Below are 230686 nucleotides of genomic sequence, written 5' to 3'. Positions count from 1 at the left end.
GATGAAAAGAACCCCCGCAATGAATTTCAGGCATTACAGAAATTTCTTGCGGATAAATTGGCAGCAAAAGATCAATTGCTGATTCCATCCGTTTTCCATTCGTTGAAAAAAATCGTCCAGGACCATATCAACCAGGCTGCAAAACAGGATGAAGAAAAGCTTCTTCCATATCATGAGCTATTAAATGAATTAACTGAGGAGGAAAAAGAGGGTCTGTTGAATTCCTTCCACCAGATTAAAGACAGCTTGACTAGGCTTGCCGGAGGGACTGACGCTAAGGAAAAGTCATTTGATGAAGAAATAGCGCAAATTTTAAAGAATGCTTATCTTATGCCTTTCCAGACAAGGGAAATGGCAGAAAAGTATCTAGAAGCATGCCAACCTAATTTTAAAGTAGGCTTTCTTTTTTCAAAGCAAAAAACGCAAGAGGAAAAAAATGCGCGACTGGAGATTTTTTATCAGGATATTCTTGAAAAATCAAAATCCCAGCTTGAATGGCATTTACGTGAATTCCTGCTCCGTACATTAAAGGAAACAGAACTGGACCAAGGAGACCTGCTAGGGCTCGCTCAGGGCTATGTCGTTACCATTCCTAAAGATGTCCTGATCAACACGATAAAGCCTGGTGCCCGCCTATCCGGCGAATACCTGCTTCACTACACAGAAGATGTGGCGAATGAAATAAAACGGATCGCCCGAAACCGACTTGCTGAGTTCAAAGAAAAATATCTAAATGCACTAAAGGAACAGGAGTCAAAATTAAAAGAACAATTTGCCAAGGAATTCAATAAACAGGAACGCTATGTAAAAGCCTTAACAGAGCTTGATAAATACGAAGAGGCTATTGTTGCAAAAGAAAACAACCTTATGAACCTATTGAACAATCCGCAAGGACTTGAAGATGGCCATTACCAACTTTTCGACCTGCAGGAAGAGGAATTTGAACTAATTAAATCTGAAGTGGAACCGGATTCCTATAAGGCTGACATGATGAAGGAAAGCAAGCAAGTACCCGTCCAGGTCAGTCATGCTGAAACAACAAATAAAGGCTCTAAGGGTGAAGGAAACAACGAAGCAGAGGACCGTCTGCAAGGCACCATTGACAAGCTTCTCAACGCTTCCAAGCTAATTAACGGTTTGCCGGGCTTTCAAAAGCTAGCAGGTGAATTGGCGGAAAAAGCAGGCCGGCTTGAAACTCAGGGCTTTACCGTAGCCTTATTCGGTGCGTTTAGTGCAGGGAAATCGTCCTTTGCCAACGCACTGATGGGGGAAAAAGTTTTACCGGTTTCACCAAACCCCACTACAGCAGCAATTAATAAAATAAAACCAGTCACGGCTGAATATACGCATGGGACTGTCCTTGTAAAGTTTAAAGAACGAGACGCAATGCTCGATGACGTCAACCGCTCGCTTAAGGTCTTTGAATTACATGCGGCCGATTTCAAGGCTGCCGCTAAAATCATTGAAGGAATCATCTATGAGCAAAGCCAGGAAGGGATCGTTGAGAAGACTCATTATGCCTTCTTACAGGCGTTTCTTAAAGGTTATGCCTCTTTTGTCGAACTGCTCGGAACGGTTAAGGTTACAAGTTTAGACGAATTTCACGATTTTGTCGCCAAAGAAGAGAAATCCTGTTACGTGGAATGGATCGAACTCTATTATGACTGCGAACTGACGAGAAAAGGGATTACGCTCGTTGATACGCCAGGGGCGGACTCCATCAATGCCCGCCATACAGGAGTAGCCTTTGACTATATCAAAAATTCAGATGCCATATTATTTGTCACGTATTATAACCATGCTTTTTCAAAAGCTGACCGGGAATTTTTAATCCAATTGGGACGGGTAAAGGAATCGTTCCAAATGGACAAAATGTTCTTTATTATAAATGCGATTGACCTTGCCGAAGATGAAGAGGAAAAGGAAGCGGTGGTGGACTATGTTTCAGAGCAGCTGGTGAAGTATGGAATCCGGAATCCACATCTATATCCTTTATCAAGCCTTGAGGCCTTAAAGGAAAAAATAGACTCAGCAGCGGTTTCCAGGTCAGGGATGAGCCAGTTTGAAAATAGTTTTTATCACTTTATTTCAAATGATTTAACCGAAATGGCGATTTCAGCGGCACAGAATGAATTGAACCGTGTCCATGAATTGGTAGAGCGGCTCATCAAGAGCTCGCTGGAGGATAAGACAGTTAAAGAACAAAAACGCCGTGATATTGAAGGACAGAAGAATATGATTCAAGAACTGTTTGCAAAACAAACGGTCGAATCAATGGAAAACCGCCTGTTCCAAGAGGCTGAGGAATTAATTTATTATATTAAGCAACGGGTTTTCTTGCGGTTTGGCGACTTCTTTAAAGAGGCCTTCAATCCTTCAACCTTAAGGGACGATGGCCGCAACTTGAAGAAGGCTCTGCAAATGGCACTTGATGAATTTTTGGAAAGCTTAGGTTTTGATTTTGCTCAGGAAATGAGAGCTACAACGGTTCGAATCGAGCGGTTTATGGAAAAACTGCTTCGAGATTATCAGGCGGCACAAATTCGGACACTTCTGGACGTCAATCAAGACCTGTCCTTTTCACCATATGAAAAAGGTACGGCAGAAGAAATAGACTTTCCAATAGCGTTTGAAACCATGGAACAGCAAGCTTTTGCAAAAGCAAAATCTTATTTTAAAAACCCAAGGTCCTTCTTTGAGAAAAATGAAAAGAAATGGATGAGCGATGAACTTAATCAGGTATTAAATGGGCCAGCGGATGACTATTTGCAAAATCAAGGCAGTCGCTTAAAAGACCATTATGCAAGGAATCTAAACAATGAATTCAAGCTCCTTTTAGCGCAAATGAAGGATCAGACCGATGATTTTTATTTAAGTTTATTGGCAGCATTAGAAGGCGGAGTTTCAACCGAAATTTTAACAGATATACTAAAGCGGCTTGAAAATTAGGAGAAACGGGGGAGAATCCCAATGAAAAATATTGTTACGAAGGAATGGCTGAAACAAAATTTAAACATCGACACAGTCAGAATTGTGGATTGCCGATTTTCCTTGGCTGACCCGCAGAAGGGGAGACAGGAATATTTAGAAGGACATTTGCCGGGTGCTGTTTTTTTTGATCTGGAAAAGGATTTATCAAGCCCTGTTCAAACTCATGGCGGACGCCACCCATTGCCTGACTTGCAGGAATTGGTAAGCAAGCTTGAGGAGGCAGGGATTGATGAGACGACAACAGTCGTGGCCTATGATCAGGGAGAAGGCGCATTCGCCGGACGTTTTTGGTGGCTGTTGAAGTACCTTGGACACGAAAAAGCATATGTTCTAAATGGCGGATTCAGGCAGTGGGCAGAGGCTGGACTGCCAATTTCAGCAAGTATTCCAACATTCACTAAAGCTCAATTACAGCACCAGATAAAACCAGAATTATTGGCATCCGTCGACGAAGTGAAAGAGGTTATAGCAGGAAAAAAGGAAAACGTAGTGTTGATTGATTCCCGCGAAGAAAAACGCTATTTAGGTATAGTCGAGCCAATTGATAAGAAGGCAGGGCATATTCCGGGGGCTATCAATAAGCCATATACGGAAGGATTAGCAGGAGGCGAATACAAATCCGCTGAGGAACAAAAGCAGCGGTTTTCTGATGTGAATCCTGAACAGGAAATTATTGTTTATTGCGGTTCCGGAATAACAGCAACCCCGAACTTCTTGGCCTTAAAGGAAGCAGGATTTCAAAAGGTCAAGCTCTATGCCGGCAGTTTCAGCGACTGGATTTCCTATCAGGAAAATAAAGTCGATTAAAATTTGAACCATACCTATGTTATAATGGAAATCGTGTTGTAAAAAAACATCCATAGGAGGTTCAATTTTATGACGAATCAAAAGCCTTCGCTTATGCTTGTCGATGGTATGGCCCTGTTGTTCCGCGCTTTTTACGCAACGGCCGTAACAGGGCAGTTTATGATAAATTCAAAAGGGATCCCGACAAATGGAATTCATGGTTTTGTGAAGCATATGTTCACAGCCGTTTCGACCTTTAAGCCAACCCATCTTGCCGTGTGCTGGGATATGGGCAGCAAAACCTTCCGAACCGAACTTTTTCCTGACTATAAAGGAAATCGCGGTGAAGCACCGGTTGAATTGATTCCGCAGTTTGACCTTGTTAAAGAAGTGGTCGAGTCATTCGATATCCCCAATATTGGTTTGGCAGGATTTGAGGCGGATGATTGTATTGGTACTATTGCTAATCATGCGAAGGAGGAAGCCCATGTGTCCATCTTGACCGGGGATCAGGACATTCTTCAGTTGCTTGATGACAGAATTTCGGTCATTTTAATGAAAAAAGGATATGGTAATTACTTGGTCCATACACCGCAGACCTTTAAGGAAGAGAAAGGTATTACGCCTAGACAAATGGTCGACCTAAAGGCATTAATGGGTGATACTAGCGACAATTACCCTGGTGTTAAAGGAATTGGTGAAAAAACAGCTCTGAAGCTATTACAAGAGTTTGAACATGTTGAAGGAATTATCTCCAATTTGGACAAACTGTCAAAATCCCAAAAAATCAAAATTGAGCAGGATTTGGACATGCTTCACCTGTCCAGAAAACTGGCGGAAATCAAATGTGATGTTCCGGTAAATTGCAGTCTGGAAAGTGCCAGCCTTAAAATCGAGAAAGAAAAGGCGGAAAATAAATTAATGGAATTGGAGCTTCGCGGCCTTGGCAGGCTTTTCCCTCAGGTGGAAGCACATATTTCCTAATGACTCTGGTTGTCTCATATTGAGGCAGCCTTTTTTTATTCACCACTAGTTACGAATTTAATAGGATAGTTATTAGGAATTGACTTGGAGGCAGTAGCCTATGCGAACATATACATTTCACCGCCTTATCGATAGCGGCGCTACCAGTCAGATTTATGAAGCGGTTGATAACATTGGAAAAAATGTTATTGTCAAAAAGGTAAAAAATGCTGCAGATGCCGAAGATGAGGTTAACATACTTAAACGCTTGCCAGCTCATAATCAACTAATTCAGATGACGGATTCTTTTATCGAAGGTTCAAATGGATACATCATTTTCGACCATCATCCTGGAGAAAAACTGGGGCATTTTAAAAAAGGCAAACCGCGTCAGCAAAAATCAGCCATCCAAATAACGCTCAAAATATTGCAGGGCTTAAAAGCAGTTCATCAGCACGGCATACTACACTGCGATATTACTCCCCATAATGTGATCATTTCAGAAGAAAATCCGGAAACGGTTAAAATTATTGACTTTGGGTCAGCTGTGTTGGTGAATGAACAAGGTAGATATACCGGACGACATAAAGGGGCGACTAAATGGTACCGGGCTCCGGAACTAAAAAAAGAAAGCAGCGGCTTCACAGCAAAGCTAGATTTTTCATCAGATTTATATAGTGCTGCAAGTGTCTGTCTATATCTGTTAACCGGCGCTGTACCATACCGAAAAAAGCAGGCCTGCCTGCAGATAGAGAATAAAGAACTTCAATACGTACTTAGAAAAGCAACAAAGAAGAACAAAAAAAAGCGATATCAATCAACACAGGATTTTATTGACGCCTTGCTGCCATTTTCTTAAGTAATAAACTTAAAGGAGCAAACTAGATGGAGGATTTTAAGCAGATTGTTGTGTCACCGGGTAAACCAGTCATAATCAAGGAAAATCCAACCTCCTACCCATTGATTGGAAAAGGACTGCAGGGCGCAGTATTTAAAGTCTCTGATGAGCAATGTGTAAAAATTTATTCAAAGAAAATATATTGTTCAAGGGATGCTTTTGTCTTGCAAGAAATAGGCAAAAAATCATCGATTGTTCCAAACGTTTATGAAATAGGAAAAAAATATATTTTAATGGAGTACTTAAATGGTTCTTCCTTACAGGAGGAGCTTGAACAGACAGGTAAAATGACAGAACAAATTTGCAGAAAAATTCTTGACATTATTCAGGAACAAATTCGCTGTCAGTTTCCAAGGATTGATTTTGCTTTAAGGCATGCGATTTATGATCAATACGGCAGACTTAAAGTTATTGATCATGTTAATTCCTTTCGGGTGAATAGACAGGTACCAACTCGACTGTTAAAGGATTTAAAACAAATCGGTTTAAAATCATCGTTTTTAAACCATGTAAAAACGCTTGAACCGCATCTTTATCAGCAATGGAACTCTGAAAGCAAGTAAGGATGTTTGCTCTGTAATTACTATTTTTGCGTCGCAGGAATATAAATTATTTATAAGACCTGAAAATAATTGTAGGTGACTGGGAAATGTATGAAAATTCCATCGGTATTATACTCTCGAAAAGGTTATGGGATAGTATTCTTCTCAAGAAAACAATCCAAATAGAAGGAACCGTTGCTGATCTTTTAAGTAAAAGAGGAGAAGAACTAAAGCTTAGCGTACTATTTTTTAATATTGAAGAGATACATGTAAAAGAACGTAAGGGTAAAGCTTTTATGGTCCAAAACAGTGCAATAATTGACTTAGGTAATCAGGACATCCCTTCCATTGTCTACAATCCCAATCATTATCATCAAAGGAGTCATAAACGGACAATCTTTCAGCTCTCAAGACAGGAGAACTGTACAGTAATCAATGAAAGAGCAAAGCTTAGAAACAAACATTTATTGGAACTGATTTCCTCGAATCAAGATATCAAAAATTTAGTCCCAGTCTCGAATGAACCAATCCACTCCCCCATTATTTTTACAATTCTTGGTCAAAAAAAATCCCGCGGCACATGGCATTTCCCTTTTTTTTACGCAAAAGATTTCAACGGACAATTACAATCATATGAAGAAGCCTGGCACCTGCTGCCGCAAATGCAAATGGACCAGGAACAATTAAAAGAGAAAATACACGACGCGAGCAACATCATTTTAAAATTGATTCAATTTTATTATCCAGGGATATATGAATTAGGCCTTCGATTTTTTCTAAACAAAAAGGGAGATATAAAAATCCTTTCAACAGTGTCGATTGAAAAAGTCGTAAAGGACGCCGCTTCTTGGGACCCAATAAAATACGAGGAGCTCGTCAGTTGGCCAATCGAACTTTCTAGTGAACTTTTAGAATCCTCTGTTGATGCGGAAATGAAACGAGAAAAGCTAATCAGCTTGCCTGAAGGCGTAGAAGCCGATCATCGAAGTGAGGAGTTACCCCTTCATGAAGGAACCTTAAGACCTTTATGGGTAAAACTTACTGTTTTTCCAGATTCAGAGCCGGTATTGAAGTTCCCTTCATCCATTTCAGCTTGGTTAAAAAAACTGCCGGAGGCTATGAAATACGGAGTGAAGGAGGAGGATTGCAGGTCATACCTTTTTGAGGAAGATTCAGGAGCTTTAGATAAAAATTCTTACCATCAGCCTCATGAGTTATTCATTTCTCATTCATTGGCAGAAACACTACAGATTCCTGCAGATCTTATTTTCCAAATCCAAGTTGTGCAGGAGAAAGTCATTTTGGGACCTACCGTTGGATTGCTTTTAGGAGAAAAAAACCATCTATATAACCTAAGTTACATGAAAAAATTTACGAATCGCCTTGGTGCATATAAACGGTTCGGCGGGGTCGTGTTCGCTTTTTCTACTCGTTCCATTGATTGGGATAGAAAAGTGGCCTACGGGATGATGTATGATCCTATTGATAATTGCTGGAGGTATGCTTCAACAACAATCCCCGCTGCCATTTACCGAAGGAATTTCCATCAAAACAAAACCCATTTACAAAAATTAGTGGAAATGACGGATAATCAGGTTTTCAATTCTTACCATTTTAAAAAATCGGATCTTTACCTCCTAAAAAACGAACCGATCATTGAAAAATATTTACCAGATACCTTTTTATTAGAGGACCCGAAAGAATTAATGGAGCTGCTTGTAGAAAAGAAAAAAGTCATCTTAAAACCTGTTAGCCTGTCCCGGGGCCGGGGGATTTTTATTCTTGAAGCAGCAGAAAAAGGTCCTGGCTTTATTTTAACCGATTATAATTTCTCCCCAAAAGTACATCACCATATCAAGAACCTTCAGGAGTTTGAAGGAATATTGAAAAAACTGAATGTTATCCAAAATGGTTATTTGTATCAAACCTATATCCCGCTTTTAAAGGTTCATAATCGCTCATTTGATGTCAGAGTAGTGATGCAAAAGTATAATCGGAACAGATGGCTATGTACTGGAATTGAATGCCGGGTGGCTGGTGAAAATGAAGAATTGACGAACATCGCCAGAGGCGGGAATGCCATGACGCTGGAAGAGGCCATTAAGAAGACGGAAAAAGGTCTTTCTTTTCGTCAGGTACATCGGAGTATACTGAATTTATGCCATAAGTTTTGTGACCTAATGGATCAAAGTAACGAGCACTTCGCTGAATTTGGCATTGATGTTGCCTTGGATGAGCAAGGTTATCCGTGGCTCTTGGAAGCTAACATTTTTCCCAGCTTTAAAGGATTTAAAACATTAGATTACGATACCTTTTTGCGTATTCGATTCCAGCCGCTTTTCTATGCTGTTCAAATACAAGGGTTTAAAATAGATGATTTTATGCCTGTAGAAAGAAAGATTGATAGTAAAAAGATTTATTTTTAATAAACAGAGAAGGGGGTCAGACCCCCTTATTATTTATTTCGCTTTTGCACAATTGTAAATACCGCTCCGCGCTTTTTTCCCAAGTAAATAATTGTCTTACGGTTTCAACACTATTTTCCCCTAATTCTTTTAAAAGCTGAGGCTGATCCAATAAATGAAGCACGTATTCTTTTAATTCATATTCCATTCTTTTGGCATTAAGTAAATATCCGGTTTTACCATGCTGAATAACCTCGGGGATTCCCCCGTTTTTTGCAGCAATGACCGGAACACCGCTGGCCATTGCCTCAAGATTGACCAATCCAAAGGCCTCATTCCCGGTGGATGGAACCAGAACAATATCGGCAGCGGCGAACCACTTATGAATTTGCGTGTGGGGGATAAATGGAACAAAGAGGATATTATCCGTCAGCCCTTTTGCTAACGCATACAAATTCTGAACATATTTTGTTTGTTTGTCTGAACCATATGAGGAACTCCCCGCAATAATCAGTACTGTATCAGGCCTTTTTTCAATAATAGCAGGCAAGGCTTTTATCAGTTTATGAACGCCCTTGGTTCTTTTTAGACGGCCAACAAATAATAGGACTTTTTTGTCAGTAAGCTGATATTTAAATTTAATTGATTCATTTATTTGATTAACCTGCTGTGACCATTTGGATTGAAATTGCCGAATATCAACACCTAAATGATTAACTACAACTTTTTCTGACTTACAGCCAAATATGGTAATGATGTATTCCTTAAGAAAATGGCTGGGAACGATAATTTTATCGGCTTGCTCCAGACATTTACCTGCTTCATCCCTGTTAATCCTAGGCAAAGTAATATATCTTGTCGAGTGAAGAGACAGCCATATTGCCGTCTTTTTAAATTTTTTCCGAACCATAGGAACAAATTTGGGGCGGTTTTCAATTTGAATGATGTCAGGGTTTACGTCCGCCAGTTTCAACAGCACCTTATCCAGATAACTTTTTCTTTTTCGGAAACGGTAATAGGTTATCTTGCCACGCTTTTCAGTAATAGGTAGTTCTTGTGTTTTTTTCCCAAAAATGGTGAAGCTAAGTTCGTGTTGGAGGGTATCTGTTAATCTGTCAACAACGGTTTCAACTGAGCTTGAACGTGGTGAAGGAATAGGAAAAGAACCCGGAGTTATGATAGCTATCTTTAGTTTCATGGACATACAGTATTCCGTCTCCTTTTCAAATTCATTAGTATTAAATTTATATGTTTGTTTTTGAAAACTAGGCTGTATTAAAGGTAAATGTAATGTTTAAAAATATCTTGATTAAAGCGGGAATAAAGGGAGTGAAGAAGGTTGAAGAATCAGATTATTGGGATTGTCATAAGCACAAAGCTTTACCAGGCAATGACCAAAGGAAAGCTATCTCCCATTTTTTCTTTCTATGAGGAAGCATGCGGGGAGAATAATTTGATTCCCTGTTTTATGCGATTCAGGGATTTGCAGCCTGGCCAGTTAAAAATTACCGTTTTTATGAGAGATTACAGTGGAAAATACACACAAAGATTGATTTCTAAACCGGCTATCATTCATAATCGCGGCTATCAGGGATCGAAAGCTGCAAGAAAGAAAATTAAAAGCTTGCAGGAAGAGGGAATCGTTATTTTTAATAAATGGAATCAGTACGGCAAATGGAAAATCTATAAAATTTTAGTTAAAAATTGTTTTATAAAGCCACATTTACCCGAAACAGCAAAATTAACGAAAGAAAACCTGTTGAAACTCCTTGCACACCATCACGAGCTAATCATAAAGCCCAATCAAGGAACATATGGAAAAAGAAATATGAAACTGACACGCTGGAGCGAGGCAGAGCTGAAACTTAAACGTCCTGCCGGGAATTTATTCTTGGAGGAATTGTTGTCTTTGACAGAGCTGTATGAAAAACTTGAATTGATTACAGATGGAAAATTTCTTATCCAGGAAAGAATAGCACTGGCTGAGTATGACCAAAGACCATTCGATATCAGAGTTGCGGTCCAAAAAAATAGGCGGGGAGAATGGCAGGTTACCGGAATGGTAGGCAAAGTTGCGAAAACAGGGAGCTTTGTCACAAATGTTGCTAAGGGAGGGACTTGTTTTTCACTCGATAAAATTATTGGAAATCTGCCGCATCTCCAATACGAACAAGTCTATCGTGATATTGAAAAACTCTCCCTGATGATTGCAAGTGAATTGGGCAATAAATTAGACCTTGTTGATATTGGTCTGGATATTGGTATAACAAATGATGGGTTTCCAATGCTTATTGAATGCAATGCCAGGGACTTAAGGCTTACTTTTCGTCATGCCAAATTGTTTGATATTTGGAAAACAACCTATAGAACACCAATCGAATATGGAAAATTTCTGTTGGAGAACCGAAAGACAATTTCATAAAGCAAAGAAAGGCTGCCTGATGGACAGCCTTTTTTCTGCCATTTTATATTTTTGTATTTGATTTCTTTGCTCTATTTTCCAGTTTGCTTTTTGGCTCTTCAGCAAACTCGGCATCCTGGCCATATCCTTGTGGATTTACACCAGGTGCTTTAGCGCCGCGGTTATTGCTTACCTTTTTGGTCATACAAGTCACCTCCACTTTTTTAGTATCTCCATCCAGAATAATTAAACTCATCTTTCTTCACAATAAAGGTAGAGGTGATCAAATGAACAAGGCTGTTTATTTAGCACTTTTAAGCATTGGACTCGCTCAGGGGATGAAAATTCCGATTCATTATTTCAAAAAGAAGGAATGGCGGCCGGAAGTCTTTTTTGGAACAGGTGGAATGCCAAGCTCCCATTCTGCAGGAGTCGCTACTCTAACCACCTATATCGCATTAAAAAGGGGATTGCCGACCATTGATTTTGCTTTGTCCCTTATCTATGGCTTAATTGTTATGTATGATGCCCAAGGAGTCCGTAGGCAAACGGGTGAACTGACGTTAAGAGTAAATTCAATGAATGAATTAATCGACAAAATCAATGAAAAAGAAAGTGTAGAGTTTAAAGAAAAGCCGCCAACAAAGCTGAAGGAAGTCCTGGGCCATCAGCCTGAGGAAGTGCTAGGCGGCGCGCTTTTAGGAGTATTGGTCGGGATAATTGGTCATAAATGCACAGAAAAAGATAGAAAAATGTCGAAATTTAAGCTAAGATTTTAAAGGGGATATTTCTAGATTTACGGGAGAGGGTTGGATTATCAGTGCGGACGGTTGAGGAGTATTTGCATTACTTGAAGGGAAAAGGCTTCCAATTTCAAGAGGATGCAATCGGCTTTATTTACTTCGGAAAACATTACACAAATGCTTCCGATGAGATGATTATTATAGCAATTGAACTGACCTTAAAAGCACAGAAAAGCTTTGATGGCAGCTTTTATGTTTCCTTACTGGAAACCTTTATCCAAAATCAAATAAACAACAGAAAAGACGCCATCAGTTTTGTGAAAAATCACGAATTGTTGGCAATCTAAAAAAGGAGGCTGACCATTAAAGTCAGCCCCTTTTTAGCTTCCGATACTCTTGTTTTTTCTTAATATGAAGATTTTCTTAGCCGGCAGTTCGGCGAAAATCATTCCCATAAAAATAAGGATGCAGCCAATTAAAGCGCTGGAGGATAAACGTTCCTGCGCCCAGAAATAGCCCGTAATGGCTGCAAAAACCGGCTCCATGGCAAAAATAAGGGCAACCCTTGTTGCAGATGTATACTTTTGAAAATTTGTTTGAATAAAGAAAGCAATTGCTGTTGCAAAAATACTGGTAATAACCAAAGCAATCAAAACATCTTGTGATAATAAAATGTCAGTCCGAAATGACTTCCGCCAATCTTCAAAAATGAAAGAAGAAATAGTCGAAAGATTAGCAACAGTTGAGATTTGGATAACAGTCAAAAGTAAAGTAGGATATCTGCTTGAGAATTTTCCTGTTAAAATAATATGCATCGCAAAGCTGATGGCACAAACAAAAACAAATCCATCACCAATATTTAATGCTGATATATCCGTCAGGGTCAGCAGAAACAAGCCAACAGTCGCCGTAAAAACACCAAAAATCGCGTTTTTACCTGGAATTTGTTTCATTAAAAACATCGAAAATAAAGGGACAAGAACAACACTGAGCCCGGTGATAAAACCGGCTTTCGAAGATGTTGTATACAAAAGGCCGATTGTTTGCGTAACATAACCCAAATAGAGCCAAAACCCAATAAAAACTCCGGAAATAATTAATTTTATATTTATTTGTTTAAGCTGCTTTCTTTCAAATAGGATTAAAGCGAAAATGAGCAAAACTGCGGCAATAAAGAAGCGTATTCCATTAAACGCAAATGGCTCCAAAAAGTCTATCGCATTTTGCACTAAAACAAATGTCATTCCCCAAATCATTGTCACTAAAAGCAGGCTTAAATCTGCGAACAGTGGTTTTTTCATGGTGCTTGTGCCTCCGTTTTCAAAATTCCCCCATCATTACCTAACTGAAAGTTTATCATATATTACTTATACGTTGCAGGAAAATATTTTCTATGACGCTTCTGGGTATGATATAAATGAATTTATATAAATAGATACATTATTTACCATAACAATCAATTAGAAAGGTTGAATATCAGTGAAATATAAGCTTGAATGGGTGCATAAATTAAAAAGTAATGAAAAAGTGAAATGTACTTCCGACTGGGCTTCCGCTGAAACAGCTGTCCAGCTTGGGGAAGAGCTCGAGCGATCGGGGAAAGCGGTCGACCTGTATTTTTATGATGAAAAAGGGACATCTTGGATTTTAAAGGAAATGAAAAAGCTGCTGACAGAGATAGAAGAGGAACCTCAAGAAATAACCGTTTATTTTGATGGCGGATTTCACAAGGAAACCAATCGGGCTGGTCTTGGCGCAGTTATCTTTTTTCAGCAGGGAAAAAAGAAATACCGTATTCGCGCCAATGAACTTTTTGATGAAATGGATACAAACAACGAGGCAGAATATGCCGCTTTTTATTTTGCCCTTAATATTTTGGAAGATCTAGGTGTGCAGCATCAATCATGCGAATTTAAAGGTGACTCCCAGGTCGTATTAAAACAGCTGGAGGGTGAATGGCCTTGTTATGAAGAAAACTTGAACCGTTGGCTGGACCGGATTGAGGAAAAAATTAAACAACTTGGCATTTATCCAAAATACACAGCTATCCCACGAAATGACAATAAAGAAGCTGATAAGCTTGCAACCCAGGCGTTGGAAGGAAAAAATATCTTTGCGAAAACGATTATTCTATAATGGAACGGGGTGTCTAATCTTTGTGAAAGAATCAGCCAGAAAAGCTCTTTTTACTCAAGTGGAACATTTGCTGAATGAATACTGTGAAGGCTGTTTTGTACATCGGCAGCTAAAAAGGGAAGGGGGCCGGAGAACGGCCCACCGGTTTTGCATTTCACAATGTACCGTCGGGCAAAAAATTCAGGAATATGGAAAAAGGCTGACGTAAAAAAGGCTGACAATCCTGTCAGCCTTTCAAGATTTATGATTGATTATAATTTTACAACGTTAGCAGCTTGAGGTCCGCGGTTTCCTTCGACGATTTCGAAAGAAACTTCTTGGCCTTCTTCTAATGATTTATAGCCGTCGCCTTGGATAGCGCTGAAGTGTACGAATACATCGTCTCCGCCTTCAACTTCGATAAATCCGAAGCCCTTTTCGTTGTTGAACCATTTTACTTTACCATTTTGCATGTACTTCTTCCTCCTAAGCCTTTCAGGACACCCTCATATATGGTGCCAGAGAATAAATATTATCATGGAACAAAACAAGAGCATAAGCAAATGTATTCGATTTCATGATGCTTTAAATATACAATATCAAATATGGCCAGTCAAGAAATGGAGGTAGGTTTTTCCTCAAAAATTAAAACGTTTTTTGAATGATGGACATAAAACAAACCTTTCCTCAATATGTTTAACTAATAACTTTTCCATGCTGGGGTGGGGATGTAAGTGTTTCGATTTTCAATTGAGGGCGAGGAATGGATATTACGGTTCTCTCCGCAGGTTTCGATTGAAGAAGTTGAAAAACAAGCGATAATTATGTCGTTGCTCCATATCGGGGAGGAGCTTGGAAAATTTCCACATGGCAGCGCCTTTATCATGTTTACGAAGAAAATAGGCGCCATTATATTTGATGTAGAACGAATGCCCTCTCTTATCTTAACCGTTTCAAATATTATTCCGGAAGAGAATTGGTATAGTCAGGAGGCATGAGTTAACCAGCTCAGGGAAATACAATCATAAAAACCCTTTCAGTTTTTTCTAATCTGAAGGGGGTTTTTTGTGTGTGGAATTTTCGTGTCCAAACTATACGGGGAAGAGCAATAGATGTAAAATGATAGGCGGAGATGTATTAACAAAAGGGAGTAATTATGATGAAACTAATCATTGCCGAAAAACCTGATCAAGGCTCTACCCTTGCATCCATCTTTAAACATAAAAGACAAAATGGTTTTATTGAGATTTTTCCAAACGAGCTTTTTCCTGATGGGGGCTATGTTACTTGGGCCATTGGGCATATTTGTCAATTAGTTCAGCCAGAGAAATATCAGCTGGAATGGAAGAAGTGGTCCTTAACGAATCTGCCGATTATACCAGAGCATTTTAATTATGAAGTAACGAAGGACAAAGCGAAGCAATTTGCTGTGATAAAAAAATTAGTATCCGACCCGCAAGTGACCGATATTATCCATGCCGGTGACGCAGGAAGGGAAGGGGAACTAATTATCCGCAATATTTTAAGACTGACAAATTGCCGTAAGCCAATGAAAAGGCTGTGGATTTCTTCGCTAACCCCCAATTCTATTCGGGAAGGCTTTAAAAAGCTGCTGGAAGAAACAGACACCCGAAATCTTTATTTTGAAGCCTATACCCGGGCCTGTGCAGATTGGGTAGTGGGAATGAATGCTTCAAGACTGTACAGCCTGCTCCTTCAGAAACAGGGCTTTTCTGATGTTTTTTCAGTGGGAAGAGTACAAACTCCTACGCTAGCATTGATTGTAAAGAGGGAGTTAGAGATTGAAAATTTTAAATCTGAACCGTTTTGGGAAGTTGTGGCACAATTTTTAATTAATGATAAAAAGTACACGGGCAAATGGCAAAACGACGGTGAAACTCGTGTTAACACCAAGGAGATGGCAGAAAAGGTAGCAGCATTTTGCCGTGGGAAGAACGCGGAAGTGGACGATGTTCAATGTGAGCGGAAAGAGTTTTTACCGCCGCTTCTCTATAACTTATCTGCATTGCAGGCTGATGCCAATAAACGTTATAAATTTTCACCGAAAAAAACTTTGGATGTTCTGCAGCAGCTTTACCAAAAAGGATATGTATCTTACCCTCGTTCCGATTCTCGTTATGTGACGAAAGAGGAAGCGGCCAATTTCCCCGATACTCTAAAAAAATTAAGCCATCTAAAAGAATATCAAGGCTTTTTCCCATTACCTGTTGATTCAATAGCGGAAAATAAAAGATATGTAAACGAGAAAAAAGTGACAGACCACTATGCGGTTATCCCGACGGAACAAATACCGAATATTGAAAAGTTATCCGCTGATGAACAAAAACTATATGACCTGGTGGTTAAGAGTTTAATTGCCGCTCATTACCAAAAGGCCATTTTTGAATATACGACCGTCATTACGTTAGTAGATGGGCGGGCAAAGTTTGTCTCGAAGGGGAAAGTGCAAATTGATGAGGGCTGGAGGAAGGTCATCAATCAAAAGGAACAGGATGACGAGCCGTCGCTGCCGCCGCTGGCAAAAGGGGAACAAGGCAAAACAATCAAAGTGGACGTGAAGGAAAGCCAGACACAACCTCCAAAGCGTTATACTGAAGGACAGCTGATTACACTGATGAAGACAGCCGGCAAGCATATTGAGGATAAAGAGCTGGAGAAAATTCTGACCAAGACCGAGGGGCTTGGAACAGAGGCGACAAGAGCTGGAATTATCACCATGCTCAAAGACAGGGCATATATCGAGGTTAGAAAAAATCTGGTTTACGCAACGGCAAAGGCTAAAATTCTCATTGAAGCGGTCGGCAAGGAAATTCTCGCATCGCCGGAAATGACCGCAAAATGGGAGCAGAAGTTGAAGGAAATTTCAGAGGGCTCAGCCTCCCCAAAGCAATTTATGGAGCAAACGAAAAAGATGGTTCACCATTTAATTACGACCGGAGTTGATCAGGCGGTTAATTGGACGTTTTCTAAGGAACTAAGCGAAAATTTCACACCTGGTAAACGGGGGGCAAAGAAAACTCAGACTAAGCTTGGACCATGTAAGAAATGTGACGGTACGATGGTCGACAAAGGAAGTTTTTACGGCTGTACGAACTATCAAAAAAATAAGTGTAACTTTACGATTTCAAAAAAAATTCTTGGGAAAAATATAACGCAGAAAAATGTAAAGCTGCTTTTGACAGAAGGAAAAACCGAGGTCATTGAAGGCTTTACCAATAATGAGAAAACCTTTAATGCCAGACTGTATTTAGATGAGAAGGAAAAGCGAGTGAAATTTATATTTGAAAACGCAACTGTCTAAAGGTTGGCTGAGGAGTTATTGTGATAAAGAATCTTGTCACTCTTATTTTTCTATAGTAAACTTTTAGGTGATTCTGTTTAATGGAGGGTATCGGATGCCAACACCCAGTATGGAAGATTATATTGAACAAATTTATAATTTGATAGAAGAAAAAGGATATGCCAGGGTTTCCGATATTGCCGAAGCATTGTCCGTTCATCCCTCCTCGGTAACAAAAATGGTTCAAAAGCTCGATAAAGATGATTATTTGGTGTATGAAAAATATAGAGGCTTCAGCTTAACAACAAAAGGGAATAAAATTGGCAAACGGCTAGTTTTCCGCCATGATTTGCTTGAGCAATTCCTTAAAATCATTGGCGTGAAAGAGGAAAACATCTATAAGGATGTAGAGGGAATTGAGCATCATTTGAGCTGGGATTCCATTGATCGGATCGGTGATTTGGTCCAGTTTTTTGAAGAAGACGAAAAACGGATAGACGCCTTAAGAGAAATTCAGAAAATAAATGAGAATGAATAATGAAAGAAGAGGCGGTCAGATGACTGCCTCTTTTAGCAAATAGGGGGCGAGTTTTCATTTAAAATAGGACTGGATAATGGTCAAAGCTATCTTCCTCAGCAGGGCTTAAATAGGCATTTCCGCTTCCATCCTCCTGCATTTGTATGCCTGCTAGTAATCCGCTCTCTGCTTCGAGTAATGCTTTTCGATATGAGATTACACGCCCCTCAGAGGTAATGAAACTAATAATTTCCCCAAGATGATTGCGGTGAAGTCCGACAATGGATTCGATTCTATATCCCTCCTTTTCCACCTCTATTTTGGTCATAACAATCAAAAAAAAAACATCGGGAAATCCCGATGCTTTATCCCCAAAAAAATGGGGTTTCCTGATAGACATAATAATTGAGCCAGTTTGAAAAGAACAAATGGCCATGAGAGCGCCAGCGATTAATTGGAGGCTGGGTCGGGTCGTTATTTGGAAAATAGTTTTCCGGCATGTGAATTTCGAGGCCCTTAGATAAGTCTCTGTCATATTCCAGTGCTAATGTATCAGATTCATATTCTAAATGACCGGTAATCATGACATGCCTTCGGTCTGTTGAGGCGATTAATAATGCGCCTGCATCCTCGGAAGCAGCTAATAATTTTAACTGAGGGTTGCTTTTGATGGCCTCAATTGAAACATCCGTATAGCGTGAGTGCGGTGCATAGAATTGATCATCAAAGCCCCGTAATAAAATATCATTTTGTTCAAAAATTCGATGGGAATAAATACCGGAGCATTTCCGTGTAAGCTCGAATTTTCTAATTCCATAATGATGGAAAAGCGCGGCTTGTGCTCCCCAGCAAATATGTAGTGTCGAGGTAACATTAGTTTTGGTCCAATCCATGATTTCGGTTAATTCCGACCAATATTTAACCTGTTCGAATTCTAATAACTCGACAGGCGCACCGGTAATAATCATCCCATCAAATTTTTGATTCTTAACTTCAGAGAAGGTTGTGTAAAACATCTCTAAATGCTGCTTGCTAGTATGAGTGGATTCATACGAGGATGTTTTTAAAAATTTGACATTAACCTGGAGCGGAGAGTTTCCCAATAGCCTTAACAGCTGCGTTTCCGCTTTTTCCTTCTCTGGCATTAAATTTAAGATTAAAATCTTTAATGGCCGGATATCTTGGCTCGTCGCCCGTTCATCGTCCATGATAAAAATGTTTTCCTGGTCTAAAACTTCCCGGGCTGGAAGCAGTTTCGGAATGTTAATAGGCAAGTGACCATCCCCTTTACAATTAAAAAAGTTATATTCATTTATACAATGGTTAATAAAAGAAATCAATGAATATTTTTAAAATTTGATAATTCTATTATAAACATTATTCTAAATTCAGAAAAGATAATAATTTGTTCATAATTATCTGTCGGAATGAAAACGCCTTTTTGATACAATTTAAAGGTAGTTACTTTTAAATATAAAGATTGCGGGGGATTGAATTGGCAATGGAGATTAGTGTGAAATCGGACATTGAAATTGCTCAAGGCTCAAAAATGCTGCCGATTGTAGATGTTGCAAATAGGCTGGGGCTTGAAGAAGATGATCTTGAACTGTATGGCAAATATAAAGCAAAGCTGTCCACCGATGCACTGGCCAAATTAAAAACAAAAGAAAGCGGGAAAATTATTCTCGTAACGGCGATTAGTCCAACCCCTGCCGGAGAAGGGAAATCGACGGTCACTGTTGGATTGGGAGATGCTTTTAATCGGATTGGCAAAAAAACGATGATTGCGATACGGGAGCCGTCCTTGGGTCCGACGATGGGCATTAAGGGAGGGGCTGCCGGAGGAGGCTATGCTCAAGTTCTCCCTATGGAGGATATAAACCTGCATTTTACCGGCGACCTTCATGCAATAACGACGGCAAACAATGCCCTTGCTGCGTTTATTGATAACCACCTTCAGCAAGGGAACGAGCTTAATATCGATCCGCGCAGAATTGTTTGGAAAAGAGCGGTAGATTTAAATGACCGGGCCCTCCGGAAGGTTATTGTAGGTCTTGGCGGACCGCTTCAGGGAATGCCAAGGGAGGATGGCTTTGACATCACGGTTGCGTCTGAAATCATGGCAGTATTATGTTTAGCAACAGATATAAAAGACTTGAAATCACGGTTAGCGAGGATGGTAGTCGCCTACAATTACAATAAGGAACCAGTAACGGTCGGTGATTTAGGGGTTTCAGGGGCATTAACTTTGTTATTAAAAGATGCGGTAAAACCAAACCTTGTCCAAACCATTGAACATACGCCGGCCCTAGTCCACGGCGGTCCTTTTGCGAATATCGCACATGGCTGTAACAGTGTGATTGCGACACTGACTGCAGCAAAATTAGCTGATTACGTGGTCACGGAAGCGGGTTTTGGGGCCGATTTGGGAGCGGAAAAGTTTTTACATATCAAATCGAGAATAGCCGGGATTAAACCTGAGGCTGTTGTCATTGTCGCTACCATTCGGGCTTTAAAAATGCATGGCGGTGTGGCGAAGCAGGATTTAGCAGAGGAAAATATTCCGGCGCTGACACTTGGCTTTGCCAATTTGCAAAAACATATTGAAACGATTAAAAGCTTTGGGCTGCCGGTTGTTGTCGCCGTAAATAAATTTATCACAGATTCCGACCTTGAAATCCAGACACTGCTAGAATGGTGCAAACGGGAAAACGTCTCCGCCGCTTTGACAGAGGTTTGGGAAAAGGGAGGCGAAGGCGGAATTGAACTGGCTGAGACCCTTTTGTCTGTCATAAGTAAGGAAAAGAACAATTTCCACCCTTTATATGACATGGCAGACCCGATTGATAAGAAGATAAGAACCATCGTCCAAAAGGTTTACGGCGGCAAAGATGTTGAGTTTTCGCCAAAAGCAAAAAAACAAATGCAGGATTTTGAAAAAAATGGCTGGTCCTACTTAGCTGTTTGTATGGCGAAAACGCAGTATTCCCTATCGGACGATCCGGCAAAGCTTGGCAGACCATCAGATTTTACCGTTACGGTAAGGGAATTCAAACCATCAATAGGTGCAGGATTTATCGTTGCTTTAACCGGTGAGGTTATGACGATGCCAGGCCTGCCGAAAAAACCGGCGGCCTTGAATATGGATGTAGATGAAAATGGGAATGCGGTAGGTCTATTCTAAAGGAGTCGAAGAGCAGTATGTTTGATCCAACAGCCTTTGATAACATGAAGGTCGTAATCGAAGGCGCCCTTTATGATTTGGATATGAGCGGTGAAATCCTTGTAACCGATCGCAATGATTGGCTTAATCTAGCGAAAATGTCCCGATTGTTTACGATCAGCTTTGGTTTAAGAGAAAGCAGGCTTCCGATACATGCGAAAATGGAATTAGAAGCAAGGCTTAACAACTTAGCAGCGGAACTCCTTCCAGAGTCACTTTCAGAGCAGAATGCCGGGTGCTATGTGAAGCTGCAATTTTCACTCGAACTCCCTGAAAACCAAAGGGATTTTTACGGATTATATAAAATTTTCCGAAATATTTGGGGGGAAACAAGGAAAATCTCCCAGTCTGTTGAATATAACCCTTTAGAAAAGTCAAAAAATATCCGCTTAGTCATTTCCATTGACTTTGAGAGAATTGTCAAAGAGGAGCAAATGGAGGACTTTGCTGAGATGACGGAATTTATGATTGCCACTTTACAACAACTTGAGGAATACGGAAGTGGCAGCTAAAGGGGGAGACTTGGATGTCAATCTATCAGTTTAAGGCGAAAGCTATAGATGGAGAGGAAATTTCACTAAAGCAATTTGATGGGAAGGTTCTGCTCATTGTCAACACTGCCAGTAAGTGCGGTTTTACACCTCAGTATCGGGAGCTTCAAGGACTTTATGAAGCGTATAAAGAAAAGGGTTTCTCGGTTCTGGGTTTTCCTTGCAATCAGTTTATGAGTCAGGAGCCGGGGACGGAAGCAGATATTAAATCCTTTTGTGAATTAAATTACGGCGTCACCTTTCCGATGTTTGCAAAGGTCGATGTAAATGGCGTATACGCTCACCCGCTGTTCGTCTATATAAGAAAGCAGACACCGGGAATCTTGGGTTTTAATACAGTCAAGTGGAACTTTACAAAATTTCTTGTTGACCAAAAAGGAAATGTTGTAAAACGTTTTGCACCGAACGTAAAGCCAAGTGAGATTGCCAAAGATATCGAAGCACTACTTAGCTAATGACAAGCCGGCATTTTGCCGGTTTGTTTGTTTTAGGTGTTATAAATATTTACAATATTCAGAACTACAGTTACTATTAGTAGTAGGTACTAAAATTCCAGCAAGGGGAGATGACCGTGGTTAAAACGGCATGGGTGACTGATAGCACCGCTTATTTAGACGCAGAATTAAAAAAACATCCTGATATATATAGTGTTCCATTATCCGTTATTCTTGACGGAGAGGTATTTGCAGATGGGATTGACTTGTCTTCACATGAATTGTTTGAGAGGTTAAAGCACCTTAAAAGCCCGCCTAAGACATCCCAGCCTTCAGTGGGGGCTTTTCAGGAAGTGTTCGAACGGCTTTCTAAAGATTATGACCAAATTGTTGCTGTCCATCTTTCCGGGAAGCTGAGCGGTACAGTTTCTTCCAGTGAGCAAGCCGCAAAGCTGGTGGATATCCCAGTAACAATTTTTGATTCAAATATTCTTACTCTGCCAATGTCGGCATTGATGAAAAAAGGAATGGAATTATTGGCGGAAGGTCATAATCTCGAACACGTCATCAAAAAAATGGGAGAAATAAGAGATACAAACGAAACATACGTATTGATTGGAAGTCTCGAGCAGCTTCACCGCGGCGGCAGAATGTCGGGCGTGCAATTCTTTCTGGGCAGCATGTTAAACGTCAAGCCAGTGATTTCATTTGATAATGGAGCCTTGTATGTGAAGGAGAAAGTCCGCACCGAGAAAAAGGCCAAGGATAAAATTCTCGAATATTTTAAACAGGCTTATGAATTGCATCACTTTAAAGAAGTGTATTTATTGTATGGTCTGCATGAAGAGCATACAGTTGATTGGCGGCAGGAAATACAAACACGCTATCCGGAACTGAATGTACTTGATGCACCATTAGGGGCCGTCATCGGTGTCCATGCAGGGGAAAATACACTCGGCATCAGCTGGTTTAATGGATTAAAATAAAAATGCTATAAAAAGATAACCTCGCTTTTTCGGGGTTATTTTTTCTTGTTTGGCTGATATTCGTGTTAAAATAGCAAGGATAAAGGCAGGTGCTAAATTTGATAGACAAAATTATAGAGCAGACGGAAGAATTTGTCCGCAATCAATTAGGTGAGGATTCGACCGGTCATGACTGGTTCCATGTGGACCGTGTCAGACGGAATGCCATATATATTAGCAAGGCAGAACAGCAGGGCGACCCATTTATCATAGAAATGGCTGCCTTGCTTCATGATATTCCTGATGAAAAGCTGAATTATAGCGAAGAAGCAGGGAAACAGAAACTTGAGAGCTTTATGGAGACGATCCCCCTCAAGGAAGTTGAAAAAAATCACATTAGGGAGATAATTTTTTCTATTTCCTATAAAGGCGGTCATGGCAGCAAGCTTTCATCGGTGGAAGCAAAAATTGTTCAGGATGCAGATCGGCTGGATGCCATCGGCGCGATAGGCATTGCAAGAGCCTTTGCTTACGGCGGCAAAAAAGGGCAGTCCATCTATGACCCGGCTATCATGGTGAGGGAAACAATGAGCCAGGAAGAATATCGAAAAGGAAAATCAACGAGCATCCATCATTTCTATGAAAAATTATTAAAATTAAAAGATTTATTGAATACCGAGACGGCAATGCAAATGGCAGAGCCAAGGCAGCAAATGATGCAATCGTTTTTAGAACAATTTTACCGTGAATGGAATGGTCAACAATCATGAAAATGCTGACAGTCGAAAATGTTTCAAAAACATACGGAGAAAAGCAATTATTTTCTACTATTTCGTTTACCATCGGCGAAAAAGAACGTGTCGGGCTGATTGGAGTAAATGGAACTGGAAAATCTTCATTGTTAAAAATCGTGGCAGGTTTAGATGTGCCTGATGAAGGAAAAATCATTTCCGGTAAAGATTATTCCATTACTTACCTGTCGCAGCAGCCTGATTTTGAAATGGACCGGACTATACTAGAACAAGTTTTTGATGGGGATGCGCCAATCCTTAAGCTGATGCGGGAATATGAAAATATACTTATGGAGCTAAATGCTGCACCAGATGATGTGAAACTTCAGGATGAACTTTTCCGTCTGCAGAAGCAGATGGATGCTTTGGACGCCTGGGATGCAAGCACAAATGCCAAGTCGGTCTTAACAAAATTGGGCATTGAAGATTTTACCCAAAGAGTTGGCAGTTTGTCCGGGGGCCAGAAGAAACGGGTTGCGTTGGCACAGGTATTAATCGCTGAACCCGATTTGCTTATATTGGATGAACCGACAAACCACCTCGATTTTGATAGCGTTAAGTGGCTTGAGGATTACTTGAGCAGATATAAGGGCTCCATCCTCCTCGTCACCCATGACCGCTACTTTTTGGATCGGGTTACCAATCGGATGTTTGAGCTTGATGGCGGCAATTTATACAGCTATAAAGGCAATTATGCCGCTTTTCTGGAGGCTAAAGCGATCCGCGAGGAAAATGAGGCGGCCACATTTGAAAAAAGAAAGAACCTGTTCAGACGAGAACTGGAATGGATCCGGCGCGGGGCAAAGGCGAGGACGACGAAACAAAAGGCGCGGATTCAGCGTTTTGAAGAGCTTGACGAAAAGCTCTCAAGCGGAAAGTCGTCAGGTGAAAGGCTTGATATTTCTTTGAATGGCAGCCGCTTAGGTAAGCAGGTATTTGAACTAAAAGATGCATCCAAGCGGTATGGTGAAAAGGCAATCCTTAACCACTTTGATTTGCTTGTCAAACCGGGGGACAGAATTGGCATTATCGGTAGGAACGGAACTGGTAAATCGACATTATTAAATATCCTCGCGAAGCGCATCCCTCTTGATGAGGGAGAGTTTAATTTGGGTGCTACTGTGAAAATCGCCTACTATACCCAGGAAAGCGAGGATATGGATGAAAATAAGCGGATGATTGAATATATTAAGGAAACAGCGCAAATCGTCGAGACATCAGACGGGAAGACGATTTCCGCGGCACAAATGCTCGAGCGCTTTTTATTTCCTCCATATACGCATGGGACGCCAATTCGCAAGCTGTCGGGGGGGGAGAAACGCCGTTTGTATTTATTGAAAATCCTGATGACAGCACCGAATGTCTTGCTGCTTGATGAGCCGACCAACGATCTTGATACTCAGACATTGACGGTTTTGGAAGACTACCTTGAGGAGTTTCCAGGTGTCGTGATTACTGTTTCCCACGACCGATATTTTCTTGATAAAGTCGCCGAACAGCTTTTAGTTTTACAAGGCGAAGGGCAGATTGATTTCTTTTTCGGGAATTATACGGAGTATTTAGAAAAGGAAACGGTTGCCAAGGAAGTTATGAAACCGGCATCCACATCCACTCCTTCTTCAAAAGCCCATGAAAAGGAAAAAAAGAAGAGAATGACCTTTAAAGAGAAAAAAGAGTGGGAAGAAATTGATGAAATTATTTCCAAAACTGAAGCGAGGCTTGAAGAAGTTGCGATCGAAATGGCGGGAGCGGGCAGCGATTTTTCAAAATTGCAGGATTTAATGAAAAAGGAAACTGAGCTAAACGAAAAATTGGAGTATTTAATCGAAAGATGGTCATATTTGGCCGAATTAGCTGAAAATGAGTGAGAGTACGCCTTAGTGCGTGCTCTTTTTTGTAACTTGGAAATATATCTACAAAAATTAGGCAGATATCTACAATTTTTTTGTGATATCTACATTTCTTGAAATTTATCTACAAAAATAATGATGATATCTACAAATTTTCAAAGGATATCTACAATTACCATGGAAATAGAAAATGAGAACTAACCATTTATTAGGCATCTTACATGAATATACTCCTCTCATTATGTTAAACTTGTTAAAGAAAACATATGAATAAGGTGAGTATGTTGAAAATTAAGTCAATTGAACCGACGCCAAGTCCGAATACGATGAAAATCCTTCTTGACCATGAGCTTCCAATGGGCAAGAGCCATAATTATAAAAAAGAAACAGCGCTGGACGCACCACCTGTTATTCAAGCCGTCCTGCAAATAGAGGGCATTAAGGGCGTATATCATGTGGCTGATTTCCTAGCTGTTGAACGCAACGCTAAATATGACTGGAAGGAACTTCTACCAAAGGTCCGCCAGGCATTCGGTGAAGATACTGACCAAACCGCAAACACTGCTAAAGCAATCAACGACCATTTTGGTGAAATCAAAGTGGAAGTTCAAATGTTTAAGGGGATTCCGCTCCAAGTTAAGCTGACAGATGGCACTTCTGAAAAAAGGTTCGGAATGCCCGACTACTTTTTAAAAGCGCGGGAAAATGCCCAGCTTCCGGAGGATAATTATATTTTGCTGCGGAAATGGGATCATCAAGGAGTTAGATATGGTGAAATGGATCAGGTTGGGCCGGAGGTTGTCGAGGAACTAATCGCGGCTTATCCCACGCTGCGCCTTGAAGAACTTGTCCAAAAAGCGCAAGCTGCAGAAACTCAATCGGAGCAAAAAACAAAGCCGAAGCGCCGTAAAGTGACGGCTGACGACATGAGTAGCCCTGATTGGCAGGTCCGCTACCAGTTGCTTGAGCAAATGGATGATCCGGATTTGGAGGATTTGCCAATGCTCGAAAAAGCACTCTCTGATGAAAAGCCGTCTATCCGCAGACTTGCCACTGTTTATCTTGGAATGATTAAGGAGCAAGCGGTATTGCCGCTGTTATACCGCGCTTTAAAGGATAAAACCGTAACCGTCCGAAGAACAGCAGGCGATTGCTTATCGGACCTCGGCTTCCCCGAAGCGCAGGACGAAATGCTTGAAGCCTTGAAAGACCCGAGCAAATTGGTCCGCTGGCGGGCCGCGATGTTCCTTTACGAGGTTGGAGATGAAAAGGCGCTTTCAGCTCTAAAGGCTGCTGAAAATGACCCTGAATTCGAGGTAAGCATGCAAATCAGGATGGCAATTGAGAGAATCGAGGGCGGGGAAGAAGCAAAAGGCTCCGTTTGGAAGCAAATGACGGAAGCAAGGAAAACAGAAGAGTAAATGGGTTCATACTAAAATTTATGGAGGTTATAAACTATGTCAAATGCTTATGAAGAATATATGAGACAAATGGTCATGCCAATGCGTCAGGAGTTAACAAACGCGGGTTTTGCGGAACTGACAACGGCAGAGGATGTTGAAAAATTTATGGAAGACTCATCAGGCACGAAACTTGTTGTCGTGAACTCCGTTTGCGGCTGCGCAGCCGGTTTAGCCCGCCCGGCGGTTACCCAGGCTGTTTTAAACAGCGAGAAAAAACCGGATCATCTCGTCACCGTTTTTGCAGGCCAAGATAAAGAAGCAACAGCGAAGATGCGCGAGTATTTCGAAGGGATCGAACCGTCATCACCATCGATGGCGTTATTAAAGGATAATAAAGTAGTCCATTTTATCCCGCGCCATGATATCGAAGGAATGCCAATGGAAACCGTAATGCAAAATATATTAGGAGCATTAGAAGCTCATTGCTAAGAATTTTAAGAGGACGTGCGAAAGCCGTCCTTTTTTACTACTAAATACACAATAGGATGGAATGCAATGTTTATTACCACTTCAGGCAGAACGAATCAGCTTAAGAAAGAAGAAGCCATCCAGATTTCAAAACTCTTGGATGCACCATATATCCCCCGCAGGAAAAAATCCATTAGCCAATTACAAAAGGAAGCAAACAGCGATTGTCTTGTATTAGGCAAAGAACGTCTGGAATTACATAAGGCAGAATCTGCTGAGCCTTTTTTCTTTCACCCAAACTCCGCGATGTTCCGCATCAAACGTCTCCTAAGAGGAGAGCATGACCCTTTTGCCGATGCTGCCAAACTGGAAAAAGGGATGACCGTTTTAGATTGCACTCTTGGACTGGCCGGAGATGCAATAGTCGCAAGCCTTCTCGTCGGAAGTGAGGGAAAAGTCACAGGACTCGAAGGACAGAAATTTTTGGCCTATGTTGTGAAGGCGGGTCTCCAATCGTGGGATTCCGGCATCCTTGAAATGAACCAAGCAATGAAAAGAATCACAGTCATCAATTCCACTGCCCATGACTATTTAAAGCTGCAGGCAGAAGCCTCCGTCGATTGTGTCTATTTTGACCCAATGTTTGAAGAAAGCATCAAAGAGTCTGAGGGAATTAAGGCTTTAGGGCAGTTTGCCATTTATGAAGAGCTGGGAATGGAAACAATTAATGAGGCGATACGAGTGGCCAAGCATCGCGTTGTCTTAAAGGACCATTACAAAAGCTCGAGATTTGAAAAATACGGATTTCAGGTAATTAAAAGACAAACCGCAAAATTTCATTATGGTTTTATTGAAAAATAATTCTGCTTTTCTATTTCTGGAAAAAAGCAGTATACTTAATAATAGAAATTACATATTTTTTACAGGATAAAGGTGAACCGAGGATGAATAAATGGATTCGTAAATCACTTTTTGTTTTCATATCGATTTTAACTTTTGGGCTCGTCACACCTGCGCAGTTAATGAACGCTGTCAATGCCGAGACGCCAAAAGATCAAGATGTTTTCGAAATACAAACGGGAGAGGATGGGTATTCCCAAGGATATTTCGAAGAAACAAAGTTTAATAGAGAGCGCTTTATACAAGAAATGATCCTGCAGGCAGAAACCCAATCCTATCAAAAATTCGGGCAAAAAATTAAGCCGGTCATCGAAAATGAATTCCGCGACCTAATTTTGCCGAACATGGAAATGGCGATTGAACAAACAGCTCTTCAATTTCCAGAGGAAGACCTAAAGAATCTTGTGATAACAGAGGAACCTGGTGCAGGATACTCCGAAAAGATTTTTCATATAAAAAACAGCCAAACAGGGAAAGATATTTTACGATTCCATGTGAGAAGGGATTTGCCGCCGCAGTCCGGGTACTGGTTCAATTTTCACTATCATACTTTTAAGGATAATTTCCAAACCCACCATAACCTAGGAACTATCTATTGGGCTAAAAACACACCCCCAAAATGGATGAATTAATATGTGAAAAAATTTTTATTGTAAAATTGAAACCTTTTTAAAGGAACGCTCGTAAATAAACTATTACCCAATTAGGAGGAAAGAAAAATGGCAATCAGTTTATCAAAAGGTCAAAAAGTTGATTTAACAAAAACAAATCCTGGCTTATCAAAAGTTGTTGTTGGACTTGGATGGGACACCAATAAATATGACGGCGGTAATGACTTTGATTTGGATTCTTCTGTGTTTTTATTAGGAGAAAACGGAAAAGTCACAACAGAAACAGATTTTGTTTTTTACAATAACCCGCAAGGTGCGGGTGGTGCGGTCGTACATACTGGGGATAACCGGACCGGTGCAGGTGATGGCGATGATGAGCAAGTAAACATTAATTTATCGGCAGTTCCAGCCAACATCCAACGGATTGCCTTTACGATTACAATCCATGATGCAGCAAGCCGTAATCAGAACTTTGGACAGGTTTCAAACGCATATGCACGGATTTTCAACGAAGAAACCGGCCAAGAATTAATCCGCTATGATTTGGGCGAAGATTTCTCGATCGAAACAGCGATTGTTGTTGGAGAATTGTATCGTCATAGCGGCGAGTGGAAATTCAGTGCCATCGGCAGCGGCTACCAAGGCGGGTTAGCAGCACTGGCAACTGATTTTGGCCTGCAGGTTGGTTAATTCATTAGAGAAAACAGAGACCCGGCGCTCGCTGGGTCTTTTTAACAAAAAATAGCGAACATCCAGGGGGAATTTTTTTAATGGCAGTATTGCAAGGAATTATAGACACGTATGCCCAATTCTTTAATTGGGAAATGTGGGGAGAAGTTTTAACAGACCCGGTAGCATGGGGACTTATTGGTACATTAGTGATTCTTGAAGGTCTGCTTTCAGCAGATAATGCCCTCGTTTTAGCTGTAATGGTAAAACATCTTCCGCCTGAAAAACGCAAAAAAGCTCTTTTCTACGGTTTGCTTGGAGCTTACGCATTTCGATTCATTGCGATTGGAATTGGCGTTTACCTCATCAAATTCTGGTGGGTAAAAGTGTTAGGTGCGGGGTATCTTGCCTGGCTTTCGATAAAATACTTCATGGATAAGAGAAGAGCCTCTGAAGCAGAGGAAGAAGAGGCTCAAGGCATGAACCAAAGCGGACTCCTCATTCGTCTTTTCGGAACCTTCTGGGGAACCGTTGTTGCAGTTGAGTTAATGGACATTGCCTTCTCTGTTGACAGTGTTCTTGCCGCTTTCGGCGTCAGCGGTGAAGTATGGGTTCTTTTACTGGGAGGAATTCTCGGGGTGTTAATGATGCGAGGTGTTGCCGGTGTATTCCTATCATTAATTGACCGAATTCCTGAGCTTGAAACCACCGCGTATATTTTAATTCTATTAATTTCTATTAAAATGCTTCTATCAGTTTTCCATATCGATGTAGGACATGTAACCTTCTTTATCATCTTGCTAGTAACGTTTGCCGCTACATTTGTGGTTCATTTTATGAACAAAAAGAAGGAAAATAGCACAGAGAATCATTAATAAAAAATTTGCATGAAAGAAAGGGAGCTGACGTGAGTTGTCTCCCTTATTTTTTACGATAAAGAGGAGTAAAAAAATGCGTTTTTTTACATATTTTTCCGAAGATGAATTGACGCGGTATTTCTACAAAACGCCTGAGGAATTTAATAAATATTCAGGTCGTGAGCTATTATCCTATGGTCTGGGAGCAACCTTGTACATGCCTGCGGACCGTCCGGATTTTCATCAGGAAATCCTGTCAAAAAAGCTTTCCGGTTTAACATCTGTGGTTATTGATCTCGAAGATGCCGTAGGTGATAGTCGGGTTTTTGGCGCGGAGAGTTTGCTGATTGATGAAATGCAAAAATTATTCCGGGCACTGAACGAAGGGTTTATTGGCATCGAGGAGCTTCCATTGATGTTTGTGCGAGTTCGAAATCTAAAACAGCTGCAAACGGTTAAAGAGCGGCTGGAAGATGCTGTACAACTATTAACTGGTGTTGTTCTTCCGAAATTTTCTTCGGAGAATGGGGCAGAGCTGTTACATGAGGTCCTGAAAATCCATACCAACGAACATCCTTTCTATGCGATGCCGATTCTCGAAACGGGCAGGGTTTTACATAAGGAAACAAGAATGGAAGAGTTGGTAAGGATTAAACAAATAGTTGATCGATACAAGGAAATTGTTTTAAATATCCGTATCGGAGCAACTGACTTCTGTGGGCTGTACGGGATTCGCCGCAGTCCGGATACAACGGTTTACGATATTGCGATTTTAAGAGATTGCATATCAGATATCATTAATATTTTCGGGCGCATTGACAGTCCGTATGTTGTTTCCGGTCCAGTCTGGGAGTATTTTTCCGCTAAAAACAGAATGCTAAAACCGCAGCTAAGGCAAACTCCATTCCGTGAGCGGTTTGGGGATGAGGGGCTTCATTGGCGAAGGCGGTTAATCGAAGAAAATCTCGATGGATTGATGAGAGAAACCCTAATGGACATTGCCAACGGAATATCCGGAAAAACGGTGATCCATCCGTCACACATAAAAATTGTTCAATCCCTAAATGTTGTCCCTTTTGAGGAATATGTTGATGCATCAAATATAATCAAAGCGGCCACAGGGGAAATAGGTGTCATGAAAAGCGATTTTGCCAATAAAATGAATGAAATAAAGCCCCATCTCTACTGGGCAGAAAAAATAATGTTAAAATCACGGCTTTACGGGGTGTTACATGAAGAATTCACAAACATTGACCTTATCAAAAAAGAGGTATACATTTCCCATTCTTAATGCGATTGAGGTTACTATAAACATTACTGAAAATCCCTATGAGCTGCCGCCCGAAGAGCTCTTTACAATGGCAGCACGAATAAATAAGAAGCGGTCGTTTTTGTTTGTCAGCAAGGTACTAGGCAAGCATATTCCCGTTAAACCAAAAAGAAGTTTATTAACTGCAGCCCTGTTAGGCAGCCGGTTCATGGAGGTTGTGAAGGGATTAGACTGTGTGGAAAAGGAGCAAATGCTAAGAGCTTTTCTTCAGAATGAGGATTATATTCCCGCCCCATTTATCTCTGAAGCTATCAACCCTGTCATAATCGGTTTTGCCGAAACAGCGACCGCCCTTGGGCACGCTTTCTTTGATTGTTTTAAGGAAGCGGATTTCTTTCATACCACCAGGGAGAATATCGATGGTCTGAATCCAGACATCACTTTTGAAGAAGAGCATTCCCATGCCACCTCGCATCGATGCTATGTTCCTCGTGAAATGATGGAAAATGACCGGGAAATTATCTTGGTCGATGATGAAATAACAACAGGGAAAACGGCACTTAATATAATTCGCTCCATACATGCCCGCTTTCCAAGGAAACTGTATACCGTGGTTTCTATCCTGGATTGGCGCTCGCCCGAAAACCGTCGGGATTTTGCCCGCCTAGAAAAGGAACTTGGTATTATCATTCATGTGATAAGTCTGTTAACTGGAGAGGTGTCGGTAACGCAATTCAAGGAGATTACACAAGGGACCAACGATGGGATGGATTCGAAGTATGAAGAGATGTCTGTTGAAAAATTAACTCTATCTGCTCATTTTTGCAAAACTCCTTATCTTACAAGTAATGCCTTCTACTTGAAGGAAACGGGCCGTTTTGGCCTAGCGGCGGAAGAAAATCGCTTGCTTCAGCAAAAAGCAGAAGAAGCAGCGGGGATTTTAAAGGAATTAAGAACGGGAGAGAAAACCCTTTGCCTTGGAACAGGGGAATTTATGTATGTGCCGATGCGAATTTCCGCTTTAATGGGGAGCGGTATTTCCTATCAGTCAACAACAAGAAGCCCCGTACATATTGAAAATCAGGATGGTTACGGAGCAAAATTCGGAGTCGCTTTTCCTAACCCGGAGGATCATAATATTCCTTATTTTGTGTATAATATTCCACCTGGCCATTACGATGAATTATTTGTTTTTTTTGAAAGAGAAATAGACTCTGAGAGTCTTCTTCCATTTCTAAAGGAATTGCAAAAGACGCAAATTCCTTCGCTAAAGCTTGTCTTTTTCTCTGATGCAGGAGGTGATGGTCATGTATCAAGCAAAAAATAAACCTGCCGAGATTGGTACTTACAGTCCGGATGATTGTTTATTTCTGTTAAAGGATTTAAGCAAGATTAAGCTTGAGGACTCTACAGAAAACAGGGAGTTGAAAATTCAAACAGGGGGCCATTACAGTGAATCTCTGCCGATTGAGTACCAGCCGCCTAAAGACTATGTAGAGCTGTTTTGGAATACATTACACGAATATAAACATAAGGTAGCCTTATGCATCGGTGTTGCTGCTGAGCAGATTTTTTCATTAAAAGGAAAAAATACAGTGCTGGCTTCTTTGGCAAGGGCGGGAACACCTGTCGGCATATTAATAAAAAGATATATCCAAAAACGCTATAATGTGTCACTGCCGCATTACAGTATTTCTATCATTCGCGACCGGGGCATTGATGAAAATGCGATTGCCTATATTTGGGGTGAACATCCCGAAGGAAGGATTCAATTTGTCGACGGCTGGACAGGAAAGGGAGCTATTTCGTTGGAGTTGACAAAGGCATGCCGTCAATTTGAAGAAAAATATGGAATCCAGCTTGATGATACGCTTGCGGTCCTTGCTGATCCCGGCTATTGTACGAGCGTTTTTGGGACGAGGGAAGATTTTCTTATCCCCAGCGCTTGTTTAAATTCAACTGTATCGGGGCTGGTAAGCCGGACGGTGCTAAATAATACCTATATCGGAAAAAATGATTTTCATGGTGCCAAATTTTACAAAGAGTTGACGGATGCTGACGTGTCCAACACCTTTATTGACATTATTGACGGCGAGTTTGCCGGAATTTCGGAGCAAGCAAGCGGTATCGCAGTGCAACGGTTAAATGAGAATATTACGGCTGAATTTCTCGGGATGCAAGCTGTCCAAAAAATCCAAGCCGAATTTGGGATTGAAAATACCCATCATATTAAACCCGGAGTAGGAGAAACCACTAGGGTGCTGTTAAGAAGGGTTCCTTGGAAAATATTAATGCGGGACAAAACAAGCCCATTTGTTAAGCATATCCTGATGCTCGCTGAAGAAAAGGGAGTCGAGGTTATCGAGTATCCGGATATTCATTATCTTTGCTGCGGCATCATTAAATCTGTTAAGGGGAACCAGCCATGATATTTGCATCTGACCTAGACCGGACGATTATCTACTCCACAAGGGCGGTTGAAGAACTAGGCGGTCCAAATATAATAGAATTAAAGCCGGTTGAACGAAGGGACGGGATGTGGATGGCCTACATGACGGAACCTTCGTATCAGGCACTTGCTGAACTTTCGCGTTCAAGCCTTTTTGTCCCCGTGACAACTAGAACAACAGAACAATTTAAGCGTTTTGCTATTTTTGATGAAAGCATTCACCTTCCCTATGCAATTACGACAAATGGTGCTGTGATCATGTATCAGGGTAAACCACTTCCAGAATGGGACGACCATATTTCCAAGGCGATAGATGAAGAGTCTACCGTGCCAGAGGAATTACGTTCTGCTATAAGAAGAGAAGGGATTGAGCTAAACGGGCGGTTAAAGCAGGTGGGAAACCTATTTTTCTACTATATATTAGAGTGTTTCCCAACCATCGATGAAATAGCAATGTTAAGGGCATTGGCCGCCCAGCTCGGATGGAGAATTTCCCTTCAGGGGAGAAAGCTTTATTGTTTACCAAGTGCGATTAGAAAAGGTGCGGCCCTGGAATTTATTTGCCACCGAGAACAGAAGAAAGCGGTTGCAGGGGCGGGCGACTCCATCCTTGATTTGGATTTCCTTGAAATCTGCCAGCACCGCCTTGTTCCAGGGCATGGTGAACTGGCGAAAATGTCCGATACCGAGGGCCTTACCTTTACAAATCAAACAGGGGTTCAAGCCGGTGAGGAAATTTTGCAGATATTTTTAAAACTACTTAAAGGTTAGTTTTTATCCCCCTCCGAAAACCTGCTGATTATGAAATAAATACTGGAAAATATTCCGTAGGATCCAGCCAAGAACAAAATAGATATGACAAAGGATTGGAACACCGGTCCTAGGAGGAGCGTAAAAATTAAACTGAATATAAATAAATCAAGATATATAAAAAGGTCTGAGGCCATGACCTCCATTACAGTTTCCAGTTCCTCCTGCAGCATGTTTATATGCGGCCGTTTAAATAAAGATCTCATGAAGTCACCTACTTTAGTGTGAGTATTCAAATAATATGTAGGGACAAGGATAAAGGTGAAAACGCAAGAATTGTGTCCAATTACGAAACATTTATTGACTTCATTCGTATAAACAAATGAACCATTTTGCTAACTGTGTTATGATGATATTGATGAGGGAATCTTACATAATTTGCTAACGAAGAATAAAAGCTTTTGCTTCAAAGGAAGGGACTACGATGCATCCACCTTTAAATCATTTAAATCCCCGGCCTTTAGCCCTTTCATATGAAAATTGGCTCGGCATGCTCCAAAAGATGCTGCCCGAGCGACCCAATTTTTCAATCGAGAATGGGACCATTCAAATCGGCCAAGTTGTTGGGATTTTCCTTGGAATACCATTTGACACAGATGAATATTATAATCAGCTTTTCGAATACGTCCATACGCCAGATTTAAATTTACACTTATTAAGTGACGATTCTCTCGATAAATCTATTAATAATGCCCACTTCCAATCCATCCAAAAGGTGATTAACATTAATCAGGAACAACAGCTGTCGATTAACCGTTTCACCGCTTTTTTGGAAGGGGAACAGCTGTTATTAAAATCAAAAGACCCGGTCATTCATCGGAAATTGCGGGAAGCAATGATTACTACCCTTGAATTATTTGACTTCCTTGAAAGGGAAGGAATCAAAAATCCGGACCTGAGGCGTGTTCTCGTTGATATCGTAAAATGGACCATCAATCATCTTCGGCCGGCACTCAAAGCAGCAGACCCGCAAAGGGAAATGCCGAGGTTTTTATGGTATGGCGATTTCAAAAAGAGTCATCAGTATTTTCTATTTTATTTACTCCAGCTTGGCTGTGACATTATCTTTTTCCATCCGGAAGGCAAGAATGCTTTAGAAGGGTTACTTAAGGAGTCCGTTTTTACTCATCAATTTGAGCAAAACCTTCCGGCCGAGCCCTTTCCTACTGAGAAGCGGACCCGTAAAGCAACCGTTGCTTACCGGGCCTCCAAAGAAATTGAAAACATTCTTAATCAGGAAGGGTCAGGTCTTTACAAGCCTTGGCAGCTAAGGGACTATACCCCTTCTTCAATCACGCTTCGAACTACTTATGATGAGCTATTTATTCTCAGTAAAGAAGCGGCAATGATTCGCCCTGATTTTGAAGTAAGGGATGGAAAAGTTCAGATTCCGTCACTCTTTGCCAAAATACAAGGTGTCAGCAAAAACAGAAAAGAATATTGGGACCGCCTTCATTCGTTAAGTCAATTGGAAAATACGCTGCTTATCCGCAGGCTCCCAATGACCATCCCTAGCACTAGTGATTTTCGGTTTCATTATCGAAACGCGCTCGGCAAAGATGGTTTGGTCGTTCCGGAAAAAATGATGCAGGCTCACTACTGGCCTTATTCCTTTTTGCCGGCAGGGCTGCAAAAAGGAATCGCGGCAGCGGTTAAAAAATTGTGCGAAAAGCCGGATCTAAAGCCTTTGGCAATGGAAGGCATCGAGGAACTGAAAGTATTTCTCTTCACTCAGGCGATGTTTATGCCCAAGAACATCATTCAGCTAATCGAAAAATTTGATTACTCGCAGGAGGTTCCAAAATTAATCATTTTTAATAATGAAACAACAGGGATGCTGTCGCGGTCTGATGCGGTTTTACTGCTGCTCTTGAATCAATTTGGAATTGATATCATCCTTTACAATCCAACTGGACATAATGACATTGAAAATTACCTTGATTCAATTAATTTCGATATCCACTGGCTTGATGATATGGTTTTTGACTTGGAATATAAAGAACCGTCTTTATTTAAAAAAGGTCTTTTTCATGGCATTTTAAAAAATTTAAGGGGAGATTAAAGCATGAATTTAACACCAAATCCATCCAGTGATGTTACCCCTCAGCCTGCCGAGGACATGCTGACGGAAAAAAAAGTCTCAGACATTAAGCTTGCCCTTCGCAAGGAAACGGAAATCCAAAACCTTGCTAATTCGATTGACGAACGCGATCAAATTCAGGTACTTGAATTCGGAAAAGAACCTGCCGTGCAAATTTCCCGATTTTCTGACCAAATCTTAAGCAACATGCGGACAACTAAAGTGGAGGATTCCGGCGAACTGTTAAAACAGCTTGGACGTATTATGGATAAATTCGATCCGAAGGATTTTCAAAAGTCCTCAGGAGGCTTGTTCTCTAAACTTTTTAAAAAGGGCGAAAAAGTGGTTGAAAAGCTGTTTGGCAAATATCAGACGATGGGCTCGGAAATTGACAAGGTGTATGTGGAAATATCCAAGTACCGTTCTGAAATGGTTGATTCCACCAACATGCTTGAGTCCATGTACGAGCAAAACTACCAATATTATTTAACGCTTGAGAAATATGTGGTTGCCGGCGAATTGAAGGTTGAGGATTTAAAAAATAATCAGTTGCCGCAGCTTGAAGCCCGTGCTGCTTCTGGTGATCAGCTTGCTTCCATGCAGCTGGATTCATTAAAGAATGCCATCGAATTATTGGAGCAGCGGATTTACGATTTGGAAATGGCGAAAATGGTTGCCCTGCAAACGGCGCCGCAAATCCGTATGCTGCAGCGTGGAAATACGAAATTAATTGGAAAAATCAATTCTGCTTTTGTAACCACGATCCCAATTTTTAAAAATGGCTTAATCCAGGCAGTGGCCGCCAAAAGGCAAAAGCTAGTTGCTGATTCGATGAGCGAGCTTGACCGGCGTACCAATGAGATGCTGCTCAGAAACGCCCAGAATATTTCGCAGCAAAGTGCCGATATTGCAAGACTTGCAGGAGGTCCAAGCATTAAAATCGAAACGATTGAAGAATCTTGGAATATCATTCTCAAAGGCCTGCAGGAAACAAAGGCCATTGAAGAGGAAAATAGACGTCTGCGCCAGGAAGGCACAAGACGATTGGAGCAGCTGCAGGATAATTTTAAGAAAATAAAACAGCAATACTAAAATTTTATGAGGTGATAGACATGGCAATTAATTTACAAAAAGGACAAAGAGTTGACTTAACAAAAGGCAACCCTGGTTTGACTAAAATTGTGGTAGGATTGGGCTGGGATCCAGTTCAAAGCAGCGGCGGAGGAGGCGGCTTCTTCGGTTCTTTGTTTGGCGGCGGCAGTGCCCCGAATGTTGACTGTGATGCTTCCGTTATTATGTTAGGTGCGGGTGACCGCCTGCAGAATAACAAAGATGTTATTTACTTTGGAAATTTAAAGAGCGCTGACGGATCTGTCCAGCACTCCGGCGACAATTTAACTGGCGATGGAGACGGCGACGATGAGCAGGTCATGATTGATTTAAGCAGGGTCCCTTCGAATATTGAGAAGCTTGTTTTCGTGGTAAATATTTATGACTGCGTGAAGCGGAAGCAGCACTTTGGGATGATCCGCAATGCCTTTATTAGAGTCGTGAATCCGGGCAATCATCAAGAATTAATTCATTATAATTTGACTGATGACTACAGTGGCAGAACTTGCTTAGTAACAGGTGAGATCTACCGCCACGGCAATGAGTGGAAGTTTGCTGCTATCGGCAGCGGCACCAACGCTGCTTCCTTGAGTGAAGTTGTTCGTTCCTATAGCTAATTTTGTGAGGTGATACTTGTGGGAATTAACTTAGCAAAAGGTCAAAGAATTGATCTGACAAAAACCAATCCTGGCTTAACCAAAGTGATTATCGGCCTTGGCTGGGATACGAACCGCTATCATGGCGGCCACGATTTTGACTTGGATGCATCAGCATTCTTAACGGATGCAAACAGCCGGGTCACAAATGATATGGATTTTGTCTTTTATAATAATTTAACCGATCCTTCAGGGGCGGTTGAGCACACAGGCGACAACCGAACCGGTGAAGGCGATGGCGATGATGAGCAAATAAAGATTGATTTCAGCAAGGTACCTGCCCACGTCCATCGCATTGCGATTACTGTAACGATTCATGATGCTGAAATGCGAAATCAAAATTTTGGTCAAGTAAGCAACGCCTTTGCCCGTGTTGTCGATGAAGATACAGGCCGTGAAATCCTAAGGTTCGATCTTGGTGAAGACTTTTCCGTTGAAACTGCTGTCGTCATTTGCGAGCTGTACCGTCATAATGGAGATTGGAAATTCAATGCCGTAGGCAGCGGCTTTGCAGGCGGACTCGCCGCACTTTGCCGGAATTTCGGATTGCAGGTATAGTTTTTGAAGAAGCCGCCGAGGAGTGTCCTGGCGGCTATTTTTGCTAAAATGTACAAATCTTTAACCCTATTTCCATGCTATAATCCTAGTAAAATACTTGCTAGATGAGGGATGAACATGCGTAAATGGGTTATATTTTTTTTGATTGTCACCTTGTCCTTAGTTTCTGTAACGACATCAAAAGCATCGATTAATGGCATGCGGATCACTGATTTTCCAAAAAATTCGCAGCTCTATGAATCTATTAAAATATCTCCTAATAATGTTAACCAAATTATTATTTTACCGCTGCAGCCTTTTGACGAAAAAGAGGCTGCAAAAATAATAAACAGGTTTAGTTCCTTACCGAAATCTTTATTAAGTAAAATATATCAAAATGGTATTAACCTAAAACTTTTTACCGGAAAGCTTACCGATAATCCAACAGCAAGGCAGCTGAAAGGAAAAATTCCACGGGGATATCCGACGAATACAACGTGGGATGATGTCCCTGGCATCGGCGGAGGGAAGGTCGTCTTGGTCAAGATCGGTGCAAGTGATAAAGGCAAGGGACACGGTTCCGTCAACCTGGAACTGCACGAAATGGCGCACTCCATCGATCATATTATTTTAAATAATATAAGCCAAACAAAGGAATTTAAAATACTGATGGAAAACGAGCACGAGAAATTGTTCCCGGGCAAAAGCTATTTTGAATACCCGGAAGAATATTTTGCTGAAGCCTTTTCGATGTATTTTTTAAATTCTGATACTAGAGCTCAAATAAAATTGAAGGCTCCGAACACTTATAAATTTTTAGAAAACCTTTTCTAATCTGCTCCATATTTATGTTAAAATGAAAAAATATGAAAACCGATTAGGGAGTGTCCAATTTGAAACAATATCTAGACCTATGCAAGCATGTGCTTGAGCATGGAACAGTTAAGGGCGACCGCACAGGCACCGGAACGATCAGCACATTCGGCTATCAAATGAGGTTTAATTTAGAGGAAGGCTTTCCTCTTATGACAACTAAAAAACTTCATCTAAAATCCATTATTTATGAACTTTTATGGTTTTTAAATGGTGATACAAACGTTAAATACCTTCAAGATAACGGAGTTAGAATCTGGAATGAATGGGCCGATGAAAACGGCGAGCTGGGTCCTGTTTACGGTCATCAATGGCGTTCCTGGACAGGTGCCGACGGCCAAACGGTTGACCAAATCAGTGAGTTAATCGAGCAAATTAAAACGAATCCCAATTCCAGAAGATTAATTGTCAATGCGTGGAACGTGGCAGAAATTGATAAAATGGCTTTGCCTCCATGCCATTGTATGTTCCAATTTTATGTGGCGGATGGAAAATTATCCTGCCAGCTTTATCAGCGCTCAGCCGATGTGTTCCTTGGAGTACCTTTCAATATTGCCTCCTATGCCATGCTGACAATGATGATTGCTCAGGTTTGCGGCTTAAAGCCAGGTGAGTTTGTCCATACTTTTGGGGATGTTCATATCTACCAAAATCATCTGGAGCAAGTAAAACTGCAGCTGGAAAGAGACCCGAGGCCATTGCCGCAATTAAAAATCAATCCGGAAGTTAAGGACATTTTTTCCTTCAAATTTGAGGACTTTACGTTAGAAAACTATGACCCGCATCCGCATATCAAAGGAGTCGTCAGCGTATGATTTCCTTTATTGTCGCAATGGACCAAAACCGGGTCATTGGCAAAAATAATCAGTTGCCATGGCACCTGCCTGAGGATTTAAAATTCTTTAAGCGAGTAACCATGGGGCATCCGATTGCAATGGGGCGTAAGACACATGAATCAATCGGCCGCGTCCTTCCAGGAAGGGAGAACATCATTATAACCAGGCAAACAGAATATCGGCCTGAGGAATGTACCGTCTTTACCTCCGTTGATGAATTCGTTCGCTACAGCAAAGAGCAAAATAACGAATTTTTTGTCATCGGCGGGGCAGAAATTTTTAAAGAGACGTTCCCTTTTGCCGATCGTCTTTACATTACCTTTATTAATGAGGAATTTACCGGTGACACGTTTTTTCCGGAATTCAACGAGAATGACTGGGTACTTGTTTCCTCCGAAAAAGGTATAAAGGACGAAAAAAATCCCTACGATTATGAATTTAGAATTTATGACCGAAGAGATTAAGATATCGTGATGACCATTCGATTGCATCGTAAAACAAAAAAGCATCAGCTGCGGCTGATGCTTTTAATATCCGTTTAATTCATACTCTGATAGTTTTGCTAACATTCCTCGGAATTCGTGTGGATGGCAGAATTCTTCCTCATGGAAATGTGCCTTAATCCAAGCAATTAATTCTTTTGGACTGTTAAAATATTCACCGCTCCGATCACTTTTCCGAATGGTATACCTTCCATTGTCATCGTCAATTGTTACCTCGACTGGCAAGGCCCCGTCAAAACTAAAAAGAGAAAATTCCATCCCACTCACATCCTTTTGGTAAACTAAATTTTTCAAAAGTATATGCTTTAATGTACCAATTATATGCAAAATTCTAATAATTGTCAAAATATTTTAAAAATTCCATCTAAAAAAAGAACATTGACTTCAATTGATGTTATTGTTAAATTTTTATAGAGTTGATATATTAAATGCGAAATATCACAGTTATGTTATTTTTAGTGGATATTGTGAATTTAATATGAATTATTGCAAATAATTATCCCAAAATGATTATTCAATACTATAATCATCTTAAGAGGTTACTTTATTTCAAAGGGGCTGTAAATTATGTTTTCTAATATTGGCGTACCGGGTTTAATCCTTATTTTAACACTTGCACTGATTATTTTTGGACCGAAAAAACTACCGGAAATTGGCCGTGCCTTTGGGCAAACGTTAAAAGAATTCAAAAAGTCAACTCGTGAACTTACCGACGATGTAATGGAAGACATCAAGGAAGAAAAGGAAAAATTGAGCAAATAGGGTGTAAGATTTTGTGTCTTGCACCTTTTTCTTCTCAGTTTAAAACTATTATAACGAGAGAAAACTGGTTAATTAAGAACTACCATTGAAATTGGCAGGGGAAACACATGGAAGATAAAGAATTACAGTTAGTTGATCATTTAGAGGAATTACGAAAACGGATCATTATCTCGGCGCTGGCTTTTGTGGCCTTTTTTATAGTCGGCTTTATTTATGTTGATGATATTTATAAATGGTTTGTCGGCAGTACAAAGCTCTTGGTGCTCGGTCCAAGTGATATTATGTGGATTTATTTCATGCTCGCCGGAGTCGTCGCGATTGCAGGGACAATTCCAGTGCTGGCGCTGCAAATATGGCTGTTTGTCAAGCCTGCTTTGAAACCGATTGAAAGAAAAATTACGTTGTCATATGTTCCGGCCTTGTTTATTTTATTTATTGCTGGTCTTGCGTTTGGCTATTTTGCCATTTTTCCGATGGTTCTTAACTTCTTGGTGAACATTGGCCAAGATATGTTTGTGACCAATTTTACGGCTGAACGCTATTTCAGTTTTATCTTAAATATGACGCTGCCGTTTGGAGTGTTGTTTGAACTGCCGGTAGTAGTTATGTTTTTAACCTCACTTGGAATTATTAATCCATTTGTGCTTACAAAGGTTCGTAAATATGCTTATTTTGTATTAATTATCATCGCAGTTGTTATAACACCTCCAGATTTTATGTCTGATTTCGTCGTGACATTGCCGCTATTGCTTCTTTATGAAGTCAGCATTAATCTATCTAAATTTGTTTATCGAAAAAAGCTAAAGAAAGAACAAGAAGAATTGGTAGAAATTAATTAAAACAAACAAGACCCTAAGGGATTTATTCTCTTAGGGTTTTTTTATGTGTGTATTTCCCATTTTTCTGTAAAGATGATATTGCAGCGCTATTTGGAAGCCTCTAGTCACCGATTATAATACTGAAAAAATGCAAGCAGTATAGACCAATGGAATGCTGATGGGTGTAAAGAAAGAAAAAGGAGAATATGCTAAAAAACTTGTTTGTTCTTAATAAAATACAATATTCTACGAGAAATAAAGATATTTCGAGGTAACAATAGATTTTTGTTCGTTATAATGAATTTTTGATTCTATTTAGTACTTTATGAATATAAAAGGTTGCAATATAATATGATAGTGGACCTCAGTAAAGAACATAATATTTGTAATAACAAACGATTTAAATAGCAGACTCTATTTGATTACCTAAGGTGAAAAAAATTAATAGAGGAGGAAGGATTATGGGGACTAGAACTAAATTAGGTTTAGGGGTAGCTTCAGCTGCACTCGGATTGGCATTGATAGGCGGCGGTACATTTGCATATTTTAGCGACAAAGCCGAAACCACTGGTACATTTGTAAATGGCACATTAGATTTAAACACCAATCCAACAATCATGACTGCTATTAATGACTTTAAACCAGGAGATTGGGCAAACCGCACCATTACTTTGAAAAACGATGGGTCATTAGATATTGCGAAAATTAGTCTATCAACTGAAAATACAATCACTAATAAAGAAGGAGCACCTGCAAATACGGATGACTTGAACAAATATATCAGGGTGTATTTCCTTAAAAACGTAGGATCAGACTTTGTTAGTTCTGGTTCATCAGAGATTTTATACGGCACAACACTTGATCAATTAAATAATAAAAAAGATGAGATTTCTACCCAAGTTTTCGGTAATGGAGTAGCGAAAAATGGAATGAAGGATTTATATATCCAATTTCAATTTATTGACAATAACGAGGATCAAAACCAATTCCAAGGTGATGCAATCGCAATTAAATGGACCTTCGAAGGCAGACAGGGAGCTGGACAAGCTAAATAAATTTATCATTTAAGGGTGGGGTCCTGCCCCGCCTTTTGCAGTAAAAATCCACTGACTGCAAGATTTGGGGGTGGTTACAATTCGTACGTCTAGAATAAGGAAGCATTCCAATAAAAAGTGGAAGGTATTAATTACCTTCCAGATAATTAGTGTCCTTTTCCTTTTAACATTGGTTACCGGGTTAATTACAGCCGATACGGACGCCTATTTTAGTGACAGTACTCAAGTGAGTGGGAGCATTACTATTGGTACTTGGAATAGTGAGTGGACGGGTAGCTCTCTTGTCTTTTCTAATAAAAATAGTAATCAAACCGTTGTCAGTTGTAACTTTCCTACAGAAATATCAGCCTTAATCATAAATACGGGAAGCAACATGAATAGTTTACTGAAATATGAGGTTTACTATATTAGTAATGGGAATCCTATGTCCGGTGAAAAAGTTGGTGAGGGGTTTATGGATCCTCTTGCTAAAAACCAGTCAGTTTTCTTAAGATATAACGCCTTGCAGGCAGGTAATTATAAGTTTAGAGCTTTCCAGCCGCTTGGACATGGAAATAAAGATGAAATCCAAGATTTATGGAGCGAAACCATCACAATAACTTGTAACATTAAATAATAAAAGTGATAGCAGACAATAAGGAAACTATTTAGATTATCATCACTGAAAAGGTGGTTCCATGAAAACTAGAGTTTTAAAAAAATGGATAAGCAATTTTATTACAACCATCCTTTGTGCTCTTTTACTTATTATGATTTGTGCTGTTGTCCTGTCGAAAACTTCAGGTGGAAAGCCCAACTTTTTTGGATATCAGCTTTTGACTGTCCAATCTGGTTCGATGGAACCCGCTATTAAAACGGGTTCTGTTATAGCTGTAAAACCTGGAGGGGATATGGCCAGATTTAAAAAGGGCGACATTATAACGTTTAAAACAAACGATGGTTTAATTGTTACCCATAGAATAGTAGATAAAATTAAAAACGGAAACCAAGTCAGCTATAGAACAAAGGGTGATAGTAATCAAACCCCAGACCTAAATCTTGTTTCATCAAATAATGTTCTAGCGGAGTATAGGCATTTTACCATTCCATACATTGGATATATCGCGACATTTTTCAAGTCCAAAAACGGAATGGCAATCGTATTATTTCTTTCGGGATTAGCACTATTAATTGGTTCTATTATTTTTGTACGGAATACTCTTGCAAAAGATAATAGACGACGAATAGTTAATGAAATGATTCTGGAAGACCGATTAAAGAATGGCGGAATACGGAATAAAAATTTCTCCTTACCAAAAAAGATGTGATAAAGGGGGGAAGTAATTAAGTGAAAAAATTATTTAAATTTATCATTATGAATTCAATGATAATTTTCACGATATTTTCCTTTTCAACTGGGAATACTTTAGCAGCAATGACTAAACAAGAAATAGATATAGCTTCCTCACCTGAAAAGATATTGTTTGACATTAATAACTTTAAGCCTGGAGATTGGTCTAATCGTACATTAACGATTCACAACAATGGTAATAGAGAATTTAAATATATAACTTCGGTTAAATACCTTGATGGTTCAGAAAAATATTTTAATGAACTTTTAATAAAAGTTTCGGATAGAAATAAAGTATTATATGAAGGGAAGCTTAAGGACTTGAATAAATTAAGTCCAAGAATTCTTGCAAAGAATACATCCGAACAATTAATTTTTCAAGTTTCTGTTCCTTGGGAACTTGGCAATGAATTTCAGGGAATAGGATGTAGGGTGGAATTTATCTTTTATGCAGAGGATTCAGGAAGCGGTACAGTACCGACAAACGGTGTACTACTTCCAACAACCGCAACAAATATCTTCAATTTTATTGCGGCCGGCGGTGCTTTAATTGTTACAGGAATAATGATGCAACTCTATTTCTCCAAACGAAAAAGAAAAGCAGAGCAAAATTATGTGAACCTTGATTAAAGATAACAATCAAGGTTCTTTATTTTTTTTAAGCAGAGTAAAAAAATAGAATGGCACATGGACCATTCTATTTTAATTTAATAATTTCAGCTGCTTTTTCTTCCACTGAATAACCAAGTCGCCTTAGGTGCTTGCGGATGCCGCTTCGCTCCCATGTATTTAGAAGTGGATTGGCAAGAGAACTTTTGGGATAAAATATCCCAATTTTAGTTATTTCTTCAAAACTCAAACCCTGCTGGATAAAGTCTTCGATTATCTCATCCCGGCGATTAATCACCGCAAGGAATTTATCCATGGCTTCTGTAAATTCCGCTTTCGTAAAAATCCCTTTTTGATGGCCTGTAATGTAAGTATCGGCATCGAGAGACAGAAGCCGTTTGCCCGAATTGATGAAATCTTCAATATTACCATCAGTCCCGTTATACCATGGACCAAAGGTGGTCATATCATAATCGCCAGCAAACACGACCCCGAGCTCTGGAAAGTATGGGCAGGCCAGGCCGCTTGTATGTCCGGGAGTATGCAAAAACACTACTTTTACATCATCAAATACATATTCTGTCTCGTATTCATATGTTCCTGAAAAACCCCCAAGATTTTGAACCCATTCCTGTGGAAGAGTTTTTTTCCATGCCTCCACACCTTTATAACCCCACTCTTGATAGACTCCATTGGCATGGGCAATTCCTTCCACTGACCTGGATGTTTCAAATTCTATCTTATTTATAAGTTTGGTCGCATCTCGGAACAGGTGATTATGTAGGGTATGGTCAGGATGGTAATGGGTATTAATGATGAGATCAATTCCTTTTTCGTGATCCAATTCAAGAAGAGCTTTTGCCTCTGCTCCACTGTCAATTAGCACCTTTTCCTCGCAGTCGATATACAAGCTCCGTGAGAAAGGGACTTTGCTGCTATTTGGACCTTCCACTATGATAATAGGGCCAATTCGATTCAATGAGTTCACTCTCCTTTTCTATCTATTTGAAAATTCATAATTTTCACCGATGAATGAATACTCATTCATAATACCACAATATTTTGTTCTTCTCAAAATTTTTTTTATCATTCAGACTGCTTTGGAATTTGGGTAAAAAATAATTATTTGGAAAAAATAAGATAAACTGACAACAATAGGTGCTGAATATGTTCAAATGGAAAAAAGAGAGTAAGTCACAGGAAGAACTTAAAGCCCATAGCTTATATATCGATGAATTAAAAGAGCAATTAAAAAACGAACTCCTCTATTCGGATATTACCTTTCGTCATCTGAAGAAAAACGGGAATAGAATCGTCTTTTGTTTTTTAGAAAGCCTGATTGACAAGAGTAGCTTGGATGAATTTATTCTTGCCCCGATTCAAAATAATGAGAAGATTGAATGGTCTGTCCAAGGATTCACGCAGATTCTGCCATTATCTGTCTTAACAGTAACCAATCAACTGAGTGAAATTATCAGCGGGCTGATTGAAGGTAATGTCTATATATATGTGGAAGGGGACCCGTATGGTCTATTAACGAATCTCAGCAAGACGGTTGAACGTGGAGTGGAGAAGCCAGAAACGGAATCAAACGTTTATGGACCGAAGATTTCGTTTACGGAATCCCTCGTCAGCAACATGAATATCTTAAGAAACAATTTAAAGGACCCAAACCTTTGTATGCAGGACCTTGTAGTGGGAAAAAGGGTGAAAACAAAAGCGAAACTCGTCTACATACAGGGAATTGCCGATGAGGAACTTGTCACCACCTTAAAACAAAGGATCAGTGAGCTTGAAATAGATTATGTCCCCGGTAACACCGTTCTTGGACATTTGATTGAAAACAACAGCTGGAGCGTATTTCCACAGTTGATGACGACTGAGCTTCCGGACCGGATATCCATTGCTCTTTACAGGGGTAAAGTGGCTGTTCTAATGGACCGAAGTCCAGATTGCCTTTATGGTCCCACAACCTTTTTCTCCTATTTTGAGTCTACCGAAGATGTTTATATGCGGTGGAATATGGGGTTGTTCTTACGGGTCCTGCGATTGACGGCGCTTTTTTTATCGGTCCTTTTGACGCCTGCCTATGTTGCGGTTCTGACCTATCATTATGAAGTTATACCGTCGCCCATGCTGGTTACATTGGGTGAGTCAAGGTCAAAGGTACCCTTTCCACCGGTCTTTGAAACATTGCTGCTAGAGTTTGTCATAGAGCTGCTTCGCGAGGCCGGTGCCAGGCTGCCAACAAAAGTAGGCCAGACTATCGGTATCGTGGGTGGTATTGTCATCGGACAAGCAGCCGTTCAGGCCGGTTTTACCAGTAACATCTTAATTATTATGATTGCATTAAGTGCTCTCGGGTCGTTTACAACCCCAAGTTATTTAATGGGTACCGCAATCAGAATGATTCGCTTTCCTATTATCATTATTGCTGGTATTTGGGGCGGAATCGGGATTATGGTTGCATTTTGTTTTTTTATCATTCATCTGTTAAGACTGGAAACACTGGGCAAACCATACCTTTCCCCAGTATATCCTTTACAATGGCGAGATCTAGGATATAGTTTTTTCCTTGTGCCCTATCAATATCTTGCCAAACGTCCTATGACCAATAAACCAGTAGACAAGGATCGTTTTTCAGAAAAAAAAGCAAAGCTAAAAAAAGATATAGATGAATAGAGGGCGATGTAAATGGAGGTGAATGTTAAGCCAAGGGATGGGTTGCAGGTTCATGCATTCCTGCTCATATTTATTGTTCACTCCACCCAAATTGGTGTAGGTCTTGTAGGCCTGCCAAGAATTGTTTATTTAGATGCAGGCCATGACGGCTGGATTTCTGTTTTCTTAGCAGGGATGCTGGGAGGCGTGTCCTTGTGGTTCATGATAAAAATGCTTGGTCAATATGACAGCACCGATTTATATGGGATACATGCCGATGTATTCGGAAAATGGCTAGGAAATTTTCTAAGTCTGATGTATATGGGTTATTTAGCTGCTGCCTTTTTTGTGATTTATATGAATTATATAGAAATCGTTCAGGTGTGGATCTTTCCCAACCTTCCAACCTGGCAGCTTGGGTTAGTGCTGATTCTGCTTTCTGCTTATGCTGTGTATGGGGGAATAAGGGTGGTTGTAGGAACCGCTTTTTTGTCGGTAATGGGTACCATATGGATGGTTTTCGTCCTATTCGTTCCGTTAAAACATTCGGAAATTAATCATATATTTCCGATACTAGATGCCAATATCAAACAAATTCTTATAGGAGCTCACAATTCCTCCTTATCAATGATGGGGATGGAAATAGTCCTATTTGTTTACCCATATATTAAAGAAAAACAAAAAACTCAAATTTTCTCCCAAATAGGTAATGCATATACAGCCTTTATTTTTACACTTGTTACGTTTGTCTCGATAATTTATTATGCTGGTGGAAGTTTGGAACAAACTATTTGGCCTGTAATATCGTTGTTCAAAATAGTCCGCCTTCCCAATTTGGAAAGGTTCGAAATTATCGCTGTTTCTTTTTGGATGCTTATTATCCTGCCTAATTTGTGTATTTATTTGTGGGCAGCCTCGAAAGGTTTCTCACGTATATTTGCTGGAAAGCAAAAATGGGGGCTTTGGATTCTTGCCAGCTTAATCTTTGTATCTTCATTTTTTGTCAAAGCAAGATATCAAATGAATCTGATTTCAGATATAATCGGAAAATTCGGTTTTTATGCTGCAGTTTGTTACCCGATTCTTTTATATTTCATTGTTTCTGCTAAAAACAAGTTTTTTAGGGGGAAGAACAATCATGCCAAAGGGTCCTAAATGGAGAACCGCTATATTGATTATTGCTTGCACGCTTTGTTTATCTGGCTGCGTGGAGGCGAGGCAATTAGAGAAATTAGGACTGATTACGGCTGTTGGCTATGATTTAGATGGGAAGAATACAATCAAGGGGACAGTGGTTGTTCATAAATTTGATGCACTGGCGAAGAATGTGACAAAGGTTATTTCAGTAGAAGCCCATACGAGTAAAACTTTACGACAGAAACAAAATCTTCGCTCTGACCAAAGGCTTGTTTCAGGGCAGCTGCGCTGTGTCGTGTACAGTAAGGAGCTTGCGAAGAAAGGAATTCATCATCTTGTTGATACGCTCAATCGTGACCCAACTGTAGGGACTATGGTTTTTTTGACGATTGCGGAGCATGAAGCTTCGTCTATCATTAACGTGGGTAAGAAGAATGAAAGGCTTAATCTCGGTACTTATTTGTATAATTTAATTAGGCAAAATGTTGAAAGTGAGCAGATGCTCTCACCAACCCTGCAGGAGTTTAATCATGGTTATCATGATAATGGAAAAGACCCGGTTTTACCAATTCTTAAAGTAGAGAATGGCGATGTAACCGTTACAGGCACAGCCCTTTTTAAGGATGACATGCTTGTTGCAATATTGCCGACAAATAAACTTTTTTTCTTGAAAATTTTAGCGGATAAATATAAATCCGGTACAAAAGAATTGGGTTTTAATCGAGCAGACTTCAAGAGTATTTTTAAGGAGGAAGAGGGTCGAAGTTTTCGGACGGTATACAATAAATTATTTCTAAATATCGACAATATCCGCAGTCATACCAAAATAAAATTAGTGGATAGGAAAAACCTTCGATTTAGGGTCGAGATTAAATTTGCATCAAGGCTTTTGGAAACAACAGAGCCTCTTGAATTGGGCAGTGCCAAAAATGTTAAATTTATTGAAAGGCAGATTGAAAAGAAAATGGAAAAGGAAATACACGATTTGCTCATTTTTTTTCAAAAGAAGGGGGTGGACCCGGTCGGAATTGGCAATGAATATATCGCTCATATTCGCGGAAAAAAAATTACCCCAAAGGATTGGAGAAGTATATATAAAAATGCCACATTTGAAGTGTATGTAAAAAACACAATCGTAAAAACAGGCGTAATTGATTAATGTACGCTTTTCCTTTCCTCTTTTTTAAAACTTTGTTAAACTATTCACGGATGGAATAGGGAAGGTAGTGTGTTTAAATGAAATTTCGACTGGTCATGATATTATTAGTCATTTCTAGTATGCTGCTTGCAGCTTGCGGACAAAAGGAAATTAAGGATGCGCTAAACTGGGAGGCAGCCGATTTTTCTGCGGTGAACCAGGATAATAAAGCAGTTGGACTAAAGGATTTAAAGGGAAAGATTTGGATTGCTGATTTTATTTTTACAAGCTGTGCAGATGTTTGCCCTCCGATGACTGCGAATATGACAAAACTACAAAAAATGGTTAAGGATGAAGGGTTGAAGAATGTCGAATTTGTTTCCTTTAGCGTAGATCCCACTGTTGATAGTCCTGAAGCACTGACTCGATATGCGAACCAATTTGGGGCAGACTTTTCAAATTGGACCTTTTTAACCGGATACTCTCAGCAGTTTATTGAAGGTTATGCAATGAAAACATTCAAGACGCTTGTGAAAAAGCCTCAGAATGAAAATCAGGTCATCCATCAGACCTATGTCTATTTGGTAGGTCCAGATGGAAAAATTAAAAAATCATATAATTTATATAAAGATGTTCCGTTTGATGAAATGATTCAGGATATAAAAATTCTGCAATAGACCGTTATACAGGTCTATTTTTTTCTGGAAATAGGAGGGTATTTATAGATTTGTTTTGAATGAGTTTGGTCATGTTATAATAAAATTAGTTTAGAAGGCAGGTGAATGGGTATGTATAAATTTTTCCCCCTTCTAATTCTCACTGTATTGTTCCTGGGCTCTTGCAGCGAAACTGGGGAATGGGATTTACATCATGCTAAGCAAACGGCTGTACCGGTCTATGAACCTGTACCAGCTGATTTTATTCCGCGCACCTTAACAGTTCTCTCCGCAGGCGATTCCTTAACACAAGGTGTTGGTGACAGTACAGGTAAGGGCGGCTATTTGCCTTATTTAGAAACATTGCTGGAAAATGAAAAAGGCATTAAGGATGTAGATTTCTATAACTACGGGGTGAAGGGAAACCGGACCACTCAATTGCTGAAAAGGCTGAATGCACCTGAAATGAAGCCTATCTTAAAGAAGGCCGACTTGGTTATTCTGACTATTGGCGGCAACGATGTCATGAAGGTGGTCAGGGATCATCTCTCAAATCTTGAATATTCCGTTTTTATGGATGAAAAGGAGAACTATCGTAAACATTTGATTCAGATCATAGAGACAATAGTCAAGGAAAATCCAAACGCCTCCATTGTGTTGGTGGGTCTTTATAATCCTTTTTCAAAGTGGTTTTCAGATATTGAGGAATTTGATCAGATTGTTTCCGAGTGGAACCAAGCAGGTCAATCGGTCATATCACAATATCCAAATGCTTACTTCGTTTCGATTGAAGATATATTTTTAAACAGCAGTGAAAACCTCCTATTCACTGATAATTTTCATCCCAATGATAAGGGCTATGAATTGATTGCCCAGCGGCTTAATGAAACAATGGAAGAACGGGTCTTGCCTGATTTGGACAGGAGGCCGTATATGGTTAGTACAGAGGAGAATTAAATTTTATGAAAAACAAATGGAAAGTTGGATTCCTAGTCTTGGCGGGAATCAACCTTTTATTCGTGATTGTCGTCCTATCGCTTGTGTTGGGTACGGGCTCGGATGCGGATCAAAAGAGCACTCAAATGAAGGAAATAAAAGGCGACCACGTTTCCTTTCATGTGAAATCCAACAAATATGATTTGAATAAGTTAATTAATCATTATTTAAATGAAGAGTCTTCCGATTCCCCAGTTGCTTATCGTGTTTTATTGGGAGACGAGGTGGAGTTGTATGGTAGTATTCCGGTGTTTAGTGAACAGGTCAAAATGAAATTGACATTTGAACCTGATGCGCAAAAGAATGGGGATTTAGTTCTAAAGCAGAAATCCATGTCTGTTGGAAGTCTGCCTCTGCCCATTTCCTATGTTCTAAAGTTTATCGGAGATAATTATAAGCTTCCAGAAGGTGTCGAAATCAGACCGAATGACAAATTGATTTATGTCCATATGCAGCAATTAAGGCTGAAAAGTGATTTGAAAATTAAAGTGGACCAATTTGATTTAAAAAAGGACCAAATCGACTTTACGATCTTGGTGCCAGTTGATTAAGCTTTTACGTGACAGAGAAAATATTGTGTTATTTTGCCGGACCAGTTGAACTGGTCCGTTTTTTTAATCAGCAAATTTCCTTTTTAAAGCAACATTTTGTATACTCATAACTAGCAAAGAATCTAAGAAGAACGGGGTTGAAGCGAATGGACAGTAAAGAACAATTGGCGACATTTGCCGGTGGTTGTTTTTGGTGTATGGTGAAACCGTTTGATGAGCTTCCGGGCATTAAGAGTGTTATTTCTGGTTATACTGGCGGGACGGTAGAAAATCCAACCTATCAGCAGGTTTGCTCTGATACAACTGGTCATTATGAAGCGGTACAAATTACTTTTGACCCGGAAATTTTTCCATATGAAAAATTGCTTGAATTATTTTGGCAGCAAATAGACCCAACGGACACCGGCGGCCAGTTTTATGACCGCGGTCAATCCTATCAAACCGCTATATTTTACCACAATGAAACACAAAAAAGACTTGCAGAAGAATCAAAGCGGGCACTCGAGGGAAGCGGCCGTTTTAACAGGCCGATTGTGACCCCGATTTTGCAGGCTTTGCCTTTCTATCCGGCCGAGGAGTACCATCAGCATTATTACAAGAAAAATCCAGCTCATTATCAAAGGTATCATATTGGATCAGGAAGATCTGGGTTTATTCAAAAGCACTGGGGAGATAAAGAATGACGAATCATAACAAAGAAGAATTAAAGAAGAGGCTTACACCGATGCAATTTGAAGTTACGCAAAATAACGGCACTGAACCGCCATTTAGAAATGAATATTGGAATGAAACAAGAGAGGGCATCTATGTAGATATTGTCTCAGGAAAACCACTCTTTAGTTCGCGTGATAAATTCGATGCCGGCTGCGGCTGGCCGAGTTTTACAAAGCCAATTGAAGAAGAGGAAATCACAGAAAAAGCGGATCACAGCCATTTTATGATTCGAACCGAGGTTCGGAGCAATTCAGCCGATTCCCACCTAGGCCACGTTTTTAATGATGGACCTGAACCAACCGGCCTGAGATACTGCATCAACTCCGCCGCATTGCGATTTATCCCGAAAGAAAAACTCGAAGAAGAAGGCTATGGTCAATTTAACAAACTTTTCGATTAAAAAAAGCCGCAGTTGCGGCTTTTTTAGCTAATAGCGTACAATTCAACTGTTTTCCTTCTGCTTTGAACTGGACGTCATTCCGCCGGATAGGATAAATTTCATGGCATCCTCCGGTTTCACATCAATAATTTCAATCTGCTCCTTTGGAATGAGAAAGGTAAAGCCCGCCACCTGAAAGGTCTGTGGGATATATACCGCTACATGGTCCTTTAATGGACTGTAAAAATCCTCTAACTGCTCAGATGTAATGAACCCCATGCTTTTCATCCCGGTTCCGGGAATAACAATCAAAGCCACCTTGGAAAAAGATTTCTTATCCCCCAAAAAGGATTGTATAGTGTCCTTTATGACTGAATAAATTGTTTTTACTACAGGGATTTTTTCCAGCAGCCGATCAATTAGCCGGATGATTTTTCCTGAAATGTACTTTGTCGATAGCCAGCCCAACAGGGTAATCAGGATAATGGTCGTCAACAAGCCGATGCCTGGTATATAATCTTCCTTTAAGTACGGTCGTAACCGGTCACCAAGCAGCCCATCCAAAAATAAAAACGTTTTGTATATTACATAAATGACCAGTATAATCGGTACAATCGTCAAAATCCCGTTAATAAAGCTTTTTAAAATTGCTTTCATTCATTTCACCTGCCAAACTAATATCGTCTTTCATAATATAGGCGAATGCACATACAGGTCAAGCACCCACTACATAAAGTAATCTTGAAAAGATATAATTTTTGGAGGAGTGAATGCGAATGTATCATGGATATGGTTTTGACGGATGCTGCGGCGGCTATGGCGGAGGATTCGGCTATGGGGGCTATGGCGGAGGATTCGGATTTGGATATGGCGGCTTTGCGCTAATTGTCGTGTTGTTTATTCTCTTGATTATTATTGGCGCAAGCTGGGCCTACTAAAAAGTGCGGCTGACTCCAAAACCGGGGTCAGCCGTTTTTTTATCCGATAATAACCTTTTCCTTAGGATAATGGAATGTTTCTTTCCTTCCCTTGCCTCTTAACATCAGAAGACAGGTAACAATTCCAACTCTTCCGATAAACATTAAGATAATAATCAGTATTTTACCGAACGTTGATAAATTCGGTGTTAACCCCAGCGACAATCCGTTTGTTCCGAACGCAGAAGTGACCTCAACGATCACAGGAATCACGCTGCTGTTTTCAGTAATGGATAAGATGATGATTGACATCAAACACAGGAATGCTCCTGTTGTCATGACTATAAAAGACTTTATTACATCGTCGTGGTGTAATTCCCTTTTAAATATTTTAATAGTCCCTTTGCCTTGGGCATAGAAAAATATCGTTAAAATAATAATGGCAAAAGTAGTTGTTCTAATTCCTCCGCTTGCACTGCTCGGTGAACCGCCAATAAACATTAACAGCGACATAAATAGCTGATTGCTTTGCGTGAATTCACTTAAATCTGTAGTCGCAAGGCCTGCACTCTTGGTTGTAACAGAGTGGAAAAAGGAATAAAAAAAGGATTGGTGCCAATTTTTATCCGCAAAAAAATGATGAATGTCCAGGAGGAAAATAATGATTCCGCCAAGTAGAGTAAGGATTACAAAGGTCAAGGTTGTTAATTTTGTAAACAGGGTAAAGTGAAATTTTTTTTTGCTCTTTAAATTTAAGAAGAAATCAAGTACCTCTACAATCACAGGAAACCCGATTGCTCCAATGATAATTAAGAGCATAACCATAAATTGAACAAAGTAGTCATGGTCATAAGGAATTAGGGATGCTCCCGTAAGATCGAATCCAGCATTCGTTGTTGCACTGATAGAGATAAAAAAACCATGTTTGAACGCGGGTAAGGCCCTGTCATAATATTTTAGTAAATGAATACCTAATATAATTCCTCCGATAAATTCAATTGTAATGATAAAAATAAATATTCTCTTGGCCAAATGGACCAATCCTGAAAGGTTTGATTGATTGTGGTCAATCATGAGCAATTGCCTTTCCTTTAATCCCACTTTTTTTCCCAGCATCACCCAAAGAAACGTACTTAAAGACATAACGCCAAGCCCTCCTACTTGAAGAATGGCGCAAAGTAGAAAAACCCCAAAATTATTAAACGTATCCTTCAAGGAAATGACGCTTAAACCGGTAACGCTGATGGCGCTTGCAGCTGTAAACATCGCATCAATAAAGCTAATTCTTACATTTGGAAGGTGCACGAAAGGTAATTTCAATAGAAGTGTCGAAATAATTAGTGCAGATAAATAAAAGATAAAAATTAATTGAAATGTCGAAAATTCCCTCGTCTTCAATTGAAGCTTCTTCATTGAGTCCATTTAAATTCATTCCTTATATAATCTCCCTGTTATTCTATAATAAGCTTTGCAAATTGTAAAAGGCCGGAAAGAAACAATATTGTGAATCATACAATTTCAATAAGGAAATGAATCTATTAGCTTCTTAATTTTGCGTTATGCAGAGGGAAGTGGTTTATAGGGTGGAACAGTCGTATTTAATTAAGCCCATGCTTGATGGGTCATATCCCGTTATCGATTATGGAAAAGGCGTCTATTTATATGACAAGAACGGAAAGAAGTACTTAGATGCCGCTTCTGGGGCTGTCACAGCCAATATCGGTCATGGAGAAAAAGAGATTATTAAGGCGATGGAGGAGCAGGCCCAAAAAGTCTCGTTCGTGTACCGCTCGCAGTTTACCAGTGAAGCAGCTGAAAAACTAGCTAAAAAGATTGCTAAGCTATTGCCGGGAGATTTGAATTGGAGCTTTTTCGTCAACAGCGGTTCCGAAGCCACAGAAACTGCCATGAAAATGGCAATCCAATATTGGCAGGAAAAAGGAATTACCACGAAAAATAAGATTTTGTCCAGATGGGTTAGTTACCATGGGATAACTTTGGGAGCGCTTTCGATGTCCGGCCATCCTGGAAGAAGGGCAAGATTTGTTCCACTTTTAGAGGAGTTTCCAGTCATCCATCCCCCTTATTGCTACCGCTGTCCATACCATCTTGAAGCACCTGCCTGTCAATATCTCTGCGCCCGTGAGCTAGAAACTGCCATCAACAGAATCGGGGCAGATAAAATTGCCGCCTTTATCGCAGAGCCTGTCATAGGTGCTGCAGGCGGAGCCATTTCCCCGCCAAAGGATTATTTAAAAGTGATAAAGGAAATTTGTGATGACCATGACATTCTGTTTATTGCAGACGAAGTAATGACAGGAGCTGGCCGGACTGGTGCGATGCTGGCATCTGAGCATTGGGGCGTCATTCCAGATATTGTCGCCTTAGGAAAGGGACTTGGAGCGGGATATGCACCGATTGCGGCTGCTGTTGCCAGCGATAAAATCATCGAGCCGATTCTGGCCGGCTCCAAAGTGGTCATGAGCGGTCATACATTAAGTGCCAATCCACAAAGCTGTGCTGTCGCTTTAGCCGTCCTTGAATATTTAGAAAAAAACCAGATTATGAGAACAGTTGAAAGCAAGGGTGAGTTTTTACGAAAGGAACTTGAGAAACTAAAGAGCCAATTTTGGTTTATAGGGGATGTCCGAGGGATGGGCCTTCTACTCGGAATTGAATTTGTGGAGGACCAAACGTCAAGAAGACCGTTTCCTAGAAATGCGCAAGTTACGCAAAGAATGGTGGAGCTTGCCAAGGAAAAAGGGCTGATCGTATACCCTGCAGGTGCAGGAATAGATGGGGTAAATGGTGACTCGATTATAATTTCACCTCCATTAACTATTACCGAAGTAGAAATGAATGAATTAATTTACTTATTAAAGGAAGCATTTTCAGTCTTTTCAAAGGAAATTAATTTATCGGAATGACTGGGTGGTGTGAAAAGATGGAAAACCCATTTAGGAAAATCACAACCTTGGAGAAGGTCATGGAGTTTTTTCATGATGGAATGACGTTAATGTTTGGCGGCTTTGGCGGTGTAGGGACTCCGCCAGGTTTAATCGATGGGATTCTCGAAAAAGGGATACGAAATTTGACACTAATCGGAAATGACACTGGTTTTCCCCATATTGGAATCGGAAAATTGGTCAGCCAGGAAAGGGCGAAAAAAGTGATTGCCTCGCATATAGGGTCAAATCCATTTGCCGGTCTGTTCATGCATGAGGGGAAGCTCGAGGTGGAGTTTTCCCCACAAGGCATTCTCGCTGAAAGAATTCGTGCGGGCGGTGTTGGACTCCCTGGAATTTTATCCGATATCGGCAAGGACATTGATCTGGTAGCGGGAGGTAAACAGAGGGTCTTGCTGAATGGTAAAGAATATTTAGTTGAGGAAGCATTAACAGCGGAGGTTTCCATCGTATTTGCGAAAAAGGCTGATGAATATGGAAATTTAATTTATGACAAGAGTGCCCGTAATACCAATCCGCTTGTGGCCATGGCAGGTACCATCACGATTGCCGAAGTAGAAGAAATTGTTCCCCTCGGCACTCTTGATGCGGAAGAAATTATCACGCCCGGAGTATTCGTGGATTACATCATTCCAACTAAAGGGGTGAACTGGAAATGGGCATGGGAGTAGATATACGTAATAAACTAGCGAAACGTGCCGCCGAAGAAATTCAAAATGGGATGGTAGTGAATCTTGGTATCGGCATTCCTTCCCTCGTTCCTAATCACCTCAAGAAAGGGGTAAACGTTATTTTTCATGCGGAAAATGGCATTACTGGAATGGGGCAAAGTCCGATAAAAGGTGAGGAAGACGAAAACCTTTGCAATGCAGGGGGATTTCCTGTCACGTTAAACATCGGCGGTTCCTATTGTGATAGTGCGGTTTCGTTTGGCATGATCCGCAGCGGCAAAATAGATATCACGATTTTAGGCTCCCTTCAGGTAAGCCAGAAGGGAGATTTAGCGAACTGGATTGTACCTGGCAAGAAGGTCCCGGGAATGGGCGGGGCAATGGAGCTTGCCCAAAAGGCAAAGAAAGTTATTGTCCTGATGAACCACTGTGATAAACATGGCAACTCAAAAATCGTCAAGGAGTGTACGCTGCCCCTTACTTCCAGGGAATGTGTGGATTTGATTATTACGGAATTAGCTGTTTTTCAAGTGACAGACGAAGGACTGCTTTTAACAGAAATTTTTGCCCAAGGTAATCTTGAAGATATAGTCAATAAAACCCAATGTGAATTTGCTATTAGTGAAAATTTGAAAGAAATCCCCTATTAAATGCAGCATAGTTAATAAAGGGAGTGGTGCAGATGCAAAATCATGAAGCTCAAATCAACACCTGGTTGAAGGAAAACCGGGCAAGAGGGGCGAGGCTCTTGCAAATCCTTGTCAGGGAAAACTCCACAAGAGGGAACGAAAGCAGTGCCCAGGCGATTCTCATTGAAAAATGCCGCCAGCTTGGATTAACACTTGATATTTGGGAAATTGGCAGTGAAGACTTAAAAAATCATCCAGCCTACTGCTGTGATCGACATAACTTCGAGGGAAACCCCAACTTAGTTGCTGTGTTAAAGGGCACAGGCGGAGGAAAATCTCTCATCCTCAATGGTCATATTGATGTGGTTCCGGTTGGCAATGAGTCAAGCTGGGAACGGGATCCCTTTAGCGGGCATATCGAATGCGGAAAGCTGTACGGCAGGGGGGCAACCGATATGAAAGGGGGAACCGCCGCCCTTTTAATGGCTCTTGAGTCCATTATTGCCTCTGGAATAAAGCTTAAAGGCGACGTGATTTTTCAGAGTGTTATAGAAGAGGAAAGCGGCGGAGCGGGAACGCTTGCGGCTGTACTAAGAGGATACTGTGCCGATGGAGCGATAATCCCAGAACCGACGAATATGAAAATTTTCCCGAAGCAGCAGGGCTCTATGTGGTTTAGAATTACCGTAAAAGGCAAGGCAGCACACGGAGGAACTCGCTACGAAGGCGTTAGTGCAATTGAGAAATCGGTAAAAGTCATTCAAAGATTGCAGCAATTAGAGAAAGACCGGAATGCCAAAATTTCAGAACCGCTTTATCAAAAAATCCCAATCCCAATTCCTGTTAATATTGGAAAAATCACAAGCGGTGAATGGCCGTCATCGGTGCCTGACACTGCTGTGATTGAAGGCAGGATGGGGGTTGCCCCGAATGAAACAATGCAATCTGCTCAGGCTGAAATGGAAGCTTGTCTTAACGAGCTTAATGAGCAGGATTCTTGGTTTAAGGACCATCCTTTAACCATCGAATGGTTTGGCGGCAGATGGCTGCCCGGTAATATGGAAAGCAGCCATCCATTAATGAAGGAGCTTTCTGCGAGTTTTCGAGAGGTCAATGGGGAGGAACCAGTGGTGGAGGCAAGCCCATGGGGAACCGATGGCGGAATTCTATCAGCCGTGGGGAATACGCCAGTTGTTGTGTTCGGCCCAGGGACTACGGAAATTGCCCATGATGCCAATGAATATATCATTCTCGATGAAATGTTTGCCGCAAGCGAGATTATCGCTCTAACCATTTTGAAATGGTGCGGAGTACAGGAATAGTGTTGTAAAATCAAAATACTGCAGGCGAAATGTCTGGCTTGGAAAAGCCAGACATTTTTCTGAAAAAAATAGAAATTAATTTTTTGAAAAAGGGGTGATGATGTTGAATCATTTACCAACAACAATTTTTGAAAATCATTCCACCTTCTATATGGAAGTCTGTATTGACCCATTTAATAAACGAATCCGAGTTGACGACTATCGCGGGAATATAAAGAAAATCCTGGTAAGGGCAGAGGAACTCGTCAAACAGCATCAGGTGGAAAAGCTAATCATCAAAGCTCGAATGGAAGATACGATTTCCCTTTTTGAATTTGGTCTTCAGCCTGAAGCAATCGTAGACCATTATTTCCGGGGTTCGGATGCATATTTTTATACAAAATATTATATTTCTGATCGGAAGAAAAACGACCATTGGATGACCGAAGACGCAATCATTCACAGTATTTATCAATTGGATCATGTCCAGCAAAATTTAACCCCGCCAAAAGATTACGAGATTAAAAAAGCTGATGAAAACCAGGCAGCCAAGCTATCTGCTCTTTACCGGCAGGTGTTTCAAATTTATCCTACTCCATTAAATGACCCGGAATATATAAAAAAGACAATGCAGGGTGGGACAATCTATTATGTCTTTTTACATCAGGGGGACATCGTCAGTGCAGCTTCTGCGGAAATAAACGATTTTTATAAAAATGCAGAATTAACAGATTGTGCAACGCTTCCGGAGCACCGGAAATATGGACTGATGAAGATTCTCCTGAATGAACTTGAGGGTGAATTAATTAAAAAAGGGATTTTTTGCAGCTATTCAATCGCCAGGTCATTGTCATTTGGGATGAATGCGGCCCTATATCAGCTCGGCTATTCTTACCGCGGAAGGCTCATGAATAATGTCTATATTTATGACAAGCTGGAGGATATGAATATGTGGGCAAAGAATTTGGCTGGCTGCTAGCTTTTTGGCAGATGGTGCCCGTTTTTCGGCACCAGGTATACTGGCGGAGGGGCAGGTGAAATAATGGGCCAATTAACTGCTTTAACACAGGAAGTTCTAAGTGCCATTTTAAAAAGTATTGATGAAGGAATCCATGTGGTTAATATCGAAGGGAAGACCATTTTTTATAATGAAGTAGCGGCAAGGCATGATGGAATGGAGGTGACAGAGGTTCTTGGGAAGCACCTGTTAGAGGCTTTCCCTTCCCTAACAGAAGATTCAAGCACCTTGTTAAAGGTCATCAAAACAGCTAAGCCAATCTATAACCAGACCCAAGAATACGTTAATTTACATGGCGCCAGAATTGACACCATGAATACTACCTTGCCAATTCTGCTGAATGATGAAATTATCGGTGCAGTTGAAATTGCAAAAGATTATTCGCGGATGAAACTGCTTGCGGAAAGGCTGCTAGACCTGCAAAAAGGACTGAACAAAAGCAAACGGAAAAAGACCCCTCCACAGGTCCGCTATACGTTAAATGATTTAAAAACGGTAAACCCAATCTTCAATAGAATGAAGGAGGAAGCCAGGAAACTGGCAAAATCGGATTCTCCCATCCTTGTATACGGTGAATCTGGTACCGGTAAAGAATTATTTATACAAGGAATTCATCATGAATCAAGACGGTCAAACGGGCCCTTTATTGCGCAAAATTGCGCTGCCATCCCTGAAACCCTGCTTGAAAGTATGCTGTTTGGAACGGCCAAAGGAAGCTATACGGGAGCCGTTGACAGAAAAGGGTTATTTGAGCTTGCTGATGGGGGCACCCTGTTTCTTGATGAACTTCACGCGATGCCAATTGAATTGCAGGCGAAGCTTCTTAGGGTTTTTGAGGAGGGGATGGTCAGAAGGGTGGGGAGTTCTGAAACCAGTGCCGTGGATGTCCGTGTCATCGCTGCGATAAATGTTCATCCAAATAAATTACTTCAAGAAGAAAAACTGCGCTCTGACCTTTATTATCGCTTAAATGTATTTACCTTTTCTTTGTTGCCGCTTCGGGAAAGAAAGGAAGATATCATTTATTTATGCAAATTCTTCATACAAGAATATAATCATAAACTCAAAAAAAATATCCTAGGAATGGAAGAAAAACTGGAATTCCTCTTCATGGATTATCAATGGCCTGGAAATGTCCGTGAATTAAAACATACATTGGAATATATGATGAATGTCTGCAATGGCAGTTTATTAACCACTGAAGACTTGCCAATCATGTTAAAGCAGCATTCATCCCTTATAAGAAGGAATGTCAGGGAATGTGTAAATATATCACTGCGTCAACATGTTGATGACCTTGAAAGAAAACTGATCATCGAGGCGTTGGAACAATCCGGCGGCAATGTAAAACAGGCTGCCGAGCTTTTGGAAATCCCAAGACAGACTTTACAATATAAATTAAAAAAATTGATGTAATGTTAATGGGTGCCGACTTTTCGGCACCTTTTCATTTTCTAAAAATGAAAAAAGTATTCAATTCCTCCTTCGGACCGGCAGGACACAAACGGGCACCTTTGTTTTTCGCTTTGGCACGATACTTGCATAATATTAAAGTAAGCAAGGAGTAGGAGGAATAATGAATGAAACAATACTTATATAAGCCTGACCGGCATTGGAAAGACATAGAGCTTTGGAAAGATGTAACGGAAGATCAGTGGAACGATTGGCTTTGGCAGTTAACCAATACAATTCGTACCCTTGACGATTTAAAAAAGGTAATCAATCTTACCCCCGATGAAGAAGAGGGTGTAAGAATCTCAACTAAAACCATCCCCTTAAACATTACACCTTATTACGCATCCCTAATGAATCCTGATGATCCACGCTGTCCAATCAGAATGCAATCTGTCCCAGTCGGAAAGGAAATTTATAAGACAAAATACGATCTTGAAGATCCCTTATATGAAGACGAGGATTCGCCGGTTTCGGGATTAACACACCGTTATCCAGACAGGGTTTTATTTCTGGTCACGAATCAGTGCTCGATGTATTGCCGCTATTGTACAAGACGGCGGTTCTCCGGGCAGATTGGTATGGGCGTCCCGAAAAAGCAGCTTGATGCAGCCATTTCCTATATACGGCAGACCCCGCAGGTAAGGGATGTTCTTATTTCCGGCGGAGACGGGCTGTTAATCAATGATAATATTTTGGAATATATCTTGAAGAATTTGCGCGAAATCGACCATGTCGAAATTATTCGTATCGGGACAAGAGCACCTGTTGTTTTTCCACAAAGAATTACGGAAAACCTTTGCAACATTTTAAAAAAATACCACCCTATTTGGCTAAATACACATTTCAATACTTCAATTGAAATAACAGAAGATTCGAAACGTGCGTGTGAAATGCTAGCAAATTCCGGTGTTCCTGTTGGCAATCAGTCCGTTATCCTTGCCGGAATCAACGACAGTGTTCCGATTATGAAAAAATTAATGCATGACCTCGTGAAAATTCGGGTACGGCCATATTATATTTACCAATGTGATTTGTCAGAAGGGATCGGACATTTCCGTGCCCCAGTTTCCAAAGGGCTTGAAATCATTGAGGGACTTCGCGGCCATACTTCTGGGTATGCAGTACCTACCTTTGTGGTAGATGCTCCCGGCGGCGGCGGAAAAATTGCTCTGCAGCCGAATTATCTGATTTCCCAAAGCCCGGAGAAAGTTGTCCTCCGCAATTTTGAAGGAGTGATTACCTCTTATCCGGAGCCGGAAAATTATCTGCCTGGCAGAGCAGATGCCTATTTTAAAGAGGTTTATCCAGATATAGATGAGAAAAAATCGCTCAATGGCATCGCTGGAATTATGAATGACCAGCATTTTAATCTTGTTCCGGAAGGTTTGTCGAGATTAAATCGCCGTAAGGGATACACCGAAGATCCTGCCCACTCCACATTAAAGGATAAGCGAAGCAAGCGGGATGAATTAAAGGAGAAAAAGTATCAAGCGTTAATCCAAAAGGAAAATGAAACGGAACAAAATACCGAAGTAAAGGCAGACTCGCCAACAGAGTAGGGAAAGGAGTTGATGGTCTTGGTTTGTGAATGGTGCAGCAGTGAAAACGTAAAAAGTGTTTCCAGTACAGTTTATTGGGAATTGCCTGATGGCTCGAGGGCAATTGAAATCACGGAGACACCTGCTTTCGACTGTCCTGATTGTTCCATGGTATATCAAAGCGAGGCGACCATTAAAGAAATAGAAGATCAATTATTTTTAATTGACAGCAAGAAGGTGGGGAAGATCATTACTTTTAAGGAGCTTATGAGCATCCCTCGCTTATTAAAAAGAAACTACTTTGATTTTTCATAAGTACTGGACACGTGAGAGTGGTTGGATTAATATTTATTGATAAAAAGAAGTCTTTTTAGAAAGGCGTTTTATCAATGAATAAATCATTTTACCATTTTTTAATGAAATACCGGCATCCGGCCCCAAAAGACGCAATCAGCCGGTTTGCCAATCACGCCTATTTGGATCATGACTTTCCTAAATATTCACTGGATTATTATGAACTAACGGCCTATCTTGAACTTAACGGCCATTATTTGGATTCTATGTCAACCTTTGATGAGGCCTGGCAGATATATACTTTGTCAGAGTATAAAGACCGATAAATCGCCTTCATGATGAGGCGATTTTTTCATTTTAAAAATGTCTAGCGCTTTTAAAAAGATGTTCGCATATACTATTGTAATCAAAATTCACGGCTAATCTTTAAAGGGGAGGAGAGGAAATGACAAAAAGGAAAAAACCAAAGTATAAAATAGGTGATACGGTTGTGATTACAATTTACGGGACTGTAGGCAGAGTGACGGATGTGAAATGGCTGGACGGAGATTATGTGTATGAAGTCAATAAAAGCCATGGTTTATTTAATGAATCAGCATTGGAATTGCTCTCAGAATATGATGGCAAGGTCTTAGAACAGGAACAAATTGATATAGAATACAAGTTTTTTATCGGCGATTTGGTTCAAGTTAGCGGCTATGGTGCGGATCTTTTTAAAGTGATTGGCTTTCGGACAGAAATTTGGCGCTATAAAGAAGACGCCTGGGAAGATGTCATTTACGAATTGTCAAGGGTAAGTGACGGGGAATGGCTGGAAGTCGGGGAAGAAGAACTGACACTTGTCGCTGATGCAGAAAGTGCTGATACATTTATTCAAAAGCTTGGTCTTTTATACTTAGTGAACAAACAAGATAAAACCACAAAAAGCCCAAATATACAGAACATGGTGAGAAAAGCAGAATTTGAAGAAATTTCTCGCAAAAAGGAGAAAAAAGAATTAATTGATAATCTATTAGACATATTTAATGACTACCGAATTCTTTATGAATTATTTCATGATCAAGAATATTATCAAGTTATGCGGGTTATCCTGAAGAAGTTGGAAAGTCTTGTTAATAACGATGGCAAAAGCCATGTCTAGCTGTCAGGTTAATATTTCAAACAATAGATAAAAAATAAATGGAATACCAGCCCATTTAATAAGAAAAAACAAGGAATCTAAGATTTTTTCGAAATATTGGAGGGTGATGCCATCCTCACGATTTACATCTTCCATCCAAGCCTCAAGCTTCCAAAGTAAATTCGTCATACAATCACCTCGTCGATATCTTATTATTCATCCTATGCTTGTCCAGCAATTTCAGAACTGAAAAATTTTAATCTTCAATAGAATTTCACCTCGAACCAATTAGACATCCCAAAGTAACTAGCATGAAAAAGCTTTAACGGTCATACATTCTGTAAAAAGGGGGCGATGACTTGAGAGAAATTGAAGTATTTATTGATACAGAAGAAATTGCTGAATTTTTCTTTCACGAACTTGTCAAAAGAGGATACGTTCCTAGCGAAGAGGAATTAGAGGAAATCGCAGACATTACGTTTGAATATTTAATTGAAAAAAGCATTATTGATGAAGAAGTACAGGATGATTAAGTTATAACTGCTTTCCTAAAAAAATGACTATTATATAGATGAAAACGAAAGACGAGCAGTCCATGCTCGCTTTTTGTTTTATACGGGTAAAACGTCCTAAAAATTTTAAAAATCGCGAAACCTTTTTTTGTCCCTCTCGTATATATGAATACGAAAGATTGGGGGGATATGGATGTTCAAAAAAATCCTTAAATCAATTTTTAAGAACCAGCTTCATCATCAAAAGTATGGGTCTTCAAGTGATCATTGGAAAAAAAAGAACCATTATAAGCACAGCCAGATGGGGCATTATCACTATAAAAAGAAGCATAAAAGCGGCAGCTTCCTGTCTAGTTTCTTTAGCAGTTAACTGTGAAAAAAAAAGGTCCGCCGAAATGTATAAAAGATTAATATTAGGTTTATCAAGTTTCATTGAAAAGCCGTTTTCCAAAGAAGAAATAATTTCTGGCCGCTATAAAGTGATGGAGCATCTTGGGATGGGGAGTTACGGACATAGCTATTTAGTACTTGATCTTTCCTCCCAAGATTACAAGGTTTTAAAAGCATTAAGGCTTCATAAAAGAATCACCAGGACTGGCCTGAGAGGGTTTGAATTTGAAAAGAAATTGCTGAACTCCATTCACCATCCGGGTTTCCCACATTACTTTGAGGGGGGTACATATAGACATATACCGTATTTTACAATGGAATATATCGAGGGTAAGAATTACGAGCAGCTTATTTTCTCTGAGGGATGGAAGTTAACCGAAAGAGAAGCTTTTTCCATTGGCTATGAGCTGCTTGAGATGATCGGCTATCTTCATGAGCGGGATATTGTTCATAGGGATATCCGGATTCCAAATGTAATTTTTGACGGGTCAGCGATTAAGTTAATTGATCTGGGGTTAGCCAGATCTTTGGGTACCGTCGGAGGTAAAAAATCCAAGGAATCGAACCCCCGGAAAGAGCTGAATTTCCAGGCTGATTTTTATGGTCTGGGTCACTTTTTGCTGTTTTTGATATATTCAAACTTCTCATTTCCTGAAAATAAGAGGGAAATGAGCTGGGAAAAGGAATTAGATATAACAGACAATGCTAAACACATTTTACGAAAATTGCTCATGCTTGAGACTCCTTATGACAATTGCATACAAGTAAAAAAAGATATACAAAATCTTATGAATGATTTAGGAGGAATAAACAATGTCACTCTTTAACAAAATGTTTGCCAGTGTTGGAATTGGCGCGGCGACCGTGGACACGAAGCTTGAAAAGGACACCTACATGCCGGGAGAAACAGTGAAAGGTGTTGTAGAAATAAAAGGGGGTAAAGTGGATCAACAGATTGATGAAATTTACCTTGCTTTAAATACTACCTACTTAAAAGAATCGGATGACCGTAAGTATACGGTCACTGCCACCATCGACCGTTTCCGGATTACTACACCGTTTAAAATTAATGTAAATGAGAAAAGGGAAATCCCGTTTACGTTCCAGTTGCCATATGATACTCCCTTATCTATTGGAAGGTCTAAAGTGTGGGTTTCCACTGGATTAGATATTAAAGGAGCAGTGGATCCAGGGGACAAAGACTATCTCAAGGTTGTCCCCAACCAGTTAATGTCTGCGGTTTTTGATGCTGTCGACAGCCTTGGATTTAGAATTCGTGAGGCCGATTGTGAAGAAGCGCCGAGAAGATTGCGCGGACGCCTGCCATTTGTTCAAGAATTTGAGTTTGTTCCGGTGTCCGGATCATTCCGTGGACGCTTAGATGAGCTTGAAGTTGTGTTCTTCCCTGCTGGAAATGGAGGCCTTGACCTAATGTTCCAGGTCGACCGCAAGGCAAGAGGACTTTCTGGTTTATTCTCAGAAGCACTCGGAACGGATGAAACAAACGTAAGAATGACCGTTACCAATTCAGATATCCCTTCTCTAAGACAGCAGATCCAAAATGTGATTGGCAGATATTCATAATAATTAATAAGTGGTTAAACAATGGTGCTGTTCATATGGTGCCATTGTTTTTTATAAAAAACTACTTTTCGACAAAAATAGTGTTGTTTCTTTGAAGGAATCGACAATACCCGTCTTTAATTATTAAAATAGACAAATTATTCTAATAATTGGAGGGGTATTATGATCAAAATGCTGACAAGAAGGACCTATATTCAATATGATGTGACGCTCTTTCAAACTCCAAAACATCGCGAAAGGAAAGGGCATAAACAGGTTTACCGGACAACCATTCAAGCAGGCAGCAGAGAACAGTGTCTTCAGGAAACCTTTAGCCAATTTAATGTTACGGATAGAATCCCTCCCAATTATAGAGGGAGATTTCTATCCACGTGGGATATTGTTTTAATTGATGAGGGGCGCGGTGGTCAATATTATTTTCAACTTCAGCCTGGCGGCTGGTTCCCGATAAATAGAATAATTCTTTTTACAGATAGAGAAGGCTGACCCGTTTTGTCAGCCTCTTTTAATGCATTAGTGCTTTCTGCCTCCGGTAGCACTATCCTCTTTTGCATGTGCCTCATGTTCAGCAATGATGGCTTCCGGCGGCACGTGATTATTTTTTTTCTGCCCGCGAATTCGGTTTCGATGTTTTTTTCCCATTTTCAAACCTCCAATAGTAATTTTCAAAATATAAATTTGGGCCTACAAATATAATTCCCCACAAAAAATAAAAAATCATGATTTTTCTCATTTTGGTTTTTATTAAAAAATGCTGTATGTTATAGTGACTATGGTGCAACATGTTATTGCACATACATAATAAGGAGGGTTCCATTGATGAGTGTACATATCGGCGCAAAAGAGCATGAAATTGCTGAAACAGTACTTCTTCCGGGAGATCCGCTTCGTGCCAAATACATTGCTGAGACGTTTCTAGAGGGGGCAGTGTGCTATAACGAAGTTCGGAATATGTTTGGATTTACTGGTACATATAAAGGGAAAAAAATATCCGTTCAAGGAACAGGAATGGGAGTTCCGTCCATTTCTATATATGTGAATGAATTAATCCAAAGTTATAATGTAAAAAACTTAATTCGGGTCGGTACATGCGGTGCCATCCAAAAGGATGTAAAAGTCCGTGATGTCATCTTGGCAATGACCAGCTCAACGGATTCTAATATCAATCGGCTGACGTTTGGACATGTTGATTATGCTCCTGCGGCAAATTTTGATTTGTTGAAAAATGCCTATGATGCAGGGGTGCAGAAGGGGCTTAACTTAAAAGTAGGCAGCGTTTTTACAGCGGATTCCTTTTATAACGATAATGCCGAGCTTGAAAAGTGGGCGAAATATCAAATCCTTGCTATTGAAATGGAAACAACAGCGCTTTATACTCTTGCTGCCAAGTTTGGCCGGCGGGCTCTATCTATTTTAACTGTCAGTGACCATATTTTAACCGGTGAAGAGACAACGGCCGAAGAAAGACAATTGACCTTTAATGATATGATAGAAGTCGCATTGGAAGCAGCTATTAAGGAATAATCGACATAACCCCCTTCCGGAATGAAGGGGGTTACTATTTTTAATTAATATTTAATAATTTTTTCATTAACTTTTCTTTGTTAAATTTATTAAAAAGATGTTATTCTAAACACTAAGGGTAATTTTTAGATTTATAAAGTGCTTCAAAAATTATAGCGAGTCTTGACTTTGCTAGTCACGAAAGCAAGTCGGCTTCTTATTTTGATGGTTAATGAAAGTGGTGAAGGCTTTGGAAGAAGAGAAAATGGATCAGGAAAAAGTTGAGCAGGAGCAAATGTCGGATAACAATAAGCCGGGATATATTCGTTTAAAAAGATTTCACTTTATTATGCTGCTTTTTTTGATTGTTTTTTTATCAGCAGGAATCACTACAGTTGCCCTTTCATTTGGTGATGAAAAAGTAGTGACAGTTAACAACGACCGAAAAGAATTTGCAAAACTGTATGAAGCATTTGACACCTTAAATAAGGATTATTACAAAAAGGTAAATGATCAAAAACTGATTAATGGAGCCATTAACGGAATGGTGGAATCCTTGGACGATCCTTATTCTGATTATATGAGCAAAGATGAGGCCAAGAATTTTAATAACAGCATTTCTTCATCGTTTGAAGGAATTGGCGCTGAGATTCAAGAAAAAGACGGTCATATTATGATTGTCTCGCCGATAAAAGGGTCCCCGGCGGAAAAAGCCGGTTTACAGCCTAATGACATTATTCTTTCAGTTGATGGAAAAAACCTTCAAGGCATGACATCTACTCAGGCTGTAACCATTATCAGGGGTAAGAAGGGATCGAAGGTCGAATTGTCCATTAAGAGAACAGGACAAGATACCCCGATTTCTGTACCGATTATCCGCGATCAAATCCCAATTGAAACGGTATATGGGGAAATGGTTGATGACAAAATCGCAAAAGTGCAAATTACAAGCTTTTCAACTAATACCGCAAAAGAATTGACAAGCACATTAAATGACTTGCAGAAGAAAGGGATGAAAGGTCTTGTATTAGATCTTAGACAGAACCCAGGCGGTCTTTTGGACCAGGCTGTAAGTATATCGAGTATGTTTGTTCCGAAAGGAAAAGTAATTGTTAAGGAAGAGGACCGTAATGGCAAGATAAAAGAAATTGCATCACAAAATGCCGGCAGTCCAAATCTTCCTTTAGTTGTTCTGATTGATAAAGGCAGCGCCAGTGCATCTGAGATCCTAGCTTCTGCGGTTAAAGAATCAGCTGGTGTTACATTGGTTGGCGAAAAATCGTTCGGGAAAGGAACTGTGCAGACTGCTTCCAATTTCACAGACGGCTCCAACCTGAAATTTACGATTGCCAAGTGGCTGACACCTAATGGTAATTGGATTCATAAAAAAGGGATTAAGCCTGATGTGGAAGTAGCATTACCGGATTATGCATCCTTGTCAATCATTAATCCTGATAAAGAGCTGTCATTATCTTCATCTTCAGCTGAAGTGCAAACCGCTCAGAAAATGTTAAAAGCCATTGGTTTTGATCCGGGCCGTGAAGATGGATTTTTTGATGAAAAGACAAAAGAGGCTGTAACTGCATTACAGACAGCCAATAACCTGCCGGCTGATGGAATCCTAAAAGGTGACTCTACCATGAAACTGATGGAACTATTAAGGGAAAAAATCAAATCTGACGATACCCAAGTTCAAAAAGCAGTCGAAGTCTTAAGAGAAAAAATGCAATAAACGAAGGGCCTGCCACCCTGCTGCTTAAGTTAAGCAGCAGGGTGGCAGGCTTATTAAATTTAATGAATGAACATGACTTCTTCAGGTAACTCTTTAAATAGTATATTTTTTGTATTTAAAGGGGGATTTATGAAGAAGATATCCATCATTTGGCTATTGATCGGCATCCTCCTCGTCGGGCAAAGGGTTCAGGCCGATAGCGATATCAGTTATAAAATCGAAATGCTTGATTGGAAACAGGTCGATAAAATATTGCCGCGGTATTCTAAATTTACCGTCATCGATCTGGAAACGGGGAAACGATTTAAGGTGCAGCGGCGTGCTGGCAGCAATCATGCGGATGTCCAACCATTAACCGTAAAAGATACGAAAATCATGAAAAAAATTTATGGCGGAAAATGGAGCTGGAAACGCAGGGCGATAATCGTCATGGATCAAAAAGACAATTGGATTGCTGCTTCCATGCATGGAATGCCACACGGTGCCGGTGCTTTAAAAAATAATTTTCCTGGCCATTTTTGCATTCATTTTTATGGGAGTACAACGCATCGGACAAATTCCATGGATTTATCCCATAAGCTGATGATTCTCAAATCAGCCGGAAAATTGGACGATTATCTAGGTGAAGCCAATCCTTACGAGGTAATCAATGCTTACATAACTGGCTTTAAACAACAGGATGCAAACATTATTTCAGAGGCATCGGTGCAAAATATCCGTTTGAAGCCAATTCTAAAGAATATTGAAAATGTTAGAATTTCACGCATGGAGTTATTGCCACCAGAGGATTTATTAGAAGAAATTAGCTTGGAGGTTCCCGTTGAACTTGATTGGGTGATAAAAAATCGCGGCCGACAAATCTATAAAGGGGCTATTCATTTGGTGCGATTTTCTCCTGCAGATGCTTGGAAGATTGATTCGAAGCAATTTATTAAAGCAAATAACCTATAAACAAAAAACACCTTAATGAGAGGAGATTTCCTCCATAAGGTGTTTTTTTGTGAAATACTAGATTGGCTGTTCGCCATGTTTGATGAATGTTCGTTCATCTTCAATTAATCCGCAGGCCCCGCACTGAACTCGATAATCAGGTCCGTTGTACGGAAGATGAAACGGTTCTAACTCATTACTGGCGTATTCTCGAATGACAGAGCCCGACTGGGGATCCATTTTTACGGAATGAGATACTTGTTGAATAATATTAAAACGGCTTCGATTGGTTTTACAATTTGGACATCTGTATGGTGTTGTCATAGGTTTCTCCTTTCATTGACTTGTTAAAATCTATTTTTTGCAATAATATTGGTAAGTATGTACAATTCAAGTGAAGAGACAGGAGGGGAAAATAAATGAAAAAATATCTTTGGTGTGTGCTGTCTATTCTTTTTTTAATTTTGGCAGCCTCTTGCGGTAAACAGGATAATCATAACGCAACCAATGAGCCTCCGCAAATAATAGAGGTAGCTCTCACTATTAAACCGGAAAAAGCAGAACTAAATAAGCCGGTTATATTTGAGGCAAAGGTAACTCAAGGAAAAGAAGCAGTTGAGGACGCAGATGAAGTGACGTTTGAGATTTGGCGGTCAAAGGACGAAAAACATGAAAAAATCAATGTTAAACATGCGGAAAATGGAATTTACCGATTAGAAAAGTCCTTTCCAACAGAAGGTACCTACTATGTAATTTCCCATGTGACTGCAAGAGACATGCACAGCATGCCCAAAAAGGATTTCGTTGTCGGTACACCAAGTGAACCCGAAGACCCAAATGCAAGCCACTCAAATATGGATATGAAAGGTCACGACAATTCTACTAATGGACATTAAAAAAGACAGCCTTTGGCTGTCTTTTAGACCTTAGCATCTTTTATACCTTTCTTTTCAAGCTTTTCTTTTATCTTAGCTCTTATTTCTTCAGAAAAATCCCCTTCATAAGACGTTCCTACTGTTAAATGTCCTGATAGTTCATTAATATCTAACTGACCAAAATTGATGGTGCTATCCTGCTTTCCCACTGTCAATTTTTCAATCAAAGATTTATTTAGATTATGCCAATTTAAATTAACATTTTTTACATTCGGTTTTGTTGACTCTGTTTCTTGTTTAAATTCCTGTATAGCCGCCTTAAGAACAGCAATTCTTTTCTCTAACTCGGAAATTTTTTTATGCCCTTGCTGCTTGGTGAATTTTCCTGAGAAAATTTGCATCATTGTGCTTTATTCAGGATCGGTAGAGTTAAAGGTTATAGGAATGTCTTCAACTTCTTCTAGATTAATGGGCATAAAAATCATTAAAATCCCGTTTTTAATATCTGTCTTTATTTGGTGGCTGACCGTTGGATACGGAAGTATTAATTCCTTCTTAAACTTCCGATTAGCCCGTTCTTTAATATGATACTTGCGATTAGTCTGCAGTGATTTAAATTCCCCTTTGATGGTAAGCACCTGCTGCTGGATGGATATATTGAGATGATCCCGTACCAATCCGGGGACCTCAGCTTCAAGGATCAGCATATTATCCTCCTCGAATAAATCACATTTTGGAAAAAAATCGCTGATGGTTTGTGGATTGAAAGGGGCTGCAGAAGTTTGCTTGGAATCGAAAATATTGTTCCAAAAATCCTCCGATTGGAAGCTATGCGCTGCATCCATCCATTTTTTTAATTTATCAATCTCCATCATATCACCCCTTGAAAATGGCCAGTTATTTCATCTTATTAATTTGATAAAAAAACATGCAAGAAATGTAGTATTACAAAATTTCCGTTACATCAATCTGTGAAAACTGCATATCGATATTTTTCGGGATTTTCACTTCAAGGGTGCCATCTTTATAGTTTGCTGCTGCACCTTTCTTTTTGACAATGGCTGGGAGGGTGATGGTGTGTTTATCTCCGGGTTCGGGGATGTGTTCGAGAATAAGCTGATTTGACGTATGATACAGGCGAAGTTTTTTGATCCATTCTTCATCTTTAATGGGGATCCTTACAAATACGTAATCGTGTGTCTCAAAGGCTGAGGAGTTTAATGCCCCGGTTCCAGGCTGAGAAGTGGAGGATTGCGGCCCAAAGCCACTGAACATTTCCTGCGGGTTCATCATTCCTTTCATATTTCCGGGTAAAACCTTGCCAATGATATCCTGAACGTATTTGTCGATCTCATCTGGTTTCATTTTTTGAAGAGATTCCCTCACGTCTTTGTTAAAAGGGAACATATTCCATGGGAACATAACATTACATCCTTTCGATTGCTAAAAATTATATTTGATTCAAAATCGGGGCTGAAGGGTTAGCAATTTGGTCCTGATCGGTAATATCAATATCGGTATAAACATTGACATGACCGGAGGATGAAGGAGATAAATCACCAAAGGCCATATTCGTACCGATTAATTTTTGGTTGGAGGTATGGCTGTTTTGGACAATCGGGCCAAAATCAATGTTGGCATTATTATTCATGGCATTTGTTTTAATGTTAAATATATTAATTTGAAAAGGCATGATAATTTTTCAGTCCTTTATATGGGATTTGAAAAGACGTTAGATGGATTCGCGATATCTCCCATATCATTGATGTCCGGATCAATAAAGACATTCTCCATAGCTGCAGTCGGCGGTGCGAAATCTCCATAGGATGCATTTTGTCCCTGGGATTTAGTATTGGCCGTGTGAGCATTATGAAGTGCGTCACCGATGTTGACAGACCCATTGTTTGAGACACTGTTGATTTTAAAGCTGAAAATGTTGATAACAGTCTGCATGCTGTCACATCCTTTACACATTGTTACGGTATAGTATGCAGATGAATGCCCATAGGTTATTAAATCTTGGGATTACCATCCAAGGATATTGTCCAGTGCAAAGTAAATATTTGCATAAATAGAGGATTCTTTTTAACATATAGTATAAGGTGAAAATATATTTAGAGAGGTAATTGTTTGTGGGAAAACGAACAGCTTTGATTACAGGAGGGGTATCTGGAATAGGAAAGGCAACAGCCTTCCACCTTGCAGATAAAGGGTATCAGCTTATAATCAACTATCGTAATAGTGAAGCGGAAGCAAATTCTTTAGCAAAGCAATTAGACAGGCGATTTGGAACAAAAAACCTTGCCATTCAAGGTGATGTCGCCAATGAAGGGGATTGTCACCGCATTGTAAAGGAAGCCGTATCAGCATATGGGACCATCGACGTGTTTATACATAATGCAGGGCCTTATGTACATGAGCGAAAAAAGCTTGCGGAATACACCGTTGACGAATGGAATTATATCCTTCAAGGAAATTTAAGTTCTTTTTTTTATTTATCGAAAGAGATTATCCCTTTAATGCGAAAACAAAAATGGGGAAGAATTATTACATTAGGCTTTGACAGGGCAGAAACTGCTCCTGGCTGGATTTACCGTTCTGCCTTTGCATCTGCAAAAACTGGCCTAGCCTCCTTAACCCGGACCATTGCGTTAGAGGAAAGAGAATACGGCATTACAGCAAATATGGTCTGTCCAGGGGATATCACAAATGAATGGAAAGAAAAGAATATTATCGAAGCCACAGAGGCGAAAATCAGTGCAGCAGCATTCGAAAGACAGGGAACTGGCGAAGATATCGCTCGTGTGATCGGTTTTATCGTAGAGGAAAATTCTGATTTTATTACGGGTAGCATTATTCCTGTTACCGGGGGTTGTGATGTTTTAGGAAAGGTTTTTAAAAGTTAATATAGACACTGAGAAATGATTTATAATTTTTTGAACTATTTGATAGTCAAGTATGATAGCAGCTCCTTTTGTTAATAATAGTAAGTAATCATCGACGAAAGGAGCAAAGAATATGAGTTTTAACCTCAATCGAATTAATCCTAATCAAACCCAAGTGTTTTTTCATGATGGCCGCTTTGAAACGCTGACAAATGAGGAACTAGAAGAATTTTTGCTCCATATGGGTCTTAGTGATATAAATGAATCAATGGAACAAAACGTAACGGAATAATTTGTTATCTTACTAAAAAAGGCAATCGGGGTTTTATTAACCACGACTGCCTTTTCTTTTGCAATCAGCTTTATGCTTCGAGACGCTGGGATTCTCCTGAATTTGAGCCGTTTCGCAGCAAATTTAAGGTATAAAGGTCTTTAGGAATTTCATATAAATCAAAAATGTCACCATTTGCATTTAATTGTTCATACAACGCTTTTCTAGATTCATTTGCTTTCATAACATAGGGGAGTTTTTCCGCCGCTTTTATGGAGCGAATATTAACTTTACGGATTCTCATAAAAACTGTTTCGATGCCTAATTCATAAAATAACTCTTGAAAAAATGCGTCTTTAGCTAAACTATTGTAGCCTTTACCATGATATGGTTTTCCGAGCCATGTTCCCAGAAATCCGGCGTTGCCCTCAACATCAAATAAGCTGATGGTCCCGATTGGTGATCCCCATTCATCAAGGATCGTACGGGATATGATCTCCCCGCGCTCTTCTGCTTCAATGGTTTGTTTTGTCATAAATAAAAATTCCTCATAGGAAGCGGCTTTTTGGCGCACAAAAGGGAAGACATCTGGATGCGTAATTAGATCGTATAATTCGTGGCTGTCATGTACATCGCGTTTTTTTAACATGATTATCCCTCCATATTAGGGCATACCGATCCCATGTCAAAAGAAGCGGCCCACCCTCGAAATTTTTTTAAGTTGAAAAAAAATTTCGGGGTGGGAATCGAACCCACTAGAACCAGTCAAAACTGGTGGCGCACCATTTGCCTTCCCTATTTTGTTTGTGTAAAGCAGATTATGATTGTAAACCCCCAATGGAATTACGCTAATAAAATCAGTTTCACCTAGAAAATCATACAAGAAAAGTTTTAAAAAATAAATAGTTATTTGTAGGATTTTTGGTGAAATTTTTTGCCATTTTTCAACAATATTCTACGAATCCTGATAGATGAACTCGCCGCCAATCATTGTCCATAATGGTTTCGCCAAATAATGAAATGGGTGCTGGCTCCAAAGGACCAAATCCGCTTCTTTTCCTGCTTCAATACTTCCTACTTTGTGATCGATTTTCAGATTTTTGGCCGGCAGGATTGTGATGCCTTCAAGCGCCTTCTGTTCCGGCAAGCCTTCCCTGATGGCAAGACTTGCGCAAATATTTAAATATTGAATGGGTACATATGGATGGTCAGTCGTAATCGAAACATCAATACCATGCTTGGTAAGCTCCTGATAGGTTTTCCATGTTTTGTTTTTTAGTTCGATTTTCGATCTTCGCGTTAAAGTCGGGCCAACCGATACCTGTAAACCAAGACCAGAAAGCTCATTCGCTATTAAATGCCCTTCCGTACAGTGTTCAATTCGCAAATCAAGATTAAACTCTTCAGCGAGCCGTAATGCAGTAATAATATCATCTGCACGATGGGCATGGATTCTTACAGGTATTTCTCTTTTCAGTGCCATAACGAGGGGTTTAATCCGAAAATCATCAGGATTCTCTGTGTTAATGGCTTGATAGAAAGCTTCTCTAAGCATCCCCATAATTCCCATTCTTGTTATGGAATTACTGTTTCCATGACTGTGAATTCGCTTCGGGTTTTCCCCTAGGGCAATCTTTAGTCCTGCCGTCTCCTCGACAATCATTTTTTTGATATTTTTTCCAGTAGTTTTGATGATGGCGGTGGTACCGCCAATTACATTGGCACTTCCCGGCATAATATGGACTGTCGTGATGCCACTTTTTACCGCATCTGTAAAAGCAGGATCTAGTGGATGAACCCCATCAATGGCCCTGATGTGCGGCGTCATCGGCTCATGCGTTTCGTTGGCATCGTTGCCGGCCCAGCCTGTACCTTCGTCATACAAACCCAAATGGGTGTGAACGTCGATAAATCCAGGAAAGAGGCAGTGCCCTTCGCAATCGATTATTTGGATGTCTGCGTCATAGGTGATGTTTTCTTCTACTTTTATTATTTTTCCATTTTCAATTAATACATCACCGCAGCGGATCGGTGCAGATGTAACCGGGTAAATGGCCGCGTTTTTTAAAAGTAATTTTTTCATAAATAAAAACCTTTCTAAATGGGTTTATAGTATTTTATCCATTTTAACAAGGGAAAAGTGGTTATTAAAGGCTTTTTCATTATTTTTTCGGTGTTTTTTGGTACTAATGACACATTTAAATATGCTTTGCGTAATAGTATATAGGAGTATTTGTTAGGGGGGAGCGCATTTGGTTAGTAATGAGGAAAGAACAATGGCTGCTGTCATGTATGTGTTGAATTTCTTTGTGCCTGTAATTGGACCGCTGATTATTTGGCTGTTAAAGAAGGAAGAATCAGCATTTATTGATTATCATGGGAAGGAATATTTTAATTTCACAATTTCTTATATTGTTTACTTTGTCATTAGCAGTATCCTTATTGTTCTACTCGTCGGGCTGTTCCTAATTTGGGTAGTCGGTATCGCGGCCGCAGTATTTAATATTATTGCTGCGGTGAAAGCATACGAAGGAAAGGAATACCGTTTCCCATGGATTTTCCGGTTAATAAAATAAGTGAGGGATGACAGGCTGTCTTTGACAGTCTTTTTTTTATAGCTAAAAAAGTCTTTTCATTTTGCAAATGGGCAGAGATAATCTATAATTTCTATTGTTTAATTGGCAAAGAAGGGACGGATCTGCATGAATCATCGAGTCGGTTTGGTTTTGGAAGGCGGAGGGATGCGCGGTGTTTATACTGCGGGTGTCCTTGAGTACTTTTTAGAGCAGGAAATGTTCTTCCCCTATGTTATTGGCGTATCTGCAGGGGCATGCAATGCAGCCTCCTATTTATCGAAACAAAAAGGCAGAAATAAAACCGTCACGATTGAATATGCTTCTGACCCGCGATATATTTCGTGGAAAAACTATTTTAAGAATCGGCAAATTTTTGGGATGGATTTTATTTTTGATGAAATTCCCAACAAACATATTCCTTACGACTTTGACAGGTTTTATCAAAATCCTTCAGAATTTGTCATCGGGACGACTGATTGCATGACTGGTGAACCCGTTTATTATAGTAAAAAGGATTATGGGAAAGATCTTCTGACTGTTTTAAGGGCCTCCAGTTCATTGCCGTTTATTGCACCTGAAATCCGTTTTAAGGAAAAAATTCTGCTCGATGGTGGAATCAGCGACCCCATTCCGATCAAAAAGGCAAAACAGGATGGCTATGAAAAAAATATTGTCATCTTAACCCGTAATGTCGGTTATCAAAAAAAACCATCTAAATTTCATTTTTTGGCTGACAGAAGGTACCCTGAATATAGTGGTTTGTTAACAGCACTTCGGAATCGTTATCAACAATATAATGATACGCTCAATTACTTGTATGAAGAAGAGAAAAATGGGAGCAGCTTTGTCATCCGCCCTACAGTACCGCTTCAAGTAGGAAGAATTGAACGTAATCCGCGTAAACTAGAAATACTTTATAATCAAGGCTATGAGGATGCAAAAGCATTAAAAGACTCTATCATAAAATATATAAACGAGTAAAAGAAGAGGTCAACTTTGACTCTTCTTTTTCTATTTTTTGATTGATAGAAAAACTTCTATCATTTTTTAGCGGAAGCAAAAATAGATTAATATAGAAAGGAAATGATAAGGAGTTTTCTTAATGAGAATAGACCAACATTACCGGGCTTCCGCCAATCTTAGTTTAAACGGCAGCATTGCTGCTATACTGCCGGCCATGCTGATTGTTTCAGGGAATTTTTCCTTTTTTAAAACAAATGAAATTATGTTTTTAACCATTCCGTTTATCCTCTATAGTTTCTTTGCGTTTCAACTCTATCTTTTTAGAATGAAGCAATCGCAGTCGATTCACCGAAATTTGATCTTGATTAAAGAAGAAAAACCTGCCCGGTCTTTTTTTGAGGCCCGCCACTTGTTACTTCTTCATGTCCAAACCTTTTCTCCCAGATTACAGCTTTTTTTTCCAAACGGACATTTAGCGGCCTCGATAGTGAAAAAGTCTGGCAGAGGTTATTTCAACTATAACCGCAACAAAACCTTTACTCTCTGGAACTCAAATGATGAGATGATTGGTTTTTATAAGGTAAACGAAAGCAAAATTCTTAATATCGAAGTGTTTGATAGGAATTGGAATTACTTGGGGTGCATGGAGAAAAGGAAAATTTCCTGGAACAAATACAAGAAAGAATTACTGGATGCCAATGGTAAATATATTGGCGCCGTGGAGGGCTCCGCGTTGTATATGGATGAGCAGGTTTTAAACAAGGGAGAAAGAATGGTGGGGAGGCTTAGAAGAGGCTGGATGCCGATGGAATGGAGCGGCCTGTTTCCGAATCCCAATACCCCGGTACTCACATTCACAGATAGCTTATCAGAGGAGGACAAGCTGTTAAGGCTGTCATTTTTAATAAATGAATACTTTATTGAAAGATAATCAACTTGTTTCCCCTCGTTCTTATTGTTTGGTATGATATATAATAAATTTACCAAACAGCTAGACGGGGGTTTTTTTGTGGACATAACATTAATTAAGGGACATGGCTCTGGTAACGATTTTCTAATCATTGATGAAATAACGAATGGCTATTCTTTTTCCGAAAGTGAAAGGGCTGAACTTGCTAAGCTGCTTTGCAATCGGGAAGGCGTGCTCGGTGCCGATGGAATTTTGTATGTGATAAATAGTGAAAACTCGGATGGCAGAATGCGGGTTTTTAATGCAGACGGCTCTGAGGCTTCGATGTGCGGAAACGGGCTTCGCTTGGTTGCCCGCTATGTCTGCGAGCTAAAAGGGCTGGATGAAGCCGTAATCGAAACCATGAAGGCGAATCTCAAAGTAAGCCGGAAACCGGAAATTTATGACGGTGTCCCCACCTATCAGGTAGAAATTTCACCAGTATTATTTGAATTAAGTGCTTTGCCGCTGAATTTAGATCAGCCAACGCTTCTGAATGAAAAAATTGAAGAGCTTTCGGATGATTTAATGTTTACAGCCCTGGCGGTTCCAAATCCTCATTTAGTGGCGATTGTTACTGCTGGAGAGCTTGAAGGTAACCTTCAAAAAGAGTTAAGTGAAAAAGTCAACGGACCAAATGAATTATTCCCTGATGGGGTGAATGTGAGTTTTGTAAAGCCGCTAGAATCTGGCGCCATTTATGTGCGGACATTTGAGCGCGGAGTTGGCTTTACAAATGCCTGCGGAACGGCGATGTCTGCTTCTTCCTTAGTAACCTGCCTGCAGGGGTTAAATGAACTTGAAACAAGTATTCAGGTTTATAACAATGGCGGAAAAGTTCACTGCATTGTTCATCAGCAGGATGGCAAATACCGGATTGATCTAATCGGCAATGCCACATATCTATATAATGCCGCTATAAGTGTTGACCTAAGCGGCGAAACCTTCACAGTTTCACGCAAAGAGGAGCTCTCGGAGCAGCAAACCTACGAAAAGCTGCAAGGAGAGGTGCAGGAATATTTAAGTACAACGCTAAAAGGATAAGGAATCCCCTTATCCTTTTTTTCGTGAATTTTGTTTTAATACTTCCAGTACAGGCGCGAAGGGCTGAATTGATTTCGTTTGGAAATAGTTTTTAAATGGGTCCCCAAACTTCTTAATTCGTTCTAAAGCATAGTCCAATGTAAACATCCTGGGGTTAAGCTTTTCGTCTACTTCCTCCCAAAAAAGCGGTGTAGCAACCCCGCCATGCTCGTTCCCTCGCATCGAATATGGCGCAACAATCGTTTTTCCTTCCCCATGCTGGACATAATCCACATATAACCTGTTTCCTCGTTTCTTTTTCATTCTTTCGATCGTAAAGGAATCGGGATCTTTTGAAATCAAATATTCAGCGATGAAGCTCGTAAACAATCTTGTGTCATCATAGCTGAATTCATCTTCTGGCAATGGAAGATAAATTTGCAGTCCCTTATTACCAGAGGTTTTGATAAACCCGATCAAGTTTAACTGATCAAGAACCTCTTTTATTAATAAAGAGGCCTTTATTGCCAAATGAAATTCATCCTGTGATGGAGGATCTAAGTCAAACACAATTTCACTTGGCCCCTTGCTTATGGTAGTTTGAAATGGCACATGAAACTCAATGGCAAGCTGGTTTCCAAGCCATATCAAGGTTTTTAAGTTATTGCAGAGAATATAATCAATGTCATCAGCTGTATGGGTATGGACAAAATCCGGAGCATAATCTGGACAATTCTTTTGATAAAATGCTTCCCCAAACATCCCGTGCGGAAAGCGAATGACGGTAAGTAAGCGACTTTTTAAAAATGGCAGCATATACGGGGAAATTTCCCTTAAATACAAAATATAATCAGCTTTCCTGATATTGAACTTGTCCCACAGCGGCTTATCAGGATGAGTGATTTCAAGGTCTTCAGGCAGATTTTTTTGCTGAAAAATAAATTTATCATAGGTGCAGTCTTCAGGTACCAAATCAAATCTGAAATGGTCAAAATGAGGCTCGCGAAGCTGGTTTTCATAAAGCTCCAAATATTTCACTTCCAGGCAGATGGCAGGCTCTACAAAAATAAATTGGTTATCCTCTTTGACCATATTTTGTTTTAAGATTTGCCCAAGGGCCTGTTTTTCATCCGGTTTAAAGCCGAATAAAACTTGTCCTACCCCGTAAATGGAGTCATCCTTATAGACCCCCACATAAAAATAGCCATTTGTTTTATCATAGGAGGTGACAAAGCAGCTGACATATTTCCAATTCTTATACTTTAGCCAATGTAAAGACCGCTTTCCTTCCTCCCAAATACTTGAGGCCTGTTTAGCTACGATCCCTTCACCGTCGTATAGCACCACTTTTTCCCATATTTCATTAAAATCCTCATAGGCCATAACAGGCTGCAGAAGCTGCTTATTATATGGGTCAGCATTTAATTCCAGTCCTGTTTTTTTAAATAATCTGTTCAGTTCTTCTTTTCTTTTTAAAAATTCAAGGCCATACATCGGCTTCCCATTTTGGACTAATAAATCAAAAATCATCAAGCGGCAGGGGGAATTTTTGGCTTGCTCACCTATTTTTTTCACTGCTTTTAAGCGGCCGCGTATTTGAATGGCTGAAAAATTAGCTTTATAGGGATTTTCAAGGGAAACAAGTTCACTATCGAGTCGAAGCGGTAGAAATGGTTTAAATTCATTTTCATGCTGTAATAAAAAATCCTCTATTTCCGGAAATTGTGGTAATAGGGATTTCCCATTTCGGCTTGTCAATTCAATCCCATTTGAATCCCAATCCAGTATGGCTCGAAATCCATCATATTTTACTTCGAAGAGCCAGTCTTTCTGAACAGGCTGATCAAAAGTCAGTGTGGGGAGCATCGGTTTCATGGAAAATGCCCTTTCTTAACGCATAAATTCAACTACGCCTCATGAACCGTCCTAACGGACTCGCCAATCGGCGAGTTTTCATTTATTATATTGGCTGAGAAACAAGCCTTTCATCCATTTCCATTTGTTTTTAGGAATGTTAGCTCAAAGAGATCAAAAACTAATAACAAAAAGATTGGAGAAACGTTTATGCATACAATGTGGAAAGGCAGTATCAGTTTCGGGCTTGTTAACATTCCCATCAAGCTTCATACGGCAACTGAAGATAAGGATATCAAGTTGCGTACACTGCATAAGAAATGTCACGCCCCGATTAAATATGAAAAAGTTTGTACTGTTTGTGAAGAAGAGGTTAAACCAGAAGAGATTGTAAGGGCTTATGAATATACGAAAGGAAAATTTGTTGTTCTTGATGAGGAAGATTTAGAAAAACTGCGGAAGGAAAATGAAGAAAAGGCTGTTGAAATTATTGACTTTGTCAAAATTGAAGAAATTGACCCAATTTACTTTGAGAGAAGTTATTATATGTCACCAAATGAGGGAGGAGGTAAGGCCTATTCACTTTTGCGAAAGGCATTAGAGGAATCCCAAAAGGTAGGGATAGCTAAAATTGTGATAAGATCGAAGGAACAGCTTGCGGTTATTCGCGTCTATGAGAACACCTTAGTCATGGAAACCATTCATTTTCCAGATGAAGTTCGTAAGGCTGCGGATGTTCCGAATGTGCCTTCAGAAGATAAGGTAACGAAAAAGGAATTGGATACAGCTATTTTGCTTATTGACCAATTAACATCCGCATTTGAGCCGGAAAAATACACAGATGAATATCGAACTGCCTTGCTGGAATTAATCGAATCAAAACGACAAGGAAAAGACACAGTAACCGCCGCAACGAAGGAAGTTGCGACTAATGTGACGGATTTAATGGCGGCCCTTCAGGCCTCTATTGATCGTACAAAGCCGAAAAAAGCTGCAACGGCTGCTCCTAGAAAGAAGACCGCAACAAAAGTTAAAAAAGAAGCTTAAAATAAGAATAGCAGGGGATACCCCTGCTTTATTCTTTGATTATATTCTGACAATAGTCATAAACCATTTGTTCCTCATCTTCTTCAAGGGCAAAATCAAATACTTTGTCGCTCCCTTTTTCAAAGAAGTGATAATTGGAGATTTTTGTTTCACTCTCATCCGCTACAAAAAGGACCCTTAATCCAACCCCTTTATCAGAAAAAAGTTCATCCTCTTCATCTATATCAAGGTCAAGAAAAATCTCGTAACGGTCCCCCGATAATAAACCAAATGGATCTTCCAATTTTTCTAATGTATGACCCGTAATATTCAACTATATCATCCTTTGCATAAATTATTGACTTTATTATTATGACATATTTTGTTTCAATAAGAAAACGCCAGAAATCTCTGGCGTTTTTAGTCCTATGTATGGCGGAGAAGGTGAGATTCGAACTCACGCAACGGTTGCCCGTCCTAACGCATTTCGAGTGCGCCCCCTTATAACCACTTGGGTACTCCTCCAACTCATTTGGAGCGGGTGAGGGGAATCGAACCCCCGCCGTCAGCTTGGGAAGCTGAAATTCTACCATTAAACCACACCCGCATAATTAAAGACAAGATCATTATAGCATAATACTAATAAGAGTGGTAGAAAAAAATTTAATGAATGCAAAAACATGAATGGTTTTGGAAGGGTTTTTTATTTTTTACTCAAAATCAGTCAAAAATTTGGATGTTTTTGATTGAAAACGATTGATTTTTGCAATCGGTTACAGTATTATATAAACATAACAATAAAAAATAGGTGGTGATGACTTGTTAACTCCTGAACGTCATCGGCTTATTCTACAATTATTAAAGGAAAAGGGTATTATTAAAATCCAGGAAATCATGGAGCTAACGTGTTCCTCCGAATCAACAATCCGCAGGGACTTGTCTCAACTTGAGGAACAAAAGTTTTTAAAAAGAATCCATGGTGGTGCATCAAGGCTGCAGGGAAAACTCCAGGAGCCTAGCATGATAGAGAAATCCTCCAAAAACCTTCATGAAAAACAGTTGATTGCAAAATATGCGGCTGGTTTAGTGGAAGAAGGGGATTGCATTTATTTAGATGCAGGGTCAACTATTTTTGAAATGATTGATAGCCTGCCAAACGATATTGTCGTGGTAACAAATGGTTTTATGCATTTACCGGGGTTATTAAATAAAGGTATTTCTACTTTCTTAATTGGCGGGTTTGCAAAACAAAAAACAAATGCATTAATTGGCCGTGGGGCCCTGGAAAGCCTTGAGTTTTACCGTTTTGACAAATGCTTTATGGGTGTAAATGGCATTCATCCTCAATTCGGCTTTACCACCCCAGACCAAGAAGAAGCAATGGTAAAGCAAAAAGCGGTTTTCTTATCAAGGGAGGCTTTTGTACTGGCAGACAGTACTAAGTTTTCGGAAATATCATTTGCCAAGATTGCCGATATTCATGAAGCCTCGATTATTACAAACGAACTAGAAGAAGAAATTGGACATCAATATTTAAATAGAACCACAATAAAGGTCGTGACAGCATGATTTACACATTAACGTTAAACCCTTCGGTTGACTATATTGTAAAACTTGATAGCTTTCAGTTGGGAGAATTACATCGAACTGAGAGCGAAGCAAAATTTCCCGGAGGAAAGGGAATTAATGTTTCAAGAGTTTTAAAGCAAATGGAAACGAACAGTAAAGCGCTTGGTTTTATCGGAGGCTTTACTGGAGCATATATTGAGCAATTTCTTGAAAAAGAAAATATAGAAACAGATTTTGTGAAGGTCGTAGAGGACTCTAGGATTAATATAAAGCTTAAAACAGGCCAGGAAACAGAAATTAATGCAAAAGGACCTGATATATCAGAGACTGCTTTCGGCTTGCTGAAGGATAAAATCTGCCAACTAAATGCGAACGATTTATTAGTCTTGGCGGGAAGTATACCAGGCTCATTGCCAAAAACTACTTATGAAGAGCTAGTTAAAATCAGTAAAGAAACTGGAGCGCAATTTGTTGTTGATGCGGAAAGGGACTTATTGAAAAATGTCCTAAAATTTAAGCCGTTTTTAATTAAACCAAACCATCATGAGCTAGGAGAACTGTTTGATACCGTAATATCAAGCCCTGAGGAAGTCATCCCGTTTGGGAAAAAGCTTGTCTCGATGGGAGCTGAAAATGTCATTGTTTCACTGGCTGATCAAGGAGCGGTATTCATTAATAAGGATAGTACGCTGCTCGCTAATGTTCCAAAAGGTAAGGTTAAAAACTCGGTTGGGGCCGGGGATTCTATGGTGGCAGGGTTTTTGGCCGCTTACGAAAGAACAGGAGATTTAATCGAAGCATTCCGATATAGTGTTGCCTCAGGAAGTGCCACCGCTTTCTCGTTAGGACTTTGTACTAAGGATCAAGTGGCTGAGCTTATTCCACAAGTTCAGATTAAGGAAATCAGGTAGAGGAGACAACCAAAATGAAAATTACTGAATTGCTTACAATAGATACAATCCTTTTAAATATTGATGGTAAACAAAAAGAAGAAGCAATTGATCAACTTGTCGATGTACTGCTGAAGGCGGGAAAAATAACAAACCAAAATGATTTTAAATCCGCCATTTTAAAAAGAGAAGGCCAAAGTACGACAGGAATCGGCGACGGAATTGCGATTCCACACGCAAAAACGGCGGCAGTTAAAGAAGCGGCTATTGCCTTTGGTAAATCCGTTACCGGTGTTGACTATGAATCGTTGGACGGAAAGCCTGCCCATTTATTTTTCATGATTGCTGCACCAGAAGGGGCTAATAACACTCATTTGGAAGCCTTGGCACGTCTGTCCGGATTGTTAATGAAAGCTGAAGTACGGTATGAGTTATTAAAGGCAGCATCTGCGGATGAAATAATAGGTATCATCAACCGTTTTGATAAAGAGGAGAAAGCGGAGGCAGTATCTGAGCCGAAAAAGAATTCAATTGTAGCAGTGACTGGATGCCCAACCGGTATCGCCCATACTTATATGGCGGCAGATTCCTTAAAGGCCAAGGCTGCTGAATTGGGTGTCAATATCAAGGTTGAAACCAACGGTTCTGGCGGAGCCAAAAATGTTTTGACTAAAGAGGAAATTGAAAATGCAACAGCAGTTATTGTAGCTGCCGATATCAATGTCGAAATGGAACGGTTTAAAGGAAAACATGTCATACAGACGGCGGTCGCTGATGGCATCCGGCGCCCGGAGCAATTAATTGAACGGGCTTTAAAAAAGGACGCTCCAGTCTACAATGGCAGCGGCACTGAAGGTACTCAAAAATCAGAGCAAAAAGGTTCAAAAACGGGATTTTACAAGCACTTAATGAACGGTGTGTCAAACATGCTTCCATTTGTTGTTGGTGGCGGAATCCTAATTGCAATCTGCTTTATGTTTGGCTATAACTCCTTTAAGCCGGACGATCCATCCTATAATCCGATTGCTGCGGCATTAATGACCATTGGCGGCGACAACGCATTTAAACTGATTGTACCCGTTCTAGCTGGATTTATTGCCCTCAGCATTGCAGACCGCCCTGGTTTTGCAGCCGGTATGGTTGGCGGTATGATGGCGGCAAACGGCGGCGCAGGTTTCCTAGGCGGGTTAATTGCCGGATTCTTGGCTGGTTATATTGTTCTGCTTTTAAAGAAAGTATTTGCCGGACTTCCAAAGTCGCTGGAAGGAATTAAAGCAATCTTAATTTATCCACTTTTAGGGATCGCCATTACTGGATTTATTATGCATTATGTTGTTAACAAACCGGTAGCATGGTTAAATACAGAGATTACTCATTGGCTTACCGGTCTAGGGACTGGAAACGCTGTACTTTTAGGGATTGTATTAGGTTTAATGATGTCGTTTGATATGGGCGGCCCTATTAATAAAGCGGCCTATGTATTCGGTACAGGCTTGCTGGCGAGTGGCGTTTACGAACCAATGGCAGCGGTTATGGCGGCAGGCATGGTGCCGCCATTAGGAATTGCTATTGCCACGAGCGTCTTTAAGAATAAGTTTACGACTGAGGAACGAGATGCGGGTAAGGCTTGCTATGTAATGGGATTATCGTTTATTACAGAAGGTGCGATTCCATTTGCGGCAGCAGACCCATTCCGGGTGATACCATCTGTTATGGCAGGTTCTGCGGTAGCCGGTGCTCTATCCATGGCATTTCATATTGGCTTAAGGGCACCTCATGGCGGAATCTTCGTCGTACCATTAGTAGAAAACGGAGCTCTTATGTACGCCCTGGCAATTCTTGCTGGCGCGGTTGTTTCAGCGTTATTAATCGGATTCTTGAAAAAACCAGTAAAATAATAGCAAAAGCCGGCATCTTTGGCCGGCTTTTAACTTTTTTCCGGAGGCGGTTTAATGGCGAAAAGAGCCACAATGGCTGCCAAGACGCTTAAACTGCTCATTAAAATAAAAATCCAGTGGTTCGGAAACTTCATCAATAAAGCGATAATCGGAGGTCCGGCAGCAACGCCAATAAACCTCATGGAACTGTAAAGTGAGGTAATGGTACCCCGCTCTTTCTTTTCGACTCCTTCTGTAATAAGCGCATCAAGAGAGGGGAGTCCTAGACCAATGCCAATCCCCGCAATCAGAAACATGCAAATCATAAACCAAAGCTTAATGGAAATCCATAAGGCCGCAATAGAAAGCCCTGCAGCAAGAATTCCGCCAAATGTTAACCACTTCATTAACACTTTATTTTTTTTAATCACCTTTCCGCCGATAAAGGAGGATAAGCAAAGTGCTCCAAGAGGTAATGCCAAAAAGAACCCTTTCTTAAGATCTTTAATGCCATATTCTTTTTCAAACACTTCTGATAGGTAAAATAAGATGCCAAACAGAACAAGCATAAGAATACCGCCAATAAAAAAGATGGCATATAGCCAACGACCGCTTTCAGCAAAAGTCTTTTTAACATTCATAAAGAAATCCCTAAATGGGATTGTTTTTTGCTTTTTTTGTGGTGATTTAACAAGAAATACCATCATAAGTACTGAAATAAGACAAAATACAGGGATCGAGAAAAACGGCAAAAACCAGATAAACCCAGCTAAAATTGCTCCGAAAATCGGACTTAGAACCTTGCCAAATGTATTGGAGGTTTCGATGATTCCTAAGCAGGTGCTCACATCATCCTCATTTTTAAACATATCACCGACTAGCGGCAGGACAATCGGAAATGCCCCAGCTGCACCAACCCCCTGAAGCGCACGGCCGGCTAAAACCAGCCAATAAGCGTCCAATTTCCAAGAAGCCCATCCCGAAAGCAATCCCCCGAGCGCGGCGATAATTAAACTTGGGATAATAACTTTTTTCCTGCCGATGTGATCAGATAAGTAGCCGGCAACTGGTATTAAGATAATGGCTACGATTGAATAAACAGTTATAATTAAACTCGACTGAAAGGAAGAAATGGATAATTCCTTCTCCAATGCCGGTAATACCGGAATTAACATGGAATTTCCTAAAGTCATGACCAATGGAATGGAAGATATGGATAGAATTGCCCACTTCTTGTTAGATATCTCACTTGATCGATTTTGGCCAGCCTTTGATTGCTTCTTTTTAGCGGTCCGTGGATTATTCCACAATTGTTCAATGTGTTCCATTTATCCTCTATCCCGCCTTTTTTCTTTGTACTGTTAATATTCACTATTTTGATTTAAAAAAACTTAAGGCAGTAATCCTTTTAATGGTAAGGGATATTAGATTGCTTTTGTGAAAAATTCGATAATTCTAAAATTAATTCCTTGACAATATACTGGTTATTGTAATAACATAAAAAACAACAAAATGAACTTGCGGCAGTGATGAAGAGTAGTAGCTTTTACGGATTCAAAAGAGAGCTGATGGTTGGTGAAAATCAGTGATGACGTTTAAGTGAATGGACTTCGGAGCCTCCAAACCGAACCTTCCATAAATGGGACCAGTAGGCTTTGGCGAAATCTCATCGTTACATGAGACAGATATTAAAGCATTTTTCTTTGATATCGGTAAAGTGAGCTAATTAGTTAGCTAATGAAGGTGGCACCACGGGTCTCCCGTCCTTTTTATGGACGGGAGGCCCTTTTTTATTGTCAAAAAAATAATGAAATCGATGAGCAAGAGGAGTAAGCATATTTGTTTCTTTCCAGAGAGTCGGGGAATGGTGTGAGCCCGATAAGAAAGGATTTGCCGAATGGACTTGCGAGAGACATCTTGAACTAGAGTAGGGATGTACGGAGTTCCACCGTTAAAAGGATAGGATATCGAGTTATTTGCTCTGTATCTGAAACGAGGAAGCAAACTAATTGCTTCAAAATGAGGTGGCACCACGATCCGAGATTCGTCCTCTATATTCATAACCGTGTTATGGATATAGGGGACTTTTTTATTTTCTGAAGGGAGTCTGAACGATGAACATTAAAATGGCTATTTTTATGAAAGAAATAAGCGGTGATACTCTAACGCCCATTTCCATTTTGCAAAAAATCAGCGGAAAGAAGAAATTTTTACTGGAAAGTTCCCATAAATACAATGATTCCGGCCGCTATTCCTTTATTGGCGCAGACCCAGCCATTGAGCTTGTTTCCATAGGAAAGGAAAATCGCTTGATTAAAAGAAATGGACAAACGCAGGAAATAAGCGGAAATCCATTAGACGTTATCGATAATCTTCTGCCTTCGATAAAACTTGATGAGCTGCCATTTCCGTTTATCGGCGGGGCGATTGGCTATGTCGGCTACGATATCATCAGACAGTATGAAGTGATTGGTGAGGAATACCCGAACAGTTTGAATATGCCGGATGTCCACCTAATGGTGTATGAGGAAGTGATTGTCTTTGATCATCTTGAGGAGAGGGTATTTATCGTCGGTATTCCACTTCAGGATGATTCAGACGGTGCAAGTATTGAAATGAGAATCGACAAAAGGCTTCAGGAATTAAAAACACCTAATGTTAATGATGAGGAGAATAGTTTTAGCTTATCAGGATTTGAATCGGAAATTTCCAAGGAAGCCTTTATCAAAAATGTTGAAATTGCTAAAGAGCATATTTTAGAAGGTGACATTTTCCAGGTTGTCCTATCGAGGAGGATGAAAGCAGCCTTTGATGGCTCTCCATTATCGCTTTATCGTAAACACCGGGCTAACAACCCGACGCCCTATATGTTCTACATCGACTTTGATGGCTATACCGTGATTGGTTCATCGCCTGAGAGCTTAATTAAAACGAGAGGTAAATCAGTCATAGCCAATCCGATAGCCGGAACAAAAAGGCGAGGAAAAACCGCAGCTGAAGATGAAGCCATTCAAAAGGAATTATTGGCTGATGAAAAAGAATTGGCTGAACATAAGATGCTCGTCGATCTTGGCAGAAATGACTTGGGAAAGGTTTGCGAATTTGGTTCCGTTCAGGTTGACCGGTACATGGCCATTGAAAAGTTCCGCCATGTTATGCACATCGTTTCCGAAATCAGCGGAACCCTCATGTCCGATAAAACCGCGCTTGACGCGCTTGCTGCCTGCCTCCCGGCCGGGACGGTATCAGGAGCACCAAAGGTTAGGGCGATGGAAATCATTAACACACTTGAAAAATCAAAACGAGGTCTCTATTCGGGAGCGATTGGTTACTTTTCAGTGAATGGAAACATGGATTTTGCCCTTGCGATTCGGACGATGATATTAAAAGACGGAAAGGCATTTATTCAAGCTGGGGCCGGCATTGTCCATGATTCCGATCCTGAATCAGAATATGAAGAAACCTTAAATAAATTAAAAGCATTTTTGGAGGGAACCCCGGGATGATATTACTCATTGATAATTTTGACTCATTTACCTTCAACCTTTATCAGTATTTGGGAGAATTAGGGGAAGAAGCCGCAGTTTATCGAAATAACCAGATTAGTCTAGAGGAAATCAAGGCTTTGAATCCAAAAGCAATTATCCTCTCACCAGGGCCTGGTAAACCGGAGGACGCCGGTATCTGTATCGAGATCATTAACAACTTCTATAATAAAATTCCTATTTTAGGAATTTGTCTTGGGCACCAGGCAATAGGAGCAGCATTCGGAAGTGAAATTAATAGAGCAAAACAAATTAAACATGGCAAAACTTCGTTCATCAATCACAATGGCAGCGGCATTTTCAATTATTTATCCTCACCATTGGAAGTGATGCGTTACCATTCATTAAAAATTGAAAAAGATACGATGCCGCCAGAACTTGAGTGTATTGCTCATTCCATGGATGATAACGAGGTTATGGCGATAAAACACGAGGATTACCCAGTTTACGGGCTCCAGTTTCATCCAGAATCTATTGGGACTCCATTAGGAAAACAAATGCTTAAAAATTTCTTACTTGAAATAGGAAGGATGGATACAAATGAAGGAATATTTACTACAGTTAGCTGAACAACGGTCATTCTCTGAAAACGAGATGAAGGAAGCAGTTGATTTTATATTAGGTGAAGAGGTATCGGAATCGGAAATTGCCGCTTTTTTAATGGGACTTAAATCCAAGGGTGAAACAGTTGATGAAATCGTTGGCATTGTAAAAGCATTAAAAGGAAAGACATTGTCATTTAAAAAGAAGTTTCCGAATGCTTTGGATAATTGCGGAACTGGCGGTGACGGTTCTTCAAGCTTTAATGTAAGTACTACTTCTGCTTTTGTCCTCGCTGCGGCTGGAATACCAGTTGCTAAACATGGAAATCGAAGTGTTTCCAGTAAGACAGGAAGCGCTGACGTTCTGGAATACTTAGGCGTCAATCTTAATTTACCAGCAGAAAGTACGGAAGAGATCCTAAGCGAAATCGGGATTGCCTTTTTATTTGCCCCACATGTGCATCCAAAATTGAAAAAGGTGACGACCGTTAGGAGACAGTTGAAAATCCCGACAATTTTTAACTTTATCGGGCCTTTGACAAATCCAATCGAATTGGACTATCAACTTCTAGGCGTGTATCGCCGAGATCTTTTGCCAGTTTTTGCAGAGGTGTTAAATCAGCTTGGACGCAAGCGGGCGATCGTCCTAAATGGCGCCGGCTTTATGGATGAGGCATCCCTGCAGGGAGAAAACCATTTGACTATTTTAGAAGATGGAGTCATCACAAGCCAATCCTTCTATCCTGAAGATGTTGGTTTGCCAACCTATGATAATAGCTTCATAAAAGGCGGCGATGCGATGGAAAACGGAGAAATCTTACGGAATGTACTAAGAGGTACAAAGGGTCCTTATCGAGATACCGTACTCCTAAATGCTGGCCTTGGTATTTTAACAGCCGGAAAGGCAGACACCATTAAAGAGGGTATAAAACTAGCCGCAGAAGTCATTGATTCTGGAGCGGCCCATCACAAATTAGAAGTATTAATTGAAAAATCACGAGCAATGCAAAGAGAGGCGATATAGGTGACAACGATATTAGACCGAATTATTGAACAAAAGAAACAGGAACTTGCTCTCCTGCAGAATCAGAGTGATTTTTATCCGGCAATAGATCGTGAAAAAAGATCGTTGCTTGATAAGCTTCAAAAGTCACAGCAAATATCCATTATTGCTGAATTCAAGCGGGCTTCACCTTCGAAAGGAATGATTAATAATGGTGTGGAACCGGCTGTACAGGCTTCCATTTACGAACAATCCGGTGCCAGCGCCATCTCCGTTTTAACTGACCAAACTTTCTTTAAAGGGTCTTTTAAAGATTTAATAGCGGTAAGGGAAACAGTGCAGCTGCCGATCCTTTGCAAAGACTTTATTATCGATCCGCTGCAAATCCATAACGCCTGCGCACATGGGGCTGATATCATCCTATTGATTGTCGCTGCGCTTGATGAAAAAAAATTAACCGAATTATATCAATATGCTACAAATTTAGGTCTAGAGGTTTTGGTGGAGGTTCACAATCAGGCTGAATTGGAACCGGCCTTAAAGACTGGGGCAAAGCTGATTGGCGTGAATAACCGTGACTTAAAAACCTTCCAAGTATCACTTGAAGTTACTGAAAAATTAGCAGCGGCGGTGAAACAATCAGGTGCTTTCTTAATAAGTGAAAGTGGACTTCATAGCCAGGAGGATGTTAACCGGGTTCGGAATGCTGGAGCAAATGGCATTCTTGTCGGGGAAGCCTTTATGAAAAGCGCAAACCTCAAGCGAACCTTTTCAGATTTTCAATTGCCGCTAATAGAAGGTGCACGGCCATGAAAGTAAAAATCTGCGGGATTATGGATGTGGAAACTGGACTTGCGGCAGTGGAGTATGGTGCTGATGCACTTGGCTTCGTGTTTGCAAAAAGCAAGCGGAGATTAACCGCTGAGAAGGCACAAGAAATCATTTCCGAATTGCCTAAGGAAGTTTTTAAGGTCGGTGTTTTTGTCAATGAATCACAAGCTGAAATTGAACGGATTGCTGCAATTGCCGGCCTGACTCATATTCAACTGCACGGAGAGGAATCGGAAAACTTTAGTGAATCCCTTTCGCTCCCGGTGATCAAGGCTGCCAGTTTTGAAGGAAATGAGAAATTAGCGGAACTTAGGGATTTTCCTGCTGAGTATATTCTTCTTGATGGCCCCAAAGGGAAATACCACGGGGGAAATGGGACAGCATTCACATGGAGTGAGGTGAATACCGGACTCCTTAAGGGGAAAAAGGTCATCCTGGCCGGAGGACTGCATCAGGAAAATGTAGAGGCAGCCATCAACACCATTCAACCGTATATGGTCGATGTGAGTTCCGGGGTAGAAACCGATGGGGTAAAAGATTTGGAGAAAATAAAAGTATTTTTAGAAAAAGCAAAAAGCGAACGCTAGGAGGATATTATATGAGTACTTATACCTTACCGAATGAAAAAGGCCATTTTGGCATATATGGCGGAAAATTTGTTCCTGAAACACTAATGAAGGCTGTAACAGAACTGAATGAAGCCTACAACGAGGCAAAAAATGACCCGGAATTTCAAGCTGAGATTGATAGATTACTAAAGGAATATGTTGGCAGGGAAACCCCGCTTTATTTTGCGGAAAACCTGACAAAGCATGCCGGGGGGGCCAATATTTATTTAAAAAGAGAAGATTTAAATCATACCGGTGCCCATAAAATCAATAACGCAATCGGTCAGGCGCTGCTTGCTGTCCGTATGGGAAAAAGAAAAATTGTAGCGGAAACTGGCGCCGGCCAGCATGGAGTTGCCACAGCTACCGTTTGTGCACTGTTAAACCTTGATTGCATCATTTTTATGGGAGAGGAAGACATCAGGCGGCAAGCCTTGAACGTGTATCGGATGGAGCTTTTAGGTGCGAAGGTAGTCAGTGTAACATCAGGCAGCGCGACCTTAAAGGATGCCGTAAATGAGGCCCTCAGGTATTGGGTTGCCAATGTCGATGATACCCACTATTTATTGGGGTCCGTGTCCGGCCCACACCCATTTCCGGTCATTGTCAGGGATTTTCAAAGTGTCATCGGCATGGAAACAAAACAACAATTCTTAGCAAGGAACGGGAGCCTTCCTAATGCGGTCGTAGCCTGTATTGGGGGCGGAAGTAATGCGATGGGAATGTTCTATCCTTTTATCGAAGATGAAGAGGTAAAACTCTTTGGTGTGGAAGCCGCCGGTCATGGTGTTGATACACCATTTCATGCTGCGTCGCTGACAAAAGGGAGACCGGGGGTCTTGCATGGAGCCTTAATGTACGTTTTGCAAAACGAAGATGGCCAAATTCAAGAAGCACATTCCATTTCTGCCGGGCTCGATTATCCGGGCGTGGGGCCGGAGCACAGCTATCTAAAGGACAGCGGGCGGGCTAGCTATCACTCGATAACTGATAAAGAAGCCCTTGATGCCTTTCAGCTATTATCGAAGCTTGAAGGAATTATACCGGCACTTGAAAGCTCCCATGCCGTTGCGTTCGCTGTAAAATTGGCGGGTCAGCTTGGAACCGGCCAAAATATTGTAGTCTGCTTATCAGGGCGTGGAGATAAAGATGTGGATGCAGTCAAATCAAGACTTAAAGGGGGCAGCGGAAAATGAACCGAATTGAACAAGCTTTTCAACAATTGAATAAGGAAAACAAAAAAGCTTTTGTGCCTTATATAATGGCTGGAGATGGCGGTTTGGAGAACCTGTCTGAAAGGCTGGCACTGTTAGAAAAATTCGGGGCAACGGCGATTGAAGTGGGTGTTCCTTTCTCTGACCCGGTTGCTGATGGTCCTACCATTCAGCGCGCGGGTATTAGAGCATTACAAAATGGAACCACATTAAAAGGGATTTTAAAAGAAATCACCAAAGCACGTGAATCAGTCACTACTCCTATTATTCTCATGACCTATTTAAATCCTGTTTATTCATACGGAATCGAGACATTTGTCCGTGACGTTCAAACTGCAGGTGTCGCAGGCTGCATTATTCCGGACCTGCCTGTGGAGGAAGAGGAAATCATTGCCCCGCTGCTAGAACAAGCGGAAGTGGAATTGATTCGACTCGTAACACTAACTACACCAATCGAACGGATCAGAGAGATTTCTAATAAAGGTAAGGGATTCTTATATACCGTTACTGTCAAAGGGATTACAGGAACAAGAAACGAATTTGGTAATGAACTGCATTCATTTTTACAAGCTGTTAAGGAAGCTAGTCCGATTCCTGTATTAGCGGGATTTGGCATCTCAAATCAAGAGCAGATAAAGGAAATAACGAAGTATTGCGATGGAGTAGTAGTTGGCAGTAAAATTGTCGAGTACTTTGCCAATAACCAGCTGGAAGAAATGGAAGAATTCATGTCCATTTATAAACAAACATTTGCATAAAATGAAGGAGGCGTCTCGAGATGCCTCCTCTTTTTAAGTAAAAATGTGTCAATTGTTACATCCGTTTTTTTTTATATTGATTATAATTTGCTCAAATGGGTATATGAAATTAAAATTCTTGAGGATGAGAAAATTATGAGAGTGTCTGAAACAACCAAACAATTATATTCTTTAAGCGTTTCTTTGGAGTGTTTTGAAGGGATTTCTCATCATGTCAGCATAAATTTTCTTAAAGAAAGGTTTGTTTATACCGAATGGAGAAATCAACCGGAGCAGCATTCGGTTTCACCCCTTCCCGTGTTTAAGCCAGGAAGCCTAGAGCAATTTAAAAGAAAAATTTACTCAATGAGAATTTGGGAATGGGAACCAACCTATCAAAAGGAAAATGGAATTGTACTTGACGGAAACTTTTGGACAGTAACTCTGAAAACACAGGAAAAAACCTACGAATTTGGCGGAATGGAGAGCTTTCCGGCTAATTGGGGAAAGTTTCTAAAGGCATTGGAGATGTTGGTTGGAGTACCGTTTGGTAAATTGGTATAATGTAAAATGTTGGATGGAAATCTTAATTTCTTGATAGGCTTGCTTAACTCCTATATAATTTGTATATAATTACTTTAATGAACTTGACTTCAAAAAACTTCCCGGATTGAGGAAGTTTTGTTTGTTTTTCATCAAAATTTAGTAAAACAGTAGCTAGGAGTTTAATGTAAACATGAAGGAAATTACAGTAGAAGATTTATTGAATTTATCTAACCCAATCATTATTGACGTACGTTCACCAATTGAATTTAACGATGGCGCTATTGCAGGAGCGATTAATGTGCCTTTGTTTTCGAATGAGGAGCGTCAGGAAATAGGTACGATTTATAAGCACGAGGGCCAGGCAGCCGCAAAATGGCGGGCAATGGAATTGGTTTCGCCAAAGCTTCCCCGGATGTTGAATGAAATTAAATCCTATTCCGAAAAAGGAGAACTTGTTGTTTACTGTTGGCGCGGCGGTATGCGCAGTAAAGCCGTCGCAACCTTTTTGGAATTTGCAGGAATATATGCATGGCGTTTAATTGGCGGTTATAAAGCCCATCGTCATTTTATCCTTGAGAAAATTCCAGCGATGGTTCCGAATCAGGCTGTCGTCATTCACGGAATGACCGGTGTTGGTAAAACTGAGGTTTTAAAGCAATTGAAAAAACGAGGCTATCCCATTTTGGATTTGGAAGAAATGGCTGCACACAGGGGTTCAATTTTTGGAACAATCGGTCTTAATGAGGGCAATAATCAAAAGACCTTTGATTCTCTATTATTTGATGGGCTTCGGGAAATTCAGGGTGCTGATTACTTCCTGGTTGAAGCTGAAAGTAAGCGGATTGGAAAGGCTGTACAGCCTGAAGAATTGATGGATATTAAATTTAAAGGCTTAAACATTTATATCCATTCCCCTCTCGAGCAGCGAGTAAAACATCTGGTATCCGAGTATGTTTTACCATACAAGCAGGAGCCTTGGTTCCATGAAAAAATCTCGCTTGGAATTGAAAGAGTCATCAAGCGTGTTAAGGATATTGAAATTAAAAACACCCTTTTGGAATATTTAGAAGAACGGAATTATCAGGATATGATTTCCATTTTGCTCGAGCATTATTATGATCCCCGTTACACTCATGCCAGACAGGACTATATAGGGGATTTTTATGATATTTTTGCAGAAGATCCTTCGGATGCTGCTGAAAAAATTGCGCTAAAGCTGGAAGAGTTATCTTTTTCCCCTGTTATTTCCGTTAATTCATAAGTATATTGTCATAACTTTGCACACGTTTTCGAACGTGTGCTTTTTTCTTTAATTAAGAAATTTTTTGTTCGTGAATGACACACACTAAAATGTAAACATTACATAAAGATATAGTGATTTTGGTTCATGCTGTATTTTGTCAAAGTGAAATTTACATATGTTTTAAGGGGGATTGATGGATGAAGGGGCCTAATGAAAATAGAAAGGCTATTTTGGATGAATTCCTTGGTCCAAATTTAGGTTATGTCATTGACCAATTTGAAAGGTATAAAGAGGACCCAACGGCAATTGAACCGGAAATGAGAATGTTTTTTGAAGAAATGAATGATGAGGAATTTTCCTCCTTCGTATCTATTAAGCCTGATATTCATGAGGGTAAACCGTTACAAACAGAAAAAATATATGCTGCCATAAAACTTGCTGAAAATATCCGAACATTTGGCCATTTGGCTGCCAATATTTATCCATTGGGAAATTATACACCTGATATTTCTCATCTGGACCTCAATAGCTATGGCTTAACAGAAGAAGATTTAAGGAGTCTTCCCGGGCAGATTATTTCAGAAAATGGACCGGTATCGGGCCAAACTGCATTTCATGCATATATGAAACTAAAAGAAGTGTATACAAAATCGATTGCATATGAATTCGATCATGTCCATGATGTTGCGGAAAGAAACTGGCTAATCGAAAGGATTGAAAATGGAAGGCTCCAGTCCCCGCTTCCAAAAGAAAAACGAATAGAAATATTAAAAAGGCTAACTGAAGTGGAAGAATTCGAGAAATTCCTTCATAAAACTTTCGTAGGACAGAAGCGATTTTCCATTGAAGGACTGGACGTAATGGTTCCCTTAATCGATGAAATAATCGCCGAGACCGTTCGGGATGGAGCTGAATTTATTAATATTGGAATGGCCCACCGCGGCAGATTAAATGTACTTGCCCATGTTCTAGGCAAACCATATGAGATGATTTTCGCGGAATTTCAGCATGCACCAAATAAGGAACTTGTTCCTTCTGAAGGGTCAGTTGGGATTAACTTCGGCTGGACCGGTGATGTTAAATACCACCTCGGGTTAAACCGGCAGCTTGCAGGTGAAAATGCAGTAAGGGCAAAAATTACATTGGCTAATAATCCTAGTCACTTGGAATATGTTGGTGCTGTGGTAGAAGGGTTCACGAGAGCAGCACAGGATGATAGAAGCGCATCGGGATATCCAACTGAAGATTATAAGGCTGCTTTGGCCATTCTAATTCATGGCGATGCTGCATTTCCTGGTGAAGGGATTGTGGCTGAAACCTTAAACTTAAGCAGTTTAAGAGGTTATCGTACCGGCGGAACGATTCATATTATCTCCAACAATATGATCGGATTCACAACTGAATCCCATGACTCACGTTCAACAAGGTATGCAAGTGATTTGGCAAAGGGGTTTGAGATTCCAATCATTCATGTTAATGCCGATGACCCGGATGCCTGCATCGCCGCCGCTGTTTTAGCTGCCGAATACAGGTCGGAGTTTAAAAAGGATTTCTTGATTGATTTAATTGGTTATCGTCGTTTTGGTCATAACGAGATGGATGAGCCGATGACAACCAGCCCGCAAATGTATACCATTGTTCAAAAGCATCCTACCGTGAAGGAACTTTACGGGAAGAAACTTGGCAATGAAGGGCTTGTAACGGATGAGGACATAGCAAAAATTCAAAAGGATATTCATGAACGGCTTGTTAAGGCAAATGATAAGGTGTCTAGAATTAAGCATGATGAAGAAATTACGATACCGGAACCGCCATTATTTAATATAGAGAGAGCAACATATGAAACAAAGGTGCCGCTTGAAACTTTGAAAAAAATGAACGAAGAGCTGCTGCAGTGGCCGCAGGATTTTAAAGTGTTTAATAAACTTGAAAAGATTTTAAAAAGAAGAATAGAAGCATTTGATGAAACAGGGAAAGTCGATTGGGCTTTAGCAGAGTCACTTGCTTTTGCCTCTATTTTGGCAGATGGGGTCCCAATCCGCATATCAGGACAAGACACTGAACGCGGAACCTTTGCTCAAAGAAATCTAGTCCTGCATGATTATCAATCAGGTAGGATGTTTCTTCCTCTTCATCAATTATCAATGGCAAAGGCTTCCTTCGCCGTATATAACAGTCCATTAACTGAGGCAGCGGTGGTTGGCTTTGAGTATGGCTATAATGTCTTTTCACCGGAGACTTTAGTGATTTGGGAGGCTCAATATGGGGATTTTGCTAATGCGGCACAGGTTATGTTTGATCAGTTTATCGCGGCCGGGAGGGCAAAATGGGGACAGAAATCTGGATTGGTTCTCCTTCTTCCACATGGATATGAAGGCCAAGGACCGGAGCATTCTAGTGCGAGGCTGGAGCGATATTTACAGTCTGCTTCCGAAAAAAACTGGGCAGTTGTCAATCTAACCACAGCAGCACAGTATTTCCATCTTTTACGCCGTCAAGCTGCTATGCTCGGTAAGGAAGAAGTAAGGCCCCTTGTGGTCATGTCTCCAAAAAGCTTATTAAGGAATCCGGTAGTATCGTCGTCCGGCTATGATTTAAGTGAAGGGGAATTTAGACCGGTAATCGAGCACTTTACACACTCCAGGGATCATCAAAAGGTCGAGCGGATTGTTATGTGTTCGGGAAAAATAGCCATTGACATCGCCGAGCAAACCAAGGATCCAAGCGGATTTGACTGGCTTCAGGTGATTAGGCTGGAGGAAATCTATCCGTTTCCGACAATGGACTTGAAAAATATTTTTGCAAAATACCCGAATATAAATGAAGTGCTTTGGGTTCAGGAAGAGCCTAAAAATATGGGTGCCTGGACGTTCGTAGAACCACGGATTAATGAACTAATCCCTGCTGGAATCAGGGTTGAATTTATTGGCCGCAGGCGCCGGTCAAGCCCTGCTGAAGGCGAACCAAACGTTCATAAATTAATCCAATCAAAAATTCTTGGTGCTGCACTTTCAAGGGCTGAAGAAGGAGGATCTAGCCATGGCTGAAATTAAAGTCCCAGAGTTAGCCGAATCAATCACAGAAGGAACAATTGCTAAGTGGCTAAAAAACACAGGGGAACATGTTGAGAAGGGTGAATATTTAGTTGAGTTGGAAACGGATAAAGTCAATATCGAAATCATATCCGATTTTTCCGGCACACTGACAGAACAGAAATTTTCTGAAGGAGACACCGTACGCGTCGGAGAAACGATTGCTGTGGTTGAAGAGGGCGTGGGGCAAGCCGCTCCTGCTGGTGTCTTAGAACAGGCTCCACAGCCACCAGCTGCAGTCCCAACAGAGGTTCCGCCTGCACCGCCGAATAATACAGGTTCGGTTGAGACGGCTGGAATACAGCAGGATAGAAAAGAGGAATCAGGAAAGCGCCCAATCGCTTCGCCTGCTGCTCGTAAACTAGCAAGGGAGAAAGGTATCAATTTACAAGAAATTCCGTCATCCGACCCATTAGGAAGATTAAGAAAACAAGATGTCTCATCATTTCAGCCTGGTATGAACCCGGCTGGGCCGTCAGTTCCTAAAAGGGAAGCATCAGTGGAACCGATGAAAGTTGAAAATCTGGCAAAACCAGTTATCAATGAGAGAATGTCCAGACGCCGCCAGACCATTGCAAAGCGGTTGCTCGAGGTAAAGCAGTCAACCGCCATGTTAACAACTTTTAATGAAATTGACATGACAGCGGTAATGGACCTGCGAAAACGTCGGAAGGATAAATTTTTCGAAGAGCATGATGTTCGGCTGGGCTTTATGTCCTTCTTCACAAAAGCTGTAGTTGCTGCATTGAAAAAATACCCTTATTTAAATGCCGAAATTCAAGGCGACCAAATTTTAGTTAAAAAGTTTTATGATATTGGCATTGCTGTAGCGGCGGAAGAAGGTCTAGTCGTACCGGTTGTTAGAGATGCCGACCGAAAATCATTCGCTGAAATTGAAAGTGATATTATGCAGCTTGCTGAAAAAGCAAGAGCAAATAAATTATCATTAAAGGACTTACAAGGAGGCACCTTTACGATCACGAACGGCGGGGTTTTCGGGTCATTACTTTCAACGCCAATTTTAAACGGGCCTCAGGTGGGGATTCTTGGCATGCACACAATCCAGCTTCGCCCTGTGGCGGTTGACAAGGACAAAATGGAGAATCGCCCGATGATGTATGTTGCCCTTTCTTATGATCACCGAATTGTCGATGGCAAAGAAGCTGTAAGCTTTTTAAGTACAATTAAGAAACTCCTTGAGGACCCGGAAACGTTACTGCTTGAAGGATAATATGTCAAAATAAATTAGGAAAACCGCTGATAATCGGATCAGCGGTTTTTAATGTCTAGCGATTTTTTAATGGCCTTAATCCACGTCGTTCAATTTCATCTTTAAGAATTTTTATCCATTCCTTTTCCTTACCAGACTTCAATGCATCCCGATACGAAAGAATTAGCTGTTCATTACTCATAATCTTCAATTAAGAATGCCCTCCTCGGAAAGTGGATTGAATATTCAGTTTTTACTATTGTAATGGTTTACAATTGATTTGAGAACCCTAACTGATAAAATTTTCACAAATTTGTCATTCTTAATTACGGGCTATGTTTACTATAATTGGAAATATTATATTTAAAAAATATTGAATATTCGCAAAAATATGTTAACATACATTTTGTAAGCGTTTTACTTAATTGGATTGTAAAGTGTTTTAGGGGGTTGTAAGGATGTCGGAATTATTAACTGTAACAGTTGGAGAGCTGTTAGAAGAAAAAGCAAAATTACACCCAGAGCATGAAGCAGTCGTGTATTCAGACCGGAATCTGAGATGGACCTACAGCAGGTTCAACCAGGTTTGCCGGACCGCTGCAAAAGGCTTAATGAAGCTTGGAATCGAAAAGGGAGAGCATCTTGCAGCATGGTCGACAAACACTCCTGAGTGGCTGATTACCCAATTTGCTACAGGAAAGATGGGGGCAGTACTGGTTACGGTAAACACAAACTATCGAACAGCAGAATTGGAATATCTTTTAAAACAATCAGACTCCACTACGATTATTTTAATGGATATAATGAAGGATTCTTCCTATGTCGATATGCTTTACGAAATTGCACCTGAATTAAAAACTTCAGAACCGGGCAGGTTGAAAAGCAGCAAGCTGCCATTCCTTAAGAATGTCATCGTATTAGGGGAGAAGAGATACCCAGGTACCTTTTCATGGGAAGATATTATTCGCTTAGGTGAATTGGTTTCAGACCAAGAACTGAATAACAGGATGAACTCACTTGAACCCGATGATGTCATTAACATGCAGTATACTTCCGGGACAACAGGTTTCCCCAAGGGTGTTATGCTGACCCATAATAATATTGTCAATAATGCCTTAAATATTGCAAATTGCATGAAGCTGACCGTTCAAGACCGCCTTTGCATACCAGTTCCATTTTTTCACTGCTTCGGATGTGTTCTTGGTACAATGGCTTGCATGACTGTAGGAGCTACCATGGTACCGGTACAGGAATTCAGCCCGAAAAAGGTACTTCAGACGGTTCAAGATGAAAAATGCACGGGACTTCACGGTGTTCCGACCATGTTTATCGCGGAATTGAATGATCCTAAGTTTGAAAAGTATAACCTGTCGTCCTTAAGAACCGGGATCATGGCTGGATCAAATTGTCCAATTGAAGTCATGAAAGCCGTTATCGAAAGGATGGGGGCCACGGAAATTACGATTGCCTATGGACAAACAGAGTCCTCACCGGTCATTACCCAGACGCGGACAGATGACCCTATTGAATTACGGGTGGAAACAGTCGGAAAAGCTCTGCCAAATGTCGAAGTGAAAATTGTTGAACCGGGAACGAGTAGGGAAGTGCCGCGCGGTATTCAGGGGGAACTTTGCACCAGAGGTTACCATGTCATGAGAGGCTACTACAAAAATATTGAGGCAACGACAGAAGCGATTGACCAAGAGGGCTGGCTGCATACAGGAGACTTGGCAGTCATGGATGAAAACGGCTACTGCAAAATTACCGGCCGATTGAAGGATATGATAATAAGAGGCGGAGAAAATATCTATCCCCGTGAAATTGAAGAATTTTTATATACAAATCCCAAAATTTTAGATGTCCAGGTGGTAGGAATCCCTGATGAAGTGTATGGGGAAGAGGTAATGGCCTGGATCATATTAAAAGAAGGGGAGTCGGCGGATGCTGAGGAGTTCAGGGAATTCTGCAAAGGAAAAATCTCGAAACATAAAATCCCGCGGTATATAGAATTTACAGACTCTTATCCAATGACAGCCTCCGGAAAAATACAAAAATACAGGTTAAGGGAGAAGGCAAAAAAAGTAGTGAAAAGATAATATTTTCAATGTTGTTGCACGATACCGGCCCTTTTGATTATACTTAAACTTGGACAATTGAGAAAAAAGGGCGGTGAAAGCATGATTCATCTGACATGGCGTGAACGCGAAACAGTTAAGAAAGTTAAATGTGTGCATACAAACGCTGAAAAATATATGGTAAAAAACATGTTGACTGTTGGAAAAGTGTACGATGTAAAAAATGAAACGGAAGAATTCTATTACATTATTGACAACTCCGGCAAGATTGGCGGATTTTATAAGGATTATTTTCAAGACGCATAAAAAATGCCTGGCACTTTAAGCCAGGCATTTTTCTATTTTGCATCCGGGAATACACGTCGGATGGTATCTGTAAATTCGTCAAAAAAACCGGAAACTGGCCGACCTTTCCGGACGTCTCTTTCAAAACGATTCATTCGTTCATAAAAATCTGGATTAACGGAAACATAGACGTTATCAATATCTGGATCCACTAATTTAACTGTTCTAGAAATTGTATCTTTGACATTGGCTGTAAGTCCATTTCGTGCCGTACGGTTCAGTTTTGCGGCAACATAAGCATTATGATTCGAGACGATAATATTGGCGTGATTTACCTCAGGCAGGTCCGATACCTTGCGGGCTGCTTCCTCGGCAACACGCATCTTGGAACCCGTAGTACTTTGCACATTTGCCCCACGGATATCTTGTTTGTTAATATTTCTATCCAATTCTTGATCGCTGACATCAACACCTGAAATGGCCGGCCCGCCGTGATTTGGTATATTATAATTTACTTTGGCTGGATTTATCTCATTGCGGGTGGCGGTATCGTCATTCACATCATTTCGCGCACAGCCAACTAGGCAGAGACTAAACATGATAGTAGCAGTAAAGAACAGTCTCAATTTCACTTTTTTGCACTCCTTTTTTAAGTTGTACAAAAATAGGTTTCCAAACATGAAAATAAACTATCCACTGAAATAATAAAAGGCTTTTCAACAGGCCAATTAGCAGGGACAAACAATAAAAGTTTTGGTATTTAGGTTTAGACACAATAAAAAATTGCCGAGAAAGTACCTTTCTCGACAATCTAGGAAGTAACTGTAACGTTGCTTCTTTTAATGAATAGGTTATTTTGCCTGCGCTTCTGCAGGTTTTTTTGCATAGAGCTTTTGACTAATCAAGGTTTGAACAGTCAGGAACGTTCCCCCAACAACCCAGTAAAGCGGCAGAGCGGCAGGTGCACTGAAAGAGAACATGACAATCATAAGCGGGGACATTAACCCCATAAATTTCATTTGTTGACGCTGCTGTTCTGGCATGGTTGACTGAGAAACTCTAAATTGGAAATAATAAATAACCCCTGCAATGATAGTGATAACGATATCAGGATGCCCCAAACTAAACCATAAAAATTTATGAGAAGCAATTTCTTGGGAGCCGCGAATTGCATAGTAAAAGCCTGTTAATATCGGCATCTGAATAAGAATTGGAAGGCAGCCCATATTTAATGGGTTAACACCATGCTTTTGATATAGACCCATCATTTCAGCTTGCAGTTCTTGTTTTTTCTTTGCATCCTTTTCGGCCTTCATCTTCTTTTGAATTGCATCCATCTCAGGCTTTAAGGCATCCATTTTTTCTTTCATATGCATTTGATTTTTATATTGTCTTAGCATTAATGGCATTAACACAAGCCTGATGATCAAAGTTACGAAAATAATTGCTAGTCCATAGTTTCCGCCAAAAACTTCTGCGAAGAAGTGAATAATTTTTGCAAATGGTTCAACAAAGTACGTATGGAAGAAACCATCATTTTTCCCGCTTTGCTGGGAAGAGCATGCAGATAATAGTAATACAGAAAAAGATAGAATAATTAATAGTAACGATGATTTATGTTTTTTCATATTTCCTCCTAAAGGTATGATTTAGTATAAAGTAGAGAATAAGAAGGAAATTGGCTTTTCAGAATCATCGTCCCGGAAACACGCTTTTCTTCGGATAAATTTAACGATTCTTATTAAAATAATACTAATCGTTAAACTGCTTTTTTTCTTATAAAAAAACAGCGGGTGAATAATTTTTGAGCCATATGGGTTCGAAAGCGAACCAATTGATGAGGAGTCTACACCCAAAGCCCACAAATTTTTTAAAACCAGTCCTAAATAAAGACTCATATAAAGGGCTGTTAAGGTATTAATATCCGAATGATCGATTAATAATTGAAACAAACATTTCACCTCGCATCAGGTAACCAATGATATGAGTATATAAGAGAATAGCCAAATAATCAATTATTGTTGTGATGTTAATGTTTGGGTCTAAATGTTCATGAAAAGTAAAGAACACTTACTCCCGGAAGGAGTTAGTGTTCTTTAGGTTTTGCCAATGTGCAGTTAACATCGAATAGGCAAAATCAACCTTCTCTTCGCTTGGCGGTTCCACATCCTTTAAAGGGTATTCGTGGCCGAGCGCTTCCCATTTGTATACGCCCAGTTTGTGGTAAGGAAGAATTTCAATTTTTCGAACGTTTTCAAGTGTACCTATGAATTCGCCAAGATTCTTCAAGTCTTCCGGTTCATCAGTTACAGATGGAACTAAAACGTGCCGAACCCAAATCGGGACATTTCGGTCTGACAAAAAATTGGCAAACTCGAGAATATGGTCATTGGCCATACCGGTCAATTGGATATGTTTTTTCCTGTTTATATGTTTCAAATCAAGCAATATTAGATCGGTGTAAAGTAACAGTTCTTCAAGCTGTTCGATGAACAGCTTGGAATGGGAAAAGCAGCCCCCGGAAGAATCGATGGTTGTATGGATTCCTTTCTTTTTACATTCCTTAAATAATTCAATGAGAAAGGGAACTTGCAGGAGGGGTTCACCTCCGCTGACGGTAATGCCGCCTCCTGAGGCTTGGATAAATGGGAGGTACGATTCCAAGTCATCTATGATTTCGGAAACTGTCATTTCCTTTCCGGTGCCGATTTCCCAAGTATCGGCATTATGACAAAATTGGCAGCGCAGCAGACAGCCTTGTGTAAAAATGACATAGCGGATTCCTGGCCCATCTACAGTTCCTAATGTTTCAATAGAATGAATGTTTCCGTTCATGATGATTCTCCTCTCATTAAAAGCAGAGGCTGAAGGGGACAGCCTCTATTTTTTTACAACGATTCATGGAAGGTGCGATTGATTACATCAAGCTGCTGTTCTTTTGTTAGCTTAATAAAGTTAACTGCATATCCGGATACGCGGATTGTTAGTTGCGGATAAAGCTCCGGATGCTCCATGGCATCTAAAAGTGTTTCCCTGTTAAAGACGTTTATATTTAAATGATGACCTGCTTTAATGGCATAACCATCTAAAATGGACACTAGGTTGCAAATTTGACTTTCTTCTTCCTTACCTAATGCTTTCGGAACGATGGAGAACGTATTGGAAATACCATCCATTGCATAGCTGTATGGAAGCTTGGCAACAGAGGAAAGTGATGCTAATGTCCCTTTTGTATCCCGTCCGTGCATTGGGTTTGCTCCTGGTGCAAATGGTTCGCCTGCGCGGCGGCCATCTGGTGTATTCCCTGTTTTCTTACCATAAACCACGTTTGAAGTGATGGTTAATATTGATAAAGTATGAACAGAGTTGCGATAGGTTTGATGCTTACGCAGCTTTTTCATAAAGCTTTCTACAATTCCAACGGCAATGCTATCTACACGGTCATCATTGTTTCCGTATTTAGGGAAATCGCCGCTTATTTCAAAATCAACAGCAAGGCCGTTTTCATCGCGAATCACTTTCACCTTGCCGTATTTTATCGCGCTGAGCGAGTCGGCAACTACACTTAAACCAGCGATACCAGTTGCCATCGTCCGAATAATCTGCGTATCATGCAGAGCCATCTCAATTCTCTCATAGCTATATTTGTCATGCATATAGTGAATGACATTCAACGTATTAATGTATAGGCCGGCGAGCCATTCCATCATTTGATCGAACTTCTGCATGACCTCATCGAAATCCAAAATATCTGAAGAGATCGGCCGATACTCTGGTCCTACCTGTTTTTTTAATTTTTCATCGACACCGCCGTTGATCGCATATAGCAGTGCTTTTGCTAAGTTGGCACGGGCACCGAAGAACTGCATTTGCTTGCCGATTTCCATGGCGGATACACAGCAGGCAATCCCGTAATCATCACCATATTCAAGGCGCATGATATCATCATTTTCATATTGAATAGAGCTAGTTTTAATGGACATTTTCGCACAATACTTCTTGAAATTTTCAGGAAGCAGTACGGACCATAGTACTGTTAAGTTTGGCTCTGGAGCAGGACCAAGATTATCAAGGGTGTGCAGGAACCGGAAAGAGTTTTTTGTAACAAGCGGGCGGCCGTCGATAGCCATACCGCCAATAGACTCTGTTACCCAAGTAGGGTCACCGCTGAATAATTCATTGTAATCCGGTGTTCGCGCAAATTTGACGAGACGGAGCTTCATCACGAAATGGTCAACTAGTTCTTGCGCTTCTTCCTCTGATAAGGTGCCGTTTTGTAAGTCTCTTTCGATATAAATATCAAGGAAGGTGGAGACACGGCCAAGACTCATCGCTGCGCCGTTTTGTTCTTTAATGGCTGCTAAATAGGCAAAGTATAACCATTGGAAGGCCTCGGCGGCATTCTTTGCTGGTCCGGAAATATCGAACCCATAGCTTGCTGCCAGTTCTTTAAGTTCCTTCAAGGCCCGGTATTGCTCAGAAAGCTCTTCGCGCAGCCGGATATTATCTTCAGTCATTACTTTGCTAGTGCTATTGAAATCTTTTTGTTTTTCTTTCATTAAGAAATCGACACCATATAAAGCAACACGGCGGTAATCCCCGATAATTCGGCCGCGCCCGTACGCATCCGGCAGACCGGTAATAATCCCTGCTTTTCTGGCTAAAATCATTTCACTCGTATAAGCATCGAAAACACCTTGGTTATGTGTCTTTCGGAATTCGGTAAAAATTCTTTCAATCTCTGGATTTAATTTATAGCCATATGCTTCACAAGCCTGTTTAGCCATACGAATTCCGCCGAAGGGCTGAAGAGAGCGGTTAAATGGCTTATCTGTCTGCACGCCGACCACTTTTTCAAGATCTTCATCCAAGTAGCCTGGGCCATGGGAAGTGATGGTTGATACGGTCTCCGTATCCATTTCTAGGACTCCGCCATTTTCTCTTTCCTGTTTCGTCAATTCCATTACTTGCTGCCATAGATTATTTGTCGAATCTGTAGCACCGGCTAAAAAGCGGTCATCACCTTCATATGGAGAGTAGTTTTTTAGAATAAAGTCACGTACGTTAACTTCTTTTGTCCAAGTCCCTTTTGTAAAAGCCTTCCATGCTTCCATGTTTTTTCACCTCTAAATGAAATAAAAATTTATATAACAGATTGACTATTATCTCTACACTTAAAGTATAACAGGTTAACAATCTGGAATAAGGGATAAATGTTAAGATATTGTGAAATGAAGGATTTGTTGGGGTTTTTCATGGAGAATTTGAACGAATTATGAACAAGTTGATAAACTGTTTCATTTTATTTATATAACAAACACCGCCTGTTATATAAGAAGGATTCAACAATAACAGCACCTAAATAGTGATTACTAGTGAACAGCATAAAAAAACAGGAGAAAAATGCTCCTGTTTTAATCTACGATAATATCAGCAATCATTGGACCATTATGGGCACGATTGGAATGAACTTCGCAAATTAAGCGGTAGGTACCTTCCTTGGAAAATTGAAGTGGAACGATTGTTTCTTCCCCTTTTTTTACAGTCCCCTTGATATTTGTACCTTCAATATAGAACGGATGTTCCTCTCCGTTAATGCCGGTTATATACAATTTAACCTTTTCTCCTTTTTCTATAATGATTTGACTCGGGTCCCAACGATAGGCCTCAATATCTTTCCCGTTTTTCATTTTGGATTTGTATTCAACTGTCACCATATGGATTTCTCGTATTTTCCCATCTGTCTTCTGATTAAAGACCGCGGCATCCCCAGCTTTTAATAGAAACCAAGATGAAATTGCAGCAAGCATAATACCTACAGCTAAAACGAATAGAAGTGTTTCTTTTTTTAATATTAAAAATTTCACAAGCATAACCCCCTCTAATATTTGTCCTAGTTTATTCATATGCCGGTTAGGTGGGAAAACTTGTCTACTTTTTTTCCTGAATTTTCGAATTGCCTCTGACCAAATGGTTGAATGTTCGATAAAATGTCTACACTTGTAATAAGTCACCTCAAGAAAGTAAGAAATTGCTTTGTATTTCTTTCATAAACGTTTATAGTAAAATCAGGGATGATATGAATACTAGGTGATTATTTTGAAGGGTTATCAGAAGGATAAAATTTTTAAGATTGTAAAATTTTTATTCCCATTGCTTTTATTGATTTTTGCAATATTTGAAATAAAAAAGTTTGTGGGAAATTTAGATGTTCATTTGCTAGAAAACGAATTAAATCAACTCAATTTTTTGACGCTGCTGCTTATCATTGGCATTACCTTTTCGGCTGTATTACCGATGCTTTTGTATGATGTGATTTTAGTTCGGATTTTAGGGGCAAAGGTCCCAAAAAAAGAATTGTTAGAGCAATCGTTTATTGCCAATTCCTTTTCTAATTTAATTGGATTCGGCGGGTTAATCGGGGCAGCGTTAAGAACGTACTTTTTTCACAAACTTGAACAGGATAAGCGGAGATTACTTAGTGTTATAGCAACAGTTTCCCTATTTTATTTGGCAGGCATCTCATTGTTATCGTGGGCAGCGGCACTATGGTTCCGGAAGTTTCCTCTATTTGTCGATACCAAATGGCTTTATTTTGCTGTGTTGGGTGTCGCCCTTTATCTACCGGTCTTTTTAATGATACATAGAATGAACGCTAAAAAGGGCAAGCAATCTTTGATTACGGTAAAAGAGGGAACTAAGCTCATTGGGGTTTCCTTTGTTGAATGGATCGCTGTCTTTTTTGCTATTTATCTATTGACCAGAATTCTGGGCATCTCAATCCGAATCGAAGATCTTTTTCCTGTCTATATTGCCGCTGTTTGTGCCGGAATCATCAGTATGATACCGGGCGGTCTTGGCTCATTTGATTTAGTTTTTATTTGGGGGATGCAGGAATTTCATATGGCCGAGGAAAAAGTCCTCGTTCTCCTTCTTTTGTATCGGGTAGGCTATTACTTACTGCCGTTTATCGTGAGCCTCATTTTTTTTGTTAAGCTTTATTGGGAAAGATGGAACCAGTCGTGGAATAATTTACCTAACGCGATATTAGAGGTATTTAGCCACGTCATTTTGACTATGCTAGTGTTTTTATCAGGACTTATCCTGCTTTTATCTGCAAGTGTGCCGGGGATTATGTCGAGGCTTAAAATTGCCCAGGAACTGTTATCGTTTCCGATTATTAATGTTTCCCATCAACTCTCTGTTGCTGCTGGATTTTTGCTGTTAGGATTATCGCGAGGCATTGAATATAGAGTGAAACGGACATATGAATTAACAATGGCAGCCTTAATTCTTGCAGCACTGTTTTCCATTTTTAAAGGGATTGATTATGAAGAAGCCATCTTCTTAATTATTGTCGCCATCCTACTTAGAGTTTCGAAAGGGCAGTTCTATCGGGAAAGCTATGTATTAACCTGGGGAAGAACAATCTTTGATATTGCCTTAATTGTAATCATTACATCGATGTATATCATCATTGGCTATTTAAATTTACCGGATGCCAAATTGGCGCTGCCTGCAAAATTATTGCCATATGTCATTATCGATTATCACGATTTATTTATGAGTGCGGGAATTGGGTTGTTTATTGCTGTTTCAATCCTTGCCATTGGCTATCTGAACAGCTTATCGAAAAAATGGAAATTTGAATCATCGTTGACACAAGAACAGGAAATCGTTCAGCATTTACATAAATATCAGGGGAAAGTCTTGTCCCATCTGATTTTCTTGCACGATAAATATATTTTCTGGAACAAAAAAAGAAATGTCATGATTTCATTTCAAAGATATGCGGATAAACTGGTGATCCTTGGTGATCCAATTGGTGAACTAAATGATCTATCCTCCGCCATTGAAGAATTTCAGGAAATTGCCGACCTGTATGGATTTTCGCTTGTATTCTATCAGGTTAGTGAAGAAATGCTTCCATACCTTTATAACCATGGATTTGCCTTTTTTAAATTGGGGGAAGAGGCCTTTGTGAAATTGCGGGAATTTTCATTGGCTGGAAGCAAAATGAAAGGATTGCGGACCATTAAAAACAAATTTACCAGCGAAAATTTTCGTTACGAGTTGGTAAATCCGCCTCATTCCAGTGAACTTTTAAAGGAACTGCGTGAAGTGTCAAATGATTGGCTACAGGGAAGCAAAGAAAAGGGATATTCGCTGGGATTCTTTGATGAAGCTTACCTAAATAAGGCTCCTATTGCACTTGTAAAGGATTGTAATAGTAGAATTATTGGCTTCATGAGTATGATGTATGTTTATGATGATAACCAGACTATTTCAGTGGATTTAATGAGATTCCGTCCGGATGCAGAATCAGGCAGCGTGGATTTTCTGTTTCTCTCCTTAATGGATTGGGCGAAGGAACAGGGGTACCGGCGATTTAATATGGGTATGGCCCCATTGGCGAATGTTGGCCTTTCCAGGTTTTCTTTTTTAAGTGAGAAAATTGCGGCGCAGATTTTCCTGCACGGTCATTTTTTCTATCATTTTCAAGGCTTAAGAAAATTCAAAGAAAAATATACAAATATTTGGGAACCGAAATATTTAGCCTATCGGAAAAAATCTTCTCTTCCGTTTATTATGGCACAAATTACCCTGTTGATTTCGAAGAGAAGGGCATAGATAATGAAAAGTGGCTGGGACAATGAGTCTGCCGCTTTTTTTTATATAAATTTCCAAAAAGGACTCTTCATATCTATAAATATTTGGTAAAATCAATTAGGTAATTAGTCATGGATAGGGTGTTGTCATTGAGTAAATGGATTTTAATTCTTATAACAGTCTTGTTCTTATTTTTAAACCAAATTCCCGTCTTTGCAGAAGGGACTGGCGACCTGCCATTAAAAAGTGAATCAGCGGTGCTTTTGGATACTGAAACGAATGCTGTTCTCTACGGGAAAAATGCGGACGAAAAAATGTATCCTGCCAGCGTTACGAAAATCGCTACAGCTATTTATGCCATTGAAAAAGGGAACTTAGACAGTATTGCGACAGTCAGTGCCAATGCTGTTAGACAAGATGGTACAAGGGTCTACTTAGTGGAAGGGGAACAAGTACCGCTAAAAAAACTAATTCAAGGGATGCTGATCAATTCAGGGAATGACGCCGCAGTGTCGATTGCGGAACATATTGACGGCAGTGTTGACCTTTTTACGGAACATATAAATGAATATCTACAAACAGTTATTGGGGTTAAAAATACGCACTTTACAAATCCAAGCGGCCTTCACGATGACAATCATTATACAACTGCAATGGATTTGGCATTGATTACGAACTATGCCATGAAGAATCCTCAATTTGCCGAGATTTTTGGAACAAAAAGATTACATTGGGAGGGCCAGTCCTGGAATACTGACCTAATCACTCATCATCTTATGCTAAAAGGCGAACTTCCATACGCGGGAATAACCGGGGGGAAAACAGGATATACCACAGTATCGAAACAAACTTTGGCCACCACTGCCGATAATGGGAATTTAAAATTAACGGCGATTGTCCTAAAATCAGACCAAAAAAGAGACAAATATGATGATACAGCCATCCTGTTTGATTATGGATTTAATGAATATGTCCATTCTACCCTAAAACATGGGGAAGTTTTTAAGAGCGGCGAACAGGAATTTCTTTTGGATAGGGATCTCCTTGTAACAGAGGATAAAAGTGGAATTGTAAAAAAAGTCGACAGTACCGGCCGGTTATCTATTGAAAATCCAAATGGTCAGGTTCTTCAGGTGGCTCAGTTAAAACAAAAGGAAGAACCAAAACCTTTGAAAACTTCTTTAAAATCAAGTAAATCCACTAATAAGCAGGAATATACAGCATCATACTTTTGGATTTTTATAGTTGCGGCTGCTGCCGTTTTGATAGGTGCCGGGAAAAAAATAACAGGTAAAATGTAGACGATATAGAAAGCCATGAAATGCTTCAGTTTCATGGCTTTCTTTGTGTTAAATTGGTTGTCAATAGCATTAAAAAAGAGATGAAGATCATTGAAATGACTAACAGCCAAGCTAATTTCATATTGCCTGTTTCCATTGCAACATATACAGCAGTGGGAGCCGTTTGGGTTTTCCCGGGGATATTGCCGGCAAACATGAGCGTGGCGCCAAATTCCCCCAATGCTCTAGCAAAGCTAAGTATGAATCCGGAAACAATCGATTTTACTGATAGTGGGAGAGTTACTTGTAAAAAAACATTAAAATCACTTGCCCCGTCCATCTTCGCAGCCTCTTCGATATCCTTGTCCACGGCTTGAAATCCAGTTTTTACAGATTGGTACATTAACGGAAATGCAACAATAGTGGAGGCAATAATCGCTGCCAGTGGTGTAAAAATGATGGAGCGGTCGAAAAGGGTTTCGATAAAAGCACCTGCCGGACTATTTTTTCCAAAAAAGAAAATTAATAAAAAGCCAATAACGGTAGGCGGCAAAACAATAGGCAGCAGCATAAGGGTCTCTATGATCATTTTTCCTTTAAAATGTTTATCAGCAAATAACCTGCCGAATAAAATACCAAAGATTAGTGCCAGTAGTGCAGAAATTGTGGCCACTTTCAGTGACAATAAAATTGGGGGCCAAAATTCATTAAGCATAGTAGATAAAATACTTCCTCTCGAACGGCTGATTATTCCCTCATTATAGCGAAAGCTTCCAATTCATAAAAGATATAAAACAAAAAAACTGCCAAATTGCAGTTTTTATAGATCATCTTTGTCTTTGGCCAATAGCTGCTGGGCGCCTGAATCGAAGGAGCTCGGGGAATCAATTTGATCTCTGTCATCGACAAAGCTCCTATTCCCAAAGAAATCACTCTTATCACCAAAATTTTGGCCGTAGCCTTGATTTTTCTTGTCGGAATTATGCCACTCAGCCAGCAGGTTTTGGCCAATATTTACGGCAGAAGCATTTTCAAAGGAATTAATTTTAATCATAAATATATTTATATTAATATATGGAACGGGAGCGGGCATGTCATCTCCTCCTTATAATTGCTTTTAAATATATGCAATTCCCTAATGTTTATGAGGAAATTAAGGATTAAAATAACTTTCAGTTAAGTATGATGAAGTAAGGCTTTGTTTTTTGCTTCCCTAGATTAGGGGAGAGGGGGTGCGGATTGATGGATATGGAAAAGTTGAAACAATGGCTAGAGATGGCGAAAAATATGCAGGGCGGGGATTTCTGGAACAATATCTTTGACCAAGAGTTTGCCCAACAATTTATGAATGAAACGCCTTTTAAGACACCTAATGCCCATTCAAACCGGCAGCAGCCCGGCACCGATCTGAAAAGCGAGAGAACGTTCCCTGCAATTGATTTAATGGAAGGGGAAGAGGAGGTAATGGTAGTTATCGAGCTCCCTGGTGTCTTAAAAGAAAACATAGAATTAGGGCTTAATGGCAATATTCTCACCGTCAAAGGAAGAGCGCTGCCCATTCATCCACATTTGAAATATACTTATTCGGAAAGGTTTTACGGTGAATTCAATCGGCAGATTACCTTACCTGATACCGTAAATCCGCAGGATATCAGCGCTAAATTCTGGAATGGCTTATTAATAGTCAGTTATCAACGATTCGTACAAAAGGGCGAAATTATCCCAATTGAATAACAGGTTTTTATGAAAATAGGACTTGATAAGCAGTGTTTTCCATATAAATGAAGTAAGGTTAAAAATAAGGGAGCGTTTTAGGCCAATGTCAATAAAAAATTTATTCCTTATTTTCCGCAAAAATGATTATGATAAAGAACTCCGAAAAAAAATAACTTCCTTAGAGAGAAATATAGAAGAATTGGAACAAACGCTGCGGGACTTAAAGGCACAAAACAAGCCTGATGAAACCGTGAAAACAAAGGATCCCCCTATAATAATTGAAAAAATAAATATCGAAAAAATTATTTTGGATAAATATGAATTGAATAATAACTTCGGACAGCTTGGGATTAAAGAATTGAAAGGAAAATTAAACATAGGTGCCACATACGGCAGTGAATTTACACCAAATTTCACCGGAGATGAAGACGATAAAGTAACCGAAGCTAAAGAGGAAAGAATCAAGAAGCAAGAAAAACCGAATGGACCCAAGGTAAATATTAAACCAAAAGACCATTAAAAAAGACTAAAGAGGAGTCCTTTAGTCTTTGTGTTAACATTATTGAAGTCTGCTTTCAACCGCTTGGCATACTTCATCAGCAGACAAACCGTTTGCATCAATAACCGGTGCTTTCGTAACGGTATCAGCCATTCCCATAACGTTCGAATCAAGGCCGGTAACGACACAGCAATCACAATTTTGGGCGTCAGACTCCTGTTTGAGTTCGACAACATCATATCCTTTTGCACGTAGAGCATCTTGAACATTTGTAAGAGATTGTTCTACTCCAACCCTTGCCATACAAACACCTCCTCAATCATTATGTTGCCTAAGTTTGACAGAAATATTCCGAATAACAGGGGATAATCTTTCAAAAGCTAAAATGGGAGGTGTACTATGGGCAAACGCAGTAAAAAGAAAGCCGACCCTTCAACTATAGGGTTGGCTTCACCAGAAGTAGAAGGACAGGGAACGACCACAACAGAAACTGGCTCCAGAATGCAGCCATCTTCAAGGAAAAAGCAGAAACAAATGTAATAATGAAATAAGAGGCTGCCATTTGACAGCCTCTTATCTTATTTATACATCTCTGCTACTTGTTTTTGTATATCAGTATTCTCTAGGTATTCATCATAAGACATTTGCTTATCGACCAATCCAGCAGGTGTTAGTTCAAAAATGCGGTTAGCAATCGTTTGGATAAACTGATGGTCATGGGAAGCAAACAGCATGGAGCCCTTAAAATTAATTAAGCCATTGTTTAGAGCGGTAATAGACTCCAAATCCAAGTGGTTGGTTGGCTCATCCAAGAGCAGGACATTTGCTCCGCTAAGCATCATTTTGGACAGCATACAGCGGACTTTTTCTCCTCCAGAAAGGACGCTTGATTTCTTTAAAACTTCTTCACCGGAAAATAGCATTCTTCCTAAAAATCCACGTAGGAAGCTTTCACTGTCATCTTTTGGTGAAAACTGACGAAGCCAATCAACAAGATTTAAGTCGTTATTCTCAAAGTATTCCGAGTTATCCTTCGGAAAGTAGGCTTGAGATGTGGTGATTCCCCATTTAAAGGTACCGCTGTCAGCTTCCATTTCACCCATTAATATTTTAAAAAGTGTTGTTTTGGCTGTTTCATTTGTTCCGACGAGGGCGATTTTATCTCCTTTGTTCATGATAAAGCTAATGTTATCAAGTACCTTCACGCCATCGATTGTTTTCGTCAGCCCTTCTACTCTTAACAAATCATTACCAATTTCCCTATCTGGGGTAAAGCCGACATATGGATATCGTCTTGAAGATGGTCTAATATCATCAAGGGTAATTTTGTCCAATAGCTTTTTCCGTGATGTTGCCTGCTTGGATTTTGAAGCATTCGCACTAAAACGGGCAATAAAGCTTTGCAACTCTTTAATTTTTTCTTCTTTCTTCTTATTGGCGTCCTGCGCCATTTTTGAAGCTAATTGACTGGATTCATACCAGAAGTCGTAGTTGCCGACATAGATTTGGATTTTGCCAAAGTCTAAATCCGCAATATGGGTACAAACCTTATTTAAGAAGTGACGGTCATGGGATACAACAATCACTGTATTTTCAAAATTGATCAGGAATTCTTCAAGCCATTGGATGGCCTTAATATCCAGATGGTTGGTTGGCTCGTCTAAAAGTAATACATCAGGCTGGCCAAATAGGGCCTGTGCAAGAAGGACTTTTACCTTTTCAGCACCAGTTAATTCGGCCAACTTTTTATAATGAAGCTCTTCGCCAATTCCCAGACCTTTTAACAGGATGGCCGCTTCAGATTCAGCTTCCCAGCCGTTTAATTCGGCAAATTCACCCTCGAGTTCAGCAGCTTTCATGCCGTCCTCATCCGTAAAGTTTTCTTTCATATAAATGGCGTCTTTTTCCTGCATTACCTGATAAAGTCTGGTGTGACCCATGATAACCGTTTTTAAAACTTCATGTTCCTCATATTCAAAGTGGTTCTGCTTTAAAACAGCCATCCGCTCGTTCGGTCCTAGTTGGACTGTACCCGTCTGCGCTTCAATTTCTCCAGCGAGTATTTTTATAAAGGTAGATTTTCCGGCACCGTTCGCCCCGATGAGACCGTAGCAATTGCCGGGAGTAAATTTAATATTCACATCTTCAAAAAGCTTTCGGTCTCCGTATCTCAAACTTACATTACTTACAGTAATCATTCTTGCATCCTCCAAAAAAACATATTGCTTTGTATTATACCATTAATAAGGGAAAAGAGCGAATTTCACAAGAAAATCTTTGGTGGAAATTGCATCATTTTTTTGAGTTTTGTGGGGGAGTTATGTAGTAAAAAGAAAAATTTTCTAAAAAAAATTTTTTGTTTTCACACTTTATTCATATTTTTGTTGTAAAATTATCGTAAGAAGCAGTTAAAAGAAGGTGAATTGTGTGGCCAAAAAACAGCTCGCAGAACTCGTAAATAAGCTTAAAAAAGCTGGTATCAAAGCGAGTTTAACGAAACCAAAGTCCAATTATCATTTATCTTTGCAGCAATTAAAAAAATATCCTTCATCTGTTGTTAAATAATATATGTAGTGAAAAGCGATTAATCCTAAGGACTAACCGCTTTTTTTATACTAATTAATTTTATTCATTATTTTATTTTTAACTTCTTCGCGATTAAAACCATCGCCCATCGGAAATTTCGCAACAAATTTATTGTTTTCGTCAATTAAGTAAGTAAATGTGGTGTGGACAAATTGTCCGTTTCCAGGGTCTTTATATTGGAATTGCAAGGCCTCACCAATCTCCCTGATCTTTTTCTGCTCATTTTTAATATTTTGTTGTTTATCTCCGGTTAGGAATACCCAGTCTTTGCTATTTTCAATTCCAAACCCCTTCATATAATTTGACAATACTTCTGGAGTATCACGATAGGGGTCAATCGTAATCGTAATGAATTCGATATCCTTGCCGAATACCCCGCTTTTTTCTAAATCCTTTTTCAAAGCGGCCATCTTTTGTGTCGTGGTCGGGCAGACATCAGGACAGTGTGTGTAAATGAATTCAATGAGCTTTAATTTTGTTTGATCCTTGCCGAATGTATATTGATCACCATTTTGATTGATTAATGTAACATTGCCTGGAATTTTGGTGTTTGCATCCCGAATAAGAAAATAGGAAATGCCGGCAGCAATACCGATAAATATGGCTAAACTGCAAATAAGGTAGATTTTTTTCATCACGATTCCCTCCTAACATTAAGATAAAGAAGTTTTCACAAAAATGATATGGATATTTTGTGAACAAAAAATGGGCTGTGATAATATTGACAATTCATGCCAAATGTAATAATCTGAAGTTGAAATTAAGTTTTCTTAATAAAAGGAGTATGTTTTATGTTAGGTGTCGTTCTTAACTAATCCAACTAATTGGATATTTTCATTCCGGCCGCCTTCTTGTTTTTTTGATAACAAGAAAGGGTTATTTGAGTATGGGCAAGGAATGAAGTTAAGAACAATGGGCAGCCATAAGCATACATTTTATAACCAATGTAGCTGTGTACACTCGTGTAGACAGTTTTTATTTTGGTTTATTTTGTTGTAATTTTCATTTGCCGCAATGACATTGTTCATTGCGGCTATTTTTATTTTGGGAGGAATATAAGTTGAATCAGCATACCTTTAATGTATTGGAATTTAAACAGATAAAAGAAACTATTGCAGGCTTTGCCATGACAAAGGAAGGAAAAGCGAAAATTGCGGGCCTGACACCTTCTTCTATTAAGAAGCAAATTGAGGCTTGGCTTGATGAGGTGACGGAAGCCGTCGAGATTCTGAAAAAAAGTGCCAGTGTTCCTGTCCATGGACTTGATGGGATGGAGCAGATGCTTTCCAACTTAAATAAAGCAGTGGTCTTCCGTCCGGACCAATTAATGAAGCTGTACGATTTCTTGGATAGCTGTGGAAAGATGAGAAGATATATGAAGGATAAGGAATATTTTGCACCAAGAGTTGCGTCTTATGTCCATGTAATTGAAGAACTGCCGGAGCTTGCCAATGAAATTAATCGTTGTATCCATAATGGCAGAGTGGACGATTATGCCAGCAAGGAGTTATTAAAAATTAGGAAGCAAATGGCCATTCAGGAGGAGCGCCTGAAGGAAAAAACCATGCAGCTGGTAAGGTCAAATAAATATAAGCCATATTTACAGGAACAGGTTGTCAGTCAGCGAAATGGAAGATTTGTGATACCGATAAAAAAGGAGTATCGGACCAAAATTAAAGGGACAGTCTTGGATACATCGGCATCAGGAGCAACATTGTTTATTGAACCTGAGGATATCGCTATATTCCAAGATCAACTTAGCTGGCTTATGGCCGATGAAGAGACTGAGGTACAAAAAGTTCTCAGCTTTCTAACTGGATTGGTAGAGCAATATGAAATGCAAATTCGGCTGGCAGTCGAAACAATGGTTCACTATGATTTTTTGTTTGCAAAAGCAAAGTATTCCCGTTCCATTCATGGCTCCAAGGTGAGAATGAATGACACTGGTGATATGGAATTAATTGAGGCAAAGCATCCGTTGTTAGGTGAAAAAGCTGTACCATTGACTTTTAGTATGGGGGATAATAAACGAGCCTTAATTATTACGGGTCCGAATACGGGCGGGAAAACGGTTACCATCAAAACGGTTGGGCTGCTCACATTAATGGCCCAATGCGGACTTCATATACCTGCAGATGAAAAGAGTAATATTAGTATTTTTCAAGCCATTTTAGTTGATATTGGGGACGGTCAGAGTATTGCCGAAAATTTAAGTACGTTCAGTTCCAGAATCGTTAATATCATTGAAATCTTAAAGAATGCAAACAATCGCACATTAACTTTAATAGATGAACTTGGTTCCGGCACTGATCCGGGTGAGGGAATGGGTCTGGCAACAGCCATTCTTGAAACTCTTTACGAAAAGGGGGCCGTGATTTTGGCCACCACCCATTATAGTGAAATAAAAGATCTTGCCGAACAGCATCCAGGATTTATAAATGGGTCAATGGAGTTTGATCTTAAGAGCTTAAGTCCAACCTACCGTTTAATGATAGGGAAAGGGGGCGAAAGCCAGGCCTTTGAGATTGCCTTGCAGTTGGGAATCCACCCGAAAATTATTGAAAAAGCGCATAGCGTAACGTATAAAGAAGAAAAAACCTATGTTTCACCTGTTTCGGACGATTGGAAGCTTAAGGATATGGAAAAACAGGTTATCATCAACAAACACCAAGACAAAAAGCCGGCTGTAAAACCTGTCCAACAAGTGCCTTTATACCAGCAGGGGGACAATGTAAAAATCACACCGGGAAATGAATTTGGGATTGTTTATAAAGGACCAGATCAGCAAGGAAATTATATTGTCCAGATAAAGGGTGAAAAAGTATCGGTTAACCATAAAAGGATGAAGCTATATATTGCCGCAAATGAATTGTATCCCGACGACTATGATTTCGATATTATCTTTCAAACGAAAGAAAATCGCAAAAAAAGCAAAATTCTTTCAAAAAGACATGATGACGAAATTATAATTGAACATTCAGAATAACGATAATCCTTAAAACCTCGAAGAGGCTGTCTAGAAGGTACCCCTATTAGACAGCCACTATTATTATTTTTTATTCTGTAAATATTGTTTAGCCAGCATCAACTTTACTTCGTTATAGCTTAGACCTGACTGGCTGTTTAGACGTTTTACCTCTTCAATATCTGTTCCAACAATCGAATAACGCTTCTGATTTGAGTTCATCTTAAGTCCTCCAAATGAAAAAGAAAAATGAAGAAATGAAAAGGCTAATTTTGGACATACTAAAGGAAAAGGAGGCGGTTCCGATTTTTTTTGGTAAACGTGCAAAAGAAGAAGAAATGGAAACAATTCTTGTTGATACTGAAATTTTTTCATGCATGGATAATTCATGTATAGGCTGGATGAGAAAGGATTTTGTATCTGACGATTTACTGTGCCCAATGTGTGGTAATGAAATGATACAGGAAATTCGCGAGCTTCCGAAAATATAATAAGTTTCGTGACAAAGACTGTCTTGTTGATGACAGTCTTTATCTATACCCACATCTTCTACAAATTTTCATTTTGCTGGCCGATTTCACCGGCGGCAATAATTGAATTGGCTTCTTTAAGAAATTCATGCTCATCGACCGAATCACCGGGAACATTTTTTAAATTTGGATAGATGGCCCCATTATTAATGGTAAGGGTTTTTTCTTTTGGAGCGGTTGTCAAATAATCTTCCTTCTTTGCCATTTCATCATCTCCTTACGTACAGGTTTTGCATTCCAATTGGCTTCTATGCTTCCCTATTTTTGACCAAAACGGAAAAAACTCTCCGGTCCGTCCGGAGAGTTTTTGTTATTCTTCTTTCTTTGATAGGCAGTGGTCACATTCCATTAGGTAAGACTCAGCTTGCTCTTCCATATGCTGACCGCATTCTGGACATTCTTTTTTAGGAAGGTTACGGAAAAATTCAACTGGGCTCATTAACATTATTAAACATCTCCTTTATAGTACAGTTATTTTTATTGTTGTTTGTTGTAGTACAGAATAGTCAAAAATAAAAGCTTCCCTCTTTTTATTCTGCTTTTTTAGATAGACAGCGATCGCATTCCATTAAGTAAGATTCAGCTTGCTCCTCCATATGCTGACCACACTCAGGACATTCCTTTTTAGGCAGATTACGAAAAAATTCAACCGGACTCATTAACATTTAAAACTCCTCCTTTATTAATACAGTTTATTTTAATCCCTCTTGTTATAGTACAGTATAAACAAAAAAATTAAAAATGTGTAGCCTTTTTTCTAAAAAAGTTAAATTTTTTTAAAAATAAGTCTTTTATCCCGGACAAGTAAGTTTATTAATGATTATTTATGAAGGATTTAATTTAGGGTAAATTAAACAAAAATTTATCTTTCCTAACATTTTACTTTCCATTACAATCATAGTAGAAATAGGTTAAATGGGGGAATGCACGTTAATGAATGCCTTTTTAGGAGATTTTCATCCTTATCTTTTTATAATTGCTGTTGGACTAACCTTTATGGCTTCTTATACAGCCTTAGACATGTTTTCCTTAATTAGGTCCTCAGATCAAAATAAAAGGCTGCTTTTTATAGGCGGCACACTTTCAATGGGAATTGGAGTATGGGTAACTAATTTTATTGGATTATTAACGACAAATAGTACTCTGTTTGCTAACTACCATATTCCATTAACGATTCTTTCCATATTTATTGGAGTAGCGTTTACTGGAATGGCGTTTTTTCCGCTGTTTGGAAAAGAAATTAAGATATCACATCTGCTTGCTGGCAGTTCATTACTAACAATAGCCGTTTTTTCCATCCATATTATAGGCATTTATTCTATGAATGTGACAATTAAATATCATTTCCTTTTATTTGCTTTTTCTGGACTGTTAATGTTCGCAGCCTTCTTCTTTTCTTTTTGGATTTTGTTTTCTGTAAGGAATTTTCCGACTGAAAATCAAGTTTGGCTAAAGCCAGTAAGTTCGATTATTTTAACTTCAGCGATTGCCGAGGGACATATTTTATTAAAGAAATCGACACTATTTATCACCGATAACAATATGGTTAATAGTTCTGCTCCAGATAGTCTGTTTTTTACTTATTTGGTGCTGTTTGTTTCCGTCCTTATAATGGCGGGACTGATTGTTTCAAGTACCTTAATTAGCAAACAGCTAGCCACATCCGATTTCAACTTAAAGGAATCAATTAAAGAAGTAAAAGATATTACCTTTGCTTTAGATCAATCATCCATTGTAGCGATAACCAATTCAAAAGGTATTATTACATTTGTTAATGATAAATTCAGTGAGATATCGAAATACTGCCGGGATGAATTAATCGGACAGGATCACCGCCTTTTAAATTCCGGATACCATTCAAAAGACTTTTTTAAAGATTTGTGGAAAACAATTGGCCAAGGTAATGTTTGGCACGGAGAAATTTGCAACCGTGCCAAGGATGGAGGCCTATATTGGGTGGATACAACGATTGTTCCCTTTTTAAATAGTCACGGGAAGCCGTATCAATATGTAGCGATTCGGACCGATATTTCAGACCGGAAACGTGCTGAGGGACATTTAAAAGAAACAATGAAGGAAAACACTGATATTAAATTTGCTTTGGACCAGTCTTCGATTGTTGCCTTTACAGATTCACGGGGGAAAATTACCAGCGTAAACGACAAGTTTTGTGAGATATCCAAATACAGCCGGGAAGAGATCATTGGAGAGGACCATAATATCTTGAATTCCGGTTACCATTCCAGGGACTTTTTCAAAAACCTATGGAAAACGATTGGGGAAGGAAAGGTTTGGAAAGGGGAAATCCGCAATAAAGCGAAGGATGGAACTTTTTATTGGGTCGATACCACGATCGTTCCATTTCTCAATGAACAGGGGAAGCCATATCAGTATTTGGCGATCCGCAATGATATAACAGAACGGAAGAAGACGGAAGAAGTCCTCCACCGGCAGGATAAGCTTGCCGCGGTTGGGCAATTAGCTGCCGGCGTTGCACATGAAATCCGTAACCCGCTGACATCTATGAAGGGTTACACGGAATTTTTGCAGTTAGATGAGCAAGATCCTGAGCGCCTTGAATTTTTGAATATTATTTTAGATGAAATTGAGCGCGTCAATACTATTGTCGAGGACTTCATGGTCTTGGCTAAACCGAAGGCGGTGGAATTAGAAGAAAAGAATGTTGTACCTGTTATCAAGAATGTGGTTTCACTGCTTGAGTTTGAGGCGCGTAAGAAAAACGTCCGTCTGATGTTTAACTGCAATCAGGAAATAATCCAGATAGAATGTGATGAAAATCGTTTGAAGCAGGTCTTTTTAAACTTTATAAAAAATGGTATAGAGGCCATGCCGAATGGCGGGGATCTGCATGTTAAAACGGTGATTCATGAGAACAATGTGCAAATATCCATTCAAGATACCGGTGTTGGCATTCCAAAAGAAAAGCTGAAAAAGCTCGGAGAACCTTTTTTCACTACCAAGAAAAATGGAAATGGACTAGGGTTAATGGTCAGCTTTAAAATTATCGAAAGCCATAACGGGAAAGTATTTGTAGAAAGTGAACCAAACAAGGGAACAACATTCAATATTCTATTGCCGGCAAAAACAGCCTAAAACGGAAGAGCCTATCTTCCGTTTTTTTGTTTTTGAAAAATAGACAAATTTTTTTGCAAAAAAGGAAGCCGTAAATGTAATAATTAGATTAATATGATTATATAGATAGTTTAGTTATCACAGGGAGGGAGCATTTTGGGTGAAGCAAATTTAGTGAAGACAATTTGCGGCTATTGCGGTACAGGCTGCGGATTAGTCCTAGAGGTTCAGGATAATAAAATCGTCAAAATCCGCGGTGACAAGGAAGCACCTGTTAACAAAGGACAAACCTGTGTTAAAGGTGCATTTGCCTATGAGTATGTCCATGCCAAAAACCGGCTGACAGCACCTTTAATAAGAAGGGCCGGGGAACTGGTGGAAACTACTTGGGAAGAAGCTTATCAATTTATTGCAAGCAAACTTTCCGATGTAAAAAGCAAGTGGGGATCAAATGCCATCAGCATGTTCGCTTGTGCGAGAAGCACAAACGAATCAAATTATATAACACAAAAATTTATGCGGACGGTTATCGGCAGTAACAATATTGACGGCTGCAACCGAACGTGACATGCGCCAAGCGTTGCCGGTCTGGCAACTATTTTTGGAAGCGGTTTCCCGACAAACACTTTGGAGGATATCGACAAAGCAGAGGTATTACTCCTAATGGGCTCTAACACGACAGAGGCACACCCGATTATTGCTAATCGCATGAAAAAAGCTGCAAAAGCCGGCCTCAAAATCATTGTCGTCGACCCAAGAAAAATAGAAATGACAAAAGTGGCCCACCGCCACCTGCAAATCAATGTAGGCACTGATATTGCCCTAATAAATGCCTTGATTCGGGTAATTCTGAAGGAAGGTCTTTATAATCAAAAATTTATTGAGCAATTTACAATTGATTTTGATAAACTGGCAAATCAGGTTGAGCTATATACACCGGAATATTCGGCCAAGATCACAGGTCTTGCCCCGGAAGAAATCGTGGCCACTGCCAGGGACTATGCAAATGCGAGCGCTTCGATGATTGCTTATACACTAGGAATTACCGAACATCACTGTGGGGTGAACAATGTTTTCGACATTGCCAATCTTGCCCTTTTAACCGGGAACATTGGAAAGCCGGGCTCCGGAATTATGCCACTTAGGGGACAAAATAATGTTCAAGGTGCCGGTGATATGGGCTGTCTTCCAAATCAATTGGCAGGAGCAATGAGCTTAACTAATGATGAATACAGAGCACGTTATGAAAAGGAATGGAATATTACCCTAAATCCCCAGGCAGGCGACACCCAAACTAGGACATTTGATCGGCTTGAGATGGGAGAGCTAAAAGGACTTTATGTGATTGGGGAAAATCCACTTCTCGCCGATGTTGATATGAACCATACAAAAACATTGTTGAAAAAGCTGGATTTATTAATCGTTCAGGACATTTTTCTGACTGAAACCGCGAAAATGGCTGATGTTGTGCTTCCTGCTCGTTCCTGGGGTGAAGTCGAAGGGACTTACACAAACACGGACCGGCGGATCCAACGAGTACGTAAGGCAGTCGAGCCAGGTCCGAATACAAAGGAAGATTGGGTCATTCTTTGCGAGCTGGCGACATTGATGGGTTATCCAATGCATTATAACAACAGCGAAGAAATTTGGGATGAAGTCAGGAAAATCGCATGGGAAATGTACGGGGGCATTTCGTATGAGCGGCTGGAGAAGGAATACAGCATTCATTACCCTTGTCCAGATGAAAACCACCTAGGTACATTTATTATGCATGAAAGGTTCCATCAAAACGAAGCGGCTTCTAAAAAAGCTCCTTTTGTGCCTGTGGATTATACACCGCCTATGGAGCCACCAGATGAAGAGTATCCTTTTACGTTGACGACAGGCAGACGTTATGAGTCGTACAACACGCATACACAGACTCGGCATTATGCTGCGGGAGTGAAAATAAAACAGACAGAAGAGACTGTTGATATCCATCCTGAAGACGCCAAATCTCTTGGAATAGTCGATGGGGAAGTCGTCCAAGTCCGTTCACGAAGAGGAGAACTTCAAGTAAAAGCCAAAATTACGGAACAGGTTGTACCGGGGCTTGTCTTTATGAGTTTTCACTGGAGCGAAACACCGACAAACGTATTAACTTTAAATGAATATGATCCGATTTCGGGAACAGCCGAATATAAAGCTTGTGCCGTAGCGATTGAGCGATTAAGCTAAATAAGTAATAAAGAATAGTGGAAATGAGCAATCCACTATTCTTTTTTTCCTGTATCGCCAAATCATGGACAGACTGGAAGGTTCTGATGCGTTAGAAATGCTATTGTAATATAACTGCCATTCTTGTTAATGAATTAACATCTCCTTGTTCTTTTTATGTTAAGAAACCATGTTAAGATTACCTTAGACATGCTTCGATGGGAACATAGGAGGTAGTTAAATGATTTTTAAAATAAAAACATTCATTGCAGCTATTGGATTATCAGCGGGTTTTGGGGTGCATGCACATGCTGCAGCGCTAGCAGTGCCTCAAGTGGACTCTTTAAAAGAACAGCCAATAATGAATATTACAAATGTGCAAACTTTTGATGATTGGATGAAAATATCAACTTTAAATGATATTCCAATGTTACAAAGTGAAAAACAATTGATTGTTAACAAAACAGATACTTTCTGGGACAGTGCTAATCACATTCAAGAATCAGTCGCTAAAGTAAATGAAACAATTATTAGTCCGGAAACACAGATTGTTGCTCCAAAAGTTGTGGAGAACAATGAGCAGAAACCAGAAACTGCTGCACCAATACAAGCCAAACCTGAAATAGCCGTTAGCCAGCAGGATAACAGCAAACCACAGGAACAGCCTGTTGTCGAAAATAAGGCGTCTGCTGAAACGCCTGACAATAACAATCAAAATAATAATGCTGTCGAAGCAACTACAAATGATAATAATAACAACAACACCATCGATGCACAGCCGGTTGTAAATCAAAATCAACCAAAGGAGATCACTGTAGATGCCACTGCTTATACAGCTTCATGTGAAGGCTGCTCCGGCATTACCAAAACGGGTATAGATATAAAGGCTAACCCAAATGCAAAAGTGATTGCAGTAGATCCAGCAGTCATACCACTTGGAAGCAAGGTATATGTTGAGGGATACGGTGAAGCAATTGCAGGTGATATTGGCGGGGGAATTAATGGACATGAAATTGATGTGTTTATCCCTTCAGAACAAGATGCACTTAAATGGGGACGTAAAACAATTACAGTTAAAATATTAAACTAAAAACAAGCCGGATGATTATCCGGCTTGTTTTGCTAGTTCTTGGGTTTTTGCAACAGTAGCTTTTCTTTGATAGAAGTACCAGTTTAATGCGAATGAAATTGCATAAAATCCAATAAAGAAATAAAACGCTGTTACTGGTGTGCCTGTGGCCTTAACAGACCAGCCGAATAGTTTTGGAATTAAGAATGATCCGTAAGCGGCAAATGCTGCTGAAAAGCCTATAACTGGTGCTGCTTCCTTTGGTATGAAAATATTTGGAATCATTTGGAAGGTAGAACCTGAACCAATCCCTGATGCAAGGAACAAAATTAAGAAAGAAATTAAAAATCCTGCAAATTGTTTAGCATTAAGGAAATAGATTACTCCAATAGCACCAATTGTCATAACAACAAATACATAGGCTGTAACCTTTGCTCCACCCAGTTTATCTGCAATCCAACCGCCTACAGGTCTAGCGGCAGCTGCCACTAGCGCTCCAAGGAAAGCAAGTGAAATGTATTCAGGAAATTGGGATTTTAATAATAACGGGAATGCTGCTGAATACCCAATGAACGATCCAAATGTACCGATATAAAGAATGGTCATAATCCATGTGTGTTTCCGCTTAACGATCACAAATTGATCTGCTACTGATTGTTTTGCGCCTGGAACGTTATCCATTTTAAATGCTGCAAGTAATGTTACGATCACAATTGGGATAACCCAAACAAATGCTGCGTTTTGTAACCAAACTTCTTGACCGTTAGATAAAACCTGCTTACCGCCAATTAAGGCAAATGTTCCAGAAGTAATGACTAATGGAGTGATAAATTGAACAACTGAAACTCCCATATTTCCTAAGCCGCCGTTAATTCCAAGAGCAGTTCCTTTTTCACTCTTTGGAAAGAAAAAGCTGATATTCGCACTTGAAGATGAGAAGTTACCGCCGCCTAATCCGCACAGTGCAGCAAGAGTCAGCATAATAGAAAATGGTGTATCTGGGTTTTGTACTGCAAAGCCAATTCCAATAGCTGGTATCGCTAATATTGCAGTTGAAATGACGGTCCAGTTTTTGCCGCCTATCGTTCCGACTGCAAATGTATAAACAAAGCGAAGTGTTGCTCCGACAAGACCAGGGATAGCGGCTAAAGTAAAGAGCTGTTCCTCCGTAAAGTTAAAGCCAATATCATTTAAGCGTATGGCAACCACTGACCAAATTTGCCAAACGATGAAGGCAAGCATTAATGATGGGACGGAGATCCATAGATTTCTTTTTGCGTGTTTTTTTCCTTCTGCTTTCCAGAACTTTTCGTCTTCTGGGTTCCAATACGTTATTCGAGCCATTTTGATTTCCTCCAATGTGGGATTTCTATTTTTAAAATGTTAGTTTAGTTGTTTATGATGTTAATATAAACCAAAGGATAACACGATTTTTGTGACGAACGTCACAAAAGTAGTGAAGGAACTGTGAACTCGCTCAAGTTGACAAAAAGTTGTAATAAATTTACCGTGTTGGCAAAAAAAAGAGACCTTCTTAACGAAGATCCCTGTACCTTTTTAACTTTACGCACTTTCCTCTTTAAACATCCCAACGTAATTTTTGGTTTCACCTAAATCATCTTTAATCGCTGTTATAGTCAACCATTCCTTATAAATCTCATTATTTTTACGCTTATTCCAAATGTGCCCTTCCCAGTATCCTGTCGATGAAAGGCTCGCCCACATTTGCTTGTAAAATTCGTTGTTATGCTCTCCGGATTGTAAAACGCTTGGGGTCTTTCCAATTACTTCCTCCTGTTGATACCCGGTAATTTTCGTGAAAGCCGGATTCACCCTTAGAATGATTCCATGTGGATCAGTGACGCATATTCCATCGAATGCATGGTTCACAATTTGTGTGGAAATATCAAGTTTTTCTTGGAAGTAAAGCCATACGACGATGACCAGACTGGCCAATGAAAATTCAGATAGGGCCATGAATCCAATGGCATAATGACCTGTAAGATTAAAGAGAATGGTTAGTATAATTGGCGGAAAAAAGCCTCCAAGTCCCCCCATTGCGGAAACAATGCCATTAACAATTCCGGCCTGCTTTGAAAAATAGAGAGGAACCAGTTTAAAAATAGCCCCATTTCCGATTCCAGCAAAGAATGCAACTAATAAACAGCCAAAAGAATAAATAGGCAGGGATGGGGTAAAAGACAGTAAAAAGCCGGCAAATGTAAGGCTGAAGAAAACTGTTGCAAGAATCATAAAAGGATTTACTTTATCCCCTAACCATCCGCCGACGGGACGGAAAAGAGTAGCCAAAGCAATAAATCCTGCAGTACGCAGACCTGCGTCCACCTTCGATAGATCAAAGTGATTCACTAAGAAGGACGGCAGATAAATCGTAAAGGCCACAAAGGCTCCAAAGGTTATAAAATAAAACAAGCTTAAAAACCAAAGCTTCGGATTTCGATAAACTTTATTGATTTGTTCCGATAATGGAAGGTTAGCCCTTTGTTCCTCCCGGTCACCAAAAAGAAAATTTAATAAGGCAAAAATGATCACAATGATCAGATATATTTGTATCGTTGTTCTCCAGCCAAACTCATTGGCCAGTATTGGTGCGAGGAAGGATGTAATAGCTGTGCCGATATTACCTGCACCATATATGCCATTAATAAAACCATGCTTTGTTTTGGCATAATATTTTGGGAGAGAAGTTACTCCAACGGAAAATATCGCTCCGCCAATCCCAAGCACAAATCCGCCTGCAATTAACATAAACATTGAATTGGCATAACTGATGATGGCAATCGGTACCACGAGAAGTACAAAACTGATTGAAAATAATATTCTTGCTCCAAAGCGATTAGTCCAATAGCCAATTGGAACTCTAAGGAGTGACCCAAGTATAACAGGTACCGCTGTGGCCCAGGCAATTTCCGTTGAAGAAAGTGCAATATCTGCCTTAATAAAAGGCATTAATGAAGAAATGAGCACCCATACCATAAACCCGCCAATTAGGCTTCCTGTTTGCAAAAATAGCTGCTTTGTTCCTTGATTCATTCATATTCCTCCTCTGCCTTACAATAAATTAAAAATAAATCTTCCTAATTTATTTCATGCACCACCGACGAATTATTTCCTCCGAAGCATTATATTACATAAAACTGTCACATTCTGTGAGGAATGACACAGAAATGTAGGAAAAATGTTTAATAAAGTTCAAAATTTATCAGTATCAGCCAATGTTATAGGGTGAGAAGAAGGATAGAATGTCAATAAAATTCATATTTCATGGACGGAATGGAAAATATATGACAAGAGTTTCGACTTTTAGGCATTTTAAAGTTAAAAGGGTGAGGAAGGAATATATGAAGCGAAAAAAAAGATTTTATCTTGACCCGCCACAAATACTTGTGCTTGGATTTGCTCTAATTATTTTGATTGGCGCAATCCTGTTGACCCTCCCGGTTTCTACAATGGATGGAAAAGGTCTGCATTTTTTAAATGCCTTGTTTACCGCAACTTCAGCCACCTGCGTGACAGGCCTTGTGGTGGTAGATACGGGAACCACTTTTACTTTGTTCGGCCAATTGGTCATTTTATCCATGATTCAAGTAGGCGGCCTGGGCTTTATGACGTTCGCCACCCTGTTTGCCTTCCTCCTTGGTAAAAGAATTTCATTAAAAGAGCGAATCCTTCTTCAGGAATCCTTAAATAATATTTCGATGGAGGGGATTGTCCGCCTCGCAAAACGGATTTTAATTTTTACATTCGTCATTGAGTTAACAGGTGCAGTACTATTAACCATTCGTTTTTCATTTGATTTTCCCATTGGAAAAGCCATTTACTATGGAGTATTTCATTCTATTTCGAATTTTAATAATGCCGGTTTTGATTTGATGGGTGAATTTCATAGCTTAACAAGTTATGTAGACGACCCAATTGTCACATTAACAGTTTGTGCATTAATAGTATTGGGCGGAATTGGCTTCATCGTTATGAATGAGCTTTACGAATATCGACTCTCCAAGAAGTTGTCCCTGCATACAAAGATTGTTCTTGTTACCACGATTTTTTTTGTGGCACTTGGAACAGTCGGAATTTTCCTCCTCGAACTTACAAATGATAAAACGATTAAGCCATTGACACTGTCTGGAAAAATCCTTGGTTCCCTATTTCAATCAGTAACAGCAAGAACGGCAGGGGCAAATACCTTAAGCATCGGAGATCTAAGTCATGCTTCGTTATTTTTTATAATTGTACTTATGTTTATTGGTGCATCTCCAGGTTCTACTGGAGGCGGGATTAAAACGACCACTTTTACCACTTTAATGGGAGCGGTTTGGTCGCAAATCCGTGGGAAAGATGATGTGATTTTCTACAGGCAGCGAATTGGTTATGAAACGATTTATAAGGCCCTTACGGTAACACTTAGTGGACTGTTTCTCGTTATGGTGGTTACACTTGTCCTCACTATAACCGAAACTGGGAAGGACTTTTTAATGATAATGTTTGAAACGACTTCTGCATTTGCAACAGTCGGCCTCTCGATGGGACTGACACCAGAACTGTCTTCTATTGGCAAAGGAATCATTATATTTACGATGTTTGCTGGACGGGTTGGACCGCTCACAATCGCTTATGCAGTCACCATACGCAGAAACCCGGATGCTTTCCGATATCCTAAAGGCAAAATCATGATTGGCTAAACTGACAGCGAGGAGGATACTTCGAAAAATGGCAGATCAATTTGCAGTTATTGGATTAGGCAGATTTGGACTAAGCATCGCCAATAAGTTATATGAATCTGGAAGGGATGTGCTCGGTGTTGATGTAAACGAGGAAAGGGCAGATGAGGCACAGAGCTATGTAACCCATTCCGTTATCGCTGATTCCACCGATCCGGAGGCGTTAAAATCAATTGGAATTCGCAATTTTGATACCGTCATAGTCGCAATCGGCAATGATATTCAGGCCAGCATCTTAAGTGTCTTGCTATTAAAGGAATTAGGGGTAAAGAAAGTCATTGCCAAAGCCTTAAATAAACTCCATGGGGAAGTTTTAAAAAAGGTAGGGGCCGATTGGGTTGTCTTTCCGGAGCGGGATATGGGAATAAGAGTGGCCCATCAACTGATATCCCCAAAGGTGCTGAACTTTATTGAATTGTCCAAGGATTATAGTGTTGAAGAAGTAAAAATACCGGAAAAAATGACGGATAAAACCTTAAGAGAACTCGATTTGCGTGCCAAGTATAATCTTAGCGTCATCGCAATTCGCCACCATGACGATATTTTTATTTCTCCTTCACCTGATAAAATCATAGACCATGGTGATGTTCTAGTCGTCATTGGAGAAAACCGAGACCTTGAGCGATTTGCAAATCTCGAATAATCTAAGTCCCCCCATTTGAATGGGGGGATTTTATTTGCGAAAATATAATTATGTTGAGAGGAGAGGTCGAGATGAAATTTACTGATTTAGAAACCACTACAGAACGGTTAGAATTAATGAAAACATTAGCAAATCGTTTCCAATCGAGAGCCCATAAGGTAGATGCGGAGGGTGGGTTTCCTTTTGATAATATTCAAGACCTGAAAGACACGGGCTATACCACATTAACAGTACCTAAAAAGTATGGCGGGAAGGGAATCTCTCTTTCCGAAATGATTAAACTTCAAGAACTGATTGCTGAAGGTGATGGTTCAACTGCCCTGGCGATTGGCTGGCATATGGGCATTATTTATAATTTGAACGAAAAAAATTCATGGAAAGAACCTATTTTCAAATTTTTATGTGAACAGGTAATGGCAGGCTCGTTAATTAATAGCGCTGCCACTGAACCAAAAACAGGGAGCCCGACGCGCGGCGGCAGGCCGGAGACAACGGCTGAACAAAAGGGCGGCAGGTGGCTTCTCAATGGCAGGAAAACCTTTACCACCATGTCTCCAGTTCTTGATTATTTTATCGTCAGTGCAAGTTTAAAGGGTACTGAGGAAATTGCAAATTTTCTTATTCCTCGATCTACTGAAGGATTAACAATCGAGGAAACTTGGGACGTTATAGCCATGAGGGGGACGGGAAGCCATGATTTGGTATTGGAGGATGTCATTATACCAGAAGAGCATATAGTCGAGCCAATTAAACCGGGTAAAAAGAGGGCGATGGGCTGGCTGCTTCATATTCCTGCCTGCTATTTAGGAATTGCGAAAGCGGCAAAAAGGTATTCCATAAATTTTGCCAAGGAATATTCGCCAAATAGTATCCAAGGTACAATAATTGATTTGCCAAATGTTCAGCAAAAAATTGGGGAAATGGAATTGAAAATCATGCAGGCGGAATTTTTCTTGTATGGTGCCGCCAAACAATGGGATGAATCAACTGAGGAAGAAAGAGAAAAGCTGGCTCCTGTATTGGGGGCCGCCAAATTAACGGTGACAAATTCCGCTATTTCCATCGTGGACCTTGCAATGAGAATAGTCGGGGCAAAAAGTCTTACATCCCAAAACCCACTGCAGCGGTATTACCGTGACGTGAGGGCAGGGCTCCATAATCCGCCAATGGATGACATGACTATCCAGCTGCTGGCAAAGCATAGTATCACCAATAACTAACCTGTAGAAACCAACTGACCAATTAAAGTACAATAAAAAATTGTAAGGCAGGAACTAAGCTTCCTGCCTTACACCATGTCCTCATTTTCCTTTTCGAGATCAGCCGGCTGCGGCTGTGCTTGTTGAGTAATTGTTCCTAGAACTTCCCTATCATATTTACCTGGGTCTTTTCCTGCACCAGGCGCAATATTAGACATCGGCAGCTGTTCCAATTCTTTCCCTCGCGGCATTTATACTCATTCCTTTATTATAAAGTAAGAAATATTTTACTCTTCGTTAAGCTCGCTGATTTCCACTGTTGTTCTTTCTTCAAGCGGTCCGCGCAAATGGACGGTCGCGGTTCTTCCATCCTCATTTAACTGGTCAATCCATACAGATGCACCATTGTATTTAACCATGATATCAGCGGATGAAGATAGGATTTGTTTTACCCTATTGACATTCATTACTTTCACTCCTCCATTAATAATCATTTTAGTCTGTGATGAAAGAAGTGATTTTATGCAACGATCTCTATGTAACCGCTTTCTTCTATTATATATACAAAAAACACCTATAAAAGATAAGACTAATATCCGATTGCACACGAAGAACCGAATGTATATGCTAGTTAGAAATACAATTCTACAGAAAAGCCGAAAGAAAAATAAGGCAGTCCCAAAAAATAAATTAATAAGAAAATGCTGAAACTAAATTTAATTTCATTCGTCTAATATTATTGAGTTTGAAAATAGTCATGTCCAACTCCCTAATAGCATAAGAATAAAGGGACATTCAGCATCATGTTAATGTTTTTCTTTTTATAGAAAATATGATATAGTTATTGAGGTTCGTTTACCGAAGTTAAATTTGGTAAGTGAGAGGAGAAGTTTTAAAAATGATTAAGGAAAGACTTTTAAAAAAAGTAAACAAAAGTCATATTACATTTTACGTCATTGCCGTTGTTTTATTTTGGCTAAAAACCTACGCGGCATATCAAATTGAATTTAATTTAGGAATTGATAACAGCCTACAAGAATTTTTATTATTTATCAATCCATTGAGTTCGGCGTTATTCTTTTTTGGAATTGCCTTGCTCTTTAAAAAGCGTACTAAGCTTGTTATGATTATCACAAATTTTATACTGTCCTTTTTACTTTACGCAAACATTGCTTATTATCGCTTTTTTAATGATTTTATAACCGTACCTGTTTTAATGCAGACGAAAACAAATGCCGGACAATTGGGCGATAGCGCTCTTTCACTCATGTCCCCACTTGATATTTTTTATTTTACAGACTTCTTTATTCTAATCGCCCTTGCGTTAACCATGTTCAAACAAGTGACGGTTACAAACAGGAAGTCATTTAAAATCGTTCTTTTGTTTTCGATTACGACATTTTTGTTTAACTTGGGTCTTGCGGAAAAGGATCGTCCGCAGCTATTGACTCGTTCTTTTGACAGAAATTATTTAGTGAAATATCTTGGTGCATATAACTTCACAATTTATGATGTCATTCAAAATATCAAATCATCGAGCCAAAGAGCATTGGCAAATTCAACAGATGTTACTGCGGTAGAAAACTATGTTAAAGCGAATCATGCCGCACCAAATCCTGATTACTTTGGCAAGGCAAAGGGAATGAATGTGATTTATGTTTCAATGGAATCATTTCAAACCTTTATGATTGATTACAAGATGCAGGATGGCCAAGAAGTTACACCGTTTCTAAATTCATTAACACATGATCAGAATACATTTTATTTTGAAAACTTTTTCCATCAAACTGGGCAGGGAAAAACCTCGGATGCCGAGTTTTTAATGGAAAACTCATTATACCCGATGGCTCAAGGTGCTGTGTTTGTTAACAAAGCCCAAAACACTTATCAGGCTATGCCGGCCATTCTAAAAGGGAACGGCTATAATTCCGCCGTCTTCCATGGCAACTATAAAACATTCTGGAATCGGAATGTAATGTATAAGGCCTTAGGGTATGATCAGTTTTTTGATGCGGAATATTACAACATGACTGATGAAAACACGAAAAACTATGGCTTAAAGGATAAACCGTTCTTTGCTGAGTCTATGCCAATGCTAAAGAGCTTAAAGCAGCCATTCTATACAAAGTTTATTACCTTATCGAACCATTTTCCTTTCGAAATGGATCCTGAGGACACAGACTTCCCTGCGGGTAATACTGAAGATACGGTCGTTAATCAATACTTCCAATCTGCGCATTATATGGATCAGGCATTGGAACAGTTCTTTAATGATTTAAAGGCTGCAGGTTTATATGATAATACAGTGGTTGTAATGTACGGTGACCATTATGGCATTTCCGAAAACCACAACGATGCCATGGCACAAGTGCTAGGAGTGGATGAAATAACTCCTGCTATTAATGCTAAATTACAGCGGGTCCCTTTATTTATCCATGTACCAGGAGTACAAGGCGGGATTCAAAAGCAATTTGGCGGCGAAGTAGATGTTCGTCCGACCGTTCTTCATTTGCTTGGTATTGATACGAAGGATTACCTTGAGTTTGGCTCAGATTTACTGTCGCCAAATCATCGCAATTGGGCGTTATTCAGAAACGGAGATTTTGTTTCCTCAGATGTTATTCAAGTAAAAGACAAATGCTATTCGACCGAAACAGGTGAGCTTCTTGAGAATTCAGAGGCGTGCAAGGATATTGCTGAAAAGGTAAGCTCAGAACTGCAAATGTCTGATGAAGTTGTCTACAAAGACCTGCTTCGTTTTTATCAGCCGGAAGGATATACATCAATCAATCCGAATGACTATGAATACCTGGGACCTAAAACAGGCAAGACATCTAAAACAACTGAAAGCAACTAAACCAGAGGGAAGATGAAAATCTTCCCTCTTTCAGATTGTCGAGAAAGGGTTTTTCTCGACATTTTTTTTGTTTTAACCTAAATTTCAAAATTTTATTGTTTGTCCCTGCTAACAGGCCTGTTGATTTCCGCTCCGGGCACTCGCTTTCCGCGGGGAGGTCCTGGAGCCTCCTCGGCGCTATGGCGCCTGCGGGGTCTCCAGTGACCTCTATATCCCGCAGGAGTCGAGTGCCCTCCGCTCCAATCAACAGGGAGGCAATTAAAACCTAAAGTATTGCAACACACATTTTCCAGTCTAGATAAGCAATCTGCAGTTAGGAGAGCATCTGTTCTTACATTAATTCATATTCATTTTGGTTATACTCTTTAGCTTAAAAATCTATTTCACCACTTTTCTTATCATTTTTTTAAGATTAAGATCTTGGTTGAATACACCTGTTGATTGGCGCGGAAGGCACGAAGACTCCTGCGGGAGTACGGGGCAGGGGAGACCCCGCAGGAGCGAAGCGACGAGGAGGCTCGCCGGCACGCCCGCGGAAAGCGAAGTGCCTGGAGCGCCAATCAACAGACCTATTGTTGTTTTCGACAGCCTGACAGAGGGAGGATAAAAATCTTCCCTCTGTTTTTTTAATATTTAAAATAAAAATGTTGAAAAATCCCAATAATAGTGTAAAATTTCACTAAAGGGATATAATTGTATTTAGTGGGAAAATGTTCATTAATGGAGAAGGTGATGAAATGGAACCTAGCAAAAGAGAAGAGAGGCGAAAAATTTTTCGCCAGGAGCTTTTCACTCTTAGAGAAGAAGGATACCTTTCTGAGGCAATCGTCGAAACAGTTGCAAAAGCACACCATCAATACCATTTGGATTTATTAGAGCATGAGAGAATACCTATTCAAACGAAAAAAACGGAGCCTGTCAAAAAAACGGCACCAAAACCCCAAAAGGCTAAAAAGGTACTAACAGCGGAAGAGATTCGTGAGAGAAATATCACTTGGTCATTAAACATTGGAGTTATCTTTTTGTTGATTGGCGGATTATTCGTAGCCACAAGCAATTGGGAATCCATGACAAGTGTGATGAAAAGCGGATCCATTGCAGTGGTTGCATTAATGTTTTTTGGAATCGCCATGCTTGCAAAAAAGGTACTGAAAATTGAAAAAACAGCGTTTGCCTTTATTGTTCTTGGAAGTTTATTTCTGCCTATTTTTATCTTATCGTTAGGCTGGTTTGGACTATTAGGCGGGTATTTATCCATCAATGGGGAAGGCAGATATTTGCTTGGTATGCTGGGGAGTATTGTTCCGGTCATTGTTTATCTTCATTTCGCCAAAAACTTGGGATCTAGGCTGTTCGTCTGGTTTTCCTATGTATCGGTTTCTGCGGGTGCTGCTTTTTTGCTGGCAGGACTAAAACTAAATGTCGACTTCTTTTATTTTGGGATGATGCTGTTTAATGCGGTTGTTATTTTTATTTATCACCAGCTTAAAGGCAAAGAAAATTATAAATTGTTTACCAAAGAATTTGTGCCCTTTATACAGGTCAATCTCGTCCTTTGCACTTTATTCATGCTGTTTTTATATGACAATGAGGTTCTCTATAGTTTTAACCTTCTTTTGACCGCTGTGGTTTATTTATCGATGATGTATGTAAGTGGAAGAAAGGAATATCACTTCATATTTAGTGTGATGATTGTTTATGGAGCTTATCAGTTGATTGAAAACAGTTTCCTGGATTACTTTGGAGAGATTGTCTATGCCTTAATCGGTTTTGCCTTTGTGTTTATTCCGAAAGCGCTAGATAATAAGTTTTCACTTGATCGTGTATTTCAATATACAAGTGCCATTATCTCTGGTTTTGCTTTTATTTATATTAGCTTGGATGGCATTTTACTCCGCTCCGGAAGCCCTTCACTTGTACTAATGCTTGCCTATTTTATCATAGCAGCAAACTTTATCTATTTAGCTTATAGCAGCGGAAAAAAACTATTTCCATATTTAAGTTCTACTTTCATGGCATCAGGACTTTATGAGGCAATCCAATTAGTCTTATGGAAAATCGAAGGTATTGATATTTCACTCTCGATATTTTGCAGTGGATTCCTCTTGTTCACTTTTATAGGAGTAGTAAGAGTTAAATGGCTAGCTATTATTCATAAAAGTTCCAAGGATGTTGGCTTAGCAGTAATGGCTGCTAGCTTAATGGCCGCTATTCTGTTTAACCAATGGTGGGAGCTTGGGGTTATGCTGCTTCTAACGGTTATGGTCACTTATTTGATTTTGAAGAAGGAAGCAAGCGTTATTTTTAAGGAAATGGCTCTTTGGACTCTGCCAGCTTCACTTGGTTTTTCAGTGGTTAGCTTTGGACAGGAATTAAATATACGAAATGACTACTATTCTGTTGAGTTTGGAAATGCTGTCAATTTTGCGGCAGGGGCCATTCTGGTGGTCTTATCAGCAGTACTTTGGAAAAAGTGGAGTGAGAAAAAGTTAAGCAAAACTTCCCTTTATTCATCGGCCAGCCTTTATGCGATTGCCATTGCCCATGCTTTATTTGGGCCAGTTAACCAGTTATGGGTACAGCCAATAATTATTGCAATAGGCGTTGCACTTTACTTTTACCAATATAAAAAGATTGGAACGGAGTGGGCACCGTTTCTTGTAAGCATCAACACAATGTTAGTTTATTTTTCGGTCATCCATTCCGTTTCCCTAAAGGTTGAATTTGGCCAACTCACGAGTTCCTTAATGGCTGCAACAAGTGCAGTTTTCTTGCTGGGGATCGCTTACTTAACCAGAAAAATAGATTCCGTCTTGTCAGCTGCCTTTGTTTGGACGGGGCATATCTTATATCCAATTGCGCTGGCATCTACGTTTGTTCTTTATCACACGGAGGCACTATATAGCTTTGCCATATCATTGATTGTATACGGTCTGAGTGCAAATTTGGCCAAAAAAGAATGGAGTATCAAAATATTCCTTTATGGTGCTTTTACTTCGTTATTTTTACTAATTTCAACTGGTATGGATAAATGGCTGGATTCTGTTGTGGGATTGTATGAATTCCCAATTACAGCGGCTTTCATTCTATTATTCTCCTTGCTGGTGAATGATGAATATAAAAAGAGAACGGCCTACTACTTGATTCCATTCGCTATTTTCGGAATTGGCTGTCTTCTTTGGACGTATCCGTTTACCTGGCAGCCTTATATCGTGGTAATTGCATACACTTTGGTCACATTACTTTATTTGCATAAAACAAAATGGGATGTGCTTGGTATCATTCCGTTGTTTTTCTTGTTTGCGGCAACGGCACAATTTTCTTATTTAGGCGACCTTACCCCTGTACAAAATTTGCTCCTTTCAGGCGGGGTTGGGATTTTGATGTCGGCAATTGGACATAAGGTATACGAAAAGCTGATAACCAAGGGAACAAATATTATTGCTATCAAAATAGACGGCTATACCATCGTTTCCTTTTTGTATTTTTGGCTTATGTACTTCTTTATGGATGAATCACTATGGAGTCATGCTCTCCCTGGCATATTAATTGCCGGTAACTTTTTCTTGCAAAGAAAAAGAGCACCTGCAAATTTCTCGGTTTTTATCGGGATAATCGGCCTCGCTTATTTATTGCAGCCATACTATGCCATTATTGGGCTCCTCGATATTCCTCTTTTATGGGCGAGGGAAGTCCAGGTGCTGCCATTCATTGTCCTGGTGGTATTTATTCGCCGCTTATTAAAAGGCAGGTACTCACAAATAACTAAATCGATTCAATGGGCCGTCCTTATCATTGTTTCATTATTATTAATCCAGGATGGGCTGGCAAGCAATACTATTTATGATGCCATTATTCTTGGTTCCCTTTCCTTACTGTCCATGCTTGCGGGAATGTATTTGCAAATAAAAGCTTACTTTTTTACAGGTGCAGGTGTTTTACTTCTGAATGTATTTTTGCAGACAAGACCTTATTGGGGGAATATGCCATGGTGGGCTTATTTGTTAATCGCGGGACTTATTCTGATTACTGTAGCCAGCTTTAATGAATGGCATAAACAAAAACTCCTGAAAGGGGAAACGACTTTTATTACTGTTTTAAAGGAAAAGACAATTGATCGAATCAAGAGATGGGATTAACCCATCTGGAATTTTGTCTATATTTCTTGAAAAATATCATAAAGTCTGTTACTATAGTGTTAACTTAATATTTGTCATTTAGGAGGAGTCTGTCACTTAGGGATACGTATGCCCTTTGTTGACAGGCTCTTTTTGTTTCCATTTTTGTGAAGAGTCTGTTTGTAAAATTCAGACTCTTTTTTTATTTTTTAGAAAGAAAGGTGATTTTGATGGAATTATTATTTCAATTGGCGGTTATTTTAATTGCCTCCAAAATAGCAGGGGATATCAGTGTCAGACTGGGACAGCCTTCGGTGTTGGGAAAACTGGTTATCGGTATCATTCTAGGGCCGGCTGTTTTAGGGCTAGTCGAAGAAACAACGACACTAGAACAGCTCAGCCAAATAGGAGTCATTTTGTTAATGTTCATTGCCGGCATGGAAACAGATTTGGATGAATTTAAGCGTTCAGGAAAAGCTGCCACCTTCGTGGGGTTAAGCGGAATAATTGTTCCTTTGGCGGTCGGTTTTCTGGCCGGAATTCTCATGAATATGACCACGATTGAAGCCATGTTTTTAGGGCTGCTTCTTTCCGCCACAAGTGTCAGTATTTCTGTCCAGGCGCTTAAAGAGTTAAATAAAATGCAGTCAAAAGAGGGAGCAGCAATTCTTGGGGCAGCGGTCATCGATGATGTCGTGGTTATTATTGCACTGGCGTTTTTAATGAGCATGGCTGGCGGCGATGTGGATTTAAGCATAGTCATTATTAAAAAGGTGCTCTTTTTCGGTGGTGCCATTTTAGCGGCGTGGAAGCTTGTTCCATGGATTTTAAAAAAGTTTGCCCCTTTAAAGGTTACCGAGTCGGTCATTTCCGCGGCATTAATCATTTGTTTTCTTTATGCCTATTTAGCTGAGGTAACTGGTGTGGCAGCCATTATTGGTGCGTATATTGCGGGTGTGGCGATCAGTTTAACAGACTTCAAAAAGGAAGTCTTTGAAAAGGTGGAAACAATCGGCTATTCCATTTTTGTTCCAGTGTTCTTTACATCGATTGGTATAAAGGCTAGCTTCGAAGGCATTGCGCAAAATATCGGGCTTATTATTGTCCTTAGCATAATTGCTATTTTAACAAAACTTATTGGTGCAGCTGCGGGCGCTAAAATGGCCCATTTCTCATGGAACAGTTCGCTTGGAATCGGTGCAGCCATGGTTTCCCGGGGAGAGGTTGCTTTGATTCTTGCCACAATCGGTATTGAAGCTAAATTAATTAACCAGCAGCTGTTTTCCATCCTAGTTATCGTTGTTCTTGTGACTACAATTGTAACCCCACCAATGATGAAGTTTTTCTTTCAGCGAGGAGTCAAGCAAAATGCAATGAAGAGTACGGCATAAAGGGTAGGCTGCCCTCCTGGGGCAGCCTCTTGCCGTTTCAGCTGACAGATTTTAATGGACTTGACAGTGTATTGTCAGGTGTCTTTTTGCCAACATTCCGCAATCCCATTATAAATCTGGTGGTAAATATTAAGGCTGCAGCAATAATGAAAATCCCGCACAATGCCCCCACTTGGTCAGATCCTGTCCACTCAGGTAAGTGCACGGCCCACCTTCTCGGTGCACTGATTTTTCCGGCATAAAGGAATGAACCAACCAATCCGGTAAAGAAAATAAAATAAGTGGAAATAGCTAATTTATCAAAACCTGTTTGTTTCTGAGTACCTTCTGTTTTATTGAAGTAATACATGAAACCGAAAATCATCGCGATTACGCCCATTCCCATGTAGGTATGGAAATGGCCGGGAACCCATTTTGTATTGTGCATGACATGGTTAACGACAATCGTTGCATCAATAATAGCCGGTACAGCGCCAGCCACCCAGCCAAACATCGCTAGGAACATCATGCTTGAGGCAAAATCCCATTTCACGCTAGAGCGGAAAATAATCATTAAGGCGCCATAGGCTGTTACTACCATGACAGGAAGGCCGTTCGCATAGGAAAATACTTGTCCGATAATCAGCATCCATCGCGGTACGGCAAAATCCATTAACAGATGGTGAGTATAAATCATAAGTGTGAATAAGGTAGAGAAGTTCCAAGCAATCAAAAAGGCTTTATTTGATTTCCATGGACGTCCTGTATATTCCTGCAGGATTTCATAAACCGCAATAACAGCCATATAAATTGTACAGTTAGCGAAAATATGGCCAAACGCATAGGTCAAATGCTTTGCAAGCATCGGATCAAAGGTGAAATCTGGATTGATAATGTTTATGATTGATTCCATTAGTGCAGTAGCACCAGCAAGAATTCCAACTGAATTGGCGATAATTACCATTGTCGTTGCCACAACTGCCGCCGGCGGTCCATATCCCTGTTTCCCTCTAAAAATATAATCCCAGCCCAGCGATTTTCCTAAGCCGCCGTATTCCTTGATCAGTCTTGCTGCCAAATAGAAATACATAACAAGGTAGCCGACACCAAGAATTAGAAGCCCAAACAGGAACAACAATGCCCCAGTCATCCCTTTGAATTTTGCTGAAAACGATGGAAGCGGGTACAGGAACGTCCATCCATCCGAAAAATTAAATCCGAAAATGGCGGTTAGAATTAAAACAACACCAATTAAAGACAAGGCCAAATTGGCAAAAAAGACTTTATGATTTAATTGGATATATTTTGATAGAAAGTACCACATGATGGCACTGCCGCCCAATGAAGCAATTCCAATCATACCTGTTCCATGAATGGTCATCACCTTATAAAACATCTCTGGTGAAATTTTAACAATATTTCCTTGGTTCAACAGCATAATTACGCCGAAAATCATCATCAGAACCAGTACAACTGAGGTAACCACTAACGAAAAAGCCACGCCTTTTTTAATAGATTTACGTGCATTGTTACTCATATTTAGTTACCTCCTTTTGGCTTGACGACAATATCCTTAATCATGACATGATGTCCGGTACTGCAATATTCCAAGCATAATATTTTGTAGGTGCCCGGTTTTGTAAATGTTATCTCCACTACATTGGTATATTCAGGCATTGCCTGCGTCTGGGCAATTAACTGCATGTTTGGATCATATAGTCCAAATCCATGGGTTACATCCTTGCTAGTGACACGAAACTGAACAGGTTCTCCAACGACAAAGTGGTCATCACTTAGTTCCCAGGAAAATTGCATCCCCGCAACATCCACAATCTTGCTTTTTGTATCTGCTTTGGCATGCTGGGCATGATAAGGCAGTTTACTTAATGACAGGGCAGTAGCGAAACCCATCACAGCAACAAGCGCTAAAAAATAAAACTTCCGGATTTTGTAGCCTTTCTCTTGAATAGGCCCATACTCTCGTTGTTTCCTCGACTCCCCATAAACGAAAGAAAAAGCAAGTGCAATGAGGAAAACAAAGAACAGTGTAGCGTACCATGCAATAGATTGGTACATGAAATCCCCTCCCAATATTGTTTCAAAAAACAAGTCATCCCCCAACAACTTGTTATTCCTTTACATTTTAATGTCCTTCTTGTGACAAAATAGTGAAAAAAATCATACATTCCAGTAAAACTGAAAATTTTCCTATTTAAATAACTTTTTTTCAAAAAAAATAGGAAAGTACCCCCAACATTTACATAACGTATTCGAATATTTTAGTAAATTAATATACTCGGGAGGTTAGATAATGGGAACCTTATTGATTGACATTGACAAATTACTAGAAGCTACTTCAGATCTAACATCTGAGAAAAATATTGGAAAATTGAAACCGGTAGAAATTGACAAGCTGCTTGACCGTACAAAAGATTGGTAAAAATTAGGCCCTAGTTCCTCCGAATACTTTTTATAGATTTTGCCTTCCATTATTGGAAGGTTTTTTTTATTTAAAAAAATACGAAAACAGTGAAACTCTTTTGATTTGCCGCTTTAAAGCAAAAAATAAATTTTGAATTTTCTATTGCTTTTGTACTAAAAAAATACTAGAATAATTTTTAATATAATTAATTTTTAGAAAAATAAATTAGGGGGATTACTTAATGAAGAAAAAAGTAAAAGGTCTTTCCATAGCTTTAGCCGGAATGCTGCTTCTTGCCGGCTGTGGAAGTAAGGAAACTTCCAGCGGCTCGGAAAAAGGCGGGGCGGATAAGGAATTTAAAGTCGGAATCAGCCAGTTTGCACCACACCCATCATTGGATGCAGCAACAGAAGGCTTTAAGAAGGCATTAGCAGACAAAGGAATCAAAGTAAAGTTTGATGAACAAAATGCTCAAGCAGATATGAACAACACCCAAACAATTGCTAAGAATTTTGTAGGTGACAAGGTTGATTTAATCTTTGCAAATGCTACTCCAAGTGCTACAGCAGCCTTGAATGCAACAAAAGACATTCCAATTATTTTTACATCTGTAACTGATCCGGTTGGCGCAGGTCTAGTAAAAGCTTTTGACCAGCCTGGAAAAAATATAACAGGAACAACTGATAACCATCCAGAAGCAACAAAGAAAACAATAAATTTCATTACGGATGAAGTAAAAGCCAAGAATGTTGGCGTCATTTATAACTCCGGTGAGCAAAATTCTGAAGTCCAAGTAAAAGAGGTTAAGAAATTAGTAGAAGAGAAGGGTGCTAAGCTTGTAGAGGTTTCTGTTGCCAATACTTCAGAGGTTAAGCAGGCAGCTGAATCCTTGGTAGGCCGAGTGGATGCCATTTACGTACCGACTGACAATACGGTTGTTACGGCTCTTGATTCAGTTATCAGCGTAGCTAACAGCAAAAAGATTCCTCTGTTTGTCGGTGAACTTGATTCTATGAAAAAAGGTGCCGTTGCAGCAACTGGATTCAATTATTATGACATTGGCTATCAATCTGGTGTAATGGCTGCTGACATTTTATCCGGAAAGAAAAAAACTTCCGAAATTCCGGTTGAGCTGCCGAAGACTTTAAAATTGGTCATTAATAAAAAAGCTGCCGAAGCTCAAGGACTTGAAGTGAAAGAAGAATGGAGCAAGCTTGGCGAGTTTTATGACGGGAAATAGAAAAGCGGAAGCGCCTAGGCGCTGGAGCTAGACAAATAAGAGTGACGAATAGATTTTCGGGAGTCAATCTTTCTTTAGGATTGACTCCTTATGTGCTTGACACAAATTAATGTAGGTCAAATTGTTTTGGCTAAATGTCAAAAAAAGGAAAGGATGAACACAATGTTTACAGCCATATTTGGATCATTCGAGGCAGGTATCATCTATGCGATTATGGCGCTGGGCGTCTATCTATCCTTTCGTATTCTAGATTTCCCAGATTTAACGGTAGATGGAAGTTTTGTTACAGGAGGCGCTATTGCTGCGGTCATGATTGCGGGGGGAGCGAATCCCTTTTTAGCAACAATAATGGCTTTATTTGCCGGTTTTCTTGCTGGATGTATGACCGGGATCCTGCATACTTTTGGAAAAATTAACAATCTGCTTGCCGGTATTCTAATGATGATTGCCCTCTACTCCATTAACTTAAGAATCATGGGGCGTTCCAACATTCCATTATTAAATACGGATACAGCCTTCACGAAAATTGGCGATATTTTCGAAAAATCAGGAATTGATTCTTTCCTTAACGGACTGCTAACGGCAGCAGGCTTAGGTGACAGTCTTCCTGAAACATGGGGCATTCTTATTTTCATGCTTGTCGTTACCTTTATGATTAAATTCCTGACTGATTGGTTTTTACAAACGGAAATCGGGCTTGCTGTCAGAGCGACAGGAAATAATCAGCGCATGATCCGCAGTTTTTCAGCAAATACAAATCTTTTGACTGTTCTTGGTTTGGGACTCTCCAATGCTTTGGTAGCTTTTTCCGGAGCACTGATTGCCCAGCAAGGCGGTTTTGCGGATGTCGGAATGGGTATCGGGATGATTATTATCGGGCTTGCATCTGTTATCATTGGTGAAGCATTGTTCGGTACTAAAACAATTGCCAGAACCACACTTGCTGTTATTGGAGGCTCCATTATCTACCGGATTGTCGTTTCAATGGCACTAAGAATTGAGTTCCTCGATCCAGGAGATATGAAGCTGATAACCGCCATAATTGTCATTCTTGCTTTGACAACACCTAAGATTATTGAGCGTTCAAAAGAGAAAAAGCGGAAAGCTCGCAGAAAAGCAGAAAAACTGGGCGTAATGCAAGCATCTGTAGAGCGGAAGGGTGAAAATCATGCTGCAGTTAAATCAGATTCATAAAATTTTCAACGAAGGTTCGCCGGATGAAAAGATTGCCATTGATCATATTAATTTAACTATGAAAAAGGGAGATTTCGTTACAGTAATCGGAAGTAACGGAGCGGGTAAGTCAACGTTGATGAATATCATTTCCGGCGGTATACTACCTGATATTGGGGAAGTTTTTATCGACGGTAAAAATGTGACCACAATGTCCGAGTATAAACGTGCCAAAATGATTGGCCGCGTCTTCCAGGATCCGATGGCCGGTACCGCACCAAGCATGACAATTGAAGAGAATCTGGCAATGGCATATTCCCGGAATAAAACAAGAACCCTTAGCAGGGGTGTTACAAAAAAACGACGCGATTATTTCCGGGAGGTTTTAGAGTCGCTTCATCTTGGACTGGAAAATCGTCTCAGTGCAAAGGTCGGGCTCCTGTCAGGTGGGGAACGTCAAGCATTATCATTATTAATGGCAACGTTCACAGAGCCATCCATTCTCCTTTTGGATGAACATACCGCTGCCCTTGATCCATCTCGTGCAGAGTTAATTACGAATTTGACAAAGGAAATCGTCGATAAGTATAAGCTTACTACCCTAATGGTTACCCATAATATGCAGCAGGCTATAGACCTTGGGAACCGCTTGATTATGATGGATAAAGGTCAAATAATTTTAGAAGTAAACGAGGAACAGAAGAAAGGTCTTACTATTGAAGGATTACTCGAGGAATTCAAACGAATCCGCGGCGTCCAAATGGCCAGCGACCGGGCCGTCCTCTCGTAAAAAATTTTTTTGCTGGAAAGACGGACAAAATTTTATTGAAATACATTTCCAACACTTAAATAGTAGAAACATACCGCTGTCGGGTATGTTTCTTTTTTATTTTAAAAAAATTAGTGTTTAATGCCTCAAAGCGTTATTGCTTTGCACTCTATTCTTGAGGGAATAGGCTGCCTCTTTATACAATGTATTTAAATTATAAATAAAGATAAGGGGGGTAAAACATGAAAGAAAGGATATCGAGAGCAGAGCAGTTGGTCGAGGACTTTTTCCCCGTAAGGGACGTGGATTATATAGAAATTTATACCGGGAATGCCAAGCAAGCATGCCATTATTTTTGTACTGCCTTTGGGTTTAGGCCAATTGCCTATTCCGGGCTTGAAACCGGGAATCGTGAAAACGTTTCCTATGTTTTGAAACAGGGAAATATCCGCCTTGTTCTTACCGGATCCTACACCGAAAATACGCGGACAGCCCTATTTGTTAAAAAACATGGTGACGGCGTAAAGGATGTGGCCCTGCTGGTTGACGATGTTACAAAGGCCTTTGAGGAGGCAGTAAACAGAGGAGCTATTGCAATTGCCGCTCCATTTGAAATGAAAGATGAAAATGGTGTCGTGAAAAAAGCCGTTCTCGGTACTTACGGCGATACCATTCATACGCTTATAGAACGGAAAAATTATCAAGGTGCCTTTTTGCCAGGGTATAAGCCTTATTCTAACAATCTGCCGGTAGAGGAAACAGGTTTAATTGGGTTTGACCATGTTGTTGGCAATGTTGAAAGCATGGAGGAATGGGTAGAGTACTATTCCAAGGTGATGGGCTTTAAGGAAATGAAGCATTTTAGTGATAAGGATATCACAACCGAATATTCGGCACTCATGTCAAAAGTGATGCATAACGGCGGTAGAATCAAATTCCCGATTAATGAACCTGCACAGGGTAAGCGCAAGTCGCAAATTCAAGAATACCTGGAATTCTATAATGGCCCGGGGGTTCAGCATCTGGCCATTTTAACTGAGGATATCGTTTCAACGGTAATGGCGTTAAGGAAAAATGGTGTGGAATTCCTATCTACTCCGGGAGCCTATTATGATTCATTAGCAGAGCGGATTGGAAAGATTGATGAAGAGATTGGAAAACTGCGTGAATTGAATATTTTAGTAGACCGTGATGATGAGGGATATTTGCTGCAAATCTTCACAAAGCCGATTGTCGACCGTCCGACCCTGTTTATTGAAATCATCCAGCGTAAAGGGGCAAGGGGCTTTGGTGAAGGAAACTTTAAGGCTTTATTTGAATCCATTGAACGTGAGCAGGAGAAAAGAGGAAATCTATAAAAATAGAAAATTAGCTGTTTTTAAAAGGGCGTGGTGAAGAATGTACTACCGTCAAATGGGAAAGCTGCCCCGCAAGCGGCATACGATATTTAAAAAAGAGGATGGGAGCCTTTATAGAGAGCAGGTTATGGGTACCAGGGGGTTTTCCGGCACACAATCAATTCTTTACCATCATTACATGCCGACAGAAGTTGTAAAAGCGGAACTAAAGGGCAGTTATCTTCCGGAGTATGAAGAGCAACAACCGCTTAAGCATCGCCATTTTTTTACAAATAAAATTAACAGGCGTGGAGATTTCTTAAACGCAAGAGAGTACCTTTTGGGAAATCAAGATCTGTTAATCGGGACAGCGACTGTCACAGAAGGGATAAACAGCTTTTATCGAAATGGTGACGGAGATGAGATGCTGTTTATTCATACCGGCACAGGAAAGCTGGAGACGATGTTTGGGACGTTATCGTACGGACCAGGTGATTACCTGCTCATTCCGATAGGAACAATATACAGATTGATTCCTAAAGGTGCTGAACCGACAAAGATGCTGTTTGTTGAGGCATTCAGTCAAATCACGACACCTCGGCGTTATCGGAACGAATACGGGCAGCTGCTGGAGCATAGTCCGTTTTGCGAACGGGACATCCGCGGTCCGGAAAGGTTAGAAACCTATAATCAATCTGGGGAATTCGAGGTGTTAACGAAGTCACGCGGGGCTATCCATTCGCACGTTATTGGCCATCATCCGCTTGATGTGGCAGGCTGGGACGGTTATTTGTACCCGTGGGCCTTTAATATAGAAAACTTTGAACCAATTACAGGAAGGATTCATCAGCCGCCGCCGGTTCATCAAACATTTGAAGGAAACAATTTTGTTGTTTGTTCATTTGTTCCGCGTCTTTACGATTATCATCCTGAGGCCATCCCGGCACCATATTATCATAGCAATGTAAACAGTGACGAGCTTCTCTATTATGTAAAGGGCAATTTTATGAGCCGTAAGGGTATCCAGGAAGGATCGATTACCCTGCACCCGAGCGGAATTCCGCATGGACCTCACCCGGGGAAAACGGAGGCGAGCATTGGGAAGAAAGAGACACTTGAATTGGCTGTTATGATTGATACCTTTCACCCATTGAAGGCTGTAAAAAATGCTCATGAATATGAGGACCATGCCTATATGTATTCCTGGTACGAAAGGAAAGAATAGAATGGCTGAAGCAATCCAACATTAAGGTTGGGTTGTTTTTTCATTTAAGGAGGATTATTTTAATAAAAATGGTATGCTTTAGATAGAGGTTTTTGTGAGAGGTGAAATGAATGCAATTGGAAGCTATATTAGCAAAATTAAAGGAGCATACTCCAGAAATACTAGGGAGCAAGAAATTTTCAAAATATGCGGTTATGGTGCCGCTAGTATTAAAAGGTGATGAAGTTCATGTCTTATTTGAGGTTCGGTCTCTTCAGTTAAAAAGACAGCCGGGTGAAATCTGTTTTCCTGGCGGAAAGATTGATTCCCATGACGAGGACGCTGAAGCCGCTGCCATCCGTGAGACAAATGAGGAACTCCGGATTGACAGAGAAGAGATATCAAAAGTCTATCCACTTGATTACATGGTTTCGCCCTTTGGCATGATTATATATCCTTATGCAGGGTTCATAAGGAATCCGGAAAAGATAAACCCAAATCCATCTGAAGTTGGAGAAGTTTTTACCGTGCCGTTGTCCTTCTTTTTTGAAAAAGAGCCGGAAGTTTATCATATTGAATTTAAAATGGAGCCAGAGAAAAATTTTCCGTTTGATTTGATTGTTGGCGGTGAGAATTATAATTGGCGTGCACGAGGGATGGAGGAATATTTCTATCTTTATGAAGATAAAGTCATTTGGGGATTAACAGCCAGAATTCTTGCCCATTTTATTGAGCTAATCCGCGGAGAATAAGCTTTCGCTCAGGCAGTGTGTTTATCGTAAAATACACTGTTTTTTTTCTCGCTTTTACTAAATGTCCACCTGGAATGAACATTTGTACACATATAACGGAAAAAACACTTGAATAATTTCAAAATTGTACTAAAATTAAGTTTATATTTTTAAAAATTAGGAGATGTCAGAATGAAGGTCGTTAAGTTTGGGGGCTCCTCTTTAGCTTCAGGAAAACAACTTGAAAAGGTATTCCAAATTGTCATGTCAGATCCTGAACGAAAAGTGGTTGTTGTATCAGCACCGGGTAAGCGGAACCCGGAAGATATAAAAGTAACTGATTTATTAATAACATGTGCCGAAAAATCGCTGGCAAACAGTAATCCTGTAGAAGAAATTAACACCGTTCTAGCAAGATATCAGGATATTGCAGAGGAGCTATCGCTTCCAGGAGAAATCATTGCAGATATCGAGGATGATTTATTTGCAAGATTGAACGGTGACAAGGATAAGCCTGATCGTTACATAGACCGATTAAAAGCCGCTGGTGAGGATAATAATGCCAAATTGGTGGCAGCATTTTTCCGCAAGCGGGAAGTGGAGGCCTATTATGTCGATCCGAAAGAGGCTGGGCTGGTTGTAAGCCCAGAACCGGGAAATGCACAGGCACTGCCTGAAGCATATGAACGCTTATTTGCACTCCGGAATCAGCCTGGCATTTTAATTTTCCCAGGATTCTTTGGCTACAGCGAAGAAGGTGAAGTCTTTACGTTTTCGCGAAGCGGCTCCGATATTACTGGTTCCATTCTCGCGAATGCTTTAAAGGCTGATTTGTATGAGAACTTTACGGATGTGGATGCCGTTTATTCTGTAAACCCTTATATTGTTGAAAAACCAAAGGAAATAAAGGAATTAACATACCGAGAAATGCGGGAGCTTTCCTATGCAGGTTTTAGTGTATTGCATGATGAGGCGCTTGTGCCGGCCTTTCGTGCGGGAATCCCAGTTCATGTCAAGAACACTAATAATCCAAGTGCCCCAGGTACGAGGATTGTGGCTGAGCGGGAAAACACCAACGGGCCTGCCATCGGGATTGCCAGTGATAAAGGCTTTTGCAGCATTTATGTGAGCAAATACTTAATGAACCGTGAAGTTGGCTTCGGACGTAAACTTCTCGGGATTTTAGAAGACTTCGGATTATCATATGAGCATACGCCGTCAGGAATAGATGATATTTCCGTGATCTTACGAGAAAATCAGTTTGACGGGGAAATGGAAAAGGAAATTCTGCAGCGTATTAAAACAGAACTACACGCAGATGAAGTAAAGCTTGTCCATGGACTTTCTCTTATTATGGTAGTTGGAGAGGGGATGCGCCGAAATGTAGGGACAATGGCCAGAGCCTCCAAGGCCTTGGCAAAAGCCAAGGTTAATATCGAAATGATTAATCAGGGTTCCTCCGAGGTTAGCATGATGTTCGGTGTTAAATCAGTTGATGAAAAAAGAGCTGTAAGGGCGATTTATGAGGAGTTTTTTACAGCGGTGACCGTATAAGTTAAAAAGCAGCCTAAGTGATTGGGGCTGCTTTTATCTTCTCTTGTTCAGTTTTATCTTTGTCCTTATCCCGGACCATATCGCAATCACTAAACCGCCAAGGGTGTCGGCAATTAGGTCGGTCATCGTATCTTTATTCCCGCCGCCTTGTAGGGTCATCCCCAAAAATTGGTCACAGCTAAATTCATAAACCTCCCATAGCACACCGCCGAGAACGGCAAATGATAACGTAAATAAAAACACAAACCATGGAGATATATCTCCTCCGGCGGACCTGTGAATCAGCCGTTCATACAAGGCGATGCCGGCAAATGCCAAAATCGCCCCACTGACCAAATGCATAAAGCTGTCCCACCAGCCAAGCCCATACCAGCCTCGGATAGAACCCAAATATTGTGAACCCACTAAAAAAATTAAATAGGAGATGACAATGGGCAGATTAAATTGGAGCTTTGTAAATAACGCCAAGAGAAGCGGGATTGCTCCACAGACGATGCCGCCTATCGCCACCGTTGATTTAAAGGATTGCCCCTGATTATGGTAATAAACAGCTAAAATTGCCATGAAAATTACGTACAAACCACTTAATAAAAGGACAAGTTTTCGATTCATATATGCCACCCTAACCTATACAGTCTGTTTTCTAACCTTTGCATAAACAGCCACGAGGATCCCCCCTGCAAGACCGAACAGCAGATCTAACATCGTATCTTTATTGCCGCCTCTTTGCATCGTGTGCGTAAAGGTGATATCCCCTAAAAACTCGTAAATCTCCCATAGTGCACTTGCTAAAACGGATAATGAGAGGACAAACAGAAAAAGAATCCAGGAGGAGACCTCATTTCTTATGCTTGCTCTGATCATATTCTTAAACAAGGCAATACCTACAATCCCTACATACACTCCTTTATAAAAATGAAGAGTGGAATCCCACCATTTGTGATGCAAATAAAAACTTGCGATGGACCCTAAATATAACGAGCAAAATAAAAAGAAATAATACCCTATAATAATGGGGATGTTGAACGGATTGTTTTTAAAGCGCAATATAAACAGAGGAAGGGCACTGACTAAAATTCCGCCAAGGGCTACCTGCCATCTGGATGAGTCCCCCTTCATAATGTATATAATAAATAGGACAGCCATAAATAAAATAAAAATCACACTTAAAACACCAAGAAGCTTTCGCCACATAATTGCACCTCTTTACAAGAGTCCTGCCTGATATTATGCCCATTATGTTCCGATTTTACCCGAGTATGTATCCGGCACTCGCCAACTGCTTATTAAAAATGTATAGTAATACTGGAATAGATAGTAACTTATATTGAATAACTTTGTGGAGGCTTCTTATGCAAAGGGCACAAATACCGACATACGAACGAATCGCCATCGATTTGGCCAATCGAATTTACGATGGGGAATTTAAAGTTGGGGATAAGATTCATGGAAGATCGACATTGGCTAGTGATTACAAGGTATCTCCGGAAACAGTCAGGAGAGCCATCAAGATTTTGGAGGATGTGGAAATTGTCCAGTCCACAAAGGGAAGCGGCATTGTCATCTCATCCCGTGAAAATGCTTTCAAATATATTTCACGTTTTTCTAATCTGGCTAGCATTAAGGAATTAGAAAAACAAATGAATACACTTATGTTGGAAAGAAATAAGCTGGATGACCAGTTGTTTGATACGCTCCGAAAAATATTGGATTATTCAGGGAAGCTTCGTCACACAAATCCGCTTGCCCCGATTGAAATCGAAATTCTTCCAAACTGCAGCCATATCGGCAAAACTATTTCGGATTTGAAATTTTGGCAAAACACTGGCGGCACAGTAATTGGGATCAAAAGACAGGGAGGCCTCGTAATCTCTCCCGGACCGTACGCGCTTATTCTAGAAGGGGATGTATTGCTCGTGATTGGCAGCGAGGAAACCTATGACAGGGTGGTTCATTTTATACAGGAATAAGAACAGGAGGCGACGTTTTGTCTGCCTCCTGTTGTTTTATTTGTCTAATAAGCCCTCTTTTTCTAAAAATTCCTTCGCAACTTTTGCTGGGGATTGTTTTAGACTATCAACCTTATAATTTAGTTCCCTCATTTTATCCTCTGTAATCTTGCCAGCAAGGCTGTTAAGAACATTTTTCAGTTCAGGATGTTCTTTTAAAGTTTCCTCCTTGATGATTGGAACTGCATAGTAAGGTGGGAAAAAGTTCTTATCATCCTTTAACACTTTTAGCTTAAAGGCTTCAATCAAGCCATCGGTTGAGAAAGCATCAATAACGTCGCTTTTGTGATTGTCGAGCGCTGTATAACGCAGGCCGCCGTCAACGGCTTTAACGTCCTTAAATTGCATATTATACGTTTTGGAGAGACCGATTAGTCCGTCTTCTCGATTTGGGAACTCAATGGTCGGTCCCATAATTAACTCGTTACTGACTTTGGCCAGGTCGGAGATGGTTTTCAGTCCGTATTGATCAGCGGTATCCTTACGAATAGCCAGTGCATAGGTGTTATTAAAACCAAGCGGCTTTAATAATCTAATCCCGTACTTTTTGTTAAATTCCTTTTGAACATAATCGTACACCTGTTCCGGATTATTCTGTGGGGGCTGTTTTAAAATATTGACAAGGCCAGTCCCTGTATATTCTATATATGCATCAATATCGCCGCTGTTAAGGGCGCTGAAGGTAACCTGTGAACCGCCAAGATTCAGCTTTCTTTCAACCTCTAAATCAGTTTTATTTTCAATTAAGTCGGCAAGCATATTACCAAGAATCAACTGCTCACTGAAATTCTTCGAACCAATGACAATTTTATCGCCAGCCTGGGCCTTTGAATAAACGGTAAAGACGCCGGCAATGACGAGAAGGACACTGGCAAAAGAAAGAATGATTTTTTTTGTTGTTTTTCCTGTTTTCGACGCAGACGATTGTTTTGTCTTATAAGATAGGGAGGTCTCAAGCTTTCCGACAATAAAGTCGATTAATAATGCAAGGATACATGCCGGAATCGCACCAGCCAAAATCATGGCATTATCGACCGTTTGCACACCGGAGAAGACAAGATAACCCAATCCGCCTGCTCCTACGAAGGCTGCAATCGTCATTAACCCAACAGCCGTAACGGCTGAAATTCTGATACCCGCCATAATCATCGGGAAGGCCAGCGGCAGCTGCACCTTTCTCATTGTTTGACCCTTGGTCAGACCGATGCCTTTGGCGGCTTCCAGAATGTCTCGATCAATATTGGTTAATCCCGTATAGGTATTTTTCACAATTGGAAGCAGGGAGTACAATACCACCATTACAATGGCAGGGGTACTGCCGATGCCGATAAATGGAATTAGAAATCCGAGCAAGGCCAGACTTGGCACCGCCTGAATGACATTTGTAGTGCCTATGATTGGTTTAGAAAGCTTTGGCTCTCTGGAAATCAATATTCCAAGTGGAATTCCAATAACGGTAGCAATCAGAACAGACATGACACTTAAATATATATGCTGTCCTAAAAGTTCAAGGAGTTGGTTATAGTTGTTACTTGCATAGTTCCATAATTCAGCCATTAAAAGGCCACCTCCATGTCGATTAATTGGCTGCTTAGTGCAGATAAAATACTGCTTCTTGTTATAAGACCTGTTAACTGTCCAGTACTGTTAATAACAGGCACATAACCAATCTTATGTTCATTCATGGTTGCGAGAACGGAAATCAAATTGGCATCCTGCGATACTGACAGGACATTCTTCTCCATTACCCATTCAATTTCGGAGTTGCGGTTTAACAATTGAATTCCTTTCAAGGTCACCAATCCGATAAGACGGTTATTCTTGTCAGTTACCAATAAACTGTCTACCTTGTTTTCCTTCATGATTTCAATTGCCTGCAGGACGTTCCGTTTGGCGGTAATTTTAACTGGATTTGGAATCATGATATCCTCGGCCATTAACAATTCAGGATTGTTCCATACCCTGCGCTTGCCGATAAAATCGGAAACAAAATCATTAGCAGGATTTTTTAAGATGTTTTCTGGCGTGTCATACTGAAGAATATCCCCATCTTTTAAAATACAAATCTTGTCAGCTATTTTAATAGCCTCATCCATATCATGAGTGACAAAGATGATCGTTTTGTTTAATTCCTTTTGCATTTGGAACAGTTCATCCTGAAGTGATGATCGTGTGACGGGATCGAGTGCACTGAATGGTTCATCCATTAAGATAATGTCGGAGTTTGTTGAGAAGGCTCTTGCTACGCCAATTCGCTGCTGCTGGCCGCCGCTTAATTCCTTTGGATAACGGTGCAGATATTCTTTGGGATCTAATCCTACTATTTCAAGTAACTCGTTCGTTTTCTTCTCAATAGCAGCAGGATCTTCCCCCTTCAGTTTAGGAATTAACTCCAAGTTTTCCTTAATCGTCATATGTGGGAACAAACCCGTGTTTTGAATGACATAGCCAATATTTCGGCGAAGCTCAATCGGATTCACGGTAGAAATATCAGATCCATTTACCACAATCTTCCCTGAAGTTGGCTGTATCAGCTTATTAATCATTTTTAACAAGGTTGTCTTCCCGCAGCCACTTGGACCGATAAAAACAACAAGCTGTCCTGCTTCAACTTTTAATGAAAAAGAATTTATAACTGTTTTGGATCGATATTTTTTAATAATATTCTTAAACTCTATCAATCTCGTTCCCTCCTTTTTGGGATGTAACAACTTAATGTTAACACATAAGTTGTTGGTTGTCGAATCCTTTCAAAAATTGTCCAAAAGATATGTGGCTTCAGAATGGCGTGGTTATTGTTATTCTTTTTTAATTAATAGTGATAAAATATAGAAAATAATGAAAATTTTAAAAACAGAGGAGAATGTCAATTGAGCTTTGTTCGTGAAAAATTCAGTGCGAAGTTTTTTCTTTTCCTCGTGACTAGCGTTCTGTTAATTCATATTCCGTTTATGGGGAATTATTTTCGGATGATAAATACATTAATTCATGAGTCCGGACATGCATTCGTGGCTTTACTGGGCGGTAACGTAGAAAGAATTTCGTTATTTATGAATTCTGAAGGTGCCACGTATAGTAATCAATCCACTTGGATTGGCAGTTTTTTTACCAGTTTGGCGGGTTATACATTTGCATCATTTTCAGCCTTCCTTTTCTTTTTATTACTTGGAAGGAAAAAGCAGATACTATTGATCGATATCATATTGGGATTCATTTTTATTAATCTACTTTTCTGGGTACGTAACCCATATGGAATCTTTTGGCTCAGTTCATTTGCAGCGGGGTTCCTGTTCCTGCTCATTAAAGGGAGCCAAGGATTTAGAGATCATTTATTGATGCTAATCGCCTCCATTTTACTGGTGGATTCGGTTCAAAGTGCATATGAAATATTTTATATAAGTTTACTAAGCCCGCAATTTGCGGGAGATGCGGCGAATTTGGCGAATTTGACCATAATTATTCCCGCCCCATTTTGGGGAGCACTCTTTTTTTTTCAGGCACTCTGGTTTTGTTATTACGGCCTAAAAAGAGGATATTACAAAACTTAAGCTTATACTGGGGAATGGAGCTGGCTCTAATCGGGTCAGCTTTTCTAATGAATAAGAAGATAAAATAAAAACCAAAATATACCTTATGGAAAAAATATGGGATGGTGTATGAAATGGTCAAACTTTTTACTGATGTTGATTTAGATGGGCTTGGCAGCGGGGTGTTGGCAAAGCTCGCTTTTGGGGAACAGGCAAAAGTATCCTATTGCTCTTATCGTAATTTAAATCAGCGGGTCGAAGCTTTTATAACTAACCAAGAAAATAATAATGAAGAAACGTTCATTACCGATTTAGCTGTAAATGAAGAAACTGAGAAAAAATTAGCCGAAAGATTTCAGGCTGGAAAACATATTCAGGTGATTGATCATCATGTGACAGCGTTGCATTTTAATAACTACAAATGGGGTAGTGTCAAAACAGAATATGAATCTGGAAAAAAAACCTGTGCCACATCGCTGTTTTACGACTATCTAAATGAGAAGGGAAGACTGGATAAAAGCAAAGCGCTCGATGAATTTGTAGACTTAATCAGGCAGTACGATACCTGGGAATGGGATGAAAATAACAATATCAAGGCCAAACGCTTAAATGATTTGTTCCATATTATGAACCGGGAACAGTTTGAAGAGGAAATGATAAAAAGGTTAACGGAGAACAGGGAATCATTTGATTTTACTGAAACAGAAAACATCATTTTGGATATCGAGGAACAAAAAATTAACCGATATATCCATTCTAAAAGCAGGCAAATGGTCCAAACCTTTGTGGAGGATTATTGTGTCGGTATCGTCCCTGCGGAACAAAACATGTCAGAGCTGGGGAATGCATTAAACACGCAAAATCCACATTTGGATATGATCGTCCTTCTTAATTTGGGTGGGAAAAAGATGGGCTTTAGGACCATTCATGATGAAGTGAATGTCGCGGAGTTTGCTAAAAGGTATGGAGGAGGGGGACATCCTAAAGCTTCAGGGGCAGAGTTGACCAGAGCGGCCTTTGAAACATTTGTTATTAATGTATTTGATATCTTACCGCTTAAACCCGATGCTGACCGCAATGAATTTAATCTGAAGGAGTCGGAAACAGGGAGCAGCTACCAGAATCATAAAGGGGAGATTTCTTATATATTCCCTTCTGGAGACGGGGAGTTTTATGTCTTTCATAACGGTGAAAAGGTCCCGCCGATGTTCTCGACCTTTATGGAAGCTGAGCGATTTGTTAAAAGAAGCTTTTCCTCATGGCTGCGGTATGACCGGGAGTACCTTGTAGAACTTTCCAAATACTTAAAGATATCAGAGAATGAATTAAAGGAAAACTATGCAGAAATTATCAGCAATCGATTGGTGGATATAGTTGGAGAAAAATGAGAGCTGGACGTCCAGCTCTTTTTTTCGCGTGGAGTAAATTATAGGAAAATCAGCGCAGGAGTATTTTATCATTATCTTGAAATTGTAATTTTACTGAAAATGAAAAGTAAATTTATAAACATGTTCCTGTAATGAAAAAATGGTAAAGTTTATAAAAGGTATTTTTTATACACCAAATGGATATTTTATTTTTTTAAGCAAAAGTTAATTTTACAATATTAATATACCTTTTGATGAATCCATATGATGAGGTGATATTATGGCTAAATCAAAAAGGAGTAAGTATTTTGATAATGCAAAGTTTATCTTAATGTTCTTGGTCGTTTTTGGGCATTTAATCAGCCCGTTAAAGGATCAAGATGGGTTTCTCTTCACGTTGTATACAGTTATTTACTTGTTTCATATGCCAGCGTTCATTTTAATCTCTGGTTATTTTTCTAAGGGATTCCAAAAGCCGGGCTACTTTAAAAAACTGACCATAAAGCTATTAATCCCTTATCTCTTTTTTCAGACCATCTATTCTGTGTACTACTATATGAATGGCAAAGAAGCTGCCTTTCATGTTGATTTTTTCCATCCCCACTGGTCGCTTTGGTTTTTATTAAGCTTATTATTTTGGAACATCTTGCTGATTCCTTTTTCAAGAATGAAATGGCTGGGATTAGTCCTTGCTATTGTTCTCGGTGTGGCCATTGGTTATTTTAATGAAGCCGGCAGCTATTTGAGCTTGTCGAGAACATTTGTCTTTTTTCCATATTTCTTGCTCGGCTTTCTATTAAACGAGGGGCATTTAAAAAGGATTCTGAGAGGAAAGTATTCACTGCCGACGGCAATGGTCGTCCTCCTGGCTGCTGTCATTTTCTTTGGCCATTCCTTTCCTCAAGATGCTGTTTCCTGGCTTTTGGGTGACAGTTCCTATGCAGCAATGGGGGTGGAACACATTTCAGCCGGAGTATATCGGTCTTTGCAATATCTCTTAACCTTTCTAATGGTGTTTAGCTTTTTAACATTTATTCCATCGGCACAGTTCAAATTTACCGAAATTGGAGAAAGAACGCTTTATATTTATTTGTTCCACGGTTTTCTCATTAAACCGGTCCAATCCGTTTTTCCGGACCAAGGGTTTAGTTCCATCTCGGGAGTCTATTTATTTCTTATTGGTTTTTCGTTTATTGTCTGCTTGCTATTGGGCAGCTTTTTGGTTAAAAAATATACAAAACCGCTTGTTGAACCCAAGCTGCCGCTTACAAATGCTGGCGGCAAATAGGCTTGAAAGCTAAAAAGGCTATTCTCTATGAATGGCCTTTTTATATTGCGACTTTCAAGTTGAAATATGGTAATATAGTGCTAAGATCTTCCAAAAATATTTTGGAGGGTTCATTTTTTATGTGGGAGGAATATAACATGAAAAACGCAACAAAATTTTGCAGGAAGTTTAATCCGAGTATGGGGGCTATCTACTATGAACCATAGTGGTCAGGCCAACAAGCAGTACTTCCAAAGACAGCTAGTGTATATTGAGGAAAATATCAAGGATTTAACTAATCTCTACATTTCCTCGACGCCTATTCAGGAAAGACTGAAACATTTTTTCAGCCTTTATGTTTTGGAGTTGGAGGAGATATTAAAACAAAACCAAAAAAATGGCTTTATAGCATCAATTCCAAAGGTTTATATTGGGACAAAGGTTACCGTTATGTATCTCGATGATCAGGAAACAGAGGAATATGTTATTTGCTTTCCGGAGGAGTCTGACCCTGACAAAGGCTTTATATCCTTTTTATCCCCAGTCGGCAGACAGCTTCTTTTAAAAAATATCGGGGAAGAATTATCCTTGAAAATTCCGACAGGAGAACTTGGTGTCAGCATTAAGGAAATCTCGTACTTTGGGGGTCTGCTGGAATTCGATACACAGCAAACAAAAGAGGCTTAAACATGCATGCTTTTGAAAACGTTTTATAAGAGAACGACCGAACGTTTGAGGATCGCGTTCGGTCAGTTTAATTGATAATCAAAAGCCAAATAGGGAACTAACAAAATTCTTCTTTTTTCTTTTTACCTTACTGTTTTCTAAAACTAACGGTTTTTCGGCAGGTGCCGGTCCTTTTAATTTGGTTACCTCGTTTTGAAGCTGTGCAACCTGTTTCTCCAAGCTACTCACAAGATTTTGCAGTTCTTCAATCTCCCTGCGATGCTGGAGGAGTTGATAGGAGGCAACAGAATCCGCCTTCGAATGTAAACCAAGCTCTAATTCCTTTACCTTGGCATACAGCTTTTCCAATGCCTCACCGTTTTCGACCGCTTTCACTGTTCCTTTGCGTGGACTTTTCTTTTCCTTTTCTTGGCTGATATCTTGCAATAAGGTTCCGTTCTGGAGCTGTTCGTGGATATTTTTAAACAGTTCAATATCCTCATCTTTGAAATGATAGTGGCCACGCTCATTTCGTTCCATTGGCAGTTCAAGCTGTTTTACCCAGCGCTGAATTGTGCTAATTGAAACACCCAATAATTTTGCAGCCTCTGCTGTATTCATGACAATCCCTCCATTTTTAAAAATGACCGAAAACCTTGTTATCCAACGAAAAGAATCAGCGTTAATGAAGATTCCCGTACCTTAAATTTAACTCCAAAATTTCCACCACTTTTTTTCCTTTGCCGCGGCAACCTCTCGATAGTTTGCCAGCATTTGTTGAAAGGCGGCTTCCCTTTGCTGGACTTCATGACGGTATTGCTCACGGTCATCCATAAGGAATTCACGTTCCTTTGCGATTTCGTCAGCCAAATTGGAAATTTCATTATTGGTTTGGTCGATGTAATTTGATAGCTTATCTGAGGTTTCGACAACCTGTTTTGTGAGGGAATAAACTTCATCAGCAGTTTCGATGGTGACATTCTTGATGTTGGATGATAAATATCTCAACTTATCTGAGGTTTCCTCCGAAGCTTTCGAAATGGTCTCGGACAGTTCCTGAATTTGCTCTTTTGTGTTTTCTGAAGATTTATAAATGGAATCCTGCACGGATTTAACGGTTCTAAGCGTACCGTTTGAAATCTCCTTTTTTACCTCAGTTAATATTTCTTTTCGTACAACACTTCTAATTTCCTCTTTAACCTCATTTAAGAAGTTTTTCTTATAGGCATCCATCACCTCGAAAAATAAATCAGCATTCGATAAGCTGTTTTCGTTATCAGGGATAGAAGGCTGTTTGGTTATATGGGTAACCATTTCGAATGTGACTGGCTCCGGGGGAGAAATAAACTCAATATCAGCATCAGCGGCTGTTTCCTCGGGCTCCGTATCATGATTGGCGATGGATTGTTTTAGCAGCGCATCCCGAACTGCTTCTTTCCCAATCTTTTTAGCAAATAGTTCCTTTACTTCGGTTAATTGGTTAATCTCAACATCTGTATAAATTCTTGCCCCTTGTTTTGATCTGGAAATATGGAGTATTCCTGTTAATTCCTTCTCCCATTGCCGGATGATGCCAGGTGCAGTATTTATTTTTTTGGAAACTTCTTTAAGTGTATAAGACTTCATGAGAATCATTCCTTTCTATTTATCTCGGAAAGAATTTTATGAGTTCGATACTAAGATATTCACCATCAGATATGGTTTTTTCCTGCCGCTTGACAAAAGCTATCAAAACAAGACGAAAATCTTGAAATAGTAACATATTATTGCAAATTGAGCGGTTTGATGAGAGAAGGATGAAGGCAGAAATGTGTGGAATAATAGTGAATAAACATTTTTTGAAGAGGGATTGTATGAAAAAATTTCTGTTAGCAGTGTCCTATTTATTACTATTAGTTTTTCCTGACCGGGCAATGGCAGCAAAAAAAGTGCCAATCCTAATTTATCACTCCATTGAGGAATATAGCGGTCATGGGCAAAAGGAGCTTTATGTAAGACCAGAGAATTTTGAAAAACAAATGACATATTTGAGAGATCACGGTTTTACATTGCTGACCTTTGAAAGATGGGCTGATCAGGAGATGGCTGACAAGCCAATCTTTATCACCTTTGATGACGGTTATAAAAATAATCTTAATGTTTATTACATTTTCCAAAAATTGAAAACAGAAAGATTTAACCCAACAGGTACATTCTTTATTATTTCTGATTTTATTGAGCGTCCCAATCGATTATCTCAATCGGATTTAAAGATGCTAGCTAGTTCAGGGCTCATTTCTATTCAATCACATACAGCAACACATCCTGAATTATCTAAAATAGCTGATTACGGGTATGAATTAAACCACTCAAAGAAAAAAATCGAAAAAATTACGGGTAAATCGGTTATTGCTCTCTCATATCCATTTGGAGATTTCGATGAAAAAGTAGTGGAGGAAACAAAGAAGTATTACACCTATGGACTAACCACTACTCCAGGGCCTTATACAAAAACCGGAATAAAAAATGAACTATATCTACTGCCAAGGACATATATTAAATATTCAACCACGCTAGAAGAGTTTGCGAAAATCGTGGAGGCAAAATAAACGGTTACGTGATTCCCTAGTAATCGTTTTTTTTTATGCTTGAAAAGGGTTTGTAATTTTTCCGAAACTTCCATGTAAACTAACATCGCTATAATAAATTAAATAAGGTAATAGAGAAGGTGTGTTTATGGAAGAGACGATGGTTAAGTCCTATCTGCAGAAATCATTGGAAGAGTGGAAGCAAGATATTTTAGTGGTGCTAGAAGAAATTGAAAAGGAATATGAGGAAGTATCTCAGGAATTAAAAGTCTATACCTATAAATACGGAATAACCAAGCAAGTGATTCAATCCACAGTAAACGAGGAGTTAATTGATAAAATCCGTGAAATGTATCATAAGCCGTTTGAAGAAAGCTATAATCAACTAAAAGAATACATACGTGACCTAGAGGAGAAAAAACGGGTCTTTCAAATGTTTACCCAAAAAATTGACGAAGTCAATCGGAAGGAATCCACAAAGGTCACTACTTATTAATAAACCACAAAAGCAGCCGATAGGCTGCTTTAATTTATATAGAACGAAACCAAGACCCATGAAAAAGCTTCTCGCATATACTGGTTATCAAGACTTTGTGTTGAGGTGGAATTGACATGATTACCGGTAAAATTGGCAGCAAAACCTTTCGCATTCCCGATAACCTCGAAACCTATTTTCAAAGCTTCCGTGACCACGTAATTGGAATTGATCATGAATTTGACTCTCCGTATGGCAAAAAGAAGATTATTTATGGTGACTGGACAGCAAGTGGACGTCTTTACCGGAAAATTGAGGAGAAAATTACAGAAGTTTTTGGTCCTTTTATGGCCAATACCCATACAGAATCAAACATAACTAGTTTAATGATGACAGGGATGTATAAACAAGCAAAGAAAATCATCAAGGAGCATGTCCGTGCTGATAAATATGATGTGGTTCTCTTAGACGGTTTTGGGATGACCTCTGTGATTAATAAATTTCAAAGAATGCTGGGGCTGCGAATACATGAACAGTGGAAAAAACACTTGAACCTGCCTGAAAAAGAGAGGCCGATTATTTTTCTAACCCATATGGAGCATCATTCGAATCAAACAACTTGGCTTGAAACAATTGCGGATGTTGTCATGATACAGCCTGACAGAAATGGAAATGTTGATATTTCCCATTTAGAACAGCTTCTAAAGCGATATGAAGACCGTCCGTTAAAAATTGGTTCGTTTTCAGCCTGCTCCAATGTAACGGGTATTCAAACGCCGTTTCATCAATTAGCCAAAATCATGCACGAACATGGCGGCCTATGTTTTGTTGATTTTGCCGCATCTGCCCCTTACGTCTCTATTAACATGCATCCAACTGATCCAATGGAAAAATTAGATGCTGTTTTTTTCTCGCCACATAAGTTTTTAGGAGGGCCGGGAACAAGCGGTGTGTTAATATTTGATTCAAGGTTATATAAGAACAGGATTCCCGACCATCCTGGCGGAGGGACAGTTACTTGGACTAACCCTTGGGGAGGACATCACTATTATGATGACATTGAAACAAAGGAGGATGGAGGTACTCCCGGAATTCTTCAGGGTATTCGAACGGCTTTATGCATAAATCTAAAAGAACAGATGGGGATTGAAAATATTTTAAAGAGAGAGAAAGAAATGCTGCAGCTGCTGCTGCCGCGGTTAGAGGAAATCCCTGGGCTCCATATTTTAGAAGGTCATGTGAAAGACCGGTTAGGAATCGTTTCCTTTTACGTCGAAAATGTTCATTATAATTTAATTGTCCGCCTCCTAAATGACCGTTTTGGGATTCAGGTTCGCGGCGGCTGTTCATGTGCAGGAACATATGGGCATTACTTGTTTAATATTGACAAAAAATCCTCACAGCAAATAACGGACAAAATAGACCAAGGAAATTTATCAACAAAGCCTGGCTGGGTGCGATTTTCATTGCATCCGATTATGTCTAATGAAGAAATTCTAACGTTTGTTTCGGCAATGCAGGAGATTGTTGCCAATATAGAAATGTGGAAACAAGATTATTTATATGATGCAGCCAGTAATGATTATTTTTATATGGATTTTATTCGCGAAGATTTGTCGCCGCTTTTTGATATGGAATGATGATAATTAACAGGTAAAAAAAGCTCTCCCAATACCAGGAGAGCTTTTTCTGTTGTGGCTAATTATTCAGCTTTTGCTGCTTGAATTTGCAGATTAATTTTTACTTTATCGCCAACAAGCACCCCGCCAGTTTCAAGTGCCGCATTCCAAACCAAACCATAATCAGAGCGGTTTAAAGTGCCCGCTGCACTGAAACCAACTTTTTCATTTCCCCAAGGATCTTTGCCTTGACCTTCAAAGGAAACAGCGAAAGTTTCTTGTTTTGTCACGCCACGAAGCGTTAAATCGCCGGTTACATTGTACTCGCCATCATCAGTCTTTTCAATATTTGTTGCTTTGAAAGTCATAGCAGGATAATTGGCAGCATCGAAGAAATCCGCAGAAACTAAGTGGCCATCACGATCTTGGTTGCGTGTATCCACACTTGAAGTTTCAACCGAGAACTCGATGTTTGCGGTTGTTAAATCTGCAGGATCTGCTTCGATATTGGCACTGAAGCTGTTGAATGTTCCTTTTACGTTTGCAATCATCATGTGACGAACAGAAAAGTCTACACTGCTGTGTGCAGGGTCTAATGCCCATTTTGTTTTAGTCATGTTAAAATCTCTCCCTTTTTAGTTTGAAATAATTTATCTTGATTTTGAAATAACTTAATTCAAGATAAATTATATGATTAGGTCATGCTGATTGTCAATTGTTTTTTTATAAATTATTTATACGATTTTTCAAATACTACAAAGGGATTTAAATGAAGTTTGATATTGAGGAAAAGAGCGTCATAAAATGAAAAAAACGCCAAAGCGGCGTTTTTAAAAAAATATACTTGAAAATAGACAAAATTACATGTTAAAATGAATTTTGGCAAGAAAATATAATATTAATTAGGATTATAAATATCCTATTATAACATTACCATATTCATTCGCTGTTGTCAACTAATGCAGCCAAAATTTATTTGGGGAGTGGTTGAATGAAGGATTTACAAGATAATGACTGGGAATTGGAGCAGGAAAGAGTTAATTCGGTAGTGCATGAAGTGGATAAAAAGATAGCCAAATTACAAAAAAATACCGGCAGGGTTAGCTCTGATGTTCTGGAAATCCGCAAGACTTTTTGGGAGGGTGTTACAGTTAATCTGGATGAACCGGATGACGTCATCGAAACAGCGGCTAGTATTAAACAGCAGGCAGAACTTCTCTCAGAACGGGAACGGACACACAGTCAGCTGGATAGAACCCTCAAAACTTTGGATAAATTAAAATTTTCTCCTTACTTTGGTCGTATCGATTTTTGGGAGGATGGTGAAAAGTCGACCGATCAAGTATATTTGGGAATTGCTTCATTAATGGATGAGCAGGATGAAAACTTCTTAATTTATGACTGGCGTGCCCCTATTTCAAGTCTTTATTATGATTATTCACCCGGCCCGGCACATTATCAAACCCCGGAAGGGACCATCTACGGTGAAATGGAGTTGAAAAGACAATTTATCATCCGTTTTTCGGAAATTAAAGGAATGTTCGATACAGGTGTCACCATTGGTGATGAAATGCTGCAGGAGGTTCTAGGGAACAATGCCAGTACACAAATGAAAAGCATTGTCGCAACGATTCAGCGCGAGCAAAATGCGATTATCCGCAATGAACGAAGCAAATTGCTGATTGTCCAAGGTGTGGCAGGGAGCGGCAAGACCTCAGCGGCGATGCAGCGGGTGGCTTATCTTTTGTATCGATATCGTGGTACGTTGAAATCGGAAAATATTTTGTTGTTTTCTCCAAATCCTTTATTCAACAGCTATGTCGCAACAGTATTGCCTGAGCTGGGAGAAGAGAATATGCAGCAATCTACCTTCCAGGAATACTTAAATCAAAGATTGGGACGGGAATTTGACGTTGAGGATCCTTTTACCCAGATTGAATACCTGCTAAGTGCAAAAGATAATGAACATTATCAATCAAGGTTGAATGGTATTCGCTTTAAGGCTAGTCTCGAGTTTAAGCGATTAATAGATGAATATGCAGCGAGGTTATCAAATCAAGGTTTAATTTTTAAGGATATAAGCTTTAGAGGAAATGTTTTAATCTCGAAAAAAGAAATTCACGATTATTTTTATACCTTAAATACCAATTTTTCAATTCCAAACAGGATGCAGCTTCTCATGGGGTGGCTTAAAAAAGAATTAAAGAAATGGGTCAAACGGGAACAGTCCCGAAGCTGGGTTGAGGAAGAGATTCAATATTTTGAGAAAGAGGATTATTTAGAGGTTTATAAAAAACTCCAGGAAAAGAAACGGTTTACGGAGAATTCATTTGATGATTTCGAACAGGAACAGAAGCTGTTAGCAGAAATGGTTGTGAAAGAAAAATTCAAGCCAATATTTGCGGCCGTTAAAAATCTAAAATTTATCAATCTGCCGTTAATTTATCTTGGGTTATTTAACAAGGAAAATAATCCTGAGGTACTGCCGTTAATGTGGGATACAATCTGCTCTCAAACAAAGGCACAATTAAACAGTATGGTAATTCCTTATGAAGATGCCACGCCATATGTGTACTTGCAGGATTTAATTGAGGGGAGAAAGTCAAATTCCTCCATTCGTCATATATTTATTGACGAGGCCCAGGATTACACTCCTTTTCAGTTCGCTTTTATAAAAATGTTGTTTCCTTACAGTAAGGTGACCTTACTTGGAGACTTTAACCAAGCTATTTTCTCAGGGGCGACGGGAATGCAATCAGTTTTCGCTGATTTCCGGGCAGCAGAGGGAGAGGTTGAAACATTTGTTTTAACGAAAACATATCGTTCGACTAAGGAGATTGTTGAATTCACAAGGGAGTTTATTGAGAATGGCGACAAAATTGAGCCTTTTAACCGGAGCGGTATCAAGCCTTCGCTGAATGTAGTTGAAAGTAATTTGCTCAATAAACAGGTTTTGGAGAAAATTAAAGAACTTCAAACAAGGCATCGAACGATTGCGGTTATTTGCAGAACTGGCGAGGAAAGCAAACGGGTAAATGATGCTTTAAAAGAAGATGTTCCCCTTCATTTTATTGAAAAAGGAACAACTTCCTATGAAAGCGGGGTGTCGGTGATTCCCTCATATCTATCAAAAGGAATTGAATTTGATGCAGTCATCCTTTATGATAGTTCCCAATATCAAAAAGAAAGCGACCGGAAGTTATTCTATACAGTCTGTACCAGGGCGATGCACGAATTGCATTTATTTGCAACAGATGGAATAAGTCCCCTTATGGTTGATGTTCCAAAAAACACATATGAAATAAATGGCTAAAAAACAAAAAGGCAGCGAATTTGCTGCCTTTTCAAACTTTATTTTTTCCATTGCTTTTGAACCTGTTCAAAAGCAAGGCGGAGTATTTCTTCATCAGATGTATTTTGGTCGGCAATGACATTTGTCCAATAGTTTCTTCCTTCGAAAGAAATATTTACCTCGATTTGTACCATATAAAATCACCTTTCTTTACAAAATTATTTGAGTAGATCCAATTTTTCACAACGGTTTAAGCTTATTCGGAGAACTGATTTTTATGACATAATTTTAAAGTGTTAATAACTGATTATTTGATAAAAAATCCTAAGTATGAATAAAAAAGGAGAAAAACGATGTCGATACATTTTGAAGAGATTAGGAAAGAAACACTCTATATTGCGCTAGAAATTGTGAATTCGAATCCAGAATACAATGTTTTGGAAAATGACTTGGCAGCAAGGGAGCTTGCCGATTTGGAAAAGGAATTTTTAAACCCTAAAACGATCAGTGTTTTTATCAAACTTGATGATACTTATATTGGTGTTATGGATTACGTGTTGGAAAATCCCAACGATCATTTTCCTTGGCTGGGACTGCTGATGATTCATGCTGATTATCAAGGATATGGTTTTGGTGCACAAGCTTATGCACACATTGAAAATGAGATGGACAAGCGGGGTTTGGACAGAGTCCGAATTGGTGTTATAAAAGAAAATACAAAAGCAAGACATTTTTGGGAATTATTAGGGTTTAAATATTATAACACAGCTGACTGGGAAAACGGAAGAGTTATTTTTTGTTATGAAAAATTTATCGGATAAAAAAGCCTCCGGTTTGGAAGCTTTTTAAACTTCAACGCTCAGGAACTCCTCGGCGAACTGCTGGACAAGATTTTTGTCTAGATTATTTTTCTTTAATGTGGATTCTGCTAGAACTAAATGGGCTTGTATGGAAACAATTCTTTTTAAATCGCGGATTGATACATCCCCATTTAATAATTGAATAGCTTTTTCACGGATATCTTGATTCTTAGATGAATTGTAAAGAAGATAGGCAATACAAGTGATTTTGTCCATAACCAACACTCCTAACCAATCAAGAATCGAACATTTGTTTACTAATTCGACCTCGATTTTTATTTTCCTGCTATTTTTTCAGAAAATTATTGAAAATCGTGTCATGGAATAGGCTAACTTAACAACAACGAAGGCTAAATTATCGATTTTGTTGAATATTGCTTATTTGTGAGGTTTTTAATATAATATGGAAGGGATAAACACTAACGGTAACAACAGGGGAAATTACCTTTCGTCCCAACTTGGGATGAGAGGTTTTTTATTTAAATGGTCACTCCTGCCTCTGGTTGTTCAATAACTTATACATATAAATTAGGAGGAAATTCAAGTGAAACAGGTCTTAATTAAAGATTTGTACAGAAATACTGAAAGCTTCATTGACAAAAAAGTTGAATTATCTGGCTGGATCCGGACGATTCGCGATTCTAAAACCTTTGGATTTATTGAATTAAATGATGGAAGCTTTTTTAAGAGTGTTCAGATTGTTTTCGATGACAAGCTAGAGAACTATAAGGATATTGCCAAGCTGCCAATTAGTTCATCTATTAAAGTAGTGGGAGACTTTATCCATACCCCTCAGGCGAAGCAGCCGTTTGAAATCAAAGCAACAGTTATTGCGATTGAAGGGACTTCAAACGTAGATTATCCGCTGCAGAAGAAAAGACACACATTTGAATATTTAAGAACGATTGCTCATTTAAGACCAAGAACCAATACTTTCTCTGCTGTTTTTCGTGTGAGATCAATTGCTGCATATGCCATGCATAAATTTTTTAACGAAAAAGGCTTCGTTTATGTTCACTCGCCGATTATAACAGGGAGTGATACTGAAGGTGCGGGTGAAATGTTTAGAGTAACCTCGCTGGATTTAAATAACCTGCCGAAAAATGAAGAGGGCAAAACAGACGATACAAAGGATTTCTTTGGAAAAGAAACTAATTTAACAGTAAGCGGCCAGCTTTCTGCCGAGTCCTTTGCTCTTGCATTCCGCAATGTCTATACATTTGGTCCAACATTTAGAGCGGAAAATTCAAACACGGCAAGACATGCGGCTGAATTCTGGATGATTGAACCTGAAGTGGCGTTTGCGGAGCTTCCTGATATTATGGACCTAGCTGAAGAAATGGTGAAATATGTAATCGGATATGTGTTAGAGCAAGCTCCGGAGGAAATGGCCTTCTTTAACAGTTTTGTGGAGAAGGGATTATTGGATCGCTTAAACAATGCATATACAGCCGACTTTGGCCGAGTCACTTACACAGAGGCTATTGAACTTTTGAAAAAATCAGGTGAGAATTTTGCTTATCCTGTTGAATGGGGCCTTGACCTGCAAACTGAGCATGAGCGCTATTTATGCGAAAAGGTATACCAAAAGCCGGTGTTTGTTACAGACTATCCAAAAGAAATCAAAGCCTTTTATATGCGCTTAAATGAAGACGACAAAACGGTGGCAGCGACTGACCTTCTTGTACCCGGAATCGGGGAACTGATTGGCGGCAGCCAGCGTGAAGAACGTGAAGAGGTTCTTACTGCGAAAATCAAAGAACTTGGCATGAACGAAGAAGACTATTGGTGGTACTTGGAATTAAGAAAATACGGCGGCACCAAGCATTCCGGCTATGGCCTTGGTTTCGAACGACTGATCATGTACCTAACCGGAATGACCAATATCAGAGACGTGATTCCATTCCCAAGAACACCTGGGAATGCAGATTTTTAAACTAAAATGAGAAGACCAACCGAGTGGTTGGTCTTCTCATTTTGTCTGGATCTAAAGTTCTTCTAATTCTTCCTCGAAATAAAATAAACTCGGCTGTTCTTTGACGATATAGGAATATCGCTTCATATTTTTTATATATTGCCACTTTAAAATAGTAACTGTCTCTCCGGTTGTTTTAATGCTCACCATTTGTCCATTTTGGTATCGATTATTGGTGTTTTTCAAATTAAACACTCCTTCTGTTATCTAATTGAGTATACCACATATTAACAAAACTGTTTGGTTGTTCATGAGATGTTTTTTATTGCTTTGAATCTAACGTATTTTTTTAATGTTAGTTTTAACAAATTTAATTTTTTAAATAAATTAAATTAAAAATATTAATTTATACTTTAAATTTTTATGAAAGTAATGTATGATATGGGTAATAAAGGAAAGGGGAATAAAATGGCTTACCCGTTAATTACCAATTGTCCTGTTTGCAGCAAACAATTAAACATTACCAAACTACAGTGTAAACATTGCCACACGACGGTGGAAAATGAATTCGAATTATCAAAGCTTGCCTCACTTGGACAGGAACAGCTTCATTTTATTGAAATTTTCCTGAAGTGTCGCGGAAGTATTAAAGAAGTCGAAAAAGAACTTGGGATTTCTTATCCAACAGTAAGAGGAAAATTAGACGACATCATTTCGGCTATGGGCTACTCAGCAAACCGAAAGGCGGAGGTTGATAAGAAGAAGGTCGTATCCATGCTGGAAAAAGGGGAAATCACTGCCGAAGAGGCTATTGCCTTATTAAAAGAGGGGGATATGTAAATGAAAGATGAAATCTCTAGAGTGTTAACGTTGGTTGAGGAAGGCAAGCTTGATAAAGAAAAAGCGACTGAACTAATTAACGTCCTTCAAGGGAAGGAACCAACTGTTGAATTAAAGAAAGAAGCCTCATCATATGGCAGCAAAATGCTAAAAATTCGTGTTAATTCCCATGAAGGTGATAATGTTAATGTCAATCTTCCCATTAATCTTGTGAAAGCAGTGTTGAAGGTGGGCACCAGCATTGCCGAAAGAATTCCGCAAGCGGAAAAGTATGTGAAAGATATCAATGTAGATTTGTTAATAGAAGCGATTGAAAACGAACTAGACGGCCAAATTGTGGATGTTACTTCAGCAAATGGCGATAAAGTGTTTGTGGTGATTGAATAAGAATGTTAAAAGTGGGCTTAAAGATAAAACAAAGAAACTTCAATGTACCCGTTCCTTATGTTGTCTTAAATCTTCTAAGTTCGGTAATAACCTCAAGACGATTTATTGGCTTTATCAATAAATCGATTGAAAAAGGCGGGGAAAAGTTCGTCCTTCCACAAATAGAAAAAAGCGATTTAAAGCCTTTATTGGATGGTCTGACCAAGCATAAAGGCCTGTTGTTAGTGGAAACGAAATTAAAAGATGGGACAGAAGTTACCATTAAATTATAGAAAAATGGCTCCCAGGGAGCCATTTTTATTTTTAATTATTTAAATCACACTTCTCCAAAGGAATTACCTTTGTTTTCTTTGTGAATTTATAGCCTAACCAAAGGATAAGGAATAATGGCAGACCGATATAGGATACTAATACACCGTTCCAATCAATATGGTCGCCCATAAATGCTGAATAGTTTTGCCCGATTACGACAATGGCGCAAACAACAAAAGCAAAGATTGGGCCAAATGGGAACAACTTTGATTTATATGGCAATAAGTTTAGATCTTTGCCTTGTGCCACATAAGCTCTGCGGAAGCGATAATGACAAATCGCAATTCCTAACCACGCGATAAAGCCGGACATACCTGAAGCATTTAAAAGCCATACATAAACTGTACCATCGCCAAAAAGGGATGCCAGAAAAGCAAGTGTTCCGACTAATGCTGTTACAATTAAAGCATTAACTGGCACACCATTTTTGTTCAATTTACCAAGGAATTTTGGTGCTTTTCCTTGACGTGCCAAATCCCAAAGCATCCGAGTCGATGCATACATTCCTGAATTACCTGCTGATAAAACTGCTGTTAAAATGACTGCATTCATGACAGAAGCAGCAAATGCGATTCCGGCTTTTTGAAAAACAAGCGTAAATGGACTTACAGCAACATCTCCATTAGCAAGGTTTTCATTTGTATAAGGAATAATAAGACCGATAACAAGAATAGCTAACACATAGAATAAAAGAATTCGCCAAAAAACTTGTTTTACTGCACGTGGGATTGATTTTTCTGGGTTATCTGTTTCACCCGCTGCAACACCTAAAAGTTCAGTTCCTTGGAAGGAAAATCCAGCTGCCATAAAGATTCCAAGCATGGCCATGAATCCGCCATGGAATGGTGCATCTCCAACTGTAAAGTTTTTTAAGCCAATTGCTTCATTTCCCATAATTCCAAAAATCATTAACGTACCAGCAATGATAAAGATCACAACAGTTATAACTTTAATTAATGAGAACCAATATTCTGCCTCGCCAAATCCCTTAACAGAAAGATAATTTAACAAGAACATGATAACTAAAAAGATGCTGCTCCATAATAGTGAAGGAGAATCTGGAAACCAAAATTTCATAATCATTGTTACTGCAGAAAGTTCTGCTGCAATCGTAATGGCCCAGTTGTACCAATAGTTCCAGCCTAGGGCAAAACCAAGGGATGGATCCACGAATTTCGTAGCATAGGTACTAAAGCTTCCTGCAACCGGCATGTAGGCACCCATTTCAGCTAAACTTTGCATTAAGAAATAAACCATAATGCCGATAACGAGATATGATAGAATCGCTCCGCCAGGTCCCGCACTATGGATAGCTCCGCCGCTGGCAAGAAATAATCCGGTCCCGATGGTTCCGCCAAGAGAAATCATCGTAAGATGGCGGGACTTTAAGCTCCGTCTTAATTCATTTTTATTATTTTTTGGACCCGTGGGCCTAGTGTATATTTCGTCTTTTCTTACCTGCGCTGTTTGCATGTTTATGACTCCTTTAAATTTTTTTTATTGGAAGGAGTTTGGAATAAAAAATGCCCTCGAAGCAGATTCGACGGCATTTGTATATACCCCGCATCATACCTTCCGAAAGATAGCTCAACACGTAAAGCTGGTAAGGCTAAACGTGACAGTTCTGTTCCTGTTCGGAGACAGCCCCAGCATGTTTCTCCAGAGAGAAAAACACACTTCGGCAGCTTTTCCTTTCAAACGGAGTCAAAAACATCTCTGCGTCTCGTCCATTTTACTGATAAAAACCGCGACCTCTACCTCATCGGTTTTGATGAGGATTTAATATTAAAAATGATATATTACTAGAGTATATACGTTTTAATAAATTTGTCAATATTATATATTGGAAACGAGGGATTAGGGCTTTTTGTAAGGTGAATATTAATGTAATATGCCTTTATAATTATTCAACTTATTCTTTGGGTGCTATTTCCAGATAATTAATTGTTTTTTAAATATATTAATTAGTTTACATCCTAGCTATGAATCGTTATCATTTTTTTTAAATAAATAGTGGAAAGACAGGAGAAATATTCATGCAGATGGTTGGAATTATTATCGGCTCTTTTATAATTGTAGCTGCATTCAATCTTTTCCTCATCCCTCACGAGGTGTTAAGTAGCGGGATGAGCGGAATTTCGATGATAATAGGAATGATTACCCCCATAAACACAGGAGTGGCTAATCTTTTGTTGAACCTTCCCCTTTTAATCATTGGCTATAAAATGCTGGGAAAAAGATTTATCTTTAATTCAATCTTTTCAGTGTTCGTTATTTCTTTAGGACTTTATTTAGTACCAGTATTTCCAGTCGCGAAAGATACCATCCTCTCAGCAATATTTGGCGGAGCTTTGACCGGTCTAGGGGTTGGAATCGTATTTCGAAGCTCGGGTTCAACGGGTGGATTTGATATCATCGGAATGATTGTTTCCCGGAAGAAAGACTTCCCAATCGGGGTGCTCCTCTCCGGAATGAATGCGATTGTCATTGTAATTAGCGGATTTTTATTCAATTGGGATGCGGCCCTCAATACGTTGGTTTCGATTTTTGTTACAGGAAAAGTGGTTGACGCTATTTATACGGACCATGTCAAATTAACTTTAATGATAATAACAGAAAAGGGCGAAGAAATGAGAAATCATTTGGTGGCCAACTTATATCGTGGACTCACCATTATGGATGGGGTTGGAGGATATACAAATGGCAGCCGAAAGATTTTAATCTCGGTCATTTCAAGATATGAGTTAAACGAGGTTAAATCTCTTATTTCTGAAGTCGATCCGACAGCTTTTGTGAATATTACAGAAACGATAGAAGTAATGGGGTTGTTTCATCGGCCAAGCCCGCATTAATGTTTAAAAAAAAGAGGCCGTCTCAATACCATGGGAGTTTAGTTCCCTTAAGAGACGGTCACTATTTTGTATTTTAATTGTTTATATATTTTTCAAAAACAAAGCCAAAATCTTTGACACAATATTGTTTTTTACTTTCCTCGAGCCACTGGAATGCTGCCTGATTCAACATTTTAAATTGAACAACCAAATTATTGTCAGGAGTGGAGACACGCCCTAATGTTGTGGAAGCTACATCAAGACTTTGCTTGGCAAACTGAAGGGAAATATCATTTTCATGGGTAATCTCGGAAATTTTTATAAGTGCCTTGTATAAATCTTTAACTTCCTCGATATGCTTTTTATGAATGTCAACGGAGAAAGGCTGAGAGCCGATTTTGAATTTGATTTCCACGTCTAGGTCGACTGTACCGGCCGTTTCCAACATAACATCTGATATTTTATTTGTGGCATAGCTGTACCGATGAAGCATCCGCTTTTTGCTTGTAGCACTAGTACCATCAAGATGGATGAGAGCATTATTTGTAAAGCAATACTCATCAGATTTTGATTTAATTAAGAAATAAATCTTTTCATTATCCTCATGCATCACGTAATCATCGGCATCCACTTTATCATAATCGGAAGGCTTAATCACCGACCCTACATCACTTAATCCCAACAAATCTGCAGCCACTTTTCCAAACATAGTGTCAACCTCTCTCTACTTATAATATTTGCCATTCTTATGTACGAATAGGAGGCACAGAGGTTTCGTTATTTGAATGACAATTTTAAATTTATTTCCAACATTTTTAGAATATGCATTTTATTTTAAGGGAAATTCAGTATTAACAAATTATTCAGACATCTGTTATACTTTAGAGTATTGAACTATTCAAAGCTGACAAGAGTTAAAGGGGAAAACCATGCGTCCTATCATTTTAGGCATCTTTGCCGCTTTCTTTTTTGCATTTACATTTATTTTAAACAGGGCAATGGACCTTGCTGGCGGAAGCTGGGTTTGGAGTGCATCACTAAGATATTTCTTTATGATTCCATTTCTATTGCTTATTGTAATGGGTAGGAAAAATTTTAAGCCGCTCTTGAAAGAGCTGAAAACGGCACCAGCAAAATGGATTTTGTGGAGTAGTATTGGCTTCGGTTTGTTTTATGCACCGCTTTGTTTTTCTGCTTCCTATGCCCCCGGTTGGCTAATTGCTGCAACCTGGCAAATAACCATTATTTCAGGTTCTCTTTTAGCTCCGCTTTTTTATGAAAAGGTTATGACCATTGACGGTCCGATTATAGTGAAAGGGAAGATTCCCTTTAAAGGGCTGGCAATGTCATTAATCATTCTGCTGGGCATCGTTTTAATGCAGCTTGAGCAGGCCGATACCCTTTCAGTGACGGCAATCATATTAGGAGTAATGCCTGTTGTAATTGCTTCGTTTGCTTACCCGCTTGGAAATCGTAAAATGATGGATATTTGCGGTGGAAGACTTGATGTTTTCCAGCGTGTTCTTGGAATGACTTTGGCAAGCATGCCTTTTTGGCTGATTTTGTCCATATATGGCCTAGTTACTGTGGGACCACCAAGTATAGAGCAAACATTTCAAGCCGGGTTAGTGGCTATTTCCTCCGGGGTAATAGCTACCATCCTGTTTTTTCAGGCGACTGATTTGGTAAGAGGAAATATGCAAAAGCTAGCCGCTGTAGAAGCAACACAGGCAGTGGAGGTTTTATTTGCTCTAATTGGGGAAGTATGGCTCCTAAATACCCCTTTGCCAAATGCTGTTTCTTGGCTGGGAATGCTGCTTGTAATGGGTGGTATGGTTCTCCACAGCTATGCAACTCATAAAAAGGCACCGCTAAGTGCCAGCAAGGAAAGTGCTTAGCATTTAAAAAAGAGGCTATAGAGACAGCCTCTTTTTCGTTATCCATTTAAGTATGGCTCGAGTTTGTCTATTAATCCTTGCATTAAAGCTGCATTTTCCTTATACATGTCTTTAGATTTTTCGCAATCCGTTGATAATGAGAAAATTTCCAAATCCGCCTGAGCCTTTTTTAGACTGGCCATTAAAAGAGGCCTCTGTGTTGGGGCTGGTACTTTAAGTTTATCATCATAAAGATCAACTGTTATCTCTCCAAAGGAATCGATTTGCCCGAGAAAAACATTGTCAAGGGTAACTTCAAGCTTTTCTAATTCTGTGTACAACCAGGCTCTGTTTTTACCCGAGGCACGCAAACCTTCTTCGATGATATTGCCATCCATAATAATCGTATTTGGTTCCTTCTCATTTGCCATTTTCATTTGTAAATCTTTAGGGGTTAATGGCCGATTTTCCCTTTTTAATAGAGCTGTTAGTTTTCCACGCGGCTCTAGGATTGCAAACTCCACATCTGCCACTTTAAAAATATTTTTTTCTCGTAGAAGAGTGGAAATCTCATCAATGGTAAATCTTTCCTTTTTCAAATTATCCTCAAGTATTTTTCCATCTTTAATAATTACTGTTCCTTTGCCTTCTGCAAAATCACGAAAATATTTACTCTTTAAGGATAGGTAGTCCACTAAAATTGCCACAATTCCAAATAAAATAATGGCCGCGGCCCCGTGCAAATAATTCTTTTCCAGCCCCGTAATGGCTTCGCCCGCGATACTTCCAATGGTGATTCCAGAAACATATTCAAAAAAGGTAAGTTGGGATATTTGCTTCTTTCCAACCAATTTTGTGGTTAGGAATAAGAGTCCAATAAAAAGAAAAGAGCGGAGGATAATTTCAACAAATCCGTTCACTTCAGTTCACCCCAAATCAGGAGCCCCTATATTGCGGCTCTAGTCTTTCAAGTTCTAAAACACGATATTGAAGATCTTTTTTTATTTTTCCTATCGTAAACATTGATTCATGAAATGCTTCTTTCGCGCTTTGATCCAAAGAATTTAAAGCCAAGGATGATAGCTGCGATTCAATCCCTTTTAGTGAGGCAAGACATTGTTTAACATTAGATGCAACTGTCATATTTTGCTCCTCCTTATTAAAACAGAAAATGGGTTGGCGAAATCGCCAACCTATTTTTTACTGATTGTATTGCGGTTCTTCGTTTATAATTTCCTGGATGCGCGGTTCAACACTGTCAATGATCGTCTGAGTTTGCTGGGCTGCCTGCTGATAAATTTGCTTGGCGCTTTGGTTTTCAGTCTGCAAAGCAAACGATTCAAAACTAGCCTGAGCCGATTTTAAACCTGCCAAAGTCTGTTTAACTTGTGTACCTACAGTCATTCCATTTCCCTTCCTTCTTTAAAAAATATCGCTTACTTTGATAGTGTGCGTACGATAATTTGACTTATGTATTACCAATTTAGTGAAAATTTTGGAAGTGTAATTTATAAATTCCCATTTCCATGCATATAGATGGAATGAAAAAAGGACTATTTTTGGGGGTGGAGGGATTGTCGAAAATAGGAAAGGATGATTTTGCAGCAGGGTTTGTCCCGCATCATAACCACGGGTCTGTTGACTATACCGGGATGAGTGTGGGGCATGTACACCAGTGCCTAGATGTAACCTCACCGCCGATTCCAACTCAGGACGGAGGGCATATTCATTATACGGAGGGATATGTGTTATTTGAAGATGGGCATACCCATCATTACCGTGCCTACTCAGGTCCAGCGATACCGGTTGGAAACGGAATGCATGTTCATTATTACGATTTCCATACGAGTGAAGATGACGGCCATAGCCATCATGTCAAAGGTGTCGACCACCCAGCACCGGGAACAAAATAAATCTTAAAAGGGCTGTCCTTCATAAAAAGGGGGCTCTTTTTTTGGGTTTTGCTAATTCAAAGGTTGTTAATTTTTGTAAAAATAAGGTAAAATTGGTTAGAGGGGGGTTAAATGTGTTATTGAAAAGAAATAGTTCGACAGATGAAAACTCAGTTAAATTAGCAGCTTATACAATTATTTTGTACATAAGCAGTTTGTTTGTACCATTTGTTGTTGTGGCGTCCTATCAGAGCCTTATATATTATTCCCGTTCCCAATGGCTTTTTGCAACACCTTTTTCTGCTTATATCACCTTTATGGCAGGAATGCTTTACGCAGCATTGGTATTAACCGTTTACCTCATTTTTAGACAACGGTGGGAAGGACCGAAATTTAAATGGACGACAGTTTTCCTTCTTATAATTTCCATTCCTGCATTTATTTTAAGTTTAACTACGTATTACTACATAGATGAAAAAGGAATCCATAATAATTCTTTAACAAGTTTAACGGAAAAAGAGTATGAGTGGGAGGATATTGCAAAAGTAAAGATTGTCTATAGAAACCACCAAGGGACCACTCAATATTACCAATATCAATTCGAAAAAAAAGATGGCAGCGTGATTACAATTCCTTATGATGTTAAATTTAGGGAAAACATAAGAAGAATAGAAGATAAAATTAATAAATACAACATCCTCGTTACGGATAATTTTAAGAATCCGATTGTCGATTAGAAAAATTAAGGGTCTGACTCACTTCGTTAGGGGCAGACCTTTTTTAATAATTTTTTCCAAATGTTCACAGAACTGCCACAAGTAATGCGGTTATGATCATTTTTGGGTGCTATAATAAAAGTGTAAAGAAAATACACAAACCTAACAACTTAGGAGGCTCAACCATACGTGTTCGTTCCGTTTGTGAACGAAGTAGTAAGGTGAAACTATTCCAGCAAAAACGGAATAAAGAGTCATCGGTTCCAATACCGAAAATGATGTTTGTTTTAAAAGGGATTTGAATTCCATTTAACATGTGAATTAATTCCTTCAACGGAACAAACACAAAATCGGCTGATTTTTCAAAGTTTCCAATTAGATTTACATAAGCTAATTGGGAATGAAATTGAAAAAGTAATTGGCTGATTTCATGGTTGGGTCTCCTAAGTTGTTAATAAAAAAGGAGCTGCTTTAAAAATAAAGCAGTTTCTTTTTTATTTGTGAATAAAGATGCAAAGTATTATACATAGGTGCCATTATTCGGTATTCTATTTATAGGAATTAAAATGAAAGGGGCAGGATAATGACAGGAATTCAAGATCTTAACCTAAAGGAGCAGCAGGAAACACTTGCAGCAGAACTAGAAAAAATCCACCATCGAAAATTGACAAAAAAGAAAATTCTCCAACGCATTTTATTAATCACCCTTGGTGCCACCCTAATGGGGGTCGGATTAGAAATCTTTCTCGTTCCCAATAATGTTATTGATGGCGGAATTACCGGAATTTCCATTATGCTATCATATCTAACAGGATGGAATTTGGGAATATTCCTTTTTATTCTAAATATCCCTTTTTTCTTTATCGGCTATAAACAAATCGGAAAAACGTTTGCTCTCTCTACACTATATGGTATTATCATTCTTTCCATCGCTACTACATTACTCCATCCAGTTCCAGCCTTTACACAAGATATTCTCCTTGCGACCATATTTGGGGGAGTTGTCCTCGGAATAGGGGTTGGTATAGTTATTCGGTATGGAGGATCTTTAGATGGTACAGAAATATTAGCCATTCTTTTTAATAATAAACTCCCGTTTTCGGTCGGGGAGATTATTATGTTCTTTAACCTCTTTATTCTTGGAAGTGCAGGCTTTGTTTTTACATGGGATCGCGCTATGTATTCTTTAATAGCCTATTTTGTTGCCTACAAAACGATTGATATTACGATTACCGGCCTTGATGAATCCAAGTCAGTTTGGATTATCAGTGACAATGCCAGACAAATAGGCGATGCCATTCTGCATCGACTTGGACGTGGTGTCACATATCTAAATGGAGAAGGGGCTTTTTCCGGAGATGACAAAAAAGTGATTTTTTGCGTCATCAATCGTCTTGAGGAAGCGAAATTGAAGGAAATTGTCACCGATTATGATGATCATGCCTTTTTAGCTGTTGCAGATATTGCCGAAGTAAGGGGCGGAAGATTCAAAAAAAGAGATATCCATTAATAAGAAAAATGATGGAAATTCTAGTTTATTGCCGAAAAAGGTAATTTGTCGTTTCTGGTCTTAATATCAAGAAAGAGACACGGATAAATTGTAAATTCTGAAAATTAAATGTCGATTTATGATGAAAATGAATCTAAAGTAACTGCATGTTTTGTCGCACTATGCGCTTACCTAGGAAATAAAGAATGCAAAAAAAGCAATATTTTCAAAAAAGATGGCAGATAACTCTGCCATCTTTACTTGGTTATAGTAATAGTTCATAAACCTCATTCAGTTGGTAAGCTCTCTTCTCGTCTTGTTCCTCACGCGCATATTTAATTTCATCAGGCAGGATTTTATTTAAAAAGTCCATTTCTTTACTGCTCAAATCCCGGACAAAATCCCCTTCAGAATGATAATGCCCTTTTACGAGTTTTTGATATACTTGTTTGCCATCTGTATGGTTATCAGTATAATTAGATAAAATTTCGCGAAGATATCCCAAGGTTTTATCCATGATTTCACCCATCCTTTCACGTCCTTATTTTTCATCGAAAGGCTAATAATATTCACTGGAACTGGTCAGGAAATTATTTTTGGTGAAATCAAGAAAAAAAGCAAGTACATATCGTACTTGCATTAAAAGAATAATGGAAAACCGATGCCGAACCCAACAAATGGGAAAAAGATAGGCGGTCCAAAAAACGGAGGTCCAAAGAAAGGGAAGCCATAGCCTTCACCTGAGCCTGAAGAGTTAGATAATTCCTCAATCTCCAGTCCATCTTTTCTTACCTTTTTCACTTTTCCAATTGACCATTCGCCCTCTTTATTTTTAAAGCGAATCATTTGACCCTCCAACCGACGCGCTTGTTCATAATTCAATTCCACTCGATAGTTCCTCCAATCAACTGTACTTGCTATAAAATATGAGGGAAGTCCTATTTCTGTAAGGGCAAACAACTAAACCTTGTCCCATTTTTAATAAAAGGAAAACAGCCCTTCTTTCAATTTTGAACTTAAGGGCTGTTTTCTTTATTACTACTTCGTACAAGTAATAATTCGGTGGCTCAAGATATCATGGTACTTAACAAGAATGTTTCCATGCTGATTTAGAATACCAAAAAGCTCGGGCTCAAAATTTGCGGAGAAATTAAATTCCTGACCTGTATTGCCATTAACGAAATCAAGGGGATGCACACTTAGCTTGGTATCGTGAAAGCCGGTTTCTTTTAAAAGCTTTCTCCAATCCTCCTCTAGGAGCAGGGAATCGACTGCGTAAAACTCTTTAATTTCTATTTCTTCCTGGGCAGTAAGCTTTTTGTTTATGGTCATCTCATTGGCTAGAAAACGACCGCCTTTTTTTAATACCCTAAACAGCTCCTTTAAGGCCTTTGGTTTATTAACAAAGGCTAAAACAGACTCTGAAAGGACAAAATCAAAGGTTTCATCTTTAAATGGAATTTGTTCTATAGAACCTTGAACTAATTGAATGGGAAGCTGTCTGTTTTGGAAACGGTTCTGAGCTTTTTCAATCATTATAGGGTTAAGTTCCAATCCAAACACGTTTGCCTTGTATTGCTCATACAAATAGGCAGATGTCTGTCCAGTTCCGCATCCAGCATCCAATATATAAGAATTCTGTGTAATTTTTTCTTGCAAAAGCATATTTTTTGTTAATCCAAATCCTCCGGGATGGGCACCACCAATGCCAAACTTGGCAAGGAAATCAATGTACGTCAGGCCTCCCATAGACACACCACCCTATTTCTTTTTTGCATCTTATGAAAAAGGGCTATAATAGGTTCTCTTTTCACAGGTTATTTATAAAATATAAACATGAGCCAGGGTAAGAAATGGAGTGAAGGATATGGGGATACGAAGCACATTATTATGGATTTGGAAATTATTTGATCCACTTTTTTATCTTTTCTCCCGATTACAGTATATAGGGGATGTGAATAATAAACCTTCTGTATTCAGGGTTCGGCTAACTAAATTTAAGGGAAAAAAATATATTCTCTCTGACGGGACAAAAATTGATAAAAATGATCTGCTGTTAAAAATTCATTTACATAATGTCCGTATAATTACGGAAATAGGCAAGATTAAAAACGATTTAAAAAGAGCAAAACTTACGTATAGGCTCGTTTTACATTCCATGCCGGCACTAGCGAGTTATCTCAAGGAACATCCCGATGAGAAAAAAATAATAGGAATAATTGGCATTACATCTCTCGACCGCGGTGTTAAAGCTCTAGGATTTGAATGTTTTAGACCGAAAAGCCGCATTTACCGCTTTTTTAAGAAGCTTGGACAGTTGCCCATTTATTTTCTCTCCAATTCCTCTTTAAGAAATTTTCAAAAGTATCATCTAACGTATTTATTTTTGTCCAAGGAAACGCTTTATTCGAGATATGGGCAGGATTCTTCCGAGAAATAACAAATTATCTATGGATTCCTTCTCATACTCCTATAAAAACTGTACAAATTAAGCAAATGGAAGGGTGTAAGACATTCTTCACATTTAGTGTTAAGGGGTGCAAAGCATGAAAAATCTAAGCAGAATGCCGTTTTTAAAAATGTTCAGGCCTAAAAGAAGGAATAATGGAGCCATGTGGGCATCTCTTATAGGAATCGGTGCAGTCGTTTATGGGATAACGAGAGGAAAACGAAACGATTTCGGCCTTCCTCTTAAAGATGCTGTTAAAAGCATGGCTCCCAATATGAATTTCGCAGGAATGAATAATGCAGTAAAAAACATTGCGCCAAACATGAACCTCGAAGGTATGAATAATGCCTTGAAAAATTTGACGCCAAATATGAACCTCGATAGGATGGATAATGCAGCTTTAACTGAGTTCTCTGAAGAATTATTAAAGAGTGCCTTAAATAATGATCGTCACTAATATATAAACGAAGAGGCTGTCTTAAATGTCAGCCTCTTTTTAATAGCGGGGATTTGGAATTTTTCTTGGTATGTAATTGCTTGTTTCGGAAGTGAAAACCTTTATAATCAGCAAACCACCGAGTGTTCTTGCTCGGATTAAAACAGGCTGACTGTATTTATTTTTAAAAACAAAATCAGGTCCATACCAACTAACCGTAGCATCTCTGCCTGGTGGAATATATGGAACTTTACGGCTGTGGGAAAAACGCTCCACAATTTCAAGTCCAGCGTTATCGACAGCATTAAAAAGCGTCGAAGAAACCTGGCAAATTCCGCCTCCGATATCTTCTGTATATTCTCCTCTGACAATTACCTTTGCTGTTAAGTAGCCCTTGGCTTTTGTCCGTTTTCCGACCACCTTGTTAAATGAAAAGGTCTCACCTGGAAAGACAACATAATTATTAATAGCTTGGGCAGCTAATTTAATATTTGTGGTTCGGTTTTTATTAGACGAATTAAATGAAGTTACATAACGGCCAATTCTTACTGTACTGATCTCATTTAGAAGTTCACTGTCTACCTTTGGGTAAACGGTGACCATCGGAATTTCCAATCTGTTCGGGGTATTGTTATAAAAATAAGTATAAAACCTCTCCGTAAAGGCTTGGCGATGGATTTGAAAGCCCACCTTTTCGGGTATGATATTTCCATTATGGTCAAGACTTGCATTTTCAGGCTGATCGGAAACCTTTTTATCCAGTTGGTCTAAAAATTGGTCATATTTTTTAGTATTAATGATTGGTAAATCTGTATAGGGGGAGAAAAAGTCCACTCGGCTAATCTTTGCTATGGTGCTGTCGTCCTTTGTAATTGTCAAATAATCAAGCTGAGAGACAGATTGAACAGCTAGCCAAAAGCCAAGAACCCACGATAATCCCATATTACAAAACCTCCTCATTATAATATGAGTTGAAATTTTATCTTTCATGTAGCTAAAAAAGGAATTCTTTACAGGCATTTTAAAAAAATGGGGAATAAGGGTTTACAAAATTAATAAAATATAATATTATCATTATTGATAATGATAATAAGGTTTAGGAGTAATTATTTATGAAGGATTCCAAAGTTGATGTTATATTACACCCGGTCAGAATGAGAATCATTCAACAATTAATTAACCAAGAGCTGACGGCGCAGCAATTAAAAGAATTGCTTCCTGACATTCCGCAAGCATCTCTTTATCGAAATATCAAAAAATTGGCGGATGCAGAAGTGATTCAAGTTGTTGCAGAAGTGCCGATCCGCGGGACGGTTGAGAAGGTTTATTCCATTCATCAAACAGGAATGGCAGTTAGCCCAGAAGAAATGAATAACATGTCTAAGGACGAACATATGGGCTTCTTTATCAAATTTTTGGCTAATTTGATGGGGGAATATGAGCGCTATTTAAACCAGGAAAACATTGATTTAATTGCTGATGGAGTAAGCTTTCGGCAGGGGACTTTTTATTTAAATGATGAAGAATTTAGGGAATTTATCAAGCAACTTACAGCTGTATATGCGAACATATCACAAAATAAGCCTGAGAAAGGAAGAAGAAGTAGGAATATAGCGAATATTTTCATACCTGGAGAGAAAATGGAGTAATGGGGACTAGGTCACTAGTCTCTTTTTTATAGAAAAAATGAAAAAATTGTAGAAATATGCTATATTAGCATTAGATAACAAAAGAATAGGAGAATGCTAGCAAACTGCTAACATAAGAAACGGGAGTGTCTGTTTTGGAGCAAAATGACAGAATTCAATTGAATGTAAGAATTTCGAAGGACACCGCGGCGAAACTTGATGAGATTGTCGAGTATTACCAGCAAGGATTAAAGCTTGGTAGAATCTATAAGGGTGATGTTCTGACAGATATTATTGAAAAATCGTATGAAGTGATGAACAAACAGAAAAAAATGCAAAAAAGATTTTAATATGGAGGGGCTGTCAGATGGGACAGCCTCTTTCCTTTTCGACGCGAAAATTGTAAAAATTTATTAGAATATTTAGAAAAGAATTTGAATTATTACTTTGCGAATAGTATAATTATAGTTATTACATACCAACCGGTTAGTATAAGAATCGCGAACAATTTTTATGCGGGCATCTAAGATGATAATGTAAGCGTGTTCAAACTAACTAAATCTAAATTTGAGAAAAGTGAGGTTTGATAGTTTATGAGATTTTTAGGTAAAACAGCCATTGTAACCGGCGGAGGAAGCGGGATTGGGCGCGCAGCGGCCATCCGATTTGCACAGGAAGGGGCAGCGGTAGCAGTAGCGGACGTTGATTCCCTTGGTGGTGAGGAAACGGTCAGCATCATAGAAAACGCAGGAGGTAAAGCAATCTTTGTAAAAACAGACGTTGCCGACTCCCAGCAAATTAAAGAGTTGATTAGCACAACAACGAATACCTTTGGTTCTTTAAATATCATGTTCAACAACGCCGGAATTGGCAATTCAGAGGTGAAAAGCACGGATTTATTAGAAGATGAATGGGACAAAGTCGTTGATATTAATTTAAAAGGAGTTTTCCTTGGCATTAAGTACGCGGTTCCTGAACTAATAAAAGCAGGCGGCGGGGCAATTGTTAACACGGCAAGCCTCTTGGGTCTAAAAGGGCAAAAGTACATGTCAGCCTATAATGCATCCAAAGGCGGAGTGGTGATTTTGACGAAAAACGCCGCACTTGAATATGGAAAAAAGAATATCCGTGTAAATGCGATTGCACCTGGTGTCATTGATACGAAAATCATTGAAAATTGGAGACAAAACGAGTGGAAATGGCCGATCATCCAAAAGGCAAATGCCCTTGGCCGAATTGGCAGTCCTGAAGAGGTAGCTAATGCCGTATTATTTTTGGCATCAGATGAAGCTTCTTTCATAACAGGCGCCACACTTTCAGTTGATGGCGGCGGTCTGACGTTCTAATCGGAAACGAGGAATTGCTGAAGCGAGATAAGAATGAAAGAGAACCGTTGTTTATAAATATCATTCGGAGGTATATAGATGAGTTATCAAAAAGCATGGCTAGCAAACTATCCTGAATCTATTGCAAAGACGATTGAAATTCCTAATATACCGTTAGGTCAGATTTTAAAAGAAACTACGGAAAAGTACCCGGAAAATAATGCCCTATCATTCTATGGCAGAAAAATAAGTTATAAAGAGCTATCTTCCCTAGCGTTTGCGTTTACGTCTGCCATTCAGCAAAACCAAGTCCAAAAAGGCGACCGGGTTGCCATCATGCTGCCAAACTGTCCGCAATATGTGATTTCCTATTATGGCATCCTAAACGCCGGCGGAATTGTCACACAGGTCAACCCGATGTCTGTTGAAAGGGAACTCATTCATATTCTAAACGATGCCGGCGTGGAAACGATGGTCGTTCTGGATGCCCTCTACCCAAGGGTGAAAAGCGTGCAGGCACAAACTCCATTAAAAAATATTATTGTTGTCAGCCTCCAGCCTTCAGGACAGGATTTTGCTCCGGACCGCGGCTTTGAAAGCTTCCTTAAGGAGGGCAATGGAAATGTGGTTCCGGTGGAATTTGAACCTGAACACGATGTTGCTGTTCTTCAATATACGGGCGGAACAACTGGCCGATCCAAAGGTGCCATGCTGACACACCGCAATATTTTGGCTAACGTCCTTCAATGTCAGGAATTTTTCAAACATGAAATGGAATTTGGCAAAGAGAAGTGCTTAACGGTAATCCCTCTATTTCATGTATATGGGATGACTTCATGTATGAATCTTTCTATCTATACAGGTGCAGAGTCCATTATGCTTCCGCGTTTTGACATTGAAGAGACGTTGAATACAATCAAAACAGAACAGCCAACGACCTTCCCTGGTGTTCCAACCATGTACGTTGCTCTGATTAACCATCCGAAGGCAGAAGAGTACGGTATAAATTCTATTCGGACATGTAATAGCGGCAGCGCGCCAATGCCGGTTGAATTGCTTCGTGAGTTTGAAGAGAAAACTGGGGCGCAAATTTTGGAAGGCTACGGATTATCGGAAGCATCGCCGACAACACACTGCAACCCGCCATTTGCGGAGAGAAAAACGGGCAGTGTCGGTATTGGAGTGCCTTCAACAGAATATAAAATTGTCGACTTATCAACAGGAACGGAAGAAGTGCCGACTGGCGAGCTAGGAGAAGTAATTATTAAAGGGCCGCAGGTTATGAAAGGGTACTGGAATATGCCGGAAGAAACAGCTATTACCTTGAAGGATGGGTGGCTGTATACTGGAGATATTGCCAAAGTGGATGAAGACGGCTATTTATATATTGTTGACCGGAAAAAAGACATGATCATCGCAGGTGGATTCAACATTTATCCTCGCGATATCGAAGAGGTTCTGTATGAGCATCCTTCTGTCCAAGAGGCTGTTGTCATCGGGGTGCCAGACCCTTACAGAGGAGAAACAGTAAAAGCGTATGTCGTCTTAAAAGCTGGAAAAACAGCAACAGAGGATGAGATTATTCAATATTGCAGAGAAAATCTTGCAGCCTATAAGGCGCCGCGTAATGTGGAATTCCGTGAACAGCTGCCAAAAACCGGAGTTGGAAAAATCCTTCGCCGCAGCTTGAGAGAAGAAGCTTTAAAACAGTAGGGCACACTTATGAAAATTTTTAAAAAGTTCACGCAATCAATATTATAGAAGAGATAAAGTTTATGGTATAATCTCGAATAGATATTTACATGATTGTGAGGATATTAAGGTGAAGGAAAAAATAACGGAACAAAGCATCCGCTTATTTGAAGAAAAAGGATTTAGTGAAACGTCCATTCAAGACATCGTCGATACACTAGGGGTGACAAAAGGGACCTTTTACTATTATTTTTCAAGTAAAGAAGAACTGCTTATGGATATCCATCTTGGATATATTAGCGAAATATTGAGTCGCCAAGAGCAAATCTTAGGGGATGAGTCAAAAAGCTTTAAGCAAAAATTATTTGACATTATTTTAATGTTAATTTCCGATATTAAGATTCGCGGCCGTGCGGCAAAAATCTTTTTTAGAGAAATGAAAAATTTAAGTCCGGAACATGCTGCATTAATTGTGCCGAAACGGGATCAATTCCGTTTAAATACTGAGGAGCTCATTCAAGCTGGAATGAAAAATGGCGAATTTCGGTCAGATTTAAATGCATCCATTGTATCTTTTGCGATTCTGGGGATCGTCAACTGGAGTTATCAATGGTTTAACCCAAAGGGAGCTTATACGGACCAAGAGGTCAGCGAGATATTTGTCGATATGATTTTAAAGGGAATTCAATTACGCGGATAGAAATAAAAAGAGGGATATTAATGCCGATTATATCCCTCTTTTTAAGCCAAGAACATACCAACCGGTTAGTATTGGTGAAAAACTCCAGAATTAATAGGTATAAATCAAAAAAATGGTGCATTTCATTTATTTGGAAAGCTTGTTTTTCAAAACGAATGTAGAGACGGAGGTATAAAAGAAGAATATGCACGAAATACAGATAACTGTTCGTTTCGGCGAAACAGACGCATTAGGCCATATCAATAATACAAGTTATTTCATTTACCTTGAAGAAGCAAGGATTCGCTTTTTTGAAGCAATTGGCTACCAAGTTGATGCACGGGATTGGAATTTTATCCTTGCTTCTACGAAATGTGATTTTATAAGCCAAGGGTATTTCAATCAACAATTAATAATTAAAACAAGCGTCTCCAAAATTGGGTCGAAAAGCTTTCACCTAGACCATGAAATCATTTGTTCGCAAACTAGTAAACTGATTGCCCAAGGGAATGCGGTGATGGTCTGCTTTGATTTTGAAAAACAACAAAGTGAGCCGCTGCCTGAAGTTTTATTAGATAAACTGAAAAGTCATCTGGTGTATTCATAGGGTTATCCAAAATAATAAAAATCTGAATTTTTTGAATTGAAGGGAGGATGAAAACATGCCTTATCAAATGAATAAGGATACGATTCCTGTTCGTATAGGAGAGGAGTTAAATCTAGCTATTTTAGAAACGTTTTTGCGTGAGAATATTAATTCATTGCCGAGTGCCCCGCTGGAAATTTTACAGTTTTCTGCAGGTGCCTCGAATTTAACCTATCAAATAAGGATGGGAGATTGGGAGGCAGTGTTAAGACGTCCTCCTCTTGGTCCGGTGGCACCAAAAGCACATGATATGGAACGGGAATTTAAGATTCTGACAGAATTAAATCCCATCTTCCCGGCCGCGCCTAAGCCATTTCTGTTCTCCGATAATCATGAGATTGTAGGCAGCCCATTTTTTATTATGGAGCGAAAGCATGGTATTGTCTTGGACACTTCATTTCCTGCTGCAGTAAATGTGACACCTGAGCTTTGTAAACAGATTTCTGAACTAATGGTTGAAAACCTGGCGAAACTGCATGCTCTTCCCTACAAGGAAACAGGACTAATGCAAATAAGCAAGCCTGATGGCTTTATGGAGCGGCAGGTTCATGGCTGGATTGGCCGTTATGAACGGGCCAAAACGGATGAAGTTGCCGAGGTGGAATCCCTGAAGAAGTGGCTTGAGAGCAATATACCTAAACATTCAGAGGCTGCCGTGATTCATTATGATTACAAGCTGAATAATGCGATGTTAAATAATGATTTTACCGAGATGGTCGGTTTGTTTGATTGGGAAATGACAACCGTAGGTGACCCCCTTGCTGATTTGGGGGCTGCGATGAGTTACTGGAGTCTTCCTGAGGACCCGCAAAACATGAAAAAAGGGATGGGCAGAGATCCGGTTACCGCTGTCCACGAAGGTTTTTTCACAAGGAAGGAATTTATTGAGTGTTATGCCAGAAAAAGCGGCAGGGATGTCTCTAACTTGCATTTCTATTTGACGTTTGCTTATTTCAAACTCGCTGTCATCTGCCAGCAAATCTATTATCGGTATAAGAAAGGTCAAACAAGCGATACAAGATTTGCAACCCTAAACAATTATGTTAAGGGATTAATCCAGCATGCGACATTTACAGCCAATGAAAAGCTTTAGCAGGGGGATGGAATGAAATGGCCAAAATTCACCTTCTTGTGAAGAAGGAAGATATCAGTGAGGAGAAAATTTTAGAAGGAAATAAAGTGGCAGTTGTTTTAGACATTCTTTTAGCCACGACAACCATTGTATCAGCTTTAAAGGACGGAGCAAAGGAAGTTATACCTGTTCTTAACAGTTCCGAAGCTAGTGATTTAGCTGAAAATTTCATGCCAGATACGTGCCTTCTTGCTGGTGAACTGGATGCGAAACCGATTGACGGCTTTTTATATCCCAGTCCAACCTTAATCAGGGAGAACGTCAAAGGTAAGACGCTCATTTTATCTACCACAAATGGAACAGTTGCTTTAAGAAAGGCTGCTTCCGCCAAGAAGGTTTATGTAGCCTCGATTTTAAATAATCCTGCGGTTGCCGAAACGCTGGCGAATGTTGAGGAAGAGCAAACCGTTCTTATCATTTGTTCCGGAAATTCCGGAGAGCTCAGCTTAGAAGACTTTTATGGTTCAGGGCATCTAATTGATTGTTTGGTAAAAGCAGGCCAACACGAACTAACAGACGCAGCAAAGGCTGCCATGTATTTTTACCGCGGTCAGGAACATGCTGGGTATGAAATATTCGTAAACTCCTATGTTGGCAGGCTATTAGAAAAATATGATCAACATCCAGATTTGAAACTCGCGGTTTCTAAAGGGATTACATCTATCGTACCGATTATGAAAAATGGAAAAGTAGTAATCGAGACAGCTTGCACTGTCTAGAAAATTTAAGGAGATCAGGGGGGATAACGGATGAGGTTTTTAGATACCGTTGCGTTAGTTACCGGGGCCGGAAGCGGAATAGGAAAAGCCGCTGCCATTAGGCTTGCAAGTGAAGGGGCAAAGGTCATTTTGGTGGGCAGGACAAAAAGAAAATTGGAAGAAACGGCTGAAGAAATAAATCGCCAAAGTAAAATTCCAAGGGCTGAAATTTTTCCAGCGGATTGTACGGATGCCGAAGATGTCGAGGAGCTGGCAGAATATGTCCAGCAGCATTATGGTGATCTCCACATTCTTGTTAATAATGCAGGAGGGTCACGACACAACAAAATATTAGACATGTCGGAAGCAGATTGGGACTATGTTCAAAATGTGAATTTAAAGAGCGTATTCCTTGTCTCAAAAGCAATGGGGAAAATCATGATTGAGGGCGCACAGCGTTCCGAGCACAATCGTGCGATTGTCAATATTGCCTCATTATCGGGACACCAGGCTGGGGCGGAAATTCCTCACTATAGTGCAGCTAAAGCGGCAGTGATTAATTTTACAAGATCATTGGCATTGGATTTTTCTAAATACGGAATCCGCGTGAACTCCGTTTCGCCAGGGTTTGTCGAGACCCCGCTGACCGAACGAGGCCTGCAAAACGAACGTTTTGTCCGTGCCATTGAAAAAAATACGGCAATGGCGAGAGTGGGAACTCCTGAGGAAATTGCAAGTGTCATAGCGTTTGCAGCATCCAGCGATGCCTCCTATATGACCGGTTCTGATTTACTAGTGGATGGCGGCTGGCTGATTAAATAATGTCAAAATCAAAAATTTTTAAATGGAAAGGGAGATTATGATGGCGCAAGAACATTTATTAGTAGAAAAATTAGGACCTGTTTTATCACTGACCTTGAACCGCCCGGAAAGTCTAAATGCCTTTAGCCCGGAAATGATTTTAGGATTGAAGGATGCTCTCAGAAACGCGCAAAATGATGACGATATCCAAGCAATCGTCTTATCTGGATCCGGCCGTTCCTTCTGTGCAGGCGGTGACGTGAAAGGGATGGGACAGGGAAGATCTGGAGTTCAAGTTTATGAACATATTGGCAAACTGAATGAGCTTATTTTATTAATGAAGGATGTTGAAAAGCCGATAATTGCCGCGGTTCACGGCTTTGCTGCGGGTGCAGGCTTTAATTTGGTTCTAGCCTGTGACCTAATAGTCGCAGCCGAGGACAGTAAATATGCGCTAAGCTTTTCCCAGGTCGGGCTGATTTCTGATGGAGGCGGTTCTTATTTCCTTCCTAGATTGGTTGGTCCGCATTTAGCCAAGCAATTCTTCTTTACAGCAGAGCCTATTCCGGCCGAACGTCTTTATCAACTAGGTGTCATCAATTATCTTGTTCCGGCTGAGAAGCTTCAAGAAGAAACAACTAAATTAGCTTTAAAATTAGCTAATGGTCCAGGATTGTCATATGGAAAACAGAAGAAACTGGTTGAAAAAGCGTTTACTTCATCGCTGGAAGAGATTCTTGAGCTAGAGCGTTTAACCCAAATGATTATGGTTGAATCAGAGGACCATAAAGAAGGAACTACAGCCTTTAAAGAAAAGAGAAAACCGGTATTTAAAGGGAAATAGGAGTTTATGAAGGAGGCCCCCTGAGCCCACTCAAGGCCTCTTTTTCTATGAGAATATTAACAGAATATGAACAATGTATTAATTAATAGGGAAGAATAATACAGAAGGTTTGCTATGTTTGCAAATTTGTTTACACTAATAGTATCAAGTTTCTAACTCTGGGAGTTGAGCATTAGTGAAAATATTAGTGATCGAGGATAATAAAAGTGTTTGTTCAATGATTGAAATGTTTTTTGCAAAGGAAGGTATAGAAGGAGTCTTTATTAATGATGGATTGGAAGGTTATAACCAGTTTGAAAATGGCACATGGGATGCTTTGATTGTTGATTGGATGCTGCCCGGCATGGATGGGGTCACCATATGCCGAAAGATCAGAGAAGAAAAAAATACTGTCCCCATCATTATGCTAACAGCAAAGGACAGCGAGTCAGACCAGGTTCTTGGCCTTGAAATGGGAGCGGATGACTATGTAACGAAGCCGTTCAGCCCGCTGACCCTGATGGCCAGGATTAAGGCAGTAACCCGGCGTGTTCAGGTCCAGGCACCAAAAGATAACGAAGGGGTATTGGAAACAGACCATTTTAAAATCAACAAAACAACTAGAGAAGTAATGGTTGACGGGACTCCGATAACCAATTTGACCCCCAAGGAGTTTGATTTGCTTTTCTATATGGCGGAGCATCCTCGCCAGGTTTTCTCACGGGAGCAGCTGCTTGAAAGGGTCTGGGGCTATCAGTTTTATGGAGATGAACGAACCGTTGATGTGCATATCAAAAGGTTGCGGAAAAAGGTGGAAACTTCGGAGCAGCCATTCTTCCATACTGTTTGGGGAGTAGGGTATAAGTTCGATGACGCGCTTAAAACAGACTAAGTTCCGTTACTTTTATCAACAGTTTAGCAGCCATATTAGCATTATTATTGTAGCGTTTTTACTATTAAGTTTATTATTTGCCCATTATCTTGAAAACCTTGTTTATAGGAACAAGGCGGATGAACTAATTTCCTATGGCAAAGCTATTTTGTCGGATATTAAAGAAAATCCGTATGCAACCGAAATCGTGCTTAATAAATATAGTTCTGTTTTACCAGCTCGTAAAATAAGCTTTAGTTTATTTGATCGGGATGGCAAATTGTATTTAGTTTCTAATCGAGGGCCAGAAATTAAATACCTGCCCCGGGAGGATTGGGAAAGCTTAGAAAAGGGTAAGACGATTATTGTTCAAAGCGATTATAAAAGATTTGACCAGGATGGCGTAACATTTGTCGTTTTACCCTATTTGGAAAATGGAAAATTCTATGGGGGAATTCTGCTCACCTCACCGATTAGCGGTTCCCTCGAAATGATTCAAGAAATTAATAAGATTTTATTGTATACTATTTTGATTGCTTTTGGTGTTTCTTTCCTTCAGAGCTGGTACTTATCAAGAATTCATGTGAAAAGGATTAGAAGGCTTCGGGAGGCAACCTCCCAAGTATCTAAAGGGGATTATAATGTTCATGTTCAATCCTCAAATTATGATGAAATCGGAGAATTAGCAAATGATTTTAATCACATGGTTGATAAAATCAATACTTCTATGGCCGAGATTGAAAGCTTGGAAAACCGCCGTCGTCAATTTATGGCCGATGTTTCTCATGAAATGAGGACACCGCTTACGACCATAAGCGGAGTGATTGAAGGGCTAAAAAACAATATGATTTCTGAAGAAGATAAAGAAAGAGGCATAAACCTAGTCAGTCAAGAGGCAAAAAGACTGATTCGTCTCGTCAATGAAAATCTTGATTTTGAAAAAATCCGTTCCAACCAGATACAGTTAATGAAGGAAGAAATTGAGCTTTTGGAAGTTCTTGAGATAATACAGGAGCAATTAAGTCTTCAGGCGGAAGAAAAAAACAATCAAATCATTGTTGAAGCAGCACCGGAAGTTTACGTAAAAGCCGATTACGACCGGCTTATTCAAATCTTAATTAATATAACGAAAAATAGCATTCAATTTACAAGAGAGGGAACCATCTGGCTTCGCGGAAGGGAAGAGCCGGACAGCGTCATCATTGAAGTGGAGGATACCGGAATTGGGATTGATCCTGCTGAAGTAGAAAAAATCTGGCGCCGCTTTTACAAAGCTGATATTTCCAGAACCAGTAACCCTTATGGTGAGTTTGGTCTAGGACTTTCTATTGTGAAACAGCTAGTGCTTCTCCATAGTGGGGATATAAATGTTGTGAGTGAAAAAGGGAAAGGGACAAAATTTATTATTCGTTTTCCAAAATAAACGTCGTGGGAAAATTGCTCCCGCGGCTTTTTTCATAATAATTTCTAAAAGCCGTTAAAGTTTGTTAATAATTTCTTAAAATTTGTCAGGTATAGTAAAGACAAGATAAGAAGTTAACATACTTAAAGGAGAAGATTACGATGGAATTCAGAGATCCGAATGAAATCAATCAAACTCAAAACGATTCGTATGAAGTGACAAGAATCCAGCCCGGAACAGAGCAGATGAGGACCGCTCCTCCTGTTAAAAGCAAACCCAAAAAAGGTTTTGTAAAAGGATTTGTTTCGACGGTAGCGGCAGGAGTGGTCGGATCTGCATTGACATTAGCAGTCCTGCCGCACACTGATTACTTCCAGAACTATTATCCGGCAGCGGCAAATCAAGACACAAGCAGTTCACAGGCAGCCAAGAGTACGGCTTCAACGGTTAGACCGGTGTCAACAAAGTCCACTTCAGATTCTGCTTCTATTGCTGATACAGTGGAGCAGGTTTCAAAGGCGATTGTCGGTATTGTCAATTACCAGCAGCAAAATGATCCGTTTTTCCGGAGTTCAAATTCATCCCAAAGTGTAGAATCTGGTTCGGGCTCAGGGGTTCTTTTTCAAAAAAAAGGTGATTTTGCCTACATCGTTACTAATAACCATGTGGTAGAGGGTGCTTCGAAGTTGGAGGTTTCCTTATACAATGGTGAAAAAACAACAGCAGAAGTTGTCGGCACAGATGCCTTGACTGACCTTGCAGTTTTAAAAATTGATGCTAAAAATGTTACGACAACAGTTCAATTTGGCGATTCATCAACCCTTCGTCCCGGCGACCAGGTTTACGCAATCGGAAATCCATTGGGGCTAGAGCTTTCCAGGACTGTAACCCAGGGAATTGTCAGTGCCACGAATAGAAGCATTCCAGTTTCGACATCAGCAGGGAACTGGGAAACCAATGTCATCCAGACAGATGCAGCGATTAATCCAGGAAACAGCGGAGGGGCGCTAATCAATTCTCAGGGGCTTGTCGTTGGCATTAATAGCATGAAAATTTCCGAAAATGGTGTGGAAGGTCTGGGATTTGCCATCCCAAGCAATGATGTTATTCCAATCGTTAATCAACTAATCCAAAACGGAAAAATTGTGCGTCCCTATTTAGGGGTTGGACTGGCAGACTTAAATCAAGTTTCGCAAATGTATTGGCAAAGTCTTCCTGAAAATATCACCAAAGGGGTTTTGGTCATGAATATTGACCCGAATTCCGCCGCCGCCAAAGCAGGCTTCGAGCCAAAGGACGTGATTGTTTCTATGAACGGAACAGCAATTGCTAATTCATCGGATTTAAGAAAATATCTATACTCAAAGGTTAAAGTTGGCGATGAGATTAAATTTGAAATATATCGTGATGGAAAACAAAAAACGTTAACTGCCAAGTTGACGAATAATAATAGCGAATAGATTTAGAAAAGATAAAACCATTAACTTCAAATTTGGGGTGATATGGTGAACCGAATTGGAAAATATGCAACAAGCGATTTTGTGGATGATATTGAGCTGCTGACTATGCTTTTTGAACTCCCTGAGAAGGATAAAATGCTAATGTGGTCTGAAGGCTATATTGATCTTGTGATTGAAAAATTACCGATATATGCCCGTGACATTTTGGAGAAAAGGATCGAAAAGTGGGAGGATACAAAAGCTTATTTTGAAATTCAGCTGAATGAAATTAAACAAGACCAAGAGTTTTTAGCAAAATTAAAGGGCGAACGGAAGGAGTTCGCTCTTTTTGTCATGAAACGGTATCCAGAGTTTCAATCACTGTTGTTTTTGTTATATGATGGAAACCTTAAAGAAAGGGATTTAAGGAAGTTTGTTTATCGGCGAAGATTTAGCGTTGGTAAAAAGTATCTCCATTAAGAATTTCTTTTTAATAAGATGAAGCGACGCTACTCTAATTTTTCCATCTTTTCGAAAGGCGAAACATCTCATATAATGGGTATGTTCCTATTAAAAAGGTGGTCTCCTAATGAATTTTACTTTTTCCTTAAGACAAATACTAATTGTTCTTTTAATAACCTTAATTGGTGTGATAACGTCTGTCTTTTTACATCTTCCGCTTGTAATTGGCTTTCTTCCGGGATTTCTTATTCTATTTCAACTTTCTGCTAAAAAAGGGATTCCTTATAAGGGTATTTTAAAAATTTGCTGGAGTGGTATAAATAAAACAAAAATCGTCATACTGATCCTATTCTTAGTAGGATTTTTATTACCCTCATGGTATCTGTCCGGGACGATTGACCAAATGGTTCAAGTTGCACTTGGGTTGATTAGCCCGGAGCATTTTTTTCTTCTGACGTTTATTGCTGCGTTAACAATGTCGATGCTGCTCGGTACAACCGTTGGAACATTAAGTGCAATTGGAGTACCAATTCTTGGAACAGCAATGGTTCTGCATCTTCCGGTGGAGGTGGCCGCCGGTGCATTGGTTTCTGGAGCGTTTGTCGGGGACAGGACATCCCCATTTTCGAGTTCGCATCAGCTGGTTTCACACACAGTCGAAATACCGCTTAAGAAGCAGGGGAAAGCGATGTTGCTAACAACCATTCTCGCGATATTTCTTTGCTTAATCTTTTACGATGTTCTAGACTATTATCTTTCAGCTGAGACAGTTGTCCATTCTGAGCATTTGGAATGGAGCAAGCTATCGTTGACGAAATTTTTCCCGCCACTTATCTTAATACTATTTGTGATTTTTCGAATGAGTATCATTTATGCTTTTCTTTCTAGCATTCTCTCTGCGTCCATTCTAGCTGTTCTTGATGGCAATGCTTTTGGCAAAATTATCAATGCCTTATGGTACGGAATCGATGGTTTGGGCGGCGGGTTCATTCATATGTATGAATTGCTGCTATTTTTGGCTCTCGCCGGGGCCTATAATGGATTATTAGAGGAATTGAATGTCATTCAGCCTTATTTGGATAAATGGCTGCAGTCATCAAGCTCCTTAACGAGTGACACCGTTAAAGTCCTGACAGCCACTTTGATTATCAGTTTAATTGCCGCTAATCAAACGCTTCCGATTATTTTGACTGGGAGGGCGTTCCTGCCGCATTGGTCAAATCGTTATGGGAAGGAAGAATTGGCTAGAGTATTGGGCGATTCGACAATGCTGTTTCCAGGAATGGTTCCATGGAGTGTATTGGCCATTATGTGCAGTACCATTGTCGGGGTTTCGTTAGTGGATTATTTGCCGTATGCCTTATTTTTATGGATTTTGCCATTTATAACATTAGGAATTTCTCGTCTAAAACAACTGCTCAAAAATAATAAAAAGCGAACCGCTGCTGCGTAAACAGGATCCATTTCTCGGTTCCTGTTTTTTTTGCAATCTGAATCCTATGAATGAAGTCCATTTTTATAACATATAAGTGGTAATAAAGAACTTGGACAAGGGATGACGAGATGCTGAAAAAATGGGTAATAATTGGCTTTGGAACGTCGATGATTGGAATTGGCATTAACGGGTTTATCCTCCCCTTCCACCTAATAAATGGCGGGTTTTTTGGGATTAGTCTGTTGGCCAATTATCTTTGGGACTTAAACCCGGGAATTATATTTATTCTATTGAATATCCCAGTTTACTTGTTTGCGATTAAATATGAACCAAACCTTTTTATCGATGGATTAATAGGTGCTATTGTTTCAGGGGTAATGATTCAATTTTGGCTGCCGCTCGGCGGTGTCTTTCATATGCCTATCTTAAGCAGTATCATAATTGGTGCCATTATAATCGGGATCGGTGTTGGCGTGATGTTAAGAAATCATATCAGTCCCGGCGGAATCGACTTGCTTGCGCTGATTATTTCCAAATGGTCCAAGGTGAATGTAGGGTTGGTTGCCTTAACCATCGATGGAATGATTATTATTTCAGGTCTGCTGCTACTAAAGGATCCAAAATTCTTGTATTCATTAGTCATTGTTACGATTATCGGATTGTTGATCAGCATTATTACCTCGATTGGCAGGATAGAAATTTCAAAAATTAAATAAGCAATGATGACGATGTTCACTATTTATTCACTCATTTTTCAGAATTGATTGCTATGATAATAGTAAAAGGAAATTTTTTGAAACGGAGTGTTTAAGGTGAATATTTTACTGGCGGAAGATGATGTCCGGCTGGGAAAAATAATGACACACTTGTTAAAAAAAGAATTTCATCTTGTCGATTGGGTGACCAGTGGCAAAGAGGCATATGACAATGCCCGCATCTATAACTATGATGTTATTATTCTGGACTGGATGCTGCCCGGGGAAACTGGGCTTTCAGTCTACAAACGGCTGCGCGAGAAGGAGATCCAAAGTGGAATTTTATTTGTTACGGCTAAAGATGCCAATGAAGACATCATCACAGGTTTAGATTCAGGAGCAGACGATTACATTGTAAAACCATTTGAGTTTAATGAGCTTTCGGCACGGATTCGGGCAATTTGCCGCCGGAAGGAGAAACCTGTTGAAGAATTGATCGCGATCAATGATTTCTCCTTGAATCTGAATACCCATGAATTTAAAAGAAATGGGTTTATAATTGATTTAACGAAAAAGGAATATCAACTATTGGAATTGTTGATGCGAAACGCAAATCAAGTTTTGACAAGAGAAATTCTGTTCGACAAGCTTTGGGGCTATGATGCTGAGGTTTCGGATAATGCGCTTGATGCCCTAGTGAAATTGGTGCGCAAAAAGGTTGATATTCCTGGAAAGCCTTCCTTAATTCAAAATGTCCGCGGAATCGGCTATAAGGTGAGAAATACCAATGTTTAATCAAGTGAAAAGGCGTTTAACGGTTGTTTATACTTTATCTCTGGTCAGTTTGCTTGTTTTGTTTATTGGAATCCTCTACCTCCTTATTTCGCATGAAATCAATGCAAAGGAAGAAGAGCAGCTAATGGGGTATTTTGACAAAGAAAAGTCTGATTTCCTCGAGGACCTTTATGAGAGCGAACACCATGGAATAGAGTATGATCCGAACCGAACGATATTTTATTATGTACTTAACCACCAGATAGAGTTTGTGTATGGGGAGGAAAACATTCGGGGATTCTATCAATGGGTGGGAAATATCCCAATTACAAATGCTGACAAAGCGGAAAGGATTCAATGGGAAGACAAGCATATACTTGTCGAGATACAGCCTCTTGGTTCTTATGGCTTTGTCGTCCTAGGAATGGATATTACATCAGAAAAACACTTGATTCAAAAAATCACATGGACGTTGATTGCGTTAACGGTATTTTTTAGTTTGATTTTTGCCTATTTAGGTTATTATTTTGCTGGACAAGCGATGAAGCCTATTAAAACAGCTTATCACAAACAGGAAAAGTTTGTTTCCGATGCCTCACATGAACTAAGAACTCCATTAAGTATTTTTTACAGTTCGATTGACCTGTTAAACCGCGAAGAGAGTCAGAATATGAGTCCACTTGGAATAGAAGTCCTTCATGATTTACAAACTGAAGCCCAATTAATGAATAGACTGGTCAATGATTTACTCCTATTGGCCAGAAGTGATAAGAACCAATTAACCATGGAGATGAAAGAGGTTAATTTATCGGAATTGTTAACTTCCATATCCAAGCGGTTCTTACGGAAGAAACCAGCCAATATCATATTTGCGCAAAAAATTGAACCTGAGATTTTTCTAGTTTGCGATGAAACAAGGATACAGGAATTAGTTTATATATTGTTGGATAATGCATTCAAGTATACAAATGAAGGGACAGTAAAGCTTACATTAACATTAACATCTGCTGAAAAAATTATTACTGTTGAAGATTCAGGGTGCGGCATTGCGCAAGAAAATCTTCCTTTTATATTTGACCGTTTTTACCGGACAGATGCCTCAAGAGCAAAAGGAGGCTCCGGTTTAGGTCTATCAATTGCCAAGTCGATTGTGGAGGCCCACGGAGGAAAAATATCCGTGCAAAGCATGCTGGGTAAAGGCAGTGTTTTTACGGTCACAATAAAAGACAAAAATTAAAACGGCAGGATTGGCTGCCGTTTTAATTTTTCAGTTTGCCTTGCTTAGCCTCAGACCCATGCATGATGGTTTCGATATATTTTAGGATTGATAGAACAAAAATGAGAGAAATACTACCGGCGTATAAAACCAATGCCCACCGCTCTGTTGAATCTGTTCCAATCAATAGCCCGTGCAAAACCATTAGCACCCATGCCGGAAAAACTGCAAGATGGAGTTTTTTCCAATTTTTTATCCCTAATTTTTTTATGAAAAAATCTGAAGAAATCATCACAATGAAAAATAGATAAAATGATAATGTGCCAAGAGTAGAATATATAGGTTGATTGTTTGCAAGTAAAGGGACAAAAAGTTCTGGAATGGAATACGGAACATATTGATCGCGCCAAATTAACATGAGATGAAAAACAATCGTCAACAAACCATACCAGCCGCTGATTTGATGAAGGGAAAGAAGATATGCTTTCTTTTTCTTCATCACCATAAAGGAACTGACCAACCCGATTGCAAGGGAAATGGTCATGAAAAAATAGGCCAAAAAACCAGAGCTGCGAATCAATGTCCAAATCGAAATATAGTCGTTTATCAAGTTATCACCTTCCTTTAAAGGTAGTAATCGTTTCATCTTCATGAGCGAGAAGCACTGAATAGTGGGGGTTAATACCCGCTAATGCCTTCATTAATGTGCTATCTTTTTCCATAAAGCAAAGCTTAGCCATTACCTCTGCGTCCTGGCAGTTTTCTGTAATGACAGTTGCTTGAAGGATTTCTGATTTAACTGGCAGACCTGTTTTCCCGTTTAATAGGTGGTGTTTTATCTCCTTCTCCTGTACCCAACTGCGATAGACGATATTAGAGGTAGCAATGCTTCCGTTTTTTAATGGAATGTTAGCCATTTCTTGATTTTCTTTAAAAGGGTGGGCTACACCGATTTTCCATTCCTTCTTTCCATCGGACCAGCATGTAATATCGCCGCCGCCGTCAACAATCCCTGACTTGGCCCCACCGATATTTTTTAGCCATCGTGCTGCAGCTTGGGCGGCATAGCCTTTACCAATACCTCCTAAATCTATTTGATTTTCACTTTGTTTTTTTATCGTAAAGGTCTCAAAGGTGAAAACATATGGCGTGTGTTCTTCAGTACAATTGACGGGCACTTCGTTCCCAACTTTCAAACTAGACTGGAATGGAAAGGAGTTTGTATAGCCGTGGTATTGCATCTGGGCAAGTAAATAGGGTGAGAAGTATCCTTTCGTCTTCTTGCGATATTGTTCTGCCTGATAGAGTACGTCAAAGAGCGGAGGGGAGACCTTAGCGGTTTCTCCCGGCGCCAACCTATTCAATAATCCGAGTTCATTGTTGGGATTAAAACGAGACCATTCCTTTTCAACATACCGAATCCATCCGGTCATAATCTCCTTCCAATTTGAAATGTCAGTATTGGAGATGGCAATATAAAATGACGTGTTCATTGCCTCTAGGACCAAAAAATCAAAATCATCATGATCTTCGGGTTTGGTGGTCACTTTGTCTTACACCTCCCGAGACAGATTCTCCGTTTATGACAAAGTTAGACCAATCAAGTTTGGCATATTCCCTTTCTTCCTTGCTCATTGATTTTGTTAGAGACAGGTCATTCACAACAGACCCCTCATTTCCCGGATTTGTCCCAATTTGTGTGATGACAAAAGCTGTAAGAGCGGTTCCAGTTACGCCTAGCAGCCATTTTGATTTTGTTGATTTTGCCATTTTCCTCACCTTTCCTTTATAGTGGTTTTAAAGTGAATGCTGAATTTGTTTCATCCCACGAGACGCGAAAGCCCAACCCGTTTGCTGCTACTGAGATTGGAAAGAAAACGGAATTTTCCATATAGACAGCTTTTGTCGGCATTGGAGTTTTCAGTTGATTTTCATAGATTGCATTCGAGCCTGCTCGAACAATTAATTCTTTATCACCCTTTGTGAGGATACAAATTCTACTCTTAGGGTAAAAAACTGCTTCTGCTCCAACAGTATCAGAAAATGCCTTTGCAGAAATAAGCAGTTGCCCATTCTGAGGAATGACATAAAGGCGAGATTCTTGGTTACCATTGTTGACTGCCATTTCGGATGGAGTATCTACTGGTAAAACGTTATTGGCATTAGTTCGTGGTTCACGTGTCCAAATATTCCAAAATTCTTGTGATTGGGCTTGCGTGACGGGACTTTGGACCTGATTTTCCCACCCCTCGAAGTCGTCACCATGATCTTCCATTTCAGAGTCCTCTTCATCATCTTCATCGTAAGACTGAAAATACTCACGCTTCCCATCATCGTCATCATCCGCTATAACAGCAGTTGTTCCAATTGAGAAAATCACAAATAAGCTGGCAAGTACGGTAAATAATTTTTTCTGTTTCGTCATCAATCGGACACCTCCATTAATCTTATTAACTGAAGTTTAGCCCCTTTGTCTGAAAGGAATCTGAAAAGACTATGCTAAAATAAAAAAAGTTCAGTTTATAAGAAAGGGCTATGACCATGAAACCAGTTAGAGATCGAATAAAGGAAAATTTAGCTGTTTTATTCGTCGGCTTTAATCCCGGGGTCCGCTCAAGTGAAACAGGCCATCATTTTGCAGGTCCAAGCAACCGTTTTTGGAAAATCCTTCATGAATCAGGGTTGACACCAAGAAAATTAGACCCATCGGAAGGTGATTTATTGCTGGAATTAGGAATGGGGATTACAAATATAGTGGCAAGGCCCACAAAAGCGGCCGCTGAAATCACGAAGGAAGAATTCAAAGAAGGCAGGGACATTTTAAAACAAAAGATTGAAAGACTGAAGCCTCAAATAGTTTGTTATGTAGGAAAAGGCGTATATCTGGAATACAGCGGCCGGAAAACAGCCCCATGGGGGATACAGGAGGAGGCCATTGTGCCGGGGTCGGTTGACTTTGTTGCCCCGAACACAAGCGGATTGGTCAGAATGAAGCTCGAAGAGATGGTGGAGATTTATCGGGAGCTTGCCAGGTTAGTCGTAAAATAAAACGACGGCTCAAGGAGTCCGTCGATTCTTATTATTGGTATTTTTTTTGATAGTGGGTTAGGGCGATAAGCGGGAAGATGTACCGGTAGCTGTGGTAATGGATATAGAAGGCACCGCCCATTCCCTGTCCTTTTGGATACTCTGTTGTCCAGTCGTCTTTATCTAACGATTCTAATAGATGGGCAATCCCTTTTTGAATCACGGGAGTCGGTTTATCGGCAAGTGTAATCAAGGCATCAAGTGCCCATGCGGTATGGGTAAGAGTACTGGACCGGAGCGGAATGTAGGTCTTTTGGTAATCGCTGTGACAGGACTCTCCCCACCCGCCATCCGGATTTTGAATGTTTTTTAACCAGTCCGCTGCTTTTTGAATACGTTGGTCCCTTTCTGGTATGTCAACTGCCAGTAATCCGGTAATAGCTGCCCAGGTTCCGTACATATAGCAAATTCCCCAGCGGCCATACCAGGAGCCGTCTCGCTTTTGGTCTTTCCAAAGCCAGTTGATGCCTTTTTTTATGACAGTATGGTTTTTGGGCAAATTTGTATAATTACCAAAGAACTCTAATGTTCTTCCAGTGAGATCGGCACATGTCGGGTCCTTTAGCAAAAACTCGCCTTTTTCTAGCGGCAATAATTTCAACCAATTTGAATCGGCTTTTCTCTCAAAGGCTGGCCAGCCGCCGTCATCATTTTGCATCGACAAGGTCCAGCTGATTCCTCTCTCCCAAGCCGCTTTTTCAGAGGAGGCAATTCTTGAAAGTGACCTAAGGGAGGCGGTCGTGTCATCCACATCGGGCAGGATTGTATTTATATTCGAAAAGCCCCAGCCTCCAGGTAAGCTGTTGGGATTATGAATCACCCAATCGCCAAATTTATGCTGCTGGCGAGTTAAAAGGTAACGATTTGCTTCTGCAACCATGGTGTCTTCCGGAGATAATCCAGCTGATTGCAAGGCAAAGCTTATTAAGGATGTATTCCAAACAGTTGCTGTTGTGTATTGCATATGGGGAAAACCGTTTATTTCACATTTCATGGACTTTAGTCCCTCAATCGCTTTGGTAATAACCGAGTCCGTTTTTTTATAGCCAAGTGAGAGCAGGGCAAAAATCATTAAGAAGGTACTGCTGTAGTAACTTAAAAATGTTCCATCCGGTTCAATCCTGTCCAGCATATATTTCTTTGCTCGTTCAAATGCTAAGTTTCTGAGCTCTTCCGGGATGCCAATTAAATTCTCCACTCCATCTTCAATCAAGGATAACAACGAGCGCCATTCATCCGAACGAATCCATTGTTCGTCTGCCTCCCGGTGGATGTGCAGGTCGGTTAAGTCGGGAGCATTTTTAGCTTTTATCGATAACTTCTTGGAGGCAAGAATCATTATTGGTGTCAAATTAGCCCGCCCAAACACAGAAAAGGAATAGAAATTGATCGGGAAGTTAGTCGGCAAAAGAATAACTTCAATCGGCAGTGGTGAAAACGAAGGCCACCTGTATTGGCCAGTTAGGGCTAGCATGATTTTCGTATACGTACTAACCTCTTTTAGACCGCCATGGGCTAAAATAAATTTCTTTGCCGCCTGTAAATTCTTGTCTTTTTTTGAGTAATATCCGGAGAAAAGGAGGGCATAGTACGCCTCCAGTGTAGATGATACATTTCCATTTCCCTCATCATAAAAAAGCTTCCAAGCCCCGTTTTTTTCCTGCTTACTTAAAATCCGCCTGCAAAGACCTTCGATTAATTCTTCATCATGTATCTCCAATGTGCGTAATAAAATGATGGTAAAAGCATCTGTTGAAATTCCTGTATCAAAAGGATAATCCCAGGAGCCGTCGGGAGATTGGTCTTTTCTAAGCCTGTCAATAATCCAATCGATACCCATTTGTATATCCACCAGCAGGTCACTCCTTTCTTAGGCAAAACTCCTTAGGCTATACATATTCCTATTGTGCAAGGACCATTCGTATTGGGGGTATTTGCCTTGTTTTTTTGGAGGAATCGTGACAAACCGCCGCTAGAAATCATCCGGGCAGAATTAAGAAAAAAAAATAAAGGGGCAGCTGTGGTCCAGATCCCGTTAACAGGGAGAGATCAAGTTCTTTTAGAAAATATAAAAAAGGTAACAGCAAAACATAACATTAATAATGTCACAAGGACAAAAGCCTACCTTGATTTCTATCTCCAGTACCCAGATATCCAATGGGCATTTTTGGGTCATATGGTTTCACGAAACGGTGGGTACAACATGACCGATTTAAAAGGGGAATTTTTAACGAAACTGCTATCAAAAAAAGAAAGAGATTCGTTTTTTTCTTTTTTGGAGAGAGGTAATTGGCTGATTTTCCAGGATGTTTATCCGCAATTTCTGCTTTATGAGGAAAGTCTGCGCAGGGGTAAACCAATGTTTTATATGCTTTCGCATTTAAATGTTTCGACCTTTATGGAAACGATTTGGAATTACTTTTGGGAGAATCATGACCGCTATATTCATTGTATTGCAATGGTCATTAACGAACAGAGTTACTTGGAAAAAAGGGTGGTTCAAAATCTGGTTTACCAGAAAGAGGTATTAAATAAGTTTGAATTTATTCTACAGGACGTGCTTTCCTTCAACCATATTCTATTTCCTTATGGAGATGGCGGGCTGAAGGGCCAGACGCTTCATCAATTTGAATCCCTGCATGAACGGATTTTACTTGGGAAAAGGTTATATTCCGTTCTTTTTAAAAATAAAGATTTTCATATACAAGCTTTGGAATGGGCAAAATTGCATCCGCATACTGGATCGCGAAAGGATTATTGGCCGCATCTTTTTAATAATGTGAATGAGGGGACACCCGGTATAGCTTATCCGCTGCGCCTGAAATCCTGCAGGCTTAGGAAGGGAGCAAGAAGATTTTACAGCCCGAATCTTGAAAATGCTTGGAAAAATGTCATCCAGACGGAAGCGGAGCCTGGGGATTGGTTTGAAGACTGGCGTGTGGCGGATTATTTAGTGGACGATATGGAAATGATGGACGGAGAGATAAGAGATGAATACTGTAAAACACTTGAACGGCTCGAAATCGCAGCTCTTGCCAAAAAGACGATTAACTTTTAAGCATGTGTTGGCTGGCGGGGTGCTCGGCTCATTAATAGGGACTTATTTGGATCTTTATTTTGTAGGTAAGGGAATGTATGAGTTTACGTTTCGCCCGCTAGCGGACGTTTTTTCCATAAATATCGCGTTTACGCTTGTGGTGCTTCCGATATTTATGGCCGTTTTTTTATATGTGATTGCTGGTTTGAATAAATGGGGGAGGATGGGTGTAATCCTGTTTGCCAGTTTATTGATACCCATTCTAGAAAAATTAGCTGAGGTTCTTGGCTTGTTTAAGCATGCGGTGGAGTGGAAGCACATTTACACTTTTTTTGGGTATCTTTTATTTTTATCAGCGGTAACGATGTTTTTTCAATGGCTGGAAAAAGAAAAAAAATAAAAAAGCCGAGACAAAGTCTCGGCTGCCCCTTCCGTCCGTACAGTGGTTAAGTGTCCCGCAACAAGCGAATGTTCGGAAGGGGTAAAATTATTTTAACACACTTCTGTAAAAAATATAAATGGGCAAATGTGCCAATACTTTCTTTTCTTTGATGAAAAGTGTATGATTAAGATGATTTTTTACATAAGGAGTGTTATATATGGCTAAAAAAGGATACATATTGATGGAAAATGGCGCGAAAATCGAGTTTGATTTATTTCAAAACGAAGCGCCGGGGACAGTTGAAAACTTTGAGAAACTGGCGAACTCAGGTTTTTACAATGGAGTTATTTTTCACCGAGTAATTCCGGGCTTCGTATCTCAGGGGGGTGACCCTACAGGAACAGGAATGGGTGGTCCCGGCTACACTATAAAGTGTGAAACGGAAGGCAATCCACATAAGCATGTACCTGGTTCACTTTCCATGGCTCATGCGGGAAGAGACACTGGCGGCAGCCAATTCTTTATCGTTCATGAATCACAGCCGCACCTAAATGGTGTCCATACTGTTTTTGGGCAAGTAACTTCTGATCTTGAGGCCGTAAGATCAATGAGAAACGGTGACACCATGAAAGAAGTACGCGTTTTTGATGAAGAATAATTTTTTACGGGAGAGCTGATTTTTAGCTCTCTTTTTCTTTGGACTAATAAAGTGTAACAAGGGGAAAATATCTTTAATAACTCAGATACGGGGGTCTTTATATTGAAGAAATTCGTGGTTTTTCTCCTTTTACTATTGGTTCTTCCTATTAATACAAAAGTGATTGCAAAGGAATCAGAGGCAAAAAACCTTAAAGCGGCCATTATTATTGATGACTTTGGGGGCTGTGTCAAAGGGGCGAGTGACTTTCTAGAAGGAGATGTACCTATTACAGCTGCGGTCATGCCTTTTACCGACAACTCGAAAAAACACGCGCAATTGGCTCATAAAAATGGCTTTGAAGTCATGATTCATTTGCCGATGGAGCCTAAAAGAGGGAAACGATCATGGCTTGGACCTAAACCCATTACCGCGGACCTATCCCCAAAGCAAGTAAGAGAACGTGTTTTAGAGGCTGTTAAGAGCGTTCCGTATGCTGTCGGACTTAATAATCACATGGGCTCGCTGGCTGTGGAGAATGAAAATATTGTCCGCGCAATTGTCGAGGTAGCGAAGGAAAAAAATCTATATATCGTTGACAGCGGCACTAGCAGCAAATCGAAATTCCCTAAGATTGCAGCCGAAATGGGTGTTCCTTTATTAAAGAATGATGTCTTTCTGGATGATATTACATCCCCCGCACATGTCCGAAAACAGATGAACCTGCTGGCAAAAAAGACAGAGATAAAAAGAAAGGCTATTGCAATTGGCCATGTTGGAGTGACTGGGAAAGTCTGCTCGAATGGAATTTTGCAGTCGATGGACGAATTTAATAAGAAGAATATCAAAATTGTTCCTGTATCACAGCTTTTTGACTATCAATTAATTGAAAAGAAATTTATCCCCTAATAAAGGCAGCGATTCGTTGCCTTTTTCCATTTATTTTCTGAACAAAATCCTTTCCGTGTGTCACCTAAAGCTGATACAATGACCTTTATTAAATAGAATAAGAGTCATAAGGGAGTAGGATCATTAAATGAAACTAGTTTCATGGAATGTGAACGGTCTTAGAGCTTGTGTGAAAAAAGGCTTTTTGGAATATTTTAATGAGGTTGATGCGGATATCTTTTGTATTCAGGAAACGAAATTGCAAGAAGGGCAAATTAGTCTGGAGTTAGACGGCTATCATCAATACTGGAACTATGCCGTTAAGAAAGGTTATTCAGGTACGGCTGTTTTTACAAAAGCTGAACCGTTATCAGTTAAATATGGAGTGGGACAGGAAGATGATGAAAATGAAGGTCGAATTCTTACATTAGAATTCCCTGATTTTTTCTTGGTCAATGTATATACACCAAACTCCCAGAGAGACTTAGCAAGGCTAGGGTACCGTTTGGAATGGGAGGTGCGGATTCTTCAGCATCTGCAAGAGCTGGATAAGATAAAGCCTGTTGTCTTTTGCGGCGATTTAAATGTTGCCCACATGGAAATTGATTTAAGGAATCCGAAATCAAATGTAGGGAATTCAGGTTTTACAGACGAAGAACGTGCTAAAATGTCAACACTTCTGGAGGCAGGATTTGTCGACAGCTTCCGACATTTCTATCCGGATAAAGAGGGAGCTTATACGTGGTGGTCATACATGAATAAAGTTCGAGAAAGAAATATCGGATGGCGGATTGACTACTTCATCGTCTCGCAAACTTTAGGTGAGCGTTTAAAAAATGCTGATATTCACGCTCATGTTATGGGTAGTGATCATTGTCCTGTAGTGCTGGAAATACATTAAGGATTAAGGTTAAAAAAACCCTTTGTCATGGTTTGGCAAAGGGTTTTTTTAACCTTAAATTTCATTAAGAGGTGTTCCCAGTTCGTCAAATTCAGGATTCTTATCTGAATCGGTTGAATTGCCTAGTTGTTCTTGAGCGCTTGAGTCGACGAAATCTGTATCATTTTCTTTTTTCATTGGATTGAAATTCATATTAACAGCCCCTTCCTAGAGAAAAATTACTTAAGTATTTTTTCCCAAGCAGAAGAAAACTAAACGTTTTTAAAAATAAAAATTACTATTTGAAATGAACTTTTATCATAGTTAAAAATAGCAGTTGACGAACATTCATTTGAGTAGTAATATAAACATTGTCGCTGATGCGAGATAGTTGGAAGAAAAGTTCTGTTTCATAAATTATCTTGATGAAGGTTGACAAAGAGAAGGCATTATGTTAATATAACAAATGTCGCTAATTGATAGATTAGTAGATAGTTCTTTGAAAACTAAACAAACAAAAACGTCAACAAACAATAATTATCATGTTTCTTCTACTAAATAGAAAACATGAGCCAACGTAACATTTTTGAGCTAATCAACTCAACTTTATTGGAGAGTTTGATCCTGGCTCAGGACGAACGCTGGCGGCGTGCCTAATACATGCAAGTCGAGCGAATCACTGGGAGCTTGCTCCTGGTGGTTAGCGGCGGACGGGTGAGTAACACGTGGGCAACCTGCCTGTAAGACTGGGATAACTTCGGGAAACCGGAGCTAATACCGGATAATTTCTTCCCTCACATGAGGGAAGGTTGAAAGTCGGTTTCGGCTGACACTTACAGATGGGCCCGCGGCGCATTAGCTAGTTGGTGAGGTAACGGCTCACCAAGGCGACGATGCGTAGCCGACCTGAGAGGGTGATCGGCCACACTGGGACTGAGACACGGCCCAGACTCCTACGGGAGGCAGCAGTAGGGAATCTTCCACAATGGACGAAAGTCTGATGGAGCAACGCCGCGTGAGCGATGAAGGCCTTCGGGTCGTAAAGCTCTGTTGTCAGGGAAGAACAAGTATCGGAGTAACTGCCGGTACCTTGACGGTACCTGACCAGAAAGCCACGGCTAACTACGTGCCAGCAGCCGCGGTAATACGTAGGTGGCAAGCGTTGTCCGGAATTATTGGGCGTAAAGCGCGCGCAGGCGGTCCTTTAAGTCTGATGTGAAAGCCCACGGCTCAACCGTGGAGGGTCATTGGAAACTGGGGGACTTGAGTGCAGAAGAGGAAAGCGGAATTCCACGTGTAGCGGTGAAATGCGTAGAGATGTGGAGGAACACCAGTGGCGAAGGCGGCTTTCTGGTCTGTAACTGACGCTGAGGCGCGAAAGCGTGGGGAGCAAACAGGATTAGATACCCTGGTAGTCCACGCCGTAAACGATGAGTGCTAAGTGTTAGAGGGTTTCCGCCCTTTAGTGCTGCAGCTAACGCATTAAGCACTCCGCCTGGGGAGTACGGCCGCAAGGCTGAAACTCAAAGGAATTGACGGGGGCCCGCACAAGCGGTGGAGCATGTGGTTTAATTCGAAGCAACGCGAAGAACCTTACCAGGTCTTGACATCCTCTGACACTCCTAGAGATAGGAATTTCCCCTTCGGGGGACAGAGTGACAGGTGGTGCATGGTTGTCGTCAGCTCGTGTCGTGAGATGTTGGGTTAAGTCCCGCAACGAGCGCAACCCTTGATCTTAGTTGCCAGCATTCAGTTGGGCACTCTAAGGTGACTGCCGGTGACAAACCGGAGGAAGGTGGGGATGACGTCAAATCATCATGCCCCTTATGACCTGGGCTACACACGTGCTACAATGGATGGTACAAAGGGCAGCGAAGCCGCGAGGTGGAGCCAATCCCATAAAACCATTCTCAGTTCGGATTGCAGGCTGCAACTCGCCTGCATGAAGCCGGAATCGCTAGTAATCGCGGATCAGCATGCCGCGGTGAATACGTTCCCGGGCCTTGTACACACCGCCCGTCACACCACGAGAGTTTGTAACACCCGAAGTCGGTGGGGTAACCGTAAGGAGCCAGCCGCCTAAGGTGGGACAGATGATTGGGGTGAAGTCGTAACAAGGTAGCCGTATCGGAAGGTGCGGCTGGATCACCTCCTTTCTAAGGATAATGCAGTCCTTATGGACTGATAAGATGTTGACTGTTTTCTGTTTGTTTAGTTTTGAGGGAATTATTTCTCTCAAAGCTTTTTTTATTCGTTCTTTGAAAACTAGATAATCGTAAAAGAAGAAGTAACCAAGTAAGAACCGAGTAATCGCCATTTTAGTTTTTCTCTCTTATTTTTAAGAGTAAGTAAAACCTTTTAGGTTAAGTTAGAAAGGGCGCACGGTGAATGCCTTGGCACTAGGAGCCGATGAAGGACGGGACTAACACCGATATGCTTCGGGGAGCTGTAAGTAAGCGCCGATCCGGAGATTTCCGAATGGGGAAACCCACTGTTCGTAATGGAGCAGTATCTTTACCTGAATACATAGGGTATTGAAGGCAGACCCGGGGAACTGAAACATCTAAGTACCCGGAGGAAGAGAAAGCAAACGCGATTCCCTGAGTAGCGGCGAGCGAAACGGGAACAGCCCAAACCGAAAGGCTTGCCTTTCGGGGTTGTAGGACACTCAACATGGAGTTACAAAGGAACGGGGTAGATGAAGCGGTCTGGAAAGGCCGGCCATAGAAGGTAAAAGCCCTGTAGTTGAAACTTCGTTCCCTCCTGAGTGGATCCTGAGTACGGCCGGACACGTGAAATCCGGTCGGAAGCAGGGAGGACCATCTCCCAAGGCTAAATACTCCCTAGTGACCGATAGTGAACCAGTACCGTGAGGGAAAGGTGAAAAGCACCCCGGAAGGGGAGTGAAAGAGATCCTGAAACCGTGTGCCTACAAGTAGTCAGAGCCCGTTCATGGGTGATGGCGTGCCTTTTGTAGAATGAACCGGCGAGTTACGATTGCATGCGAGGTTAAGTTGAAGAGACGGAGCCGCAGCGAAAGCGAGTCTGAATAGGGCGAATTAGTATGTAGTCGTAGACCCGAAACCAGGTGATCTACCCATGTCCAGGGTGAAGTCCAGGTAACACTGGATGGAGGCCCGAACCCACGCACGTTGAAAAGTGCGGGGATGAGGTGTGGGTAGCGGAGAAATTCCAATCGAACTTGGAGATAGCTGGTTCTCTCCGAAATAGCTTTAGGGCTAGCCTCACGTAGTTAGAGTCTTGGAGGTAGAGCACTGTTTGGACTAGGGGCCCTCATCGGGTTACCGAATTCAGACAAACTCCGAATGCCAATGACTTATCCGTGGGAGTCAGACTGCGAGTGATAAGATCCGTAGTCAAAAGGGAAACAGCCCAGACCACCAGCTAAGGTCCCAAAGTATACGTTAAGTGGAAAAGGATGTGGAGTTGCTTAGACAACCAGGATGTTGGCTTAGAAGCAGCCACCATTTAAAGAGTGCGTAATAGCTCACTGGTCGAGTGACTCTGCGCCGAAAATGTACCGGGGCTAAACGTATCACCGAAGCTGTGGGTGGACACCTTGTGGTGTCCGCGGTAGGAGAGCGTTCTAAGGGCGTTGAAGCTAGACCGTAAGGACTGGTGGAGCGCTTAGAAGTGAGAATGCCGGTATGAGTAGCGAAAGATGAGTGAGAATCTCATCCACCGTATGCCTAAGGTTTCCTGAGGAAGGCTCGTCCGCTCAGGGTTAGTCGGGACCTAAGCCGAGGCCGAAAGGCGTAGGCGATGGACAACAGGTTGATATTCCTGTACCACCTCTTTATCGTTTGAGTGATGGGGGGACGCAGGAGGATAGGGTAAGCGCACTGCTGGATATGTGCGTGCAAGCAGTTAGGCTGGCAAGTAGGAAAATCCGCTTGCCATAAGGCTGAGCTGTGATGCCGAGGGAATTATAGTACCGAAGTTCCTGATTCCACACTGCCAAGAAAAGCCTCTAGCGAGATAAAAGGTGCCCGTACCGCAAACCGACACAGGTAGGCGAGGAGAGAATCCTAAGGTGAGCGAGAGAACTCTCGTTAAGGAACTCGGCAAAATGACCCCGTAACTTCGGGAGAAGGGGTGCTTTTTGGGGTGAATAGCCCCGAAGAGCCGCAGTGAATAGGCCCAGGCGACTGTTTAGCAAAAACACAGGTCTCTGCAAAGCCGCAAGGCGAAGTATAGGGGCTGACGCCTGCCCGGTGCTGGAAGGTTAAGAGGAGGGGTTAGCGCAAGCGAAGCTCTGAATCGAAGCCCCAGTAAACGGCGGCCGTAACTATAACGGTCCTAAGGTAGCGAAATTCCTTGTCGGGTAAGTTCCGACCCGCACGAAAGGCGTAACGATCTGGGCACTGTCTCAACGAGAGACTCGGTGAAATTATAGTACCTGTGAAGATGCAGGTTACCCGCGACAGGACGGAAAGACCCCATGGAGCTTTACTGTAGCCTGATATTGAATTTTGGTACAGCTTGTACAGGATAGGTAGGAGCCTGAGAAACCGGAGCGCCAGCTTCGGTGGAGGCGTCGGTGGGATACTACCCTGGCTGTATTGAAATTCTAACCCGCACCCCTCATCGGGGTGGGAGACAGTGTCAGGTGGGCAGTTTGACTGGGGCGGTCGCCTCCTAAAGTGTAACGGAGGCGCCCAAAGGTTCCCTCAGAATGGTTGGAAATCATTCGCAGAGTGTAAAGGCACAAGGGAGCTTGACTGCGAGACCTACAAGTCGAGCAGGGACGAAAGTCGGGCTTAGTGATCCGGTGGTTCCGCATGGAAGGGCCATCGCTCAACGGATAAAAGCTACCCTGGGGATAACAGGCTTATCTCCCCCAAGAGTCCACATCGACGGGGAGGTTTGGCACCTCGATGTCGGCTCATCGCATCCTGGGGCTGTAGTCGGTCCCAAGGGTTGGGCTGTTCGCCCATTAAAGCGGTACGCGAGCTGGGTTCAGAACGTCGTGAGACAGTTCGGTCCCTATCCGTCGTGGGCGCAGGAAATTTGAGAGGAGCTGTCCTTAGTACGAGAGGACCGGGATGGACGCACCGCTGGTGTACCAGTTGTCTTGCCAAAGGCATCGCTGGGTAGCTATGTGCGGACGGGATAAGTGCTGAAAGCATCTAAGCATGAAGCCCCCCTCGAGATGAGATTTCCCATAGCGTCAAGCTAGTAAGATCCCTGAAAGATGATCAGGTTGATAGGTCAGAGGTGGAAGCGCGGTGACGTGTGGAGCTGACTGATACTAATCGATCGAGGACTTAACCAAGTCATTTAAAATGTAACAAGGCGAACTCGTTTTTACTAAACTTCTTCTGTATTATCTAGTTTTGAGGGAATGAAATCCCAATATGCAATATTATATATTGCGGGTGTGGCGGAATCGGCAGACGCGCTAGATTCAGGTTCTAGTGGTAGTAATACCGTATGGGTTCAAGTCCCTTCACCCGCATCAAAGAGATCAAAATGCGGAAGTAGTTCAGTGGTAGAACACCACCTTGCCAAGGTGGGGGTCGCGGGTTCGAATCCCGTCTTCCGCTCCAAACGTGCCGGGGTGGCGGAACTGGCAGACGCACAGGACTTAAAATCCTGCGGTAGGTGACTACCGTACCGGTTCGATTCCGGTCCTCGGCACCATTATTTCTCTAACGGGAAATAGCTTTAGCTTGATTGAGTACTACGTTCGGGACGAAGGGTCGATCACTTCAGATTCTGTTTTCCTGATTATTATATGTATGGGGCCTTAGCTCAGCTGGGAGAGCGCCTGCTTTGCACGCAGGAGGTCAGCGGTTCGATCCCGCTAGGCTCCACCATTTTTATATTATACTTTTGGCGGTGTAGCTCAGCTGGCTAGAGCGTACGGTTCATACCCGTAAGGTCGGGGGTTCGATCCCCTCCGCCGCTATTATTTTTTTTGCAATTATATAATGGAGGGGTAGCGAAGTGGCTAAACGCGGCGGACTGTAAATCCGCTCCCTCAGGGTTCGGCGGTTCGAATCCGTCCCCCTCCACCATTTATAGGGGCATAGTTTAAAGGTAGAACTAAGGTCTCCAAAACCTTCAGTGTGGGTTCGATTCCTACTGCCCCTGTTTCAATTACATCATGGGCCTATAGCTCAGCTGGTTAGAGCGCACGCCTGATAAGCGTGAGGTCGATGGTTCAAGTCCATTTAGGCCCACTTCAATAGAGTAACTGTTTAAAACCGAGTCGATATGATTCGGTTTTTTTATTTGATTTTACCCGTTTTGGATAGCATAAAGGAAAAGAGTTTTGGAGGAAGACATTATGCCTGAACTGCCGGAAATGGAAAACTATAAGATTCTTTTAAGCCAAATGATTGCAGGTAAAACTATTACCGATGTCCAAGTTAACCGTGAAAAATCAATAAATGTGAATCCCGAACTTTTTAAAAGATCCGTACTTAATCAAAAAATAACCACCATCAATCGAAGGGGGAAACACCTTCTTTTTCAACTCCAAAATGGGCAGGTTCTGTTATTGCATCTAATGCTCGGGGGATGGATGTTTTATGGACAGGAAGCAGATAAACCTAAACGAACGATACAGGTTCAGCTTTCTTTCGGAAATGAACATTTATACTTTATTGGTCTGCGTCTGGGATATCTTCATTTATATTCCCATCAGGAAGCAGAAGAAAAACTTTCCCATCTAGGGCCGGAACCACTGAACAGCAGTTTTACACTAGATGAATTTATTAAACGAATTGGCAGCAAGCATGGCCGTTTGAAGACGACACTTTTGGATCAGGAGTTTATTGCAGGAATTGGCAATTGCTATTCTGCTGAAATCTGCTTTGATGCAGAAATTTTACCAACCAAAGACATTGATGACATTAATCCACCTAGCCGTTCACAATTGTTTCAATCGATGAAAAAAATTCTCCAGGTGGCCATTCAGAATGGAGGTTACATGGAAAATCCGATTTTCAAGGGTGATAAAAAAACGGGCGGTTTTAATCCACTATGCCAAGTATACGATCGCGAGGGAGAGAAATGCCGACGTTGCGGGGCAACAATCAAAATGGAAACAATCTCTTCCCGAAAAACTTTTTATTGTCCAGATTGTCAAAAGTAGTACTGTATCCTGCCGATTTCCGGCGGGTTTTTTTATTAAATGAAAAAATTAGCCAATTTGTCAAAATTATTGTTTCCGAATTTGTTTAAATGTACTATACTATATACAAATAAGTATAGCACATTTAAATATATATAACATATTTATTGTGAATAAGGTGGTGCTAATGATTAAACTCACCAAGCGTCAGGATGAAATTCTGCAGATTGTAAAGGAAAATGGCCCGATAACCGGTAAAGAAATTGCAGAGAAGCTTTCTGTTACTAGAGCGGCATTAAGACCGGACCTTGCAATCTTGACCATGTCTGGCAGTCTGGATGCCAGACCGCGTGTAGGCTATTTTTTTAATGACAAATTAGAAGTAAAACGGCAGGCGAAGAAGTTTATTCATCAAAAGGTATCTGATTTTAAGGCACATCCAATCGTGGTTGAAAAATCAACTTCTGTTTATAATGCGATTGTCCAGTTATTCCTCGAGGATGTTGGAACACTTTATGCGGTGGATACAGAAGGAAATTTGGCAGGAGTGATTTCCCGAAAGGATTTGCTCAGGGCTGCACTTGGGAACAAAAATCTGCAGGAATTGCCCGTAAGTGTCATTATGACAAGAATGCCTAATATTATCACGATTAATTCAGAGGAAACCTTGCTCGAAGCGGCCAAAAAAATGATTAATTTTCATATTGACTCCTTACCGGTAGTAAAGGAAGTCAATCATAAAAATAATACATATTTGTTGTTAGGGAGAATTACCAAAACGACAATAACAAAGGCCTATTTAGAATTTATGGAAGAAAAATAGATTAAGGGGAGTTGCTGCGATTTTGGTACAAAAGGAAGTTGTCTACGTAGTATCTGACTCGGTTGGTGAAACAGCTGAGCTCGTTGTAAAAGCGGTGGCAACACAGTTTAATGGTGGACAGGTAGAAATTCGCCGAAACTCATATGTAGACGACATTGAAGACATTGAAGATGTGATTATTTTGGCAAGAAAGGACCATTCAATCATTGCCTATACAATCGTTATTCCGGAATTAAAAGATTATTTAGATAAGCGTGCCATGGAAGAGGGGATAATGGCAGTGGACCTCCTCAACCCATTAATGAATGCATTTGCAACAAGGTTTAATAAACAGCCCCACCGCCAGCCTGGCCTAATGAGAAAATTAGACGAAGAATATTTCCGCAAAATCGAGGCGATTGAATTTGCCGTGAAATATGATGATGGGCGGGACCCAAGAGGCATTATGAAGGCCGATATTGTTTTAATCGGTGTATCCCGGACTTCAAAAACGCCGCTGTCCATGTACCTTGCCCATAAGCGTTTTAAAGTGGCCAATGTACCGTTAGTTCCAGAAGTGCCTCCGCCAGATGAACTTTTTAAAATACCGAGAAAAAATTGTATCGGTTTAATTATTTCACCAGATAAATTAAACGAAATTCGCACTGAGCGCCTAAAAGCACTTGGGCTGGGCTCAAAGGCGAATTATGCAAGCTTCCAGAGAATTCTCGACGAACTAGATTATGCCGAAAAAATTATGAAACGCGTAGGCTGTCCAATCATAAATGTTTCGAATAAAGCGATTGAAGAAACTGCAGGATTAATTTTAGACGTTTTGAAAAAAGAGAGGAGCTTTTAAAACATGGGAAAATTCGTTTATTTATTTCATGAAGGCCATGGCAACATGCGGGATTTACTTGGGGGAAAGGGAGCGAATCTAGCAGAAATGACAAGAATCGGCCTGCCGGTTCCTTATGGTTTTACCATTACAACGCAAGCTTGTAATGCTTACTATGAATCTGATAAAACCATTCCAGCTTTAGTAGAATCACAGACATTAGAGGCGTTAAGACTTTTGGAAGAAAAAATGGATAAAAAACTCGGTGACCCGCAGAATCCTTTACTTGTTTCTGTTCGATCCGGTTCAGTTTTTTCTATGCCTGGGATGATGGATACCATTTTAAATCTGGGGATGAATGACGAAACTGTTGTGGGTTTGGCAGCATTAACGAATAATCCACGATTTGCTTACGACTCTTATCGCCGTTTCATTCAAATGTTCAGCAACGTGGTCCTTGAAATTGATACGTATTATTTTGAACAATATTTAGAAGAGACACGCGAACACAAGGGGTATACCTCTGACCCTGATATGACTGCTGAAGACTGGAAGGAAGTCATTGTTGGCTATAAGGAAATTGTCAAAAAGCATACGCGTAAGGACTTCCCGCAAAATCCGAAAGAGCAGCTTTTCCTTGCCATCAATGCGGTATTCAATTCTTGGAATAATCAACGGGCGATTGTTTACCGCCGCTTAAATAAAATCCCGGATCACCTTGGAACGGCCGTTAATATCCAAAGCATGGTGTTTGGAAATATGGGGAACGACTCAGGTACAGGTGTTGCTTTTACAAGAAATCCTTCTACCGGTGAGCATGTGCTTTATGGGGAATATTTAATAAACGCTCAAGGTGAAGATGTTGTTGCCGGTATCCGTACCCCACAGCCAATTGCCACCCTTAAGGATGAAATGCCTGGCGTTTACAAACAGTTTTCAGAAACATGCCAACGCCTTGAACAGCATTACAAGGAAATGCAGGATATTGAATTCACAGTGGAACGCGGGAAACTGTTCATCCTTCAAACACGGAACGGAAAACGTACCGCCCAAGCAGCTATCCGCATAGCGGTTGAGATGGTGGAGGAAGGAATTATCGATAAAAAGACAGCGCTGCTTCGTGTTGATCCTGACCAATTAAACCAACTGCTGCACCGCCGAATCGATGACAAAGCTGAAAGAAGAATATTAGCTAAAGGTTTGCCGGCATCACCAGGCGCTGCAACCGGACGGGTTGTTTTTGATGCCGATGAAGCGGAACAATTAGGAAATGAAGGTAAAAAGGTTATCCTTGTTTCTCCTGAAACGACGCCAGATGATATCCATGGTATGGTTGCAGCACAAGCTATTTTAACTAGCCGCGGTGGAATGACAAGCCACGCTGCCGTGGTTGCCCGCGGTATGGGGAAAGCTTGTATTTGCGGCTGTGAAGCCTTAAAGATTGACATGAAAGCAAAACAATTCAGTGTAGGTGACACGGTTGTTAAACATGGTGATATTATCACGGTTGATGGTTCAACAGGTGAAATTATGCTTGGTGAAATCCCAATGATCGATCCTGAATTATCTGAAGAATTCCAGCAGCTTCTTGCTTGGGCAGACCAAGAACGTAAAATAGGTGTCCGTGCCAATGCCGATAATCCAGAGGATGCTAAGAAATCATTTGAATTCGGTGCCGGCGGAATTGGATTGTGCCGGACAGAGCATATGTTTATGGATTTAAAGAGGATTCCAATCGTTCAAAAAATGATTTTAGCAGAAACTTATAGTGAGAGAATGGAAGCACTTGAAGAACTTTTACCGATGCAGCAAGGTGACTTTGAGGGAATTTTCGAAGCAATGCAAGGTCTTCCTGTAACGATTCGTTTATTGGATCCACCGCTTCATGAATTCTTACCAAATAAAGAAGAACTTTTAGTAGAAGTAACAAAGCTGCAAATTCTCAATCCGGATTCTGAAGAGTTAAAGCAAAAAGAACTGCTGCTGAAAAAGGTTCGCCAGTTGGATGAGTTCAATCCAATGTTGGGCCACCGCGGCTGCCGTCTTGGCATGATACATCCGGAAATTTATGATATGCAGGCAAAGGCGATTTTTTACGCTGCTGCTAGAGTAGCGGAAAAGGGCTTGGTAGTCCAGCCTGAAATCATGATTCCACTTGTTGGCCACGTCAATGAATTGAAGCAAATGCGCCAGTTGGTTGTCGATGCGGCTGTACGTGTCCAGGAAGAAACGGGCAAGGTCATTAACTACACGATTGGTACGATGATTGAGATTCCGCGTGCTGCGCTTACTGCAGACCAAATCGCCGAGGAGGCAGATTTCTTCTCCTTCGGAACCAATGATTTAACGCAAACAACATTCGGCTACAGCCGTGATGATGCAGAAGGGAAATTCCTACAGGCATATATTGAAAACAAGGTACTGCCAGAGAATCCGTTTGCTGTTCTTGACCAGGATGGTGTCGGTAAGCTTGTGGAAACCGGCGTTAAGCTTGGCCGTGCAACAAAACCTTCTTTAAAAACAGGCATTTGTGGGGAACATGGCGGAGAGAAAAGCTCAATTGATTTCTGTTACCGGACTGGTTTGGATTATGTCAGCTGCTCGCCATACCGGGTGCCGCTAGCTCGTTTGGCTGCAGCACAAGCCACCATTCGCCATGAGGCAAATCGGGAGGAAGTTTATACAACTGCATAAGTTAATTGTGAGGGCGGCACTGTTTATGGTGCCGTTCTTTTTTGTCCCTTGCCTGTTTTGTTTTGATTCGCTGATAGAACGCTTAAATTCGCTGATAGAAGTCCAGAATTCGCTGATAGAACCTTGAAATTCGCTGATAGACATGTAATATTCGCCGATAGCAGGTTTGCACCTAGACAAAAATCCTTTAAACCTAAAAATTCATCCTAAGAATATAATCTTTTTAAACGAAACTTGGTTTTTATAAGGGTTTAGCGATATATTTTTTGCAAATACTATGGAAAAAACTTTAAAGGGGCCATAAAAATGGGGGCAATTGAACGCAGCGGCTTTAGGTTTGTACCGGAATATAGTGTAATCCAGCAAAATGGGGCGATTCACGTCTACAATAGGGAGGAGTTTATTGAGGAAATCCAATTTCAGTTTGCCGGGAAGTTTCCGGAATTGGACCAAATTGAGGATTTAGTGGACAAGTATTGCGAGTTACATAATATTTAGGGAACGCTTGTTCGTTTTGGTTTTTAATGGTATAATCTAAATTGCAATAGAATAGGACTTCTCAAGGGTGGGCGGCACATCTCCGAATGAAAGGGGGTGATGCTGTTTGACAGTATTTCAGGCCTTGATGTTAGCTGTCTCGTTTGCCAGCCTGATTATCGCCATTCTGTCTTTTCACCAAAAAAAATAATCCACCCTTGAGCCGGCAAGCATAAGCGGTGGATTTTTGCCCTTCTTTTGCCGAATCCCCTTGATGGGAACCAGCTATTGCATGGCCGAGCGAGTACCTGTCGTCATGCTCGGTCTTTTTTACTATATGCACTTCTTACTGAACATTATACATAACATTTTTGCAAAAAGAAAGAAAATATCTATATTAAAGAAGGGATTTATATGAGCAAGCTCGAAGCTATTTACCCTCAAGCAATAGAACATACGAAACAAAAAGTATTGCAGGATATGGAACGTTATTTTGAATACAGTGAAACGCTGCCTTCTTTTGAACAATACTTGGCAGACAGAGGCCAGTACATTGGACAAATTTGGATCAATGTGTGGCTAAACAAAGTAACGAACGATGTCTCGAAAAATGAAAAGAAGCAATTTTTGAGTGAAAAAGATTATGAGGTCCAGGGGGTTGACCGAAAGCTGATAAACAAGCTGTTTCGTGATGAAATGAGGTTGTATCAGCCTTTCGATACGCTTACCTGGGTTATTGAAAACTTTAAAGGACATGAGGAAGATTGGCAAACACGCTTTGAGCAGGCAAAAGAAAACTTCCTTATTAGGGAGCAAGAAAAGCTGCTTGAAGAAGAAAAAGCAGAATTTCGTGAAGCAATAGAAGACGAAGCGGCTGCCATCATCGAAGAACAATATACTCGTTTTTACTTATATGTACGCCAATTCACAGCAAAGCAATTGGCAGCCGATTTTGAATCGAGTACAAAATTTCAGTCTATAGATCGTGTAGCTTTGGAGGAGAAATTAGTCTCAGAAGGTTCGTTTAATTCGTTTTCATATCAAACGGTTGCTGATTTTTTCGAGGAATTGACCGGTGATATCCATAAACCTCCTCACGAGTGGGGGCGAAGCTATTTTGAATATGAGACCTACTACTATGTATATGAAAGCTTGATTTCGGATTATCTTTCAGAATTACTGCCTAATAAAGTATTACAGGCATTGCCTGCGGATTTGAAAGATAGGTATCATGAGACTTTTATTAAGCCGCTCACGGCAGCATTTGTTAAAGAATGTATGATTAATGTGATTTATGATGTAATTGGTTATTATTTAGAGGACATCCAAGAAGAATACGTTGCCGTCTTATTGAAGCTTGTCGATATCCCATTTGATGAGGAAGTTCACCGGAAGCTGCTTGATCAAGATTTAGAGGAAAGAGAAAGAAAACGGGCAGAAGAGCTGGCAGAGCTGGACAGGAAAAGGGCCGAGGAAGAACGGATCATGAGGGATATTTTCGGTACGGAATATGACCCTTCCCTTCACTTACGTCACATCCGCTATGTCCTGCATATTGGCGAAACAAACACAGGGAAAACACATCATGCCTTAGAGCGGATGAAACAGGCCGAGAGTGGCCTCTATTTAGCTCCACTAAGACTTCTGGCACTTGAGGTATTTGATAAATTGAATGCTGAAGGCACACCGTGTAACCTGAAAACAGGAGAAGAAGAGAAGGTTGTCCTTGGTGCTGGCCATATTTCCTGTACGGTTGAAATGTTTCATGAAAAGGAATATTACGAAGTCGTCGTGATTGATGAGGCTCAGATGATAACCGATAAGGACCGCGGCTTTTCTTGGTATAAGGCCATCACCAAAGCAAATGCAGAGGAAGTCCATATCATTGGCAGCCGCAATTCGAAGGAAATGCTGCTTGAGCTTTTAGGTGATTCCGATATCACGATTAATGAATATAGCCGAGATACCCCTCTTGAGGTGGAATCGAAGGAATTTCATATTAAACATATTAAAAAAGGGGACGCTCTTATTTGTTTTTCAAGAAGACGGGTATTGGAAATGGCATCTCGGCTGCAAAATGACGGCCATTCGGTCAGCATGATATATGGCAGCATGCCCCCGGAAACAAGGAAAAAACAAATTCACCTTTTTAATGAAGGAAAAACAAAGGTGATTGTCGCGACGGATGCCATCGGGATGGGCTTGAACCTGCCGATTCGCCGGATTGTTTTTCTCGAAAATGAAAAATTTGATGGAACGAGAAGGCGGCTTTTAAATTCTCAGGAAGTGAAGCAAATAGCTGGCCGTGCCGGACGGAAGGGGATTTATGATGTCGGTAAGGTGGCCTTTACTAATGATATTAAAAAAATGAAGAATTTACTCTTGCAGGAGGATCGTCCAGTCCAGACGTTTGCTATCGCTCCCACGTCATCCGTTTTTGAACGTTTCCAACGCTATTATCATGATTTGGAAACATTCTTTGTACTGTGGGAAAAATTTGAAAGCCCAAAAGGGACGAAGAAGGCTTCCTTGTCAGAGGAAAGGTCACTATACAGAAAAATCGTCGGGAGTGAAATCGAAGCGCGATTGACACTGACAGACTTGTACGGCTTTTTGCATCTGCCGTTTTCCAAAAATGAACAAGCGCTTGTGAAGCAGTGGGAAGATACAATGTATGCAATTGTTCAGGGGAGGGAGCTTCCGGAACCAATTGTAAAGGAAGGCAGTCTAGAGGAACTGGAATTAAGCTATAAAGCAATCGGTCTCCATTTATTATTTTTATACCGGTTGGGTGAGCGGACCGAAGCAAGCTATTGGGAACGTCTGCGTGAGGAAATCAGTGACAAGGTCCAGGAAAGGTTGAAAACCGACATCAAGAAATTTGT

General features: G+C 40.1%; 241 protein-coding genes, 10 tRNA genes, 2 rRNA genes, 1 riboswitch and 2 other annotated features (2 of these 256 only partly in view). Of the genes, 181 read left to right on the top strand and 72 right to left on the bottom strand.

The window, feature by feature from the left end:
• The 6 genes from V5M37_RS20300 to V5M37_RS20275 form a co-directional block, all read left to right on the top strand.
• A protein-coding gene (locus tag V5M37_RS20300) for a dynamin family protein (RefSeq protein WP_423798906.1) crosses the window boundary here: on the top strand, positions 1-2949 show its 3' portion. 729 nt of this gene lie to the left of the window's left edge; the window shows 2949 of its 3678 coding nt (coding positions 730-3678); its start codon lies beyond the left edge, outside the window; its stop codon occupies positions 2947-2949.
• Between the two features lie 21 nt (positions 2950-2970).
• Complete coding sequence (locus tag V5M37_RS20295) at positions 2971-3798, top strand: sulfurtransferase (protein ID WP_423798905.1); 828 nt, start codon at positions 2971-2973, stop codon at positions 3796-3798.
• A gap of 69 nt (positions 3799-3867) precedes the next feature.
• Positions 3868-4761 carry a 5'-3' exonuclease gene (locus V5M37_RS20290; RefSeq protein WP_213145081.1) on the top strand — a complete coding sequence of 298 codons (894 nt, stop codon included), beginning with the start codon at positions 3868-3870 and terminating at the stop codon, positions 4759-4761.
• A 100-nt stretch (positions 4762-4861) separates the two neighbouring features.
• Entirely contained in the window at positions 4862-5599 is a 738-nt protein-coding gene (locus tag V5M37_RS20285) for a protein kinase domain-containing protein (protein ID WP_423798904.1), read from the top strand.
• Between the two features lie 26 nt (positions 5600-5625).
• Positions 5626-6201 carry a serine/threonine protein kinase gene (locus tag V5M37_RS20280; RefSeq protein ID WP_423798903.1) on the top strand — a complete coding sequence of 192 codons (576 nt, stop codon included), beginning with the start codon at positions 5626-5628 and terminating at the stop codon, positions 6199-6201.
• Between the two features lie 86 nt (positions 6202-6287).
• Entirely contained in the window at positions 6288-8606 is a 2319-nt protein-coding gene (locus V5M37_RS20275) for a YheC/YheD family protein (protein WP_423798902.1), read from the top strand.
• A gap of 16 nt (positions 8607-8622) precedes the next feature.
• On the opposite strand, the gene V5M37_RS20270 is transcribed toward V5M37_RS20275, so the two are convergent.
• Positions 8623-9789: a glycosyltransferase family 4 protein gene (locus tag V5M37_RS20270; RefSeq protein WP_423798901.1), complete on the bottom strand. Its 1167-nt coding sequence runs from the start codon at positions 9787-9789 to the stop codon at positions 8623-8625.
• Positions 9790-9924: 135 nt separating this feature from the next.
• On the opposite strand from V5M37_RS20270, the gene V5M37_RS20265 reads away from it, so the two are divergent.
• Positions 9925-11007 carry a YheC/YheD family protein gene (locus V5M37_RS20265; protein ID WP_423798900.1) on the top strand — a complete coding sequence of 361 codons (1083 nt, stop codon included), beginning with the start codon at positions 9925-9927 and terminating at the stop codon, positions 11005-11007.
• Between the two features lie 43 nt (positions 11008-11050).
• Here V5M37_RS20265 and sspL read toward each other — a convergent pair whose 3' ends face one another.
• Positions 11051-11191 carry a small, acid-soluble spore protein L gene (gene sspL / locus V5M37_RS20260; protein WP_213120425.1) on the bottom strand — a complete coding sequence of 47 codons (141 nt, stop codon included), beginning with the start codon at positions 11189-11191 and terminating at the stop codon, positions 11051-11053.
• Between the two features lie 82 nt (positions 11192-11273).
• Between sspL and V5M37_RS20255 the strand changes: the two genes are divergently transcribed.
• Together V5M37_RS20255 and V5M37_RS20250 are read left to right on the top strand one after the other, a co-directional pair.
• Positions 11274-11765 (top strand): divergent PAP2 family protein, encoded by a 492-nt coding sequence (locus V5M37_RS20255; RefSeq protein WP_423798899.1) that lies wholly within the window; start codon positions 11274-11276, stop codon positions 11763-11765.
• A gap of 41 nt (positions 11766-11806) precedes the next feature.
• Entirely contained in the window at positions 11807-12076 is a 270-nt protein-coding gene (locus V5M37_RS20250) for a DUF6123 family protein (protein WP_423798898.1), read from the top strand.
• 33 nt (positions 12077-12109) lie between these two features.
• On the opposite strand, the gene V5M37_RS20245 is transcribed toward V5M37_RS20250, so the two are convergent.
• A complete protein-coding gene (locus tag V5M37_RS20245; RefSeq protein WP_423798897.1) occupies positions 12110-13030 on the bottom strand; it encodes a DMT family transporter in 921 nt (306 codons plus the stop codon).
• Between the two features lie 178 nt (positions 13031-13208).
• Between V5M37_RS20245 and V5M37_RS20240 the strand changes: the two genes are divergently transcribed.
• Both V5M37_RS20240 and V5M37_RS20235 read left to right on the top strand, forming a co-directional pair.
• Positions 13209-13865: a reverse transcriptase-like protein gene (locus tag V5M37_RS20240; RefSeq protein ID WP_423798896.1), complete on the top strand. Its 657-nt coding sequence runs from the start codon at positions 13209-13211 to the stop codon at positions 13863-13865.
• Positions 13786-14073: a zinc-finger domain-containing protein gene (locus tag V5M37_RS20235; protein WP_423798895.1), complete on the top strand. Its 288-nt coding sequence runs from the start codon at positions 13786-13788 to the stop codon at positions 14071-14073. Before V5M37_RS20240 ends, V5M37_RS20235 begins: the two co-directional genes overlap by 80 nt.
• 43 nt (positions 14074-14116) lie before the next feature.
• Here V5M37_RS20235 and cspD read toward each other — a convergent pair whose 3' ends face one another.
• A complete protein-coding gene (gene cspD / locus V5M37_RS20230) occupies positions 14117-14317 on the bottom strand; it encodes a cold-shock protein CspD (RefSeq protein ID WP_023627628.1) in 201 nt (66 codons plus the stop codon).
• A 261-nt stretch (positions 14318-14578) separates the two neighbouring features.
• On the opposite strand from cspD, the gene V5M37_RS20225 reads away from it, so the two are divergent.
• The 3 genes from V5M37_RS20225 to mntR all read left to right on the top strand — a co-directional run bounded on the left by V5M37_RS20225 (position 14579) and on the right by mntR (position 17683).
• A complete protein-coding gene (locus tag V5M37_RS20225; RefSeq protein ID WP_213145087.1) occupies positions 14579-14842 on the top strand; it encodes a hypothetical protein in 264 nt (87 codons plus the stop codon).
• A 161-nt stretch (positions 14843-15003) separates the two neighbouring features.
• Positions 15004-17166 carry a DNA topoisomerase III gene (locus V5M37_RS20220; protein WP_423798894.1) on the top strand — a complete coding sequence of 721 codons (2163 nt, stop codon included), beginning with the start codon at positions 15004-15006 and terminating at the stop codon, positions 17164-17166.
• 94 nt (positions 17167-17260) lie between these two features.
• A complete protein-coding gene (gene mntR / locus V5M37_RS20215) occupies positions 17261-17683 on the top strand; it encodes a transcriptional regulator MntR (RefSeq protein WP_378583869.1) in 423 nt (140 codons plus the stop codon).
• 58 nt (positions 17684-17741) lie between these two features.
• On the opposite strand, the gene V5M37_RS20210 is transcribed toward mntR, so the two are convergent.
• Both V5M37_RS20210 and metA read right to left on the bottom strand, forming a co-directional pair.
• Positions 17742-17990, bottom strand: a complete 249-nt coding sequence (locus V5M37_RS20210; protein WP_423802654.1) for a hypothetical protein — start codon at positions 17988-17990, stop codon at positions 17742-17744.
• Between the two features lie 37 nt (positions 17991-18027).
• Complete coding sequence (metA, locus tag V5M37_RS20205; protein WP_423798893.1) at positions 18028-18936, bottom strand: homoserine O-acetyltransferase MetA; 909 nt, start codon at positions 18934-18936, stop codon at positions 18028-18030.
• 227 nt (positions 18937-19163) lie between these two features.
• On the opposite strand from metA, the gene V5M37_RS20200 reads away from it, so the two are divergent.
• The 23 genes from V5M37_RS20200 to V5M37_RS20090 all read left to right on the top strand — a co-directional run bounded on the left by V5M37_RS20200 (position 19164) and on the right by V5M37_RS20090 (position 41469).
• Positions 19164-20846 (top strand): formate--tetrahydrofolate ligase, encoded by a 1683-nt coding sequence (locus V5M37_RS20200; protein ID WP_423802653.1) that lies wholly within the window; start codon positions 19164-19166, stop codon positions 20844-20846.
• Positions 20847-20863: 17 nt separating this feature from the next.
• Positions 20864-21397 (top strand): hypothetical protein, encoded by a 534-nt coding sequence (locus tag V5M37_RS20195; protein ID WP_423798892.1) that lies wholly within the window; start codon positions 20864-20866, stop codon positions 21395-21397.
• 14 nt (positions 21398-21411) lie between these two features.
• Positions 21412-21891, top strand: a complete 480-nt coding sequence (locus V5M37_RS20190; RefSeq protein ID WP_423798891.1) for a glutathione peroxidase — start codon at positions 21412-21414, stop codon at positions 21889-21891.
• A gap of 116 nt (positions 21892-22007) precedes the next feature.
• A complete protein-coding gene (locus tag V5M37_RS20185; RefSeq protein WP_423798890.1) occupies positions 22008-22856 on the top strand; it encodes a DegV family protein in 849 nt (282 codons plus the stop codon).
• 98 nt (positions 22857-22954) lie between these two features.
• Positions 22955-23605, top strand: coding sequence for an HD domain-containing protein (locus tag V5M37_RS20180; RefSeq protein WP_423798889.1), 651 nt, complete (start codon positions 22955-22957; stop codon positions 23603-23605).
• On the top strand, positions 23602-25494 hold the full coding sequence (locus tag V5M37_RS20175) for an ABC-F family ATP-binding cassette domain-containing protein (RefSeq protein ID WP_423798888.1): 1893 nt from the start codon (positions 23602-23604) through the stop codon (positions 25492-25494). Before V5M37_RS20180 ends, V5M37_RS20175 begins: the two co-directional genes overlap by 4 nt.
• A gap of 266 nt (positions 25495-25760) precedes the next feature.
• Entirely contained in the window at positions 25761-26897 is a 1137-nt protein-coding gene (locus tag V5M37_RS20170; protein WP_423798887.1) for a conserved virulence factor C family protein, read from the top strand.
• A gap of 36 nt (positions 26898-26933) precedes the next feature.
• Positions 26934-27368, top strand: a complete 435-nt coding sequence (locus tag V5M37_RS20165) for a BrxA/BrxB family bacilliredoxin (protein ID WP_423798886.1) — start codon at positions 26934-26936, stop codon at positions 27366-27368.
• Between the two features lie 66 nt (positions 27369-27434).
• A complete protein-coding gene (locus tag V5M37_RS20160; protein ID WP_423798885.1) occupies positions 27435-28208 on the top strand; it encodes a class I SAM-dependent methyltransferase in 774 nt (257 codons plus the stop codon).
• Between the two features lie 83 nt (positions 28209-28291).
• Positions 28292-28879: a YpjP family protein gene (locus V5M37_RS20155; protein ID WP_423798884.1), complete on the top strand. Its 588-nt coding sequence runs from the start codon at positions 28292-28294 to the stop codon at positions 28877-28879.
• Positions 28880-28966: 87 nt separating this feature from the next.
• The gene (locus tag V5M37_RS20150) at positions 28967-29548 is read left to right on the top strand and encodes a TerD family protein (protein ID WP_213145098.1); all 582 of its coding nucleotides are present in this window, start codon (positions 28967-28969) and stop codon (positions 29546-29548) included.
• An 80-nt stretch (positions 29549-29628) separates the two neighbouring features.
• Positions 29629-30402, top strand: a complete 774-nt coding sequence (locus V5M37_RS20145; protein WP_423798883.1) for a TerC family protein — start codon at positions 29629-29631, stop codon at positions 30400-30402.
• A 76-nt stretch (positions 30403-30478) separates the two neighbouring features.
• Positions 30479-31675, top strand: coding sequence for an HpcH/HpaI aldolase/citrate lyase family protein (locus V5M37_RS20140; RefSeq protein WP_423798882.1), 1197 nt, complete (start codon positions 30479-30481; stop codon positions 31673-31675).
• Entirely contained in the window at positions 31617-32981 is a 1365-nt protein-coding gene (locus V5M37_RS20135; protein WP_423798881.1) for a phosphoribosyltransferase family protein, read from the top strand. The genes V5M37_RS20140 and V5M37_RS20135 overlap by 59 nt, the downstream gene beginning before the upstream one ends.
• A complete protein-coding gene (locus V5M37_RS20130) occupies positions 32962-34083 on the top strand; it encodes a cysteine protease StiP family protein (protein WP_423798880.1) in 1122 nt (373 codons plus the stop codon). Before V5M37_RS20135 ends, V5M37_RS20130 begins: the two co-directional genes overlap by 20 nt.
• Positions 34080-34874 (top strand): hypothetical protein, encoded by a 795-nt coding sequence (locus V5M37_RS20125; protein ID WP_423798879.1) that lies wholly within the window; start codon positions 34080-34082, stop codon positions 34872-34874. Before V5M37_RS20130 ends, V5M37_RS20125 begins: the two co-directional genes overlap by 4 nt.
• Before the next feature lie 463 nt (positions 34875-35337).
• Positions 35338-36975 carry a YceG family protein gene (locus tag V5M37_RS20120; RefSeq protein WP_423798878.1) on the top strand — a complete coding sequence of 546 codons (1638 nt, stop codon included), beginning with the start codon at positions 35338-35340 and terminating at the stop codon, positions 36973-36975.
• A 3-nt stretch (positions 36976-36978) separates the two neighbouring features.
• Positions 36979-38085 carry a toxic anion resistance protein gene (locus V5M37_RS20115; protein WP_423798877.1) on the top strand — a complete coding sequence of 369 codons (1107 nt, stop codon included), beginning with the start codon at positions 36979-36981 and terminating at the stop codon, positions 38083-38085.
• Between the two features lie 20 nt (positions 38086-38105).
• Positions 38106-38720, top strand: coding sequence for a TerD family protein (locus V5M37_RS20110; RefSeq protein ID WP_423798876.1), 615 nt, complete (start codon positions 38106-38108; stop codon positions 38718-38720).
• Positions 38721-38738: 18 nt separating this feature from the next.
• A complete protein-coding gene (locus tag V5M37_RS20105; protein ID WP_423798875.1) occupies positions 38739-39317 on the top strand; it encodes a TerD family protein in 579 nt (192 codons plus the stop codon).
• Between the two features lie 117 nt (positions 39318-39434).
• The gene (locus V5M37_RS20100; protein WP_423798874.1) at positions 39435-40130 is read left to right on the top strand and encodes an anthrax toxin lethal factor-related metalloendopeptidase; all 696 of its coding nucleotides are present in this window, start codon (positions 39435-39437) and stop codon (positions 40128-40130) included.
• Between the two features lie 59 nt (positions 40131-40189).
• Positions 40190-40984 carry a thymidylate synthase gene (locus V5M37_RS20095; RefSeq protein WP_423798873.1) on the top strand — a complete coding sequence of 265 codons (795 nt, stop codon included), beginning with the start codon at positions 40190-40192 and terminating at the stop codon, positions 40982-40984.
• Positions 40981-41469 (top strand): dihydrofolate reductase, encoded by a 489-nt coding sequence (locus tag V5M37_RS20090; protein ID WP_423798872.1) that lies wholly within the window; start codon positions 40981-40983, stop codon positions 41467-41469. The genes V5M37_RS20095 and V5M37_RS20090 overlap by 4 nt, the downstream gene beginning before the upstream one ends.
• A 63-nt stretch (positions 41470-41532) precedes the next feature.
• On the opposite strand, the gene V5M37_RS20085 is transcribed toward V5M37_RS20090, so the two are convergent.
• A complete protein-coding gene (locus tag V5M37_RS20085) occupies positions 41533-41766 on the bottom strand; it encodes a hypothetical protein (protein ID WP_213145111.1) in 234 nt (77 codons plus the stop codon).
• A gap of 309 nt (positions 41767-42075) precedes the next feature.
• On the opposite strand from V5M37_RS20085, the gene V5M37_RS20080 reads away from it, so the two are divergent.
• The 6 genes from V5M37_RS20080 to V5M37_RS20055 all read left to right on the top strand — a co-directional run bounded on the left by V5M37_RS20080 (position 42076) and on the right by V5M37_RS20055 (position 46103).
• Positions 42076-42270 (top strand): twin-arginine translocase TatA/TatE family subunit, encoded by a 195-nt coding sequence (locus V5M37_RS20080; protein WP_213145112.1) that lies wholly within the window; start codon positions 42076-42078, stop codon positions 42268-42270.
• Positions 42271-42377: 107 nt separating this feature from the next.
• Positions 42378-43109, top strand: coding sequence for a twin-arginine translocase subunit TatC (tatC, locus tag V5M37_RS20075; RefSeq protein ID WP_423798871.1), 732 nt, complete (start codon positions 42378-42380; stop codon positions 43107-43109).
• Between the two features lie 440 nt (positions 43110-43549).
• The gene (locus tag V5M37_RS20070) at positions 43550-44143 is read left to right on the top strand and encodes a TasA family protein (RefSeq protein WP_423798870.1); all 594 of its coding nucleotides are present in this window, start codon (positions 43550-43552) and stop codon (positions 44141-44143) included.
• 70 nt (positions 44144-44213) lie between these two features.
• A complete protein-coding gene (gene tapA, locus V5M37_RS20065) occupies positions 44214-44759 on the top strand; it encodes an amyloid fiber anchoring/assembly protein TapA (protein ID WP_423798869.1) in 546 nt (181 codons plus the stop codon).
• A 61-nt stretch (positions 44760-44820) separates the two neighbouring features.
• Positions 44821-45450, top strand: coding sequence for a signal peptidase I SipW (sipW, locus tag V5M37_RS20060; protein ID WP_423798868.1), 630 nt, complete (start codon positions 44821-44823; stop codon positions 45448-45450).
• Between the two features lie 20 nt (positions 45451-45470).
• Positions 45471-46103: a TasA family protein gene (locus tag V5M37_RS20055; protein ID WP_423798867.1), complete on the top strand. Its 633-nt coding sequence runs from the start codon at positions 45471-45473 to the stop codon at positions 46101-46103.
• Between the two features lie 67 nt (positions 46104-46170).
• Here the strand turns inward: V5M37_RS20055 and V5M37_RS20050 are convergent, their stop codons facing one another.
• The gene (locus V5M37_RS20050) at positions 46171-47070 is read right to left on the bottom strand and encodes an MBL fold metallo-hydrolase (protein ID WP_423798866.1); all 900 of its coding nucleotides are present in this window, start codon (positions 47068-47070) and stop codon (positions 46171-46173) included.
• 179 nt (positions 47071-47249) lie between these two features.
• Between V5M37_RS20050 and V5M37_RS20045 the strand changes: the two genes are divergently transcribed.
• The 8 genes from V5M37_RS20045 to msrB all read left to right on the top strand — a co-directional run bounded on the left by V5M37_RS20045 (position 47250) and on the right by msrB (position 54335).
• Positions 47250-48764: a spore germination protein gene (locus V5M37_RS20045; protein ID WP_423798865.1), complete on the top strand. Its 1515-nt coding sequence runs from the start codon at positions 47250-47252 to the stop codon at positions 48762-48764.
• A 12-nt stretch (positions 48765-48776) separates the two neighbouring features.
• On the top strand, positions 48777-49898 hold the full coding sequence (locus V5M37_RS20040; protein ID WP_423798864.1) for a GerAB/ArcD/ProY family transporter: 1122 nt from the start codon (positions 48777-48779) through the stop codon (positions 49896-49898).
• Positions 49882-51039 (top strand): Ger(x)C family spore germination protein, encoded by a 1158-nt coding sequence (locus tag V5M37_RS20035; RefSeq protein ID WP_423798863.1) that lies wholly within the window; start codon positions 49882-49884, stop codon positions 51037-51039. Before V5M37_RS20040 ends, V5M37_RS20035 begins: the two co-directional genes overlap by 17 nt.
• Positions 51040-51116: 77 nt before the next feature.
• On the top strand, positions 51117-51695 hold the full coding sequence (locus tag V5M37_RS20030; protein WP_423798862.1) for an SCO family protein: 579 nt from the start codon (positions 51117-51119) through the stop codon (positions 51693-51695).
• Positions 51696-51800: 105 nt separating this feature from the next.
• Positions 51801-52631: an SGNH/GDSL hydrolase family protein gene (locus tag V5M37_RS20025; protein ID WP_423798861.1), complete on the top strand. Its 831-nt coding sequence runs from the start codon at positions 51801-51803 to the stop codon at positions 52629-52631.
• Between the two features lie 5 nt (positions 52632-52636).
• The gene (locus tag V5M37_RS20020; protein WP_423798860.1) at positions 52637-53221 is read left to right on the top strand and encodes a YpmS family protein; all 585 of its coding nucleotides are present in this window, start codon (positions 52637-52639) and stop codon (positions 53219-53221) included.
• Between the two features lie 146 nt (positions 53222-53367).
• Positions 53368-53904, top strand: coding sequence for a peptide-methionine (S)-S-oxide reductase MsrA (gene msrA / locus V5M37_RS20015; protein ID WP_423798859.1), 537 nt, complete (start codon positions 53368-53370; stop codon positions 53902-53904).
• Entirely contained in the window at positions 53901-54335 is a 435-nt protein-coding gene (gene msrB / locus V5M37_RS20010) for a peptide-methionine (R)-S-oxide reductase MsrB (protein WP_423798858.1), read from the top strand. Before msrA ends, msrB begins: the two co-directional genes overlap by 4 nt.
• A gap of 42 nt (positions 54336-54377) precedes the next feature.
• Here msrB and V5M37_RS20005 read toward each other — a convergent pair whose 3' ends face one another.
• Positions 54378-54971 (bottom strand): DUF502 domain-containing protein, encoded by a 594-nt coding sequence (locus tag V5M37_RS20005; RefSeq protein WP_423798857.1) that lies wholly within the window; start codon positions 54969-54971, stop codon positions 54378-54380.
• 119 nt (positions 54972-55090) lie between these two features.
• Here V5M37_RS20005 and V5M37_RS20000 point away from each other — a divergent pair, with 119 nt between their 5' ends.
• Positions 55091-55252, top strand: coding sequence for a YjcZ family sporulation protein (locus tag V5M37_RS20000; RefSeq protein WP_423798856.1), 162 nt, complete (start codon positions 55091-55093; stop codon positions 55250-55252).
• A 39-nt stretch (positions 55253-55291) separates the two neighbouring features.
• Here the strand turns inward: V5M37_RS20000 and V5M37_RS19995 are convergent, their stop codons facing one another.
• On the bottom strand, positions 55292-56644 hold the full coding sequence (locus tag V5M37_RS19995; RefSeq protein ID WP_423802652.1) for a TrkH family potassium uptake protein: 1353 nt from the start codon (positions 56642-56644) through the stop codon (positions 55292-55294).
• A 170-nt stretch (positions 56645-56814) separates the two neighbouring features.
• Between V5M37_RS19995 and V5M37_RS19990 the strand changes: the two genes are divergently transcribed.
• The 10 genes from V5M37_RS19990 to V5M37_RS19945 all read left to right on the top strand — a co-directional run bounded on the left by V5M37_RS19990 (position 56815) and on the right by V5M37_RS19945 (position 66244).
• Positions 56815-58158: an aspartate aminotransferase family protein gene (locus tag V5M37_RS19990; RefSeq protein WP_423798855.1), complete on the top strand. Its 1344-nt coding sequence runs from the start codon at positions 56815-56817 to the stop codon at positions 58156-58158.
• A gap of 17 nt (positions 58159-58175) precedes the next feature.
• Positions 58176-58868, top strand: coding sequence for a CoA transferase subunit A (locus V5M37_RS19985; RefSeq protein ID WP_423798854.1), 693 nt, complete (start codon positions 58176-58178; stop codon positions 58866-58868).
• On the top strand, positions 58853-59518 hold the full coding sequence (locus V5M37_RS19980; protein ID WP_423798853.1) for a 3-oxoacid CoA-transferase subunit B: 666 nt from the start codon (positions 58853-58855) through the stop codon (positions 59516-59518). Before V5M37_RS19985 ends, V5M37_RS19980 begins: the two co-directional genes overlap by 16 nt.
• Before the next feature lie 32 nt (positions 59519-59550).
• A complete protein-coding gene (locus V5M37_RS19975; RefSeq protein ID WP_423798852.1) occupies positions 59551-60819 on the top strand; it encodes a peptidase in 1269 nt (422 codons plus the stop codon).
• Positions 60820-60919: 100 nt separating this feature from the next.
• On the top strand, positions 60920-61777 hold the full coding sequence (gene ablB / locus V5M37_RS19970; protein WP_423798851.1) for a putative beta-lysine N-acetyltransferase: 858 nt from the start codon (positions 60920-60922) through the stop codon (positions 61775-61777).
• Positions 61778-61840: 63 nt separating this feature from the next.
• A complete protein-coding gene (locus V5M37_RS19965) occupies positions 61841-63232 on the top strand; it encodes a sigma-54 interaction domain-containing protein (protein WP_423798850.1) in 1392 nt (463 codons plus the stop codon).
• A gap of 164 nt (positions 63233-63396) precedes the next feature.
• Positions 63397-64830: a lysine 2,3-aminomutase gene (gene ablA, locus V5M37_RS19960; protein ID WP_423798849.1), complete on the top strand. Its 1434-nt coding sequence runs from the start codon at positions 63397-63399 to the stop codon at positions 64828-64830.
• Between the two features lie 12 nt (positions 64831-64842).
• The gene (locus V5M37_RS19955; RefSeq protein WP_213145325.1) at positions 64843-65124 is read left to right on the top strand and encodes a YokU family protein; all 282 of its coding nucleotides are present in this window, start codon (positions 64843-64845) and stop codon (positions 65122-65124) included.
• Between the two features lie 74 nt (positions 65125-65198).
• Complete coding sequence (locus tag V5M37_RS19950; RefSeq protein ID WP_213145133.1) at positions 65199-65429, top strand: YozE family protein; 231 nt, start codon at positions 65199-65201, stop codon at positions 65427-65429.
• 119 nt (positions 65430-65548) lie between these two features.
• Positions 65549-66244, top strand: a complete 696-nt coding sequence (locus V5M37_RS19945; RefSeq protein ID WP_213145134.1) for a hypothetical protein — start codon at positions 65549-65551, stop codon at positions 66242-66244.
• 3 nt (positions 66245-66247) lie between these two features.
• Here V5M37_RS19945 and V5M37_RS19940 read toward each other — a convergent pair whose 3' ends face one another.
• Complete coding sequence (locus V5M37_RS19940) at positions 66248-66412, bottom strand: hypothetical protein (protein WP_423798848.1); 165 nt, start codon at positions 66410-66412, stop codon at positions 66248-66250.
• Positions 66413-66582: 170 nt separating this feature from the next.
• On the opposite strand from V5M37_RS19940, the gene V5M37_RS19935 reads away from it, so the two are divergent.
• The 5 genes from V5M37_RS19935 to V5M37_RS19915 all read left to right on the top strand — a co-directional run bounded on the left by V5M37_RS19935 (position 66583) and on the right by V5M37_RS19915 (position 69195).
• Positions 66583-66756 (top strand): YozD family protein, encoded by a 174-nt coding sequence (locus V5M37_RS19935; RefSeq protein ID WP_213120491.1) that lies wholly within the window; start codon positions 66583-66585, stop codon positions 66754-66756.
• A 172-nt stretch (positions 66757-66928) separates the two neighbouring features.
• Positions 66929-67105, top strand: a complete 177-nt coding sequence (locus V5M37_RS19930) for a hypothetical protein (RefSeq protein WP_241114008.1) — start codon at positions 66929-66931, stop codon at positions 67103-67105.
• 25 nt (positions 67106-67130) lie between these two features.
• On the top strand, positions 67131-67952 hold the full coding sequence (locus V5M37_RS19925) for a serine/threonine protein kinase (RefSeq protein WP_423798847.1): 822 nt from the start codon (positions 67131-67133) through the stop codon (positions 67950-67952).
• Entirely contained in the window at positions 67939-68709 is a 771-nt protein-coding gene (locus V5M37_RS19920; protein ID WP_423798846.1) for a sporulation protein, read from the top strand. The genes V5M37_RS19925 and V5M37_RS19920 overlap by 14 nt, the downstream gene beginning before the upstream one ends.
• Before the next feature lie 162 nt (positions 68710-68871).
• A complete protein-coding gene (locus V5M37_RS19915) occupies positions 68872-69195 on the top strand; it encodes a YodL domain-containing protein (protein WP_423798845.1) in 324 nt (107 codons plus the stop codon).
• A gap of 27 nt (positions 69196-69222) precedes the next feature.
• Here the strand turns inward: V5M37_RS19915 and V5M37_RS19910 are convergent, their stop codons facing one another.
• On the bottom strand, positions 69223-69351 hold the full coding sequence (locus tag V5M37_RS19910) for a hypothetical protein (RefSeq protein WP_213120496.1): 129 nt from the start codon (positions 69349-69351) through the stop codon (positions 69223-69225).
• 177 nt (positions 69352-69528) lie between these two features.
• On the opposite strand from V5M37_RS19910, the gene deoD reads away from it, so the two are divergent.
• The 3 genes from deoD (at position 69529) to V5M37_RS19895 (ending at position 72895) form a co-directional block, all read left to right on the top strand.
• Entirely contained in the window at positions 69529-70233 is a 705-nt protein-coding gene (gene deoD / locus V5M37_RS19905; RefSeq protein ID WP_423798844.1) for a purine-nucleoside phosphorylase, read from the top strand.
• Positions 70234-70477: 244 nt separating this feature from the next.
• A complete protein-coding gene (locus tag V5M37_RS19900) occupies positions 70478-71944 on the top strand; it encodes a S41 family peptidase (RefSeq protein ID WP_423798843.1) in 1467 nt (488 codons plus the stop codon).
• A 129-nt stretch (positions 71945-72073) separates the two neighbouring features.
• Positions 72074-72895, top strand: coding sequence for a hypothetical protein (locus V5M37_RS19895; protein ID WP_423798842.1), 822 nt, complete (start codon positions 72074-72076; stop codon positions 72893-72895).
• Positions 72896-72952: 57 nt separating this feature from the next.
• Here V5M37_RS19895 and V5M37_RS19890 read toward each other — a convergent pair whose 3' ends face one another.
• Positions 72953-73198: a DNA alkylation repair protein gene (locus tag V5M37_RS19890; protein WP_241114009.1), complete on the bottom strand. Its 246-nt coding sequence runs from the start codon at positions 73196-73198 to the stop codon at positions 72953-72955.
• 95 nt (positions 73199-73293) lie between these two features.
• Here V5M37_RS19890 and V5M37_RS19885 point away from each other — a divergent pair, with 95 nt between their 5' ends.
• Positions 73294-73770, top strand: a complete 477-nt coding sequence (locus V5M37_RS19885) for a FixH family protein (protein WP_423798841.1) — start codon at positions 73294-73296, stop codon at positions 73768-73770.
• 23 nt (positions 73771-73793) lie between these two features.
• On the opposite strand, the gene V5M37_RS19880 is transcribed toward V5M37_RS19885, so the two are convergent.
• The 5 genes from V5M37_RS19880 to V5M37_RS19860 form a co-directional block, all read right to left on the bottom strand.
• On the bottom strand, positions 73794-74153 hold the full coding sequence (locus V5M37_RS19880) for a hypothetical protein (protein ID WP_423798840.1): 360 nt from the start codon (positions 74151-74153) through the stop codon (positions 73794-73796).
• Positions 74154-74159: 6 nt separating this feature from the next.
• The gene (locus V5M37_RS19875) at positions 74160-74621 is read right to left on the bottom strand and encodes an Hsp20/alpha crystallin family protein (protein WP_423798839.1); all 462 of its coding nucleotides are present in this window, start codon (positions 74619-74621) and stop codon (positions 74160-74162) included.
• A gap of 73 nt (positions 74622-74694) precedes the next feature.
• Entirely contained in the window at positions 74695-75171 is a 477-nt protein-coding gene (locus tag V5M37_RS19870; protein ID WP_213120503.1) for an Hsp20/alpha crystallin family protein, read from the bottom strand.
• Between the two features lie 28 nt (positions 75172-75199).
• Positions 75200-75442, bottom strand: coding sequence for a spore germination protein (locus tag V5M37_RS19865; protein ID WP_213120504.1), 243 nt, complete (start codon positions 75440-75442; stop codon positions 75200-75202).
• 17 nt (positions 75443-75459) lie between these two features.
• Positions 75460-75702 carry a spore germination protein gene (locus V5M37_RS19860; RefSeq protein ID WP_213120505.1) on the bottom strand — a complete coding sequence of 81 codons (243 nt, stop codon included), beginning with the start codon at positions 75700-75702 and terminating at the stop codon, positions 75460-75462.
• Between the two features lie 179 nt (positions 75703-75881).
• On the opposite strand from V5M37_RS19860, the gene V5M37_RS19855 reads away from it, so the two are divergent.
• Together V5M37_RS19855 and V5M37_RS19850 are read left to right on the top strand one after the other, a co-directional pair.
• Positions 75882-76655 (top strand): SDR family oxidoreductase, encoded by a 774-nt coding sequence (locus V5M37_RS19855; RefSeq protein WP_423798838.1) that lies wholly within the window; start codon positions 75882-75884, stop codon positions 76653-76655.
• Between the two features lie 112 nt (positions 76656-76767).
• Positions 76768-76926, top strand: a complete 159-nt coding sequence (locus V5M37_RS19850; RefSeq protein ID WP_213120507.1) for a hypothetical protein — start codon at positions 76768-76770, stop codon at positions 76924-76926.
• Between the two features lie 70 nt (positions 76927-76996).
• Here V5M37_RS19850 and V5M37_RS19845 read toward each other — a convergent pair whose 3' ends face one another.
• Positions 76997-77554, bottom strand: a complete 558-nt coding sequence (locus V5M37_RS19845) for a GNAT family N-acetyltransferase (protein ID WP_423798837.1) — start codon at positions 77552-77554, stop codon at positions 76997-76999.
• Positions 77555-77860: 306 nt separating this feature from the next.
• The gene (locus tag V5M37_RS19840; RefSeq protein ID WP_423798836.1) at positions 77861-78988 is read right to left on the bottom strand and encodes an amidohydrolase; all 1128 of its coding nucleotides are present in this window, start codon (positions 78986-78988) and stop codon (positions 77861-77863) included.
• A 169-nt stretch (positions 78989-79157) separates the two neighbouring features.
• On the opposite strand from V5M37_RS19840, the gene V5M37_RS19835 reads away from it, so the two are divergent.
• From V5M37_RS19835 to dapF, 4 genes are all read left to right on the top strand, one after another.
• Positions 79158-79481, top strand: a complete 324-nt coding sequence (locus V5M37_RS19835) for a DUF4870 domain-containing protein (protein WP_249366902.1) — start codon at positions 79158-79160, stop codon at positions 79479-79481.
• Positions 79482-79607: 126 nt separating this feature from the next.
• A complete protein-coding gene (locus tag V5M37_RS19830; RefSeq protein ID WP_423798835.1) occupies positions 79608-80462 on the top strand; it encodes a patatin-like phospholipase family protein in 855 nt (284 codons plus the stop codon).
• Positions 80463-80583: 121 nt separating this feature from the next.
• Positions 80584-81375, top strand: a complete 792-nt coding sequence (locus V5M37_RS19825) for a hypothetical protein (protein ID WP_423798834.1) — start codon at positions 80584-80586, stop codon at positions 81373-81375.
• Positions 81376-81453: 78 nt separating this feature from the next.
• Positions 81454-82437 (top strand): diaminopimelate epimerase, encoded by a 984-nt coding sequence (gene dapF, locus V5M37_RS19820; RefSeq protein ID WP_423798833.1) that lies wholly within the window; start codon positions 81454-81456, stop codon positions 82435-82437.
• A 9-nt stretch (positions 82438-82446) separates the two neighbouring features.
• Here dapF and V5M37_RS19815 read toward each other — a convergent pair whose 3' ends face one another.
• Entirely contained in the window at positions 82447-84291 is a 1845-nt protein-coding gene (locus tag V5M37_RS19815) for a DNA ligase D (RefSeq protein ID WP_423798832.1), read from the bottom strand.
• Positions 84292-84480: 189 nt separating this feature from the next.
• On the opposite strand from V5M37_RS19815, the gene V5M37_RS19810 reads away from it, so the two are divergent.
• On the top strand, positions 84481-85317 hold the full coding sequence (locus tag V5M37_RS19810) for a Ku protein (RefSeq protein WP_423798831.1): 837 nt from the start codon (positions 84481-84483) through the stop codon (positions 85315-85317).
• Positions 85318-85345: 28 nt separating this feature from the next.
• Here the strand turns inward: V5M37_RS19810 and V5M37_RS19805 are convergent, their stop codons facing one another.
• The 3 genes from V5M37_RS19805 to V5M37_RS19795 all read right to left on the bottom strand — a co-directional run bounded on the left by V5M37_RS19805 (position 85346) and on the right by V5M37_RS19795 (position 85903).
• Positions 85346-85630, bottom strand: a complete 285-nt coding sequence (locus V5M37_RS19805; protein ID WP_423798830.1) for a DUF6509 family protein — start codon at positions 85628-85630, stop codon at positions 85346-85348.
• A gap of 99 nt (positions 85631-85729) precedes the next feature.
• Positions 85730-85821 (bottom strand) — tRNA-Ser (locus tag V5M37_RS19800).
• Between the two features lie 8 nt (positions 85822-85829).
• Positions 85830-85903 (bottom strand) — tRNA-Gly (locus tag V5M37_RS19795).
• 212 nt (positions 85904-86115) lie between these two features.
• Here V5M37_RS19795 and V5M37_RS19790 point away from each other — a divergent pair.
• From V5M37_RS19790 to V5M37_RS19780, 3 genes are read left to right on the top strand one after another with little or no spacing between them, the layout of a single operon-like run.
• Entirely contained in the window at positions 86116-86865 is a 750-nt protein-coding gene (locus tag V5M37_RS19790; protein ID WP_213145154.1) for a DeoR/GlpR family DNA-binding transcription regulator, read from the top strand.
• On the top strand, positions 86862-87776 hold the full coding sequence (gene pfkB, locus V5M37_RS19785; protein WP_423798829.1) for a 1-phosphofructokinase: 915 nt from the start codon (positions 86862-86864) through the stop codon (positions 87774-87776). Before V5M37_RS19790 ends, pfkB begins: the two co-directional genes overlap by 4 nt.
• A gap of 14 nt (positions 87777-87790) precedes the next feature.
• Positions 87791-89653: a PTS fructose transporter subunit IIABC gene (locus tag V5M37_RS19780; RefSeq protein ID WP_423798828.1), complete on the top strand. Its 1863-nt coding sequence runs from the start codon at positions 87791-87793 to the stop codon at positions 89651-89653.
• Positions 89654-89682: 29 nt separating this feature from the next.
• On the opposite strand, the gene V5M37_RS19775 is transcribed toward V5M37_RS19780, so the two are convergent.
• Entirely contained in the window at positions 89683-90960 is a 1278-nt protein-coding gene (locus V5M37_RS19775; RefSeq protein WP_423798827.1) for an MFS transporter, read from the bottom strand.
• A gap of 189 nt (positions 90961-91149) precedes the next feature.
• Positions 91150-91403 (top strand) — a binding site (T-box leader).
• Positions 91404-91439: 36 nt separating this feature from the next.
• Positions 91440-91687 (top strand) — a binding site (T-box leader).
• Between the two features lie 59 nt (positions 91688-91746).
• Here V5M37_RS19775 and trpE point away from each other — a divergent pair.
• The 11 genes from trpE (at position 91747) to odhB (ending at position 104224) form a co-directional block, all read left to right on the top strand.
• Positions 91747-93138 (top strand): anthranilate synthase component I, encoded by a 1392-nt coding sequence (gene trpE, locus V5M37_RS19770; protein ID WP_423798826.1) that lies wholly within the window; start codon positions 91747-91749, stop codon positions 93136-93138.
• Positions 93135-93746, top strand: a complete 612-nt coding sequence (locus tag V5M37_RS19765) for an anthranilate synthase component II (protein WP_423798825.1) — start codon at positions 93135-93137, stop codon at positions 93744-93746. Before trpE ends, V5M37_RS19765 begins: the two co-directional genes overlap by 4 nt.
• Positions 93718-94743 (top strand): anthranilate phosphoribosyltransferase, encoded by a 1026-nt coding sequence (gene trpD, locus V5M37_RS19760; RefSeq protein ID WP_213145160.1) that lies wholly within the window; start codon positions 93718-93720, stop codon positions 94741-94743. The genes V5M37_RS19765 and trpD overlap by 29 nt, the downstream gene beginning before the upstream one ends.
• Positions 94744-95535, top strand: coding sequence for an indole-3-glycerol phosphate synthase TrpC (gene trpC, locus V5M37_RS19755; protein ID WP_423798824.1), 792 nt, complete (start codon positions 94744-94746; stop codon positions 95533-95535).
• Positions 95532-96140 carry a phosphoribosylanthranilate isomerase gene (locus tag V5M37_RS19750; protein WP_423798823.1) on the top strand — a complete coding sequence of 203 codons (609 nt, stop codon included), beginning with the start codon at positions 95532-95534 and terminating at the stop codon, positions 96138-96140. Before trpC ends, V5M37_RS19750 begins: the two co-directional genes overlap by 4 nt.
• A gap of 11 nt (positions 96141-96151) precedes the next feature.
• On the top strand, positions 96152-97357 hold the full coding sequence (gene trpB, locus V5M37_RS19745; RefSeq protein WP_423798822.1) for a tryptophan synthase subunit beta: 1206 nt from the start codon (positions 96152-96154) through the stop codon (positions 97355-97357).
• A complete protein-coding gene (gene trpA / locus V5M37_RS19740; protein ID WP_423798821.1) occupies positions 97354-98133 on the top strand; it encodes a tryptophan synthase subunit alpha in 780 nt (259 codons plus the stop codon). The genes trpB and trpA overlap by 4 nt, the downstream gene beginning before the upstream one ends.
• Positions 98134-98268: 135 nt before the next feature.
• Positions 98269-98676, top strand: a complete 408-nt coding sequence (locus tag V5M37_RS19735; RefSeq protein WP_423798820.1) for a hypothetical protein — start codon at positions 98269-98271, stop codon at positions 98674-98676.
• A gap of 172 nt (positions 98677-98848) precedes the next feature.
• Positions 98849-99919: a tRNA 2-selenouridine(34) synthase MnmH gene (mnmH, locus tag V5M37_RS19730; RefSeq protein ID WP_423798819.1), complete on the top strand. Its 1071-nt coding sequence runs from the start codon at positions 98849-98851 to the stop codon at positions 99917-99919.
• Positions 99920-100098: 179 nt separating this feature from the next.
• Positions 100099-102948: a 2-oxoglutarate dehydrogenase E1 component gene (locus V5M37_RS19725; RefSeq protein ID WP_423798818.1), complete on the top strand. Its 2850-nt coding sequence runs from the start codon at positions 100099-100101 to the stop codon at positions 102946-102948.
• Positions 102941-104224 carry a 2-oxoglutarate dehydrogenase complex dihydrolipoyllysine-residue succinyltransferase gene (gene odhB, locus V5M37_RS19720; protein ID WP_423798817.1) on the top strand — a complete coding sequence of 428 codons (1284 nt, stop codon included), beginning with the start codon at positions 102941-102943 and terminating at the stop codon, positions 104222-104224. Before V5M37_RS19725 ends, odhB begins: the two co-directional genes overlap by 8 nt.
• 55 nt (positions 104225-104279) lie before the next feature.
• Here odhB and sda read toward each other — a convergent pair whose 3' ends face one another.
• The gene (gene sda, locus V5M37_RS19715; protein ID WP_378583628.1) at positions 104280-104405 is read right to left on the bottom strand and encodes a sporulation histidine kinase inhibitor Sda; all 126 of its coding nucleotides are present in this window, start codon (positions 104403-104405) and stop codon (positions 104280-104282) included.
• Between the two features lie 256 nt (positions 104406-104661).
• Between sda and V5M37_RS19710 the strand changes: the two genes are divergently transcribed.
• Together V5M37_RS19710 and V5M37_RS19705 are read left to right on the top strand one after the other, a co-directional pair.
• Positions 104662-106299, top strand: coding sequence for an AMP-binding protein (locus V5M37_RS19710; protein WP_423798816.1), 1638 nt, complete (start codon positions 104662-104664; stop codon positions 106297-106299).
• Positions 106300-106380: 81 nt separating this feature from the next.
• Positions 106381-106584, top strand: a complete 204-nt coding sequence (locus V5M37_RS19705; protein ID WP_423798815.1) for a DUF6501 family protein — start codon at positions 106381-106383, stop codon at positions 106582-106584.
• A gap of 32 nt (positions 106585-106616) precedes the next feature.
• On the opposite strand, the gene V5M37_RS19700 is transcribed toward V5M37_RS19705, so the two are convergent.
• From V5M37_RS19700 to V5M37_RS19675, 6 genes are all read right to left on the bottom strand, one after another.
• On the bottom strand, positions 106617-107195 hold the full coding sequence (locus V5M37_RS19700) for a YhcN/YlaJ family sporulation lipoprotein (protein WP_423798814.1): 579 nt from the start codon (positions 107193-107195) through the stop codon (positions 106617-106619).
• Between the two features lie 219 nt (positions 107196-107414).
• Positions 107415-108191, bottom strand: a complete 777-nt coding sequence (yidC, locus tag V5M37_RS19695; protein ID WP_213145173.1) for a membrane protein insertase YidC — start codon at positions 108189-108191, stop codon at positions 107415-107417.
• A 21-nt stretch (positions 108192-108212) separates the two neighbouring features.
• Positions 108213-108515 (bottom strand): hypothetical protein, encoded by a 303-nt coding sequence (locus V5M37_RS19690; protein WP_241113951.1) that lies wholly within the window; start codon positions 108513-108515, stop codon positions 108213-108215.
• A gap of 118 nt (positions 108516-108633) precedes the next feature.
• A complete protein-coding gene (gene pflA, locus V5M37_RS19685; protein ID WP_423798813.1) occupies positions 108634-109398 on the bottom strand; it encodes a pyruvate formate-lyase-activating protein in 765 nt (254 codons plus the stop codon).
• Between the two features lie 53 nt (positions 109399-109451).
• Positions 109452-111677 (bottom strand): formate C-acetyltransferase, encoded by a 2226-nt coding sequence (gene pflB / locus V5M37_RS19680; RefSeq protein ID WP_423798812.1) that lies wholly within the window; start codon positions 111675-111677, stop codon positions 109452-109454.
• A 300-nt stretch (positions 111678-111977) separates the two neighbouring features.
• Complete coding sequence (locus V5M37_RS19675) at positions 111978-112430, bottom strand: cupredoxin domain-containing protein (protein ID WP_423798811.1); 453 nt, start codon at positions 112428-112430, stop codon at positions 111978-111980.
• Positions 112431-112653: 223 nt separating this feature from the next.
• Between V5M37_RS19675 and mprF the strand changes: the two genes are divergently transcribed.
• Together mprF and V5M37_RS19665 are read left to right on the top strand one after the other, a co-directional pair.
• Positions 112654-115194 carry a bifunctional lysylphosphatidylglycerol flippase/synthetase MprF gene (mprF, locus tag V5M37_RS19670; protein ID WP_423798810.1) on the top strand — a complete coding sequence of 847 codons (2541 nt, stop codon included), beginning with the start codon at positions 112654-112656 and terminating at the stop codon, positions 115192-115194.
• Between the two features lie 119 nt (positions 115195-115313).
• Complete coding sequence (locus V5M37_RS19665; protein ID WP_423802651.1) at positions 115314-116474, top strand: D-alanyl-D-alanine carboxypeptidase family protein; 1161 nt, start codon at positions 115314-115316, stop codon at positions 116472-116474.
• A 31-nt stretch (positions 116475-116505) separates the two neighbouring features.
• Here the strand turns inward: V5M37_RS19665 and modB are convergent, their stop codons facing one another.
• Positions 116506-117168 carry a molybdate ABC transporter permease subunit gene (gene modB / locus V5M37_RS19660; RefSeq protein ID WP_423798809.1) on the bottom strand — a complete coding sequence of 221 codons (663 nt, stop codon included), beginning with the start codon at positions 117166-117168 and terminating at the stop codon, positions 116506-116508.
• 105 nt (positions 117169-117273) lie between these two features.
• Entirely contained in the window at positions 117274-117546 is a 273-nt protein-coding gene (locus V5M37_RS19655; RefSeq protein WP_423798808.1) for a hypothetical protein, read from the bottom strand.
• Between the two features lie 149 nt (positions 117547-117695).
• On the opposite strand from V5M37_RS19655, the gene V5M37_RS19650 reads away from it, so the two are divergent.
• Both V5M37_RS19650 and V5M37_RS19645 read left to right on the top strand, forming a co-directional pair.
• Positions 117696-118187, top strand: a complete 492-nt coding sequence (locus V5M37_RS19650) for an Hsp20/alpha crystallin family protein (protein ID WP_423798807.1) — start codon at positions 117696-117698, stop codon at positions 118185-118187.
• Positions 118188-118272: 85 nt separating this feature from the next.
• Complete coding sequence (locus tag V5M37_RS19645) at positions 118273-118689, top strand: hypothetical protein (RefSeq protein WP_241113954.1); 417 nt, start codon at positions 118273-118275, stop codon at positions 118687-118689.
• 39 nt (positions 118690-118728) lie between these two features.
• Here the strand turns inward: V5M37_RS19645 and V5M37_RS19640 are convergent, their stop codons facing one another.
• On the bottom strand, positions 118729-118971 hold the full coding sequence (locus V5M37_RS19640; RefSeq protein ID WP_213145182.1) for a YkuS family protein: 243 nt from the start codon (positions 118969-118971) through the stop codon (positions 118729-118731).
• 96 nt (positions 118972-119067) lie between these two features.
• On the opposite strand from V5M37_RS19640, the gene V5M37_RS19635 reads away from it, so the two are divergent.
• Entirely contained in the window at positions 119068-119208 is a 141-nt protein-coding gene (locus V5M37_RS19635) for a YuzL family protein (protein ID WP_213120545.1), read from the top strand.
• 38 nt (positions 119209-119246) lie between these two features.
• On the opposite strand, the gene V5M37_RS19630 is transcribed toward V5M37_RS19635, so the two are convergent.
• Entirely contained in the window at positions 119247-120866 is a 1620-nt protein-coding gene (locus tag V5M37_RS19630; protein WP_423798806.1) for an ABC-F family ATP-binding cassette domain-containing protein, read from the bottom strand.
• Between the two features lie 229 nt (positions 120867-121095).
• Here V5M37_RS19630 and V5M37_RS19625 point away from each other — a divergent pair, with 229 nt between their 5' ends.
• Complete coding sequence (locus V5M37_RS19625; RefSeq protein WP_213145184.1) at positions 121096-121233, top strand: hypothetical protein; 138 nt, start codon at positions 121096-121098, stop codon at positions 121231-121233.
• A gap of 50 nt (positions 121234-121283) precedes the next feature.
• Here V5M37_RS19625 and V5M37_RS19620 read toward each other — a convergent pair whose 3' ends face one another.
• Positions 121284-121889 carry an SCO family protein gene (locus tag V5M37_RS19620; protein ID WP_423798805.1) on the bottom strand — a complete coding sequence of 202 codons (606 nt, stop codon included), beginning with the start codon at positions 121887-121889 and terminating at the stop codon, positions 121284-121286.
• A gap of 425 nt (positions 121890-122314) precedes the next feature.
• On the opposite strand from V5M37_RS19620, the gene V5M37_RS19615 reads away from it, so the two are divergent.
• Positions 122315-124240, top strand: a complete 1926-nt coding sequence (locus V5M37_RS19615; protein WP_423798804.1) for an endonuclease MutS2 — start codon at positions 122315-122317, stop codon at positions 124238-124240.
• Positions 124241-124303: 63 nt separating this feature from the next.
• Here V5M37_RS19615 and V5M37_RS19610 read toward each other — a convergent pair whose 3' ends face one another.
• Positions 124304-124441 (bottom strand): hypothetical protein, encoded by a 138-nt coding sequence (locus V5M37_RS19610; RefSeq protein WP_423798803.1) that lies wholly within the window; start codon positions 124439-124441, stop codon positions 124304-124306.
• 14 nt (positions 124442-124455) lie between these two features.
• On the opposite strand from V5M37_RS19610, the gene V5M37_RS19605 reads away from it, so the two are divergent.
• Entirely contained in the window at positions 124456-124710 is a 255-nt protein-coding gene (locus tag V5M37_RS19605) for a cold-inducible protein YdjO-related protein (protein WP_241113955.1), read from the top strand.
• Between the two features lie 58 nt (positions 124711-124768).
• On the opposite strand, the gene V5M37_RS19600 is transcribed toward V5M37_RS19605, so the two are convergent.
• The 3 genes from V5M37_RS19600 to yhfH (V5M37_RS19590) all read right to left on the bottom strand — a co-directional run bounded on the left by V5M37_RS19600 (position 124769) and on the right by yhfH (V5M37_RS19590) (position 125414).
• Entirely contained in the window at positions 124769-124954 is a 186-nt protein-coding gene (locus V5M37_RS19600; RefSeq protein ID WP_423798802.1) for a hypothetical protein, read from the bottom strand.
• Between the two features lie 105 nt (positions 124955-125059).
• The gene (gene yhfH, locus V5M37_RS19595) at positions 125060-125194 is read right to left on the bottom strand and encodes a protein YhfH (protein ID WP_213145188.1); all 135 of its coding nucleotides are present in this window, start codon (positions 125192-125194) and stop codon (positions 125060-125062) included.
• Between the two features lie 85 nt (positions 125195-125279).
• Entirely contained in the window at positions 125280-125414 is a 135-nt protein-coding gene (gene yhfH, locus V5M37_RS19590) for a protein YhfH (protein WP_213120552.1), read from the bottom strand.
• A gap of 268 nt (positions 125415-125682) precedes the next feature.
• On the opposite strand from yhfH (V5M37_RS19590), the gene V5M37_RS19585 reads away from it, so the two are divergent.
• The 3 genes from V5M37_RS19585 (at position 125683) to V5M37_RS19575 (ending at position 131128) form a co-directional block, all read left to right on the top strand.
• A complete protein-coding gene (locus V5M37_RS19585; RefSeq protein WP_423798801.1) occupies positions 125683-127863 on the top strand; it encodes a PAS domain-containing protein in 2181 nt (726 codons plus the stop codon).
• A gap of 153 nt (positions 127864-128016) precedes the next feature.
• Complete coding sequence (gene fdhF / locus V5M37_RS19580) at positions 128017-130059, top strand: formate dehydrogenase subunit alpha (protein WP_423802650.1); 2043 nt, start codon at positions 128017-128019, stop codon at positions 130057-130059.
• A 220-nt stretch (positions 130060-130279) separates the two neighbouring features.
• The gene (locus V5M37_RS19575; protein ID WP_423798800.1) at positions 130280-131128 is read left to right on the top strand and encodes a 3D domain-containing protein; all 849 of its coding nucleotides are present in this window, start codon (positions 130280-130282) and stop codon (positions 131126-131128) included.
• A 15-nt stretch (positions 131129-131143) separates the two neighbouring features.
• Here V5M37_RS19575 and V5M37_RS19570 read toward each other — a convergent pair whose 3' ends face one another.
• Both V5M37_RS19570 and V5M37_RS19565 read right to left on the bottom strand, forming a co-directional pair.
• On the bottom strand, positions 131144-132451 hold the full coding sequence (locus V5M37_RS19570; RefSeq protein WP_423798799.1) for an MFS transporter: 1308 nt from the start codon (positions 132449-132451) through the stop codon (positions 131144-131146).
• A 219-nt stretch (positions 132452-132670) separates the two neighbouring features.
• Complete coding sequence (locus V5M37_RS19565) at positions 132671-134161, bottom strand: nitrate/nitrite transporter (RefSeq protein WP_423798798.1); 1491 nt, start codon at positions 134159-134161, stop codon at positions 132671-132673.
• A 308-nt stretch (positions 134162-134469) separates the two neighbouring features.
• Between V5M37_RS19565 and V5M37_RS19560 the strand changes: the two genes are divergently transcribed.
• The 3 genes from V5M37_RS19560 to V5M37_RS19550 all read left to right on the top strand — a co-directional run bounded on the left by V5M37_RS19560 (position 134470) and on the right by V5M37_RS19550 (position 137712).
• A complete protein-coding gene (locus V5M37_RS19560) occupies positions 134470-135810 on the top strand; it encodes a TrkH family potassium uptake protein (protein ID WP_423798797.1) in 1341 nt (446 codons plus the stop codon).
• 28 nt (positions 135811-135838) lie between these two features.
• Positions 135839-136492: a potassium channel family protein gene (locus V5M37_RS19555; protein ID WP_213145196.1), complete on the top strand. Its 654-nt coding sequence runs from the start codon at positions 135839-135841 to the stop codon at positions 136490-136492.
• A gap of 71 nt (positions 136493-136563) precedes the next feature.
• Positions 136564-137712 carry an acyl-CoA dehydrogenase family protein gene (locus V5M37_RS19550; RefSeq protein WP_423798796.1) on the top strand — a complete coding sequence of 383 codons (1149 nt, stop codon included), beginning with the start codon at positions 136564-136566 and terminating at the stop codon, positions 137710-137712.
• Positions 137713-137780: 68 nt separating this feature from the next.
• On the opposite strand, the gene V5M37_RS19545 is transcribed toward V5M37_RS19550, so the two are convergent.
• Together V5M37_RS19545 and V5M37_RS19540 are read right to left on the bottom strand one after the other, a co-directional pair.
• On the bottom strand, positions 137781-137942 hold the full coding sequence (locus V5M37_RS19545) for a hypothetical protein (RefSeq protein WP_423798795.1): 162 nt from the start codon (positions 137940-137942) through the stop codon (positions 137781-137783).
• A 36-nt stretch (positions 137943-137978) separates the two neighbouring features.
• The gene (locus V5M37_RS19540; RefSeq protein WP_423798794.1) at positions 137979-138158 is read right to left on the bottom strand and encodes a small, acid-soluble spore protein, H family; all 180 of its coding nucleotides are present in this window, start codon (positions 138156-138158) and stop codon (positions 137979-137981) included.
• A 431-nt stretch (positions 138159-138589) separates the two neighbouring features.
• Here V5M37_RS19540 and V5M37_RS19535 point away from each other — a divergent pair, with 431 nt between their 5' ends.
• The 3 genes from V5M37_RS19535 to V5M37_RS19525 all read left to right on the top strand — a co-directional run bounded on the left by V5M37_RS19535 (position 138590) and on the right by V5M37_RS19525 (position 146057).
• A complete protein-coding gene (locus V5M37_RS19535; RefSeq protein WP_423798793.1) occupies positions 138590-140548 on the top strand; it encodes an LTA synthase family protein in 1959 nt (652 codons plus the stop codon).
• 737 nt (positions 140549-141285) lie between these two features.
• The gene (locus tag V5M37_RS19530; protein WP_423798792.1) at positions 141286-144687 is read left to right on the top strand and encodes a hypothetical protein; all 3402 of its coding nucleotides are present in this window, start codon (positions 141286-141288) and stop codon (positions 144685-144687) included.
• A gap of 209 nt (positions 144688-144896) precedes the next feature.
• On the top strand, positions 144897-146057 hold the full coding sequence (locus V5M37_RS19525) for a cation:proton antiporter (RefSeq protein WP_423798791.1): 1161 nt from the start codon (positions 144897-144899) through the stop codon (positions 146055-146057).
• A gap of 37 nt (positions 146058-146094) precedes the next feature.
• Here V5M37_RS19525 and V5M37_RS19520 read toward each other — a convergent pair whose 3' ends face one another.
• Complete coding sequence (locus tag V5M37_RS19520; protein ID WP_423798790.1) at positions 146095-147573, bottom strand: cbb3-type cytochrome c oxidase subunit I; 1479 nt, start codon at positions 147571-147573, stop codon at positions 146095-146097.
• 2 nt (positions 147574-147575) lie between these two features.
• Positions 147576-148112 carry a cytochrome c oxidase subunit II gene (locus tag V5M37_RS19515; protein ID WP_423798789.1) on the bottom strand — a complete coding sequence of 179 codons (537 nt, stop codon included), beginning with the start codon at positions 148110-148112 and terminating at the stop codon, positions 147576-147578.
• A gap of 235 nt (positions 148113-148347) precedes the next feature.
• Here V5M37_RS19515 and V5M37_RS19510 point away from each other — a divergent pair, with 235 nt between their 5' ends.
• From V5M37_RS19510 to V5M37_RS19475, 8 genes are all read left to right on the top strand, one after another.
• A complete protein-coding gene (locus tag V5M37_RS19510) occupies positions 148348-148476 on the top strand; it encodes a hypothetical protein (RefSeq protein ID WP_261363830.1) in 129 nt (42 codons plus the stop codon).
• Between the two features lie 223 nt (positions 148477-148699).
• Positions 148700-149698, top strand: coding sequence for an ABC transporter substrate-binding protein (locus tag V5M37_RS19505; RefSeq protein ID WP_213145204.1), 999 nt, complete (start codon positions 148700-148702; stop codon positions 149696-149698).
• A gap of 162 nt (positions 149699-149860) precedes the next feature.
• The gene (locus V5M37_RS19500; protein WP_378583553.1) at positions 149861-150892 is read left to right on the top strand and encodes an ABC transporter permease; all 1032 of its coding nucleotides are present in this window, start codon (positions 149861-149863) and stop codon (positions 150890-150892) included.
• Entirely contained in the window at positions 150867-151661 is a 795-nt protein-coding gene (locus tag V5M37_RS19495) for an ABC transporter ATP-binding protein (protein WP_213145206.1), read from the top strand. Before V5M37_RS19500 ends, V5M37_RS19495 begins: the two co-directional genes overlap by 26 nt.
• Before the next feature lie 221 nt (positions 151662-151882).
• A complete protein-coding gene (hppD, locus tag V5M37_RS19490) occupies positions 151883-152998 on the top strand; it encodes a 4-hydroxyphenylpyruvate dioxygenase (protein WP_423798788.1) in 1116 nt (371 codons plus the stop codon).
• A gap of 40 nt (positions 152999-153038) precedes the next feature.
• Positions 153039-154202 (top strand): homogentisate 1,2-dioxygenase, encoded by a 1164-nt coding sequence (locus V5M37_RS19485; protein WP_423798787.1) that lies wholly within the window; start codon positions 153039-153041, stop codon positions 154200-154202.
• Positions 154203-154312: 110 nt separating this feature from the next.
• On the top strand, positions 154313-154933 hold the full coding sequence (locus tag V5M37_RS19480; protein ID WP_423798786.1) for an NUDIX hydrolase: 621 nt from the start codon (positions 154313-154315) through the stop codon (positions 154931-154933).
• Between the two features lie 171 nt (positions 154934-155104).
• Positions 155105-156466, top strand: a complete 1362-nt coding sequence (locus V5M37_RS19475; protein WP_423798785.1) for an aspartate kinase — start codon at positions 155105-155107, stop codon at positions 156464-156466.
• 33 nt (positions 156467-156499) lie between these two features.
• Here the strand turns inward: V5M37_RS19475 and V5M37_RS19470 are convergent, their stop codons facing one another.
• Both V5M37_RS19470 and V5M37_RS19465 read right to left on the bottom strand, forming a co-directional pair.
• The gene (locus V5M37_RS19470; protein ID WP_423798784.1) at positions 156500-157078 is read right to left on the bottom strand and encodes a hypothetical protein; all 579 of its coding nucleotides are present in this window, start codon (positions 157076-157078) and stop codon (positions 156500-156502) included.
• Positions 157079-157093: 15 nt separating this feature from the next.
• Entirely contained in the window at positions 157094-157660 is a 567-nt protein-coding gene (locus V5M37_RS19465; protein ID WP_423798783.1) for a membrane-spanning protein, read from the bottom strand.
• Between the two features lie 158 nt (positions 157661-157818).
• On the opposite strand from V5M37_RS19465, the gene V5M37_RS19460 reads away from it, so the two are divergent.
• Positions 157819-158436, top strand: coding sequence for a TrkA C-terminal domain-containing protein (locus V5M37_RS19460; RefSeq protein ID WP_423798782.1), 618 nt, complete (start codon positions 157819-157821; stop codon positions 158434-158436).
• A gap of 36 nt (positions 158437-158472) precedes the next feature.
• On the opposite strand, the gene V5M37_RS19455 is transcribed toward V5M37_RS19460, so the two are convergent.
• Together V5M37_RS19455 and V5M37_RS19450 are read right to left on the bottom strand one after the other, a co-directional pair.
• Positions 158473-160032, bottom strand: a complete 1560-nt coding sequence (locus V5M37_RS19455) for a glycine betaine ABC transporter substrate-binding protein (RefSeq protein WP_423798781.1) — start codon at positions 160030-160032, stop codon at positions 158473-158475.
• The gene (locus V5M37_RS19450; RefSeq protein WP_213145215.1) at positions 160032-161156 is read right to left on the bottom strand and encodes an ABC transporter ATP-binding protein; all 1125 of its coding nucleotides are present in this window, start codon (positions 161154-161156) and stop codon (positions 160032-160034) included. Before V5M37_RS19450 ends, V5M37_RS19455 begins: the two co-directional genes overlap by 1 nt.
• Before the next feature lie 189 nt (positions 161157-161345).
• Between V5M37_RS19450 and V5M37_RS19445 the strand changes: the two genes are divergently transcribed.
• The 4 genes from V5M37_RS19445 to V5M37_RS19430 all read left to right on the top strand — a co-directional run bounded on the left by V5M37_RS19445 (position 161346) and on the right by V5M37_RS19430 (position 165323).
• Entirely contained in the window at positions 161346-162023 is a 678-nt protein-coding gene (locus V5M37_RS19445) for a M50 family metallopeptidase (RefSeq protein WP_423798780.1), read from the top strand.
• Positions 162024-162136: 113 nt separating this feature from the next.
• Complete coding sequence (locus V5M37_RS19440; protein ID WP_423798779.1) at positions 162137-163390, top strand: DHH family phosphoesterase; 1254 nt, start codon at positions 162137-162139, stop codon at positions 163388-163390.
• A gap of 259 nt (positions 163391-163649) precedes the next feature.
• A complete protein-coding gene (locus tag V5M37_RS19435) occupies positions 163650-164657 on the top strand; it encodes an acyltransferase family protein (RefSeq protein WP_423798778.1) in 1008 nt (335 codons plus the stop codon).
• A 195-nt stretch (positions 164658-164852) separates the two neighbouring features.
• Positions 164853-165323, top strand: coding sequence for a GreA/GreB family elongation factor (locus tag V5M37_RS19430; RefSeq protein WP_423798777.1), 471 nt, complete (start codon positions 164853-164855; stop codon positions 165321-165323).
• 78 nt (positions 165324-165401) lie between these two features.
• Here the strand turns inward: V5M37_RS19430 and V5M37_RS19425 are convergent, their stop codons facing one another.
• Positions 165402-165923 (bottom strand): MerR family transcriptional regulator, encoded by a 522-nt coding sequence (locus V5M37_RS19425; RefSeq protein WP_213145220.1) that lies wholly within the window; start codon positions 165921-165923, stop codon positions 165402-165404.
• Between the two features lie 87 nt (positions 165924-166010).
• Positions 166011-166928: a MerR family transcriptional regulator gene (locus tag V5M37_RS19420; RefSeq protein ID WP_423798776.1), complete on the bottom strand. Its 918-nt coding sequence runs from the start codon at positions 166926-166928 to the stop codon at positions 166011-166013.
• A gap of 227 nt (positions 166929-167155) precedes the next feature.
• Between V5M37_RS19420 and V5M37_RS19415 the strand changes: the two genes are divergently transcribed.
• The 3 genes from V5M37_RS19415 (at position 167156) to V5M37_RS19405 (ending at position 169984) form a co-directional block, all read left to right on the top strand.
• Positions 167156-167890: a polysaccharide deacetylase family protein gene (locus V5M37_RS19415; RefSeq protein ID WP_423798775.1), complete on the top strand. Its 735-nt coding sequence runs from the start codon at positions 167156-167158 to the stop codon at positions 167888-167890.
• Positions 167891-168017: 127 nt separating this feature from the next.
• Complete coding sequence (locus tag V5M37_RS19410; protein WP_213120585.1) at positions 168018-168365, top strand: hypothetical protein; 348 nt, start codon at positions 168018-168020, stop codon at positions 168363-168365.
• A 116-nt stretch (positions 168366-168481) separates the two neighbouring features.
• The gene (locus V5M37_RS19405; protein WP_423798774.1) at positions 168482-169984 is read left to right on the top strand and encodes an aminotransferase class V-fold PLP-dependent enzyme; all 1503 of its coding nucleotides are present in this window, start codon (positions 168482-168484) and stop codon (positions 169982-169984) included.
• A 62-nt stretch (positions 169985-170046) separates the two neighbouring features.
• On the opposite strand, the gene V5M37_RS19400 is transcribed toward V5M37_RS19405, so the two are convergent.
• Positions 170047-170580: a YceI family protein gene (locus V5M37_RS19400; RefSeq protein ID WP_213120587.1), complete on the bottom strand. Its 534-nt coding sequence runs from the start codon at positions 170578-170580 to the stop codon at positions 170047-170049.
• Between the two features lie 374 nt (positions 170581-170954).
• On the opposite strand from V5M37_RS19400, the gene helD reads away from it, so the two are divergent.
• Positions 170955-173276 (top strand): RNA polymerase recycling motor HelD, encoded by a 2322-nt coding sequence (gene helD / locus V5M37_RS19395; protein ID WP_423798773.1) that lies wholly within the window; start codon positions 170955-170957, stop codon positions 173274-173276.
• Positions 173277-173314: 38 nt separating this feature from the next.
• On the opposite strand, the gene V5M37_RS19390 is transcribed toward helD, so the two are convergent.
• Positions 173315-173449 (bottom strand): BA3454 family stress response protein, encoded by a 135-nt coding sequence (locus tag V5M37_RS19390; RefSeq protein WP_213145225.1) that lies wholly within the window; start codon positions 173447-173449, stop codon positions 173315-173317.
• Between the two features lie 159 nt (positions 173450-173608).
• Here V5M37_RS19390 and V5M37_RS19385 point away from each other — a divergent pair, with 159 nt between their 5' ends.
• Complete coding sequence (locus tag V5M37_RS19385) at positions 173609-174076, top strand: GNAT family N-acetyltransferase (protein WP_423798772.1); 468 nt, start codon at positions 173609-173611, stop codon at positions 174074-174076.
• A 24-nt stretch (positions 174077-174100) separates the two neighbouring features.
• Here the strand turns inward: V5M37_RS19385 and V5M37_RS19380 are convergent, their stop codons facing one another.
• Complete coding sequence (locus tag V5M37_RS19380) at positions 174101-174331, bottom strand: hypothetical protein (protein ID WP_423798771.1); 231 nt, start codon at positions 174329-174331, stop codon at positions 174101-174103.
• 328 nt (positions 174332-174659) lie between these two features.
• Between V5M37_RS19380 and asnS the strand changes: the two genes are divergently transcribed.
• The gene (gene asnS, locus V5M37_RS19375; protein WP_423798770.1) at positions 174660-176051 is read left to right on the top strand and encodes an asparagine--tRNA ligase; all 1392 of its coding nucleotides are present in this window, start codon (positions 174660-174662) and stop codon (positions 176049-176051) included.
• Positions 176052-176102: 51 nt separating this feature from the next.
• Here asnS and V5M37_RS19370 read toward each other — a convergent pair whose 3' ends face one another.
• A complete protein-coding gene (locus V5M37_RS19370; RefSeq protein ID WP_423798769.1) occupies positions 176103-176276 on the bottom strand; it encodes a hypothetical protein in 174 nt (57 codons plus the stop codon).
• A 222-nt stretch (positions 176277-176498) separates the two neighbouring features.
• Between V5M37_RS19370 and V5M37_RS19365 the strand changes: the two genes are divergently transcribed.
• From V5M37_RS19365 to V5M37_RS19355, 3 genes are read left to right on the top strand one after another with little or no spacing between them, the layout of a single operon-like run.
• A complete protein-coding gene (locus V5M37_RS19365) occupies positions 176499-176870 on the top strand; it encodes a DUF2089 domain-containing protein (RefSeq protein WP_423798768.1) in 372 nt (123 codons plus the stop codon).
• Entirely contained in the window at positions 176871-177257 is a 387-nt protein-coding gene (locus tag V5M37_RS19360) for an SHOCT-like domain-containing protein (RefSeq protein WP_213145229.1), read from the top strand.
• Between the two features lie 2 nt (positions 177258-177259).
• Positions 177260-177529, top strand: coding sequence for a hypothetical protein (locus V5M37_RS19355; RefSeq protein ID WP_213145230.1), 270 nt, complete (start codon positions 177260-177262; stop codon positions 177527-177529).
• Between the two features lie 31 nt (positions 177530-177560).
• On the opposite strand, the gene V5M37_RS19350 is transcribed toward V5M37_RS19355, so the two are convergent.
• Positions 177561-179042, bottom strand: coding sequence for an amino acid permease (locus tag V5M37_RS19350; RefSeq protein WP_423798767.1), 1482 nt, complete (start codon positions 179040-179042; stop codon positions 177561-177563).
• 102 nt (positions 179043-179144) lie between these two features.
• A riboswitch (Lysine riboswitch) is annotated at positions 179145-179334 on the bottom strand.
• A gap of 271 nt (positions 179335-179605) precedes the next feature.
• Between V5M37_RS19350 and V5M37_RS19345 the strand changes: the two genes are divergently transcribed.
• Positions 179606-180421 carry a YitT family protein gene (locus tag V5M37_RS19345; protein ID WP_423798766.1) on the top strand — a complete coding sequence of 272 codons (816 nt, stop codon included), beginning with the start codon at positions 179606-179608 and terminating at the stop codon, positions 180419-180421.
• Positions 180422-180494: 73 nt separating this feature from the next.
• Here the strand turns inward: V5M37_RS19345 and V5M37_RS19340 are convergent, their stop codons facing one another.
• Positions 180495-181109, bottom strand: a complete 615-nt coding sequence (locus tag V5M37_RS19340; RefSeq protein WP_423798765.1) for a PH domain-containing protein — start codon at positions 181107-181109, stop codon at positions 180495-180497.
• Positions 181110-181329: 220 nt separating this feature from the next.
• Here V5M37_RS19340 and V5M37_RS19335 point away from each other — a divergent pair, with 220 nt between their 5' ends.
• Positions 181330-182298: a multidrug resistance efflux transporter family protein gene (locus V5M37_RS19335; RefSeq protein WP_423798764.1), complete on the top strand. Its 969-nt coding sequence runs from the start codon at positions 181330-181332 to the stop codon at positions 182296-182298.
• 38 nt (positions 182299-182336) lie between these two features.
• Here V5M37_RS19335 and V5M37_RS19330 read toward each other — a convergent pair whose 3' ends face one another.
• The 3 genes from V5M37_RS19330 to V5M37_RS19320 are packed head-to-tail and all read right to left on the bottom strand — an operon-like array spanning position 182337 to position 183681.
• Positions 182337-183197: a DUF421 domain-containing protein gene (locus V5M37_RS19330; protein ID WP_213145235.1), complete on the bottom strand. Its 861-nt coding sequence runs from the start codon at positions 183195-183197 to the stop codon at positions 182337-182339.
• Positions 183198-183213: 16 nt separating this feature from the next.
• On the bottom strand, positions 183214-183420 hold the full coding sequence (locus V5M37_RS19325; RefSeq protein WP_213145236.1) for a DUF1657 domain-containing protein: 207 nt from the start codon (positions 183418-183420) through the stop codon (positions 183214-183216).
• Between the two features lie 57 nt (positions 183421-183477).
• Positions 183478-183681 (bottom strand): DUF1657 domain-containing protein, encoded by a 204-nt coding sequence (locus tag V5M37_RS19320; RefSeq protein WP_213120602.1) that lies wholly within the window; start codon positions 183679-183681, stop codon positions 183478-183480.
• Between the two features lie 170 nt (positions 183682-183851).
• Here V5M37_RS19320 and V5M37_RS19315 point away from each other — a divergent pair, with 170 nt between their 5' ends.
• From V5M37_RS19315 to V5M37_RS19305, 3 genes are all read left to right on the top strand, one after another.
• Entirely contained in the window at positions 183852-184190 is a 339-nt protein-coding gene (locus tag V5M37_RS19315) for a YmaF family protein (RefSeq protein ID WP_423798763.1), read from the top strand.
• Positions 184191-184231: 41 nt separating this feature from the next.
• Complete coding sequence (locus V5M37_RS19310) at positions 184232-184906, top strand: hypothetical protein (RefSeq protein WP_423798762.1); 675 nt, start codon at positions 184232-184234, stop codon at positions 184904-184906.
• Positions 184907-185468: 562 nt separating this feature from the next.
• On the top strand, positions 185469-186395 hold the full coding sequence (locus V5M37_RS19305; RefSeq protein ID WP_423798761.1) for a YitT family protein: 927 nt from the start codon (positions 185469-185471) through the stop codon (positions 186393-186395).
• A 244-nt stretch (positions 186396-186639) separates the two neighbouring features.
• Here V5M37_RS19305 and V5M37_RS19300 read toward each other — a convergent pair whose 3' ends face one another.
• The 3 genes from V5M37_RS19300 to V5M37_RS19290 form a co-directional block, all read right to left on the bottom strand.
• Positions 186640-186891: a sigma-G-dependent sporulation-specific acid-soluble spore protein CsgA gene (locus V5M37_RS19300; RefSeq protein ID WP_213120607.1), complete on the bottom strand. Its 252-nt coding sequence runs from the start codon at positions 186889-186891 to the stop codon at positions 186640-186642.
• Positions 186892-187013: 122 nt separating this feature from the next.
• Entirely contained in the window at positions 187014-187220 is a 207-nt protein-coding gene (locus V5M37_RS19295; protein ID WP_423798760.1) for a hypothetical protein, read from the bottom strand.
• A gap of 192 nt (positions 187221-187412) precedes the next feature.
• Positions 187413-188123, bottom strand: coding sequence for a class I SAM-dependent methyltransferase (locus tag V5M37_RS19290; RefSeq protein WP_213145242.1), 711 nt, complete (start codon positions 188121-188123; stop codon positions 187413-187415).
• Between the two features lie 118 nt (positions 188124-188241).
• On the opposite strand from V5M37_RS19290, the gene V5M37_RS19285 reads away from it, so the two are divergent.
• Positions 188242-188814 carry a YkoP family protein gene (locus V5M37_RS19285; protein WP_423798759.1) on the top strand — a complete coding sequence of 191 codons (573 nt, stop codon included), beginning with the start codon at positions 188242-188244 and terminating at the stop codon, positions 188812-188814.
• Between the two features lie 106 nt (positions 188815-188920).
• Entirely contained in the window at positions 188921-189280 is a 360-nt protein-coding gene (locus tag V5M37_RS19280; RefSeq protein ID WP_423798758.1) for a hypothetical protein, read from the top strand.
• A 39-nt stretch (positions 189281-189319) separates the two neighbouring features.
• Here the strand turns inward: V5M37_RS19280 and V5M37_RS19275 are convergent, their stop codons facing one another.
• Positions 189320-190201, bottom strand: a complete 882-nt coding sequence (locus V5M37_RS19275; protein WP_423798757.1) for a VanW family protein — start codon at positions 190199-190201, stop codon at positions 189320-189322.
• Positions 190202-190371: 170 nt separating this feature from the next.
• On the opposite strand from V5M37_RS19275, the gene V5M37_RS19270 reads away from it, so the two are divergent.
• The 18 genes from V5M37_RS19270 to V5M37_RS19185 all read left to right on the top strand — a co-directional run bounded on the left by V5M37_RS19270 (position 190372) and on the right by V5M37_RS19185 (position 206998).
• On the top strand, positions 190372-190908 hold the full coding sequence (locus V5M37_RS19270) for a helix-turn-helix domain-containing protein (protein WP_423798756.1): 537 nt from the start codon (positions 190372-190374) through the stop codon (positions 190906-190908).
• Positions 190909-191042: 134 nt separating this feature from the next.
• Entirely contained in the window at positions 191043-191237 is a 195-nt protein-coding gene (locus V5M37_RS19265) for a hypothetical protein (RefSeq protein WP_213120614.1), read from the top strand.
• Positions 191238-191480: 243 nt separating this feature from the next.
• Positions 191481-192233 (top strand): SDR family NAD(P)-dependent oxidoreductase, encoded by a 753-nt coding sequence (locus V5M37_RS19260; protein WP_423798755.1) that lies wholly within the window; start codon positions 191481-191483, stop codon positions 192231-192233.
• Between the two features lie 78 nt (positions 192234-192311).
• On the top strand, positions 192312-193925 hold the full coding sequence (locus V5M37_RS19255) for a long-chain-fatty-acid--CoA ligase (RefSeq protein ID WP_423798754.1): 1614 nt from the start codon (positions 192312-192314) through the stop codon (positions 193923-193925).
• A gap of 109 nt (positions 193926-194034) precedes the next feature.
• A complete protein-coding gene (locus tag V5M37_RS19250) occupies positions 194035-194604 on the top strand; it encodes a TetR/AcrR family transcriptional regulator (RefSeq protein ID WP_423798753.1) in 570 nt (189 codons plus the stop codon).
• 184 nt (positions 194605-194788) lie between these two features.
• The gene (locus V5M37_RS19245) at positions 194789-195190 is read left to right on the top strand and encodes an acyl-CoA thioesterase (RefSeq protein ID WP_423798752.1); all 402 of its coding nucleotides are present in this window, start codon (positions 194789-194791) and stop codon (positions 195188-195190) included.
• Positions 195191-195245: 55 nt separating this feature from the next.
• Complete coding sequence (locus V5M37_RS19240; RefSeq protein WP_423798751.1) at positions 195246-196322, top strand: phosphotransferase family protein; 1077 nt, start codon at positions 195246-195248, stop codon at positions 196320-196322.
• 17 nt (positions 196323-196339) lie between these two features.
• Complete coding sequence (locus V5M37_RS19235; protein WP_423798750.1) at positions 196340-197080, top strand: 2-phosphosulfolactate phosphatase; 741 nt, start codon at positions 196340-196342, stop codon at positions 197078-197080.
• Between the two features lie 30 nt (positions 197081-197110).
• The gene (locus V5M37_RS19230; protein ID WP_423798749.1) at positions 197111-197881 is read left to right on the top strand and encodes an SDR family NAD(P)-dependent oxidoreductase; all 771 of its coding nucleotides are present in this window, start codon (positions 197111-197113) and stop codon (positions 197879-197881) included.
• Between the two features lie 40 nt (positions 197882-197921).
• Entirely contained in the window at positions 197922-198704 is a 783-nt protein-coding gene (locus V5M37_RS19225) for an enoyl-CoA hydratase/isomerase family protein (RefSeq protein WP_423798748.1), read from the top strand.
• A 175-nt stretch (positions 198705-198879) separates the two neighbouring features.
• Complete coding sequence (locus V5M37_RS19220) at positions 198880-199575, top strand: winged helix-turn-helix domain-containing protein (RefSeq protein WP_423798747.1); 696 nt, start codon at positions 198880-198882, stop codon at positions 199573-199575.
• Positions 199553-200977: an ATP-binding protein gene (locus tag V5M37_RS19215; protein ID WP_423798746.1), complete on the top strand. Its 1425-nt coding sequence runs from the start codon at positions 199553-199555 to the stop codon at positions 200975-200977. The genes V5M37_RS19220 and V5M37_RS19215 overlap by 23 nt, the downstream gene beginning before the upstream one ends.
• Before the next feature lie 224 nt (positions 200978-201201).
• Positions 201202-202416, top strand: a complete 1215-nt coding sequence (locus V5M37_RS19210; protein WP_378583624.1) for a S1C family serine protease — start codon at positions 201202-201204, stop codon at positions 202414-202416.
• Between the two features lie 45 nt (positions 202417-202461).
• On the top strand, positions 202462-202875 hold the full coding sequence (locus tag V5M37_RS19205) for a hypothetical protein (RefSeq protein WP_423798745.1): 414 nt from the start codon (positions 202462-202464) through the stop codon (positions 202873-202875).
• A 109-nt stretch (positions 202876-202984) separates the two neighbouring features.
• Positions 202985-204310 carry a Na+/H+ antiporter NhaC family protein gene (locus V5M37_RS19200; protein WP_423798744.1) on the top strand — a complete coding sequence of 442 codons (1326 nt, stop codon included), beginning with the start codon at positions 202985-202987 and terminating at the stop codon, positions 204308-204310.
• Positions 204311-204420: 110 nt separating this feature from the next.
• Entirely contained in the window at positions 204421-205008 is a 588-nt protein-coding gene (locus V5M37_RS19195; protein ID WP_423798743.1) for a YitT family protein, read from the top strand.
• A 96-nt stretch (positions 205009-205104) separates the two neighbouring features.
• Positions 205105-205782: a response regulator transcription factor gene (locus V5M37_RS19190; RefSeq protein WP_423798742.1), complete on the top strand. Its 678-nt coding sequence runs from the start codon at positions 205105-205107 to the stop codon at positions 205780-205782.
• Positions 205775-206998 (top strand): sensor histidine kinase, encoded by a 1224-nt coding sequence (locus V5M37_RS19185; RefSeq protein ID WP_423798741.1) that lies wholly within the window; start codon positions 205775-205777, stop codon positions 206996-206998. Before V5M37_RS19190 ends, V5M37_RS19185 begins: the two co-directional genes overlap by 8 nt.
• Positions 206999-207020: 22 nt before the next feature.
• Here the strand turns inward: V5M37_RS19185 and V5M37_RS19180 are convergent, their stop codons facing one another.
• Genes V5M37_RS19180 through V5M37_RS19165 form a run of 4 tightly spaced genes read right to left on the bottom strand, consistent with a single transcriptional unit; the run spans position 207021 to position 209402 of the window.
• Entirely contained in the window at positions 207021-207587 is a 567-nt protein-coding gene (locus V5M37_RS19180) for a ferric reductase-like transmembrane domain-containing protein (RefSeq protein ID WP_423798740.1), read from the bottom strand.
• A gap of 4 nt (positions 207588-207591) precedes the next feature.
• On the bottom strand, positions 207592-208524 hold the full coding sequence (locus V5M37_RS19175) for an FAD:protein FMN transferase (protein ID WP_423798739.1): 933 nt from the start codon (positions 208522-208524) through the stop codon (positions 207592-207594).
• On the bottom strand, positions 208499-208747 hold the full coding sequence (locus V5M37_RS19170; protein WP_423798738.1) for a hypothetical protein: 249 nt from the start codon (positions 208745-208747) through the stop codon (positions 208499-208501). Before V5M37_RS19170 ends, V5M37_RS19175 begins: the two co-directional genes overlap by 26 nt.
• 16 nt (positions 208748-208763) lie before the next feature.
• Entirely contained in the window at positions 208764-209402 is a 639-nt protein-coding gene (locus V5M37_RS19165) for a copper amine oxidase N-terminal domain-containing protein (RefSeq protein ID WP_423798737.1), read from the bottom strand.
• Positions 209403-209518: 116 nt separating this feature from the next.
• Between V5M37_RS19165 and mug the strand changes: the two genes are divergently transcribed.
• The gene (gene mug / locus V5M37_RS19160) at positions 209519-210025 is read left to right on the top strand and encodes a G/U mismatch-specific DNA glycosylase (protein WP_423798736.1); all 507 of its coding nucleotides are present in this window, start codon (positions 209519-209521) and stop codon (positions 210023-210025) included.
• A 31-nt stretch (positions 210026-210056) separates the two neighbouring features.
• Here the strand turns inward: mug and shc are convergent, their stop codons facing one another.
• A complete protein-coding gene (gene shc, locus V5M37_RS19155) occupies positions 210057-211904 on the bottom strand; it encodes a squalene--hopene cyclase (RefSeq protein ID WP_423802649.1) in 1848 nt (615 codons plus the stop codon).
• A 99-nt stretch (positions 211905-212003) separates the two neighbouring features.
• On the opposite strand from shc, the gene V5M37_RS19150 reads away from it, so the two are divergent.
• The 5 genes from V5M37_RS19150 to V5M37_RS19130 all read left to right on the top strand — a co-directional run bounded on the left by V5M37_RS19150 (position 212004) and on the right by V5M37_RS19130 (position 215909).
• The gene (locus V5M37_RS19150; protein WP_423798735.1) at positions 212004-213122 is read left to right on the top strand and encodes a DUF2515 domain-containing protein; all 1119 of its coding nucleotides are present in this window, start codon (positions 212004-212006) and stop codon (positions 213120-213122) included.
• On the top strand, positions 213055-213501 hold the full coding sequence (locus V5M37_RS19145; RefSeq protein ID WP_423798734.1) for a CBO0543 family protein: 447 nt from the start codon (positions 213055-213057) through the stop codon (positions 213499-213501). Before V5M37_RS19150 ends, V5M37_RS19145 begins: the two co-directional genes overlap by 68 nt.
• 199 nt (positions 213502-213700) lie before the next feature.
• Positions 213701-214141, top strand: coding sequence for a peptidylprolyl isomerase (locus tag V5M37_RS19140; RefSeq protein ID WP_213120631.1), 441 nt, complete (start codon positions 213701-213703; stop codon positions 214139-214141).
• A gap of 102 nt (positions 214142-214243) precedes the next feature.
• The gene (locus V5M37_RS19135; RefSeq protein ID WP_423798733.1) at positions 214244-215029 is read left to right on the top strand and encodes a divergent polysaccharide deacetylase family protein; all 786 of its coding nucleotides are present in this window, start codon (positions 214244-214246) and stop codon (positions 215027-215029) included.
• A 127-nt stretch (positions 215030-215156) separates the two neighbouring features.
• Positions 215157-215909, top strand: coding sequence for an exodeoxyribonuclease III (locus tag V5M37_RS19130; RefSeq protein WP_423798732.1), 753 nt, complete (start codon positions 215157-215159; stop codon positions 215907-215909).
• 54 nt (positions 215910-215963) lie between these two features.
• On the opposite strand, the gene V5M37_RS19125 is transcribed toward V5M37_RS19130, so the two are convergent.
• Positions 215964-216101 carry a hypothetical protein gene (locus V5M37_RS19125; RefSeq protein WP_423798731.1) on the bottom strand — a complete coding sequence of 46 codons (138 nt, stop codon included), beginning with the start codon at positions 216099-216101 and terminating at the stop codon, positions 215964-215966.
• 393 nt (positions 216102-216494) lie between these two features.
• Here V5M37_RS19125 and V5M37_RS19120 point away from each other — a divergent pair.
• From V5M37_RS19120 to V5M37_RS19040, 17 genes are all read left to right on the top strand, one after another.
• Positions 216495-218044, top strand: a 16S ribosomal RNA gene (locus V5M37_RS19120).
• 205 nt (positions 218045-218249) lie between these two features.
• A 23S ribosomal RNA gene (locus V5M37_RS19115) occupies positions 218250-221184 on the top strand.
• Together the 16S and 23S rRNA genes with 8 tRNA genes alongside form the textbook arrangement of a ribosomal RNA operon.
• A gap of 99 nt (positions 221185-221283) precedes the next feature.
• A tRNA-Leu gene (locus V5M37_RS19110) sits at positions 221284-221367 on the top strand.
• A 16-nt stretch (positions 221368-221383) separates the two neighbouring features.
• Positions 221384-221458 (top strand) — tRNA-Gly (locus V5M37_RS19105).
• 5 nt (positions 221459-221463) lie between these two features.
• A tRNA-Leu gene (locus V5M37_RS19100) sits at positions 221464-221552 on the top strand.
• Between the two features lie 100 nt (positions 221553-221652).
• Positions 221653-221728: transfer RNA gene (locus V5M37_RS19095), tRNA-Ala, on the top strand.
• 18 nt (positions 221729-221746) lie between these two features.
• Positions 221747-221820: transfer RNA gene (locus V5M37_RS19090), tRNA-Met, on the top strand.
• 24 nt (positions 221821-221844) lie between these two features.
• Positions 221845-221929, top strand: a tRNA-Tyr gene (locus V5M37_RS19085).
• 5 nt (positions 221930-221934) lie between these two features.
• Positions 221935-222005: transfer RNA gene (locus tag V5M37_RS19080), tRNA-Trp, on the top strand.
• Positions 222006-222020: 15 nt separating this feature from the next.
• Positions 222021-222094: transfer RNA gene (locus V5M37_RS19075), tRNA-Ile, on the top strand.
• Between the two features lie 107 nt (positions 222095-222201).
• Positions 222202-223011 carry a bifunctional DNA-formamidopyrimidine glycosylase/DNA-(apurinic or apyrimidinic site) lyase gene (gene mutM / locus V5M37_RS19070; protein WP_423798730.1) on the top strand — a complete coding sequence of 270 codons (810 nt, stop codon included), beginning with the start codon at positions 222202-222204 and terminating at the stop codon, positions 223009-223011.
• Between the two features lie 166 nt (positions 223012-223177).
• Positions 223178-223813, top strand: a complete 636-nt coding sequence (locus tag V5M37_RS19065) for a helix-turn-helix transcriptional regulator (RefSeq protein ID WP_423798729.1) — start codon at positions 223178-223180, stop codon at positions 223811-223813.
• 22 nt (positions 223814-223835) lie between these two features.
• A complete protein-coding gene (locus V5M37_RS19060) occupies positions 223836-224651 on the top strand; it encodes a pyruvate, water dikinase regulatory protein (RefSeq protein WP_423798728.1) in 816 nt (271 codons plus the stop codon).
• 3 nt (positions 224652-224654) lie between these two features.
• Positions 224655-227324: a pyruvate, phosphate dikinase gene (ppdK, locus tag V5M37_RS19055; RefSeq protein WP_423798727.1), complete on the top strand. Its 2670-nt coding sequence runs from the start codon at positions 224655-224657 to the stop codon at positions 227322-227324.
• 306 nt (positions 227325-227630) lie between these two features.
• Positions 227631-227822 carry a YbxH family protein gene (locus tag V5M37_RS19050; RefSeq protein WP_423798726.1) on the top strand — a complete coding sequence of 64 codons (192 nt, stop codon included), beginning with the start codon at positions 227631-227633 and terminating at the stop codon, positions 227820-227822.
• Positions 227823-227928: 106 nt separating this feature from the next.
• On the top strand, positions 227929-228012 hold the full coding sequence (locus tag V5M37_RS19045) for a putative holin-like toxin (protein ID WP_423802648.1): 84 nt from the start codon (positions 227929-227931) through the stop codon (positions 228010-228012).
• A 203-nt stretch (positions 228013-228215) separates the two neighbouring features.
• Positions 228216-230686 carry the 5' portion of a DEAD/DEAH box helicase gene (locus V5M37_RS19040; protein ID WP_423798725.1) on the top strand. Its footprint extends 115 nt past the window's final position, so the window shows 2471 of its 2586 coding nt (coding positions 1-2471); its start codon is at positions 228216-228218; its stop codon lies beyond the right edge, outside the window.

Source organism: Neobacillus sp. SAB-20_R2A, assembly GCF_049568635.1.
In the GTDB taxonomy this organism is placed as follows: domain Bacteria; phylum Bacillota; class Bacilli; order Bacillales; family Cytobacillaceae; genus Neobacillus; species Neobacillus citreus.
The sequence above is the reverse complement of the archived record's forward strand: the minus strand, read 5'-3'. Positions and strand labels throughout refer to the sequence as shown.

Coding starts and splice junctions, on each gene's coding strand:
- V5M37_RS20040 (WP_423798864.1), top strand. CDS start 48,777: ATGGAGGTGAATGTTAAGCCAAGGGATGGGTTGCAGGTTCATGCATTC.
- V5M37_RS20285 (WP_423798904.1), top strand. CDS start 4,862: ATGCGAACATATACATTTCACCGCCTTATCGATAGCGGCGCTACCAGT.
- V5M37_RS20255 (WP_423798899.1), top strand. CDS start 11,274: ATGAACAAGGCTGTTTATTTAGCACTTTTAAGCATTGGACTCGCTCAG.
- V5M37_RS19405 (WP_423798774.1), top strand. CDS start 168,482: ATGATTACCGGTAAAATTGGCAGCAAAACCTTTCGCATTCCCGATAAC.
- V5M37_RS19360 (WP_213145229.1), top strand. CDS start 176,871: ATGAAAGATGAAATCTCTAGAGTGTTAACGTTGGTTGAGGAAGGCAAG.
- V5M37_RS20235 (WP_423798895.1), top strand. CDS start 13,786: ATGACAATAAAGAAGCTGATAAGCTTGCAACCCAGGCGTTGGAAGGAA.
- V5M37_RS19485 (WP_423798787.1), top strand. CDS start 153,039: ATGTACTACCGTCAAATGGGAAAGCTGCCCCGCAAGCGGCATACGATA.
- V5M37_RS20020 (WP_423798860.1), top strand. CDS start 52,637: ATGAAAAACAAATGGAAAGTTGGATTCCTAGTCTTGGCGGGAATCAAC.
- V5M37_RS20200 (WP_423802653.1), top strand. CDS start 19,164: ATGGAGATTAGTGTGAAATCGGACATTGAAATTGCTCAAGGCTCAAAA.
- sipW (WP_423798868.1), top strand. CDS start 44,821: ATGAAAACTAGAGTTTTAAAAAAATGGATAAGCAATTTTATTACAACC.
- V5M37_RS19915 (WP_423798845.1), top strand. CDS start 68,872: ATGATCAAAATGCTGACAAGAAGGACCTATATTCAATATGATGTGACG.
- V5M37_RS19560 (WP_423798797.1), top strand. CDS start 134,470: ATGAAGCGAAAAAAAAGATTTTATCTTGACCCGCCACAAATACTTGTG.
- ablB (WP_423798851.1), top strand. CDS start 60,920: ATGTTGAATCATTTACCAACAACAATTTTTGAAAATCATTCCACCTTC.
- deoD (WP_423798844.1), top strand. CDS start 69,529: ATGAGTGTACATATCGGCGCAAAAGAGCATGAAATTGCTGAAACAGTA.
- shc (WP_423802649.1), bottom strand. CDS start 211,904: ATGGGTATCGATTGGATTATTGACAGGCTTAGAAAAGACCAATCTCCC.
- mug (WP_423798736.1), top strand. CDS start 209,519: ATGAAACCAGTTAGAGATCGAATAAAGGAAAATTTAGCTGTTTTATTC.
- V5M37_RS19240 (WP_423798751.1), top strand. CDS start 195,246: ATGCCTTATCAAATGAATAAGGATACGATTCCTGTTCGTATAGGAGAG.
- V5M37_RS20125 (WP_423798879.1), top strand. CDS start 34,080: ATGATATTTGCATCTGACCTAGACCGGACGATTATCTACTCCACAAGG.
- V5M37_RS19350 (WP_423798767.1), bottom strand. CDS start 179,042: ATGCAAACAGCGCAGGTAAGAAAAGACGAAATATACACTAGGCCCACG.
- V5M37_RS19565 (WP_423798798.1), bottom strand. CDS start 134,161: ATGAATCAAGGAACAAAGCAGCTATTTTTGCAAACAGGAAGCCTAATT.
- msrA (WP_423798859.1), top strand. CDS start 53,368: ATGGACAGTAAAGAACAATTGGCGACATTTGCCGGTGGTTGTTTTTGG.
- V5M37_RS19645 (WP_241113954.1), top strand. CDS start 118,273: ATGTCAATAAAAAATTTATTCCTTATTTTCCGCAAAAATGATTATGAT.
- V5M37_RS19775 (WP_423798827.1), bottom strand. CDS start 90,960: ATGGAACACATTGAACAATTGTGGAATAATCCACGGACCGCTAAAAAG.
- V5M37_RS19920 (WP_423798846.1), top strand. CDS start 67,939: ATGTCACTCTTTAACAAAATGTTTGCCAGTGTTGGAATTGGCGCGGCG.
- V5M37_RS19895 (WP_423798842.1), top strand. CDS start 72,074: ATGAAGAAGATATCCATCATTTGGCTATTGATCGGCATCCTCCTCGTC.
- V5M37_RS19435 (WP_423798778.1), top strand. CDS start 163,650: ATGGCTAAATCAAAAAGGAGTAAGTATTTTGATAATGCAAAGTTTATC.
- V5M37_RS19530 (WP_423798792.1), top strand. CDS start 141,286: ATGGAACCTAGCAAAAGAGAAGAGAGGCGAAAAATTTTTCGCCAGGAG.
- V5M37_RS20130 (WP_423798880.1), top strand. CDS start 32,962: ATGTATCAAGCAAAAAATAAACCTGCCGAGATTGGTACTTACAGTCCG.
- V5M37_RS20110 (WP_423798876.1), top strand. CDS start 38,106: ATGGCAATTAATTTACAAAAAGGACAAAGAGTTGACTTAACAAAAGGC.
- trpE (WP_423798826.1), top strand. CDS start 91,747: ATGAACATTAAAATGGCTATTTTTATGAAAGAAATAAGCGGTGATACT.
- V5M37_RS20135 (WP_423798881.1), top strand. CDS start 31,617: ATGAAGAATTCACAAACATTGACCTTATCAAAAAAGAGGTATACATTT.
- V5M37_RS20210 (WP_423802654.1), bottom strand. CDS start 17,990: ATGACCAAAATAGAGGTGGAAAAGGAGGGATATAGAATCGAATCCATT.
- V5M37_RS19830 (WP_423798835.1), top strand. CDS start 79,608: ATGAATCATCGAGTCGGTTTGGTTTTGGAAGGCGGAGGGATGCGCGGT.
- V5M37_RS19815 (WP_423798832.1), bottom strand. CDS start 84,291: ATGAAACCGATGCTCCCCACACTGACTTTTGATCAGCCTGTTCAGAAA.
- V5M37_RS19270 (WP_423798756.1), top strand. CDS start 190,372: ATGAAGGATTCCAAAGTTGATGTTATATTACACCCGGTCAGAATGAGA.
- V5M37_RS19575 (WP_423798800.1), top strand. CDS start 130,280: ATGATTTTTAAAATAAAAACATTCATTGCAGCTATTGGATTATCAGCG.
- V5M37_RS19500 (WP_378583553.1), top strand. CDS start 149,861: ATGTTTACAGCCATATTTGGATCATTCGAGGCAGGTATCATCTATGCG.
- V5M37_RS19840 (WP_423798836.1), bottom strand. CDS start 78,988: ATGAAAAAATTACTTTTAAAAAACGCGGCCATTTACCCGGTTACATCT.
- V5M37_RS19230 (WP_423798749.1), top strand. CDS start 197,111: ATGAGGTTTTTAGATACCGTTGCGTTAGTTACCGGGGCCGGAAGCGGA.
- V5M37_RS19200 (WP_423798744.1), top strand. CDS start 202,985: ATGAATTTTACTTTTTCCTTAAGACAAATACTAATTGTTCTTTTAATA.
- V5M37_RS20140 (WP_423798882.1), top strand. CDS start 30,479: ATGCGTTTTTTTACATATTTTTCCGAAGATGAATTGACGCGGTATTTC.
- ablA (WP_423798849.1), top strand. CDS start 63,397: ATGAAACAATACTTATATAAGCCTGACCGGCATTGGAAAGACATAGAG.
- V5M37_RS19950 (WP_213145133.1), top strand. CDS start 65,199: ATGAATAAATCATTTTACCATTTTTTAATGAAATACCGGCATCCGGCC.
- V5M37_RS19305 (WP_423798761.1), top strand. CDS start 185,469: ATGACAGGAATTCAAGATCTTAACCTAAAGGAGCAGCAGGAAACACTT.
- pfkB (WP_423798829.1), top strand. CDS start 86,862: ATGATTTACACATTAACGTTAAACCCTTCGGTTGACTATATTGTAAAA.
- V5M37_RS19255 (WP_423798754.1), top strand. CDS start 192,312: ATGAGTTATCAAAAAGCATGGCTAGCAAACTATCCTGAATCTATTGCA.
- V5M37_RS19710 (WP_423798816.1), top strand. CDS start 104,662: ATGTCGGAATTATTAACTGTAACAGTTGGAGAGCTGTTAGAAGAAAAA.
- trpA (WP_423798821.1), top strand. CDS start 97,354: ATGAACCGAATTGAACAAGCTTTTCAACAATTGAATAAGGAAAACAAA.
- trpB (WP_423798822.1), top strand. CDS start 96,152: ATGAGTACTTATACCTTACCGAATGAAAAAGGCCATTTTGGCATATAT.
- V5M37_RS19295 (WP_423798760.1), bottom strand. CDS start 187,220: ATGATTCGCTTTAAAAATAAAGAGGGCGAATGGTCAATTGGAAAAGTG.
- V5M37_RS19325 (WP_213145236.1), bottom strand. CDS start 183,420: ATGACAGTTGCATCTAATGTTAAACAATGTCTTGCCTCACTAAAAGGG.
- V5M37_RS19925 (WP_423798847.1), top strand. CDS start 67,131: ATGTATAAAAGATTAATATTAGGTTTATCAAGTTTCATTGAAAAGCCG.
- V5M37_RS19965 (WP_423798850.1), top strand. CDS start 61,841: ATGGGCCAATTAACTGCTTTAACACAGGAAGTTCTAAGTGCCATTTTA.
- V5M37_RS19810 (WP_423798831.1), top strand. CDS start 84,481: ATGCATACAATGTGGAAAGGCAGTATCAGTTTCGGGCTTGTTAACATT.
- V5M37_RS20245 (WP_423798897.1), bottom strand. CDS start 13,030: ATGAAAAAACCACTGTTCGCAGATTTAAGCCTGCTTTTAGTGACAATG.
- V5M37_RS19365 (WP_423798768.1), top strand. CDS start 176,499: ATGGCTTACCCGTTAATTACCAATTGTCCTGTTTGCAGCAAACAATTA.
- V5M37_RS19340 (WP_423798765.1), bottom strand. CDS start 181,109: ATGTTTGGAAAAGTGGCTGCAGATTTGTTGGGATTAAGTGATGTAGGG.
- odhB (WP_423798817.1), top strand. CDS start 102,941: ATGGCTGAAATTAAAGTCCCAGAGTTAGCCGAATCAATCACAGAAGGA.
- yhfH (WP_213145188.1), bottom strand. CDS start 125,194: ATGTTAATGAGCCCAGTTGAATTTTTCCGTAACCTTCCTAAAAAAGAA.
- sspL (WP_213120425.1), bottom strand. CDS start 11,191: ATGACCAAAAAGGTAAGCAATAACCGCGGCGCTAAAGCACCTGGTGTA.
- V5M37_RS19460 (WP_423798782.1), top strand. CDS start 157,819: ATGCAAAGGGCACAAATACCGACATACGAACGAATCGCCATCGATTTG.
- V5M37_RS19945 (WP_213145134.1), top strand. CDS start 65,549: ATGACAAAAAGGAAAAAACCAAAGTATAAAATAGGTGATACGGTTGTG.
- V5M37_RS19390 (WP_213145225.1), bottom strand. CDS start 173,449: ATGGTACAAATCGAGGTAAATATTTCTTTCGAAGGAAGAAACTATTGG.
- V5M37_RS19475 (WP_423798785.1), top strand. CDS start 155,105: ATGAAGGTCGTTAAGTTTGGGGGCTCCTCTTTAGCTTCAGGAAAACAA.
- sda (WP_378583628.1), bottom strand. CDS start 104,405: ATGAGTAATGAACAGCTAATTCTTTCGTATCGGGATGCATTGAAGTCT.
- V5M37_RS19845 (WP_423798837.1), bottom strand. CDS start 77,554: ATGTTAAAAAAACGCGATGTACATGACAGCCACGAATTATACGATCTA.
- V5M37_RS19285 (WP_423798759.1), top strand. CDS start 188,242: ATGGGGATACGAAGCACATTATTATGGATTTGGAAATTATTTGATCCA.
- V5M37_RS19930 (WP_241114008.1), top strand. CDS start 66,929: ATGTTCAAAAAAATCCTTAAATCAATTTTTAAGAACCAGCTTCATCAT.
- cspD (WP_023627628.1), bottom strand. CDS start 14,317: ATGCAAAATGGTAAAGTAAAATGGTTCAACAACGAAAAGGGCTTCGGA.
- V5M37_RS20165 (WP_423798886.1), top strand. CDS start 26,934: ATGTCAAATGCTTATGAAGAATATATGAGACAAATGGTCATGCCAATG.
- V5M37_RS19555 (WP_213145196.1), top strand. CDS start 135,839: ATGGCAGATCAATTTGCAGTTATTGGATTAGGCAGATTTGGACTAAGC.
- V5M37_RS19505 (WP_213145204.1), top strand. CDS start 148,700: ATGAAGAAAAAAGTAAAAGGTCTTTCCATAGCTTTAGCCGGAATGCTG.
- V5M37_RS19900 (WP_423798843.1), top strand. CDS start 70,478: ATGGATCAGGAAAAAGTTGAGCAGGAGCAAATGTCGGATAACAATAAG.
- V5M37_RS19980 (WP_423798853.1), top strand. CDS start 58,853: ATGGGCATGGGAGTAGATATACGTAATAAACTAGCGAAACGTGCCGCC.
- V5M37_RS19415 (WP_423798775.1), top strand. CDS start 167,156: ATGAAAAAATTTCTGTTAGCAGTGTCCTATTTATTACTATTAGTTTTT.
- hppD (WP_423798788.1), top strand. CDS start 151,883: ATGAAAGAAAGGATATCGAGAGCAGAGCAGTTGGTCGAGGACTTTTTC.
- V5M37_RS20025 (WP_423798861.1), top strand. CDS start 51,801: ATGGGTATGTATAAATTTTTCCCCCTTCTAATTCTCACTGTATTGTTC.
- pflB (WP_423798812.1), bottom strand. CDS start 111,677: ATGGAAGCATGGAAGGCTTTTACAAAAGGGACTTGGACAAAAGAAGTT.
- V5M37_RS19165 (WP_423798737.1), bottom strand. CDS start 209,402: ATGACGAAACAGAAAAAATTATTTACCGTACTTGCCAGCTTATTTGTG.
- V5M37_RS20100 (WP_423798874.1), top strand. CDS start 39,435: ATGCGTAAATGGGTTATATTTTTTTTGATTGTCACCTTGTCCTTAGTT.
- V5M37_RS19520 (WP_423798790.1), bottom strand. CDS start 147,573: ATGAGTAACAATGCACGTAAATCTATTAAAAAAGGCGTGGCTTTTTCG.
- V5M37_RS19300 (WP_213120607.1), bottom strand. CDS start 186,891: ATGGATAAAACCTTGGGATATCTTCGCGAAATTTTATCTAATTATACT.
- V5M37_RS19195 (WP_423798743.1), top strand. CDS start 204,421: ATGCTGAAAAAATGGGTAATAATTGGCTTTGGAACGTCGATGATTGGA.
- V5M37_RS19765 (WP_423798825.1), top strand. CDS start 93,135: ATGATATTACTCATTGATAATTTTGACTCATTTACCTTCAACCTTTAT.
- V5M37_RS19585 (WP_423798801.1), top strand. CDS start 125,683: ATGAATGCCTTTTTAGGAGATTTTCATCCTTATCTTTTTATAATTGCT.
- V5M37_RS19865 (WP_213120504.1), bottom strand. CDS start 75,442: ATGCCTTTTCAAATTAATATATTTAACATTAAAACAAATGCCATGAAT.
- V5M37_RS19425 (WP_213145220.1), bottom strand. CDS start 165,923: ATGAATACAGCAGAGGCTGCAAAATTATTGGGTGTTTCAATTAGCACA.
- V5M37_RS19875 (WP_423798839.1), bottom strand. CDS start 74,621: ATGGAGATTGATAAATTAAAAAAATGGATGGATGCAGCGCATAGCTTC.
- V5M37_RS19130 (WP_423798732.1), top strand. CDS start 215,157: ATGAAACTAGTTTCATGGAATGTGAACGGTCTTAGAGCTTGTGTGAAA.
- V5M37_RS19430 (WP_423798777.1), top strand. CDS start 164,853: ATGAACCATAGTGGTCAGGCCAACAAGCAGTACTTCCAAAGACAGCTA.
- V5M37_RS19145 (WP_423798734.1), top strand. CDS start 213,055: ATGAATACTGTAAAACACTTGAACGGCTCGAAATCGCAGCTCTTGCCA.
- V5M37_RS20000 (WP_423798856.1), top strand. CDS start 55,091: ATGTATCATGGATATGGTTTTGACGGATGCTGCGGCGGCTATGGCGGA.
- tatC (WP_423798871.1), top strand. CDS start 42,378: ATGGAAGATAAAGAATTACAGTTAGTTGATCATTTAGAGGAATTACGA.
- V5M37_RS20085 (WP_213145111.1), bottom strand. CDS start 41,766: ATGGAATTTTCTCTTTTTAGTTTTGACGGGGCCTTGCCAGTCGAGGTA.
- V5M37_RS19480 (WP_423798786.1), top strand. CDS start 154,313: ATGCAATTGGAAGCTATATTAGCAAAATTAAAGGAGCATACTCCAGAA.
- V5M37_RS19065 (WP_423798729.1), top strand. CDS start 223,178: ATGATTAAACTCACCAAGCGTCAGGATGAAATTCTGCAGATTGTAAAG.
- V5M37_RS20120 (WP_423798878.1), top strand. CDS start 35,338: ATGCATCCACCTTTAAATCATTTAAATCCCCGGCCTTTAGCCCTTTCA.
- V5M37_RS19535 (WP_423798793.1), top strand. CDS start 138,590: ATGATTAAGGAAAGACTTTTAAAAAAAGTAAACAAAAGTCATATTACA.
- V5M37_RS19455 (WP_423798781.1), bottom strand. CDS start 160,032: ATGGCTGAATTATGGAACTATGCAAGTAACAACTATAACCAACTCCTT.
- V5M37_RS19655 (WP_423798808.1), bottom strand. CDS start 117,546: ATGCCCGCTCCCGTTCCATATATTAATATAAATATATTTATGATTAAA.
- V5M37_RS19235 (WP_423798750.1), top strand. CDS start 196,340: ATGGCCAAAATTCACCTTCTTGTGAAGAAGGAAGATATCAGTGAGGAG.
- V5M37_RS19410 (WP_213120585.1), top strand. CDS start 168,018: ATGGAAGAGACGATGGTTAAGTCCTATCTGCAGAAATCATTGGAAGAG.
- V5M37_RS19545 (WP_423798795.1), bottom strand. CDS start 137,942: ATGCCGCGAGGGAAAGAATTGGAACAGCTGCCGATGTCTAATATTGCG.
- V5M37_RS20080 (WP_213145112.1), top strand. CDS start 42,076: ATGTTTTCTAATATTGGCGTACCGGGTTTAATCCTTATTTTAACACTT.
- modB (WP_423798809.1), bottom strand. CDS start 117,168: ATGCTTAATGAATTTTGGCCCCCAATTTTATTGTCACTGAAAGTGGCC.
- V5M37_RS19880 (WP_423798840.1), bottom strand. CDS start 74,153: ATGATGCAAATTTTCTCAGGAAAATTCACCAAGCAGCAAGGGCATAAA.
- V5M37_RS20005 (WP_423798857.1), bottom strand. CDS start 54,971: ATGAAAGCAATTTTAAAAAGCTTTATTAACGGGATTTTGACGATTGTA.
- V5M37_RS19440 (WP_423798779.1), top strand. CDS start 162,137: ATGGTCAAACTTTTTACTGATGTTGATTTAGATGGGCTTGGCAGCGGG.
- V5M37_RS19620 (WP_423798805.1), bottom strand. CDS start 121,889: ATGAAAAAAATCTACCTTATTTGCAGTTTAGCCATATTTATCGGTATT.
- V5M37_RS19470 (WP_423798784.1), bottom strand. CDS start 157,078: ATGAATCGAAAACTTGTCCTTTTATTAAGTGGTTTGTACGTAATTTTC.
- V5M37_RS19635 (WP_213120545.1), top strand. CDS start 119,068: ATGGGCAAACGCAGTAAAAAGAAAGCCGACCCTTCAACTATAGGGTTG.
- V5M37_RS19850 (WP_213120507.1), top strand. CDS start 76,768: ATGAGTTTTAACCTCAATCGAATTAATCCTAATCAAACCCAAGTGTTT.
- V5M37_RS20295 (WP_423798905.1), top strand. CDS start 2,971: ATGAAAAATATTGTTACGAAGGAATGGCTGAAACAAAATTTAAACATC.
- V5M37_RS20280 (WP_423798903.1), top strand. CDS start 5,626: ATGGAGGATTTTAAGCAGATTGTTGTGTCACCGGGTAAACCAGTCATA.
- V5M37_RS19465 (WP_423798783.1), bottom strand. CDS start 157,660: ATGTGGCGAAAGCTTCTTGGTGTTTTAAGTGTGATTTTTATTTTATTT.
- V5M37_RS20035 (WP_423798863.1), top strand. CDS start 49,882: ATGCCAAAGGGTCCTAAATGGAGAACCGCTATATTGATTATTGCTTGC.
- V5M37_RS19355 (WP_213145230.1), top strand. CDS start 177,260: ATGTTAAAAGTGGGCTTAAAGATAAAACAAAGAAACTTCAATGTACCC.
- V5M37_RS19885 (WP_423798841.1), top strand. CDS start 73,294: ATGAAAAAATATCTTTGGTGTGTGCTGTCTATTCTTTTTTTAATTTTG.
- V5M37_RS19995 (WP_423802652.1), bottom strand. CDS start 56,644: ATGAAGAAGCTTCAATTGAAGACGAGGGAATTTTCGACATTTCAATTA.
- V5M37_RS19280 (WP_423798758.1), top strand. CDS start 188,921: ATGAAAAATCTAAGCAGAATGCCGTTTTTAAAAATGTTCAGGCCTAAA.
- mutM (WP_423798730.1), top strand. CDS start 222,202: ATGCCTGAACTGCCGGAAATGGAAAACTATAAGATTCTTTTAAGCCAA.
- V5M37_RS19225 (WP_423798748.1), top strand. CDS start 197,922: ATGGCGCAAGAACATTTATTAGTAGAAAAATTAGGACCTGTTTTATCA.
- msrB (WP_423798858.1), top strand. CDS start 53,901: ATGACGAATCATAACAAAGAAGAATTAAAGAAGAGGCTTACACCGATG.
- V5M37_RS19385 (WP_423798772.1), top strand. CDS start 173,609: ATGTCGATACATTTTGAAGAGATTAGGAAAGAAACACTCTATATTGCG.
- V5M37_RS19975 (WP_423798852.1), top strand. CDS start 59,551: ATGCAAAATCATGAAGCTCAAATCAACACCTGGTTGAAGGAAAACCGG.
- V5M37_RS19290 (WP_213145242.1), bottom strand. CDS start 188,123: ATGGGAGGCCTGACGTACATTGATTTCCTTGCCAAGTTTGGCATTGGT.
- V5M37_RS19185 (WP_423798741.1), top strand. CDS start 205,775: ATGTTTAATCAAGTGAAAAGGCGTTTAACGGTTGTTTATACTTTATCT.
- V5M37_RS19275 (WP_423798757.1), bottom strand. CDS start 190,201: ATGGGATTATCGTGGGTTCTTGGCTTTTGGCTAGCTGTTCAATCTGTC.
- V5M37_RS19495 (WP_213145206.1), top strand. CDS start 150,867: ATGCTGCAGTTAAATCAGATTCATAAAATTTTCAACGAAGGTTCGCCG.
- V5M37_RS20195 (WP_423798892.1), top strand. CDS start 20,864: ATGTTTGATCCAACAGCCTTTGATAACATGAAGGTCGTAATCGAAGGC.
- V5M37_RS20290 (WP_213145081.1), top strand. CDS start 3,868: ATGACGAATCAAAAGCCTTCGCTTATGCTTGTCGATGGTATGGCCCTG.
- mntR (WP_378583869.1), top strand. CDS start 17,261: ATGCCAACACCCAGTATGGAAGATTATATTGAACAAATTTATAATTTG.
- V5M37_RS19320 (WP_213120602.1), bottom strand. CDS start 183,681: ATGACTGTAGGTACACAAGTTAAACAGACTTTGGCAGGTTTAAAATCG.
- V5M37_RS19210 (WP_378583624.1), top strand. CDS start 201,202: ATGAGGACCGCTCCTCCTGTTAAAAGCAAACCCAAAAAAGGTTTTGTA.
- V5M37_RS20160 (WP_423798885.1), top strand. CDS start 27,435: ATGTTTATTACCACTTCAGGCAGAACGAATCAGCTTAAGAAAGAAGAA.
- V5M37_RS20190 (WP_423798891.1), top strand. CDS start 21,412: ATGTCAATCTATCAGTTTAAGGCGAAAGCTATAGATGGAGAGGAAATT.
- V5M37_RS19735 (WP_423798820.1), top strand. CDS start 98,269: ATGAGAGTGTCTGAAACAACCAAACAATTATATTCTTTAAGCGTTTCT.
- V5M37_RS19725 (WP_423798818.1), top strand. CDS start 100,099: ATGAAGGGGCCTAATGAAAATAGAAAGGCTATTTTGGATGAATTCCTT.
- V5M37_RS20070 (WP_423798870.1), top strand. CDS start 43,550: ATGGGGACTAGAACTAAATTAGGTTTAGGGGTAGCTTCAGCTGCACTC.
- pflA (WP_423798813.1), bottom strand. CDS start 109,398: ATGAACGGAAACATTCATTCTATTGAAACATTAGGAACTGTAGATGGG.
- V5M37_RS19245 (WP_423798752.1), top strand. CDS start 194,789: ATGCACGAAATACAGATAACTGTTCGTTTCGGCGAAACAGACGCATTA.
- V5M37_RS19705 (WP_423798815.1), top strand. CDS start 106,381: ATGATTCATCTGACATGGCGTGAACGCGAAACAGTTAAGAAAGTTAAA.
- yidC (WP_213145173.1), bottom strand. CDS start 108,191: ATGAAAAAACATAAATCATCGTTACTATTAATTATTCTATCTTTTTCT.
- V5M37_RS19605 (WP_241113955.1), top strand. CDS start 124,456: ATGAAAAAGAAAAATGAAGAAATGAAAAGGCTAATTTTGGACATACTA.
- V5M37_RS19940 (WP_423798848.1), bottom strand. CDS start 66,412: ATGACGAATTTACTTTGGAAGCTTGAGGCTTGGATGGAAGATGTAAAT.
- V5M37_RS19570 (WP_423798799.1), bottom strand. CDS start 132,451: ATGGCTCGAATAACGTATTGGAACCCAGAAGACGAAAAGTTCTGGAAA.
- V5M37_RS19910 (WP_213120496.1), bottom strand. CDS start 69,351: ATGGGAAAAAAACATCGAAACCGAATTCGCGGGCAGAAAAAAAATAAT.
- V5M37_RS20155 (WP_423798884.1), top strand. CDS start 28,292: ATGAATAAATGGATTCGTAAATCACTTTTTGTTTTCATATCGATTTTA.
- V5M37_RS20270 (WP_423798901.1), bottom strand. CDS start 9,789: ATGTCCATGAAACTAAAGATAGCTATCATAACTCCGGGTTCTTTTCCT.
- mnmH (WP_423798819.1), top strand. CDS start 98,849: ATGAAGGAAATTACAGTAGAAGATTTATTGAATTTATCTAACCCAATC.
- V5M37_RS19890 (WP_241114009.1), bottom strand. CDS start 73,198: ATGACAACACCATACAGATGTCCAAATTGTAAAACCAATCGAAGCCGT.
- V5M37_RS20030 (WP_423798862.1), top strand. CDS start 51,117: ATGAAATTTCGACTGGTCATGATATTATTAGTCATTTCTAGTATGCTG.
- V5M37_RS19125 (WP_423798731.1), bottom strand. CDS start 216,101: ATGAATTTCAATCCAATGAAAAAAGAAAATGATACAGATTTCGTCGAC.
- V5M37_RS20150 (WP_213145098.1), top strand. CDS start 28,967: ATGGCAATCAGTTTATCAAAAGGTCAAAAAGTTGATTTAACAAAAACA.
- helD (WP_423798773.1), top strand. CDS start 170,955: ATGAAGGATTTACAAGATAATGACTGGGAATTGGAGCAGGAAAGAGTT.
- V5M37_RS19985 (WP_423798854.1), top strand. CDS start 58,176: ATGGAAAACCCATTTAGGAAAATCACAACCTTGGAGAAGGTCATGGAG.
- V5M37_RS19170 (WP_423798738.1), bottom strand. CDS start 208,747: ATGGCAAAATCAACAAAATCAAAATGGCTGCTAGGCGTAACTGGAACC.
- V5M37_RS19600 (WP_423798802.1), bottom strand. CDS start 124,954: ATGGCAAAGAAGGAAGATTATTTGACAACCGCTCCAAAAGAAAAAACC.
- V5M37_RS20145 (WP_423798883.1), top strand. CDS start 29,629: ATGGCAGTATTGCAAGGAATTATAGACACGTATGCCCAATTCTTTAAT.
- V5M37_RS20090 (WP_423798872.1), top strand. CDS start 40,981: ATGATTTCCTTTATTGTCGCAATGGACCAAAACCGGGTCATTGGCAAA.
- V5M37_RS19525 (WP_423798791.1), top strand. CDS start 144,897: ATGGAATTATTATTTCAATTGGCGGTTATTTTAATTGCCTCCAAAATA.
- V5M37_RS19540 (WP_423798794.1), bottom strand. CDS start 138,158: ATGAATGTCAATAGGGTAAAACAAATCCTATCTTCATCCGCTGATATC.
- V5M37_RS19335 (WP_423798764.1), top strand. CDS start 181,330: ATGCGTCCTATCATTTTAGGCATCTTTGCCGCTTTCTTTTTTGCATTT.
- V5M37_RS20175 (WP_423798888.1), top strand. CDS start 23,602: ATGAAAATGCTGACAGTCGAAAATGTTTCAAAAACATACGGAGAAAAG.
- V5M37_RS19380 (WP_423798771.1), bottom strand. CDS start 174,331: ATGGACAAAATCACTTGTATTGCCTATCTTCTTTACAATTCATCTAAG.
- V5M37_RS19140 (WP_213120631.1), top strand. CDS start 213,701: ATGGCTAAAAAAGGATACATATTGATGGAAAATGGCGCGAAAATCGAG.
- V5M37_RS19750 (WP_423798823.1), top strand. CDS start 95,532: ATGAAAGTAAAAATCTGCGGGATTATGGATGTGGAAACTGGACTTGCG.
- yhfH (WP_213120552.1), bottom strand. CDS start 125,414: ATGTTAATGAGTCCGGTTGAATTTTTTCGTAATCTGCCTAAAAAGGAA.
- V5M37_RS19050 (WP_423798726.1), top strand. CDS start 227,631: ATGGGGGCAATTGAACGCAGCGGCTTTAGGTTTGTACCGGAATATAGT.
- V5M37_RS19870 (WP_213120503.1), bottom strand. CDS start 75,171: ATGTTCCCATGGAATATGTTCCCTTTTAACAAAGACGTGAGGGAATCT.
- V5M37_RS19420 (WP_423798776.1), bottom strand. CDS start 166,928: ATGAAGTCTTATACACTTAAAGAAGTTTCCAAAAAAATAAATACTGCA.
- V5M37_RS19260 (WP_423798755.1), top strand. CDS start 191,481: ATGAGATTTTTAGGTAAAACAGCCATTGTAACCGGCGGAGGAAGCGGG.
- V5M37_RS19955 (WP_213145325.1), top strand. CDS start 64,843: ATGGTCTTGGTTTGTGAATGGTGCAGCAGTGAAAACGTAAAAAGTGTT.
- V5M37_RS20220 (WP_423798894.1), top strand. CDS start 15,004: ATGAAACTAATCATTGCCGAAAAACCTGATCAAGGCTCTACCCTTGCA.
- V5M37_RS20045 (WP_423798865.1), top strand. CDS start 47,250: ATGTTCAAATGGAAAAAAGAGAGTAAGTCACAGGAAGAACTTAAAGCC.
- V5M37_RS19780 (WP_423798828.1), top strand. CDS start 87,791: ATGAAAATTACTGAATTGCTTACAATAGATACAATCCTTTTAAATATT.
- ppdK (WP_423798727.1), top strand. CDS start 224,655: ATGGGAAAATTCGTTTATTTATTTCATGAAGGCCATGGCAACATGCGG.
- V5M37_RS19510 (WP_261363830.1), top strand. CDS start 148,348: ATGGGAACCTTATTGATTGACATTGACAAATTACTAGAAGCTACTTCA.
- V5M37_RS20275 (WP_423798902.1), top strand. CDS start 6,288: ATGTATGAAAATTCCATCGGTATTATACTCTCGAAAAGGTTATGGGAT.
- V5M37_RS19825 (WP_423798834.1), top strand. CDS start 80,584: ATGAGAATAGACCAACATTACCGGGCTTCCGCCAATCTTAGTTTAAAC.
- trpD (WP_213145160.1), top strand. CDS start 93,718: ATGAAGGAATATTTACTACAGTTAGCTGAACAACGGTCATTCTCTGAA.
- V5M37_RS19860 (WP_213120505.1), bottom strand. CDS start 75,702: ATGCAGACTGTTATCAACATTTTCAGCTTTAAAATCAACAGTGTCTCA.
- V5M37_RS19515 (WP_423798789.1), bottom strand. CDS start 148,112: ATGTACCAATCTATTGCATGGTACGCTACACTGTTCTTTGTTTTCCTC.
- V5M37_RS19400 (WP_213120587.1), bottom strand. CDS start 170,580: ATGACTAAAACAAAATGGGCATTAGACCCTGCACACAGCAGTGTAGAC.
- V5M37_RS19640 (WP_213145182.1), bottom strand. CDS start 118,971: ATGGCAAGGGTTGGAGTAGAACAATCTCTTACAAATGTTCAAGATGCT.
- V5M37_RS19215 (WP_423798746.1), top strand. CDS start 199,553: ATGACGCGCTTAAAACAGACTAAGTTCCGTTACTTTTATCAACAGTTT.
- V5M37_RS19610 (WP_423798803.1), bottom strand. CDS start 124,441: ATGAACTCAAATCAGAAGCGTTATTCGATTGTTGGAACAGATATTGAA.
- V5M37_RS19650 (WP_423798807.1), top strand. CDS start 117,696: ATGGATATGGAAAAGTTGAAACAATGGCTAGAGATGGCGAAAAATATG.
- V5M37_RS19550 (WP_423798796.1), top strand. CDS start 136,564: ATGAAATTTACTGATTTAGAAACCACTACAGAACGGTTAGAATTAATG.
- V5M37_RS19345 (WP_423798766.1), top strand. CDS start 179,606: ATGCAGATGGTTGGAATTATTATCGGCTCTTTTATAATTGTAGCTGCA.
- V5M37_RS19630 (WP_423798806.1), bottom strand. CDS start 120,866: ATGATTACTGTAAGTAATGTAAGTTTGAGATACGGAGACCGAAAGCTT.
- V5M37_RS20115 (WP_423798877.1), top strand. CDS start 36,979: ATGAATTTAACACCAAATCCATCCAGTGATGTTACCCCTCAGCCTGCC.